Genomic DNA, 229,941 nt, shown 5'->3' with positions numbered 1-229,941 from the left:
ATGATCACCGGCGACAACCCGCTGACCGCCAAGGCGATCGCCGAGGAGGCGGGCGTCGACGACTACCTCGCGGAGGCCACCCCCGAGGACAAGATGGCGCTGATCAAGCGCGAGCAGGCCGGTGGCGGACTCGTCGCGATGACGGGTGACGGCACCAACGACGCCCCGGCCCTCGCCCAGGCGGACGTCGGAGTCGCCATGAACACCGGTACCTCGGCCGCCAAGGAGGCCGGGAACATGGTGGACCTCGACTCCGACCCGACCAAGCTCATCGAGATCGTCGGGATCGGCAAGCAGCTCCTGATCACCCGTGGAGCGCTCACCACCTTCTCCATCGCCAACGACGTGGCGAAGTACTTCGCGATCATCCCGGCGATGTTCGCCGTGGTGTATCCGGGCCTGGACAAGCTCAACATCATGCAGCTCTCCTCGCCCGAGTCCGCGATCCTGTCCGCCGTCGTCTTCAACGCGCTGATCATCGTCGCCCTGGTCCCGCTCGCCCTCAGGGGCGTGCGGTACCGGCCCACGAGCGCCGACCGGATGCTCCGGCGCAACCTCGGGATCTACGGACTCGGCGGGCTGGCCGCCCCGTTCATCGGCATCAAGCTCATCGACCTGCTCATCTCCCTCATTCCCGGAATCGGCTGAAGGCCATGAACAACTCCGTAAGCAACGCCGGACGGCTGCTGTGGGCCGCGTTCCGCATGCTGCTGGTGATGACCGTCGTCACCGGCGTCCTCTACCCGCTGGCGGTCACCGGCGCCGCCCAGGGCCTGTTCGGCGGCAGGGCCAACGGCTCCCTGGTCGTCAGCGACGGCCGGGAGGTCGGCTCCGAGCTGATCGGGCAGAACTGGAACCTGCCGAAGGCCGACCCCGGGGACGAGAACGAGGCCGCCCGGCCCGACCCCGCCTGGTTCCAGCCCCGCCCCTCCCACAGCGGCTACGACCCACTCGCCACCGGCTCCGGCCAGCTCGGGGCCGACGACCCCACGCTGGTCAGGACGGTCGGGGAGGCCAAGCGGCGGGTCGCGGCGTTCAACGGCGTACCGGAGTCGGCGGTCCCCGAGGACGCCGTCACCGGCTCCGCCTCCGCGGTCGACCCGCACATCTCGCCCGCGTACGCGAGGATCCAGGTCGAGCGCGTGGCCCGGGCCAACGGCCTCTCCCCGCATCGGGTCGGAGCACTGGTCGAGAGCCACACCGAGGACCGCACCGCCGGCTTCCTCGGCGAACCGCACGTCAATGTGCTCCTGCTCAACCTCGCCGTGCGGGAGCTGTCGCGGAATTGAACGGCTCGGGCGGGCACCGCCGGACCGGCTCCCGGGGAAGCCCGGCGGGCCGGTCCGGCGGCGGCCGGCGTTCGGCGTTCGGCGTTCGGCAGGGCGGGCGGCGGCACCCGCGGATCAGACGAGCGCGTCGGGGGCCGGGCCCACCAGTTCCTCCAGGACGTCCTCCATGGTGACGAAGCCGATGACGGTTCCCTTGGTGCCGGTGACGGCGGCGAGATGGGTGCCGGCGCCCCGCATGGCCGTCAGGGTGTCGTCGAGGGGGGTGTCGATGGCCACCTTGATGATGGGGTGGAGGGCCGTGCGCGGGAACGGCTTCGTGCGGTCGGCGGCGCCGAGGGCGTCCTTGATGTGCAGGTAGCCCAGGATCGCGCCGCCCTCCGCGACCACCGGCAGACGGGAGAACCGGTTGGCGACGGAGGCCCGCTCCAGGCCCTGGGGGGTGATGGTGGCGTCGACGGTGAGCATCTTGTTGAGCGGCACCATCACCTCGCCGACCGGCCGGGTTCCCAGTTCCAGCGCGTCCTGCAGCCGCTGGCCGTCCTCCGGTTCGAGGAGTCCGGCCTCGCTGGAGTCCTTGACCAGGCGGGCCAGCTCGTCGTCGGTGAAGACCGAGGCCACCTCGTCCTTCGGCTCGACCCGCAGCAGGCGCAGCAGGGTGTTGGCGAAGGCGTTGATGCCGAAGATCACCGGTCGCAGGGCCCGGGTCAGCGCCACCAGCGGCGGGCCGAGGAGCAGCGCGGTCGGCACCGGGGCGGCGAGGGCGATGTTCTTCGGGACCATCTCGCCGAGGAGCATGTGGAGATACGTCGCCAGGGTCAGTGCGATGACGAACGCGATGGGGTGGATCAGCGCCTCGGGCACGCCGATGCTCTGGAACGGGGGTTCCAGCAGATGGGCGATGGCCGGTTCGGCGACGGCGCCCAGCACCAGCGACGACACGGTGATGCCGAGCTGGGCGGTGGCCATCATCGCGGACAGGTGCTCGATGCCCCAGAGGGTGGTCCGGGCGCGCCGGTTGCCCCGGACGGCGGCCGGCTCGATCTGGCTGCGGCGCACGGAGATCAGGGCGAACTCGGCGCCGACGAAGAAGGCGTTGGTGACGAGGGTGAACGCGCCGATCAGCAGCTGGAGGGTGGTCATCGGATCTCCTCCACGCTCTCCGCCGCGGCGGGGGCGGTGATGCGGACGCGGTCGGCTCGGTGGTGCTCGGTGTGCAGCACGGACAGCTGCCAGCCGTCGATGTCGAGGCGGTCGGCGGCGGCCGGGATGCGCTCCAGGCGGGTGGCGACCAGTCCGGCCAGGGTCTCGTAGGGGCCGTCGGGCGCCGTGAAACCGATCTCCCGGAGCTGGTCGATGCGGACGCTGCCGTCGGCGTCCCAGACCGGGCGGCCGTCGGGCGCGGGCTCGGCGGGCTCCAGGTCGGGCGTCTCGTGGGGGTCGTGCTCGTCGCGGACCTCGCCGACGACCTCCTCGACGATGTCCTCGACGGTGGCGACACCCGCGGTGCCCCCGTACTCGTCGATGATCACTGCCATCGTGCGGGCCTTGCGCAGCCGGCCGAGGAGCTTGTCGACGGGCAGCGAGTGCGGCACCAGCAGGGGCGCGGTGGCCAGGTCGCCTATCGGCGTGAGCGGCCGCTTGTCCTCGTCCAGGGCGAGGACGTCGCGGATGTGCACGGTGCCGATGACCTCGTCGAGGCTGTCCCGGTAGACCGGGAAGCGGGAGAGGCCGGTGGCGAGGGTGAGGTTCGCGGCGTCGGCCGCCGTGGCCTGCACTTCCAGGGCGCGGACGTCGACGCGGGGCGTCATGACGTTCTCCGCGGTCAGTTCGCCCAGGTGGAGGGTGCGGACGAACAGCTCGGCCGAGTCGGCCTCGATCGCGCCCTCGCGGGCCGAGTGCCGGGCGAGCGCGATCAGTTCCTCGGGGGTGCGGGCCGAGGCCAGCTCCTCCGCGGGCTCCAGCCCGAAGCGGCGCACCATCCGGTTCGCCGTGTTGTTCAGATGGTGGATGAGGGGTCCGAAGGCGGCGGTGAAGCCGCGCTGCGGCCCGGCCACGACCCTGGCCACGGCGAGCGGGCGGGAGATCGCCCAGTTCTTCGGCACGAGCTCGCCGACCACCATCAGGACCACGGTCGAGATCGCGACGCCGAGGAGGGTGGACACGGTCGGCACGGCGCCGGCGGGCAGTCCCACCGCTTCGAGCGGGCCGCGCAGCAGGGCGGAGACGGACGGCTCCGCGAGCATACCGATCAGCAGCGAGGTCACGGTGATGCCCAGCTGGGCGCCGGACAGCTGGAGGGTGAGGCGCTTCACGGCCTTGAGGGCGCTCTCGGCGCCCCGGTCGCCGGCCCGGGCCGCACGCTCCAGTTCACCGCGTTCGACGGTGGTGAGGGAGAACTCGGCCGCGACGAACACGGCGCAGGCGAGCGTGAGCGCCAGGGCGACGAGCAGCAGGAGTGCTTCGGTCACCGTGCCACCTCCCGGCCCTTGGAGAACGGCGGGCGGGACGGGGCACGGCTGGGACTGGGAGGTTCACCCATTGCGGGTCTGCTGCTCCTTCGTGGCTTTGACGGGCCGGGTCGGCCCTGGTGGGTTCTCGTGGTCGGGACGGTGCCCGCCGCACCATGGTAAAGGACCGGTAAAGCACCTGACCATTCCCCTGGCACAGGCCATCCGTGAGGCCTTTTCGGCCAATCCGGTACCGCGGCCCGTGTGAGCGGTCTGCGGTGGGCGCTCCGCTCCTATGCTTCTACATGCGTGTAGATAACGCCAGGGCGGTACGGGATGTTCCCGGGCGGCGACGGCCGCTCCCGGGCCCGGGCCGCCCGTCCGCGCGGCTCCGCCGCTTCCCGCGGAACCCCGCGTACAGCAAGCAGAACCCCCGCGTACATGAAGGAGTGAACGCCACGATGGTGTTCAAGCGACTGCTCGGCTCGATCGGCGTCGGCGGCCCGTCCGTGGACACGGTCCTCTCCCCCGGAGCCGTCCCGCCGGGCGGCAGCCTCACCGGCGAGGTCCGCCTCGAGGGCGGGGACGCCGCCTTCGACATCGAGCACATCACCCTGGACTTCGTCGCCCGGGTCGAGGCCGAGACCGATGAGGGGGAGCACGAGGGAGAGGTCGTCTTCGAGCGGTTCACGGTCGGAGGCGGCTTCCGGCTCGACCCGGGTGTACGGCACGCCGTCCCCTTCGCGGTGACCGTGCCCTGGGAGACGCCGGTGACCGAGCTGCACGGACAGGCCCTCGGCGTCGTCCTCGGCGTGCGTACGGAGATCGGTGTGGCCGGCGCCCGGGACAGGGGCGATCTGGACCTGCTGGCGGTACGGCCGCTCCCGGTCCAGGAAGCGGTCCTGGAGGCGTTCGGGCAGCTCGGCTTCGGCTTCCGCTCCGCCGACGTCGAGTACGGGCACTCCGGGGGCACGGCGCAGATGCTGCCCTTCCACCAGGAGATCGAGCTCACCCCGCCCCCGCACCACGCCCACGCGACCGACGAGGTCGAGGTGACCTTCATCACGGGTCCCGCCGGTATGGAGGTGCTCCTGAAGGCCGACCGCCGCGGCACGCTCTTCGGCGGCGGCCACGAGGCGCTCACCCGCCACACCGTCGCCCACGAGGAGGCCGGGCACCCGGACTGGAACGCCAGGGTCGGCAGCTGGCTGCACCAACTGCTGGAGCACGGTTCCTCCCCCGCCGGGCACGGGCCCGAGGGCGGCCATGCCTCGCACGGCCTCGGCGACGGGACCGGACACGGCGGTCACCACCACGGCGGGCACCACCACCACGGCCCCGGCGCGGGCACCGCGATCGCCGCCGGTGCGGCCGGCCTCGCCGTGGGTGTGGGCGCGGGCCTCGTCGGCGCGGAGATCGTGGACGAGATCGGCGACGCCTTCGAGGACGACGAGGGCGAGGCCGAGGAGGGCTGACATCCGTAGGTGCATCCGGGCCGCCGGGCGGCCCCGGCCTACAGCGGCGTCGCCGCCTTCAGGACCAGGAACAGCGACACGGCCGAGTTCGCCGACGACAGCGCCGACACCGCCGCCCCCGCGGCGGCCGTCCAGAGCGCGACACCCGCGGCGGTGAAGGCGGGCGGCCAGGTCCGGGCGGGCGGCACGGGCCCCAGCAGGGCGGCGACGCGACGCGGCACCGGGCCCGTCGCGAAGCCGGCCGGCACCGCGAGCGGAGTGCCCCGGGAGGCCACGGCCGCCTTGCCGACCGCCCGGGCCATCACTCGCCGGCTGCCGATCGCGCCGGCGGCCTCCTCGTCCGCCCAGCGCTCCGCGCAGTAGGCGACCGCGGTGTGCAGGGGCCGCAGGAAGGGGTTGGCGCGGGCGGCCAGCCGGGCCGCGAGGAGGTGGCGGTGGTGTCCCGCGGCAAGGTGTGCGCGTTCGTGCGCGAACAGGGCGCGGCGCTCCCGCGAGTCGAGGCGGGCCAGCATGCCGGTGGACACCACGACCCTGCCCCCCACCGGGCCCCGGCCGCGGGGCAGGGCGTAGGCGTACGGCACCTCGTCGGGCAGCACCGCCACCGGGGACGGCGGGAGCCCCTCCAGAGCGCGTTCCGCCCGGCGCCTGACGCGGCGGTGCCGCCACAGCGTCCAGGCCGCGGCCGCCGCGACGGCGGCCAGCGCGGGGATCGCCACCCTGCCCGCGACCTCGTCGTACGGAACCGCCTCGCGCACCTCGGGATCGGACCAGGTGTCCGGCAGTGGGTTCCCGGGCAGTTGCGCGGTGCCCACCACCATGATGAGGGCGAGGCAGAGGGTGCTGCACAGGGCCAGCAGGGCGCCGACCCCGGCCAGGAGCCGGGTGGCCGTTCGGGGGTGCAGATGCTGCTCGGCCAGCCGCGCGATCGGCCACGCCGTCAGGGGCAGCACCAGAGGCAGGAAGACGAACACGCCCACCCGGTCACTCCTCGGGATCGTCGTCCGAATGGTCGAGCAGCTCCCGCAGAACCTGCTCGTCCTCGGGGGACAGGGAGGTGACGAAGCTGGTCAGCACCGCCTCGCGGTCGCACTCGCCGTCCAGGACGCGGCGCATGCGCAGGGCGGCGAGACCCGCCTGGTCCGCGGTCGCCTCCCAGGCGAACGACCGGCCCTCCCGCTGCCGGGTGACGGCGTTCTTGGCGCGCAGCCGGGACAGGATGGTCATGACCGTGGTGTACGCGAGCGCGCCGGGCAGGCGCTCCTGCACCCAGGCGGCCGTGACGGGGCCGGGCGCGGTCCTCAGCACGGACAGCACCTGCGCCTCGAGTTCGCCCTGGCCGCGCCGGCGTCCGCCGCCCGCGGGGAGCGAGCCGGCCGTTCCCCGGTTGCCCAACTCCGTCTCCCTCCGGCGTCGTCCGCGCCTTCGCGGCCTCATCGTACTGACTGCGGCGCGTCCCGGCGCGGCGCCCGGCGGGCGGCTTCCGCGACGGGGCGGGCGGCGCGGCGGGCGGCGGCGGGTAGACGGCGGCGCGGACAGACGGCGGCGCGGCGGGCGGGCGGGGCTCGCCGCCGGGAGGCACCAGGAGACACCGGGAGGCACCGGGAGGCACCGGGAGGCACCGGCAGACACCGGCAGACACCGGCACGGACGGAAGCGCGCAGCCCGGTGACCCGGCGGGGATCACCGGCGCGGACGGAAGCGCGCCGCCCCGGGGCGAACGGCCGGGTGCCGTTCGCCCCGGGGCGGCGCCGTACGGGGCGGAGGTCAGGCGACCAGGGTGACGCCGCCGTCCTCCCTGGGCGGAGCGGCCGGGTGCGGCGGCACTCCCGGCGTGCAGGTTCCGGCGGCGGGCGGCGGCACCGCGGCCGCGGTCGCCGTCCCCGCGAGCAGCGAGTCGGCCCGCTCGAGCGCGTCCTCGATGGTGCTCGTGGCCGTCATCACGCACAACGTGTAGGTCACGTCGTCCAGGGCGCGACGGCTCTCGTCGTTCCTCGGTGCCGCAATGCGCAGGTCCGCGTAACGCGCCAGGAGACTCCGAAGCGCCTTGGGGTCCGGCATCAACACAGCATCCACTCCTTCTTCTGATGTGCTCACCATGTGCCCCGAAAACACCACCTCATGCACGGCATTTCAGGCGTCCCTCACACCACGCCACAAGCTCGCCCGTATGTCCGTACGGTCGGCGACACCGCGTTCCCGGCGGCGCTAGAGTGCCGGGGCCCACCCCCCGAACGGACGTCCCACAGGAAGACTGAGCCCGTCGTGAACGACACCCACGAGTCCCCCGGCTCCGTCGGCGAACGCCGTCTCCAGCAACTCCTCGGCACCGCCGGACAAGCGGGCGACTTCTACGACCGCCAGGTGCAGCCGCGTCTCACCGGGCAGATGGCGGGCTTCATCGCCCGGCAGACGATGATGTTCCTGTCGACCGCCGACGCCGGCGGGGCCTGCGACATCACCTTCCGGGCCGGGCCGCCCGGTTTCGTCACCGTGCTGGACGACCGCACGCTGACCTACCCCGAGTACCGCGGCAACGGCGTGCTGGCCAGCGCCGGGAACATCACCGAGAACCCCCATGTCGGCCTGCTCTTCGTCGACTTCACCCACGACCACATCGGTCTGCACGTCAACGGGGCGGCACGGCTGCGGGCGGACGAGGACCAGCGGCGCGCTTGCCCCGGACTCCCCGTGGACGGCGCACCGGGTCGCCGGCCCGAGTTCTGGGTGCACATCACGGTGCAGGAGGCGTATGTGCACTGCTCCAAGCACATCCCGCACCTGGAGCCGGCGCCCCGGCCGAGGCAGCGGACCGGCCGACCACGCGACGGCGAGTACTTCGTCGCGCCCGACCCGCTCGGGACCGCGGGGCCGGGGCGGGTGCCACCCGCCCCGGCCCCGCCCGTCCCGTACCCCGGCGGCGCCCGGGTGTGAGACCGGCCCGGGACCGGAGGATCGCCCTCAGCGCCCCCGCGCCCTGGCCAGCTCGGCGTCGAACTGGGCGCCCGTCAGCAGGGCGAGGTTGGAGACCCACAGCCAGACCAGGAAGACGATGAACCCGGTGAGCGGCCCGTACAGCCGGTCGTAGGTGCCGACATGGGCGGTGTACGTCGTGAACACGGCGGAGGCGGCCAGCCAGAGCAGGACGGCCAGGCCGCCTCCGAGCACCCGCCTGCGCTTCCCCCGGGCCGGTACCGGCCCGGAGCGGAAGAGCACCAGGACCATCGTGGCCGCGAGGCCGAGCAGCAGCGGCCACTTGAGGACGTCCCAGGTGACGACCGCCGCCCCGTCGAGGCCCAGCGCCCCGCCGAGCGCCACGGCCAGCTCTCCGCTGAGGGTGAGCACCAGGGCGCTGGACACGAGGGCGGCCAGCAGCACGCACGCCGTGACGACCACGCGGGGCACGGTCCGCCAGGCGGACCGCCGGTCCTCGACGCCGTGCATGGCGTGCAGGGCGCGGCGGAAGACGGCCAGATAGCTGGAGGCGGACCAGAGCGAGCCGAGGAAGCCGATCACGGCGACCAGCCAGGCCTGCGACTCCCGACCGGCGAGGTCCCGCAGGGTCCCCTCCAGCAGCGGCCGGGTCTGGGAGGGCACGAGCGCGGCGGCCCGCTCGATGAGGGCCCCGGTCTGCGAGGCCCCGGCGAGCCCGGTGAGCGACACGGTGACGAGCAGCATGGGGATGAGTGCCAGGACGGCGTAGTACGTCAGTGCCGCGGCCCAGTCCATGACGTCGTCGCGCCAGACGGACACCGGTGTCCGGCGCAGGGCGGAGAGCAGGTCGCCCCGCGAGGGCGGCGTCCCCGGAGCGGCGGCGGCCAGCGGCGGCCGGCCGGTGCGCGTCGGGTCACCGTGCATGTCGACTCCTGCCGGACGTGGGTCGCGCGATCCGCGAGGCCGCGGGTCGGCCGGCGTCACGTCTGCCCCCATCCGGGCCGGTCATCCGTCCCGGTCATCCGTCCCGGGCGGCACTGGCCGAGCGGGTACGCCATGGTCCCGGGTGCCCGTTGCCGGTAAAAAGATATGGTTGCGGTGGCGGGGACGGCTTGCCTCCGGACCCGCGGCGGTGTGACGGCCCCGCGACATGAGGGTGACCGATTCGGAGTGTCGGACGGTATGGATGCGAACCAGTCTGCTTCCCGGCCTCGGCGGCACGAGGACCGGGTGGTGGGCCACGAGTTCGTCCGGCTTCTCGAGGTCCTGTGGACCCGGGGCCGTGAGGTGCCGTACGCACCGGTCTCCGCGTCGCAGCTCCGCGTGCTCTACACCCTCGACCGCGACGAGGGGATCAACCTCCGCACCCTGGGCGAGTTGCTGGGCTCGGCCCCGTCCTCGGTCAGCCGGCTCTGCGACCGGCTCGAGGCACTCGGCTTCGTGCGCCGGCTGCCCAGCCAGGTGAGCAGACGCGAGCTGGAGCTGCATCTGACCGGCCACGGGCGGACCTATCTGCAGGAGCTGCGCAACCGCCGGGACGCGTCGCTGCTCGAGATGATCGAGGGGATGACACCGGCGGCGGCCAGGTCCCTGCTCGTGGGTCTGACCGGGTTCCGCGACGCCCTCGGCGAGACGGGCTGCGCACCGGGACTGCGTCCGGCCGACGACGCCCGTTCCGCCTGACGACCGCGCCACGCGGGGCCTCCCACGACCCGGTACTCCGCCTGACACCGGTACCGCAGGCCGTGCCGCGGCCCGGCGTTCTTCACCTCGGCCGCACCGGATGGTTTCCACATCGTCACAAGGATCCGCGGCCGGGTGGGTACGCGGGGGAGGGATATGGTTGCCCGTACGCGCCTCGTGCCCGCGCCGGGCGCCCGCGCCACGACGCCGGCCCACCACGCGTCCGGCCCCGGGGAGCCGGCCCGGCACCGGCGGACGGGAGCGCGGGGCACGGCACCGGCCTGCGGGGGCCGGCGGCACGGCACCGGGTCCGGGCCTCGGCAGAGCACGTCTGATTTGGAGTGTCACGGCATGAGCACGAGTCCGGCTCCACGCTCGCGGCGGGCCACCGATGCGGCGCGGGCCGCCTGCGACGTCATCGAGATGCTCGAGATCCTGTGGGAGCGGGGCCGGGACACCGCCTCCGCGGTGTCCGCCTCACAGCTCCGCGTGCTGTACAGCCTGGAGCGCGCCGACGGGATCAACCTGCGGACGCTGGGCGACGTCCTGGGCTCGGCGCCGTCGTCGGTGAGCCGGCTGTGCGACCGGCTGGAGGCCATGGGGCTCGTCGAGCGCACCCCCAGCCCGGTCAGCCGCAGGGAGCTGACGATCCGCCTGACCGGTCACGGCCGGGCGTACATCTCCGCGTTGCGCTCCCAGCGCGAGGAGGTCCTGCTGGCTGCCATCGAGGCGATGGACCCGACCTCCCGGGCCGCGCTGCTGGAGGGCCTCCACGGCTTCCGGCAGGCCGTGGTGGCGGACGCCGCCCGCGAGCCCGGTCCGGACGGCGACTCCGCGCGTCCCGCCTGAGCGGCCGGCCCGCCCCTCCCACCCGCCGGTTCAGGTCCCGATGCGCGGGCCACCACCGGTGTCCGCACCGCGGCCGTACCAGTCGAGACAGAGCACGAGTGCGTCGTCGTCGAGGCTCTTGTCCCCGCGGTGGCCCGCGAGTTCCCGCAGCACCGCCCCGGGTACCTGGGTGGGTGGAAGAAGGCTCGTGGCCAGCAGCGTACGGGCCAGGGACCGGTCGCCGTAGGTCTCCCCCGCCGGCGACAGCGCCTCGTAGACGCCGTCGCTGCCGAAGACCAGCCGGTCGCCCGGGCGCACGGTGAACCGCTCCGGCACGTACACCGTTTCCTCGAACATGCCGAGCGGCAGCTGCGCGTCGAACGGGATCCGCTCCACCTCGCGGTCACGCAGCCGCCACAGCCGGGGCGAGCCGGCGTCGATGGCCTCCACCTCGCCGGTGGCGAGGCCGAAGCGCAGCAGGAGGACCGACACATAGGCCCGGCCCCGGTAGTGGGCGTAGACGGCCTGGTCGGCGAGGGCGGCCTGGTCGGCGAGGCCGAGGCCCGCGCGGCGGGCGTTGCGCAGGGCGTTCACGGCGAGGTTGCTGAGCAGGGCCGCCTCGGTGCCGTCGCCCATGCCGTTGGTGACGGCGACGGTCAGGTGGTCCCGGGACACGGACCAGTCGTAGTTGTCGCCGAAGATCCCGTAGGCCGGTTCCAGCTGGGCGCCGAGCGCGAACTCGTCCCGAGCGCAGGCGCGGCCGGGCAGCAGCTGCCACTGGATCTCGGCCGCGAGGGTGAGCCGTACGGCGCGGCGGGCCAGCAGGTAGAGGTCCGTGTCGCGCTCCGCGACGAGCATCTCGTGGCCGAGCGCCTCACAGGCGAGGCGGAGGTCCGGGAGGTCGGCCTCGGTGAAGGCGTCCGCGGCCATCGCCACCGTCAGCACTCCCAGGCGGTCACCGCGCACGGTGACCGGCAGGTGCACGGAGACCCGGCCCCCGCTCTCCTCGGTGACGTACGGCTCCTGGGAGCCGAAGGCGCGTCCCTGGGGGCTGCCGTGGATCGGCACGGGCTCGGTCGCACCGGGCTCGGCCGCCACGGCCTGCAGGGACTGCGTCCCGTAGTCGGCCAGCCGCAGCTCCACCGCGGTGGTGCCGTACCGCTCGTCGAGGGCGGCGCTCATCACGTCCAGCAGAGAGTGGGGAGCGGCTCCGCGCAAGGCCTGCTCAAGGGCAGCGAACTTGTCCACGTCATCCGATTCTCGTCGTGCCGGGGCTACATGCCCAGCATGCCGTCATTGTGCACGTATCCACGGACTCCGGGGTCACGAACGCCGGGCACGAGATCGTGATTCTACGAGCCGAAAGCAACATTTGTCACGCAGCAACGATATGTGGGCGGCAACTCGGAGCGAGGAGGTGTGCCCGCGTCCACGCTGGGCACAAGTGCTGCGGTCACCACGTGTGTGCTGACCACACCGGTGCACGCCCCATATCGGTCGCGCACCGGCGCAACGACCTATCCGGAAAGCAGAGGCATGTCCCCCATGGAACAGAACCTGGACGTCGAGGTCGAGATCCACGACCCCAGCACGGCGGTGGTGACGATCCAGGGAGAACTGGACGTCGACACGGCGACACTGCTCCACCACCACCTGGCGAACCAGGCCCTGCACGGCCGCCGTCATCTGGTGCTGGATCTGTCAGCCGTCGGCTTCATGGACTCCTCCGGACTGAACGTGCTGATACGGGCCACCAGGGAGACCCGGGCCACGGGCGGTGATCTGCACCTCGCGGCACCGACACCGCAGGTCGCCAAGCTCTTCGACCTCACCGGGCTGAGCCTCACGACCGCGGTCCACGAAGACGTCGAGGCGGCGCTCACCGCCCTCAAGGGAGCGGGCACTCCCACCTGACGACGCGGGCGTCGCCCTGGGGGCGGTGCCGAACGCGGTGGCGAACGCGGTGCCGGGCGGCCCTTCGCTCCACCGGCGCCGCGCGCCGGAGGCGGCTACGCCAGGCGCGCGGTACGGGTGGGGCGGACGGGTCACGACGGATGGGTCACGGACGGCCGGACGGCCGCGGAGCCCGACGGACGGAGATCGCCCGCCGCGGGCGGGGGTTCACCCCGCCGCTCAGCGCCGGCACCGCTGCTTCGGCCTCGCGGCGCGCCTGCTCGGGATGCCGGCTGCGCCAGTAGGGGTTGTCGTGCGGCAGTCCGCCGCTGACCCGCCCGTACATCCCGAATGTCACGATCAGCAGGCCCATCACAAAGCTGAACACGACGTTGGACATGCTGAAGTCGAGGATGTTGGCGGGGCGGTCGAGCAGGAACAGGTGCACGAAGCCGCTCAGCACGAACGTCGCGCCCACGATCATGTTGAGTGTGCTGGCGACGTTCCCTCCCACGACGGCGCCGCCGAGCAGCAGCAGGCCCACGCACAGGGAGATCAGGCTGAGCAGGCCGTTGCTGGTCAACCCGGCCACCCGTGCGCCGTCGGTCTCGAAGAAGCCGAGCCCGTCGGCGAACCCCAGGCACGCGAAGACCAGCAGGATCACCCCGCAGAGGGCGGCACCCACCCGGTAGACGGTGGCGAGACGGTGGTCGACGGGCAGTTCGTCCCTGAGCTTCACGGTGTCCTCCTCCGCGGCCGCCGGCAGGCTCCCGCCCGACCGGAATCGCGTTGCGCGGCCCGTCCGGCCTCCCGGCCGTTCGGATCGGCCTGTGAGCGCGGGCCTCTTGTGACGAAGGCTGCGCCGCAGCCGCACGCGGAGCCAGTCGCATCGGTACTGCGTCGTTCGGCAGGCACGTCGTACGGTGGCGTGCGGTTCGGCGGCCCGTCCGGGACCGCGTCCCTCGCGGTGCGCGACGGCGCGGAGGGCACCTCCCACGGCTCTATAGGGTGGGGGCGTGGCGAGGACGAACGAGACGGGGCCGGTGGACACCGCCACCACCGCGGACACGGCAGGCGCGGCAGACGCGAGCGGCACGGCGGACACGACAGACACGACCGGCGCGAGCGGCGCGGCGGCGGCAGCGGCCGGACCGGGAGGCCCCGATCTGCAGGCCTTCGCCGTGGAGCTGCGCCGGATGAACGGCGAGATGAACCGGCTGGTCCACGGCTTCGCCGCCGCCCAGGGACTGCACGCCACCGACGTCCAGGCGCTGGCCGCGATCCTGGACTCCGACACCCCGCTGACCCCCGGACGGCTGCGGGAGCACCTGGGGCTGACGTCCGGCGCCGTGACGGCGTGCCTCGACCGGCTGGAGCGGGCCGGCCACATCCGCAGATCCCGTGACAGCAAGGACCGCCGGGTCGTCCACCTGCACTACGCCGCACGCGGCAGGTCCGCCGCCCGCGCCCACTTCCGGCCGCTCGCCGAGGCGACGGCCCGGGCCCAGGAGGGCTTCGGCGACGCCGAACTGGCCGTCGTGCTGCGGTTTCTGACCGCGATGAACGAGGAGCTGGACCGGCTGTCCGGTCGCGGCTGACCCCGCCGGGGCCGCCACGGGAACTCGTCGGCCCGCCGGGCATCCGGCGACCGCCCACCGGCGGAAGAGGAAGCGGCGCCGTGCCGCCCACCGGCGGCCGACCGCGCCCCACCGGCCGACCGCGCCCCACCGGCCGTTCCGTCCCCGGGCCCCCCACCCGATGTACGGAGCCGGCACATGCAAAACTGTTTCAATCATTGAGATAATCGATGACTGAAACAATTGCCCCGCGCATGAAGCACCCGCACACGATGAAGCAACCGCACACACCCGGGAGTGCCATGTCACCCTCCTCGCGTCCGGCCCGCAGGCTGGTACCGCTCCTCCTGCTGGCCGTCTGGCTCGTCTGCGGCGCCGCCCTCGGCCCGTACGCCGGGAGGCTCGGCGAGGTCGCCACCAACGACCAGGCGGCGTTCCTGCCACGCAGCGCCGAGTCCACCCGGGTCGTGGAAGCCCAGGAGGCGTTCCGGCAGGACGAGACGCTCCCGGCGGTCGTCGTCTGGACCGCCGAGGACGGAACCGCGGACGCGGCGATGCGTCGGTCCGCGACCGACGCCCTCGCCTCGCTCGAGGGGGCGCCCGGCACCGCGGGCGCCGTGTCCCCCGCCCTCCCCGCCGAGGACGGCCGCGCCCTCCAGGGCGTCGTCCAGTTGCGGCCCGACCTGGGTGAGCAACTCCCCGACGTGCTGGCGGCGGTGCGCGAGGCGGCGGACCGGGTGCCCGGCGCGACCGCGCATATCGCCGGTCCCGCCGCGACGCAGGCCGATCTGTCCGACGCCTTCGCCGGGATCGACGGACTGCTGCTGGCCGTCGCCCTCGCCACCGTGCTGCTGATCCTGCTGCTGGTGTACCGCAGCGTGCTGCTGCCGCTGGTCGTGATCGCCGGTGCGGTCCTCGCCCTCGGTCTGGCCTGCGCCGTCGTCTACGCGCTGGCCGACCGCGACGTGGTACGGGTCGACGGGCAGGTCCAGGGCATCCTCTCCATCCTCGTGATCGGCGCCGCGACCGACTACGCACTGCTGCTGACGGCCCGTTACCGTGAGGAACTGGCCACGCACGCGGACCGGTTCGCGGCGATGAGGGCTGCGCTGCGCCGGTCCACCGGCCCCGTGGTGGCGAGTGCGGCCACCGTCGCCCTCGGCCTCCTGGCGCTCCTCTTCAGCGATCTGACCAACAACCGCGCCCTCGGTCCGGTCGGCGCCATCGGCATCGTCTGCGCCGTGCTCAGCGCCCTCACCTTCCTGCCGGCCGTGCTGGTCCTGCTGGGGCGGGCCGCGTACTGGCCCGCCCGGCCCCAGCAGGCGGCCGACGGCGATTCCGCGGGCCGGGGCATCTGGCCGCGGGTGGCCGCGCTGGTGGACCGCGCCCCCCGCAAGGTCTGGGCGGCCACCCTCGCCGGGCTGCTGGCCTGCGCGGCGTTCGCCCCCGGGCTCGTGTCGAAGGGGGTCCCGCTGGACGAGACCTTCGTCAACGACGCCCCCTCGGTCACGGCGCAGGCCGTGCTCAGCGAGCACTTCCCCGGCGGCTCGGGCAACCCGGCGGTCGTCATCGCCGACACCGGCCGCGTCAAGGAGGTGACGGCGGCCGCCGCCGCGACCGACGGAGTGGACTCCGCGGTTCCCGCGACGGCCTCCGGGCGCCCCGGCGCGGGGGAACCGCTGACGGCCGGCGGCAAGGTCCGGATCGACGTCACCCTGGAGGAGGCGGCGGACAGCGACGCCGCCCAGGACACGGTGGTGCGGCTGCGTGACGCGGTGCACGCCGTACCCGGCGCCGACGCCCTGGTCGGCGGCTACACGGCCCAGCAGTACGACACCCAGCGGACAGCCGAGCGCGACCGTCTGCTGATCGTGCCCGTCGTGCTCGTGGTGATCCTGCTGATCCTGGTCGCACTGCTCCGGTCCGTGCTGGTGCCCGTGCTGCTCGTCGCGACCGTCGCCCTCAACTTCGTCGCGACACTGGGTGTCTCGGCGCTGGTGTTCCAGGGGGTGTTCGGGTTCTCGGGCACCGACGCGTCGGTGCCGCTGTACGGGTTCGTCTTCCTGGTGGCCCTCGGCGTGGACTACAACATCTTCCTGATGTCCCGGGTCCGGGAGGAGGCCCTCCTGCACGGCACGCGCGAAGGCGTCCTGCGCGGTCTCACCGCGACCGGAGGGGTCATCACCTCAGCGGGCGTCGTGCTGGCCGCGACCTTCGCCGCGCTCGCCGTCATCCCGCTGGCGTTCCTGGTCCAGATCGCCTTCATCGTCGCCTTCGGCGTCCTGCTCGACACCCTCGTCGTCCGGTCCCTGCTCGTTCCCGCCCTCGTCCGGGACATCGGCCGCACCGCGTGGTGGCCCGGCCGGCTGAGCCGCGAGCCGTCGGCGGACCGGCGGCAGCCGCCGGTCCCCGCGGACGTCGGCTGACCGGTCGGCGTCGGCCGGCCCGCGGCGGAACCGGGAGGCGTCCCGCCATGGCGTGGCCTCCGCCGCGGGCGACCGGGCAGGTGCCGCAGTTGCTCCGGCCCCCCGGACCGCCCGGCACCGGTGCCGGACCTTGTGCCGGTGCCGGTGCCGAACCCGTGCCGGTGCCGAACCGGGATCTGCACCGGCGCCGAACCGGTACCGGGGCAGGCCACGGGACAGACCCCGGGGCGGGCACCCTCCTCCGCCGGGCTCACCGGCAGGCCTTCCGGGCTCAGCGGACGCCCGCGTACGTCCTGGCCTCGGACAGGTCCGGCACCGTGACCCCCGGGCGGGGTGCGGGCAGGTCGCGCCCGAGCGCGTCCCGGGGCTGGAGCAGTGCGTCCGACACGTCGAGCAGGGAGCGGCCGTCCCTCGCCCCGGTGGCCTGCAGCATGGCCAGCGCCTCGGCGACCGGGCACTCCTCGCGGGCCGCGAGATAGCCGGCCGCCCGGTGGATGCGGTCCCAGCGCGCGGCCCGGGTGTCCGTCGTCCAGACCGGACAGTCGCAGTCGTCGCTTCCGTGCACGGCCCGCCAGCGGAGCAGCGCGTCGAGCGCGAGGCCGGCGGCCCGCTGGCCCTCGGCGACATGAGCGTCCGTCACCTCGGTACGTCCGGTGTAGTACAGGCAGATCACGCCGACGGGCGTGCGCTGGACGTACATCGGGAGGGCCAGCATCTGGTGGACGTCGGCGAGTCCCTCGTGAAGCGGTGATCCCGCGCGGCACGGAGAGCTGCGCAGGTCGGGTACGTGGACGGGGCGCATCCGCAGAGCGGCGCTGACCGACGGCCCGTCTCCGAGGGTGAACTGCGTGGCCTCGCCGCGCAGGGCCGGCTCGTCGGTGGCGTGAAGCAGCCGCCAGTGCTCCAGACGGGGCAGGAACGACAGAGCCGCCCGCTGGGCGCCGAGCGACCGGGCGAACGCGGCGCACAGCCGCTGCGGCAGGGTCCTGCGGCCCACAGCGGCCGCGACCGAGACGTCATGAACGATCGACGGTGATTCCTCCAGCATGGTCTTTTCCCTTTCAGCCGTGGCTGCCACGGGGGCAGCTGTCCCCCGGGCGCGCGGCGGTCCGCGGTTCCGGAGGCCGTCCGGGCGCCCGGGGGACGTCCGTTCGTCTACCACGCACCCCGGGGGCTCATGTGCGTTCCGCCCGTTCCGTCCCGCTCCGGGTGCGGCGGGCACGGCCCGCGACCGGGCCCGGTTGGGCCGTCCGGGTCATGCCGCACCGGCAGGGGCGATTACCGTCCGCCACCACGGGTAGCCGAACTGTCACGTTCAGTGGCCGAACCGTCCGGCGTGGGCCGTCGGAACGACCACGGCAAGGAGCGCGCGATGAAGAACGGATTGGAAGCGTTGCTGGACCAGGTGCGGGAACGGGGCCGCTACGGCAGGAGGCGGGAAGCCGCCAGGGCCGTCGAGAGCGTCCTGGACGTCCTGGGCGCCCACCTCGTGGGGGACGACCGCAGCGATCTCGCCCGGCTGCTGCCACAGCAGTGCGGTCCGCTGCTGACGGACGGCCCGCCGGCGAGCGAACCCCTCACTCCCCGGGCCTTCGTCGAAGCCGTCGCGGCCCGGGACCACGGCGACTTCGGCGAGGCGCGGCGCGCCGTCACGGCCGTGCTCGGCATCGTCGCCGACGTGGCGGACGACGCGCTGCTGCGGCGGATCCTGACCCAACTCCCACCGGGGCACGCGGGATTGTTCGGCCGTACGGAGCCGGTATGAGCGCCGGTACGGGCGGTACGGGAGTGCCTGCCGGAGCCCTGCCGGGCGGGGTCCTCGAAGACTCCGGAACACTCGGCGCAGGAACGGGAATGCTCTCCGGTTTCCCGGGTATGCGGACCGCGCACGGGGGATGGAGACTCGGACGACAGGGGTGGATGGCATGGCAGCCGTGACCGCAGTGACAACCGCGGCACAGGAGACGACTTCGGTGACCGAGGGGATCGACCTCGCGCCCATCGCGGACCCGTCCAAGGTGGCCCCCCAGGATGCACGCGACCTCTCCCGTCAGTTCTTCGCCCGGCTGGCGCAGCTCGAGGAGGGCACGCACGAGTACCAGTACGTGCGGAACACCCTCATCGAGATGAACCTCTCGCTGGTCAGGTATGCGGCGGGCCGCTTCCGCAGCCGTGGCGCGGACGAGATGGAGGACATCGTCCAGGTCGGCACGATCGGCCTGATCAAGGCCATCGACCGGTTCGACCTGTCGCGCGAGGTGGAGTTCACCACCTTCGCCGTGCCCTGCATCGTGGGTGAGATCAAGCGCTTCTTCCGGGACACCAGCTGGGCGGTGCACGTCCCCCGCCGGCTCCAGGAGGCCCGTGTCGAGCTGGCGAAGGCCACCGAGGAGCTGCGGAGCCGGCTCGGCCGCACCCCCACGGTGAGGGAGCTCTCCGAGCTGATGTCGCTTCCCGAGGCGGACGTGATCGAGGCCCGCAAAGCCTCCAACGCCTACAACTCCGCCTCGCTGGACGCCGCACTGACCGGCGACAGCACCCAGGACAGCGAGGCGGCGCTCGCCGACTTCATCGGTGCGGAGGAGGCGGCGCTCGAACTCATCGAGGACTTCCACTCCCTCGCTCCCCTGGTCGCCGAACTCGAGGAGCGCGACCGCAGGATCCTGCACCTGCGCTTCGTGGAGGAGCTCACCCAGGCGCAGATCGGCGAGCAGCTGGGCATCTCCCAGATGCACGTGTCACGGCTGCTGACCCGCATCATCAAGCGGCTGCGCACCGGGCTGCTGGAACCCGGCACCGCCTGAGCCGCGAGAGGTGCGTCCGCCGCGCACGAGTCGCGCACGGCGGACGCAGCGGCACGCTACGAGGGACGACCGGCGGTGGTCCCCTCGCCCTGAAGGACGCCCATCCGGAAGCGTCCCTGACGGGCAGGGGGCCGCCGCCGTCGGCATGAGCGGCCCCGGCACCGTGGAGCCCCGGCCCGTTCGGGGCCGGGGCTCTCCGCGGCCCCGGCCCCGAACGGGCCGGCGGACGGCTGCCGGAGGCCCGCAGTCCCGGCCGTCGCCTGCTCAGCCCCGCCCGCACTCGGCGAGCCGTGCGGGATCGACCACCAGGAAGGCGTCGCCCTCCAGATCCATCACCACCTCGGCGGACACGCCCTGTTCGCGCAGACGGGCCGCGAACTCCTCCGCGGGCCATGAGCCACGCGGCCCACCGGCGGGAAACGACTCGATGACTTTGCCGACCATGCCCGTTCACCCCTTGTCCGGTTCCTCGAAAGGTCGTGCGCGCATTCCGGAGACGCTCGACGGAGCTCGACGGAAACCCGTCCCTCCGGGCTCGTCCACCGGATTCCCCGCGCACATTCCGGTTTCCCCGGACCAAGACCCTTAACGGGCAGGGAGCACGAGAACGGTCGGGAAGTTCCAGGGCGGACACGCACGGGCGGCGAACGACAGGGGCCCCGGCGCGTCTTGGGTTCTGACGGTCCTCGCAACACCCGCGATCTGTGGGAGTTGCGAGGACCGTGGCCGTTGGACGCGATGATCTTGCGGGGTTGAGGGAGCGTTTCCTTGCGCGGCTGGATGCCGTGGGGAACGTGACCGTGGTGGCGCGTGAGCTGGGGGTGAACCGGAACACCGCCTTCGGCTGGGCCCGGAAAGCCGGACGGAACTCGGTGCGCCTGCCGCGGCGGCACCCCGGGCGCGACAAGTACGAGCGGCTTCGGGCCGCCGGTGTCGCACGCCGGGTCGCGGCCCGGCAGGTCGGTGTGAACGAGCGCACGGCCAAGGACTGGGACTGGGGCGTCAAGAAGACCGCCACGACGCGCACCTATGCCGACGGGCGGCGTGTCGACTACACGGCGGGGACCGTCACGATGTGCGGTGTGACCACGCCACCGGTGGGCCTGACGGCCCTGGAGAAGCAGCTCAACCCGCGATTCTTGACGCTCGCCGAGCGCGAGAAGATCCGCGATCTGCGCGCGGCGGGTCAGTCGCTGCGGGCGATCGGGCGTGCTCTGGGACGGCCGGCGAGCACGGTCAAGCGGGAGATCGACGCGAACTCGGGCCGCGAGGGCTACCAGCCCTACGCGGCCCACCGGGCGGCGGCAGCGCGCAGGCCCCGGCCCAAGGATCGCAAGCTGCTGCGCGAGGGACGGCTGCGCCGCTTCGTCCAGGACCACCTGCGCAGGCGGTGGTCACCGGAACAGATCTGCCACGCTCTGGTAAAGGAACATCCCGACGACGAGAGCATGCGGGTGAGCGTGGAAACGATCTACCAGGCGCTGTATTTCCAGGCCCGCGGCGGCCTGAAACGGGAAGTGCAGGCAGCCATCCGCTCCGGCCGGACCCGCCGCAAACCACGCCGGGACCCCGAGCGGCGCACTCCCCGGTTCATCGACCCGATGGTGATGATCAGCGACCGGCCCGCCGCCGTCGAGGACCGGGCCGTGCCCGGGCACTGGGAAGGCGACCTGATCATCGGCGCAGGCGGGCGCTCCGCGATCGCCACCCTGGTCGAACGCAGCACCCGCTACACCATGCTGGTCCACCTGCCGGGCGGAGCCCACGACGCCGAGACCGTCCGTGACGGGCTCGTCCGCACCATCCAGACCCTGCCCGCCCACCTACGCGGCTCTCTCACCTGGGACCAGGGCAGCGAGATGGCACGCCACAAGCAGTTCACCATGGCCACCGACATGCCCGTCTACTTCTGCGACCCGGCCTCGCCCTGGCAACGCGGCTCGAACGAGAACACCAACGGGCTGCTGCGGCAGTACTTCCCGAAAGGCACCGACCTGAGCCTGCACAGTCCCGAAGACCTCGAACACGTCGCCCAGGAACTCAACGGCCGCCCACGCAAGACGCTCGGCTGGGATACCCCAGCCGAGCGTCTACGTGATCTACTCACCACCTGAAACCAAGTGGTGTTGCGACGACCCCTTGAACCCAAGCTCGGCCGGGGCCCCTGTCTTCTGCCGTGTGCCGTGTGCCGTGCCTACGGCCGCTACCAGCGGTACCAGCGGCCGCGGCGGCCGCCGGACGCCGGACGGATCACGAAGCCGAGCAGCCACACCACCAGAACGATGACGGCGATCCACCACAGTGCCTTGAGTGCGAAGCCCGCGCCGAAGAGCAACAGGGCGAGCAGCAGAACGAGTAGCAAAGGAACCAATTTTCTCAACCTCCCGGAATCCGGTTACCCGTGATCTCTCGGCACATGCGACCTCCTGGCGGGCATTCCGCGCCGCCCCCGCCGGCCACCCTCTCCGATTACCTGGCCGATTGCCGGACCGATTGCCCAGCCGATTACCACCCGACCGATATCCGGGCCGACTGCCGGACGAATTGCCGGACCGTTCCGTGCAATTCGCCTCACCGATTCGCCGACCGCTCGGCCCGAGGGAACGGGCGGTGGCCCCGGCGGCGGGACGTGCGGGATCACCTCGGCCACCGAAGGGCTTTACGCCGGACCCCCGTTCACCCTCACGCACGCATGGATCCGCCCGGATCGACACGTATAGACACGTATAGACACGTATCGAAGCAGATCGACGCAGATCGACGCAGATCGACATGGATCAGCCCCGGTTCCACCGGATACGCCGGAACCGCCCGGGACACCGGGCCCGTGACTACCGGAGCGGTGCGGGGACGGGCATACTCCCCACCATGGACGCGAGCAGCGAAGACCAGTCCCGTACCGACCGCGAGGCCCGGCCGGACGGAGAAGGCCCGGTCGGCGCCCAGTACGCGGCCGGCGACGCATGGGTGATCGCCGCGCGCGGCGATCTGGACATGACCAGCCTGCCGCCGCTGGACGACGCGCTGGCATCGGCGTCCGCCGAGCATTCCACGGTGATCCTCGACGTCTCCGGCGTGACGTTCGGGGACTCGGCCTTCCTGAACCTGCTGCTGCGCGTCCATCAGAAGGCGGACCTGCGCGTGGCGAAGCCGCAGCCGCAGCTACGCCGTCTGCTGGAGATCACCGGAGCGGACAAGGTCCTGGACGTCAGGCACGACCTGGACGCCGTGCCCCGTCCCTGATCTTCGCGCACCCCGACGCGCAGGGCGCCTCACCGCCGCGGCCGGCGCCGAGGGCGGGCACCGGCCGTCCGGTCAGCCTCGGCCACTCGGCACCGGCCGCTCGGCACCGGTCAGGCGCAGGAGACGCGTACCGTGACGCGCTTGCCGACCGGCTCGCGCTCCACGGTGAAGCCCTCGCACAGCGCCAGGACGATCTCCAGCCCGTGCTGGCCCACGCGTCCCGGATCCGCGGCCCTAGCCAGCGGCAGGGCCGTGCTGCTGTCCCAGACCGTGACCTCCACGCCCGAGGGGATGCGCTCGATGTCCACGGCGCAGGGGCCGTGGGCGTACTTGCAGGCGTTGGTCACCAACTCCGACACGACCAGCCGGACGGCACCCACGGTCTCCGACGCCGGGTCGAAGCCGTGCCTGTCCACCAGGAACTCCGTGGCGAAGCCGCGGGCCTCGGCGATACTTCCGGGGCCGCCGTCGTACACCGCGCCGGCCCACGCCTCTCCGGCCCACGCCGAGGCCGCGTCGTGACTCGTTCCGATCACACTCGAAGTCATCTACTGGTCGTCCCGTTCGTCCCTGCCGTCCCTGGGTCGGCGCTCGCCTACCCCGAATCCGCGCGAAGGCACCTCCCGGCCGACGGAAAATGGACACGCCGGTGTCCGGAACGCGCGGACCGGGTCCGTTACGTCCGGAACGCGAGGTCCGGTGACGCCACGGCGGGCCGTGTCAGCCATCCTGGGACGTGTGGCGGTGGCGCGCCCAGAAGGGCAGCCCGAACCAGCACAGCAGGTACCAGGCCAGCACGCCGGAGACCACCCACGGGACGAACGCGTCGTGCGTGGCCGCCCTCAGGATGAGGAAGAGCGCCGCGGTGAGCGTGGCGAGCAGCAGGACGAGCCCGGTGAAGGTCAGCCGGGACGCCCAGACGACGGCCTGCGGTTTGATGCGGCGTCCGGAGACGATGCGGTGCAGGGCGACGGGCCCGATGAGCGCCCCGGTCGCGAGGGCGCCCAGGACGACGGTGACGAGGTAGATCGTCTTGTCGGTCTGGCCCAGGCGCTGGAACTGGGGCGTGAAGGCCACGGTGAGGAGGAAGCCGAAGAGGATCTGGACACCGGTCTGGGTGACGCGTATTTCCTGGATGAGCTCCTGCCAGCGCCGGTCGGCGCGTTTCTTCTCCGTCTCCCGCCCGTCCCGGGTGCCGTCCTTCTGCGACTCCCGCCCGTCCCGGGTGCCGTTCGCCTCCCCTCCGCCTTGGGCGCGTTCGGTCTCCCGCCAGCCCCGGGCCCGGTCCGCCTCGGGTCTGCCTTCGGTACGGCTCGCGCGGGTCTCCCGCGCCGCTCCGTCTTCGGTACGGTCTGCCTGGTCGGTTCCGGGGCCGGGTTGCATGGGAGCTCCTTCACGGCGCGATGCGCGCTCCCGCGCATCGTTCGAGTGACATGGACCAGCAACCCGTTTGCCCCCGGTTCGGCCTGGGAATCCTTGGCGCCCCGGGAATCCTCCGCCGCACGCTCCGACGGTGTCCCACCCCGCCGCCCGCGCGGTGACCCGTCAGGGACGGGGCAGCCGCACCACGGTGACGAAGAAGTCGTCGATCTTCCGGATCGCGGCGATGAACTGCTCGAGGTCCACCGGCTTGGTGACGTAGGCGCTGGCGTGGAGCCGGTAGCTGCGCAGGATGTCCTCCTCCGCCGCGGACGTCGTCAGCACCACCACGGGGATGTGGGTGAGGTCCTCGTCCGCCTTGATGCGCTCCAGCACCTGGCGTCCGTCGTACTTGGGCAGATTGAGGTCGAGGAGGATCAGATCGGGGCGCGGGGCGTCCTTGTGGGCGCCCTGCCGGTAGAGGAAGTCCAGCGCCTCCTGTCCGTCGCGCACCACGTGCAGGCTGTTGCCGATCTTGTTGTCCGCGAACGCCTCCCGCGTCATCAGCTCGTCGCCCGGATCGTCCTCGACGAGGAGCACCTCGATGGGCTTGGTGGCGTTCATACGTGATCTCCTGTGGTGAGGGACGTGCCGCCGGCCGTGGACCGACCGGTTCCCGAGGAGCCGGGCTCCCCGCCCGAAGACTCCCGGCTCGAAGACTCGTGGCCTGAAGACTCCCGGTTCGAAGACTCGTGGCCCGAAGACTCCTGGCGCAGGGCTTCCCCGCCCGGGGACTCCCCGCCCGCGGCGTCTTCCCCGGTGGAGACGGCGGGCACGGTGAAGTGGATCCGTGTCCCCTCCGACTGCTCGGTGTCGATCCAGATGTGGCCGCCGTGATGCTCCACGATCTTCTTGCAGAGCGCCAGGCCTATACCGGTACCGCCGTAGGCGTCCCGGCTGTGCAGCCGCTGGAAGATCACGAAGACCTTCTCCGCGAACTCCTGGGGGATGCCGATGCCGTTGTCCTCGACCTTGTAGTGCCAGACGGAGGTCTCGCCGTCGCCCTCCCGGTCGACGGTGACACGGATGACCGGCGGACGGCCGGGGGCCCGGAACTTCACGGCGTTGCCGATCAGGTTCTGCCACAGCATCGTCAGCAGCATCGGGTCGCCGGTGGTGGCGTGCGGACCGCCGGGGCGCTCGACGACGGCTCCGGCCTCCTCCACGGCCGAGCCGAGGTTGGCCAGTGCGCCGTCCAGCGCGGCGTCCAGGGAGACGGTGTCCCGGGCGTCGTTGAGCCGGCCCACCCGGGAGTAGGTCAGCAGGTCGTTGATCAGTACCTGCATGCGCTTCGCGCCGTCCACGGCGAAGCCGATGTACTGCCCGGCCCGTTCGTCGAGCTGGTCGCCGTAGCGCTTCTCCAGCAGCTGGCAGAAGGAGGCCACCTTCCGCAGCGGCTCCTGCAGATCGTGGGAGGCGACATAGGCGAACTGCTCCAGCTCGGCGTTGGACCGGCGCAGTTCCACCGCCTGCTCGTCCAGGACCGCCGTTCGCGCGGCGAGGAGTTCCTCGCGCTGCTGAGAGGCCCTCAGGGCGTCGAGGACGCGGACCCGCATCGCCTCCACGGCCGCGGCGAGGTGCCGGGTCTCGGCCGGACCGGCCGGCTCGATGCGGTGCTCGAAGTCGCCGTCGGCGACCCGCCGGGCGGCCGTGCGCAGACGGTCGAGCGGCCGTCCGACGGCCCGCTGGAGAACGATCACCAGCGCGGCGGCGAACGCGACGAAGGCGGCGAGCATGCCGGCCAGGGCCCAGTTGTGACCGGTGCGGGTACGGTGCATCTCCGCCCTGGCAACGGCCCGTTCGTCGCTGAGCACGGTGTTCAGTTCGTCGAACCGCTCGCGCAGCCGGTCGAAGGCGGCCTTGGCGCTCTGGAGTTCCGGCCCGGCGCTCGGCGGCAGTGTGCCCTGGCGGGCCCGTTCGACGAGCGGCGCGGCGTGGCCGCTCCGCCAGGCCTCGGCCGTCTCGGTCGTGCGGGAGACCACCTCGAGGAGCGCGGTCTCGCCGGCCAGCTCCTGCCGCAGGGACCTCTCGGCGGACTCCTCCTCCCGCTGGCCCTGCGTGTACGGCTCCAGCCAGCGGACGTCCCTGCTGAGGACGAAGCCCCGCACTCCGTTCTGCTGGTCGACCAGCGCCTTCTGCAGCCGGTACGCGTCCACCTGGGCGGGCTGGATGCGGTCGACCAGGTCGTCGGACTCGGCCGCCGTCTGGGAGAGGAGCCGGGCGCCGACCACCGCGATGCCCGCCACCACGACCAGGATGGCGGCCAGGACGATACCGAGCCATATGGGGACGGTGAGGCGGGTGCGCTTGGGCGGCGCGCCGGGCGGTGTCCGCGTGTCTTCGTGACTGGTCACTTCTGCTCGTTCCATTCGAGGTGGAGAAGCGCGACGTCGTCGCTGTGGCCGCCGTGGTCGGCGGAGAGGGCGCGCGTCTCCGCGATCAGGGCGGTGACGAACTCCTCGGCGGAACGGCCGGCGTTGCGTCGCGCGAGGGCGAGCAGGCCGTCCTCGCCGAGCCGCTTCCCGTCGGCGCTGACCCGGCCTTCGAAGAGTCCGTCGGTGAACAGGGCCAGCCCGCCGGCGGCCGGCAGGTCTACGTGGTCCTCCCGCCAGTGGCGGCGGCCGTCGGGCAGCAGGCCGAGCGCCGGGCCGACGGCGGTCTCCACGAGCCGCACGCCCGCGGGGTCCCGCAGCAGCAGCGGGGGGTGCCCGGCGCGGACGACCTTGGCCTTGGTCATGCCCGGCGGGAGTTCGACGGTCGTGACCGTGGCGAAGATCTCGGACCCGGTGCGCTCGGCCACCAGCACCTTCTGCATGAGTTCGCACACGCCGGTGCCCGTGACACCGGCGAGGGTGAAGGAGCGCCAGGCCACGCGGAGGCACACGCCGAGTGCGGCCTCGTCCGGGCCGTGGCCGGAGACGTCGCCGATGACGGCGTGCACCGTGCCGTCCGGGGCCTCCACGACGTCGTAGAAGTCCCCGCTCAGCAGGCCCAGCGACCTGCTGGGCTCGTACCGGGACACGACCTGCACCCCGGCGCCGTGCAGCAGCGGCGAGGGCAGCAGGCCCCGTTCCAGCCGGGAGTTCTCCTGGGCGCGCATCCGGCTGGCCTCCAGGGCCATCGCCGCCTGCTCGATCTGGCGGCGCTGCACCGCGTACCTGACGGAGCGGGCCAGCACGGTCGGTTCGAAGACGCCCTTGATGAGGTAGTCCTGAGCGCCGGCCGCGACGGCGGAGAGTCCCACGCCCTCCTCGGCCAGCCCCGTCAGCACGACGACCGCCGCGCGGGGGGACACGGCCAGCACCTGGCCGACGACGTCCAGTCCCTGCGCGTCGGGGAGGTGCAGGTCGAGCAGGACGCACTCGGCGGGCGGTCCGTGCTCGCCGCTCAACTCCCGGCGCGCCTCGGCCAGCGAGCGGGCGCGGGTGAGCCGGACCGCGAGGCCGCTGTCCCGGAGGGTCTCCTCCACCAGCAGCGCGTCCCCGTCGTCGTCCTCGACGAGCAGGACCGTCACCCGGGAGTCGCCGACGGCCGCGAGATCGGCCGGTGACACGCGGGCCAGAGGCACCTGCGGGACCAGGACCCCCGGACCCGTCACCTCCGGATCTCGCCCACCGACAGGACTCCTCACAGCCGACCTCCCCTTCCCTGAGCCGCACGCGGGCCGTGGGGCGCATGCAGAATACTTGCCGTTCGCGAATAATTGCACTCGCGCGGCTCCTGTTCGACCGTACCGCCCCGATCAGGTCAAAAAGCGTGTGGATCTTGTCCGTTCACGCTCGCACCGCCCTTCCCGGCCGACGGCCTGCCACCCCCGCGGCCCGGCTCTCCGCCGCGGCTCCGGGAGCTCCGGTACCGCCTGCGGCCTGCGCTCAGGCGGCCGATGGCCCGGCGGCCCCGGGTGCAGCGGCCGGACGCGGGTATTCCGGAATGGTGGCGGAGGTTGGTGGCGGAGGTCACTCCGTACGGCCAGGGCATTGCCTCGGCGGGCGAGGGTCATGCACGACGGCGGAGTGGGTCTTCTCTCACCGACCGGCGGCGGCGACGGTACCGGGCGGCGCACCGCGCCGCGGCCACCGCGAGCCCGGCGAGGAGGAGGACCGCGCCGGTCAGGCGGTCCCGGCGGCGGATCCGCCCGCCGGACCCCGGCGCTTCGTCCGCGTCCGTCGCGGAGGCCCTCCCGGCGCGCCGTTCCCGAACGGCCCGAACGGCCCTCGCCACCCACGCCATGCGAGCCAGCCGGGCCAGCCGTACCGCCCGGCCTGCTCGTCCCCTCCGACCCGGCCGACCCGGCCGCCCCACCCGGGCCTGCGCCGCCAGGCGGTCCCACACCCCGGGCGGCGGCGGCCCGACCAGATCCGACGGCGTCGCCGAACGCGCGGCCCCGACGAGGCGGCGCAGCATGTCGAGCTCGCCCCGGCAGTCACCGCATGTGCACAGGTGCTCCCGCACACGCGGCGGCGCCTCGTCGACCGCCCTGCCCTCCAGAGCGAGTTCGGCCAGGTCCGCCGGATCCAGGTGCTCCTTCACCGCGTACCGCACGCACGGGACGCAGGAGTCCGGGAAGCGGTCGCGGCACTTCGGGCCCCGCTCCACGCGGGCACGGGGGCGGCAGCGCCCCACGCGGGAGCGCCGACGGCGCTCCGCGGACGTACGGCGACGGCACTCCCCGCAGGCGCGGCGGATGCTTCGCAGGGTCCTGTCATGGCATGTCCTGTCCTGGGCTCGAAGTGAGGGGCCTTACGGGTCCCACCACCTCGTTCACGCCGCGGGCGGCGACCGGATGCGGTCGCGCCATTACGGGCCACCCCCGGCCGGTGCGCGTTCCGGTGGACAACGGTGGAGCCGGCCGCGGCCGGCCGCCGACCGCCGGCCGCCGACCGCCGGGAGCAACGGGAACCGCGGGGGACGCCGGAAGACCGGAACACGGGAACGCGGGATTACGACGCAGAAACGGTGCAAGTTGTCCGCCGGGAGCCCGGCGACAAGCCTGAACGTGCTGCGGCGCACCAAGCGCGCAGGCACGGCAGGCCCGGCCCGGTAGTACGGAGCGGGCGGCGTGTCCGGAACCAGCGCCGGGCCCCTGGCCCGGCACGAGGAGCCGAGATCATGGCCCTTGTCCGATCCGCACAGCCCCACCGATCCCCCGCCGGGCCCGGCCCGGGCGGTCCGCGCCCGTCGCCGGAAGCCCGCGCACCGGGCGAACTCCTCGACGACGTTTCCATGGCGGCCGGGTTCGCCGCGGGCGACGAGGGCTCGCTGGAGGTCGCCTACCGCCGCTGGGGCTCCCTCGTCTACACCCTCGCCCGGCGCACCCTGGGGGACGAGCGCGAGGCGGAGGACGTGACCCAGCAGGTCTTCCTCGCCGCCTGGCGGGGACGCCGGGGCTACCGACCCGGTCGGGGCGGCCTCGCCGGCTGGCTGGTCGGCATCACCCGCCACAAGGTGGCGGACGCCCTCGCCGCCCGTACCCGGCGCGCCGAACTCGTCGCCGCGGCCGGGGCGTTCCTCTCCCCCGCGCCCGGGCCCGCCACCGGCCCCGGTCCCGAGCAGGCGGTCGACCGGGTGCTGGTGCTGCGCGCCCTGCAGGACCTGCCCTCCGCCCAGCAGCACGTCATACGGCTCGCGTTCTACGCCGACCTGACCCAGACCCAGATCGCCGAACGGACGGGGCTGCCCCTCGGCACGGTCAAGAGCCATATGCGGCGCGCTCTGCTGTCCCTCCGCCGCTCGCTCACCACGGAGGAGTGAGGACCGGCGCAGGTAGACCGGCGCAGGTAGACCGGCGCAGGTGGACCGGCGCAGGTGGACCGGCGGAGGTAGACCGGCGAAGGAGGACTGACGTAGGAGGACCGGCGGGGGGAGGACAGGCGGGGGATGAGCCAGGCAACACGCGCGCGCCACTGCATCCGCCCGGGCCCTTTTCGCGGAAGCATCGGCGTCACGGCCTTTCCCGCCCGGGGAGAGCAGCCGGCCTTCCCCGCCCGGGGAGGGCGGTTGCCGTGCCGTCACAGCCGCGGGAGGGTCGCCGTGCACGACGTGGACGTCGTCATCGTCGGTGCGGGTGCGGCGGGTCTCTCCCTCGCCCGCCGGATCACCGGACCGGCCCCCGGCCGTGACGGGGGTCTCTCCGTCGCGCTGGTCGACGCCCCCGCGGGGCCGCTGCGACCGCCCGCGCGCACCTGGTGCTTCTGGGAGGAGTCCGGCGGCGAGTACGACGACCTGCTCGCCGCGAGCTGGGACCGGTTGCGCGTGACCGCCCCCGACGGCATGGCGGTCACCGCGCGCCCTGCTCCCCTCCGGTACAAGATGATCCTCTCCACGCACTTCGAGGAGCACACGGGCGCGCTGCTGCACCGGTCCGGCTGCCGGCGGTACGAGGCGGTGGTCGACCGCGTCCGCGACCTGCCCGGCGGCGGCGCGGAGGTACGCGGACGGGACGGCGCCGGGGCGGAGTTCGGGCTGCGGGCGCGCTGGGCGTTCGACTCCCGGCCGAGGCGTCCGGGGCCCGCCCGGACCACGCTGCTCCAGCACTTCCGGGGCTGGTTCGTGCGTACCGAGCGGCCGTGCTTCGACCCGGGCGTCGCCGACCTCATGGACTTCCGCACTCCGCAGCCAGCCCGGGGACTGTCCTTCGGCTATGTACTGCCGCTCGGCCCGCGGGAGGCGCTGGTGGAGTACACGGAGTTCTCCCCGGCCGTCCTCGGCACCGCCGCGTACGAGCGGGCGCTGCGCCACTACACCGGTGACGTACTGGGGCTCGGCCCGTTCCGGGTGACCGCCGCCGAGCAGGGCGTGATCCCGATGACCGACGCGCGATTCCCGCGCCGGACGGGCCGGGCGGTGTTCCCCATCGGCGCGGCGGGAGGCGCCACCCGGCCCTCGACCGGCTATACGTTCGCCGCGGCGCAGCGCCACACCCGGGCCATCGCGGACGCGCTGGCCCGGGGCCGCACCCCGCTGGTCGCGGGGCCGCATCCGCCGCGGGCCCGGCTGATGGACGCGGTGCTGCTGCGGGCCCTGGACACCGGGCGGATCGACGGCGGCGCCTTCTTCAGCGGGCTGTTCCGCGATGTGCCCCCGCACCGCCTGCTGCGCTTCCTGGACGGCGGCACCCGCTGGTGGGAGGACGTGCTGATCGGATTCCGCACGCCGGTGGGGCCGATGCTCAGGACCGTACTCGAACTGCCGTCGATCCCCCGCCGTCCCCCGCTGCCCGAGGAGCATCACCGCCACGCCCTCTGAGACCCCGCCCCTGAGACCCCGCCGTCTCCACCCGCCGTCTCCACCCGCCGCCCCCCCTGTCCGTCTCCGTCTGCCCCAACCCCCGTCGCCCGAGGAGCCGCTGATGTCCCTGCTGCACAACGCCGATCTGTCGGCGGCGTTCGACCGCGCCGCACGCTCCTACGACCGGATGGTCGCCGCCAATCCCGGATACCACCGGCAGCTGCGGCGGTCCGCGCGGCGGCTCGGGCTGCCGGACGGAGGGCTGGGGGCGCGGCTGCTGGACCTCGGCTGCGGGACGGGCGCGTCGACCGCCGCGCTGCTCTCGGCCGCCCCGTGCGCGGAGGTCACGGCGGTGGACGCGTCGGCGGGGATGCTGGAACGGGCCCGGCGCAAACCCTGGCCGCGGGGCGTCTCGTTCGTCCACTCCCCCGCCGAAGGGCTCGCCGAAGCCGGGGTGACGGGGCCCTTCGACGCCGTCTTCGCGGCCTATCTGTTCCGCAACGTCTCCGACCCCGACGAGGTGCTGGCCCGGGTACGCGGCCTGCTGGCCCCGGGCGGGCGCATCGCCGTCCACGAGTACACGCTCAGCGGCCGTCCGGTCCACCGCGCGGTCTGGACGGCGGTGTGCCGCGGGCTGGTCCTGCCCGTCGCCCGCCGTTCGGGGGACGGCGAGCTGTACGGGCATCTGTGGCGCAGCGTCGTCGAGTTCGACACGGCGGAGGAGTTCGCACGGCGCATGGAGCGGGCGGGGTTCGTGCACGTCCGGGTCCTGCCGCTGCCCGGCTGGCACACGGGCATCACCCACACCTTCGTGGCGCGGGTACCGACGGCGGAGGAGCGGGCATGAGCGGGGGCGGCGAAGGAGCGGGCATGAACCCGGGTGACCGAGGAACGGGCATGAGCCCGGGTGACGGAGGAGCAGGCATGAGCCCGGGCGGACGCGGCCGGTACCGCAGGGGCGCAGACCACACCGGCGCAGACCACACTGGCGCAGATCACACGCGCCTCCGTGACACACGCCGCCGTGACACACGCCTCCATGGCACGGTCCCGCACGGCACGGGCGGCCGGCGCGAGGAGCAGGCCTTCGACGGCCGGGACCGGCACTCGCGCGTCCTGCCCGCCCGGCCGGGCCGCGCGCGGGTGGACGGTCCCCCACCGCACGCCGGTGTCGTCGGCGGCGGTATCGCCGGTCTCGCGGCGGCCACCGCCCTGGCCGAGCGAGGCGTGCGCGTGACGCTGTACGAACGCGAGTACGGACTGGGCGGCCGGCTCGCGGGCTGGCCCGTGGAACTGGCCGACGGCTCCGTCGCCACCATGAGCCGCGGCTTCCACGCCTTCTTCCGGCAGTACTACAACCTCCGCGAGCTGCTGCGGCGCACCGACCCGGGGCTGCACTCGCTCACCCCGCTGCCCGACTACCCGCTGCGGCACCGCGACGGCATGCTCGACAGCTTCGCCCGCGTGCCGCGGACTCCGCCGCTCAGTGCACTGGGGTTCGTCGCGCTGAGCCCGTCGTTCGGCTGGCGCGACCTCCTGCGGATGAACCCCGCGGCGGCGCTGCCGCTGCTGGACGTACGCGTACCCGGGGTGTACGAGCGGCTGGACACGGTCGGGGCGGCGGACTTCCTCGCCCGGATCCGTTTCCCCGAGGCCGCGCAGCACCTCGCCTTCGAGGTCTTCTCCCGCAGCTTCTTCGCCGACCCGCGGGAGCTGTCGGCGGCGGAACTGGCGCTGATGTTCCACATCTACTTCCTGGGCTCCAGCGAGGGGCTGCTGTTCGACGTGCCCCGGGAGCCGTTCCCGCAGGCGCTGTGGGAGCCGCTGGCGGAGTACCTGCAGGGCCACGGGGCCACGATCCGCACGGCGACGCCGGTCGACTCGGTCGAGCCCGTGCCCGGCGGAGGACTCGCCGTGACCGCCGCGGGCGGTACGGCAGTCCATGACGCCGTGGTGCTCGCCCTGGACACGGCGGGACTCAAGCGGGTGGTCGCCGCGTCCCCCGGGATCGGTGACCCGGCCTGGCGGGCGGGCGTCGCGGGACTGCGGACCGCGCCGCCGTTCCTGGTGTCCCGGTTCTGGCTGGACCGCCCGGTGGCTCCGGACCGGCCCGGCTTCCTCGGCACCAGCGGCTACGGCGACCTGGACAACATCAGCGTGCTGGACCGCTGGGAGGGCGAGGCGCACCGCTGGGCGCTGCGGACGGGCGGTTCCGTGGTGGAACTGCACGCCTACGCCGCCCGTACCGACGGCGGACGGGTGGCCGTGCGTGACCGGCTGCTGGAGCAGCTGCATCGCGTGTACCCGGAGACGCGCGACGCGGGGGTGGTCGACGAGCGCCACGAATGGCGGGACGACTGCCCGCTGTTCCCCGTGGGCGGCCACGGGTCACGGCCGTCGGTGCGCACCCCCGACCCGGTCCTGATGGTGGCCGGCGACCTGGTCCGAACGGACCTTCCGGTGGCCCTCATGGAACGCGCCGCGACCAGCGGCTTCCTGGCCGCCAACGCTCTGCTGGCCCGCTGGGGCGTCCGCGGCCATCCGCTCCGCACGGTCCCGCCCCGGGGCCGCTCGGCACTGCTCCGGGCCCTGGCGAGGCTCGGAAGGGATTGAACTGCCGCGGGGCGGACGGAACCCGGGTACGCGATGATCCCGCCGGCGGGCTCGGGTACGAGATGAGCCGCAGAGCCGCCGCCGCGGGCAGCGGCCGGAACCCGTCACCTGCCCGAGGCGCGACCGTCGCCCGCGCATCGCCGGGCACGCCACCGGGTCGGGCGACCGTGCCCGCACGCGCCTGCCCGCCTGTCTGCCTGCCCGCCTGCCGGAGGGGACAAGGGCCCGGGCCCGTGCGGCGATCCCCGGAACGCCGGGGACCCCGTGGAGGCGCCGGGCCCCGCCTCGGGCGGTCAGCCCGGGAAGCGCCCCGTGCTGCGCAACTGCCAGCGGCGTTCCGCGTACGCCAGGTCGTCACGCCAGAGACGGGCCGCGGCGGCACGCATCAGGGGGCGCAGCACGGGCGCGGCGGCGCGGGCGGCGGTGAAGCCCGGCCGGTCGGATGCCGCGACCACCGCCTCGACGACCGCCGTGCGCGGCCTGCCGAGCGGGTCGGGCCCGAGCGGGGTGGCATGGGTCTCGACGACCGAGCCCTCCCCCTCGCCCTCGGTGATGTGCATGACGACGGTACGGGGCCCGGGCGCCGTGAAGACGGCGGTGACCGGCACGACGACCCGGCCCGCGACCTTGAACGACACCTCCACCGCGAACGCGTCGTCGGCGTCCGCCGCCTCCGCGTCCGGGCCGGTACCGGGGGCGCCGACCACCCTGAGGTCGACGAACGAGTACGGGTGGAACCACGCGCCGTGCCAGGGGTCGAGCCGGTTGGCCACCACGTCCTCCGGCTCGCAGACGCCGGTGCCGGTGTAGACGGACGCCACGGCCGAGGACGGGCGCGGCCGTTCCGGAAGGACCGGGCGGTCCAGGGGCTCCTCGCCTCCGGCCTCGTCGAGGCGGACCCATGCGAGCACGCCGTCGTCGTAGGCCGGGAACGGCTCCCACCCCGCGAACGGCCCACCGTTCAGGGCCAGTCCGTGCCAGTGGCAGATCAGCGTTCCGCAGCGCACGCGGCTGTCGCGCAGGGGCGCGCCGAGATGCGGGCAGGCACCGGGGCCCGCGACGAGCCGTCCCCCCTCGTCCCGCCAGGCGACCACCTCGATCCCTGCGACGGTCCGGCCGAACGGGGCGCCCGGCCGGACCGCGCGGGAGTCGCCGAGGACGTACCAGTTGCCCGACGGGCGGGCGAGCGCGCGCTTGAGTGCGCCGTCGATGAGGGCGGGCCGGGCGTCCCGCCAGGTGGGGCTCTGGCGTTCCCAGGCGGTGGCGGAGCGGCGCAGCCGCAGGGGTGTGCGGCCGCGGCGCCGGCCGCCGCCGGAACCGTTGCGGAGCGTCATACGGCCCTCCCCTCCACCGTGTTCCCGTTCTTCGGGACCGGCTTCCCTCGTACGGCCCTCCCGTCCCCCACGACCGGCAGCCCCTCCACGGTCGCCTCCGCACGGCCCTTCACCCTGCGGTGCGGTGCGGCGAACCGGGCGGCCGCCACCCTGACGAGTCCGTCCAGCGCGACCGCGGCCCGGCGCACCGGTGGGACGACCGCGCGGCGGTGCAGGCAGGCGTACCCGTCGTCGGCGATCGCCTTCAGGATGCCGCCGTACAGGACGAACGCGGTGCGGATGCACGGCCTGGACACCGGGTCCAGCATCGGCAGCCCCGGCGCCGCCTGCCGGTACACGCCGCGGGTGAGGCGGGCGGCGTCCTGCAGGGCGGCGGTGATCCGGGGGTCGCGCCGGCCCGTGGCCCGGCTCCAGAGCAGCAGGTCGCGGTCCACGCCGTTCGCGGCGAGCAGATCGGCGGGGAGGTAGACGCGACCGCGGTCCAGGTCCTCGCCCACGTCGCGCAGGAAGTTGGTCAGCTGGAAGGCGACCCCGAGGGCGGCGGCGTGCGGAGCGGCCTCCTCACGGGGGACGACCGTGCCGAGGACGGGCAGCATCTGCAGTCCGATGACGGCGGCGGAACCGTGCATGTAGCGGCGCAGCTCGACGTAGTCGGCGTAGTCCGTCACCTCCAGGTCGCTGCGCATGGACGCCAGGAAGTCGGTGAAGTGGCGGTGTTCGATGCGGTAGCGGCTGGCGGTGTGCGCGAGTGCGTGGACGACGGGTTCCGGGCTGCGGCCGAGGCGGAGCCCGGCGTCCAGGCGTTCCGACAGCCGGTGCAGTGCCGAAGCGCGTTCCGCGGGGGTGGCGTCGCTGTCGAGGTCGTCGACGATGTCGTCGGCCCAGCGGGCGAATCCGTACAGCGCGTGGACCGCGGGGCGCCGTTCGACGGGGAGCAGCCGGGTGGCGAGGAAGTACGTCCTGCCGTGGCGGGCGTTGAGCCGGCGGCACTCGGTGTAGGCGGCGCGCAGTCCGGGCTCGGTGATCCCGGCGGCGTCGAGTTCCCGGCGCGTCATGCGGTTCCGCCTTTCGGGGTGCGGAGGGTGTCGGGACGGGCCGTGCCGGGCGGTGCCGCGGCCGGGGGCGCACCCGAGAGGTCACGGGGCTTCGCGGCGGCCGGGGGGTGCCCGGCGGAGCCCTCACGCGGGTCCGCCGCGGCCGGAGCCGGACGGTGCGGGCCGGTGGTGACGGGCCGGTGTGCTCCGGTGATGCGGGCGGCGGCGAGCTTCCCGGAGATCAGGACGGTGGGCACGCCGACTCCGGGTGTGGTGCCGCAGCCCGCGAGGACGGCGTTCGCGGTGCCGTTGACCAGGTTGCGCGGGCGGAACGGGCCGGTCTGGGCGAAGGTGTGCGCCGCCGAGAAGGGGGTGCCCGCAGCGTGGCCCTGCCGGGTCCAGTCGGCGGGCGTGACCAGGCATTCCTCCTCGATGGCCGCTTCCATGCCGGGGATTTTGCGGCGGTCGAGTTCGGCGAGCAGGCTCTTCCGGTAGCGGGGGGCCAGGTCCTGCCACCTCGCCGCGTCGGGGCCGATGTCGGTGTTGGGGCAGGGCGCCAGTACGTAGTGGACGTGCCGCCCGGGCGGAGCGAGAGTGGGATCGGTGGCGGTGGGCCGGGTGATGAGGAGGGACGGGTCCGTCATCAGGTCACCGGTGCGCGTCAGTTCGCGGAAGGTGCTCTTCCAGGCGGTGCCGAACGAGATGGTGTGGTGGGCGAGCCCGGGCCAGGTCCGGTCGGTTCCGGCGTGCAGGACGACCGCGGACGGCGAGTGGCGTAGGGCGAGGGGCCGCCGCGGGCTGCGCCCGAGGAGCCGGTAGGCCACCGGCAGGTCGGGGGTGAGGACCACGGCGTCGCACGGCAGCCGCTCCTGGTCGGTGACGACGGCGGTGACGCGTTCGCCGGTGCGTTCCAGCTCCGTGACGGTCTGCCCGTAGCGGAAGACCGCTCCCGCGTCGGCCGCCGCGTCCGCCATGGCGCGCGGCACGGCGTGCACACCGCCCTTCGGGAAGTGGACTCCGGCGACGGTGTCCATGTACGCGATGACCGCGTAGGTGGCGAGGGCGCGGGACGGGGCGACGCCGGCGTAGAGGGACTGGAACGAGAAGACCCGGCGCAGCCGTTCGTCGCGGAGGAAGCCGCCGATCCGGGCGTCGAGCCTGCCGAAGCCGCCGAGCGCGGCGAGCCGGGCGAGGTCGGGGGTGAGGAGTTGCAGGGGCGAGTCGAAGTTGGCGTCGATGAAGCGGCCGATCTGGGCCTGGTACAGCTTCTCCAGCCAGCGGCGCAGGCGCCGGTAGCCGAGCGCCTCGCGGGCGCCGGCGAAGCGCGCGACCTCGGCCTCCATGGCGTCGGGGCCGGTGTGCACGTCCAGTGCGCTGCCGTCGGCGAACACCGCGCGGTAGGCGGGATGCAGCGGGAGGAGTTCCAGCCTGTCCGCCATCGAGTCGCCGACCGCGGCGAAGGCGTCGGCGAGGAGATCGGGCATGGTGATGACGGTCGGGCCGGTGTCGAACCGGTAGCCGCCCCGCTCGATCCGCCCGGCCCGGCCACCGGGCTGGACGTCGCGCTCCACGACGGTGACGCTGCGTCCGGCGCCGAGGAGGTGCAGAGCGGCCGACAGTCCGGCGAGCCCGGCCCCCACCACCACGACGTGGTCCGTGCGGCCCTGGACGGTCCTCATCGGCGGCTCCCGTCGACGGTGGTGCCCGACCGCCGCCGCCCGGGCGCCCCGCCCGGCGGACGGGCGAGCCGGGGCGTCACATGCCCGGTGTGCGCGGGCGACGCGGCGGCGGGAGCGGACGCGGGCCTCGCGGTCTCCGCGGCGTCGGGCACCGCGGGCACCGGGGGCACCGGGGGCACCGGGGCCTCGCCTGACTCGGACGGCGCAGGGGACGCGGACGGGGTGGGGGACGCGGGCGTTGCAGGGGACAGGGACGGTGTGCGGGGCACGGACGGTGTGCGGGGCACGGACGTCGCGGGGGACGCGGGCGGGGCACCGGCGGGCTCCGGCGCGCCGGAGGTGCCGAACGGGCCGGGCCCGCCCGGCACGGCGGTTACCGGCCCCGCGGAGGCCGCGTGGGCCGGGGAACCCGCGGGGGCCGTCACCCTGGCGAGAAGCGTGCGCAGGTGGTGCGCCGCGACCGGGGACAGGGCCGCGGCGCACAGCCGCCGTTCCCCGGCCGCGACCAGTCGGCCGATACGTTCCTCCACCACCGCCAGGGCGCCGGTGTCCGTGAGGACCTCCCGCACCCGGTGCAGCCGGGCCTCCGTCAGATCCACGTCTCCGAGCGAGCTTACGAGGACCGACAGTGCGGCACGGTCGCCCCGTGACTCGGCCCGGGCCCGTGCGACGGCGGCGAGGTAGGTGAGCTTCCCCGAGCGTATGTCGTCGCCCGACGGCTTGCCGGTGACGAGTGGATCGCCGAACACGCCCTCGATGTCGTCGCGGAGCTGGAAGGCGGTACCGGCATACCGGCCGGCCGCGCACAGGTCCCGCGTCGTCCGCGCGTCGGCGCCCGCGAGCGCCGCGCCGAGCGACAGCGGCCTGGCGACCGTGTACTGGGCCGTCTTGAGGCAGGCGGTGCGGATCGCCTGGGCCACGGAACGGGAACCGGTCGCCTGGCCGTGGAGGTCCAGGTACTGGCCCGCCACCATCTCCGTGCGCATGGCCCGCCAGTCCGCCAGCACGCGGTGCCGCACGGCGTCGCCGAAGTCCGTACCGGCGACGATGTCGTCGGCCCAGCTGAGCGCGAGGTCTCCGGCCAGGACCGCCGCCGCGGTGGCGAACGGCGCCGCCCCGGTGCCCGGCGACGCGGCGCCGGGGTACCGGGCGGCCAGCCGGGCGTGGAACGACGGCCCGCCCCGGCGGCGCGGCGAGCCGTCCATCACGTCGTCGTGGACGAGTGCGCAGGTCTGGATCAACTCCAGTGCCGCGGCCGTGCGGAGCGCGGCGGATGTCTCAGCCGCGGCTCCCCCGCAGGCCCGCATCGCCCACCACAGGAACTGGGAGCGCATCCGCCTGCCCCCGTCCAGGGTGAACCGTGCGAGGGGCCCGGCCACATCGGCGGCGAAGACGCCGTCGAGCGCGGCGGCGTCCGCCACCCGGTCCTGCAGCAGGGCCTCCAGCTGGGACCCCACCGCCGCGGGTACGTCGGCGTCGACCTCCTCGCAGAGGGAGCATGGTGAACCGTACTTCGTCACGGTCGGGGTGGGCGGGGGTGCCCCGGTTCGCTGCATGCGTCCTCCGCGTCGTCGGCTGCCGTCATTCGTCCTTCCGCGGAGAAACGGCGTTCGGATGCGCCTGCTGTGACGCCGCGTACGGCGTGGTGTCCGGCGCCGTCCAGTCGACCACGACGCTGCGCGATCGGCCGTGGCAGACGTGCGGAAGGCGCCCGCATCCGCCCGATTGCCTCATTCCGCCGCACAGCACGCGGCACAGCGCGCGGCACACCCCACACGCCACAGTGCGCACACCGCACACCGCACACCTCAGGCCGCAGGCCGCACGCCGCACACCGGGGGCCCGTACTCCAGTACCCCGGACTCGGGACCGGAGACTCCGGACCGGAGACTCAGGGCTCGGGACCGGAGACTCCGGGCTCGGGACCGGAGATTGGGGTCTGGCCACTCGAGAGTGCGGGCTCCCGCGGCCGCGGACGGCTCGGGTTCCCTACGACGCCGCGTCAGGAACCCGGCGGCCCGGGCCGCCGCGGCTCACGGCGCCGACCGCCCGCGCCGGCGCTCCTGCTCCAGCAGCTCGGGGAGGTCGGCGAGCCGGTCGAGGCCGGCCACGGTCCGGGCCATGCGGTGGTTGCGGGACAGCCGCTCCCGGTGCCGGTGGAGGAAGGCCCAGTAGCCCGCGGTGTACGGGCAGGCCCGGTCGCCGACGCGGTCCGCGGGCCGGTAGGCGCAGGCGCCGCACAGGTCGCTCATCCGGTTGATGTAGGCGCCGCCCGAGGTGTACGGCTTGGTGGTCATCAGACCGCCGTCGGCGTACTGGGACATCCCGACGACGTTGGGCAGCATGACCCAGTCGTAGCCGTCGACGAAGTTGCGGTGGAACCAGTCGGTGACCTGCGCCGGATCCCATCCGTCCTGCAGGGCGCGGCTGCCGAGGATCATCAGCCGAGGGATGTGGTGGGTCCATCCGGTGTCCCTGACCTGGGCGAGCACGGTGGACAGGCAGCGCGCGGTGACCGCGTCCGCGTCCAGGTCCGCGAACCAGTCCGGCAGGGACCGCCGGTGGCGCAGCACGTTGCGGCGCCGGTAGTCCTCGCCGAAGTGCCAGTAGAGGTGCCAGACGTACTCGCGCCAGCCGGCGATCTGCCGGACGAACCCCTCGGCCGATGCCACCGGCACCCCGCCCGCCCGCCAGGCCCGTTCGGCGCGCTCGACGCACTCGGCGGGATCGAGAAGCCCCAGGTTGAGCGGTGCGGACAGCATGCTGTGGCTCATCCAGGGGTCGTCGGCGAGTACGGCGTCCTCGTACCTGCCGAAGCCGGCCAGCCGGTGCTCGGCGAAGCGGTCGAGGGCGGCCAGGGCCTCGGCGCGGGATGCGGGGAAGAGCCGGGGCCCGTCGCGGCCGGTGAAGGAGACGTCGCCCGCCCGCTCCCAGGCGTCCAGGTCGTGCCGTACCTCTTCGTCGATCTCGTCCTCCCGTGCCGTCCAGGGCCGAGGCGCGCCGAGGGTCGACCGGCCCCGCGGCGGCGGTTCGCGGTTGTCGCGGTCGAAGTTCCAGCGGCCGCCCGCCGGTTCGCCGCCGTCCATCAGCAGGTCGTGGCGACGGCGCACCCAGCGGTAGAACTCCTCCAGCCGCAGCGCCCGGCCCCGCCGTTCCGCGGCCCAGTCGGCGAAGTCGTCGTGCGGCACGAGGAAGCCGCGCGCGGGGACGACGTCGGCGTCCGGCAGGGCGGCGACGAAGCGGGCGGCCGCGTGGGAGGTCGGGTGGCAGACCGTGGTCCGGGTGCTGCCCGTGGCACCGGCCAGGCCTTCCCGGTACGTGCCGGCCTTCACGTACCGCACCCGGTCGCCGAGTTCGGCGGCGCGGTGGCGCATGGCCGAGAGCACGAGATGGGCCTTGGCGCGGTGGAAACTCCTCCGGCGGAACACGGCGCGGGACTCGATCATGAGGACGGGTGCGTCCTCGTCGGGTCCGTCGGGCCCCGGCTCGGTGAAGTGCGGGCCGAGCTGGTCCCCGAAGACCAGGTGGGAACGGGGTGCGCGACGGGACATCTGCCCTCCTGTCAGCCCCTGGACAGGGCCACGATGACGTCCACCGCGGAACCGAGTCCGTGCAGCCGCAGGGTTCCCGGATACGCGCCGCCCGCCCAGCCGGGCCCGGCGAGCAGGAGCGAGGTGCGCTTCCGGGCGCCCTTCACTCCCCAGTGGACGCCGGAGACGATCCGCACCAGCGAGCGGTCGGCGGTCGACCGGGACTGCGCCCAGAGCACCACGGCGGCGGGGCCGAGCCGGCGGACAGCCTCGTGGAGCGCGTCCGCGGGCAGCGCCGGTCCGAACATCCGGGCGGGCACTCCGCGTTCGACGAGCGCCGCGGACAGGGCCTCGATGGGAAGGCTGTGCTGCTCGCCGGGGACGCAGGCGAGCAGCACCGGCGGCATGTCCGCGCGTTCGCGTTCCGCCGCGGGCCGTACCCGGCGCAACGCCGACGAGACATGCCAGGAGAGCAGGTGCTCGACCTCGATGTAACGCTCACCCGATGTCGCCCATTTGCGGCCCACGGCGTGCAGGGTGGGGGCGATGACCTCCTCCCAGGCGGCGACGAGTCCGTGCTCGGCCAGCGCGGCGTCCAGCAGGGAGTCGACGGCGGGGGCGTCGAGCCGGACGGCGGCCCGAGCCAGCCCCCGGCACTCCTGCCGTACGTCTCCGAGGGGGAGGGCGTTCGGTCCGCCGGGGGCGCGCGGAGAGGAGGCGGTCTGCTGCCCGGTCGCCCCGCCCGGTCCGCGGCGCGAAGTGCCCGTCGCCGCCGCCGTCGTGCCGGTCGCCCCCGTCGCGGTGCCTGTCGTCCCCGTCCCCGTCGCCGACGCCGTCATCGTCGCCGTCGGAGTGCTCATCGCCGCGCGCGCGGCCTCGGCGGGCGGGACGCCCTGGGCGGTGAGCCGGCACATCTCCTCGAGCCGGGCGATGTCGTCGGGCGTCCAGCGGCGGTGCTTGCCGTCCTCGCGGGTGGCGGGGCCTATCGCGTAGCGCCGCTCCCAGGAACGGAGGGTCGTGGGCGCGACGCCGAGCCTGCGGGCGACCGCACCGGTGCTGAGCGCGGCGGTCACGCCGTCCTCTGCCGGGCCCTCCGGGCGGCTGTCGGCCTCCACCTGATCCATGGTACGGCGCCGCGCCGGAGCGGACCGCCCGCCGGCGCACCCGTCCACGGGCGTCGTCGGTCCACGGGCGTCGTCGCTCCGCGGACGTCGTCGGCCGTGCCCCCGGGCTGCGTCGGCCGTGGCCACCGGCGTCGTCAGCCCGAGCCCCGGGCCTCCTTGAAGCGGGCGAGTCCGTCTGCGAGGTCCACGATCGGATCCGGGTAGTCCAGCCGGGCGCGTACGGCGTCGGGGAGCTTCCACGGCTCGTGGACGGCGGATCCTTCGACGTCCTCCAGTTCGGGCACCCAGCGGCGCACATAGGCGCCGTCGGGGTCGTAGCGGTGGGCCTGCCGGACCGGGTTGAGCACCCGGTTCGGCCGGGTGTCCGTGCCGGTGCCCGCCACCCACTGCCAGTTCAGCTGGTTGTTGGCCAGATCGCCGTCGACCAGCAGTTCCAGGAAGTGCCGTGCGCCGACCCGCCAGTCGACGTAGAGCGTCTTGGTCAGGAAGCTCGCCGTCAGCAACCGCCCGCGGTTGTGCATCCACCCCTCGTGCTGGAGCTGGCGCATGGCGGCGTCGACGACGGGATAGCCGGTGCGGCCGTCCTTCCACGCCCGGACGTCGGCGTCGGCCTGCTTGCCCGAACGCCACCGGTCGTGCCGCTCACGGTAGTCGGCGGCGGCGGACGCGGGGCGGGCGGCGAGCACCTGGTGGTGGAAGTCGCGCCAGCACACCTGCCGTACGAAGGCCTCGGCACCCGGACCGCCCGCCGCGCGGGCCCGGTGGACGGCTTCGGCCGGGGAGATGGCACCGAAGTGGAGATGGGGCGAGAGCCGGGAGGTGGCGTCGCCCGCCAGGTCGTCGTGCCCCTCCTCGTAGCGGGCGAGGCCGCCGCGCGTCCAGGCGTTCAGCCGTCTGCGGGCCTCACGCTCGCCCCCGCGGGCGAGCCCGTCCGACACTCCCCCGGCCTTCTCCACGTCCTCGCGGGAGGGCACCGGCTCGGAGCGGAGCCCGTCGGGCACCCTGACCGTGCGCGGCGCCGCGAGGACCCCGCGGAGGTCCTCCTGCGACCAGCGGCGGTGGTACGGCGTGAACACGGCGAAGTGGTCCGAGCCGGACGGGACGACGGCCCCGGGCGCCAGGGCGGTGACGACCGCGTCGTGGACGCGCAGCGCGCGGCCGTCCTCCTCCAGCGCGAGGCGCAGCCGTTCCTCACGGGCGTGAGCGTAGCCGCTGACACCGGCCGCCATGTGGACCTCGCCCGCGTCCGCCTCCCGCGCCGCCGCCCGGACCTCCTCGACGACGTCGCCGGAGCGGACCACGAGACGTCCGCCCCGGTCGCGCAGGCCCTCGTCGAGGTCGGTGAGGCAGTCGGCGAGGAACGCCCTCCGGTTGGGGGGCGCGAAGCCCGCGGCCGCGATGCCGTCGTCGCGTACGAACAGCGGCACCACGCGGTCCGCCGCCCCGAGCGCGGCGCGCAGCGGCGGATGGTCGTGCAGGCGCAGATCGGAGGTGAACAGGACGACCGCGGTGTCCATGGTGCTCCTGGGGACGGTCGGGCCCCTCGGTACGGGGCGGGGACGGGACGGTTGGAAGCGGGGCGGTTCGAAGCGGGGGCGGGCGGAACCCGGGGGTGGGGGGAACCCGGGGGTGAAGAGCGATCGGGGTCGTCGCGGACGGGTGGGAGGGGGCGGCTTCCGACCGGCGGCCGATCCGTCCGCCGCAGGGGCCGGAGGACCGTCCGTCTCCCGCAGGGGCCGGAGGACCGTCCGTCTCCCGCAGGGGCCGGAGGACCGCTCCGTCCGCCGCAGGGGCCGGGGGCCGCGTCGCAGGCGCCGGAGGCGGCTCCGTCTGCCGCGGTGGCCGGAAAGCGGGGCCGGGCGCAGGGCCGCGTCGCGGGGGCCGGGGTTTGGGCCCCGCCCAGCCCGGACCCCGCCCGGCCCGGACCGCCGGACGCCCCGGTCAGCGGGCCCGCGAGGACGGGGCCTCCTCCGGCACCGGATCCGGGGCGCCGGTGCCCGCCGCGGCGGCCTTCTCTGCGGCCCGCGCGATGTTGCGCGCCATGCCGCCGAAGACCACCGCGTGGAACGGGGAGACGCTCCACCAGTACACGTGCCCGAGCAGTCCGCGCGGGTGGAACAGCGCCCGCTGCCGGTAGCGGGTCCGGCCCCCTTCGCCCCGCTCGGCGCACATCTCCAGCCAGGCGAGGCCCGGCAGCCGCATCTCGGCCCGCAGCCGCAGCAGGCGGCCCGGCTCGATCTCCTCGACCCGCCAGAAGTCCAGCGAGTCGCCCACCCTCAGCCGGGCGGCGTCCCGGCGGCCGCGGCGCAGTCCGACGCCGCCGACGAGCCGGTCGAGCCAGCCCCGTACCGCCCAGGCGAGCGGGAAGGAGTACCAGCCGTTGTCGCCGCCGATCCCCTCGATGACCCGCCACAGGTCCTGCGGCGAGGCATCGACGTCCAGCGAGCGCCGGTCGGTGTAGAGGCTGCCCCCGGCCCAGTCGGGGTCCGTGGGCAGCGGGTCGCTCGGGGCGCCGGGCGGCGCGGCGGAGGACCACCGGGTGGCGACCTGCGCGTCGCGTACCCGCTGCAGCGCCAGCTTCAGGGCTTCGTCCAGCCCGGTCGGGCCGCCGGGCGGGTCGGGCACATAGCGGGCGATGTCGTGCTCCCGGCAGACGACCTCGTGCCGCAGCGACTCGGCGAGGGGCCGGGCGAGGGACGGCGGCACGGGCGTGACCAGCCCGATCCACAGGCTGGACAGCCGCGGCGTCAGCATCGGCACGCCCAGGATCAGGCGCCGGGGCAGCCGGGCCACCTCGGCGTAGCGCCGCATCATCAGCTCGTACGTCACCACGTCCGGCCCGCCGATGTCGAACGACCGGTTGACGTCCGCGGGCATCCGGGCGCTGCCGACGAGGTAGCGCAGCACGTCCCCGACGGCGATGGGCTGGACGCGGGTGCTCACCCAGCTCGGGGTGACCATGACGGGCAGCCGCTCGGTGAGGTAGCGCAGCATCTCGAAGGACGCGGAGCCGGAGCCTATGACGACGGCGGCGCGCAGTACGGTCGCGGGCACCGGCGCGCGGAGGAAGATCTCGCCGACCTCGGCCCGGGAGCGCAGGTGGGGGGAGAGCTCGTGCCCGGGGACCGCGACGGGCGTCAGGCCGCCCAGGTAGACGATCCGCCCCACGCCCGCCGCGCTCGCCCGCTCGGCGAACGCCGTGGCCGCCTCGCGGTCGGCCTCCTCGAAGGAGGCCCCGGACCGGAGCCCGTGCACGAGGTAGTACGCGACGTCCACACCACGCAGCGGTTCGTCGAGGGAGCCGGGGTCGGTGACGTCGCCCTGGACGACCTCGACATCCCCGGCCCAGGGGTGGTCGCGCAGCTTCCCGGGCGATCGCGCCATGCAGCGGACCCGGTATCCCGCGTCCAGCAGTGCGGGCACCAGCCGACCGCCGATGTACCCGGTCGCGCCGGTCACGAGACACCGCGGGCCCACGGTGTCCCGGCCGTCGCCCTGTCCACTCATGCGAACCTCCGATTCCCGCGGATGCACGGACCGTCCGTTCTCCTGTCACCTTGCCTCGCGAAGGGTGCTTCCGCTCGGGGAGGCGCGACAGATGCGCGATGGATGCGGAGCGGAGGCGGGGCGGAGGCGGGGCGGAGGCGGGGCGGAGGCGGGGCGGAGGCGGGGCGGAGGCGGAGCGGAGGCGGGGCGGAGGCGGGGCGGAGGCGGTCACCGGCGCCGCGGGGTGCGCCGGGGCGGCCCTGGCGACATCCCCCACCTGCGGTTCCACCTCCGTGCCGCCGGTAGCCGGCTCCTGCCGGGGAAGGGGCACATCACGCACCGGACGGGGGCCGGACCACCGCGGCAGAGACCCGGCGGAGGTTTGCCGAGGGGGCGAGCGGTCAGGCGAACAGCACGTACGTGTCGTCGCGTACGCGAGGAGCGGTGGAGGATGTCTACTGATGAACTGACCGGGACACCCCGTCCCGAGGCCGTGGTACCCCGAACCCCTTCGCAGGCGCGGTCCAGAGTGGAGGCGTCGCTGCGGGAGTGGCTGGTACCCGCACCCGGTGCCCCCGACACGGAAGTGGTCGGCGATGCCGTCCTCGTGACGTCCGAGCTGGTGACGAACGCCCTCCGCCACGGTGGCGGCATGACCAGTTTCGACGTCGAGGTGACCGACGAGGGGTGCCGGGTGAGCGTCGGGGACCGCAGCGACCAGCTTCCCGAGTCGGCCGGTCCCGGCGACGGCGGTGGCTGCGACGGCGAGGGCGGCGGGCCGCGCGTCGGCGGCCACGGGTGGCGGGTGATCCGCAGGCTGGCACGCAGCGTCACGATCACCCCGCAGGCACACGGCGGGAAACGCGTCAGCGTCCTGATCTCCCTGGCCTGAGGCACACGGACCACCGTCTCCCCTGGCCTGAGGCGCACGGCCGACTCGGGTGAGCCAGCACCCGCCCACCCGGCACGGCGGGCCGGACTCGCGCCCCCCCGGGGGGGGCGGACTCGCGGCACGGTGAGTCGGATTCGCGGCACGGTGGACCGGACTCGCGGCAGCGCTGCGGGCCGCCCGTCGCCCTCCGGCGCCGTGGACGCGCCCGAAGACCCACGTGGAGCGGGGTTTACAACGAGCGTCAGCGGTAACGCTCAGTAGCACATGATCACCGAGAGAGACGAATCCCCTATCCAGAGATCTCCCATACCCAACAGACCCCGTAGAGGAGGAAGTCATGTCGATCGGTGCGCTTGCCATCCTCGGGGTGGCCGCCGTCATGATCCTCGCACTCGTCATGGCACGGCCCGTGCGGCGCACACACCCCGGACGCTTCCGTCACCGAGAGGGGCGGCCGCGACTGAGGCCGATGAGCCGAACTGAGGCCGACCAGTACCTGGCCCAATGGTCGGTCCTCTCAGGGCAGTTCGTCGACTCACCCGGCGAGGCGACCACCAGGGCCCAGGAACTGCTGGACACGGTGGCCACGGCGCGCGGCCTCCCCAGCGCCTCGCCGGAACTGCGGACGCGCGCCCTGAGCGAGCTCTTCCCCGACCACGCCGACGCGGCCCGCAGGCTGCGCGACGCATCCGAACAGGCGGCGGCGGGAAGCGGGGACGCGGAGACCATGCGCCAGGCGATGCTGGCCGGCCGTGCGCTGCTCGCGGAACTGGTGGCCGCAGCGCCGCGCGTTCCCGACGTCGCCCCGGTGTCGCAGCGGAAGGCGGTACCGGGCCGGCGGGTCCCGCCGCAGCGGTCGGCGACCCTCCACCCCTGAGGCCCGCGGATCGATCCGCGGCTCATCCACCGTCAGGTCCTCGCGTGCGTGTGTCTCCTCACGGAGGACCTCGGGAGACCAGTCCATGAGGCCCTCCTGCGAGGTCCGCGCGACCGCACGACCCGGCTGCCCATGGGGCCCTACCACCCCCTGAGCCGTAGCCGTAGCCGTACGTGGCCGCAGGGTCCCGCTGCCCGTGCGATCCGCCGAGGCGTTCCGTCCGGCCTGGTCGTACGGGACGGACGGCCCTCGGCCGGCGCCGGAGGGCGGTGCGTCCCCCGAGCGGGGACGCACCGCTCCGCTCTGACGACGGCGCGGCGTGGCGCGGCGTGGCGCGGCGCGGCGCACCACAACACCGGCGACACGGCCCCGGAGAGGCCCCGAGAGGCCCGGAGAGCTCCGGAGAGGTCCGGGACGACTCCGGAGAGCTACCGGAGAGGCCCGGCAACGGGACGACACCACACGAACACCCCGCAGCCGCCGGGTGAAGAAGGCATCCTTCTGGGTAAGCGGCTTTCGCGGAAGGCGAGTTGCGCGGGGGAACGAGAATCACGCGGGGGTGACCATGCTGTCAGGCGACGTGGCCGGGGAGCAACGTCCTGCGCGGCCGTCGGTGCCGACCAGCGCGGCCGCCGCCCGCGACCAGGTCGAACGGCTGCTGGAGGAGCACTTCCGGGGGACACCCCGACACGGGCCGCCGGCCGTGGTCCTGACGGACGCTCTGCTGGTCACCTCGGAGCTGGTGACCAACGCGATCCGGCACGGCGGCGGTGTCACCGCCTTCACGGCCCGGGTGACGGGCGAGGGGCTGGTGCTGACGGTGCGGGACCGCAACCCCGAGGCACCCGCCGTGCGACTCCACCCTGAGGGACAGACGTTCCCCGTGGGCGGCTACGGCTGGCCCCTCGTCCAGCGGCTCGCCACGCGCATCCACATCGCGCCGCTGCGTGAGGGGAAGACGATACGGGTCCTGCTCCCCCTCCCCCCGCACTCCCCGCCGGAACCCGGGCCGTAGCATCCGCGCCGATGCCCGACTGCCGGACGAATGACGGCGGTTGCCCGGGCACCCGCGCCGCTGTCGCGTGGCACGGAGAGGCCCCGCCCGCGCGGGTACCTCCCCGCGGCCGCGCCGCCCGCCCGCTCCGGCCCGCTCCCGCTCCTGTCCGGCGCGCTTCCCAGCCGCTCCGGCCCAGGCCGACCCCGCCCCCGCCGGGGGCCCCGCGCTCACGGCCCGCCTCCCGCCCCTCCCCCCTCCCGCCCTCGGCGCGCGGGATCGGGCCCGGGCTGGTTCGCTGGACTGCGGGGGCCGTCCGAGCTGTCCTGGGAGAGATCCGGATGAGTACCTATCGAGTCGCGCAGGTCGCCACCGCCGGAGGGCCGTTCGAGGTCGTCGAGCGGGAGGTGCCGGAGCCAGGCCCCTGCCATGTGCGGATCACCGTCGAGGCCTGCGGAATCTGCCACAGCGACGCCTTCTTCACAACTGCCGCGCTGCCGGGCATCACCTTCCCGGTGGTCCCCGGTCATGAGATCGCCGGACGCGTCGACGCCCTGGGCGAGGGCCTCGACGGCTGGGGCCGGCAGGTCGGCGACCGGGTGGCCGTCGGCTGGTTCGGCGGCAGCTGCGGGCACTGCGCCCCCTGCCGGCAGGGCGACTTCATCGTGTGCCAGAACCTCAAGGTGCCGGGATGGGCCTACGACGGAGGGTTCGCGGAGTGCGTCGTCGCACCGGTCGACGCCCTGGCACCGATACCCGACGCGCTGACGGCAGCCCACGCGGGACCGATGGCCTGCGCCGGAGTGACCACGTACAACGGGCTGCGGCACAGTGCCGCCCGGCCGGGCGACCTGGTAGCCGTGCTCGGCATCGGCGGTCTCGGCCATCTCGCGGTGCAGTACGCGGTCGCGATGGGATTCGAGACCGTGGCCATCGCCCGCGGGGCCGACAAGGCCGAACTCTCCGAACAGCTCGGCGCCCACCACTACATCGACAGCACTGCCGGCACATCCGTCGCCGAGGCCCTGCTGTCCCTCGGCGGCGCCAAGGCCGTCCTCGCCACGGCAGCCAACTCCGCGGCCATCACGGCCACCGTGGACGGGCTGGCGCCCCGCGGCGAGCTGGTGGTGATCGGCGCCGATCCCAAGGCGCTGGGAATCAACCCGCTGCAACTGCTGATGAGCGGCCGGGTCGTCCGCGGCCACCCGTCCGGCACCGCGCAGGACGTCCAGGACACGATGGAGTTCAGCGCCCTGCACGGTATCCGCCCGACGGTCGAGACCCTGCCGCTGGCCTCGGCCGACGAGGCCTACCGGAAGATGCTGTCGGGCGGCGCCCGCTTCCGGATGGTTCTCACCTCCGGCTGACCGGCCCCCGGCCGCGGCGGCCCGGTCACCCCCGGGCACCAGCCGCACGTCACCCCCACCCGCGGGGCGACGGCACGGCCGCACACCTACCCCGCAGTCCCACCAGGCGGACGTCTCATGACCACTGCACGCGACCTGATGATCATCGCCTTGGATGCGGCGCCGAGCCGCCCCGTCGAGCAGGGCGATCTGTCACTCGCGCTCGCCGGAGCCGAGGTCGTCGACCTGCTCGCCGCCGAGGCCGTCACCCTGGACGGCGACCGGATCGTGCCCGGCCTCGGCCCTGCCACCGACGATCCGCTGCTGAGCCGGGCCGCCTCGGCGCTTGTCCGCGAGCGGCCGTACGAACTCGTCGGCGACTGGCTCTGGCGCAGGGGCCGGGGCCTGTCCGCGGCCTATCTGGCCGCGCTCGAGGCGGAGGGGCTGTTCGGCCGGCAGCGCCGCCGCGGGCTGTTCTCCCGGGAGCGCCGCGTTACGCGGGCCGATACGCCCGACCGGCGCGCCGCGGTGGAACGCCTGGCCTCGGCGGAGCCGATCCTGGCGGCACTGACGTCGGCCCTCGGCCTCCCCGGACCCGGCGGACCCGGCGGACCCGGCGGACCCGGCGGAAGCAGTGAAAGCAGTGAGACCGTTGGACCGGGCGGCCTCGGCGGACCGGGCAGCCTCGGCAGTCAGGACGAGCAAGGCGGGCAGGACGAGACCGGCCGGCAGGACGAGACCGGCCGGCGGGCCGGGAGCGGCGAGACCCGGGAGGGCCCTGGCGCCGGTGGCTCCCCCGGCGGCTCGGCGGGCGTGTCCGACGACGTGGACACGGTGCTGGCGGCCGTCCTCGACGCCCTGACCCGGTTGCAGGCGATCCGGCAGCGACGCGCCGTCGCGCAGGCCGCGTTCGACAACGTCTGGCGCGGCGACTGACCCGGCGGGCGCGGTGCACCGGCCCCGCCGGAGCGGATTCAGCGGGCGGCACCCCGGACCGGACTCAGCGGGCGGCGTCCCGGACCGGACTCAGCAGGCGGCGTCCCGGACCGGCTGACGGCCGTGCGGTCGGGCGAGGTTGTCCGGAAGCAGGATGTGCCGCAGTTGCTCCTCCGTCAGAAGGCCCTTGGCCAGGACGAGTTCGTGCACACTGCGGCCGGTGCTCAGCGCCTCCTGGGCGACGGCGGTGGCCTGCTCGTAGCCGATGTGCGGATTGAGCGCGGTCGCCAGGCCGATGGAGCGGGCGACGAGGGCCGCGAGGTGCTCCCGGTTGGCGGTGATGCCCGTGACACATCGCTCGGCGAGGGTCAGGCAGCCGGCCCGCAGATGGGTCAGGCTCTTGAGCAGGCTGTGGGCGATCACCGGTTCGAAGGCGTTCAGCTGGAGCTGCCCCGCCTCGGCGGCCATGGTCACGGCCATGTCGTTGCCGATGACCTCGAAGGCGATCTGGTTGACGACCTCGGGGACGACCGGGTTCACCTTGCCGGGCATGATGCTCGAACCGGCCTGTACCGGGGGCAGGTTGATCTCGGCGAATCCGGCGCGCGGCCCGCAGGACAGCAGCCGCAGGTCGTTGCAGGTCTTGGAGAGCTTGACGGCGATCCGCTTGAGCACGCCGGACAGCTGGACGAACGCGCCGGCGTCCTGGGTGGCCTCGACGAGGTCCTCGGCGACGGTCAGCGGCAGGCCGGTGACGGCCCGGAGGTTCCGGGCGGCCGTCTCCGCGTACCGGGGGTGGGCGTTGAGCCCGGTGCCGATCGCCGTACCGCCGAGGTTGATCTCGCGGATCAGCTCACGGGCCTCGGTGAGCCGCTTGTGGTCCTCGCCGAGCATCACGGCGTACGTCGCGAACTCCTGGCCCAGGGTCATGGGGACCGCGTCCTGGAGCTGGGTACGGCCCATCTTGAGGACGTCGGCGAACTCCTCCGCCTTGGCGTCGAAGGCCGCGCGCAGCACCTCCATGGCGTCCAGCAGCCGCTGGGCGGCGAGGTCGAGGGCGATCTTCACGGCGGTGGGGTACACGTCGTTGGTGCTCTGGCCCGCGTTGACGTCCTCCAGCGGGTGCAGCCGCGCGTACTCGCCCTTGCGGTGGCCGAGGAGTTCCAGGGCCCGGTTGGCGACGACCTCGTTGGCGTTCATGTTCGTGGAGGTGCCCGCGCCGCCCTGGATCACGTCGACCACGAACTCGTGGTGGAGTTTCCCGGCCCGTATCTCCTCGCACGCGGTCACGATCGCTTCCGCCTTGGCCGCGTCCAGCAGCCCGAGTTCGCGGTTGGCGAGCGCGGCGGCCTGCTTGACGGAGGCGAGGGCGGTCACGAGGTCCGGATAGGCCGAGACGGCGGTGCCGGTGATGGGGAAGTTCTCGACGGCCCGCAGGGTGTGGATGCCGTAGTAGGCGTCCGCCGGGACGTCCCGTTCGCCGAGCAGGTCGTGCTCGCGCCGGAACGCACCGCCGGGAGCATCGTCACGCGGGTCGTCGCGCAGGTCGTCGGAGGGGAGGCGGTCGTGCGTGGGCATGGCGCTGCGGGCTTTCGTTCGGGGTGACGGGTACGGACGCGTACGCCGACGTGGCGGGTACGACGAACTGCGACGGTGACGACGGACGTGACGGCTACGACGAACGGTGACGGTGACGACGGACGCGGCGGGCACGGCCCGCGCCCCACCGCACCGGACGCCGCTCGTCGACGGGCAAACCCTGCCTGACGCGGTACTAGACGCGCGCCAGGTCCGCCGGCCTGGTGTCGGTGACCGCCGGTTCGCCGAGCGCGTGGCGCAGCAGCCGCTCCCCCTCGCGCGGGTCGGTGGTGGCGAGCAACGCGCTCAGTACGGCGATCCGGGCCTGTCCGGCGCGGAGTGTCCCGGTCGGCACGGCGCCCGCGGCCACGAGGTCGACGGCGCCGCCGTGGGTGTAGATCTCGCTGACCGGACCGGCCTGGACCCGCGTGGTCAGGGCGACGAGCACGCCACGGGAGGTGGCGGCGGCGACGGCCTCGGCGATCTCCGGGGTCGCGTTCCCGGCCCCGGTGGCCACCAGGACGACGCCCCGGGCCCCGGCGGCCACCGCGGCGTCGAACATCAGGGCGTCGGCGTCGCAGTGGTGCATGATCATGTCGACGCGGGGAACGGCGGCATCCGGTACGGCGGGCAGCGGAAGCGCCGCGGGGCGCAGCGGCCGGCGCAGGACGGAGACCCGGCCGAAGCCGATGCTGCCGAGGCGGGCGCCGGAGGGGTCGGCGAAGGCGTCGAGGGCGAGGGTCTGTGTCTTGACGGTGCCGCGGGCCGGGTGCACCTTCCCGTCGAAGACGATCACGACGCCGAGGCCGCGGGTCGTCGCGGCGGTCAGCAGGGCGTCGTGGAGGTTGCCGGGTCCGTCGCCGTCCGCCGCCCCGAGGGGGAGCTGTGCGCCGGTGAAGACCACCGGGCGCGGGTCGTCGTGGTGGAGGTCGACCAGGAAGGCGGACTCCTCGAGGGTGTCCGTGCCATGCGTGACGACGATGCCGTCGACCGCCGGGTCCTCGAGCACCTCGTGGACGGTGCGGAGCAGGGTCAGCTGGTGGCGGGTGGTGAGCCGGGGGCTGTTCACGCTGCAGAGGTCGACGATCTCGACGCTGACGCCCTCCGGCAGCGGGGCGGTGGCCATGACCTCGCCGCCGTCGGCGGCGGCGGCGAGGCCGGCACCCTGCCGGCGGCTGGCTATCGTCCCTCCGGTGCTGATGACGACGATCCGTCCCACAGTGCGTGTTCCTCCTCGGTGCGGGGTCGTGCCCCAGGGCGGCCGGTCCCACAGGACACGCGGCCCGGCCTCGCTCATGACTCCGGCCGGGCAGCGCCCCATGGCTGACTCCGGCGGTGGCCGGGGCAGTGGCCGCAATCATAGAAGTTTTGAGGCGCAATTTGATCGCCACTTCAGCCCCGCACACCGGGCAAGCTTGGTGGATGATTGCGTCATGGACGAGATCGACAGGGCAATCTTGCGCGAGCTGCAGAACGACGGTCGGCTGAGCAACCAGGAGCTGGCCCAGCGCATCGGCCTCACCCCCTCCCCCTGCATGCGCCGCGTCCGGCAACTGGAGCAGGACGGTGTGATCCAGGGCTACCGGGCGGTCGTCGACCCGGACGCGGTCGACCGGGGGTTCGAGGTGCTGGTCTCCATCGAGGTGGCGCGCGACCGCGAGGTGGTCGAGTCCTTCGAGGCGGCTCTCCAGGACATCCCGGACGTCGTCGAGGCGTACCGGCTCTTCGGCAGCCCGGGGTGTCTGCTGCGCATCGCGGTGAGCGACCTCCGGGCCTACGAACGGTTGTGGATCGAGCAGTTGACGGCACTGTCCGGCGTCACCGAGGTCAACTCCCAGATCATCATGAAACGGATCAAGGAACCGCGCGGACTGCCGGTGGACGGCTGACCCGCCCCTCGCGCACCGCCGGAGCCCTCCCCGTAGCCGGCACCCGCCCGGCTCGGGCGGGACCACGCCGACGTCCACCGCCTCGGGCACGCCACTCCGCCTCGGGCACGCCACCCGGGCTCGCGCACATCAAACCGCCTCGGGCTGGTCAGCCCGACTCGCGTACGCCACCCCGCCTCGCGCACGCCACCCCGCCTCGCGTACGCCACTCCGGCTCACGCACGCCACCCCGGCTCGCGCACCTCAGGCCGCCCTCGCATACATCAGCCCAGGCCCCTGCCGGGGCGCCGCCGGGGGCCGTGCGCCCGCCGGGGCCCTGCGTCCGCCGCCGGGGCCCTGCGTCCGCCTTCCGGCCTGCGGCGCAGCGGGACCGCGCCAGGGCGGCGGGACCCCCATCAGGGCGGCACACCGGCCGGCTTCCTCGCGCCGCCTCCTCGCGCCACCGCCCCGGCACGCCGGGCATCGTCGCGCAGTCGCGAGCCGTGCGGGGCGCCTTCCGGGTCCGGGTCCGGGCCCGCCCCCGGTACGGCCGCCGCGCCCTCCCGCCCCGCAGCCCCGCAGCCCCGCAGGCCCGGACCGCGTCCGGCGCCCGTACCGCGAACGGACGCCCACCGGTGGCAGCTGAACGCTGCGCGACCCAGGCTGACTACACCGCATAGTGCACAATCCGCAGGAATCAACCGGAAACTGAGGCAAAGGAACGGTAATGTTCGGCCCGGCGCGGCACTGACATCCAAGGAGTCCGGCAGTGATCTCACGTATGTCAGCGGGCATTCTGCTGATCTGCGCGGTGCTGCTGCACGTGGTCACTCCGCTGTGCGCCACCCCCGACACGCCCCGGGCCGAGGCGGCCGTCGTCTCCACCGAGAGCAGGAGCCCCCACACCGCGGTCATCGTCGTCAGCGCCGACGGCGCCGGGCTCCACCACGACGAGTACGACCCGCGCAACCACCCCTCGCGGCTCGCCCCGCTCAGCACCCACGCCCCCGCCGGACACGGCGGTGGGAGCACCGGCCACGGCGGCGCCCCGGACGAGGCGACGGGCCCGCCGCCCGCCGCTTCGGCCGGCACCGCGAGACACAGCCGGAACCCGGGCGCCGCACCGGCGCCGACCCTGAGCGCCCTGCAGTCGTTCCGCTGCTGACGGGCAGGTGCGCCGCCGGACACCACCCTCCCGAGCCCCCCGGGCAGCCCCCGGGGACGGAGCCCGGTGCCGGTCGACGCCCTGTCACAGGTCGTCAGCACCACCGCGGCGCACCCCTCTTCGACGAAGCAGACACCTTCCGCATCGAAGAGACCGAGGTACGACCATGCAGTCACTCATCGAGCACGCCCGTCAGTTCCCGGCGCGGATCGCCGGCCAGCAGGGCGCCTACGCGGCGCTCGCGCGGGGGCAGCAGCCCCAGGCGCTCTTCATCACCTGCTCCGACTCCCGGGTGATCCCCTCCCTGATCACCGGCGCCCGGCCCGGTGACATCTTCGAGGTGCGCACCGCCGGGAACATCGTTCCCCCGTGGCAGCCGCAGGCGGCCTGCGCGGTCGGGGGCAGCCTGGAGTTCGCCCTGGAGGCCCTGGAGGTGCCCGACATCGTCGTGTGCGGGCACTCGCACTGCGGTGCCGTCAAGGGCCTGCTGCGGGAGCAGGACGTCCGGAGCATGCCGCTGGTACGGGGCTGGCTCACCAGGGCCGGGCACCGCACCGGCCGAAACGCCCCCGCAGCGGCGTCGTCCACCGAGGAGGAACTGGCACCCGCCGTGCAGCGGCACGTGCTGACCCAGCTGGACCATCTGCGGAGCTACCCCTGCGTCACCCGGCGGCTGGAGACGGGCCGGCTGCGGCTGCACGCCTGGTACTACACGGTCGAGACCGGCGAGGTCCTCGCCTGCGCACCGGACGGCCGCACCTTCCGGCCCCTGTGATCCGGGCCGGCACCCCGGCCACCGGCGCCGGCGGCCGGGCGCCCCGAGGCGCCCGGCCGCACCGGCGCAGACGCCCGCGACGTTCCTTCCTCATCTCCCGAGAGAACGCCATGCCCCTGATCACTGCAGAGCGCCGGCGCACCCTCCGCGCCGACGTCACCGCCTCGCTCGTCGTCTTCCTCGTCGCCCTGCCGCTGTGCGTGGGCGTGGCCGTCGCCTCCGGCGTACCGGCCGAACTCGGCCTCATCACCGGCATCGTCGGCGGTCTGGTCACCGGACTGCTGCCCGGTAGCAGCCTCCAGGTCAGCGGCCCGGCGGCCGGGCTGACCGTCCTCGTCTTCACCGCCGTGTCCGAGTACGGTCTGGCCGCGCTCGGCGTGATCGTGCTGGGCGCCGGGCTGATCCAGGTCGTGCTCGGCGCCCTGCGGCTCGGCCGCTGGTTCCGCGCCATCTCGTTGGCCGTCGTCCAGGGCATGCTCGCCGGTATCGGACTGGTTCTGATCGCCGGTCAGCTCTACGCCCTGGCGGACGCCAAGGCCCCGGGCGGCGGCCTGGCCGACCTCGCGGGCCTGCCCCGGCTGGTGCTGACCACGCTCACGTCGCAGCACGCCCTTCTGGCCCTCGCCGTGGGTGTCGGCACGGCACGGCTCATCGCCGTGTGGCCGCGCATCTCGGGGCGGGCCGGGGTGGTGCCGGGGGCGCTCGTCGCGGTGGGTGCCGCGACCGCCCTGACGGCTCTGCTCGACCTGCCGATCTCCCGGGTCGAGGTCAAGGGTCTGCTGCACGCGATCCAGCCGCCCGGCCTGTCCGACGCGGCGCGCCTCGCCGACGTCGGGCTCGCCGCCACGGTGGTGGCGTTCGCGCTGATCGCCTCGGCGGAGAGCCTGTTCAGCGCCAACGCCGTGGACCGTCTCCACTCGGGCCGCCGCACCGACTACGACAAGGAACTGATGGCGCAGGGCGCCGGCAACACCGTCTGCGGTCTGCTGGGTTCGCTGCCGATGACCGCCGTCATCGTGCGCAGCTCCGCCAACGTCCGGGCCGGGGCGCGCACCAAGCTCTCGCGGGTGCTGCACGGCGTGTGGCTGCTGCTGTTCGTCGCCTTCCTGCCGCAGGCCCTCTCCTACGTCCCGACCGCCGCGCTCGCCGGCGTCCTGATCCACGCGGGATGGAAGCTGATCCCGGTGCGGGAGATCCGGCCGCTGTGGCGCGACCACCGCGGCGAGGCCGTGATCCTCCTCGTCACGGCGGCGGCGATCGTGACGACGAACATGTTCGAGGGCGTGCTCATCGGCCTGCTGCTCGCCGTCGTCAAGACCGCGTGGGCAATGTCCCACGTGCACATCTCGGTCTCCGACAGCGGTATCGGAGCCGTACGGGTCCGGCTCACCGGCAACGCCACGTTCCTGCGGCTGCCCCGCATCCTGGACACCCTGGAGGCGCTGCCGCGGCGGCATGTGGAGCTCGACCTCTCCGGGGTGCGCCATCTGGACCACGCGTGCATGATCGCCCTGCAGGGCTGGGCGGACGAGCGCAACGCCCACATCTCGCAGCCGGCCGCGGAGGCGGGCGCGCCGGGAGGCTCCGCGGCTGCCGGGACGGCGGGGGGCGGGGCCGGGACGGCCCGCGGTCCGGCCGCTCCGCGCCCCAAGGGGCCGCCCGCGTAGGGACGGACGGGCGGGCGCCGTCCCGGCGGTCGGGAGCAGCCCGACCGCCGGACGGCGCCGGGCCCGGCAGCCGAGCAGCAGCGCGCACTCCCGGCGTACCGGGGGACCGTCTCCCGGGAGAAGGCGCGGATGTGACGGGTGGTCAGGCGCCGGGTGATGCGCTCCAGCACAGGGCCGGTATCGCACAGGGCGGGAGCAGCGGGGCCGAGTGTGCCCGGGTCGCCCACGAGGCACCTCGTGTCCGTCTCGGTCGACCAGCCGGTCCGCGCCGGGTGCCGGAGATCCTCGAACCTCCGACGGCTGTCGGCGCACCGCCCGCACGGGATGGGCCCGCGCGGGCCACGACCGGGGCGGGCGGCCGCGACCGGGAGGGGCGGCGAACGGTCCTCCCGGCGAGGCCCGTGATGACGTCCCCGAGCTCGCTCAGGCGGTCTTCTCCGGCGCGAGCTCCTCGATCAGACCCTCGACGAGCTTCCTGATCTCGTCGCGGATCGGGCGGACGGCTTCCACACCCTGGCCCGCGGGGTCCTCCAGCGTCCAGTCCAGGTAGCGCTTGCCGGGGAAGACCGGGCAGGTGTCCCCGCAGCCCATGGTGATGCAGACGTCCGACTCCTTGACGGCGTCCACGGTCAGGATCTTCGGCGTCTCCGCGGAGATGTCGACACCCACCTCGCGCATGGCCTCGACCGCGGCGGGGTTGACCCGGTCGGCCGGGGCGGAGCCGGCGGAGCGGACCTCGATACGGTCGCCGGCCAGGTGGGACAGCCAACCGGCGGCCATCTGGGAGCGGCCGGCGTTGTGGACGCAGACGAACAGGACGGAGGGCTTCTCGGCCATCGCGGGTCTCTCTCTTGTCTCGCGTACGGTGTCTTGCCACGTCACGCGGGGGCATCAGGCACGAATGACGTCAGCACCTGATGGCGTCAGCGGCCACTGATATGAGAGTATCAGCCCATGATGACGTCAGTCGACACTGACCTGATTCGGGTTCTGGCCGACCCGCTCAGGCTCCGGATCGTGACACTCCTCGCCCGGGAGACCCTCTGCACCAGCCATCTCGTCGAGGAGACCGGCGCCAGGCAGACCAATCTCTCCAACCACCTGAAGGTGCTGCGCGAAGCGGGCGTGGTGGAGACCGAGCCGTGCGGGCGCTTCACCTACTACCGGCTCAAGCCCGACGTCATCGAGTCGCTCGCCGACCGGTTCGCCGAACTGGCGAGCACCGCGCGCGCCACCGCGGAGGCGGACCTCAGGCGATCCTGCCCCTGACCACCCCTGTCACCCTGATCACCCTGATCACCGCGGCCAGCCCGGCCGGCCCGGCCACCGCCGATCACCCCTGGCCACCGCCGATCGCCCACCGCCTGATCACCGCCGATCACCGCCGATCACCGCTGATCACCCAACCCCGCGCCACCGCACGCATCAAGGAGTTCTGTTGAGCGCCACCGAGGCTGCTTCCGCCCGCCCGGCCGGCTCCCCCGCGAACCCGGCCGGCTCCCCCGTGGATGCGGCCGCCGCCCCGCGGCCCGCGCCGGGAGCCACTCCGCCCCGCACCCCCCTCGCCGCCCGGGCCGCCGCCGAACTGGTCGGCACCGCGGCCCTGGTGGCCGTCGTCGTCGGCTCCGGTATCCAGGCCACCGACCTGACCCGTGACGTCGGCCTCCAGCTCCTGGCGAACTCTCTCGCCACGGTCTTCGGGCTCGGTGTGCTGATCGTCCTGCTCGGCCCGGTCTCCGGGGCGCACTTCAACCCCGCCGTGACGCTGGCGGAGTGGTGGACCGCCCGGCACGGCGGCGGCGGGGTCACCGCCCGGGAGGCCGCGGTGTACGTCCCGGCCCAGATCACGGGTGGGATCGCGGGTGCGATCCTCGCCGGCGCCATGTTCGGCGAGCCCCTGGTGGAGTGGTCCACGCACGAACGGTCCGCCGGCCACCTGCTGCTCGGCGAGGTCGTGGCCACCGCCGGGCTGATCCTGCTGATCTTCGGCCTGGCACGCACCGACCGGCTGCGGTTCGCCCCCGTGGCGGTCGCCTCCTACATCGGCGCCGCCTACTGGTTCACCTCCTCCACGTCCTTCGCCAATCCGGCGGTGACGATCGGACGGGCCTTCACCGACACCTTCGCCGGCATCGCCCCGTCCTCCGTCCCCGGGTTCGTCGGTGCCCAACTCGCCGGCGCCGTCGTCGGCCTGGCCCTGGTGGCCCTCATCTTCAGGCCCGCCCGTACCACCGAGGCGCACCCGGCGGCATGACCCCACAGACACAGGTGGTGGTGATCGGCGGCGGCCAGTCCGGGCTGGCCGCCGGCTACCACCTGCGCCGCCTCGGCGTCGACTTCACCGTCCTCGACGCCGGGACCGCACCGGGCGGCGCATGGCAGCACGTCTGGGACTCCCTCCGCCTGTTCTCCCCGGCGGCCTTCTCCTCGCTGCCCGGCCGGCTCATGCCGCCCGTTCCCGGCGAGCCGTACCCGGACGCCCGGCACGTGGTGGACTACCTCTCCGACTACGAGAAGCGCTACGCACTGCCGGTGCAGCACGGAGTCCAGGTCCGCGGCGTACACCGCGACGGCCCCCTCCTGCGGGTCGAGACCGACTCCGGCGCCTGGCGGGCCCGTGCCGTGATCAGCGCGACCGGCAACTGGTCGCGGCCCTTCCTGCCGTCCGTACCGGGCCGCGCCTCCTTCCGGGGCGAGCAGCTCCACACGGCCGGCTACCGCCGCCCGGAGGACTTCACCGGGAAGCGCGTCATCGTCGTCGGCGGCGGCAACTCGGGGGCGCAGATCGCGGCCGACCTCGCCGGGCATGCCGACGTCACCTGGGCCACCCGGCGCCCACCGCGCTTCCTCCCCGACGACGTGGACGGGCGTGTCCTGTTCGACGTCGCCACCGCGCGCCGCACGGCGCTCGACGCGGGCCGCACCGACCCCGGCGGCGTCGCGTCCCTGGGCGACGTCGTCGCGGTCCCGGCCGTCCGGCACGCCAAGGACCACGGACTGCTCACGGCCACACCCATGTTCGCCCGCCTGAACGCCGACGGCGTCGAGTGGCCGGGCGGCACCCGGGCCGCCGCGGACACCGTCGTCTGGTGCACCGGCTTCCGGCCGGCGCTGGCCCACCTCGCCCCGCTCGGGCTCAGGGGCCCGCGCGGCCGCATCGCCACATCCGGTACCCGAGCAGCCGACGAGCCGCGTCTGCACCTCCTCGGCTACGGGGACTGGACCGGCCCCGCCTCCGCCACCCTCATCGGAGTCGGCCGCCCCGCGCGGGACGCCGCGCGCGAGATCGCCGCCGTGGTGACGCGGGGCACCCGGTGACGGCCGGGCGTGCTCCGCGGCGCCGATCCCCCCGCTCTCCGGCCGCCGCCGTGCTCCCGCGGTAGCGCCACACGTTCCGAGGGCCGCTCGGCGAGACCGGCGTTCAGCGAGACAGGCGTTCGGATTCCGTGCGGAGAAGCCGGGCTCGATCGGCACACCGGCCTCCGGCGGGGCCGCCCGCCGCCACGGTGCGGGCCCCGGCGGCCTCTTGGAGCGGCGAGCACCCGCCGCCTACGATGAGCCGTAGTAGTTGATCACTCTGTGTGCAGTTCCGGCCAAGGGCTGCGCATCCCCCCGGAGTGACCGCGCGCCGACCACTGAAAGGGACTCACGAGTGAGGCCTGCTTTGGCAGTTCCCCCCATCTATGCTCCCATCCCTCCCGCCGTGCACCCGAACCACGCCGCCATCGACGCGCGGACCGCCGCCTGGGCCGAGGCGTACGACATCGGATCGCCCGAGTGGCGCAGCCGTCTCGCCACCCAGGACATCGGCGTCTTCGCCGCCCGCATCCTCCCCGAGGGACGGGAGGAGGTGGTCTCCCTCCTCTCCGACTTCGTCATCTGGCTCTTCGGGGTGGACGACGGATACTGCGAGGAGGGCAGCCTGGGCGTCAGGCCGGGTGAACTCGCCGCGGCACTCCACCGGCTGCTGCGTATCGCGCAGAACCCGGAGGCCCCCATGCTGACCGACGACCCCCTCGCCGAGAGCCTGCGGGACCTGACGCTGCGGGTCGCCCGCTGGGGCACCGCGCTGCAGGCCGGCCGCTGGGTGGACACGCTGCGCGAGTACTTCTTCGCCGTGGTGTGGGAGGCCGAGCACCGGGCCGCCGGCCGGATTCCCGACCTGAACGACTACACCCTGATGCGGCTGTACGACGGCGCGACGTCCGTGGTGCAGCCGTTCCTGGAGATGGGCTACGGCTTCGAGCTCCAGCCGCACGAACGGGACAGCAAGGCCGTGCGGGCCGCCGCCGAGATGACCTCGTTCATCACCACGTGGGACAACGACATCTACTCCCACCACAAGGAGAGCAGGGGCGGGAACTACTACCTCAACGTCATCCGGGTCCTCCAGCACGAGTACGGACTGAGCCCGGACCGGGCGCTGACCCGGGCGATAGCGCAGCGCGACCGCGTGATGTGCCTGTTCCTCAGCCTGCGGGCGAAGCTGGAGGACGAGGGCAGCCCGCAGGCTCGGCAGTACGTGGGCGCGCTGTCCTCCTTCATCAGGGCCACCCAGGACTGGAGCGTCAGCTCCCTGCGCTACACCACCCCGGACGACCCGGCCGCCCTGTCGCCGTCCTTCTCCGAGGCGCCGACGGACGACAGCACCGATCCGCTCGACATCCCGTCCGTCTCCTGGTGGTGGGACCTGGTGCCGGGCTCCCGGACGGAACCACTGGACCGGCCCCTGGCAGCGCTCGGTACGTACCGCTCCGCTCCAGGCGCCGGCTGACCGCACCAGGCGCCCGGGAAGCAGCGGCGCCGGGAGCCGCGGGGCGCGCCCCGTGCACGGAACGGGCGCACGCCCCGTGGGCCGCCGTCCGCGGTTCGGCGGTACGGGGAGGGACCGGCACGGGGACCCGACGAGGGTGTGGTGTTCAGCCTGCTGCGGGCCCTGGACCGGCCTCCAGTCGTGCGTGGGCGGCCGGCACCGTGTCGAGGTACGGGGCGGCCGACCGCACCGCCCGGCCCCGTCGCCAGGTCTGGCTCGAAGCTCTGAACGGTGGTTCACTGAAGGTATGCCCTACCGCAAGCCGCCCGCCGTCGAGGACCGCCTGGCCGCCGCCCGGGAGCACCTGGTCGAGCAGGCCACGTCCGTGGTCGCCGAGGCCGGGTGGGCGAACGCGTCCGTCACCGCGGTCGCCGCCGCCGCCGGGATGTCCGTCGGCTCCGTCTACCAGCACTTCCCCTCGAAGCAGGCGCTGGCGGTCGAGGTGTTCCGCCGGGCGTCGGGCCACGAGGTCGACGTACTCGGCGAGGTGCTCCGGGAGGGCAGCGGCGACCCGGTGGAGCGGCTGGCGCTCGGTGTCGGCGTCTTCGCGCGCCGCGCCATGGAGCGGCGCGGGCTGGCCCACGCGCTGCTCGCCGCACCGGCCGAACCGGCCGTCGGCCGGGAGCGCCTGGAGTTCCGGCGCCGCTACCGCGCGGTGTTCGCCGAGGTCGTCAGGGAGGGCGTCGACGCCGGGCTGCTCCCCCGCCAGGACCCGGAGATCACCGCGGCCGCCCTGACCGGAGCCATCGGCGAGGTGCTGGTGGACCCGCTCGCCGCGCCGGCGGAGGGACCCGAGGCCGGCCGGCTGGTGGACGAACTGGTGGCGATGTCCCTGCGCTGCGCGGGCGCCACGCACGGCACGACCCCGACCATCCCGGAGGACTCCCGATGACCGCGACCGCGGACGCTGCCCTGCGCAGCGAGCCCACCGCCCGTACGCACGAGGTGACCAACCAGCCGCCGCCGCTCGTCGGTCACGACGTGGCCGACGACCCCGTCCTGCTCGAGGGGCTGCGACGCGAAGGCGCCGGCTGGTACGCGGACGACCTGCACCGCCTCGGCCGACTCGCCGGGTCGGAGCAGGTCCTGCGCTGGGCCGAGGAGGCGAATCGCCACGAGCCGGAGCTGCGCACCCACGACCGCTACGGCAACCGGATCGACGAGGTCGACTTCCACCCCGCGTACCACTCGCTGATGGAGGTGGCCATCCGCGAGGGCCTGGCCGGGGCGCCCTGGGCGGACGGCCGGGAGGGGGCGCACGTCGCCCGCGCGGCGGGCTTCATGGTGTGGAGCTCGGCCGAACAGGGCCACGGCTGCCCGGTGTCCATGACCTACGCCGTCGTACCGGCACTCCGGTCGGCGCCCGAACTCGCAAAGCTCTACGAGCCGCTGCTGACCAGCCGGGTGTACGACCCGGGCCTGCGGGAGCCGGGGAGCAAGCGGGGCCTGCTCGCCGGTATGGGCATGACCGAGAAGCAGGGTGGCACGGATGTGCGCGCCAACACCACGGTGGCCACCGGGCGGCCGGACGGCAGCTGGCGGCTGCGCGGGCACAAGTGGTTCACCAGCGCCCCGATGAACGACCTGTTCCTGGTCCTGGCGCAGGCGCCGGGCGGGCTGTCCTGCTTCCTGGTGCCCCGGGTGCTGCCCGACGGCTCGCGCAACACCTTCCGCATCCAGCGGCTGAAGGACAAGCTCGGCAACCGCAGCAACGCCAGCAGCGAGCCGGAGTTCGACGACACCGTCGCCTGGCTGGTCGGCCGGGAGGGGCAGGGGGTCCGGACCATCATCGACATGGTCACCATGACCCGGCTCGACTGCATCCTGGGGTCGGCGTCGGGGACCCGCGCGGCGCTGGCGCAGGCGGCACACCATGTGCGCCACCGGGCGGTGTTCGGCGCCAAGCTGATCGACCAGCCGCTGATGCGGAACGTGATCGCCGATCTGGGGCTGGAGTCGGAGGCCGCGACGACGCTCGCGCTCCGGGTCGCGGGCGCGGTGGACCGGGCGCAGCGCGGCGACGCACGGGAGCGGGCCTTCCTGCGGCTGGCCACGGCCGTCGGGAAGTACTGGGTCTGCAAGCGGCAGCCCGCCGCGGTCGCGGAGGCGCTGGAGTGCCTGGGCGGCAACGGCTATGACGAGGCGTCGGGCATGCCGCGGCTCTACCGCGAGGCTCCGCTCAACGGCATCTGGGAGGGCTCGGGCAACGTCAACGCCCTCGACGTGCTCCGTGCGCTCACCCGCGAGCCGGAGTCCCTGGAGGCCTTCCGGGCGGAGGTGGATGCGGCCGCGGGTGCGGACCGGCGGCTGGACGAGGCATGGCGCGGGCTGCGCGGCGAGCTGGCGTCCACCGCCGACGCCGAACTGCGCGCCCGGCGGCTGGTCGAGCGTCTCGCCCTGGTACTGCAGGGCTCCCTCCTCGTCCGCTACGCACCACCCGCCGTGGCCGACGCCTTCTGCGCCTCCCGCCTGGGCGGCGACGCGGGTTTCGCCTTCGGCACCCTCCCTCCGGGAACCGACCTGGCCACGATCCTCAGCCGGGTCCCGGGCGGTGCGGCGCACTGACGTGGGCGCCTCGCACGCACTGACGTAGGCCCCGCCGTCAGCGCACCGACTCCGCCGGCGGCCGTTCGCGCAGAGCGCCGTAGGCGAGGAAGTAGGCCGGGAGCCGCCTGAACCGGCGGGAGGTGGTGACGAACTCGGTCACGCGCCTGGCCAGTTCGGGGTTGCCGAAGGCGGGTTCCCCGGCCAGCAGGGGCTCGATGACCCTGGCGTGGGCGAGGCGCTGGAGGGCCTGGGTCCCGGCGGTCGTGGGCCATCGGCGGCACTGGACGCGCCGGACGTCGTGGAGGCCCACCCGGCCCTCGCCCAGCGGGCCGACGAGGTGGCGGGCCGCGGCGACCGCGTCCTCGACGGCGAGGTTGATGCCGATGCCGAAGACCGGTGACATGGCGTGGGCGGCGTCGCCGATGCACAGCAGCCCCGGGCGGTGCCAGCGCCGCAGCCGGTCGAGCCGTACGTCGAGCAGCTTCACCTCGTCCCACGAGGTGAGCGCGTGCGCCCGGTCGGCGAGCCACGGGGCCGCGGAGGTGAACCGCGCCATGAACCGGTCCAGGCCCTCCGCGCGCAGCCGGGCGTCGGCGCCCTTGGGGATCAGTGCGGCGATCTGCCAGTAGTCGCCGCGGTCGATCAGTGCGCTGAAGAACCTGTCGCCGACCCCTCCCACCAGCCCGCTCGGGTCGCTCTCGTGCCGGGGCAGCCTGAACCACCAGGCGTCCATCGGGCAGTCGAAGCTCTCCAGGCCCAGTTCGGGCAGCGGCCTCGCGATGGAGCCGCGGCCGTCGCACGCGACGGTGAGCGTGGCCCGCAGTTCGCCGGTGCGCCCGTCGGAGGTGCGGTAGCGGACGCCGTTGACCCGTCCGCGCTCCACGAGGAAGGAGGTCGCCTCGGTGTTCATCCGGAGGGAGAAGGACGGTTCCCGGCCCGCCTCGTCCGCGAGGAGGTCGAGCAGGTCCCACTGGGGCACCATCGCGATGTAGTTGTACGTGCCCCGGAGAGCGCCGATGTCCCCCACGGTGATCAGGGAGCGGTCCGGTCCGACGGGCAGCTGCACCGTGGTCACCCGGCGCTGCGGCAGCCGCGCGAACCGCTCCGCCAGGCCCAGGTCGTCCAGCAGGGCCAGGGTGGAGGGATGCACGGTGTCACCGCGGAAGTCGCGGAGGAAGTCGCCGTGCTTCTCCAGCACGGTGACGTCCACCCCGGCCCGGGCCAGCAGCAGGCCGAGGACCATACCCGCAGGTCCGCCGCCCACCACGCAGCAGGTGGTCCGTTCCATGAGATCCGCTCCCTTCGTGGCGTCCGATGACACCAGCTGACACCCGGTGACGCCTGATGACACCCGCTGACGCCCGCTGACACCCGCTGACATCCAAGGACGCTCCGACATCGGCGACAATGGGACATATAACCTCAATCAGGATGCCTGCGGCATGGGAGGGCCCTGCCGCTTCCCGGGAGGCGACATGAGCGAGCAGCCGGTCCTTCTGCCCTACACCGACCCGGCCTTCGTCGCGGATCCGTTCCCGCTCTACCGCCGGCTGCGCGAGGAGGGTCCGGTACGCCGGGCCGTGATCGCCGGCGGCGTGGAGGCCTGGCTGGTCACCCGATACGAGGACGGCCTGGCGGCCCTGTCGGACTCCCGGCTGAGCAGCGACGTCCGCGATGCCTCCGACCCGCGGTTGATGCAGCAGCTGCCCTCGACGGAGCGCGGGTCGATGGTGAGCAACATGCTGCGCTCGGACCCGCCCGACCACACCCGGCTGCGCAGGCTGGTCTCCAAGGCGTTCACCGCGCGCCGGGTGGCGGAGATGCGGCCGAGGATCCAGGAGATCACCGACCGGCTGCTCGACGGGCTGGCGCCCACCGGCCGGGCGGAACTCGTCGCGGACTTCGCGCTGCCACTCCCGGTCACCGTCATCAGCGAACTGCTCGGCGTCCCGCTGGACGACCGGCACGAGTTCCAGCGGTGGACCGACGACATGCTGCTGCGCCGGGCGGAGATGCCGGACCCCGCCGTGGTGGACGCGGCGTGGCAGCGCATGCGCGCCTATCTGACCGGGCTCATCGCGGACAAGCGGGCCCGGCCGGGGGACGATCTGCTGAGTGCGCTCATCGCCGCACGGGACGAGGAGCAGCGGCTGAACGAGGACGAGCTGATCGCGATGGCCTTCCTGCTGCTCGTCGCCGGGTACATCACGACGGTCAATCTGATCGGCAGCGGTGTCGCGGCGCTGCTCGCCCACCCCGACCAGCTGGCGCTGCTGCGGGACGACCCGGAACTGCTGCCCGGGGCGATCGAGGAGTTCCTGCGCTACGACGGGCCCGTCAGCCCCGGAATCGCGAGGTTCGCACGCGAGGACGTCGAGATCGCCGGTGTGGCCATCCCGCGAGGCGCGACCGTACTGATCGCCTCCGCCATCGCGGACCGCGACCCGGCGCGGTTCGCCGACCCGGACCGGCTGGACCTCACCCGGCGCGACAACGCCCACCTCGCCTTCGGCCACGGGATCCACTACTGCCTGGGGGCCCCGCTGGCCAGGCTGGAGGGCCAGATCGCCATCGGCACCGTGCTGCGGCGCCTGCCGGACCTCGTGCTGGCCGTGCCGCCGGAGGAACTCGGCTGGCGGCCGGGCGGGCTGCGCGGACCCACGCGGCTTCCCGTGACGTTCACGGCGACGGACGGCCACCGTGCCGGCTTCGGCCGGGAGAAGGACGTCCCCCGGTCCGCACCGGGAGAGGTCGCACCGTTCGGAACGGGCTGACCGACGAGCCCCGGCAGCGGCCGTCACGGCCCGGGCGAGGGGACAGCCCGCTCACAGCCGGCCACGGCACCGCCGACGACCCGGGTCGACGGCTCACCGCCCACGGCCGACGAGCCACGGCTCACCGCCGCGGCCGACGAGCGACGGCACCCCCGCCGCCCACGGAGCCGTGGCGTCGGTGAACCGTCGTTCGCGGCACCTCAGGCCGGAATGTCGATGAGTCCCATCGGCGGGCCGGTGGGCCGGGACGAGCCCCCGGCGGGTTCGATGGTGATGCCCACGGCCGTCGCCCCCGAGACCGGGCCGTTGAGCATCTGCATGTCCTGCGCCTCACCCCCGCTGACCAGGCCCGCGGGACGGTAGGAGCCGTCCTCGCTGAACCACAGGGCGTAGGTCTTGCCGACCGGGAGCGGACGCACTCCGGTCGCGCAGAACACCGCGGCGTCCTGGCTGCGGGAGACGGCGATGGTGCCGGTCCCGCCGTCCGGGAGCCGCTGGGTGTGGAGTTCCACGTCCGGCGCGGCGAGCACGTCGGCCACACCCGCGTACCGCTCCTCGGCCGACTGCAGCTGGGAGCGCGCCTCCTCGGCCGCCCGGTACTGCGACACGGCGACGCCGCCGAAGGCCACGGCCAGCGCGGCGCAGGCGGCGAGCGCCACCCGCAGGACCCGGGGGACGGGTGAGCGCCGGACGCCGGACGGGACCGGCCCCGCGGCAGCGGGGCGGACGTGCGGGGCGGCCTCCGTCCCGGGGCGTTCGCGCGGGGCGCGGGGCGCGTACGGGGCCTGGGGGGTGACGGCGATCCGCTCCTGCACCCGGCGCCGCAGGTGCTCGGGGGGTTCGGCCGCGACCGGCTGGGCGAGGCGTGCCGCCGATTCGGTGAGCGCCGCGACCTCGTGCGCGCAGGCGGCGCAGGCGGCGAGGTGGTCCTCGAAGGCCCTCCGCTCGTCCTCGGGCAGCGCGTGCAGGACGTAGGCTCCGCAGGCGGAGTGCAGCTCGTCGCCGCTGTCGTTCGGGATCCCGTTCATGGCCGCACCTCACCCTCGTACAGACAGTCACGCAACCGCATCAGCCCGTCACGCATCCTGGCCTTCACCGTGCCCAGGGGCTGCGACAGGAACTCGGCGACCTCCCGGTAGGTGAGGCCGTGGTAGTACGCCAGCACGACCGACTCCCGCTGAAGCTCGGTCAGCGACTGGAGACAGCGCCGGACCTGCTGCTGCTCCAGGCCGGTCTCGACCTGCTCGACCACGTCGTCGAACGGCGGGGCGGCCTCCAGCAGCGCGACCCTGCGCTCCCGTTCGGTCCTGGCCTGTGACGACCGGACCCGGTCCACCGCACGCCGATGGGCCAGGGTCAGAACCCAGGTCAGGGCACTGCCCTGTTCGGGCCGGAACCGGCCGGCCGTACGCCACACCTCCACGAGCACGTCCTGGGTCACCTCCTCGGACTGCGCCGGATCCCGCAGGACCCTGCGGACGAGGCCCAGTACCGGGCCGCTGACCGCCGCGTAGACGGGTACGAACGCGTCCTGGTCGCCGCGGCCCACCAGGACCATGAGCTCGTCCAGGCCGAGCTTGGCCAGTTGTTCGGCGGCGTCGGGATCCGCGTCAGGTGGCGACACTCACGCCCCCTTGCTCCTCGTGGGCACCAGGGGTGCCGTACAGGCTCGTTCGTCACCATGCCACCACCGATCGCAGGGAGCCGCACTCCTGGAGCCGCGAGGAGCCGGGGTGTCGGGTGACCTGTCGCGTCCACCGGTCACCTCTCATCCGTTCTCATCCGTCAGCAGACCGGTTCCGTTCCAGCCGTCACCCGCAGTCACCCGTCCTCGGCGTCTTCACCCGTTCTCGCCGTCCTCGCCGTCTTCACCCGTCGTCGCCGTCCTCGCCTGACTTCGCCGTCCTCGCCACATCGGCCGGCGGTCGCGGCCGGTCAGCGGCGCCCGCCGCCGTCGCGGCAGTCCCAGCGGCCCGGGACCCACTTGTCCTCCCAGCGGTCATCGGAGCGCTTCTGCTCCCAGTGACCCTTGCGCCACGTGCAGCGATCCCAGTCCGGGTCTCCGGACTCGGCCACGAGCTGGGTGACCCGCGCGGGGGAGGCCGGCGCGGACGAGGCCGCCGCAGTGCCCGCGTACGCCACGGAGAGCCCGCCGACGAGCACACCCGCGGCGGCCGTGGCGGCCACGAGACGGCGCGCCCGGAGGGGTACGGCCATGCTGACCCGCCTTTCTCCGGGGGCCTTCCGGATCTCCTGGTCGGGGACCGTCAGCACCGCCGGACACCGCACGCGCACGTCGTCGCCGCCGTGCGCACGTGACACGAGTTGTTCGAAGCCGACCCGCCTCCGGATGGGCGCCGGACGCGACGAGCACGGGATTCGGGGCACCCGGCGGGCACTCCGGAGGTCCGCGGAGAGCCGGATCGCGGAGTGCCGGATCGCGGAGGCTTCGGAGGATTCGGAGGCTTCGAGGGACGCCGCGAGGTCGCGTATCGACCGGCCGCCGCCCAACGGGTGAATAGTCGGCGTGTCGCCACCCGAAGAGCGGACGGTGTCCCCCTAATGCGACGTTCTCGGCTGGTGCGAAGCCGCGATCCGTCTGACGGTGAATTCGTCGCTGCTGCGATCCGATGAGCCGACGATGTGTCAGCCTTCGCAGTCGCGGCGAAAGGAATGGGATCTCATGCGCTCTGCCCGCACCCTGTGCGCCTCAGCCGCCATTACCGCGGTTCTGACGATTGCCGCACCTACCGCTTACGCGATGACTCTGGCCGAGGACTGGGGCCACGACAACGGTTCCTCCTCGAGCAGCCACGAGGGCAAGAAGGACGACGAGAAGAAGGACGACCACGGCAAGGGCGACCACGGCGACCACGACAAGAAGTGGGACAAGAAGGACCACTACAAGAAGTGGGACAAGGACGACCACGACGACTACGACGACGACGACCACGACGACGACGATGACGACGACGATGACGACGAGCCCAAGGGCGGCGTCGACACCGGCGGCGGCTTCCTGAGCCGTGCCGTGGCCGAGGACGACGAGAAGAAGGACGACCACGGCAAGGGCGACCACGGCAAGGGCGACCACGACAAGGGCGACCACGGCGACCACGACAAGAAGTGGAAGCACAAGCACCACGACAAGGACGACTACGACCACGACGACGACGATGACGACTACGACGACGACGATGACGACGACGACGAGCCCAAGGGCGGCGTCGACGCCGGCGGCGGCTTCCTCGCGTCGGTCATGAACGACGAGTGGGGCCAGGGCTCCAAGCAGGAAGAGGGCTCGAAGAAGGACGAGAACGGGTCCAAGCACGAGGAGGACTCGAAGAAGGACGAGTACGGCAAGAAGGACGACGAGAAGAAGGACTACGGCAAGGACGACCACGGCGACCACGACAAGAAGTGGAAGCACAAGCACCACGACAAGGACGACTACGACCACGACGACGATGACGACGACTACGACGACGATGACGACGACGACCCCAAGGGCAGCGTCGACGCCGGCGGCGGCGGTCTGGCGATGAACAACGGCAGCCTGGCCGCCGGTTCGCTTCTCATGCTCGGCGGCATCGGCGCCGGCGCCTGGAAGCTGCGCCGTCGTGGCGTGACCGGCACCTCGGCCTGATCGAGGCCGCATCAACCGCAGTTCGCTGCGCTGTCGCGGCCGCCGTCCTTCCGGACGGCGGCCGCGGCGATGCGTTTCCCAGCCCCGATCCGTTCCTCCCCGGCCGCGTCCCGGTACACGAAAGGCTTCTCGCATGAACGCCAGGCAACCGCTCGGCTCGCAGACGCCCCCAGAGTCCGCACCGTCCCGCTCACTCACCCAGACCCTGCTGTGGCCGGTCCTGGCGGCCGCGCTGGGCGGACTGCTCTGCTACAACTCGCTCGGCGGCCAGACCGCCGACTCGCCCCAAACCCGCCCCGCGTCGCCCGCCGCCGCCCCCAAGAGCCCGCCGAAAGCCGCTCCCGTCCACCCGCCGCTGCCGCGTTCCGCCCCGACGCGCATCGTCATCCCGGCCATCTCGGTCAACGCCCCGTTCACGGTGCTGGCGCTCAGCAAGACCGGGCAGTTGAACGCGCCGCCGCCCAACGACAAGAATCTGGTGGGCTGGTACGGGAAGGGCGCCACACCGGGCGAGAAGGGCACCTCCATCCTCGCGGGCCATCTGGACACCTTGACGGGACCGGCGGTGTTCGAGTCCCTCAGTGCGCTCAAGCCCGGGAACAAGATCGACATCACCCGGCAGGACCGCAAGGTGGCCACGTTCAAGGTCGACTCGGTGGAGACCTTCAGCAAGGCCGCCTTCCCCAGCGCCCGGGTCTACAACGACGCACCGAACGCACAGCTTCGCCTGATCACCTGCGGCGGCCTGTACGACAAGACGACGAAGGACTACAAGGACAACGTCGTGGTGTTCGCCCACCTCGACTCCGTCAAGAACGGCTGAGCACCCGCCCCGGGGCGAAGGGCGCCGGGCGGGCCCGGCCGCTGCGGGGCCGCCGGCCGGACGGTCTCGCGAGGCTGTTGACCGGCGGCTCCGGCCCAGGGGTTGACCGGAGCCGCCGGGGGCGTCCGAGGGGAGCGGACTGCCCGAACAGAACACCGTGGGGCCGACGAGGAGGAGTGTCGTCCGCAGTGCCACTCGAAGTAAATATATTTACCGCCAAGTAAGCAAGAGCATGAAAAAATTCATGCTCTTCTGGGCATGAAAGTCCCCCTTTCCTCCCACCGGGGGGGAGGGGGTGTGCGGCTGCCGCCTCAGTCCTCGAGGAAGAAGTCGTGCTGGTCGGCGGCGTGCTCGTACTGCTCCAGCCGCTGCTGCGTGCGCTCGGGATCCGCGTCCGCCATCGCCTGGAGGATCGCCGCCGACAGCACCCCTGGCGCGGAGTAGGAGTCGAAGACCAGCCGTGAGCCGGTACCCGCGGTGAGCGCCACATCGACCTCGTCCACGAGTGGTCCCAGGGTGAGATCCGTGATCAGGGCGGTCCGCAGGCCCGTACGGCGGGCGGCCCGCACGGCCGCCAGCGTCTCCTTGGCGTGGCGGGGCATCGCAAAGGCCAGCACCCAGGTCCCGCCCGCCTCGCGGGACTGCAGCAGCGCGTCGTACGCCACGCTCCCGCCGCGTGAGACCAGCCGTACGTCCGGGTGGATCCGCCGGGCGGCATAGGCGAAGTACTCCGCGAGCGAGGTGGAGATCCGCAGCCCGAGGATGGTCAGCGGCACCGACCGGGCCAGCTCACGGCCGACCTCGAGCACCTGGCCGGTGTCGGCGAACCTCCGGCGCAGGCTCTCCAGGTTGGCGATCTCGGCGTCGACCGCCGTCTGCAACTCGTTGCGCCGGCTCTCGACGGTCTCCGGTGAACCGGCTACCGCGCTGAGCGCGATGGGCTGCAGCGCCTCCCGCAGCGCCGGGTAGCCGCTGAAGCCGACCGATGCGGCGAAGCGCGTCACCGACGGCTGGCTGACACCCACCCGGTCCGCGAGATCGGTGATCGACAGAAAGGCGGCCTCGGTGAGGTTGTCCGTGATGTACTGCGCGATACGCCGCTGGCCGGGCGACAGCCGGTGTCCGCCGAACAGTGCACGGACCCTCTCCACAGGAGCCGGCTCCGCATCCGGGGTCTGTTTCCCCGGCGTGATCGCAGACGCCTGTGCGCGCGCCCGCTGCCTTGATGGCACCGTGTGCCTCCCTTTCGTCCCGCTCCCGCTCAACATAGCTCACCATGCGTGGTCGCCCCGTGGACTCTTCGTGCAACCGGAAGGCCCCGGCGCCCTGGGGCGGCCGGGGCCTCTCGGTCGAGGGGGCGTCAGCTCAGCGGGCCGAGGTCACCGCCCCGGCCTCCGGAGGACCGGACGGGGCGCAGCGCTCCCGGCCGGTCGGTCATGCCGGCCATGGCCACGCCGATGCAGAGCGCCACGATGCCGGTGACGACGTTGCTGACGACGCTGCCGGTGACGGCGACGTTCCCGGCGACGATCCACGGGGAGAAGACCGTGAAGGCGCCGATCACGATGGCGCACCAGGCCATGGCGTGGGTCCGCTCGTAGGCCGAGCCGAACCCGCCCAGGCACAGGGCGAAGGCGACGCCGCAGATCAGGTTGGTGACGGCCAGGGTGGTGAGGCCGTTGAAACCGACGATCCACGGCGAGGCCGCGAGATAGAGGCCCGTGAGGAGGGCCAGTGTTTCCGTCACCTGGCCGCGCGGCGATGAGGTGGCGCGTTCGAAGCGTGCGCGCATCTCGGCGAGGTCAGGGTGCTGCTCGATGCCGGGTTGGTGTGTGGTCATTGCGGGCCGCCTCCTCCGGAAGCGTCTGTTCGTGCCCTTTCATCTGCAATGAAACGCTTCTCGGCCGGTTCCCTCAATCCCCTTTCGGGCAATCCCGCTTCGGGCCCGTCCGGGATCGCTCCGGGCGGGCCGGTCCGGGTGTCCCGGGAGCCGGTGCGGGACGTCCCCGGAGCCGGTGCGGGACGTCCCGGCCGCCCGCCGGGTGCCTCCCCGGCGGGCCGGTTCAGGGCAGGGGCTGTCCGGCCTGGGGAGGCGTGGCCCCGGAGGTCTTCTCCGCCGCCACGAGCGACTCCGCCAGGGGAATCCGGGCGAGGGCGAACACACCGACGGTGATCAGCGCGAGCCCCAGCAGTTCCGGCAGCAGCCACCAGCCGGTGCGCACGTGCTCCTCGTACAGGGTGACGCCGAGCAGCAGGCTCAGCGTGGCGTCCCCGAGGGTCAGCGCGGGCTGGGAGGCGACCAGCGGGCCCGCCTGCAGGGCGTTCTCCAGGAGGAACAGCGCGGTGCCGCCCGTGACCGCGAAGGCGTACACCTCCCAGGAGGTGAAGAACGCCGCGGCTCCCTCGTCCTCGAGGATGTGGGTCGCCGACTTCATCAGCGCCGCGGTGAGGGCGTAGCTGATGGCGGTGGCCGCGCCGAGGAGGGCGGCGCGGGTGCGCCCCACGGGACGCCGCAGGGCCACGGCCGAGAGCGCGACGACCGCCCCTCCGCAGAAGGCGAGCGCCGGCACCCAGCGGTCCAGGGGCACCTGCGTGCGGTTCCCGGTGGGGGACAGCGCGGCCAGGGCGATGCCGAGGCCCACCACGACGAGTCCCACGGCCCCCCAGCCGGCCCGGGGCAGCCGCCGGTGCATCACCATCGACGCGATGATCAGGGCGAGCGGCAGTTCGAGGACGAACAGCGGCTGGACGATGGCCAGCGGCCCGGTGTTGAGCGCCAGCGCCTGGCACACTCCCGCCACCAGGACGGCGGCGATCCCGGCCAGCCAGAGGGGCCGGCGCAGCAGATCCAGCATCAGCCCCGGGCGCAGACCGCTGGAGCTCGGCACCTTCAGGGCCTCCTGGCGCTGCAGCACGGTGGCGGTGGCGTTGCTGAGCGCCGAGGCGAGGGCGAAGCCCACCGGCAGCAGGAGCGACTGCACCGTACGATCCTCCCGCCTCCCGCCCCGTGGCCGCTGTGGCTCCTGCCATGGTGAACCGGCGTGGGGCACGCCGCGATCGGGGAACGCCGGGCCGCGGTCCGAACGGGGGCCGGGTCGTCACGGCCCCGGCGGGGACAGCGCCATCGGCCGCACGGCACCCACCGCCGGCCGCGCCACCACCGGCCGCGCCACCACCGGCCGGGACGGCACCCACCACCCACGGCCCACCCACGGCCCACCCACGGACCCGGCAGGGACCGCACCTCCGGCCGGGACGGCACCGGCCACCCACGGGCCGAGCGGAGCCCGGTCACCCACGGGGCGAACGGGGCGGCCGAGCAGGGCGCGCTGACCGGGCACGCGGACAGCGCACGCGGACAGGGCGAACCAGGAGGGCGGGCGGACAGGCGGGCCGGGCTGCGCTTCCTTCGGGGGCGTCCGACAATGGGCAGCGGGCCGCTGTCCGGCCCGCCCACGACGCCGCGGCGGCGTCGGCCCGAGAGGAACGTGCTCATGCGCGCTGAGTCTTCGCCGGCCGCGCGGACGGGGGCCGTCATCGCGGTCACGGGCGCACCGCTGTGCACCGGGACCGGCTGCTCATCGCCGGGCCGCGCCCTGTCCGGTACCGCCGGGGAGCCCGGTCCCACCGCGCGGTCGCCCGGCCGGCGCGACCGGGCCCGGTCCTTCAAGGCCCTCGGCGGGGGCGCGTCGTGAAGAGCGGCGCGGAGCGAACCGAGATCCTGCACCGGTCGCTGCGGGTGTCCCTCGCCGCGTCCGCGGGCTTCTACCCCTTCCTGTACTGGCTCCACGAACCCGTGCTGGCGCTGTACGCGCTGTTCGCGCCGATCGCCCTCGGCCTGCTGTCCTCGATCCCCGGGTCCGGGCGGCAGCGGGCCGTGGTGATGCTGAAGGCGCTGCCGGTGGGTCTGGTGCTGGTGGCGCTCGGAACCCTGCTGGCGGTGCAGACCTGGGCGGCGGTGCTCGGCATGCTCGTCGTGGGCTTCCTGCTCGCCTTCGCGGCGGTCGCGGGGCCGCGCCCGGCCGGGGCGGCGCCGGGGCTCCAGCTCTTCTACATCCTGGCCTGCTTCCCGCCGTACGAGCCCCAGACCCTGTGGCTGCGGCTGGCCGGGCTGGTCTTCGGGGTGGTGGTGCTGGCGCTGTGCGAGCTGTTCCTGCTGCCGCAGGCACCGGGCCCGACGTACCGGACGGCCCTCGCGGAGGCCGTGGCCACGGCGGGCGGCACCCTCGCGGGCCGCATCCACCTCTCCCCCGGGGACCTGCGGGCCGCCGGCGCGCGCCTGCGGCTGTCCCGGTTCCCGCCCGCGGAGCGCCCCGCGGGACCCGGCCGTGCGGCCCGCGGACTCTCCCAGGCGGGGTCCGGGGCCCGCCGGCTGCTGGAGCAGCTGGCCCATCTGACCGAGACGGGCGAACTCCGCCTGCTCGTCCGGGGGAACGGCTCCGGGCCCGGCGCGGGGGGCGCCGAGGATGCGGACACGCCGTCGCGTTCGCTGCTGCCGCAGGTGGCGTCCCTGTGCGACGAGACCGGCGCCGCCCTGCGGGCGGGCCGCCCCATCCCGGGCCCGGAGCGGATGGACGAGGTGATCGACGCCTTCCAGCAGACACGGGTACGGCAGGCGACCCGGAATCCCGCCGACGTTCCCCCGGTGCCGGTGCTGCGCCGGCAGGCGGCGGTGCTGGCCGTCGCCGAGTCGGCACGGATCCTGGAGATCTCGGTACGGGTCGGCCTCGACGGGCGCCGCTCCCGGCCGATCGAGCCGCGGGAGCTGTTCTGGTACGCCCAGGCCCCCGCCCCGCAGCTGTGGATCCGCCGGTTCACCGGCAACATGACCCTGCGCTCGGTGCAGTTCCAGAACGCCGTGCGGATCGCACTGGCCCTCGCCGCCGCGCGGCTCGTCGCCGGTTCGCTCGACCTCACCCACGGATTCTGGGTGCTGCTCGCGGTGCTGACGCTGAGCCGCACCACCGTCGGCCAGACCTGGGCGGCCATCCGCATCGCGGTCGCCGGCAACCTGGTGGGCGCCGTCGCCGCGGGCGCCCTGCTGATCGGCCTGGGACAGCACACCGAGGCGTACGCCGCGCTCCTCGCGCCGGGCATGCTGCTCGCGTTCGCGCTCGGGCCGCTGTTGGGCATCGCCTGGGCGCAGGGGCTGTTCACCCTCGTGGTGGCCATCGCGTTCGCCCAGATCGCCCCGGCGAACTGGCAGCTGGCCGAGGCGCGGATCGTGGACGTGGTGACCGGAAGCGCGATCGGTCTGCTGTGCGCGATGCTCGCCTGGCCGGCCGGCGCCCGGCGGGAGGTGCGGCGGACCATGGCGGAGCTCCTGCACGCGTGCAATCCCCTCATCAGGGGCACCGTCGCGGCGCTGACGGCCGTGCCGCCGGGCTCGGCCCCTCTCCCGCCGACCCAGCCCGCCCTGCACCGGCTGCGCCTGGCCGAGGCCGCCTACGACCAGTTCCGCAGCGAACCGGCCGGCAGCAGACCCGCCCACGCCGACTGGCACGCCGTGCTGATCGCGGCCGGCCAGGTCCTGCTCGGCGCCCACTGGCTGCCCCGGTTCGACATGCCGGCGACCGCGCTGCCGCCGGACGCCGCGGACCGGGCCCGGGCCGGCGCCCACGCGGTGGCCGACAGCACCGTCCGGCTCGCCTGCCTGTGCACCGGGGACCAGCCGCCGCCGGAGGTGACGACCCGGTCGTCGCCCGCCTCGCCCGTCGGGCCGCCGCTGCCCGCGCTGGTCGACCTCGACGTGTGGCTGCGCAGCCTCGACGCCCAGTTCGCCCGGATCGAGGCGGGGCTGCCCGACCCGGTCCGCCGGGCGGCACGCGGCACGACCGCCGGCGACGCCGCGGGCCACCTGTCCGGGCCCCGCCGGCCCGGCAGGTAGGGCGCGCACCCGTGTCCGGCCGGGGCCACCGCACCGCACTGCGGCACCCGTCCCCACGCCACGCATGGGTGTGGTGGCTGCCGCTGGCCGCGGTGGTCGTCGACGTGGCCGTGAACCTGACCATCGGGAGAGGCGAGCCGGTGAGCTTCCTGCTCGTCGCCGTGCCGCCGCTGGCCGCGGCGACGCGCGGCCCGCGGGGCACGGCGCTCTCGGCCGCGGTGTGCCTGGGGCTGCAGATGTGGATGGCGACCCACCGCCCCGGGCACTTCGGCGAGCCGCACCATGTGGCCCTCTACGCGACCACGCTCGTCGTCGGAGTCGCCAGCGTCGCGCTGGCCTGGCAGCGGGAGCGGACCCGCCGGGATCTGATCCGGGCGCACTCGGTCGCCGAGGCGATGCAGCGGACCCTGCTACGGCCGGTGCCGGCCCGGCTCGGCCCGGTACGCGCCGCCGGGTTCTACGAGGCCGGGGAGGGCGGCACGCTCGTCGGCGGGGATCTGTACGACGTGTGCGAGACGCCGTTCGGGGTGCGGGCGATCATCGGCGACGTCCGCGGCAAGGGACTGGACGCGGTCCAGACGGTCGCGGCCGTGCTGGGCAGCTTCCGGGTGTCGGCCCACGAGTGGAAGAACCTGAGCAGCCTGGCCGAGAGGCTGGAGCTCAGCATCGCCCGCAACAGCCCGGCGGGCGGCGAGGGCGACCCGGAGCTGTTCGTCACGGCGCTGGTACTGGAGTTCCCGCCGGGCGGCGGCGAGGTGCGGGTCGTCGACCGCGGCCACCCGTCGCCGCTGCTGATCGGCCCGCGGGGGGCACGGCGGCTGGTCACCGCGCCCGGGCTGCCCCTGGGCCTGGGCGGGCTGGCCCCGACGGCGGACGGCGACGACGTCACGGTGCACCCGCTCGAGCCCGGCGAGGTGCTCGTCGTGATCACGGACGGGGTGAGCGAGGCACGGAACGCGGACGGCGTGTTCTATCCGGTCCTGAGGCGCCTCGCCGAGCGCTTCGGCGACGACCCCGCGCCGGACCCCGAGGCGGTCGTGTCGTTCGTACGGACCGACTCGGAGCGCTGGTCGGCCCGGTCCGACGGCGACGACCGGGCGGTCCTCGCGTTCTCCCTGGCCGGTGCGGAGCCGCCGTGGCGGCGCACCGGAGGCGCCTCCGCCCGCACGGAGCCGCGCGGGTAGGCCGGCTGGCGCGAATCCGGGGCCCGCATCCAGGGGCGTGAATCCGGGGCCCGAATCCGGGGCCCGAATCCGGGGCCCGAACGCAGGGGCACGAATCCAGGGCCCGAACGCAGGAGCCGAACGCAGGGGCGCGAATCCAGGGCGCGGAGCGCGCAGCGGAGCGCTCCCGCCTGCTGATGCGAGCGAGGAGGCTCTGGAGGAAGCTGAGGTCACCGCCCCGCGGGGGGAGGAGGTGAGCGTGTGGCTACCGGCCCTCGGTACCGGCACCAGGGCCGTCACGGGCTCCCCACGGCCCACGCCGACGAACCCGGCGGCTGGCCCGGCGGCGATGACCTGCGGGACAGCGCGGCCGGGGTGGGCGTCCTGGACGCGGATCTGCGCTACCGCTTCGCCAACCCCGCCTTCTGCCGGATCACGGGCGAGTCCGAGGCCGGTCTCGTCGGCCGGCGGCCGAGCCCGGCCGCGGAGCAGTACCTCGGCACCCCGACCGGACTGCCGGACGAGGTACTCGCCGACGGTGTCCCCCGTACCCGGGTCACCGGCCCCGGCGGGCGCTGCCACACCACCTGTCTCCGCCTGGAGAACGAGGGGACGGTCACCGGGCTGATGTGCGTCGTGGCCGAGAGCTCCGCGCCCCGGCCGGAGGAGGAACTGGCCCGGGCCGACGCCCGGCTCGCCGCGGCGGACGAGGCCGTGGAGCGGATCGGCACCTCGCTCGACGAGGGCGGCACCTGCCGCGAGCTGGCGGAGTTCCTGGGCTCGTGGATCTCGGAGGCCGCCTCCGTCGCCCTGCTCCCGCCGCCCCTGAAGAGGGGCGCGCCGCCGCCGAGACGGCCGTCGGCGGCGATGATGTGCCGCGTGGCCGGATCCGGAGCCGTGGACCTGCTCACCGACGGCGAACGGCTCCGGCCGCGTGCGGAGTCGGCCGCCGCACGCGCCGTGGAGTCCGGGCTGCCCGCGGCGGAGTACGACGCCGCAGGGCACTCCGCCGTCCTGGCCGTTCCGCTCACCAGGCCTCCCGACGGCGGCGGTCCGGGCGGGCAGGTCATGGGGGTGGCGCTGCTGGCCCGTACCGGCGCGGCCTTCACCGGGCACGACATCACCGTCGCCCGCCACGCGGCGCGGCGGGCGGCGGTGGGCGTCGCGCACGCCCGGGAGTTCGCCACCGAGCAGCGCAGGTCGGTGGAGTTGCAGCGCGCCCTGCTGGCCGAGCCGGGCAAGCCGCACCCCAATCTGCGTTTCGCGACCCGCTACCTGCCCGCGGGCAGCAGCAACATCGTCGGCGGCGACTGGTGCGAGACGGTGCGCCTCCACTACGGCCGCACGCTGCTCGTCATGGGCGATGTGATGGGGCACGGCGTGGAGGCGGCCGTGGAGATGAACACGTACCGGTCCATGCTGCGCGACGTCGCCGCCGCCGATCTGCCGCCGCACCGGGTGCTGCGGCAGCTGGACATCGCGATATCCGAGACCATGGCGCGGCCGGCGACGTGTCTGCTCGCCCGGGTCGACCCGGCGCGGGGGCTCGGGTCCTTCTCGAGTGCCGGGCACCTGCCGCCCGTGGTGTTCGCCGCCGACGGGCACGCCGAGCTGGTGGACGTACCGGCCGGGCCTCCGCTGGGCACCGGTGTGGGCGGCTACGAGCTCGTCACCCGGTCCCTGACGCCGGACGACACCCTGCTGCTGTACACCGACGGCCTGGTGGAGCGGCGCGGGGAGGACATCGACGACTCGCTGCGGAGACTGATCCGGGTGCGGATGCCGTGCACGGCCTCGGTGGACGAGATGGTCGAGGCCGTGGTCCGGGAGCTGGACGCCGAGCACGCGGAGGACGACGTGGCCCTGCTCGCGGCGCGCATCCGCAGGCGCCGCCCGCACTCGGCGGATCAGCGGCCGTTCCAGGACGGGAGGCGATGAGCCCGCGGCGGCCCGCCGCGTCCGGGTCGTACGGCTCACGGGACCGCCGGCCGATGCGCACGGACCGCGGCCCTTCCCGGCCCTTCCCCGGCCGTTCCCCGGGCGGTGCGGGCGGCGCGTGCCCGCACCGTCGGGGCGACGCGTTCGCACAGCGTCACGGCGACGCGTGCGCACACCGTCAGGGCGACGCGGCCGGGGAGGGCGGCGGGGGTACGGGCCCCTGGTCGTCGGGCGCCGGGCCCGAGGTCGGGGGCGGGGGCGGGTCGTCCGGGACGGGCTCCCCGGTGCCGTCGGGCGGCGGGGCGGGCGGCTCCCCGGTCGGGGCGCCGGTCGGCGGCTCGCCCCCGGTGGCGTCCTCCGCCGGACGGCCGGGTGAGGTCTCCTCGCCCGGGCTCCGCCGGTCGGGTGGGGCGGTGCCGTCGGTGGCCGGCGGCGACACGGTGCCCGATCCCGGGCTCTCACGGCGCGGGCTCCCGGTGGTCTCCGTGTCGGACGGGGCCGCGGTCGCCTCCTCGGGCGGCACGAGGACCGGAGTGGACGGGTCCCGCGGCGGCGGCGCCGGTCCGTCCTTCTTGCCGTCGTCGCCCCTCTCCCGGGCGAAGTAGTCCTGCTCCTCGGGGTCGTACACGACGAAGACCCGGACGGGCCCGGGCGCCGGGGTGACGGCGACGGTCTCCGCCGGGTCGTAGCCGGGCCAGGCGTCGCCCGTGCGCTCGGCGGGGCCCCGGACGAAGACCGGCGGCAGGAGCGGATTGCCGCAGGCGCAGCGCACGCGCGGCACCCCGCGGTCGTCGACGAGGACTGCGGTGCCGGCCTGCAGGAGGGCCTGGTAGGGGCGGGCGGCACCGTCCGTGAAGGCGTGGTTGGTGACCCGGGTGTCCATGCGCAGGGTGACGGGCGTCAGGGCACGCAGATACCCCGGGACCGCGGCCGGCGAGAGCCCCAGGGCCGAGGCGAAGGCCCGGTTCCGGTCGGGGGCGCCGGCGAGGAGCCGGATCTGCTGCTCGGTGTCGCAGCTCGCGGTCCTCTCCGTCCCGCCGTACAGGCCGGGCGTCCCGCCGTCGACGCCCCGGGTGATGTGGGTGCCCGCCGGGGCGGGGCTCTCGGTGGACGCCGGCAGCCTGGCGCGCGGCTGCGGCGTGGCGGGGACCTTCGCCGTCGAACGGGTGAACGGCTCGGGACCGGCCTCGGACGCGGTCTGGAGCTGGATCTCGGTGCCGGTACCGCCCGTGCCGCCGGGGCGGGTCAGGACGACGACGAGCGCGACGGCCGCGACGACGGCCGCGGTGATCGCGGCGACCTTCCGGACCGAGTGCCACCAGGGGCCCGGACCGCCCGGCCCGGTGCCCGCGGGGCCGGACGGTCCGCCGCCCCCTCGTCCGGGAGGCGGCGGAGGGGGTGGCGGGGGTGCCGCCCCTCCGCCCGAGAGCGGGCCGGAGGGAGGTCCTGCGGGTCGCCCCGAGGGCGGTTGCACGCTCACGGGCCCTACTTCCCAGTCCGGGACGTCCGTTCCCGGAGGTCCCGGACCCACCGGCCGTGCCGGAGTCCGAGGTGCTTTCCCCTCATTGTGTGCCGGGCCGCGGCGGGGCCCGCAAGCCGAACCCGGCCGGACCAGCCGGGCGCGGCGGGGCGAGGCCCGCGAGCCCAACCGGCCGGACGACCAGGCCCGGCGCGGCGGGGCGGGCAGCCGCGGGCCGAACCGGTCGGACCAGCCGGGCGCGCGGCAGGGGTTGCCGTTGCTTACGGTGGCACCGTGAGCCGTCAGCCCCCCACTCCCCGGCGCGGCGCCGCGCACGGTCTGCGGGACTGGCGCGACGCGCTGGTGGCGGTCGTGGCGGGCTTCGCCGCGATGCTCGCCGTGGCCGCCGCCGGTCTGTGGGCGGCCGGTGCGGCGGACCTTCCCGGCGGCGCCTTCCCCCGCGTCGTGGCGGCGGTCGTGGTCCTTGCCGCCGGTGGTGAGGTGGCGCTCGCCGGGGACGCGGGGTTCCTGGCCCGGTCCCAGGCCGAACTCGCGGTGATGCCGCTGTCGGTGAGCCTGGTCGGAGCCCTGGTGGTGGCGACGGCGTTCCTTCGGCCGCTGCGGCACCGCGCCGTGGCGGGCACCCGCGAACTGCTCGGCCGGTTCGCCCGGCTGGCGGTCCTGTGGCTGGCGGCCCTCGCGGGACTCACCGCCGTCGCCCGCACCACGTTCCGGATCCCGCTCGGGGAGGACTCCCCGCTGACCGACATCGGCGAGTTCCTGGACGCCGCACCCCGGGTCGGCTTCCGTGCCGAGACGGGGCCCACTCTGCTCTACGGACTGCTGTGGCTGATCGGCGTGGCCGCCCTGGCCCTCCTGGTGTCGCGCAGGGCCCCGCTGCCCCCGCGGCTGGTGGGCGTCCAGGAGGTGGTGCGCCCCGCCGCGTACGCCATGGTGTGGCTGCTGCTGGCGTACGTCGTGGTCGGGCTGTGCGCGGGCATCGTGGTCGCGGTGACCCAGGGGCACCCGGGCCGGACCTTCGCCGTGATCCTGCTCGGGCTGCCCAACCTCGCCTGGCCGGCGCTCACCCTCGGCATGGGGGCGACCTGGGAGGGCAGAGTCGAGGGGCCGTTCGGGCTCCCCATGCCGCAGGTGCTGGACAGCGTGCTGCGCGGGGAGGATCGCGCCACGCTGAACGTGGCCACCCTGGCCGAGCAGGACGCGCGGGCGTGGTGGCTGGTGGTCGTCGCGGCGGTGCTGGTACCCGCGGCGGCCTTCCTGATGGCGGCGCGCTCCCCCGCCCGGACGCGGCCCTGGCAGCACGCCCTGCGGATGGGTGCGGCCCTGGCCCTCACGGTGCTCGTCGTGTGCCTCACCGGCCGGATCGCCGCCCGCGTCGGGCTCTCGCTCCTCGGCGTCGGGGACCTGGAGGGGCTCGGCGGGGAGGTGTCGCTGCAGCCCCGGTTGTGGGCTGCGGTGGGCATCGGCCTCGGCTGGGGCATCGTCGCGGGACTGCTCGGCGCCCTGCTGGCGGCACCGGTACGGCGGCGGGGAGCGGTGAAGGGCTGAGCCGTCCCGGCGCCGTACGGGCCGACGGGACGGAGCACCGGCCGGCCGCGCCGCGACGGGAGCACGGGCGGGCCGGGAGGGGCCGGAGCACAGGCCGGACGCGCCGCGACGCGACGAGCACGGCCCACGACGGACGGAGCGGGGACGGAGCGGGGGACGGAGCAGGGGACGGAGCAGGGAACGGAGTCAGCCGGACGTGCCCCGCCCGCGGCCCGTCTCGGTGATCCGCGTCGGCGGCGGAGGCGCGCTCCGGCCGGGTGCGGTGGCGTTCCTGGGCGGCTCCGGCGAGGCCTCGCGCCGCGTCTGCGGAGGCCCGTCGACGGCGAACGGGGCCGCCCGGGCGCCGTCGCAGTACATCCACCGCCCGCTCTCCGCGTCGTACAGCCAGAGCGTCTCCCCGTCCACGACCACCCCCAGCCGCATCCCCCGGGTGCGCCGGCGGAACGTCTCCCGGTCGGCCCGGCCCGCGGCGAGTTCGCCCGCGGCCCGGCGGTACTCGGAGAGCACCTCCTCCGCCCGGGCGAGCAGCGGCTGCGGGTCGGACGTGCGGTCGAGCGGTTGCCCGGCCGAGGGCGGTGCCTGCGGCACGGCGACGAGCAGCCGCCCGTCCACCCAGGCCGACCATCCGTTGGCGCACATGACCCGCCCCCAGTCGCCGCGCCGGTCGACGAGTTCGACCGGCAGGAACGGGTCGAGGGGGACGCTGGGGCTGCCGACGTCCGGCGCCTGCCAGGTGGGCAGGCCGTCACCGGGGACGACGTGCGTCGGGCTGAAGCCAGGGACGGCGGCGGGTTCGGTCATCGGCACCCCGTCACTTCCGCATGACCGCGGGCTCGTGCCGCCGCAGCAGCACCGCGATGACGACCCACAGTGCCATGCTGAGCAGCACCAGCACGCCCATGTTCGTCAGCCACACCGCGGCGATGTGGTCGAAGAGCGGGTCGGTGGTGTCCTTGCCGGGGACGATCCGGGCCAGGTCGACCGTGCCCGCCATCGCGGCGAAGGCCCACCGCGCGGGCACCAGCCAGCCCAGCTGCTCCAGGCCCACCACGCCGTCGAGCTTGAGCAGGGCGCCGCAGAAGACGATCTGGACCATGGTGAGGAGCACCAGCAGCGGCATGGTGACCTCCTCCTTGGGCACCAGCGCGGAGATCACGAGGCCGAGCATCATCGAGGTGAACGACAGCAGGGCGACGGCAAGCGTGATCTCGAGCAGCGGGGGCAGGAGCACGCCCTCGCCGCCGGGCGCGTTCAGGTCGACGCCGAAGAGGCCCACGAGGGTGAGGACGACCGCCTGGACGACCGTGATCGAGCCGAGCACCACCACCTTGGAGGTCAGGTACGCGGATCTGGACAGGCCGACCGCGCGCTCCCTGCGGTAGATCACGCGCTCCTTGACCAGTTCGCGGACCGCGTTCGCCGCGCCCGTCAGCACCCCGCCGACGCAGAGCACCAGCAGGGCGTCCATGGCGGTGTCCAGGGTGAGCTTGCTGCCGGCCAGGATCCGGGCCATGACGCCCATGCCGAAGGGCAGCGCGATCATGATGGCGATGAAGGTGCGGTCGGCGCTCAGTACGGATACGTAGCGGCGGACCAGGGTGCTCAACTGACCGAGCCAGCTCTGCGACTTGGGCGGTGGCGCCGCCGCCACCGGCGGGCGCTCCGGCTCGGCCCGCGGCTGCGGGCTGAGCGCGATGTACTGGCGGTGCTGCGCCGAGGCGCGGTACTCGCCCGCCCAGTCACGCGAGTCGTCGTTCTCGAACGCCTCGAACGCCTCCGGCCACTGGTCGAATCCGAAGAACTCCAGGGCGTCCTCGGGTGCGCCGAAGTAGGCGACCCGGCCGCCCGGCGCCAGGACCAGCAGCCGGTCGCACACATCGAGGTTGAGCACGCTGTGGGTGACCACGATGACCGTACGGCCGTCGTCGGCGAGTCCGCGCAGCATGTGCATCACCGAGCGGTCCATGCCCGGGTCGAGGCCCGAGGTGGGCTCGTCGAGGAACAGCAGGGACGGCTTCGTCAGCAGCTCCAGCGCGACGCTGACGCGCTTGCGCTGGCCGCCGGAGAGACTGTGGATGGGCTGGTCGGCGCGCTGCTCCAGGCCCAGTTCGCGGATGACCTCCTCGACCCTCGCCTCGCGCTCCGCGGGCGCCGTGTCCTCGGGGAAGCGCAGTTCTGCGGCGTAGCCGAGGGCGCGGCGCACGGTGAGCTGGATGTGCAGGATGTCGTCCTGCGGTACGAGCCCGATGCGCCTGCGCAGTTCCGCGTAGTCGCGGTACAGGTCGCGTCCGTCGTAGACGACGGTGCCGTGTTCGGCGGGGCGGAGGCCGGTGAGCGCGTTGAGGAGGGTCGACTTGCCGGCGCCGCTCGGGCCGACCACGGCGAGCAGGCACTTCTCGCCGACCGGGAACGACACATGGTCCAGGAGCACCTTGCGGCCCTCGTCCACCGTGACGGCGAGGTCCTGCACGTCGAGTGAGATCTCGCCGGAGTCCACGAACTCCTGCAGCTCGTCGCCGACGAGGCGGAACGTGGAGTGGCCGATGCCGACGGTGTCCCCCGGCGAGATCGCCGCCAGGGTCACCGGCTGGCCGTTGACGTAGGTGCCGTTGTGGCTGTCGAGGTCGACGATCTCGTAGTGGCCGTCCAGGTGGGCGCGGAGCTCGGCGTGCCGGCGGGAGACGATGAGGTCGTCGATCACGATGTCGTTGTCGGCCGCGCGGCCGATGCGGACCGTGCGGGTGGGCAGCGGGCGCACGGTGGTGGGCTGCCGGTACGCGCTCGTGGGAGCGGCCCCCGTGGAGGCGGGCGGCGCCGGTCCGGGTGGCGCCGGTTCCCCCGGGGGCGGAACGTCCGGTCCTCGGGACCCGGGCTCGGAGGCGACCGACTCGGGGGCGGCGAGCACGGGGGCGGCGGCCTCGGGGGCGGCGGGCTCGGAGGCGACCGGCTCGGGGGCGGCGGGTGCGCGCGCGGACGAGGGACCGCGTGCCGTGGCCACGAGCACGGCACGGGGGCCGTCCTGCGGATTGCCGAACCGGATGACGCTGCCCGGTCCCACGCCCGACTCGTGGACGCGGCGGCCGTCGGCGTACGTGCCGTTGGTGCTGTGCTCGTCCTCGACCGTCCAGTGGTCCGCGACGGTCCTGAGGACGGCATGGTGCCAGGACACCCGAGCGTCCTCCAGGACGATGTCGCTCAGGGGATCCCGACCGACGTGGTACTCCCGGCCCGGGCTCATGAGCGTCGAACCCCCGTCGGTTTCGATGACCAGCTCGGGCGCGGTCGGCGCTGCGGGCCGCTCAGCCATGCGACGATTTTAACTTTTGCCCTCTTTGTCCGCCCGATCGCCTTTACCCGCCCGGCCACCCTTACCCGCCCGGTCGCCTCTACCCGCCCGATCGCCGCCGCGCCTCCCGCGGCCGGGCTCGCCGCACCCCGGGCGGGGGCGGGCACCCGGCCGGGCGCCCGCCGCCAGGACGGCCCCGGCGGAGGCCCGAGGGAGCGGTACCGCGCCCCTCCCCCGCCGGCACGCGAGCCACGGAGCGGCACGAAGAGCCACCGGCAGCCGTGACGCGGCGCGCGCCACGCGGGCGGAGGAGTCCACGCCCCGGGAGAGCCAGGCCACCGGGAGAAGTCACCCGCCGGGAGCAGCCACCCACCCGGGGGGAACCCCGCCACCGGGAGCAGTCACGCCCCGAAGGGAAGCAGGTGGCCGGTCGACGGCCGCGCGGCCCGCAGGGCCTCCGGCGCGGCGGCGATCCCCGTCTCAGGCGACGGACCCGATGGTCTGGGCCGGTATGCGCGGGCCGTCGTGGTGGATCGGTGTGTGGGCACCCGCCAGCGGGGCGCCGCTGCCCCCGCGGCGGCCCGCGACGATCTCCGCCGCGATGGACACCGCGGTCTCCTCCGGAGTGCGGGCCCCGAGGTCGAGGCCGATCGGCGAGCGCAGCCGGGCGAGTTCGAGTTCGCCGACGCCCGCCTCGCGCAGCCGGGCGTTGCGTTCCTCGTGGGTGCGGCGGGACCCCATGGCCCCGACGTAGGCGACGGGCAGCCGCAGGGCCCGCTCCAGCAGGGGTACGTCGAACTTGGCGTCGTGGGTGAGGACGCAGAGCACCGTGCGGCCGTCGACCTCGGTCGACTCCAGGTAGCGGTGCGGCCATGCGACGACGATCTCGTCCGCTTCGGGGAAGCGGGTCCTGGTGGCGAAGACCGGGCGGGCGTCGCACACGGTCACGTGGTAGCCGAGGAACTTGCCGACGCGGACCAGGGCGGAGGCGAAGTCGATCGCCCCGAAGACGATCATCCGCGGGGCGGGGACGCTGGACTCGACGAGCAGGGTGAGCGGGCGGCCGCAGCGGGAACCGTCCGCGCCGATGCCGGCGGTGCCCGTGCGCCCGGCCTCCAGCAGGGCGCGGGCCTCGGCGGCGGCGGTGCGGTCGAGTTCGGGGTGGCCGCCGAGGGTGCCTTCGCGGGAGCCGTCGGCACGGACCAGGAGCGCGCGGCCCATCAGCTCGGCGGGGCCGTCGGCGATCCGCGCGACCGCCGCCGCCTCTCCTTGTGCGGCGGCGGCCAGCGCCGCCGCGAGGACGTCGCGGGAGGGGGAGTCCGCGCGGACCGGGGTGACGAGGACGTCGATGGTGCCGCCGCAGGTCAGGCCCACGGCGAAGGCGTCGTCGTCGCTGTAGCCGAAGTGCTCCAGCACGGACCGGCCGTCCGCGAGCGCCTGCCGGCACAGGTCGTAGACGGCGCCCTCCACGCATCCTCCGGAGACCGAGCCGATCGCCGTGCCGTCGCTGTCGACGGCGAGCGCGGCACCGGGCTGGCGGGGTGCGCTGCCGCCGACGGCCACGACGGTGGCGACGGCGAAGTCACGTCCCTGCCCAACCCACCGGCTCAGCTCGTCGGCGATGTCCAGCATGTCGGTCTCCTCGGGGTGGTGGATGCGTGGAGGGCGCGGCCGGGCTCAGTGGACGCCGAGCCAGCCTTCGATCGGGTTCAGGGCGAAGAACACGATGAAGATCGCGGTCAGGCCCCACATGAAGCCGCCCACCTCCCGGGACTTGCCCTGGGCGACCTTGATGGCGACGTACGAGATGACACCCGCGGCGACACCGGGGGTGATGCTGTACGTGAACGGCATCAGCACGACGGTGAGGAAGACCGGGATGGCGACGGCGCGGTCGCCCCAGTCCACGTGCCGGGCGTTCTGCATCATCATCGCGCCGATGACGACCAGCGCCGCGGAGGCGACCTGGGGCGGCACGATCGCGGTGAGCGGGGTGAAGAAGAGGCAGGCGGCGAAGAACAGTCCGGTGACGACCGAGGCGAGACCGGTCCGGGCGCCCTCGCCGACGCCGGTGGCGGACTCGACGAACACGGTCTGCCCGGAGCCGCCGGAGACACCGCCGATCGCACCGCCGGCGCCGTCGATGAACAGGGCCTTGGACAGGCCCGGCAGCCGGCCGCGCTCGTCGGTCAGCCTGGCCTCGGTGCCGACGCCGATGATGGTGGCCATCGCGTCGAAGAAGCCGGCGAGCACCAGGGTGAAGACGATGAACCCGACGGTGATCGCGCCGATGTCGCCCCAGCCGCCGAACTCGACGTGCCCGAAGAGCGAGAAGTCGGGCATGGAGACGGCGCCGCCGGCGAGCTCCGGCGGGGACATGTTCCAGGCCTTGGCGTCGAGGCCGACGATGTTGTGGACGGCGACCGCGACGACGGTTCCGATGACGATGCCGACGAGGATGGCGCCGGGTATCGCACGGGCCTGCAGCATGAAGATCAGCAGCAGGGTGAAGCAGAAGATCAGTACCGGCCAGCCGGCGAGTTCGCCGCCGGCGCCGAGGGTGACGGGCGGGCCGAACTCCGCGCCCTTGCCGACGAATCCGGCCTTGACCAGGCCGATCAGCGCGATGAACAGGCCGATGCCCATGGTGATGCCGTGCTTGAGCGCGAGCGGGATCGCGTTCATGATCAGCTCGCGCATGCCGGTGACCGCCAGCAGGCAGATCACCAGGCCGTACATCACGCACATGGCCATCGCCTGCGGCCAGGTCATCTGCGGAACGACCTGCGAGGCGAGGACGCCGGAGACGCTCAGGCCGGCCGCGAGGGCGAGCGGGACCTTGCCGATGAAGCCCATCAGCAGGGTGGTCGCCGCGGCCGCGAAGGCAGTCGCAGTGATGAGTCCCGGTTGGCTGAGGACGTTGCCCGCAACGTCCTCGCCGTTGAGGATCAGGGGGTTGAGCAGGAGGATGTACGCCATCGCCATGAAGGTGGTGATGCCGCCGCGCACCTCGCGCGCGAGAGTCGATCCTCTTTCGGAGATGTGAAAGTACCGGTCGAGCCAGGACCGTCCGGCGGGGACGCGCGAGCCGGAGCCGGCGTCCTCAGCGGCGGTTCTCGGCTCCACTGACGACTGGGTCATGGTTGCCTACTCCCAAGGTTCACAGGGGCACCCGCAGGGCGGTCGGGACTTCGCCCGAGTTGCGGGATTTGGGATCTTGCGCTGGCTGCACGACCCGGGGGACGGCCCGAGACGAACGGTCTGCGGGACGGGGACCCTCGGGGTCCGGTCCGCAGTTCTTCGGGTGTTGCTGGTGCCGGGCGCCGCGTGCGCCGCCCGGCGGCCCGGGGACGGGTCCCCGGAGGTTCTGTGGCCCCGCGAGGGGGCGGCGGGGGTTCCGGGGGACGGTGGCCCCCGGAACCCCGGCGGCTCAGGTGCCGGTGAGGTGCTCCGGGCGTACCGGCGTCCGGTTGAGCTCCAGGCCCGTCGCGGCGCGGATCGCCGCGAGGACGGCCGGCGTGGAGGAGAGGGTCGGCGCCTCACCGATGCCGCGGAGCCCGTACGGGGCGTGCTCGTCGGCGAGTTCGAGCACGTCGACCGGGATGGTCGGGGTGTCGAGGATGGTGGGGATCAGGTAGTCCGTGAAGGAGGGGTTGCGCACCTTCGCGGTCTTCGGGTCGACGATGATCTCCTCCATGACGGCCACGCCCAGACCCTGGGTGGTGCCGCCCTGGATCTGGCCGACGACGGACAGCGGGTTCAGCGCCTTGCCGACGTCCTGCGCGCAGGCCAGCTCGACGACCTTCACCAGGCCCAGCTCCGTGTCCACCTCCACCACGGCGCGGTGTGCCGCGAACGAGTACTGGACATGGCCGTTGCCCTGGCCGGTGCGCAGGTCGAAGGCCTCGGTCGGGCGGTGCCGCCACTCGGCCTCCACCTCGACGGCCTCGTCCTCCAGCACGTCCACCAGGTCGGCGAGGACCTCGCCGGCGTCGGTGACGACCTTGCCGCCTTCCAGCAGCAGTTCGGCGGTGGCCCAGGCCGGGTGGTGGGAGCCGAACTTGCGGCGGCCGATCTCCAGGACCTTCTCGCGGACCAGCTCGCAGGAGTTCTTCACCGCGCCGCCCGTGACGTACGTCTGCCGGGAGGCGGAGGTGGATCCGGCGGAGCCGACCCGGGTGTCGGCCGGGTGGATGGTCACCTGGGTGACGCCCAGCTCGGTGCGGGCGATCTGGGCGTGGACGGTGACACCGCCCTGGCCGACCTCGGCCATCGCGGTGTGCACGGTCGCGACCGGCTCGCCGCCGACGACCTCCATGCGCACCCTGGCCGTCGAGTAGTCGTCGAAGCCCTCGGAGAAGCCGACGTTCTTGATGCCGACCGCGTAGCCGACACCGCGGACGACGCCCTCGCCGTGGGTGGTGTTGGACAGTCCGCCGGGCAGGGCGCGCACGTCGGCCTCGCCGCCCGCGACCTCCCACTGGCGCTCCGGCGGCAGCGGGCGGGCCTTGACGCGGCGCAGCAGTTCCGCGACCGGGGCGGGCGAGTCCACCGGCTGCCCGGTGGGCATGATCGTGCCCTGCTCCATGGCGTTGAGCTGCCGGAACTCCACCGGGTCCATGCCCAGCTTCGCCGCGAGCTTGTCCATCTGGGCCTCGTAGGCGAAGCACGCCTGCACCGCGCCGAAGCCGCGCATCGCGCCGCAGGGCGGGTTGTTGGTGTACAGCGCGATGGCCTCGATGTCGACGTCGTCGACGACGTACGGGCCGACCGACAGCGAGGAGGCGTTGCCGACGACCGCCGGGGACGCCGACGCGTACGCGCCGCCGTCCAGGACGATCCGGCACTTTAGGTGGGTGAGCTTGCCGTCCCTGGTGGCGCCGTGCTCGTAGTACAGCTTCGCCGGGTGCCGGTGCACATGGCCGAAGAAGGACTCGAAGCGGTTGTAGACCATCTTCACGGGCTTGCCGGTGCGCAGCGCGAGGAGGCAGGCGTGGATCTGCATGGAGATGTCCTCGCGGCCGCCGAAGGCCCCGCCGACGCCGGAGAGCGTCATCCGCACCTTCTCCTCGGGCAGGCCGAGGACCGGGGCGATCTGGCGGAGGTCGGAGTGCAGCCACTGGGTGGCGACGTACAGGTCGACACCGCCGTCCTCGGCGGGTACGGCGAGGCCGGACTCCGGTCCGAGGAAGGCCTGGTCCTGCATGCCGAAGACGTACTCGCCCTCGACGATGACGTCGGCGCGCTCGCGGGCCCGGGCCACGTCGCCGCGGACGATGGGCTGGCGGTGCACGATGTTCGGGTGCGGGACGTGGCCGATGTGGTGGTCGTCGCGGCCCTCGTGGACGAGGACGGCGCCGGGGGCCGTCGCCGACGCCTCGTCGGTGATCAGCGGCAGCTCGGCGTAGTCGATCCTGATCTTGGCGGCGGCGCGGCGGGCGGTCTCCGGGTGGTCGGCGGCGACCAGGGCCACCGGCTCGCCGTGGTGGCGCACCTTCCGGTGCGCGAGGACGGGCGTGTCCTGGATCTCCAGTCCGTAGTTCTTGGTGTCCGTCGGCAGGTCGTCGTAGGTGAGGACCGCGTGGACGCCGGGTACGGCGAGGGCCTCGGAGATGTCGATGGACCGGATCTCGGCGTGCGCCACGGTGGAGCGCAGCGTCTGGCCCCACAGCATGTCCTCGTGCCACATGTCCGAGGAGTAGGCGAACTCGCCGGTGACCTTGAGGGTGCCGTCGGGGCGGAGCGTGGACTCGCCGATGCCGCCCTTGGTCTGCGACCCCTGGGTGACCTCGGTGGGGGTGCCGGCCGGGACGGTGGTGACTCGGGTGTCGGGCGCCATGGTGTCAGACCGCCTCTTCCTGACGGGCGGCCGCCAGGCGGACCGCGTCGAGGATCTTCTCGTAGCCGGTGCAGCGGCACAGGTTGCCGGAGAGCGCCTCGCGGATGTCCGCGTCGGACGGGGAGGCGTTGCGCTCCAGCAGTTCGTCGGCGGCGACCAGCAGGCCCGGGGTGCAGAAGCCGCACTGCACGGCGCCGGCGTCGATGAACGCCTGCTGGATCGGGGACAGTTCGGTGCCCTCGCCGGTCTGCGAGTCCGTTCCCCCGGCGGACCACTGCCGGGCCTCCTGCAGCGGCGTACCGCAGGCGCCGGTGGCGCACCCGCCGTGTCCGTGCTCGGCGCGCTGCCGGGCGAAGTCCGCCAGGCCCTCCACCGTGACGACGTCGCGGCCCTCGACCTGCCCGGCGGCGACCAGGCAGGAGCACACCGGGACACCGTCCAGGCGGACCGTGCAGGAACCGCACTCGCCCTGCTCGCAGGCGTTCTTGGAGCCGGGCAGTCCCAGACGCTCGCGGAGCACGTACAGGAGGCTCTCGCCCTCCCACACGTCGTCGGCTTCCTGCTGACGGCCGTTGACCGTGAAATTCACCCGCATGGTTATGCAGCTCCTTCAAGCGTGCGGCCGCTGCCGCGGTACTGCTCCCAGGTCCAGCCGAGCGTGCGGCGGGCCATGATGCCGACCGCGTGCCTGCGGTACCTGGCGGTACCGCGGACGTCGTCGATCGGGTTGCAGGCGCCGGAGGCGAGCTCGGCGAACTGCTTGGCGATCGAGGGAGTGATGATCTTGCCGCTGTCCCAGAAGCCGCCCTCCTCGAGCGCGGCGTTCAGGAACTCCTCGGCGGCCTCGGCGCGCACCGGGGTGGGCGCGGCGGAGCCGATGCCGGTGCGCACGGTGCGGGTCCCGGGGTGCAGCGCGATGCCGAAGGCGCACACGGCGATGACCATGGCGTTGCGGGTGCCGACCTTCGAGTACTGCTGGGGTCCGTCCGCCTTCCTGATGTGGACGGCCCTGATGAGCTCGTCCGGGGCGAGCGCGTTGCGCTTCACACCGGTGTAGAACGCGTCGATCGGGATGAGCCGGGTTCCCCGCACCGACTCCACCTCGACCTCGGCGCCGGCGGCCAGCAGGGCCGGGTGGGCGTCGCCGGCGGGGGACGCGGTACCGAGGTTGCCGCCCACGCCGCCGCGGTTGCGGATCTGCGGCGAGGCGACGGTGTGGGAGGCGAGCGCCAGACCCGGCAGCTCGGTCCGGAGGTCTTCCATGATCCGCGTGTACGGGACGGACGCGCCGAGCCGGACGCTCTCCTCGCCGACTTCCCATTCGCTCAGCTCGGTGATGCGGTTCAGGTCCAGGAGGTGCTCCGGCCGCCGGTGGTCGAAGTTGATCTCGACCATGATGTCGGTGCCACCCGCGATGGGCACAGCGGTGGGGTGCTCGGCCTTCGCGGCGAGCGCCTCCTCCCAGCTGGCGGGGCGAAGGAAGTCCATGGTGGCTCTCTTCTACGTGATTCGGTCGTTCACTGGGGCCCGGGGACGGCCGGCCCTGGCTGGATGTTCATGTCCTGTTAACGCGGTGTGGCCCAGTACACAAGGACCGCCCCGCCGGGTGCAGTCACCGAAACCATGAAGGAGTTGGCTGGTCGCCACCCTCGTCTTGTAGATTCGAACGAAAGGCGGAGGCCGTTTACCGGTCCGTTTTGATCCCGAAACCCCCGGCACTCCCCTCTGCACAGTCCAACGGCACGACACGACAGATCGGCGGCGACGAGATGCGGCTGCGCGCACTGCTGGAGACCGACGCGCTGGGACTGCGGCTGCTCGGCGGCGACGACGAGCTGGACCGCACCGTCCGCGGCGTGATGACGACCGACCTCCGCGACCCGAGCCGCTACCTCTCGGGTGGTGAACTCGTGCTCACCGGGCTCGCCTGGCGGCGCAGCGCCGATGACTCCGAGCCTTTTGTACGCATTCTCGCAAGCGCGGGGGTCGTCGGACTGGCCGCGGGCGAGGCGGAACTCGGCGACATCCCCGACGACCTCGTCGTGGCCTGCGAACGGCACAGGCTGCCGCTCTTCGCCGTGAACGAGGACGTCGCGTTCGCGACCATCACCGAGCATGTGGTGCGCCAGGTGTCGGGGGAGCGGGCCGGTGACCTGGCCGCGGTGGTCGACCGCCACCGCCGGCTGATGACCTCGGGTCCGGCGGGCGGCGGCCCCGAGGTGGTCCTCGACCTCCTCGGCTCCGACCTGGACCTTCGCGCCTGGGTCCTCTCCCCCACCGGCCGCCGGATCGCGGGGGCCGGCGAACCGCTGCCGCCCGGGGCCGGCGCCGTGCTGGCCGCCGAGCATCTGGCCGCGACCCGCACGGGACGGCGCGGCCCGCACCGCGCGACCGTCCGGGGCACCACGTATTCGCTGTTCCCGATCCGGAACACGGGCCGGTCTGCCGCACCGGCCTCCCGGGACGTCCGGGAGACCGTGCTGTCGGACTGGCTGCTGGCCGTGGAGGCCGACGCGTCCGACTGGCCGGCCGCCCGGCTCGATCTGCTGCAGGGCGTCACCCAGCTGATCGCCGTCGAACGGGACCGGCGGGACGCGGCCCGCACCGTCCGGCGCCGCCTCGCCCAGGAGGTCCTGGAGCTCGTCCAGACGGGCGCCCCGCCCGCCGAGATCGCCGCCAGGCTGAGGGTCGCCGCGCCCGTCCTGCTGCCGGGCCTCGGCACGGCGCCGCACTGGCAGGTCGTCGTGGCCCGTGTCGACTGGGACGCGCGGGGCGGCTCCCCCGTCGAGGCGGGCCCGGCGGCCCAGTCGCTGCTGGAGGAGATCCTCGTGGACCCGGCGGACCCGGGCTCCGAGACCGCGGACCGGATCGCCGTCGCCCACACCGGCACCGAGGCCGTCGCGCTCGTCCCGCTCCCGGCGGCCGGACCCGCCGGGGCGTCGCCGGACGACGCGGGGCACGACGGGGCGGGGCACGGGGAGGCGGGGCTCGGCGAGGAGGGACGGGCCGGCGAGCCGGAGCCCGGGCAGGACGGGGCCGGGCTGCACGCGGACGCCCTGCTCGCCGCGGTCCGTGAGACGCTCTCCGCCGGGCTCGCCGACGACGGCCGCCTCACGCTCGGCGTCAGCGCCGCCGTCCACTCCGCGGAAGGGCTGCGCGGCGCCCTGGAGGAGGCCCGGCACGCCCGCCGCGTCGCCGCCGCCCGCCCGGGCCGGGTGTGCGCGGCCGGCCACCACGAGCTGGCGTCGCACGTCCTGCTGCTGCCGTTCGTCCCCGACGACGTGCGCAGGGCGTTCACGGCCAGGCTGCTCGACCCGCTGCGCGACTACGACCGCCGCCACCGCGCCGAACTGATCGAGACCCTCGAGGCGTTCCTGGACTGCGACGGTTCCTGGACGCGCTGCGCGACCAGGCTCCATCTGCATGTGAACACGCTGCGCTACCGGGTGGGACGGATCGAGCAGCTGACGGGCCGGGACCTGTCGCGGCTGGAGGACAAGCTCGACTTCTTCCTGGCCCTGCGGATGAGCTGAAGCGGCCGGGGCCGTCCCGCCGGAGGCGGCCGGTACGGCAGACGAACGTGGTTCCGCGAGGGGATTCGCTACGCGCCCGCGCGTGGTGAGTCCCCGTCAAGCGGCGTACATACGTTCACCCGAATGTCTGCGATGCGGCCGCGGGGCCCGTATCGCACCGGAATTGCACGGCCTTCACGGATCCGGCACCCGACGATTGTGAATTGATTCACCAGACCCCTTGGCCATGCAGCCCGATCCGTGCTCTCATTCCGTCTGACTCAACAGCACAATGGCGCGCTCGGGGAGGGCAATGTGGCGTATGCCGCCATGTCTGGTTCCGGAACCACAGCAGGTGACGATCCACTCCAGACCGCGGTATGGCGGCTGCGCTCGCGCGGCTGTTGGACGGACGCGGCGGCCCTGCTCGCACCCCGCACGGCGTCCGCCGCGCTGACCCTGCAGCGCGCCTCGCTCCTCGTGGAGCGCTGCCTGTTCACCGGCGCCGGCTGGGCGGACGCGGAGGACGCCCTGCGCACGGCGGAGGCCGCGGCGCAGAGCGACGACGAGCGCGGCTCGGCCGCCTGCGAGCGCGGTCAACTCGCCTACGCCTGCACCGTGCTGGGCGTGCGCGACCGGGCCGACGAGGCGCGCGCCGCCCTCGGCCGGGCGGCGGCCCTGCTCGCGCCGGACGCCGCGGGCCGGCCGCTCCTCGACTTCCGCCGGGGCCTGGTCGCCGAACACCTCGCCGACTCGGCGCAGGCCGCCCGGGCGGCGTACCACCGCGCCCACGCCGGTGCCCTCGCCCACGACGACACGCTGCTGCTCTCCTTCACCTGGCGCCATCTCGCCGCGCTCGCGCTGCGCGACGGCGAACTCGCCGAGGCACGGCAGGGGTTCACCGAGTCCCTGCGCATCCGCGAGGAGCTGGGCTATCTGATCGGAACGGCCCCGGCGCTGGCGGCGCTCGCCGACACGGAGCCGGAACCGGAGGCCTCCCGGCTGCGCACCGAGGCGGCCCGCCTCTTCCGCCTGCTCGGCGGCGTCCCCACCTGGCTCGCGGACCAGCTGGCCCCGCCGGCCCCGGCGGCGTGACACACCAGGCCACGGACCGGCCCGGGACCGTCCGGCGGCGTGACACACCGGGCCGCGGACCGGCACCGGCAGGCGTCCGGAGGCCCCCGGCGGCGTGACGCACCGGGCGCCGGACGGGCCCGGGACGCGGCGGCAGCGGCAGGTCAGCGCGGAGAGCGGGCCGTGACCCGGAAGAGCGAGTCGTCCGTGCCGACGACCACCGACCCGTCCCGCGTCACCGCCACCGCCCGCACCGGCGGGCCGGGCCGCAACGCCAGGGTCTTGTGCGTACCGAAGCGGCGGAGCTCGACGAGCCCGTCGGCCCAGGCGACGGCCAGCGTCCGGCCGTGGACCGCGATTGCGGTCACCGGGAAGCCCCGTTCCGCGAGCGGGGTGGTCTCCGGACCGCGGCCGGGCGTCCAGATGCGGACCGTACCGTCGGCCCCTCCGCTGCACACCAGCGGCGCCGGGCCGTCCGCCACCGCCACCGCGGTGACCCGGCCGCGGTGAGCGGCGGTCTGGTGCAGCCCGCCGTGACCGAACGCGTGCAGTGACCCGTGGCGGTCGCCGGCCAGGACCAGCGTGCCCGAGGCGGCCAGCGCGGTGCCGGGATGCGCGTCCAGTGTGGCGGCCACCGCGTCCGTCAGCGTGGATTCCCCATGGGTGTGCAGGCGGCCGCGTTCGTCCAGCATCAGCAGGTCGCCGTCGGGCCGCGGCGCGAGAGCCGTGATCCGTACGGGCAGGGTGGCCGTTCCCGGCGCGGGCGTGGCGTCGGCGGGGTGCACGGAGCGTATCGCTCCACGCTGATCGGCGACGAGCAGGTGCTCCGCCCAGGTGCCCGTCCCCTGGGCGAGCGCCGCCACCGGACCGGGCCAGGGCGGGGAGACGTCGCCGCGTACCCGCGTCCAGTCGGACCGCCACGGGGCGTTCGCGGCAAGGGCGCCCAGAGCGGGGCGCAGGCGCGGGTCGGCGTCGTCGCCGAGCGCCGTGAGCAGGACGAGTGCCCGCCCGGACGGCGGCTGTTCGCGGATCAGCGACTGTCCGGCCCGGAACCAGGCGGCTCGCAGTCCACCGTGGCCGTCCGCACCACCGCCCCCGTGCCCATCGGCGTTACCGTCCGCACCGCCACCCCCGTGCGCACCGCCGGTGCCGCACTCGTACGCGGCCGTCACCGCGGCGGGGTCCGCGGCACAGACCGCGGCCGGGTCGTCGAGGTCCGTCGGCCTGGCGGGGGCCGCCGGACCGGGGCCGTCCCGGAGCGCGGCAGCCCCGGCACCGGACGGGGCGGAGGCCGCCTCAGGTGCCGGTACGCAGGCCGCCTCACCCCCGCTCCCCGGCTCCCGCCCGGGTGCGGTGACCAGCCGGATGTGGCCCAGGTCCCGCAGGGCGCCGACGAGTTCGGCGACCTCGGCCGGCACCCCGGCACCCGGGGGGCGCGTCACGACGGCCGGGCCCGTGGGTCCGAGACCCGTGAGTGCGCCGACCAGTTCGCCGGGCGTCCTGGCCACGACGCCGAACCGGTTGGCCAGGGCCCACACCGTGCCGCGCACGCTCCGGGCCGGGACCGGGACCGGGTCGGTCATCCTTCCCGCCTAGCGGTCCGCGCCGTTGAAGTGCTCCCGTACCAGGGAGGCCACCACGGCCAGGTCCTGCGCCATCAGCGCCTCCAGCAGCGCCGAGTGCTCGGCCGCGTCGGCCACCAGGTCCGCCCGCCGGGGCGCCGGGGAGCTCATGAGGGGCCACTGCGAGCGGCGGTGGAGGTCGTCCGCGACGGCGACGAGCTGGTCGTTCCCGGCGAGGGAGAGGACGGCGCGGTGGAAGGCGCGGTCCGATTCCGCATAGCCCGCCCGGTCGCCGGTCGCGGCGGCGGCCGCGGTCGCCTCGGCGAGCGGGACGAGTTGGGCCCAGCGCGCGGGCGGGACGGTACGGGCGAGCCGCAGCATCACCGGAACCTCGATCAGGGCGCGCACCTCGGCGAGCTCGGCCAGTTCCCGGGCCGTGCGCACCACGACGCGGAAGCCCCGGTTCGGGATCGTCTCCACCGCGCCTTCGAGGCCGAGCTGCTGCATCGCCTCGCGTACGGGGGTGGCGGAGACGCCGAACCGTTCGCCGAGCGCGGGCGCCGAGTAGACCTCGCCGGGGCGCAGTTCACCACTGACGAGGGCCGCTCGCAGCGCGTCCAGGACCTGGCCGCGCACCGAGTGGCGACGGACGACCGTGCCGGGCACCGGCGACTCGCCGTGGGTGTGCTCACCGCGGACCTGCGCGGCGGACGCGGGCTCCACGCCCGGGTCACGCCGGCGCGGGACGGAGCCGTCGGTACCGGACGGCCCGCGGGCTGCTCCGGCGCCCGGGCCGCTGCCCCGCTCGCCGGAGGACGGCCGGGCGCCCGGGGCACGCTCCTCGCGGGTCTGCCCGGGGATCGTGGCGGGCGGCCCCTGTCCGAGCAGGGGCCCCGGTGCGGGACGGTGCCGGTGCTCCGGCGCGGGCTGCTCCGCCCGCGCCTGCGCCGGGCCGTGCGCGGGATTCGGTCCCTGCTCCGGAAGCGGGCCGCGGGGAGCCGCGGGATCGGGGCCGGGGGTCCGGCTCGCCCCCGGGCCGGGAAGGGCGTTCGGGCCGGGGAGGGCGTTCGGGCCGGGGCGGGCGTTCGGGCCGGGGAGGGGAGAGTGCTCGGCCCGTGCCTGCCCGGGAACACGCACGGGCGCGGACGGCGTCGCCGCGGCGTGGCCGCGCGCTCGGCCCTGCTCCACTCGGGTCCTCCTCCGGCTGCGTTCCGGGCCCGGCCGGCACGGCTCGGGTCCTGCCTGCACGATAGGGGGCCGGGGTCACAGTTCAAACACGGATCACGTCGGGTAAGGTAAGGCTAACCTGCCAACGACCGAGATTCGGTGGTCCCCGCATGACGGTCCCCGCTGTTCTCCACGACGCGCGGCCTCCCGCACCTTCGGCCGCCGCGGAGCCCGTGACCGGCGCGTACGCGCGCATGTCCGCGGTGTTCCCCGGCCTCGGAGTGCGGCAGCTCGCGGACGGCGAGCAGGCCCCGCGGGGAGCCGGCTGGGTGGCGGCGGCGGACCTGGCGGCCGGCGGCGCGGCTCTCGACGCGTTCCTGGCGTGGGACGACGCACAGGTGCGGCAGGACTACGGACAGCAGGCCCGCCAGGACGTCGTGGCGAGCTTCGGGCTCCACCGCTACGCCTGGCCGGCCTGCCTGCTGATCACGGTGCCGTGGTTCCTGGAACGGCGCGTGCCGCGGCTCCCGGTCGAGGACGTCTCGTACCAGCGGGCCCGGGGCCGGATGGCCGTCCGCGTCCGCACCTTCGCCTGCCTGCCCGGCGATGCCGCGGCCGCACTCCCGGGCGCACGGGTGGTCGCCGACGAGGAGGCGCTGCGCGCCGAAGTACGGGACGCCGTCGCCGGGCACATGGAGCCGATCCTCGACGGCTTCGGCCCGCGCATGCGGCGCGGGCGGCGCGCACTGTGGGGGATGGCGACGGACGAGATCGTCGAGGGCCTGTGGTACGTGGCGCACCTCCTCGGCGAGGAGCGCCGGGCCATGACGGAGCTTGCGGCCCTGCTGCCCGGTACCACCAAGCCGTACGTCGGCACGGCCGGCTTCCGCGAGCTCACCGGGCCGTCCGGGGAGCCGCTGCCCACCAGGGACCGGGCGAGCTGCTGCCTGTTCTACACCCTGCGCCCCGAGGACACCTGTGTCACCTGCCCTCGCACCTGCGACGCCGACCGCGTGCGTCGGCTCACCGCACAGGACTGACCCTCCGGCGCTCCCCCGCCGCCGGGCACCCGGCGCCCTCCGACAGCGACATTCGAACTCAATTCCCCTTGCCCGAAGGCTCGTTCGAGCCAAATGCACCTATTCGCAGACCCTGCACACCTGTTGGCGCCCTCTTGCCGGGAAACCCCCTGTCCGCGACGGCACTTCGGCCAATATGGCGCGCGAAACGCCCAACGCGATGCAGATGCAAGGGACACCGCATGAGACTGACCGACATATCGCTCGACTGGCTGCTTCCGGGCGGCGTGATGCTCGCAGGGGTCGTCGCGGCGGTGGCGGTGCTCGCGCGCGGCAGGCGCGCCCGGGGCGATGCCGCGGCCGAGGACTCCTGGGAACGCAGCGAGGAGCGGCGCCGGCGCAAGGAGGCCGTCTACGGCACCGCCTCCTACCTCCTGCTCTTCTGCTGCGCAGCGGTCGCGGCGGCCCTCTCGTTCCACGGCCTGGTCGGCTTCGGGCGGCAGAACCTCAACCTCTCGGGCGGCTGGGAGTACCTGGTCCCGTTCGGCCTCGACGGCGCCGCCATGTTCTGCTCGGTGCTCGCGGTGCGAGAGGCCAGCCACGGCGACGCGGCGCTCGGCTCGCGCATACTGGTGTGGATGTTCGCCGGTGCCGCGGCCTGGTTCAACTGGGTCCACGCACCGCGCGGACTCGGCCACGACGGCGCCCCGCAGTTCTTCGCGGGCATGTCGCTGTCCGCGGCCGTGCTCTTCGACCGGGCGCTGAAGCAGACCCGCAGGGCGGCGCTGCGTGAGCAGGGCCTGGTGCCGAGACCCCTGCCCCAGATCCGGGTCGTACGGTGGCTGCGGGCGCCCCGTGAGACCTTCGGCGCCTGGTCGCTGATGCTGCTCGAAGGCGTGCGGACCCTCGACGAGGCCGTCGAGGAGGTGCGCGAGGACCGCAGGCAGAAGGAGCAGGAGCGCATGCGCCGGCGCGATCAGGAGAAGCTGGAGCGGGCGCGGCTGCGGGCGCTCAGCCGGCAGCACCGGGCGTGGGGCCGCCGCGGCGGGCGGCAGGTGGAGGTCACCGCCACCGTGGGCGGCGCGCTCGCGGGCTCCGTCCCTCCCGTGGGATCCGCCGCGGAGCCCGCCACAGCCGAGTCCGGTCAGATACCGGCCCGTTCACGCCCGCCTCTGCAGGCCGTCAAGGGCAGTGACCCCGTCACCGTCGACCTCACCGCCGAGGACGACACCCAGGCCCTGCCGCGCCTCGACTCCCTCGAGCGGAAGCTCAAGCATCTCGAGCAGCAGTTCGGCTGACACCGTACGACAGTCGCGCTTTCCCTACGTCAACCTCCTTACGCCGCACGGCAGTCCACCGGACCGCGTGGCAACCTCCGGACACCGGTCGGCCGCAGACGATCAGTGGTGCGCCGCAGCGCGCGGCCGGCGGCACGGACGGGACCCTTCGACGGGGTCCCGCCCGTCCGTGTACGTACGCCCCGGAGGTTCCGAGCCACCTCGCGGGTCCCCGCCGCCGCACGGGTCCCGGCCGCCGCGCACCCGTCACGCCCGACCGCCGTGCAGCTCGAACCACACCGCCTTGCCCAGACCGTGGGAGCGCACCCCCCACGCGTCCGCCAGGCTCTGCACCAGCAGCAGCCCGCGGCCGTGCGTACTCCCGTCGGGCACGGTCTCGGCGGGCGGCTCCACCAGCCCCGCCGTGAAGTCCCGCACCTCGACCCGGAGCCGCGCGGGTGCCACCGTGGCCGTGACGACGGCCCCGTCCTCCGTGTGCACCAGCGCGTTCGTCACCAACTCGCTGGTCAGCAGCTCCGCCACCTCGGCCGAACCCGGCTCGCCCCAGTGACCCAGGAGGGCCCGCAGCGCCCTCCTCACCTCCGCCACCGCCCTGAGGTCGGCACGCCTGACACTGCGCCGCAACTGCGCGGCGCCGGCCCCCTCCTGACGCCCTGCCATTCTCCCCCACCGCACGTCGGAACGGTCCCTTCCGTCGCTTGTCCCGTCCGGCTCGAACAGGCACTCCCGGAATGCATGCCCCGCCGCCGTGCCGTCACGCCTGCCGTTTTCACGCGCTGTCACGGACGCGGTACGTTCCGCAGGTTCGAGCGGGCCATCTGGACCATCCGGCCGACGCCGCCGTCCAGCACGATCTTGCTGGCGGAGAGCGCGAATCCGGTCACCATCTCGGCACTGATCTTCGGCGGGATGGACAGCGCGTTCGGGTCGGTGACGACGTCGACGAGAGCCGGACCGTCGTGCGCGAAGGCGTCCCTGAGGGCACCCGCCAGCTGCTTCGGCTTCTCCACCCGGACGCCGTACACCCCCGCGGCCCGGGCCATCGCGGCGAAGTCCGGGTTGAGGTTGCCCGTTCCGTACGAGGGCAGACCGGCGACCAGCATCTCCAGCTCGACCATGCCGAGCGAGGAGTTGTCGAACAGCACGATCTTGACCGGCAGATCGTGCTGCCGCAGGGTGAGGAAGTCACCCATCAGCATGGTGAACCCGCCGTCCCCGGACATCGAGACGACCTGGCGGCCGGGGCAGGCGAACTGGGCGCCGATGGCCTGCGGCAGGGCGTTCGCCATCGAACCGTGGCTGAAGGATCCGATGATGCGGCGCCGGCCGTTCGGGGTGAGGTAGCGGGCCGCCCAGACGTTGCACATGCCGGTGTCCACGGTGAACACGGCGTCGTCGGCGGCGATTTCGTCGAGGACGGACGCCACGTACTCGGGGTGGATGGGGACGTGCTTGTCGACCTTGCGGGTGTACGCCTTGATCACGCCCTCCAGCGCCTCCGTGTGCTTCCTCAGCATCTTGTCGAGGAAGCGCCGGTCGCTCTTCAGCCGCACCCGCGGGGTGAGACAGCGGAGTGTCTCGCGCACATCGCCCCATACGGCCAGGTCCAGCTTGGACCGGCGGCCGAGGTTCTCGGGCCGGATGTCGACCTGGGCGATCCTCACGTCGTCCGGCAGGAAGGCGTTGTACGGGAAGTCCGTGCCGAGCAGGATCAGCAGATCGCACTCGTGGGTCGCCTCGTAGGCGGCACCGTAGCCGAGCAGTCCGCTCATGCCGACGTCGTACGGGTTGTCGTACTGGATCCACTCCTTGCCGCGGAGCGCGTGACCGACCGGTGCCTTGACGCGCTCCGCGAGCTGCATGACCTCGTGGTGCGCACCGGCGGTCCCGCTGCCGCAGAAGAGCGTGACGCGGTCCGCCTCGTCGATCATCCGGGCCAGGGCGTCGACCTCCGTGTCCCCGGGCCGGACGGTGGGGCGCGAGGTGACGAGGGCGTGCCCGACCGGCTTCTCCGGAGCGGGGCGTGCGGCGATGTCCCCCGGGAGGGCGACGACGCTCACGCCGCTGCGGCCGATGGCCTGCTGGACCGCGGTCTGCAGCAGGCGCGGCAGCTGCTGCGGATTGGAGATCAGCTCGCAGTAGTGGCTGCACTCCCGGAACAACTGGTCCGGATGGGTCTCCTGGAAGTAGCCCAGACCGATCTCCGACGACGGGATGTGCGAGGCCAGGGCGAGGACCGGGGCCATCGAGCGATGGGCGTCGTACAGGCCGTTGATCAGGTGCAGATTGCCGGGGCCGCAGGAGCCGGCGCATGCGGCGAGCCGGCCCGTGATCTGCGCCTCGGCGCCGGCCGCGAACGCGGCGGTCTCCTCGTGGCGCACCGGGACCCAGTCGATCGCCGAGTTGCGGCGGATGGCGTCGACGACCGGGTTCAGGCTGTCGCCGACGACCCCGTAGAGCCGCTGCACGCCCGCGTGGACGAGGATGTCGACGAACTGTTCTGCGACGTTCTGCTTGGCCATGGGACCATCAATCCACGACCCCGGCGGTTACGCCTCCCAGACGGCACACGCCGTACGGTCGTCGGCGTAACCCTTCACCCTCAGCTGGGTGTCGGCCAGGTACGCGGCGAGGCCGGGCGGCTCGGTCTCCGCCCAGCGCTCCGCCAGCTCGTCGGCGAGCGCCGGCTCGCCGCGCAGCGGGTCGGCGAGTCCGCTGCTGCAGAGCAGCAGGGTGTCCCCCGGGCGGGCCACCGACGCACGGAACCGGAACGGTTCGGCCGGCGGCGGTACGGGCTCGTCGATGTGCGGCGACGGGGGCGTGGTCACACCCAGGTCCATGGTGAGCCGGTCGCCCTCGCGGGTCTCCGGGGGCGGGGAGCCGTAGCCCACGACCGGCTCGCCGGAGAAGGCGTCGGGAAGGGACGGTTCCAGGTCCTGCCAGCCGCCGTCGCGGAGGCGGAAGAGGCCCCCGGCTCCGAGTCCGAAGAACACCCGTGTGCGGCAGTCGTGGTCGGCGGGCAGCAGCAGGCACCGCAGGCTCGCCGTGTACTCCTCCGGGGGCACGCCCAGTTCGGCCGCACGGGCGCGGAGCCTGCCGAAGGAGCGGTCGGTGAGCCGGTGGAGCCCGGATTTGAGGTCGCCGCGCCGGCCGGCCCTGATGTCCTCCGCCAGCCGGGCGTGGCTGCGGCCGACGGCGCCGCCGATCCAGCGGCAGGCGTCGGCGGCGGCGAGGTGCGCGCCTTCCGCGGCCCGCGCGCCGGTGGCCACCGCGACCAGCACCAGGGCCCCCTCACCGGTGCCGAAGCGGGCGGTGAGGAGCGCGTCGCGGCGGTGCTCACCGCGGTAGCGGGCCGAGTCGCCGCGGACGGAGGCGGCGCGCAGGGTGAACGCGCCGTACCGGGCCCCGTCCAGCACGGTGTCCGGGACCAGCCCGCCGAGCTCCTGCGGATCGGCGGTGGGGAGCGCGGTGGGCTCGGCGTCGTAGGTGGGCGGCCGGTCCCCCACGTACCCGCCCGTGCTCCGGCCCGCGCTCTCCTTGCGCCGGCCCCAGGGGACGGGCCCGCGCCGCCCCGCGGTGCGGGTCTGCTGTTCGGGGGCCGTGCCGGCGGCTGCGACCGGCACCGTCGGGGGTGCCGGGGGCTGCGGCGGGGGTGCCGCGGAGGGCTCCCCCGCGAGGTCCCGCCCGGGCGGCCCGGCGGGGGCCGGGGGCGGTGACCCTGCGGGGGCAGGGGGCACGGCGGAGGCCGGGGGCACGGCGGAGGCCGGGAGCTTGGTGAAGTCCGCCCGAGTGCGCGGGGTCGACGCCGGTGACGCCCACGACGCTGCCGACGCTGCCGACGCCGACCCGGCACCGGCACCGGCACCGGCACCGGCCACTCCCCCGGTACGGAACACGGGCGGGTCCCCGACCGGGTCCGCCGGAGTGCGCGGGGCGGCGGAGGACTCCCAGGGAGCGACGCCGCGGCGGGACGGGTCCCACCATGCGCCCGGGGAGTCCTCCGGGCCCACGGTGTCGACCGCGGAGTCGAAGCGGTCGTCGAGTGTGTCACCCGCGGCGGCGGGGCCGGTGTCCGCGGCGGACTCGTCGTACAGCCGGTTCCACCAGTCGTCGCCCGCGGTGGGCCTCTCCCCCTGCTGACTCATGCCCTCATTGTCCACCGCAGGGGCCGTACGAAAACGGCGTATTCCGCAAAACCCGGCCCGGCGGCGGGTGCGCCGGGCCGGCCCGGCGCACCCGGGAAGGGCGCACGGCGGACGTCGAGTTGGATCGGCGCACGTCGCACGTGCGATCCACCGGCACGGGGAGGATCTTCCTGCCGCCCGGCGGGGATGATGGGGGCGGCGGGTTCACGCCGTGACCGGATTCCGCCACGATCGTGCCCGCATCAGGCGGAACGGTGAGGTCCGGGGAGGGCTCAGGGGTGCTGGGAGCAATAGGTCTCGACGCGAGGCAGGAGTCGGCGTACCGCGCGCTGGTGGCGCTGGGTGCCGCGGAGGTGGCCGATCTGGCGCACCGCCTCGCACTCCCGGAGGCGGAGACCGAACGGGCGCTGCGTCTGCTGGAACACCACGGGCTGGCCGCCCGGTCGTCGGCGCGCACCGACCGCTGGGTGGCCGCCCCGCCGGGAGTCGCGCTCGGCGCCCTGCTCACCCGGCAACGGCACGAACTCGAGCAGGCGGAGCTGGCTGCGGCGCTGCTGGCCCGCGACTACCGGACCAAGGCCGCGGAACTGCCCGTGCACGACCTGGTCGAGGTGGTCACCGGAGCCGGTGCGGTGGCGCAGCGCTTCCGCCAGCTCCGCCTGGGCGCGTCCGACGAGGTGTGCGCACTCGTCACCGGGTCGCCGGTGGTCCTCTCCGGAGCGGACGACGAGGCACGGCTGCGGACGGGGCCGAGCGGCGTCACGTACCGCGTGGTCGTCGAGCGCGAGATGCTGACACCGGCGGCAAGGCCGGCCGAGGTGTCGCCCTGGCTCGGCCGCGGCGCGCAGGTCCGGGTGGTGGAGCGGGTGCCCGCCGAACTCGTCGTCGCCGACCGGACGCTGGCGATGGCTCCCCTGACCGGTCGCGGTTCGCAGGCGGCGGCACTGGTGGTCCGCGCGGGCGGAGTACTGGAGTCGCTGACCGGCCTGTTCGAGGCCGTGTGGCGGGAGGCCCTGCCGCTGCGTCTCGGCGGGGACGGCTCCGTGACGGAGGACGGGCCCGCCGGCCCCGACGCCGCGGATCTGGAGATCCTGTCGCTGCTGCTCGCCGGCATGACCGACGCGAGTGTCGCCAAGCAGCTCGAACTCGGCCTCCGCACGGTCCAGCGGCGTGTGAAGGGCCTCATGGAACTGGCCGGCGTGACGACCAGGCTCCAGCTCGGCTGGCACGCGTACGACAGGGGGTGGGTGGCCCGGTCGGCCGGCGAAAGCGGTGTGGACGGGTCGAGCCCGGGTGTCTCCGCGACCGCCGGGACGCGGCCCCGGGCAGCCGCCGCCGAGGCGGAAGCGGCGGCGGCTGCGGCTGCGGCTGCGGCTGCGGGGTGAGGGGGCCGGGTAGGCCGGCGTTCCCGGGGCGCAACGGCCCCGGGAACGCCCGCGAGCGGTCAGCGCGGCCGGCCGGCCCGCTTCGCCTCCCCCGCCGCACGGCCCTCCGCGTGCTTGCGCTTCCAGTCGCGGCGGATCTCGGCCCGGAGCCGGGCGTCGGTCTTCGCCACGATGCGCTGGTTCTCGCGGACGAGCTTGCGGTAGCTCTCCAGCCGGCGTTCCGGCAGCGAGCCGTCGGCGAGCGCGGCGAGCACCGCACAGCCCGGCTCCGCCTCATGGGCGCAGTCGTGGAAGCGGCAGTCCCGGGCCAGGTCCTCGATCTCCGAGAAGACCTCTCCCACTCCCGTACCGGCGTCGAAGAGCCCGACGCCCCGCAGGCCCGGGGTGTCGATGAGCACGCCGCCGCCGGGGAGGACGAGGAGGTTCCGGGTCGTCGTGGTGTGACGGCCCTTTCCGTCCACGTCACGCGTGGACCGCACCTCCATGGCGTCCTCGCCCAGCAGAGTGTTCGCCAGGGTGGACTTGCCCGCTCCGGAGACGCCGAGCAGCACGCTCGTACCGCCGGAGACCACCGCCGCCAGGACGTCCATGCCCTCCCCGGTGAGCGAGCTGACCGGCAGCACCTGGACACCGGGTGCCGTGGTCTCCACGTCCCGCACCAGGTACGACAGGGCGGTCGCGTCCGGCACCAGGTCGGCCTTGGTGAGGACGACGAGGGGCTGCGCCCCGCTCTCCCAGGCCAGCGCCAGGAAGCGTTCGATCCGTCCGAGGTCGAGCTCGACGGCCAGGGAGACCGCGATGACCGCGTGGTCGACGTTCGCGGCGAGGATCTGCCCCTCGGACCGCCGGGACGAGGTGGAGCGCACGAAGGCGGTACGGCGCGGCAGACACGCCCGTACGTACCGGGGGTTGCCGCCCTCGGGGTCGACGGCCGCCCAGTCACCGGTGCAGATCACACGCAGCGGGTCGTGCGGTGTGACGAACGCCGTGTCGGCACGCACGGTCCCGGCCGCGGTGACGACGTCGCACCGGCCACGGTCGACCCGCACCACCCGCCCGGGCACCAGACCGCTCTCGGCGTACGGCGCGAAGGCGGCCGCATGGTCCCCGTCCCAGCCGTACGGGGTGAGCGGGTGCGGTGCCCCGGCGGCGGCGTCGCCGGGCGCGGCGGTGGAAGCGACCGGACCGGAGAGCGGGGCCGCGTCCGCGGGGGAGGCGGGGTGAGCCGGGGATGAGGAGTGGGCCGGGGATGAGGAGCGAGGCTGAGAGGAGGCATGGGACGAGGAGGAGAGAGACAAGGGAGGACCCTTCACACGGGTGGCCCCGGCGACCTGTGCGCACAGACGTGCGAAAGGAAGGAGCAGGTCAGCCGACGACCGGGGAAATGGGAGTGATGATCTTCGGGTTTCGGGCAGCGCCCGGCGCAGTGACCGTCATCAACGTCCTCACCTCCGTGTGTTCCTCGATACTCGTGGAGTGCCCGTGCATCCTGGTGGATGCTTGAGGACCCTCGTGGATGCCCTTGACCGTGCCTCACGCACGGCGGCGACGCCACAGTAGCCGCCTCCCCCGGGCCGTGCCAACGCGTTTTCGCGGGCGGCCACCGGACGGTGCCCGGTCGCCGCCGGCTCTCCGCTGCGGTGGCGACCGGCCCGAATCTGATGAAGGGTGTCAGGGAGTGGCCACCTGTCCCCGCCCCGCCCCGGGATGAACACGAATGAGGTGAGCGGCCTTGGCGAGCACTTCACCCGGGGTGCCGGGCACGCCGTGCTGGGTGAGCCTGACGACGCAGGACATGCGGGCCGCACAGGACTTCTACGGGGCGGTGTTCGGCTGGGCGTTCGGGCCCGACGAACGGACCGAGGGGCATGTGGTCGCCCACGCGGACGGCGAACCGGTCGCCGGTCTCGTCGAGTCCGCGCAGAGCATGGGGGTGCGGCTGCCAATCGCCTGGACGGCGTACTTCGTGGCCGACAGTGCCGACGCGGCGGCCGCACGCGTGCGGGAGCGGGGCGGAACGGTCGCCGTGGGCCCGCTGGCGTTCGGCCGGGGACGGACGGCCTGGGCCGCCGATCCGCTGGACGCGGCGTTCGGCATCTGGGAGGGACCGGCCGCGCCCGGGTGGCAGGCCGGGCGGGGCACCGGCGCCGTGGCGTGGCTGGAGCTGCACACGCGGGACCCGTTCGCGTCCGCGCTGTTCTACGGCGGTGTGTTCGAGTGGGACGCCCATCCGGACGTCATCGACGTGCGCTACGAGCACGACCGGGTGATGCTGCGCGCCGGCGGCCGTACGGTGGCGGGGATGTTCGGCGGTGTCCCGGACTCCGCGGATGCGGCGATCCACCCCCAGTGGCACGTCCACTTCTGCCGGGACGACGTGGACGAGGCGGCGGCCCGAGCGGTTTCGGCGCACGGAACGGTGCTGGCGCCCCCGCAGGACACACCGCTCGGGCGGACGGCGACGATTCGTGACCCCGAAGGCGGGCTGTTCCATCTGTCGTCCATCGAGGGCGAGACGTCCTGAAGGACGGGCACACCTCCCTTCGGCTACCGGCCCTCCGGCGGCGGAGCGGACTCCTCCAGCAGGGCGACGAGTGTGGGGACGTGGCTGCCCTCGACGCTCTTCACCGAGGTGACCAGGGTGACCGGGCCACCGCGTACGAGTCCGCGCAGCCGCTCCAGGGCCTGTGCGGCCGGCCCGGCGGCGAGCTCCCGGCGGTAGCGGGCGTCGAACTCCTCGTACCGCGAGCGGTCCTGGTGGTACCAGCCGCGCAACTCTCCCGACGGGGCCACGTCCTTGAGCCATGCGTCGACGGCGGCCCGCTCCTTGGAGACGCCGCGCGGCCAGAGCCTGTCGACGAGTACGCGGACGCCGTCGGCCGGGCCGGGGTCGTCGAAGACCCTGCGCACACGGATGGTCGCCATGCCGTCAGCGTGCTGTGCGGGCCCGCGCCGCGCAAGTACGGACATCCGCGTTCCGCCGTACTGGTCCGTTGCACTGAACCGTTGAACTGAACCGCCGTACCGAACCGCCGTACCGACGGCCACGTGCGTCGGCCCCGTCCGCCGGAAGGGGCGGCGGACGGGGCCGTGCGCGGGGCGGCCGGGGGTGCCGCCCCTTCGCGGGGGACGATCGCCGACTCCGGGTACCCGGGCGGTACGCGTTCATGCACGGAGGAGCACCGCGATGCGCGGAGAGGCGCCGAGGTACACCGTGGGACGCCGTGCGACGCCGCGCGACACCGCGCGACACCGCGCGACACCGACGGACACCGAGGAACACGGTCAGCGGCCGCCCGGGTCGAACGCGGTCACCGTCCGGTCCCGTTCCCGCCACGAGCCGCAGGGCTGGAAGCCGGTACCCCAGGTGCGGTCCCAGTGGGCCCGTCGCGGGCGGCCGTCCGGTGTGCCGCCGCCCGGGGCGGCGGGGGCCGCCCCGCGGCGGTGGGCGACGGCGGTCAGCACCGCCATCACCGCGGCCAGTTCCTCGGCGTCCGGAGCGCCGCTCACGATGCGCAGATCCACGTCCATGACGGCCTCACCAGCTCACCGGGAGCGACTTCGGCCCGCGGATCAGGGCGCCCCGCTGCCAGGCGATCTCCTCCGGCGGAACCGCGAGGGTAAGCCGCGGATAGCGCCGCAGCAGCGTCGCCAGCATCACCTCGGACTCCATCCGGGCAAGCATGGGGCCCACGCAGTGGTGCGGGCCGAACCCGAACGACAGGTGCGGGACCGCGGGGCGGTCGAAGTCCAGTGTGTGCGGGTCGGGGAAGACCTCGGGGTCCCGGTTCGCGGCCAGGTAGGAGCAGTAGACCGCCTCACCGGCCCGGATGCGTACGCCGCCGACCTCGACGTCCTCGGTGGCGATCCTCGGCAGGCCCACCCCGCTGCGGTGCGGGATGTACCGCAGCAGTTCCTCGACCGCCCGCGGCAGCAGTCCGGGCTCGGCCCGCAGCCGGGCCAGTTGCTCCGGACGGGTGAGAAGCGCGTACACCATGTTTGCGCTGTTGTTGCGGACCGCGTGCGCCCCGCTCACCAGGATCGCCGTCGCCATCGACAGCGCCTCGTCGTCGCTGATCTCCCCGTCGGCGGCGGCGGCCGCGAGCACACCGGCCAGGTCGTGCGCGGGCTCCGCGCGGCGTTGGGCGAGGAGGGCCTCGACGACCTCGCGGACCGACCTCCTGCCCTGCCGGCTGCGGGCCGGGGCCGGGGCCGGCGTCATGATGACGTCCGTCCAGTGGACCATCCGGGTGCGGTCCTCCTCCGGCAGTCCGAGCAGGTCGCCCACCACGGACAGCGGGAACGGCCCGTGCAGGTGCCGCACCAGATCGGCCGGCGGCCCGTGCCGTTCCATCTCGTCCAGCAGTTCGTCCGCGGTCCGCTGGGCCAGGGGTCTCAGCCGCTCCATGGCGCCGCCGGTGAAGGCGCGGGCGACGACCCGGCGCATGGCCGTCAGACGCGGCGGGTCCGTGTAGTTGAGGGAGGCGTGCCGTGCGGCGATGGCATGGGGGGAACCGCTGGTCACGTCGCGGTCGGCGAGTGCCCGGCGGCTGAACCGGGGGTCCGACGCGACCGACTTGACGTCGTCGTGGCGCGTCACGAGCCAGGCGGTGCCCTCACCGTAGGGAAGCCGGATGCGCGCCACCGGCTCCTCGCGGAGGACCGCGGTCAGGAACGGGTCGAAGTCCAGGGCCGCCAGGTCCTCGAGGCCCCACCGGCGAACGCCCTCGTCCTCCGGCGGGCCGGAATCGGCCGCCGCGGCCGGTGTCCCGGGTTCTGACGTCTTCACGTTCGGCTCCCCACGTCCGGCGCCCGGCTCCGCCGCGGCCCCCGGTCACGCCGGGTGAGCGGAGCGGGCGGCGTTGAACGGCTACGGCATCCCTTCCCGGCCGCCGTGCGATCGGGACGCCGCCGGCCCGCCATCACCCGGACGGACCAGCCCCGTCGGCGGCAGCGCCGCGGGGCGGCCACCCGTCCGCCGTCACCCGGACGGACCCGCCCCCACGGGTCGCCGCGCCGCCGGGCGGGCACCGGCCGCCGTCACCCGGACGGACCAGCAGCCAGGGCTTTCCTCGGCGGGCGCGAACGGGTGACCTCCCGGATCCTTTGGGAGGGGAACGCGAGAGAAGGGCGCACCAACATGGCCACTCTGTGCCGACCGGCGGTGTCCGTACCCGAACACGTGATCACCATGGAGCAGACGCTGGACCTGGCGCGGACCGTTCACGCGGACCATCCACAACTGGACCTGGCGCTGCGCCTGATCCGGAACACCGGGGTGGAGAAGCGGCATCTGCTGCAGCCGATCGAGGAGACCCTGAGGCATCCCGGCTTCGAACACCGCAACGCCGTCTACGAGTCCGAGGCGAAGGCCCGGGTGCCCGCCGTCATCGAGCGGGCGCTGGCCGACGCCGAGCTCAGGCCCGTCGACATAGACGTGATCATCTATGTGTCGTGCACCGGCTTCATGATGCCGTCGCTCACCGCCTGGCTGATCAATTCCATGGGCTTCCGCACGGACGCGCGCCAGGTGCCGATCGCCCAGCTCGGCTGTGCGGCTGGCGGGGCGGCGGTCAACCGGGCCCATGACTTCTGCACGGCGTACCCGGAGGCCAACGCCCTTGTGGTGGCCTGCGAGTTCTGCTCGCTGTGCTACCAGCCGACCGACCTGGACGTCGGAAACCTGCTGTCCAACGGGCTGTTCGGCGACGGACTCGCCGCCGCCGTGGTGCGCGGCCGCGGCGGGCGCGGTGTCGCCCTGGAGCGCAACGGCTCCTATCTGGTGCGGGACACCGAGGACTGGATCGCGTACGACGTGCGCTCGACGGGCTTCCACTTCAAGCTGGACCGGCGGGTTCCGGGCACCATGGAACCGCTGGCGCCGGCGCTCAGGGCGCTCGCGGCCGAACACGGCTGGGACGCCGCCTCGCTGGACTTCTACATCATCCACGCGGGCGGTCCGCGCATCCTCGACGACCTGGGGAAGTACCTGGGGGTGCCGTCCGAGGCGTTCCGGTTCAGCCGGGCCACGCTCACCCAGTACGGGAACATCGCCAGCGCGGTCGTCCTCGACGCCCTGCGCAGACTGTTCGACGAGGGCTCGACCCGGCACGCCGCGCGCGGCATCCTCGCCGGCTTCGGGCCAGGCATCACCGCCGAGATGAGCCTGGGCCGCTGGACCGAGGCCGAGGTGCCCGCCCCCGCGGGGAGGTGCTGACCGTGCGCGACGACGCCTGCCCCAGGACGGCACGGGCACGGGCCGCGACCGCGAACGCAAACGCGACAGCGACCGCGACCGCGACCGCGCAGAAGACGCCCGGACCGCTGCCCCCGGTCCGCTTCTGGCCGGTGCGGGACCTGCCCGGTGTGGAGTTCGACCCGGACCTCGCGGCGCTGATGCGGGAGGGACCCGTGAGCCGGATCAGGCTGCCCAACGGCGAGGGGTGGGCCTGGCTGGTGTCGCGCCACGAGGACGTACGGACGGTGACCAACGATCCGCGCTTCAGCCGCAGGGCGGTCGTCGGCAGCGACGTCACGCGGCTGGCGCCGCACTTCATCCCCGTGGACGGGGCCGTCGGCTTCGAGGACCCGCCCGACCACACCCGGCTGCGCCGTGCCGTGGCCCCCGCGTTCACCACCCGCGGCGTCGAGCGGCTGCGCGGACGTGCCCGGGTCATGCTCGACGAACTCGTCGACGGGGTCCTGCGCGACGGGCCGCCGGCCGACCTCGTCGCACGCGTCCTCGCCCCGTTCCCGCTGGCCGTCGTGTGCGAACTGATGGGCGTGCCCGCCGCGGACCGGCCGGCGATGCACGAGTGGACCTCGCTCATCCTGTCCTCCACCGAGGGCGCCGAGCGCAGCGAGCGGGCCAGGAACGCGATGTGCGGCTACTTCGCCCGGCTGCTGGCCGAGCGGCACGGCACCGGCGGCGAGGACGTGGTCGCACTGCTGTCGGCGGCCGTCGCCGACGGCGAGATCACCGGTGCGGAGGCCGTCGGGCTGGCGCTGCTGGTCCAGATCGGGGGCGAGGCGGTCACCAACAACACCGGGAACATGGCGTACCTCCTGCTGACCAGACCCGAACTGATGGACCGGCTGCGCGGCGACCCCGGGGTGCGTGCCACGGCCGTCGACGAACTGCTGCGGTGGATACCGCACCGCAACGGAGTCGGGCTGTGCCGCATCGCGACGGAGGACCTGACCGTCGGCGGCCAGGAGATCCGCCGGGGCGAGGCCGTCTACGTCTCCTACCTCGCCGCCAACCGGGACCCGGAGGTCTTCGCCGACCCGGACGGGATCGTGCTGGACCGGAGCCCCAATCCGCATGTGGCGTTCGGCTACGGCCCCCACTACTGCGTCGGGGCCCTGCTCGCCCGGCTGGAGACCGAGCTGCTGTTCTCCGCCCTGGTCGACCGCCTCCCGGGGATGCGTCTGGCCGTTCCGGAGGAGGAACTGCGTTGGCGGCCGGGCGCGTTGATCCGGGGGCCCGAGGGACTGCCGGTGGTCTGGTGACCTCCCATGTCCGGGCGCCGGAAGGCGCGTACACCGCGTCGGCCGAGGGGCTGCTGGTGCCCCCGGGTCACGGCCGTACGCTGCGCGCGGCGGCCCAGGAGGTCACGTTCAAGGTCACCGGCGAGCACTCCCGTGTGTCGTCCAGCTTCGAGGTGGTGGTGCCTCCCGGGTTCGACGTCGGGGCCCATGTGCACGCCCGCAGCGAGGAGCTCTTCTACGTGCTCGAGGGCGAGCTGGAGATGCTCGCCTTCGAGCCGCGGGTGCGCACCGGCGGCGACTGGCGGGGCTGGGAGTCCCCGTCAGGCCGGCGTCCGGTGCGGGCGGGCCCGGGCACGGTCGTCGTCGTGCCGCCCGGCTGCCCGCACGCGTTCGCCAACCGGACGGGGAAGCCGGCGAAGATGTTCTTCCAGGCGTCCCCGCCGCCCGACCACGAACGGTACTTCGAAGAGCTGATCGGCATCCTCGGCAGGACCGGCCCGCCCGACCACGAGGCGATCGCCGAACTCCGGTCCCGTTACGACATCGAGCAGCTCACGCCCCTGCGCCACGACGCCTGACGCGCGCCGGGCGCGGAACGCGGTGCGCCGCCGTGCCGGGCGGGGCCGTGCGGTGCAGCCCCGTCACCAGCCCGAACAGCGCCTGCTCGTTGCCGGCGAGACCGGCCGCGGCGAGGGCCTCGTCCGCCTCCGCCATGGGGGCGCTGAGCAGCACGGGCGGCGGGGCGCCGTCTCCGGGTGGTTCGGCGAGCGCGGCTCGCACGGCGCCGAGAAGCCGCACATACGCCTGGGCGGCGGCTCGTTCACGGGACGTCATCACTGCGGTGGCACTCATCGGTCGGCCGTTCCTCTCGAGTCGTCTCGCGTCACATGTGACGGTGCGTATGCCAGCCTGCCGCACGGCACTGACACTCGGCTCGGGAGACGCCCGTCCGGAATGCCCGGCAGCGCAACACGAGAGGGCCGCCGCCGCAGGTGTCACGGAGCGGCCGGCCAGACTGCCGCCGGCCTCACGGAGCGGGCGGCAGGTCTGCCGCGGGTGTCACGGAGCGGTCGGCAGGGTCACCTCGAAGCGGCAGCCGCCCGACACGTTGTGCACCCCGGCCCGGCCGTCGTGGGCCTCCACGATGCCCCGGACGATGGCGAGTCCGAGGCCCGCTCCCGCGGGAGGGGTGCGGGCCTCGGTGCCGCGCCAGCCGGTGTCGAAGACCCGGGGCAGGTCCTCCTCCGGGATACCGCCGCAGCCGTCGGTCACGGACAGCACCACGGAGTCCTCGTGGCGTTCGGCGGCGACCGCGACCGTGCCGTCCGCCGGAGTCCGCCGGATCGCGTTGACCAGGAGATTGGCCAGGACCCGCGTCATCTCCTCGGCGTCGACCTCGATCGGCACCGGCTCGACCCGGGCACCGACGAGCCGCACTCCGTGCTCCCGGGCCAGCGGTCCGACGCCCGCGAGCGCCTCGCCGACCAGGTCGTGCGCGGAGATCCGGGTGGGCGTGAGGGCGAGGGCGCCCGCGTGGATGCGGGACAGCTCGAAGAGGTCGCCGACCATCCGGTTCATCCGCTCGACCTCGGCGCGGATCTGCCGGAAGTACCGCTGGGGGTCCGGTACGACGCCGTCCTCCAGCGCCTCCGACATGGCCCGCAGCCCGGCGAGCGGGGTGCGCAGATCGTGCGAGATCCAGGCGACGAGTTCCCGCCGGGAGGCTTCCAGGGAGCGTTCCCGCTCACGGGACTCGGCGAGCCTGGCGCTGGTTGCGGCGAGTTCCCGCCCCAGCTCGGCGAGTTCGGCCGTGGCCTCCCGTCCGGGGGCGGCGAAGCTGCCGTCCTCCCCGAAGGTGCGGGCGGCGCGGGCGAGTTCGCGGCTGCGGGCGACGACCCACCGGCCGAGCAGCAGGGCCGTGGCGAGGGACACGACCGCGGCCATCGCGACGACGGTGGTGACGACGGTCAGGTCGTGCGGGGACAGGAACATCGCCCGGGCGACCGCGAGGGTCCCGGCGAGCATGGCCATGACGGTGACACCGGCGACCACGGTCAGCGAGACGGTGACGGACCGCCGGCGCAGCATCCGCAGCACCACAGCACCGGCCAGGCCGGCCGCGGCCGCGCCGAGGAACGCGATGAGGGCGATCAGGAGCACGTCGCGCACGGCGCTCACCCCCTGTCGGCCGGGTCGGCACCCTCGCCGGCGGCGTTCCCGCCGGGCACCCGGCCGCCGGACCGCCCTTCCGGTGTCAGTTCCCCGGGCGTCCGGTCTCCGGGCGTCCGGTCTCCGGCCTTCGGGTCTCCGGCCTTCGAATCTTCAGACCTCAGGTCTCCGCGCTTCAGGTTTCCGGGCGTCCGGTCCTCAAGCTTCAGCTCTTCCGGTCTTCCGGCTTCCCATCTTCCGGCTTCCAGTCTCCCGCCGCCGGGTGCCCGCCCCTCCGGTTCCCCGGGTGCGTCGAAGCGGTAGCCGACGCCCCAGACGGTATGGATCAGGCGCGGCCGGGCGGGGTCGTCCTCGATCTTGCCGCGCAGCCGTCGCACATGCACGGTGACGGTGGACAGGTCGCCGAAGTCCCAGCCCCACACCTCCCGCATCAGCCGTTCGCGGCCGATGGCCAGGCCGCGGTGGCGCATGAGGTGGAGGAGCAGGTCGAACTCCCGCAGGGTGAGACCGACTTCCGCGCCGTCCTTGACGACCCGGCGGGCCGAGGGGTCCACGGTGATCCCCGCGCAGCTCAGCACGGGCCCGACCGCCGCGCCGTCGGCGGCCGCCCGGCCGCGGCGCAGCACGGACTCCACCCGCAGCACCAGTTCGCGCGGGCTGAACGGCTTGGTGACGTAGTCGTCCGCACCGGTCTCGAGACCGAGGATCCGGTCGTCCTCGTCCCCGCGGGCGGTCAGCATGATGACCGGGACCGGTCCCCGGCCGCGGAGCCTGCGGCACACCTCCAGGCCGTCCATGCCGGGAAGCATCAGATCGAGGACGACCAGGTCGGGCCACCGCTCCCCGGCGGCCTCCAGTGCTCCGGGCCCGTCCGCGGCGCGCGCCACCGCGTACCCGGCGCGTTCCAGGTAGCCGGTGACCACTTCGGCGACGGTCGGATCGTCGTCGACGACCAGGATGTTCTGCATGCCCCCAGTCTTGTCCGGCGGGACCCCCGGGCGCGCGCCCGGCCCCTTACGAATCCGTGACGGAGTCCGTCGGCCCGGCCCGCACGGCCGCCGCGCGCGGGAGACCGGGAGACACGGCGTACGGCTCCGGCGACGACGTCCGATTCCTTCAAGACGCCCCCGACCGGATCGCCCTACGGTGGTCCCATGACTCCACGACTCGACGCCGTCGGCCTGGTCGTCTCCGACATGGCCGCCTCACTCGCCTTCTACCGCCGGCTCGGCCTGGCCGTCCCCGAGGGGGCGGAGTCCGCCCCGCACGTCGAGGCCGTGCTGCCCGGCGGGCCCCGCGTGCTGTTCGACACCGAGGACACCGTCCGCTCCTTCGACCCGGGCTGGACCCGGCCCGAGGGCAGGGGCCGGGTGGGGCTGGCCTTCCTCTGCGACAGCCCCGCCGAGGTGGACAAGGTGTACGGGGAGCTCGTCGGCGCGGGACACCGCGGCCATCTCGCTCCCTGGGACGCGTTCTGGGGCCAGCGCTACGCGATCGTCCTCGACCCGGACGGTGCCGAGGTGTCGCTGTTCGCGAGCCTGGACCCGGCGGTCAGCTCCACGTAGCGGCCGAGGGTGAGCCCGGCCAGGTCCCTCGTCTCGCGGGCGAGGTGCGGCTGGTCGGCGCAGCCCGCGGCCAGCGCGGCCCCGGCGTACGGCACACCGCCCCGGACCAGGGCCAGGGCGCGTTGCAGCCGCAGCACCCGGGCGAGCGTCTTCGGACCGTATCCGAAGGCGTCCAGGGAGCGGCGGTGCAGCCGGCGTGTTCCCAGCCCGACGGCGGCGGCGGTGGCCGCCACGGTCCCTCCCGCGTCCAGGTACTCCACCACGGCCCGCAGCAGCGGATCGGGCGGGGGTGTGTCCGCCGCGTGCCGCAGTGCCACGGCCTCCAGCGCGGCGACCCGGTCCGGGGACTCGGTGACCCGGTCCGCCAGCGGCCGCACCAGCCGGGCGGGCCAGAGGTCGGTGAGGTCCACCCGCAGGTCGCGCAGTTCGTGTGCGGGGACGCCGAAGAAGGCGGGGCCGGCACCGGGCGCGAACCGCACGCCGGAATGGGCGGCCCGGGTGTCACCGGGCGGCTGCGCACGGGTGTCCGGTCCGGCGACCAGCAGCCGGCCGCGGGTCCACATCAGGTCCATGCAGCCGTCGGGCAGAACGGGCAGGACGGGGCCGGGGCCGGGCTCGTGGTGCCAGACGACGGCGCCCTCCAGCAGCGAAGCCCGTTCCGCGTACACCGGGTCGAGGTTGGTGCCGCGGCCGGGACACGCCCGGGAGGTTCCCCTTCCCGCCGCCACCTTCCCACCGCCCCCGCTCCCCGCCGCCCCGGCGGCTTCCTGCCGCCTGCCGCCGCCGTTCGTCACAGCCTCTGCTCCCCCTTGTTCCTGTCCCGGCGGTCCCCGTCCCGGCCGTCCCCGTCCCGGCCGTCCCCGTCCCGATGGTTCCGCCGGCCCCGGCTCTCGGGCCGCTCACGGTTCTCGGTCCGCTCACGGTTCTCGCGCCGCTCGCGCCGCTCGCGCTGCTCGCGCTGCTCCCTGTCGCGGTGGTCCCGGCTCCCCTGCAGCCGGGACCTCACATCGTCCGGCGGGAGGAACTTCGACCATCGCTCGGGGAACTCCGAGGGCATGTCCCCGCCCTCCCCGTCCTCCCCGTCCTCGCTCTCCCCCTCCGCCGCCCGGGCGCGGGCGACCAGTTCGGCGGCGTGGGCGGCCCGGACGCGCCGGTTGGCGGCACGGGCGGCGGCCGTGGCGACCGACGGCCAGACCCGGTCGATGGCGGCGTTGACGGCGGCGCCGACGAGGACCGCGAACGCCGAGATGCCGACCCACAGCAGCACGGCGATCGGCGCGGCGAGGGAGCCGTAGATGGTGGGGCCCTCGACGGTGCTGGTCAGGTAGATGCGCAGCAGGAAGCTCCCGAGCACCCACATGCCGAGGGCCACCAGCGCGCCCGGTACGTCCTCCACCCAGGGAGAGCGGACCGGCACGGACACGTGGTACAGGGTGGTGAGGAAGGCGATGGACAGCAGGATCACCACCGGCCAGTACAGGACGCTGACCAGGCCCGCGCCGAACGGCACGAACTCGACGACCCGGTCGGGGCCGACCACCGCGAGCGGCAGCACCACGGCGCCGATCAGCAGCGCGATCAGGTAGAGCAGGAACGCCAGCAGCCGGGTGGCGACGATGCCGCGCTGGCCGTCGAGCCCGTACATCACGGTGATGGTGTCGACGAAGACGTTCACGGCCCGCGAGCCGGACCACAGGGCGATCGCGAACCCGAGGGAGACCACGTCGGGGCGCCCCCCGCGGGTGACGTCCTCCAGCAGGGGTTTGGCGATCTCGTTGACACCGCGGTCGGACAGGACGGTGCCCGCGGCGCCGAGGATGTTCTCCTGGATGGAGGCGACGGTGGTGGTGCTGGTCCAGTCGTCGACGTAGCCGAGCAGGCCGAGCAGGCCGAGCATCAGCGGCGGCAGGGACAGCAGGGTGAAGAACGCGGCCTCGGCGGCGAGTCCCAGGATGCGGTACTCGATGCACGAATTGACCGTGTCCTTCAGCAGCAGCCAGGCGAGTTTCCGCTTGGAGACGTTGCGGTAGAGGACTCTGGCCCGGTGGAGCCGGCCGGCGGGCCGGTCGGGTGTTTCGTTTGCTGCCTGCACCTCCTTACCGTATCGGCATGGCGACCAGCACCCACACCGTGACCAACCAGCCCCCTCCCCTGGTGGCGTACGACGTGTTCTCGGCGGACCGGGCGCTCGCCGAGGCGGTCGAGCGGCACCTCGACCCCGCGGTCCGGGACGTGGCGCGGCGGGAGCTGGCGGAGCTCGGCCGGGCCGCCGGCTCGGCCCAGGCGCAGCGCTGGGCCGTCCAGGCCGACACCAATCCCCCGGTGCTGCGCACGCACGACCGGTACGGCAACCGGATCGACGAGGTCGACTTCCATCCGGCCTGGCACCGGCTGCTGGGCAGGGCGGTCGGCTCGGGGCTGACGAACGCCTGGGGGCGGCCCGGCGGGCATGTGCGGCGTGCGGCCGGGTTCCTGGTGTGGTCGCAGGCGGAGGCCGGGCACGGCTGCCCGGTGTCGATGACGCACGCGGCGGTGCCCACGCTGCGCACCGACCCGGAGCTCGCGGCGGAGTGGGAGCCGCGGCTGACGTCCGGGGTGTACGCGCAGGGTCTGCGCCCGGCCGCGGAGAAGCCGGGCGTGCTGTTCGGGATGGGCATGACGGAGAAGCAGGGCGGCAGCGACGTCCGCGCGATCACCACCCGGGCCGTGCCGCTGGCCGTGGCCGGGGAGTACGAGCTGACCGGGCACAAGTGGTTCTGCTCGGCGCCGATGAGCGACGCGTTCCTGGTGCTGGCCCAGGCGCCCGGGGGGCTGACCTGCTTCCTGGTGCCTCGGGTGCTGGACGACGGGACGCGGAACGCGTTCGCGATCCAGCGGCTGAAGGACAAGCTGGGCAACCGGTCGAACGCGTCCGCCGAGGTGGAGTTCGCCGGTACCTGGGCGCGGCGGGTCGGCGAGGAGGGGCGCGGGGTGGCCACCATCATCGGGATGGTGGCGGCCACCCGGCTGGACTGCGTGCTCGGTTCGGCGGCGCTGATGCGGCAGGCGGTGGCGCAGGCCGTCCACCACGCCTCGTACCGCAGGGCGTTCGGCGGCCCGCTCGCCGGCAAGCCGCTGATGCGCAACGTGCTGGCCGACCTGGCGGTGGAGTCGGAGGCGGCGACGGTGCTGGCGATGCGCCTGGCCTCGGCGTACGACGCGGCGGGCCGGGGCTCGGAGTCGGAGCGGGCGTTGCTGCGGCTCGCGGTGCCGGCGGCCAAGTACTGGGTCACCAAGCGGTGCACTCCGGTGGTGGCCGAGGCGCTGGAGTGCCTGGGCGGGAACGGCTATGTGGAGGAGTCGGGGATGCCGCGGCTACTGCGCGAGTCGCCGCTGAACTCCGTGTGGGAGGGGTCGGGCAACATCCAGGCGCTGGACGTGCTGCGGGCGCTGCGGAGCGCGCCCGGGGCCGCGGGGCGGAGCGGCCGGGAGCCGGTGCCGCTGGACGCCTTCCTCCGGGAAATGGGTCTGGCCCGGGGTGCCGACCACCGGCTGGACGGAGCGATCAAGGGGATGCTGGGGGAACTGGCGGAACTGGGGTCGGCGGAGGTGCGGGCGCGGCGGCTCGCCGAGCGGATGGCGCTGGTGCTGCAGGGGTCGCTGCTGGTGCGCTGGGCGCCACCGGAGGTCGCCGACGCGTTCTGCGCCTCGCGGCTGGGCGGTGACTGGGGGTCGGCGTTCGGGACACTGCCGTACGGGCTGAACCAGGCGGCGGTGGTGGAACGGGCGCGCGTGGAGGTGTGAGAGCGGCCCCGCGCGCCGGTGGCCGCGCCTATCCGCCTGCGGTGCGCGCGGCGGGGCCGACCTGCGCGAAAGCGGGGGGTGGTGCTGCGCCGACACGGCACCACCCGCCGCTTGATGTCACCTTCACCCATCCCTCGCTCGTTGGCCAGAGTTGCAGAACGTTGCAGCGGATGTCCGAACTCCGTCTCCGGCGCGGGACGCAGACGGCACGATGGATCCGGACGGTCCGCGGCGACGCGCGCACCGAGCAGAACCAGGCAGATCCGATGCGGCACGGCCGGGCCCCACACCACCGGGCACCGGCCTGCCGTACCGCGCACACCACCGAACTGCGCCGATCGGCGCCGACGACGGCGGGGGGCTTCCGATGAGGAACACGGCTCTGGACATGTCACGGCTGAGCGGTGCCGACGCCGCACAAGCGGCCCGGGTGCTGCACCAGGTGCACGCGGCGACGCTGGCCGGACGCCGCCCGCCGGTCCCGCCCCGGCCGGTCATCGACGCCTCCTGGCAGCGGATGATGCGGCTGGGGCTGGACCCCGACCGCTCCACGAGCAGTGTGCTGCTCCGGCGCGACGAACTGGAGCACCGCAGGCGGTCCACCGTGCTCGGCGATGTGATGGGCACGCTGAGCGGCGGGCTCACCGCGGTCGCCGACGCCTCCCTCCAGATCGTGGTGGTGACGGACTGCCAGGGGCGGGTGCTGTGGCGGGAGGGGAACGCCGGTGTGCTCCGGAAGGCCGGCACCATCTGCCTGGAGGAGGGCGCGGCCTGGAGCGAGGACAGCACGGGTACCAACGCCATCGGCACCGCCCTCGCGGCCGGCCGGCCGGTGCAGGTCCACTCGGCCGAGCACTTCGTCCACACCCTGCACGACTGGACCTGCGCGGCCGCGCCGGTGCAGGACCCGCGCGACGGCCGGCTGCTCGGCGTCGTGGACGTCAGCGGCCCGGCGTCCAGCTTCCATCCGGCGACCCTGGCGCTGGTCCGGTCGGTGGCCCGGCTGGCCGAGGCGGAGCTGAGGGAACGGCATCTGCGGCAGGTCGAACGGCTCCGCTCCGTCGCCGCGCCCATCCTCTGCCGGGTCGGCGGACGGGCCCTCGCCGTGGACGTGCACGGCTGGACGGCGGCCGCCACCGGCATGGCGCCGGTGGACCGCCTGCCGCTGCCCAAGTCGTTCCGCGCGGGCCGGGTGTGGCTGCCGTCGCTGGGGATGTGCACCGTCGAACCGCTGCCCGGGGGCTGGCTGGTGCGCCCCGGCGAGTCGCGCCCGGTGGAGTCCGCGAGCCGGGTGGTCCTCGACCTGAGCCGCGACCGCCGCTGGACGGTCTCGGTCTCCGGGCCCGCCGGCGGCTGGGCCCGGGAGCTGAGCCCACGCCACGCGGAGCTGCTCTACGTGCTGGCGGCGCACCCGCGGGGGCGCACGGCCGCGGAGCTGGCGGGCGACGTGTTCGGCGACCCGACGCGCACGGTGACGGTGCGCGCCGAGATGTCACGTATCCGGCGCTACCTGTCGGGGGTGCTGGCGCACCGCCCGTACCGCTTCGGCGACGAGGTCGACGTGCAGGTCGTGCGCCCCGCCGACCCGGCGGACCTGCTGCCGCACTCCTCGGCCCCGGCCGTCGTGCGGGCACGGGCGGCGTCCGGGTCCGGTTGACGTTGCGGCCCCCGGGGCCCGATGACAGGCTGAAGTCGTCGGCCCTCGGGCGCCGTCGCGGCGGCCGACGGGCTCTGCCGTGACGCCCCCGCCGGATGCCGCGGGGTGCGCCCCCTGATCCGCAGTGCGACCGGTGGGACCGGACGACGGTGGGTGGGAGCCGGGCGCGCGCCCTTCGAGGAGCACACATGGACAGCGCCACTCTCGACGCGCTGCGCGAGGCCCTGCGCGGGCCGGTGGTGGGTCCGCGGGACCCCGGGTACGACGAGACCCGCGCGATCTACAACGCGATGATCGACCGGCGGCCGGCCGCGTTCGCGCGATGCGTGGACGCGGCCGACGTGATGCGGACCGTCACGTTCGCCCGTGAGCGGGACCTGCCGCTCGCCGTCCGCGGCGGCGGCCACAGCGGGCCCGGTCTCTGCCTGGTGGACGGCGCCCTCACGCTCGACCTGTCCCTGATGCGCTGGGTGCGGGTCGATCCCGTGACCCGCGCCGCGCGGGTCGGCGGCGGCTCCGTACTCGGCGATCTCGACCACGCCGGTCACGGCTTCGGGCTGGCGACCCCCGCGGGCATCATGTCGACGACGGGCGCGGGCGGACTGACGCTCGGCGGCGGCCACGGCTATCTGACCCGCCGGTACGGGCTCACGGCGGACAATCTGATCGGTGCGGACGTCGTGCTCGCCGACGGCACCTTCGTCACGGTCTCCGAGGAGGAGCGGCCCGACCTGTTCTGGGCCCTGCGCGGCGGAGGCGGGAACTTCGGCGTCGTCACCTCCTTCACGTACCGGCTGCACCCGGTGCACACGGTCGGGGTCGCGATCACCGTGTGGCCGCTGGAGAACACCCGCGAGGTGCTGGAGTGGTACCGCGCGTTCCTCCCCGACGCGCCCCGGGACGTCTACGGGTTCTTCGCCCTGCTGTCCGTGCCGCCGGGGCCGCCGTTCCCCGAGGAGATCCACGGGCGGAAGGTGTGCGGGGTGGTGTGGTGCCGGACCGGCGACCCGGAGCGGACGGCGGCGGACGGCGACCTGGCCGCCGTGAACGACCCGGCCCCGCCGCTGTTCCACTTCGCCGCGCCGATGCCCTATCCGGCGCTGCAGACCATGTTCGACGGGCTGATCCCGGCGGGACTGCAGTGGTACTGGCGGGGCGACTTCTTCGACCGGATCGCGGACGGCGCGATCGACGTGCACCGGCAGTACGGGGAGAGCATGCCGACGGCTCTGTCGACGATGCACCTGTACCCCGTCGACGGCGCCGCCCACGACGTGGCACCCGGCGACACCGCGTGGGCCTACCGGGACGCGGTGTGGTCGGGGGTCATCGCGGGCATCGACCCGGACCCGGCGAACGCCGACCGCGTCAGGGAGTGGGCCGCCGGCTACTGGGACGCCCTCCACCCGTTCTCCATGGGCGGCTCGTACGTGAACTTCATGGGCGCCGACGAGGGCCAGGACCGGGTACGGGCCACCTACCGGGACCACTACGGCCGGCTCCGGGAGATCAAGCGCCGGTACGACCCGGACAACTTCCTCCGCGCCAACCAGAACATCCCGCCCGCCTGAGCGCCCGGCACCCGCCCCGCGCGCACCGGCCGCCTCGCCCCGCGCGCCCGGCTCGCGCTGGGCCCGCACACAACGGCCGCCCCGCCCCGCGCACCCGGCGGGCTCGGCCCGCTCGGCCCGCGCACAACGGCGGAAGCGCGATCCGATGGGATACGACGGCAGCTCCGGAGGGGGTCCCCTTTGTCCCTGCGGGGTGCCCGTGGTTCCCTGGCGGCCATGAGCATCACCGTGACCACGTGGTCCCTGGAGCAGACCTCCCCCTCCGACCTGCGCCCCGCCGCCGAGCCCGCGGGGGACGTACGGATCGTGCGCGCCGAGGTCCCCTCGCCGGAGTTCAGCCGGTTCCTCTACACCGCCGTGGGCGGGGACATCCGCTGGACCGACCGGCTCGGCCTCACCCACGCCCAGTGGCAGGAGACGCTGACCAGGCCCGGCGTCGAGACGTGGGTGGCGTACGAGCGGGGCACGCCGGCCGGCTACGTCGAACTGGAGGCGCAGGACGAGGGTGCCGTGGAGATCGTGTACTTCGGGCTCGTCCCGGCGTTCCGCGGCAGGCGGATCGGCGGTCATCTGCTGACGTACGGCACCGCCCGCGCCTGGGACCTCGCCGAGCGCTGGCCCGGACGTACCCCGACGAAGCGGGTCTGGCTCCACACCTGCTCCAAGGACGGCCCGTACGCCATGGACAACTACCTGCGCCGCGGCTTCACGCTGTTCGACACCAAGGTGGAGGAGGAGCCGGAGGTCGCGACCCCCGGACCCTGGCCCGGCGCGCGCGGCTGACCGGCGGGGCCGGCCGGCGGCGCTGACCGGCACTGACCGGCGCTGACCGGCGCTGACCGGCACGGACGGCGGACGGGGCCACCGGACGGGGCCGCCGGGCGGCGCCCGGTGGCCGCCGTGGGCCGCTTCGGGGTCGGGCCGGCGAGCGGGCCCCGGAGCGGCACGACTCCCAAAGCGGCCCCCGGCCCCGGAGTCATGTGACCCACCACACAGTCTCTCGCGATGCGAGACACTCTCGTCCACATTATGGATAGCGGTGGACTGGTTCTCACGTCCCGTGACACGCTTCCGTCATGTCTCGAGCTGGAATTGCCTTGGTGAGTCGGCGGCACGTCGACCTCGGCCGCATGTCCAGCGCCATGTGTCGCGCGGACTGAGTGCCCCCCGGGGGCCTTCGGCCCCGGCACCGATCCACCCGCGTTCCCTGAGATCCCCGACCACCGCGCATCGCCGCGCCCTCCCGTACCCCCGGGCGCCCATGTGCAGGTCAGAGCCGCCCTCCCGCAGTCCCGAAGGACGTAACCGCCATGGCCGCCACCCCCGGAAAGCCCGCCTCAGCCACGCCCCGCCGCAAGGCCGGACGCCACCGCGGCGAGGGTCAGTGGGCCGTTGGCCACTTCACGCCCCTGAACGGCAACGAGCAGTTCAAGAAGGACGACGACGGTCTCAATGTGCGGACACGCATTGAGACGATCTACTCCAAGCGCGGATTCGACTCCATCGACCCCAACGACCTCCGCGGGCGGATGCGCTGGTGGGGTCTCTACACCCAGCGCAAGCCCGGGATCGACGGCGGCAAGACCGCGATCCTGGAGCCGGAGGAGCTGGACGACGAGTACTTCATGCTGCGGGTCCGCATCGACGGCGGCCGGCTGACCACCGGGCAGCTGCGCGTCATCGGCGAGATCTCCCAGGAGTTCGCGCGCGGCACCGCCGACATCACCGACCGGCAGAACGTGCAGTACCACTGGATCCGCATCGAGGACGTGCCCGAGATCTGGAACCGGCTGGAGGCCGTCGGCCTGTCCACCACCGAGGCGTGCGGCGACACCCCGCGCGTCATCCTCGGCTCCCCGGTGGCCGGCATCGCCGAGGACGAGATCATCGACGGCACCCCGGCCATCGAGGAGATCCACCGGCGGATCGTCGGCGACAAGGCCTTCTCCAACCTCCCCCGCAAGTTCAAGTCGGCGGTCTCCGGCTCGCCGCTGCTGGACGTGGCGCACGAGATCAACGACATCGCCTTCGTCGGGGTGAACCACCCCGAGCACGGCCCCGGCTTCGACCTGTGGGTCGGCGGCGGCCTCTCCACCAACCCGAAGATCGGCGTCCGGCTGGGCGCCTGGGTGCCGCTGGACGAGGTCCCGGACGTCTACGAGGGCGTCATCTCGATCTTCCGTGACTACGGCTACCGCCGGCTGCGCACCCGCGCACGGCTGAAGTTCCTGGTCGCCGACTGGGGCGCGGAGAAGTTCCGCCAGGTGCTGGAGGACGAGTACCTCAAGCGCCCGCTGGTCGACGGCCCGGCCCCCGAGCAGCCCGTGCAGCGCTGGCGCGACCACGTCGGAGTGCACCGGCAGAAGGACGGCCGCTACTACGTCGGCTTCGCGCCGCGCGTCGGCCGCGTCGACGGCGCCACCCTCACCAAGATCGCCGAGGTGGCGGAGGCGCACGGCTCGGGCCGGGTCCGCACCACCGCCGAGCAGAAGATGATCGTCCTCGATGTCGAGGAGCCGCAGGTCGGGTCGCTGGTGTCGGCGCTGGAGTCGCTGGACCTGCGGGTCGGTCCGTCGCCGTTCCGCCGCGGCACGATGGCCTGCACCGGCATCGAGTTCTGCAAGCTCGCCATCGTCGAGACCAAGGCCCGCGGCGCCTCGCTGATCGACGAACTGGAGCGCCGCCTGCCGGAGTTCGACGAGCCGATCACCATCAACATCAACGGCTGCCCCAACGCCTGCGCCCGTATCCAGGTGGCGGACATCGGTCTCAAGGGCCAGCTGGTGCTGGACGAGAACGGCGAGCAGGTGGAGGGCTTCCAGGTGCACCTGGGCGGTGCGCTGGGGCTGGAGGCCGGCTTCGGCCGCAAGGTCCGCGGGCTGAAGGTCACCTCCGCCGAGCTGCCCGACTACGTCGAACGCGTCCTCAAGCGCTTCCAGGCGGAGCGCGAGGACGGCGAGCGCTTCGCCGCCTGGGCGGCGCGGGCAGGCGAGGAGGCGCTGTCATGAGCGACGCGCACGCGGCCGCCGGGCCGCACCCGGCAGCGAGGCCCGCACCCCTGCGCCGCGCCGGCGGAGAAGCGAAGGGAGCAGTTCGATGAGCGAGCGAGCGGCCCCCTTCTACTGCCCCTACTGCGGCGACGAGGACCTGCGTCCGAGCGAGCAGGGCCACGGAGCCTGGGAGTGCGCGTCGTGCAACCGGGCCTTCCGGCTGAAGTTCCTCGGGCTGCTCGCCCGCGGTGTCCGGCACGACGACGGAGGAGGGGAAACGATATGACGGCGGTACGGGCCCCGCGTACCGGGGACGAGCTGAAGTCGCTGGCCGAGCGGGCCGGGCGGGACCTCGAGGAGGCGTCCGCCCTCTCCATCCTGACCTGGGCCGCGGAGACCTTCGGCCCCCGGTTCTGCGTCACCTCGTCCATGGAGGACGCGGTCGTGGCGCATCTGGCGTCGCGCGCCTTCCCGGGCGTCGACGTGGTCTTCCTGGACACCGGCTACCACTTCCCCGAGACCATCGGCACCCGGGACGCGGTCGCGGCCGTGATGGACGTCAACCTCATCACGCTCACCCCGCGCCAGTCCGTGGCGGAGCAGGACGCCGAGTACGGCCCGCGGCTGCACGACCGCGACCCCGACCTGTGCTGCGCGCTCCGCAAGGTCAGGCCCCTCGAGGAAGGGCTCACCGGCTACGACGCATGGGCGACCGGCCTGCGCCGCGACGAGTCCCCGACCCGGGCGGGCACCCCGGTCGTCGGATGGGACGAGAAGCGGCGGAAGGTCAAGGTCTCGCCGATCGCGCGCTGGACCCAGGCCGACGTGGACGCCTACGTCGCCGAACACGGCGTCCTCACCAATCCGCTGCTCATGGACGGGTACGCCTCGGTGGGCTGCGCCCCGTGCACCCGGCGGGTGCTGGAGGGCGAGGATGCCCGGGCCGGCCGCTGGTCGGGCCGCGCCAAGACCGAGTGCGGGCTCCACGGATGACGACGACACCCACCGGCCGTCCGGCCGCCCCGGCCGGACCGGCGGCAACCGCCGAAGCGGCCGCCACGGCCGGACCCGCCCGAGCGGCCGAAGCCGCCGCACCGGCCGGACGGAACGAACCGACCCTGAACCAACGGGAGAAGCACGTGACTGGGGCCACCATCTGGCTCACGGGGCTGCCGAGCGCGGGCAAGACCACGATCGCGCACGAGCTGGCCGGCCGGCTGCGCGGCGAGGGCCACCGCGTCGAGGTGCTCGACGGGGACGAGATCCGCGAGTTCCTGTCCGCGGGCCTCGGCTTCAGCCGCGAGGACCGGCACACCAACGTCCAGCGGATCGGCTTCGTCGCCGAACTGCTGGCGTCCAACGGCGTGAAGGTCCTGGTGCCGGTGATCGCCCCGTACGCCGACAGCCGCGAGGCGGTCCGCAAGCGGCACGGCGCCGAGGGCACGCCGTACGTCGAGGTGCACGTCGCCACTCCGGTGGAGGTGTGCTCCGTACGCGATGTGAAGGGCCTGTACGCCAGGCAGGCGGCCGGTGAGATCAGCGGCCTGACCGGCGTCGACGATCCGTACGAGGAGCCGGAGTCGCCGGATCTGCGGATCGAGTCGCACACCCAGACCGTGCAGGAGTCGGCCCAGGCGCTGCACGCGCTGCTCACCGGAAGGGGACTGGCATGACGACCAGCATCGACACCGTGGACGGGAGCACGGACAGCCCGTACGCGCTGACGCACCTCGACGCACTCGAGTCCGAGGCGGTGCACATCTTCCGCGAGGTGGCGGGCGAGTTCGAGCGGCCGGTGGTGCTCTTCTCCGGCGGCAAGGACTCCATCGTCATGCTGCATCTCGCGCTCAAGGCGTTCGCTCCGGCGGCGGTCCCGTTCTCCCTGCTCCATGTGGACACCGGGCACAACTTCCCCGAGGTCATCGAGTACCGCGACCGTGTGGTCGCGCAACACGGTCTGCGGCTCCATGTGGCCTCCGTACAGGACTACATCGACCGCGGTGTGCTCCGTGAGCGGCCCGACGGCACCCGCAACCCGCTGCAGACGCTGCCGCTGACGGAGGCCATCCAGCAGCACCGCTTCGACGCCGTGTTCGGCGGCGGGCGCCGCGACGAGGAGAAGGCCCGGGCCAAGGAGCGGGTGTTCTCGCTGCGGGACGAGTTCTCCCAGTGGGACCCGCGGCGCCAGCGCCCGGAGCTGTGGCAGCTCTACAACGGGCGCCACGCCCCCGGTGAGCACGTCCGGGTCTTCCCCCTGTCCAACTGGACCGAACTGGACGTCTGGCAGTACATCCAGCGCGAGCGGATCGAGCTGCCGGAGATCTACTTCGCCCACCAGCGGGAGGTCTTCGCCCGCAACGGCATGTGGCTGACCGCCGGGGACTGGGGCGGCCCGAAGGACGGCGAGACGGTCCAGAAGCGGCTGATCCGCTACCGCACCGTCGGCGACATGTCCTGCACCGGCGCCGTCGACTCCGACGCGACCACGCTCGATGCCGTGATCGCCGAGATCGCCGCCTCCCGGCTCACCGAGCGGGGCGCCACCCGCGCCGACGACAAGCTGTCCGAGGCGGCGATGGAAGACCGCAAGCGCGAAGGGTACTTCTAGGGATGACCAGTTCCACCGAGCAGCAGGCCGAGCAGCTGTCGGCCACCACCCTGCTGCGCTTCGCCACCGCCGGATCCGTCGACGACGGCAAGTCCACCCTGGTGGGCCGGCTGCTGCACGACTCCAAGTCGGTGCTCGCCGACCAGCTGGAAGCGGTCGAGCACGCCTCCCGCTCCCGCGGCCAGGAGGCGCCCGACCTCGCGCTGCTCACCGACGGCCTGCGCGCCGAGCGGGAGCAGGGCATCACCATCGACGTGGCGTACCGTTACTTCGCCACGCCGCGGCGGCGGTTCATCCTCGCCGACACCCCCGGGCATGTGCAGTACACCCGGAACATGGTCACCGGCGCCTCGACGGCCGAGCTGACCGTGATCCTGGTCGACGCCCGCAACGGCGTGGTCGAGCAGACCCGCCGGCACGCCGCGATCGCCGCGCTGCTGCGCGTCCCGCACGTCGTCCTCGCCGTGAACAAGATGGACCTCGTGGACTACCGGGAGTCGGTCTTCGCCGCCATCGCCGAGGAGTTCACGGCCTACGCGAGCGAGCTGGGCGTCCCGGAGATCACCGCCATCCCGATCTCGGCGCTCGCCGGCGACAACGTCGTGGACCCGTCCGCGACCATGGACTGGTACGGCGGCCCGACGGTGCTGGAGCACCTGGAGACCGTGCCGGTCAGCCATGATCTGGCGACCTGCCACGCGCGCTTCCCGGTGCAGTACGTGATCCGCCCGCAGACCGCGGAGCACCCGGACTACCGGGGGTACGCGGGCCAGATCGCGGCCGGCACGTTCCGCGTCGGCGAGAGCGTGACCGTGCTGCCGTCGGGCCGGACGTCGACGATCGCGGGGATCGACCTGCTGGGCGAGCCGGTGGACGTGGCCTGGACCCCGCAGTCGGTGACGCTGCTGCTGGAGGACGACATCGACGTCTCCCGCGGCGACCTGATCGTGCCGAGCCACGACGCGCCCGCGACCTCGCAGGACGTCGAGGCCACGGTCTGCCATGTCGCCGACACACCCCTCACGGTGGGCGCACGGGTGCTGCTGAAGCACACCACCCGCACGGTGAAGGCGATCGTCAAGGAGATCCCGTCGCGGCTGACGCTCGACGACCTGTCCCAGCACCCGGCCCCCGGGCGGCTGGTGGCCAACGACATCGGCCGGGTGCGGGTCCGCACCGCCGAGCCGCTGGCGCTCGACTCCTACGCGGACTCCCGCCGCACCGGGTCCTTCCTGCTGATCGACCCGGCGGACGGCACCACCCTGGCGGCCGGCATGGCGGGCGAGTCCTTCGCCACCGCCGAGGCCGCCGCGGTCCAGGACGGCGAGGGGGACGAGGGGTGGGACTTCTGATGGCGGCCGACGTGTACGCGACCTTCGCCAAGGAGGGCGGCCGAGTGGGCAGCGGTGTGCTCGGCGCGGGTTCCGGAGGGGTCACGCGATGTGCCCGGTGACCGGCGCGACGTACCCGAGGACCGCCGCGACGCCCCGCCCGCCCGACAGACGAAGACACCGACCCGCCGACTCCCCGGCCGCGTCCCGCACCACCCGGTACGACCGGGGGACGTGACGACCGGGTCCCCGAGAGGAAAGCCTCCCGTGCCAGCATCCCGTACGCGCCTGCGCCGCGGTCTCGCCGCTGCCGCCGCCCTCCCCCTGCTGGCCCTGGCCGCCACCGCCTGCGGCTACGGCTCCCAGGCCAAGGACGACAGGACGTCCGGAGTGGCCGCGGTGGGCCCGAAGCTGTCCGCCGACACCGTCCGCATCGGCTACTTCCCGAACCTGACCCACGCCACCGCCCTCGTCGGCGTCCAGGAAGGCCTGATCCAGAAGGAACTCGGCGGTACGAGGCTCTCGCCGCAGGCCTTCAACGCGGGCCCGTCCGCGATCGAGGCCCTCAACGGCGGCTCGCTGGACATCGGCTTCATCGGCCCGTCGCCCGCGGTCAACGGGTATGTGAAGTCCGAGGGCCGGAATCTGCGGATCATCTCCGGTTCCGCGTCCGGCGGCGTGAAGCTCGTCGTCAACCCGGACCGGATCAAGACCCCGGACGACGTCAGGGGCAAGCGGATCGCCACCCCCCAGAAGGGCAACACCCAGGACGTCGCGTTCCTGAACTGGGTGTCCGGGAAGGGCTGGAAGGTCGACGCGGAGAGCGGCAAGGGCGACGTCTCGGTGGTCCGCACGGACGGCAAGATCACCCCCGACGCCTACAAGTCCGGCTCCATCGACGGCGCCTGGGTACCGGAGCCGACCGCGTCCAAGCTGGTCTCCGAGGGCGCGAAGGTCCTCCTGGAGGAGGCCGCGCTGTGGCCCGGCGGGAAGTTCGTGATCACCAACGTGGTGGTCTCCCAGACGTTCCTCAAGGAGCACCCGGACGTCGTCGAGGCGGTGCTCCGCGGCACGGTGAGGACGAACGCCTGGATCAGCGCCAACCCGGACAAGGCCAAGGACTCCGCCAACGCGGCGCTGAAGGCCGAGACCGGCAAGGCGCTCCCCCCGGAGGTCGTCGACCGGGCCTGGCCGGGCATCCGGGTCACGGACGACCCGCTGGCCGCCACGCTCAGGACGCAGTCCGGATGGGCGGTGAAGGCCGGGCTCATCGACGACCCCGACCTGGACGGCATCTACGACCTGACGCTGCTGAACAAGGTGCTGAGGGCCGAGGGCAGGCCCGAGGTCTCCGACGCCGGTCTCGGCGCGCCGTAGCCGCACGTTCCCGAACCCGAAACTTCCCAGGAGGTGACGACCATGGCCACCACGTTCGCCGAGGCCGCCGAGGACACCACCGCGGTGTCGCACGCCGCCAGGATCGAGCACGTCTCGAAGTCCTTCCGCGGTCCGGCCGGATCGCAGCTCGTCCTGGACGACATCAGCCTGGATGTCGCCCCCGGCGAGTTCGTCACCATCCTGGGGGCGTCGGGATGCGGCAAGTCCACCCTGCTCAACCTGGTCGCGGGGCTGGACCGGCCGACCACCGGGTCCATCGAGACGCCCGGCGGGCGGCCCGCCCTGATGTTCCAGGAGCACGCCCTGTTCCCGTGGCTCACCGCGGGCAAGAACATCGAACTGGCCCTGCGGCTGCGCGGGGTCCCCAAGGCCGGGCGCCGCGAGGAGGCGGAGCGGCTGCTGGAGCTGGTCCGGCTCGGCGGCGCGCACGGCAAGCGCGTCCACGAGCTGTCCGGCGGCATGCGCCAGCGGGTCGCCATGGCCCGGGCCCTCGCGCAGGACAGCGACCTGCTGCTGATGGACGAGCCGTTCGCGGCGCTCGACGCCATCACCCGGGACGTGCTGCACGACGAGCTGACCCGGATCTGGCGCGAGACCAACGTGTCGGTGCTCTTCGTCACGCACAACGTCCGGGAGGCGGTCCGGCTCGCCCAGCGGGTGGTCCTGCTGTCCTCACGTCCCGGCCGGGTGGCCCGCGAGTGGACCGTGGACATCCCGCAGCCGCGCCGTATCGAGGACGCCGCCGTGGCGGACCTGTCCGTCGAGATCACCGAACAACTGCGTGGGGAGATCCGCCGACATGGCCAGCACTGAAGCCCGCGCCGGCGTCGCCAAGGCGGGCGGGTCGCCCGCCGGTCCGGACGACCTCGCCGGTCTGGAGGCCGGCCTGGACGCCCTCGACGCCGTCGAGGTCCGCCGCACGCCCGTGCGCGAGGTCCTGCTGAAGAAGGCCGTACCGCCGATCGTGGCGGTCGCCCTCGTCCTCGCGGTGTGGCAGATCCTCGTCTCGGCGCGGGTCACCACCGAGGACAAGCTGCCGGCCCCGTCCGCGGTGTGGGCGGGCGTGTCCGACATGTGGCTGCAGGGCACCCTGTTCGACGTCATCTGGACCAGCGTGTCGCGCGGTCTGTTCGGGTTCCTGCTGGCCCTTGCCATCGGCACCCCGCTGGGTCTGCTGGTGGCGCGGGTGGCCTTCGTCCGTGCCGCGATCGGCCCGATCCTGTCCGGCCTGCAGTCGCTCCCGTCGGTGGCGTGGGTGCCGCCGGCCGTCATCTGGCTCGGCCTGAACGACTCGATGATGTACGCGGTCATCCTGCTCGGCGCGGTGCCGTCGATCGCCAACGGGCTGGTGTCCGGGGTCACCCAGGTGCCGCCTCTGTTCCTGCGGGCCGGGCGGACTCTCGGCGCCACCGGACTGAAGGGCACCTGGCACATCGTCATGCCGGCCGCCCTGCCGGGCTATCTGGGCGGTCTGAAGCAGGGCTGGGCGTTCTCCTGGCGCTCGCTGATGGCGGCCGAGATCATCGCCTCCTCCCCCGACCTGGGCCTCGGGCTCGGGCAGCTGCTGGAGAACGGCCGCAACAACATCGACATGCCCGGCGTGTTCCTGGCGATCGTCCTCATCCTGATCGTCGGTGTCGCCGTCGACCTGCTCGTCTTCAGCCCGCTGGAGCGCTGGGTGCTCCGCAGCCGCGGGCTCCTGGTCAAGAGCTGAGCTGATCCCATGCACGGCACCCGCCCCTCCCGTCTCGCCCGCCCCGCCTTGCTCGTCGTCGCCCACGGCAGCCGCGACCCGCGCCATGCCGCGACCGTGCACGCCCTGGTACGGCAGGTGCGGTCGCAGCAGCCCGAGGTGCGGGTGAGCACGGCGTTCCTGGACTTCAACGCGCCGACCGTGCCGCAGGTCCTGGAGCGGATGGCGAACGACGGGGTGGGAGAGGTGGTCGCACTGCCGCTGCTGCTGACCCGCGCCTTCCACGCGAAGTCGGACATCCCGTCCGTGCTGAACGAGGCGCGGGCCCGGTATCCGCGGCTCCGGATCACCCAGTCGGGGGTGCTCGGCCCGTCCCCGCTCCTGCTGGACGCGGTCGAGCAGCGGCTGTACGAGACCGGGCTGACCCCCGCCGACAGGAGCGCGACGGGGGTCGTACTGGCCTCGGCGGGCTCCTCCGACCCGGAGGCCGTCGCGGTGCTCACCGCCATGGCGCGGGACCTGCGGCACACCGGCTGGTGCGCCGTACGGCCCGCGTTCGCCTCCGCCGTGACGTCCGCGAGCCCGGCGCGTACCGAGGACGCGGTGCGGGCGCTGCGCGCCGAGGGCGTGGACCGGGTGGCGGTGGCACCGTACGTCATCGCCCCCGGCCGGCTGCCGGACCGGATCGCGGACGGCGCCCGGGCAGCCGGTGCCGATGTGCTGGCCGATGTGCTCGGACCGTCACCGGAGCTGGCCCGGCTGATGCTGCGCCGGTACGACGAGGCCCGGGCCGTGCCCCGCCTCGCCGCCACCGGCTGAGGGTCCCGCCCGCGCCGGGCGCCGACCCGGCCGCTCGCGCCGGGCGCCGACCCGGCCCCGGCCCGTCCGGTTCCAGGCCCCGGCCCGTTCCGCCTCAGGCCCGGTCGTTCAGCCTCCGGGATGAGGTGGACGGACCTCGACGAAGCGGCGCCGGCTCCGCCCGCGGTACACCAGGGCGTCCCAGCCGAGGCGCCCCAGTACCCGGGCGCAGTCGGCGAGGGCGCCCTCCTCCTCCGCGGCGGCCCCGCTGCCGTGCGGTCCGAGCCATTCGACCCTGACCGCGCCCGGTTCGTCCGGGACCCCGGCCACGCGGTATCCGGTGGCCACCCGCTGCCCCGAATCGGCGTCCACGGCCGAGGGCGCGATGCCGGCCGCCTCCAGTGCGAGCGCCACGGCGCGGACCATGCGCCCTCGTTCCCATGGCGCGGGCACCGCCTCGGGGTCGGCGGCGCCGGCACCGGTCAGCCGGCGGATCTGCAGCATGCCCTCGAACGCGACGCGCACCTCGGCGGCCCGTGCCCGCGCCTCGCGCGCACCGCCCGGGCGCGGCGGCCCGTCACCGTCGTCGTACATGGAACCGACGATAGGACGCGACACCGACAGCCGTCCTCCCGGGCGGGCCACCGTCCCCGCCCCCGCGGTGACACGACCGTGGCGCCGCTGTGACGTACACGCCGAGCCGGCAGCGCATGATGGCTGCGAGGAGGCCGACATGTCGCTCTACTTCCACAAGCGGATCACGCTCGTCCCGAGGCTGCTGCACCTGAACATCGGTACGCACGGCTGGTCCCTGAGCCTCGGCACCCGCCGGGCCCACATCACCCGGGGCAGCGGTGGCCACGGCAGGGCGTCGGTGCGGCTGCCCGGCGGCTTCCGCTGGCACCGCGACTTCCGGCGGCGCTGACGGGCGCGTTGGGCACGCACGCGGCGCTGACGGGCGGGTTGGGCGCGTTAAGGCGCTGACGGACGCGGCGCGGGGCCGCCCGGGTCAGGCCGGCTCAGGCCGGGTCTCCGGTCATCTCCGCGAGCTTGACGACGGTGTTCCAGTTGCGGGTCGTGGCGACGAGACCCTTGCTCACACTGGCCCGTGCCAGCGCGTCGGCCAGCCTGGAGCGGCCGATGCCGCCCGGGGTGTAGAGGTACAGCGCACGGTCCCCGAGCCGGAAGTCCTCCGGCAGATGGGCGTCCCGGTCGACGCGGGCGAACCGCTCCGGTTCGACGCGCTCCGAGAAGTAGGTGACGTGCAGTTGCCTGCCGTCGAGCCGTCCCGCCGGGAAGGGGCAGTCCCCGACGACCGAGGCGAGGTACGGCCCGCCCCGCACCAGGCAGTCCACGGTGAAGCCGAAGCGCTCCTCGACGGCGCGTTCGATGCCGCGGGCGAGCCCGTCCTCGTCGTCCGTCTCGCTGGTGAACACGGCGTTGCCGCTCTGCAGGTAGGTGCGCACATGGCCGTGGCCGAGGTCCGTCACCAGGCTGTGCAGGTCGGCCATCGGAACCTTGCGGTGGCCGCCGACGTTGATGCCGCGCAGCAGCGCGGCGTACGCGTGGGTCTTCGCCATGCGCACACCATAGGACGGCCGCCGTGCCCCGTGGGGGAGGGCGCGGCGGCCGCCGGATCATGCTGTCGGCCGGTCGGCTACTCGACGACCTTCAGCAGCTTGTTGGGGGTGCCCTCGGCCGGGTTGCCGATCTTGTCGGGGGTGGCGGCGTCCGTCAGGGCCTTGGCGACCTGGTCCGGAGTGGCGTCCCGGTGTCCGGCGAGGTAGACCGCGGCCGCGCCGACCACGTGCGGGGTCGCCATGGAGGTGCCTGAGATGGTCTTGGTGCCCTCGTCGCCGTCGTTCCACGCCGAGGTGATGTCCGAGCCCGGGGCGTAGAGGTCGACGACCGAGCCGAAGTTGGAGAACGCGGACTGCTTGTCGTCCTTGGTGGAGGAGGCGACGGTGATGGCCTCCTTGACCCGTGACGGTGAGCCCTGGCCCGCGTCGCTGGACTCGTTGCCCGCGGCGACACCGAAGATGACGCCGGAGGCGATGGCCTTCTGTACGGCCTCGTCGAGCGCGGGGTCGGCTCCGCCGCCGAGGCTCATGTTGGCCACGGACGGGCCCTGGTGGTTCGCGGCGACCCAGTCGATGCCGGCGACGACCTGCTCGGTGGTGCCCGAGCCGCTGTCGTCGAGGACGCGCACGGCGACGATCTTCGCCTTCTTGGCGACGCCGTGGGCGGCACCGGCGATGGTGGCGGCGACATGTGTGCCGTGCCCGTTGCCGTCGTCGGCGGTGCCGTCGTTGTCGATGGCGTCGAAGCCGTGGCCGGCGCGGCCCTCGAAGTCCTTGTGCGTGATGCGGACCCCGGTGTCGATGACGTACGCGGTGACGCCCTCGCCCGCTCCGTCGGGGTAGGTGTACGCGCCGTCCCCGGCGGTGTCGGCCTGGTCGACGCGGTCCAGGCCCCACGACGGCGGGTCGACCTGGGTGGCGCTGGCCGTGAACCTCTTGTTCTGGACGACCTTGTCGACGGCCGGGTCGGCGGCGAGACGCCTGGCCTCGGTTTCCGAAAGGCCGCTGGCCGAGAAGCCGTTCACGGCGGAGCTGTAGTCGCGCCGAAGCGAGCCGCCGTACTCCTCGGCGAGTTCCTTCTTGTCCGCCTTCGCGGCCGCTGTGCCGTTCGCCTTGCCGTTCGCCTTGTCCGCCAGCAGGACGACATAGCTGCCGGCGACGGCGCCGGCGGCATTCGCACCGTAGATCCTTCCCTCGGCCGGCGCGGGGGCCGCGCCGGCGAACGAGGTGCCGAGGACGGTCACTCCGGCGGCAGCGGCGACGGCGGTTATCGCCGCGGTGAGCCTGACCCTGGTGGTGCGCTTGTGAGATGCCATGAAGAGGGGTTCTCCTCGTCATTATTTGTGGGGGGATTGGCCCTGGGAAGGAAGACCTTCCGGGACTGAGTCGAAACCCTGACCGATTCACGGTCCGAGATCAATACCTTCATCCGGCTGTGACGTGATCAACAGGGGTGTGGCGTAGGGAATCGGCCAGGACTTCACCATGCGTGCATGCGGTCGAAATCCCTCCACAAACACGGAATCGGCGTCAAGGAATTGTGCCCATGCGGTAATCGGCGCGTTTCCTCGGCGCATACGGGTATACGCCGCCCCGCATGCCGCCGGGCGCGGAGGTCGCGCATCGGCGCACGGCCGAAAGCCTCCCGGGAAGCGGGAACCGCCGTGAACCGCCGTGAGTGGCCCGGAGCGTCCGGGAGGATCGGCTTGATCCGCAAGGGAGGTTTACGCTCCGCCGAAGGCCCATGGCGGTCACTGCACGGCGGCCCGCCGGGAGGAGGCCGCAGCGCGAGGGCGCAGACCGCCCCTCTCTGCGTCACGCTGACGCCCCGTCGGTGCGCCGGTTCCCTGCCAGCCGCCCCCACCTGCGCGGATGCGACAATGCGCGCCATGGACGAGACACGTGCGCGGGAGGTGCTGGCGGCGGCCGGACTGCCGCGGAACGGGGAGCTGCTGGCGCTCGGCGAGAACGCGGTGTTCGCGGCAGGCGACACCGTGGTGAGGATCGGGCGGAGCGCCGATCTGCTGGACCGCGCGGAGCGCGAGCTGGCGGTGTCCGAGTGGCTGGCCGCGGTGGGCATCCCGGCGGTGCGGGCCGCGGAGCCGAAGGCACGCCTGGTGGAGGGCCATCCGGTGACGGTGTGGCACCGGCTGCCGGAGGCCGTGCGCCCGGCCGAGCCGTGTGATCTGGCGCCGCTGCTGCGGCGGGTGCACACACTGCCGGAGGCGCCGTTCGCGCTGCCGCGGCGGGAACTGCTCGGGGGCGTGGAGCGCTGGCTGCGGCTCGCCGGCGACGCGATCGACGCGGCGGACGCGGCCTATCTGCGCTCCCGCCGGGACGGCTTCGCGGCGGCGGTCGACGCGCTCACGCCGCACCTGCCGCCCGGGCCGATCCACGGCGACGCGCTCCCCCGCAACGTACTGGTCGGGCCCGGCGGTCCGATCCTGGTCGACCTGGAGACCTTCTCCTCCGATCTGCGCGAGCACGACCTGGTCGTCCTGGTCCTCGCCCGCGACCGCTACGGGCTCGGCACGGCGGCGTACGAGGCGTTCACCCGCGCCTACGGGTGGGACGTCCGCGAATGGGACGGCTGCACGGTGCTGCGCGGCGCCCGGGAGACGGCGAGCTGCGCCTGGGTGGCTCAGCACGCCCCCACGAACCCCCGGGCCCTGGCCGAGTTCCGCCGCCGTGTCGCGTCACTGCGCGAGGGCGACCCGGAGGCCCGCTGGCACCCGTTCTGACGGTCCCGGGCCGCGGTGCCGGTCCTCGCGTGTGGACCGGGCCGACGCGGTCCGCCGGCGACGGGCGGGGCGCGCGAGGGCGCACGGGCTGCCGGGCGCGCTCAGCTCAGCCGGGGACGGCCGCCGGGGCGCGCAGCGGCCAGGTGCCGTCGACGACCGCGTCCTTCTCGCCCTTGCGGCGGAGGAACGACTGGAAGTCCGCGGCCCATTCCGCGTACCAGCGGATCTGTCGGGCGTGGAGGTCGGAGGGGGTGAGCGCGGCGACGGACGGGTGCCGGTCGGCTATCGCGCGGGCGACCAGGACGGCCGCCAGGGCGTCAGCCGACGCCTCGTGCGCGTCGTCGAGGACCACGCCGTACTCCGCGCAGACCGCCTCCAGTGTGCGCTTGCCGCGCCGGTAGCGGTCGATCGCGCGGTCGATGGTGTAGGGGTCGACGACCGGCGCGGGGTCCCGGAGCGGCGGCAGTCCGTGCCGTCGCAGTTCGGCGGCGAGCAGGGTCAGGTCGAAGGCCGCGTTGTACGCCACCACCGGCACGCCCCGCGCCCAGTACCCGGCCAGCGCCGCCGCCGTCTCGGCGGCGACGTCCCCGGCGGGGCGGCCCTCCGCCGCCGCCCGTTCGCTGCTGATGCCGTGGATCGCCGTGGCCTGGGCCGGGATGCGGATGCCCGGGTCCGCCAGCCAGGTGCGCCGCTGCACGGTGCCGTCGCCGTCCACCGTGACGACCGCCGCCGTGACGATCCGTGCCGAGAGCGGGTCCGTGCCCGTCGTCTCCAGGTCGAAGCCCACCAGCGGCTCGCGGTGCCAGGTCATCCGTCCCCCCTTGTCGGTCCTGCTGACGAAGAACTCTCGCACGCGGCACTGACACCGTTCCAGGGGCCGTCCGCCGCGTGCACCCCGTGGGCGTTCCCCGGTCCGCCGGTACCCGCGGCCCGGCCCGGGACCCCGGCCGGTTCAGGACACCGGCCGGGAGTCGGCCCACACCGACTCGAACTCCTCACGGTAGGTCTGGAACAGCCCGTGCTCGGTGTCCTGACCCGATCTCACCACCGGCCGGCCCCCGCCGCGCAGGACCAGCACCGGCGCCTCCATGCCGCGTGCCCGCCGGAGGTACGACTGGACCACGGCGAGTCCGTCCGCCCCGTCCCCGTCGACGAGGTACGCGGTGAAGCGCGGCGTCTCGTCGAAGACGTGGATCTCGAACGCCCCCGGGTCGCGGAGCCGGGAGCGCACCCGCCTCGTGTGGAGGATGTTCATCTCCACCGAGCGGCTCAGCTCCCCCTTCCGCAGCCCGAGTTCGCGCTCGCGCCGCTTCACCGCGCTGCTGGCCGGGTTGAGGAAGAGCAGCCGTACCCGGCAGCCGGACTCCGCCAGCCGCACCAGCCGGCGCCCGGAGAAGTTCTGCACCAGCAGATTGAGGCCTATGCCGACGGCGTCGAGGCGCCGGGCGCCGCCGAACAGGTCCTCCGCGGGGAGCTGCCGCTGCAGCCGCACACGGTCGGGGTGGATGGAGACCACGTCCGCGTACCGGTCTCCCACCAGGTCCTCGACCGCGTCCACCGGGAGCCGGTCGGCGGACGGCACGCCGGCGCCGCTGCCGAGGATCTCCAGCAGCCGTGCCGAGGCCCGTTCGGCCTGGGCCAGCACCGTCTCGTTGAGCGCCCGGTTGCGGGAGACGACGTTCCGCGCGACCTCCAGTTCGTCCAGCGCGAGTTCGACATCGCGCCGGTCGTCGAAGTACGGCTCGAAGCACGGCCAGTGTTGGACCATCAGTTCCCGCAGCTGCGGCAGGGTGAGGAAGCTGAGGACGTTGTCGTCGGCCGGGTCGAGGAGGTAGCCCTTGCGGCGGCTGACCTCCCGTACGGCGACGGCCCGCTGGACCCACTCCTGACCGGCCGGGCCCGCCGCGGCGACGACCCACTCCTCGCCGTGCACGGGTTCGTAGATGGGCCTCAGCACCGCGGCCACGACGGCGCGCAGCCGCTGTTCGACCAGATTCAGCCAGATGTACGCCCGCCCCGCCCGCTGGGCGCGGGTGCGCACCTCGCTCCAGGCGTCCGCGCTCCAGTCCAGTTCGGGCCCGATCTCGGATCCCGAGTCCACCGGCCGGGCGAGCGAGACCGCGCCCGGCGGCGCGTCGGAGGAGTCCCCGTCGTGACCCGTGTCACCTGGGGGTAGCTCAAGCCCTCCGGAGCTCACCCGCGCACCGCCTTCTGCTCCGCACACCGTCTTCAACGATCAAGGAAGGGTACTCCGGTAGCGGGACGCGGTGCAGCAGGATCCACAGGCTCTTCGCTCAACTCCCGGACGGTGGCGCACCGTTCCGGTCGCCGGGGTCCGCCTGGGTGAGCGGATTCATAGCCGCGACGTCCCTGGGTGCGCGCGGGAAGCCGGTCCGCTGGACGGGCGCCGGCCGCCGGTCCCGGTCCGGGCGGCGGAGGGGAGGCCGAGGAGGGCTCACACGTCCGGGTAGGCGGGCGGCTCGACGTTGACGCTTGCGCCGACGATGCCGGCGTCCGGTCCGCGGCCGCGGTGCCGTGGCACGGCGGACCCCTCACGGGACCGGTTTCCGGCCTCCCCGGCGGTGCGGGCGACGGCCGCGCCCTGACGCACCGGACGGTGCCTCCGGCGGCCCCACGGGGCGGCCGCGTGGCGCGGCGGCACGGCGCCCCCGCCCTCCGGGAGCAGGTGCCCGGCCGGCTCGGCGTACCGCCCGGGCTCCCCGCCGTGTCCGGCAGGGTGACGGCGGCCCAGGCGGCCCCGACGGCCGTACCGTCACCGCAATGGCGGTCGCCGGCACCGGATTGCGCAGGTGGCGGCGCATCGGCGTGCCGAGCGGGTGGGCCCCCTCGCACCCGCGGTCACCCGGTAGGACGGCGGTGAGTCCTAGGAGGTTGCGCAACTTTCGGGGAGGATCTGGCCGAAGAGGTCCCCCGCACCCGGATCAGAAGTGGAAGAGTCTTATCTATGCAGGTCTGGCCGGGACAGGCGTATCCACTCGGTGCCACGTACGACGGCGCCGGCACCAATTTCGCGGTCTACTCAGAGGCCGCGCACCGAATCGAGCTGTGTCTGCTCCACGACGACGGCTCCGAGACCGCGGTCGAGCTCCGCGAGACCGACGCGTTCGTGCGCCATGCCTACCTGCCGGGCGTGATGCCCGGACAGCGGTACGGCTTCCGGGTGCACGGCCCGTACGAGCCCGAGCACGGGCAGCGGTGCAACTCCGCGAAACTGCTCCTCGACCCGTACGCGCGGGCGATGAGCGGCCGTATCGACTGGGGGGAGGCGGTCTACGGCTACCACTTCGGCAGACCGGACTCGCGCAACGATCTCGACTCCGCTCCGCACACGATGGCGTCGGTCGTGGTCAACCCGTACTTCGACTGGGGTGACGACCGCCCGCCGCGCACCGACTACCACCGCACCGTCATCTACGAGGCGCACGTCAAGGGCCTGACGATGCTGCACCCCGCGCTGCCCGAGGAACTCCGCGGGACGTACGCGGGGCTCGCCCACCCCGAGGTGATCTCGCACCTGTCGGAACTGGGCGTCACGGCACTGGAGTTGATGCCGGTGCACCAGTTCGTCAGCGACCACCGGCTGGTCGACGCCGGCCTGGGCAACTACTGGGGCTACAACACCATCGGGTTCTTCGCCCCGCACAACAGCTACGCGTCCTGGGGCGACCGCGGCCAGCAGGTCCTGGAGTTCAAGTCCGCGGTGCGGGCGCTGCACCAGGCGGGCATCGAGGTCATCCTCGACGTCGTCTACAACCACACGGCCGAGGGGAACCATCTCGGCCCGACCCTGTCGTTCCGCGGTATCGACAACGCCTCGTACTACCGGCTCACCGAGGACCGGCGGTACTACATGGACACGACCGGCACCGGCAACTCGATGCTGATGCGCTCGCCCCACGTGCTCCAGCTGATCATGGACTCGCTGCGGTACTGGGTGACCGAGATGCACGTCGACGGCTTCCGCTTCGACCTGGCGGCGACGCTCGCACGGCAGTTCCACGAGGTGGACCGGCTGTCGTCGTTCTTCGACCTGGTCCAGCAGGACCCGGTGGTCAGCCAGGTGAAGCTGATCGCCGAGCCGTGGGACGTCGGCGAGGGCGGCTACCAGGTCGGCAAGTTCCCGCCGCTGTGGACGGAGTGGAACGGCAAGTACCGGGACACCGTGCGGGACCTGTGGCGGGGCGAGCCGCGCACCCTCGCCGAGTTCGCGTCCCGGCTCACCGGCTCCTCCGACCTGTACCAGGACGACGGCCGGCGCCCCCTCGCCTCCGTCAACTTCGTCACCTGCCACGACGGGTTCACCCTGCACGACCTCGTCTCGTACAACGAGAAGCACAACGAGGCCAACGGGGAGGGCAACCGGGACGGGGAGAGCCACAACCGGTCCTGGAACTGCGGTGCCGAGGGCGAGACCGAGGACGGCGAGGTCCGGGAGCTGCGCAACCGCCAGATGCGCAACTTCATCGCGACGCTGATGCTGTCGCAGGGCGTGCCGATGCTCAGCCACGGCGACGAGTTCGCCCGCACCCAGCGGGGCAACAACAACGCGTACTGCCAGGACAACGAGCTGACCTGGGTGCGCTGGCCGGAGTCGACGGCCGACCAGGACGGCACACTGCTCGCCTTCACCCGCGCGATGGTGTGGCTGCGCCGCGACCACCAGGTGTTCCGGCGGCGGCGCTTCTTCCACGGCAGGCCGGTGGAGGGCACCCACGACGAGCTCTCCGACATCGCCTGGTTCACCCCGGAGGGAGGGGAGATGACGTCCCGGGACTGGCAGGCCGCCCACGCCAGGGCCCTGACGGTCTTCCTGAACGGCCACGCCATCTCCGAGCCGGGGCCGCGCGGCGAGCGGATCTCCGACGACTCGTTCCTGCTGATGTTCAACGCGAGCGACGAGGACCTGGACTTCGCCGTTCCGGTCGACCACGGGCTGCAGTGGCAGGTCGTGGTCGACACCGCCCGGCCCGAGGGCGTCCCCCCGGGGCAGGGACCGAAGGTGGACGCGGGCGAGCGGATCAGGATGATCAGCCGCAGTCTGACGGTGCTGCGGCGGCCCGCGTAGGGCGTGCTCCAGGAGCGGCGGCGCCCCCCGCCCGCGGTGCGCGGGCGGGGGCGTCCGGTGCGGGCGACCGCACGGCGGGGCGCGACGGAGCGAGGCGGGTCGGCGGGCCGGGCCCCTGCCCGGGCCCGAGTCGCGTTCGCCGCATCAGGTGAACGTGCGGCCGGTGGCCGCCCCGGCGCCGCGGCCGATGACACAGAGGCCCTCGAAACGGGTACGTACGTTCGCATGACGCCCACCGCCACGTACCGGCTCCAGCTACAACCGGACTTCCCCTTCCGGGCCGCCGAGGACGCGGTCCCCTACCTCGCCGGCCTCGGCGTCTCCCATCTGCACCTCTCCCCCGTCCTGGAGGCCGTGCCCGGCTCCCCGCACGGGTACGACGTCGTCGACCACGACCGGGTACGGGAGGAGCTCGGCGGGGAGGAGGGGCTGCGCGCACTGGCCCGTACCGCGCGCGGGCACGGCCTCGGACTGGTGCTCGACATCGTGCCCAACCACATGGCCGCGGTCCCCCGGTACAACCGGGCCCTGCGGGAGGTACTCCGGGAGGGCCCGAAGTCGCCGTTCGCCCGCTGGTTCGACATCGACTGGGACGCGGGCGGCGGGAAGGTGCTGATGCCCGTGCTCGCCGACCGGCTGGGTGAGGAACTCGGCGCGCTGCGGGTGGAGGGGCGGACCCTCCGCTACGGCGAACACGCGTTCCCGCTGCGGGAGGGTACGGAGGAGCTGCCGCTGCCCGAGCTGCTGGACGCGCAGTGGTACCGGCTCGGCTGGTGGCGCCTGGCCCGCACCGAGCTGAACTACCGCCGGTTCTTCACCATCTCCGATCTGATCGGGGTCCGGGTGGAGGACCCGGAGGTCTTCGCCGCCACCCACGCCAAGATCCTGGAGCTGGTGCGGGACGGCGTCGTCGAGGGACTGCGGATCGACCACCCGGACGGGCTCGCCGACCCGGAGGGCTATCTGCTGCGGCTGAACGAGGCGACCGGAGGCTGCTGGACGGTCGTCGAGAAGATCCTCACCGGCGACGAGCGGCTGCCGGCGTCCTGGCCGGTCGCCGGCACCACTGGCTACGACGCGCTGTACCGGATCGACGGGCTGTTCACCGATCCGGACGGCGCCGGGGAGCTGCTCCGGCAGTACCGGGACCACACCGCCCCCGCCGGGGACCGCGGCGGCTACTGGGGGGCGACCGTACGGCATGCCGCCTGCGCGGTGGTGACGCACGATCTGGCGGCCGAGACCGAGGCCCTGGCCCGGCTGGCCGAGCGGGTCTGCACCGCGGATCCGGCCCTGCGCGACCACGCGCCCTGGGCGCTGCGCACCGCGATCCGCGAACTGCTGGTGCGGGTGCCCGTGTACCGGCCGTACCGCACCGGCGGCGAGTCGGTGGTGACGGCTGACGCGGCGCTGCGGGCGAGGGCGGCGTTCGCGGTGGCCCGGGAGGGCGACGCGGTCGACGTGGTCCGGGACCTGGCGCTGGGCCGGCTCGGGGACGGCCCGGACCAGCGGGCCTTCCGGGCGCGGTTCGCGCAGACGTCGTCGGCGCTGCGGGCGAAGTCGGTGGAGGACACGGCCTTCTACCGCTATGTCCCGCTGCTGTCGGCCAACGAGGTGGGCGGCGACCCGGGCCGGCCGGCGGTGGCCCCGGAGGAGTTCCACGCCTACTGCGGCAGGATCGCCCGGGACTGGCCGGCCACGGGAACGGTGCTCTCCACGCACGACACCAAGCGCAGCGCCGACGTCCGGGCGCGGATCACGGTGCTGTCCCAGTGCCCGGAGCGGTGGGAGCGGCTGCTGACGAGCCTGGACTGGGCCCCGGCGCCGGACCGTCACTTCGGATGGGTGGCGTGGCAGACGGCGACCGGTTTCGGGGTGCCCGACGCGCGGCGGCTCGGCCCGGCGCTGCTGAAGGCGGCGCGCGAGGCTGGGCTGCACACCGGCTGGACCGAGCCCGACGAGGGGTACGAGCAGGCCGTGCGGGAGTTCGTGGAGGCGGGGCCCGCCGGGCGCGCCATGCACCAGGTGGCCCTGTTCGCCCGGGAGCTCGACCCGTATGTGCGGGCCCACGCGCTCGGCGCGGCGCTGGTCCATCTGACGATGCCCGGGGTGCCCGACCTGTACCAGGGGACGGAGGGCGAGTACCTCGCGCTGGTCGACCCGGACAACCGGCGGCCGTTCCGGGAGCGGGAGGAGGACGGGAAGACGGCGGTGACCAGGGCGGCGCTGGGCCTGCGCCGGCGGCGCCCGGACGTCTTCGGCGAGTCGGGCACCTACACGCCGCTGGTGGCGGAGGGGCCCGCGGCCGGGCACTGCGTGGCGTTCACCCGCTCAGGCGAGGCGATCACGGCGGTGACCCGGCTGGCGCTGCGGCTGGAGGAGTCGGGCGGCTGGCGGGACACCGTGCTGCCGCTCCCGGCCGGGCGGTGGGCGGATCTGCTCTCCCCGGGCCGGGAGTTCACCGGCGGCGGTCCCGTGCCCCTGGCGGAGCTGTTCGCCGGCTGCCCGGTCGCGCTGCTGGAGCGCACGGACGGCGGCTGAGGGCACGGACGGCGGCTGAGGGCACGGGCGGCGGCTGAGGGCACGGGCGGCGGCTGAGCGACGCGCCGGCGGAGGCCGAGCCCCGCCCCGCCGGCTCGTCCACCGAAGGCGGATCGGGCTGCTCGGCCTGTACGCGGTCTACACGATCTACACGATCTACGCGGTCTACACGGTCTACACGGTCTACACGATCTACGTGATCTTGCGCATCAGCCGGCCGCGCCGTCGTCGGCGGCCGCGGGCGGGACGGTCAGCGCCCGGTCGGCCGGGCGGCGGCCCACGGGCTGCTGGGGCTCGGGCAGCACCGGCAGCGGCGGAACGGGCAGCTCCACGGGTGGGCCGGCGGTGAGCCCGACCGGCTTTCCATGGTGCAGGATCTCCAGCGGCTCACCCTCCTCCAGGGTGTAGCGGACCGCCTGCGGGCGGATGTCCACCCGCAGCCGGCGCCCCCGCGCCAGCACGGTGAACCGCAGGCCGGACAGCGCCTCCGGCAGCCTGGGGGCGAACCCCAGCCGGCGCACCCCGTCCTCGTCCTCGTGCTGGCGCATACCGCCGAGCCCGGCCACCAGGGCCATCCAGGTGCCGGCGAGGGAGGCGATGTGCAGCCCGTCGCGGGTGTTGTGCTCCAGGTTCTCCAGGTCCATCAGCGCCGCCTCGCCCAGATAGGCGTAGGCGAGCCGCATGTGCCCGGTCTCCGCGGCCATGACGGCCTGGCAGCACGCCGACAGCGACGAGTCGCGCACCGTCAGCGCCTCGTAGTAGGCGAAGTTGCGGGCCTTCTCCTCCGCCGTGAAGTCGTCCGGGCAGGTCACCATGGCGAGGACCAGGTCGGCCTGTTTGACGACCTGCTTGCGGTAGAGGTCGAAGTAGGGGAAGTGCAGCAGCAGCGGGTACTGGTCGGCCGAGGTGTTCGCGAAGTCCCAGTGCTGGAACGTGGTGAACCCGGCCGACTGCTCGTGCACGCCGAGGTCCTCGTTGTACGGCACGGCCGTCCGGGCGGCGGCGTCCCGCCACGCCGCGGCCTCCTCCTCGCCGACGCCCAGCTCCTCGGCCCGGTCGGGGTGCCGGGCCACCGCCTCCGCCGCGGCCATCAGGTTCCACCGCGCCATCAGGTTCGTGTAGAGGTTGTCGCGGGCGATGGCGCTGTACTCGTCGGGGCCGGTCACCCCGTCGATGTGGAAGACGCCCTCCGGGTCGTGGTGGCCGAGCGAGCGCCACAGCCGTGCCGTGTGCACCAGCAGTTCCAGTCCGGGCCCGCGTTCGAACTCCTCGTCCCCGGTGGCCGCCACATAGCGCGCCACGGCCCGCGCGATGTCCGCGTTGACGTGGAAGGCGGCCGTCCCGGCGGGCCAGTAGGCGGAGCACTCGGCTCCGCTGATGGTCCGCCACGGGAACGCCGCTCCGGCCAGCCCGAGCGTGTGGGCCCGGTCGCGCGCCGCGGGCAGGGTCGCGTGCCTCCAGCGCAGCACCGGGGCGACCGCCCGGGGAGCGGTGAAGGTGAGCATCGGCAGGACGAACGACTCCACGTCCCAGAACGAGTGCCCGTCGTAGCCGGTACCGGTCAGCCCCTTGGCGGGAATGGCCCGCTCCTCGCTGCGGGCGGCCGCCTGGAGAACATGGAACAGCGAGAAGCGCACGGCCTGCTGGATCTGCGCGTCGCCCTCCACCTCGACGTCGGCGCAGGACCAGAAGTGGTCCAGGAACGCCCGCTGCTCGGCGAGCAGCCCCTCCCAGCCCGTGCTGCGGGCGGCGGCGACCGCCGCGTCGGCCTGGTCGTGCATGGCCGGCAGCGACCTCTCGGCGGACCACCCGTACCCGACGAACTTCACCAGCCTCAGCCGTTCGCCGCGCTTCAGCGTCGCGGTGACGGTGAGCCGGCTGACATCGGGCTCGCTCTCCGCCGACCAGGTGGTCCCCTCCGGGCCCTCGACGACATGGTCGGCCGCGGCCGCCACCCGCTGGCCGCTGCGCCGGGTGCGGTGCACCAGCCGCAGCCCGGTGCCCCGGGCGAAGTGCTCCTCCGGCTCCAGCGGCGCGTCGACGGCGGCGGCGACCCGCGGGTCGCCGGGCTCGTGCGGCATCTGCTCGTTGGCGACCAGCTCCGACTGGACGGCCACATGGGTGGGCCCGTCCAGCGGCTCGATCTCGTAGGCGATCGCGGCGATGGCGCGCTGGGTGAGCGACACCAGCCGCTCGGAGGTGATGCGGACGGTGCGCCCGCCCGGCGAGGTCCACTCCGCCGTGCGGTGCAGGACACCGGTGCGGAAGTCCAGGACCCGCTCATGGCAGCCGAGTTCGCCGTAGCGCAGGTCGAAGGGGTGGTCGTCCACCAGCAGTCTGATGATCTTGCCGTCGGTGACGTTGACCATCGTCTCGCCGGACTCCGGGTAGCCGTATCCGGCTTCGGCGTACGGCAGCGGATGGAGTTCGTGGACGCCGTTGAGGTAGGAACCGGGCAGTCCGTGCGGCTCGCCCTCGTCGAGGTTGCCGCGCCAGCCGATGTGGCCGTTGGCGAGGGCGAAGACGGACTCGCTCTGCGCGAGGACGTCGAGGTCGAGCCCGGTCTCGCGCAGGCACCACGGTTCGACCGTGTAGGCGGAGTGGCTGATCATCGTGACTCCATCAGTTCGGCCAGGTCGTCCACCACGACGTCCGCCCCGTGCCGCCGCAGCTCCTCGGCCTGCCCGGTGCGGTCGACGCCCACCACCAGGCCGAAGTTGCCGGCCCGGCCGGCCTCCACCCCGGCGAGCGCGTCCTCGAACACGGCGGCGTCCCCCGGCGCGACGCCCAGGGCGCGGGCCGCGGCCAGGTAGGTGTCGGGCGCCGGCTTGCCGTGCAGCCGCTGCTCGCGGGCGACGACCCCGTCGACGCGTTCGTCGAACAGGTCCTCGATACCGGCGGCGGCGAGCACGTCCCGGCAGTTGGCGCTGGAGGAGACGACGGCGGTGCGCAGCCCGGCATCGCGGACGGCGTGCACATAGGCGACGGAGCCCTCGTACGCCTCCACTCCGTCCTCCCGGATCCGGCGGAGCACCAGTGCGTTCTTGCGGGTGCCCAGGCCGCTCACCGTCTCGCGCTCCGGCGGGTCTCCGGGCGCCCCTTCGGGCAGTTCGACGCCGCGGGAGGCGAGGAAGGTGCGGACGCCGTCCTCGCGTGGCCTGCCGTCGACGTACTCGTCGTAGTCGCGGACGGCGTCGAACGGCACGAAGGCGGTGCCCTCGCGGTCGGCCCGCCCGCGCAGGAAGTCGTCGAACATCTCCTTCCAGGCGGCGGCGTGGACCTTCGCCGTGCGGGTGAGGACGCCGTCGAGGTCGAACAGACAGGTGCGCACATGATCGGGTAGCCCCAGCATGCGGTCGAGGCTAGGAGGCGCCGGCGGCCGCGGGGGCGGGGGCGTACGCCCGCCGCACACGCGTACCCCGTGGGGATGACGCACCGGGTGCCATCCGGAGCAGCCCGCCGCCCGGGCATCACGCACCGGCGCCGGACCGGGGCGCCCGCGGGCCGGGCCCCACGGGGGCGGGGCCCCGGGGCCGGCGCTGCATGAGGACCCGGCCACCGCCGCCCGGGCATCCGCTGACCGGCGCCCGACGGCCCGCGCCCCGGGAGCGGACGCGGGCCCCGGACCCGCGGCTTCCGGGCGCCTCACCGGCCGTCCGGCAGGCTCCAGCGGTACGGCGCCACGAGGCGGCCGATGCTCTGCGGCCCCCAGGAGCCGGGCGCGTACGGCTCGACCGGCGGCGGGTTCTCCAGCAGCGGGGTGGACACCTCCCAGAGCCGTTCGATGCCGTCGGAGCGGGTGAACAGGGACTGGTCGCCGAGCATCGCGTCCAGGATCAGGCGCTCGTACCCCTCCAGCGCGTACATGGTGTTGAAGGACTCGGCGTAGCTGAAGACCATCTCGGCCTCGCTCAGCCGCATCGCGGGCCCGGGTTCCTTCACCAGGAAGCGGGCGGCGATCCTGCCCGGGTCGTCGAAGTCGATCACCAGTTCATTGGTGCGGTAGCGGTGGCGCGGGGCCGTGGGGAACATCCGCAGGGCGGGCTCCCGGAAGCCGAGCGTCACCACGTGCCGCCCCTCCGCGAGCGACTTGCCGGAGCGCAGGTAGAACGGCACACCCGCCCAGCGCCAGTTGTCGAGTTCCACGCGCAGCGCCACGAAGGTCTCGGTGTCCGAGCGGGGGTCGACGCCGGGTTCGCCGCGGTAGCCGTCGTACTGGCCGCGCACCACGTGCGCCGGGTCCAGCGGCCGCATCGACTGGAACACCTTCTCCTTCTCGTCGCGCAGGCGCTTGGCGGCGAGCGCGGTGGGCGGTTCCATCGCCACGAAGCCCATCAGCTGGAAGAGATGGGTGACGATCATGTCCCGGAAGGTGCCGGTGCCCTCGAAGAACTGGGCGCGGCCCTCGATGCCGATCTTCTCCGGCACGTCGATCTGCACATGGCTGATGTGCTCGCGGTTCCACACCGGCTCCAGCAGGCCGTTGGCGAACCTGAGCGCCAGGATGTTGTCGACCGACTCCTTGCCGAGGAAGTGGTCGATGCGGAAGATGCGCGACTCGTCGAAGACGGCGTGGATGGTCGCGTTGAGGGCCCGCGCGGAGGGCAGGTCCGTGCCGAACGGCTTCTCCACGATGACGCGCGCGCCGTCGGCGAGGCCCGTCGCGCCGAGCATCTCGATGACGGACGCGAAGGCCTTGGGCGGCACGGCGAGGTGGAACAGCCGGCGCGCCCCGTCGCCCACGGCCTGCTCGGCGTCGCGCACGGCCGCCAGCAGGGGTTCGGGGTCCTCGGGGTCGGCCGAGCCGAAGGACAGCGACTCCTCGAACCTCTGCCACGCCTTGCCCTCGGGCCCGGACCTGCCGAACTCGGCCACCGACTCGCGTGCCCGTTTGCGGAACGCGTCGTCGCTGAGCGCCTCACGGGCGGGCGCGGAGCCGACGATCCGGTAGCGGTCGGGCAGCAGCCCGGCCTTGGCGAGGTGGAAGAGCCCCGGCAGCAGCTTGCGCCGGGCGAGGTCGCCGGTGGCGCCGAACAGCACGATGACGTGGTCGTCCGGGACGGCACCGCGGTGCTCCGAGCGGGTTCCGCGGGTCACGGGTCACCCCGCCTTCTCGGCGTGCCCGCCGAACTCGCCGCGCATCGCGGACAGCACCTTGTCGGTGAACTGCCCCAGCTCGCGGGACTCGTAGCGCTCGAAGAGGGCGCTGGTGATGACCGGCGCCGGCACGCTCTCGTCGACCGCCGCCAGGACCGTCCAGCGGCCCTCGCCGGAGTCGGAGACCCGCCCGGTGTAGGCGTCGAGCCCGGGCGAGCGGGCGAGCGCGTCGGCGACGAGGTCGACCAGCCAGGAGCCGACGACCGAGCCGCGCCGCCACACCTCGGCGACCTCGGCCACGTCGATCTCGTACTGGTACGCCTCCGGCTCGCGCAGCGGGGCGGTCTCGGCGTCGACCGTGCGGGAGCGCAGGCCCGCGTCGGCGTGCCTGATGATGCTGAGCCCCTCGCCGATGGCCGCCATCATCCCGTACTCGACACCGTTGTGGACCATCTTCACGAAGTGGCCGGCGCCGTTGGGCCCGCAGTGCAGATAGCCCTCCGGGGCGGTCCCGTCGGTGCGGGTCCGGCCGGGCGTGGGGGCCGCGTCGCCGGTGCCCGGGGCGATGCTGCGGAAGATCGGGTCCAGCCGTGCCACGGGCTCGTCCTCGCCGCCGATCATCAGGCAGTAGCCGCGTTCGAGGCCCCACACACCGCCGGAGGTGCCGCAGTCCACGTAGTGGATGCCGCCGGGGGCGAGCTGCCCGGCGCGGGCGATGTCGTCGCGGTAGTACGAGTTGCCGCCGTCGACGACGGCGTCGCCGTCCGCCAGCAGGGTGGCCAGCTGGTCCAGGGTCGGCTGGACGACACCGGCGGGCAGCATCAGCCAGACGTTCCTCGGCTGTTCCAGCCGGTCGACCAGGTCGTGGAGCGAGGAGGCGGCGGTCGCCCCTTCCTTCTCCAGCTGCTTGACGGCGTCGGTGTCCAGGTCGTAGACGACGCAGTGGTGGCCGTCGCGCATCAGCCGGCGCACCAGGTTGGCGCCCATCCGGCCGAGTCCGACCATGCCGAGCTGCATGGGCGTGTCCGTGGTCATGGTCGATCTCCCCGTTCCTGGTGGGTGCGGACGGTCTGCGGGACTGCCGGGCGACGGGCCGTCACGGCGCCGCCTCCGGTCCGGCCGCCAGCAGTCCGCGGGCGGTCTCGGCGACCCGCTGGGCGGTGAACCCGAACTTGCCGAGCAGTTGCTTCAGTGGCGCGGAGGCGCCGAACGTGTGCATGCCGACCAGGGCGCCCCGGTCGCCGACGTACCGGTCCCAGCCGAACGTGGACGCCTGCTCGATGCCCACCCGCGCGGTCACCGACGGCGGCAGCACCTCGTCCCGGTACTCCCGCGGCTGACGGTCGAACAGCTCCCAGCACGGCATGCTCACCACACGGGCGCCGATGCCCTCGGCCGCGAGCTCGTCCCGGGCCGCCAGCGCCAGGGAGACCTCGGATCCGGTGGCGAGCAGGATCACCTGCGGCTCGCCGGAGGGCGCGTCGGCCAGGACGTACGCGCCGCGCGCGACGCCCGACGCGTCCGCGAGCCGGGTCCGGTCGAGGGTGGGCAGCGCCTGCCGGGAGAGCACCAGCGCCGCCGGCTCGTGCCGCAGCCCGGCGACGCAGCGCCAGGTCTCGGTGACCTCGCCGGCGTCGGCGGGACGGAACACCAGCAGGCCCGGGATGGCCCGCAGGCCCGCGAGCTGCTCGACCGGCTGGTGGGTCGGCCCGTCCTCGCCGACGCCGATGGAGTCGTGGGTGAAGATGTGCACCACGGGCAGCTCCATCAGCGCCGACAGCCGGATGGCGCCCCTGGCGTAGTCGGAGAAGATCAGGAAGCCGGACCAGTAGGGCCGCAGCTTGGTCAGGGCCATCCCGTTGGCGACGGCGGCGGCCGCGTGTTCGCGGATGCCGAAGTGGAGGTTGCGCCCTCCGTGCTCCTCCGGCTGCAGATCGCCCGCGCCGTCGAAGGTGAGCCTGGTCTTCGTGGACGGGGCGAGGTCGGCCGAGCCGCCGAGGAGCCAGGGAACGTTCCGCGCCAGGGCGTTCAGCACCCGGCCCGAGGAGTCCCGGGTGGCGAGGCCCTTGGGGTCCGGGGGGAACTCGGGGAGCTCCCGGTCCCAGCCGTCGGGGAGTTCGCGGCGCTGCATGCGCTCCAGTTCGTCGGCCTCGGTCGGCCAGGAGGCCCGGTAGTCCTCGAACCGCTTCTCCCACGCGGCGCGCAGTTCCGCGCCGCGGGTGCCGATGCCCTGGGCGAACCGCTCCCGCACCGCGTCGGGCACCCGGAACTCCTCGTTCTCGGGCAGCCCGAGGAAGCGTTTGGCCGCGCGGACGCCGTCCGGGCCGAGCGGTGAGCCGTGCGCCTTCGGGGAGTCCTCGACGGGCGAGCCGTAGCCGATGTGGCTGTGCACCAGCACCAGGGTGGGGCGTTCGGCCTCGGCCCGGAAGTCGTGGAAGGCGCGGGCGACGGCGTCGAGGTCGTTGGCGTCGGCGACGGTGGTCACGTTCCAGCCGTACGCGAGGAACCGGGCGGCGACGTCCTCGGTGAAGGCGATGTCGGTGTGGCCCTCGATGGTGACCCGGTTCGAGTCGTAGATCCAGCACAGGTTGGACAGCCGCTGGTGGCCGGCGAGGGAGGCGGCCTCGGAGGCGACGCCCTCCATCATGCAGCCGTCCCCGGCGAGGGCGTACACGTCGAAGTCGAACAGCGGGAAATCCTCGCGGTTGTACGCGGCACCCAGCCACCGGCCGGCGAGGGCCATGCCGACGGACGTGGCGACGCCCTGGCCGAGCGGGCCGGTCGTGGTCTCCACACCGCTCGTCCAGCGGTACTCGGGGTGCCCGGGGCAGCGGGAGTCCAGCTGCCGGAAGGACTTCAGGTCCTCCAGCGTGACCGACGGGCGGCCCAGCACCTCGTAGTCCGGGTCGACGGCATGGACCCCGGCCAGATGCAGCAGGGACCACAGCAGGACCGAGGCGTGCCCCTCGGACAGCACGAAGCGGTCGCGGTTGGGCCAGATCGGGTCCCGGGGGTCGTACCTGAGGAAGCGCTGCCAGAGCGTGTACGCGACGGGGGCCATGCCCATCGGTGTGCCCGGGTGCCCGGACTCGGCCCGCTGGACGGCGTCCATGCACAGTCCGCGGATGGTGTTCACCGACAGGGTGTCCAGGTCGTCGGTCATGAGCGATCCCCGTTCTCGGGCTTCTCGGGCTCTTGGCTCTCGGGCTTCTCGGGCTCTCGGGCTCTCGGGCTTCTCGCCGGTCTCCGGTCCTCCGTGCTCTCCGTGCCTGCGCTCTCCGGTCCTCCGTGCTCTCCGTGCCGTCCGCCTCCGGGCCCCGCTCGGCGGACGGCGGGCGCTCCACGGACGCCGGCGGTGTCGCCGGCACTCCTCGCATCGTGTCCGGGGCCCCCGGGACGGGCCTCACCCGCACCGGGTGAAACGCGCCCCGGCGGGCCGGGTACCCGCCGGGCGCACTGCGCGGGACGGGTACCCGCCGGGCGCACTGCGCGGGACGGGCGCCGCCTCAGCCGTGCGGGACGACGGCCACCGGGCAGGCGGCGTGGTGGATCAGGGCGTGGGTCGTCGAGCCGATGTGCGAACCGTGCCCCCGGTGCCTTCCGAGTACCACGAGGCGGGCGTCCGCGGCCTCTTCGACGAGGCGGTCGGCCGGCCGGCCGATGGCCGACTCCTCGGACACGTCCACGGCGGGGTACTTGTCGCGGAAGGGCCGCACCGCCTGCGCCAGCGCGGAGGCCATCTCGGCCTGCGGGCCCGAGTCCGTCTCCGCGGCCACCCGGTGGCGGTGCAGGAACGGGGCGTGCCAGCTGTGCAGCACATGCAGGGGGACACCGCGGCGGGCCGCGTAGTCGAACGCGAACTCGAGGACTTCGTCGGCGGGGTCGGCGATGTCGAGACCGAGCACGACCTTGTTCCGGCCGTGCGCTCCGTGGGCGTCCTCGCGGTAGTCGGGCCGCACCAGCACCACCGGCTGCTTGGCGTCCGCGACCACCTCCTGCCCCACGGAGCCGACCATGAACCCGCCGATGCCGCTGAGCCCGTGCGTCCCCACGACCAGGACGTCGGCCTGTGCGCCGGCGTCCAGCAGCACCCGGGTGGGTGCGTCCTCGACCTCCTCGGCGGCCAGGGTCAGCTCGGGCCTGCGGGTACGGACGCGCTCCTCCATGGCGCCCAGGACGTCCCCCGCTTCCTCGGCCCGCTCCTCGTGCGTCATCCGCACGGCCTGGGGCTGGTGGGGGATCCACTGCGTGGCGTACACCAGGCGCAGCGGGGCACCGCGCAGCGCGGCCTCGTCGGCGGCCCAGTCCGCGGCCGCGAGACTTCCGTCGGAGCCGTCCACTCCCACGGCGATCGGTCGGGACATGCTGCCCTCCTTGCCTAGGGCTCTCGCGAGGGGCCGGGCGCGGTGGGCGCGACCTTCAGCGCGAAAGGACCCCTGATCAAGAAAGTACCGACTCGCGGGAGACCGCGCGATTCCGGCCGTGACGGAGAGTGATCGATCGGGTGCGTCGCTCTGGGGAGGTAGGGGGGAGGCTCCGGGACGGGCGGTCCGGCGGTGGCCGCCTGCCCGGCCCTGCGGCACGGCGTCACCGGCTGTGCGTACGGGCCCCGCCGAGCCCGGTGCGGCGGCTCAGCGGCAGCGGCCCAGCATCGGCGGCCCGGGGGCGGCGGCTCAGCGCGCGTCGAGGCGGAAGCTCATATGGCCGAAGCCGACCATGTCGCCGGCTCGGACCACCACGGAGCCGGTCACGCGGCGGCCGTTGACGGTGGTGCCGTTGGTCGAACCGAGGTCGCGGAGCACCCACAGACCACCGCGCAGCGACAGTTCGGCGTGCAGCCGCGACACGGTCTCATGGCTGAGCCGCAGCCCGTTGGACGGGTCGCGGCCGATGCGCAGCGGAGACGGCCCCGGCTCCGGCAGCAGCAGCGGAGGCAGCCGCTCGGCCCGCCAGGCGCGGCCGAGCCGCACCGAGAACGCCGAGATCCTGCCCACCGCGCCGTACAGCCTCTCGGCCAGCCGGCCGCCGCCGGGCCGCAGATCCGCGGTGAGCGCGCGGAGTTCGTCCGGTCCACGCGCGGCCAGGGCGAGTTCCATGCGCCGCAGGAACGTGTCGTGCGACAGCCTGCCCTCGACGGCGCCCTCCCGGAGCACTCCCAGCACGCGCTCCCGCTCGGCGTCGGAGGGCCGCGCGGGACACGTCTGGAACTCGGAAGAGGACGTCACAGACCCGATTGTCCGGCCGACCGTCCCCAAGTGTCCAGAAGGGACGGCGAGGATCGCTGCCGTGCCGGTGCGGCGCAGTCGGGGCGGCACACCCCGGGAGGCGGCGGGGAGCGCGCGACCGGCGGCGAGTTCGAAGCTGCCGCCGGGGCGCGGTCCCTGCCCGTCTCGCCCGGTGGCCGTCTTGCCCGTCTCTCCCCGTCCCTCCCCGTCGCGGCCCCTGCCCCGTCTCTCCCTGCCCCGTCCCTCCCCGTCGCGGCCCCTGCCCCGTCTCCCGCTTCGTGCATACGCGGGCGTCCCGCCCCACGCGCCTCCCTCGGCCTCCGTGCGCGAAAAGCACTGGAGGTCCCGCCCCCGGGGCGCCTACCATGCGCGCGACGCCCATGACCTCAGGAAAGGAGGCGAGTGCCGTGCAGACCACACCGTTCCCGCGCTCCCGCCCCGGCCATCCGGCGTCCGTCGTCTGACCGGGAGCGCGGCCCCCGTTCCGCAGTCCCGGAGGACGACCTCATGACCGCTTCGACCGGTCCGCTCGTCCGCGCGCTCTCCGAGAGCGACGCGGATCTCTTCGACACCCTGCCCGACCCGCTCGGCGTGGGCCGGGCCCTGGCCCGTGCCACCCACCGCCCGGAGTGGAAGCGGGTCGCCCTGCGCGACGGGAAGGTCGTCGCCCGTGCCGCCTGGTGGGGCGGACCCGACGACATCGCCCCCGTCAACCTCAACTGGTTCGACGTCGCCGACGGCGAGGAGGAGGCGGGCGCCGAACTCCTGCGCAGCTCACCGTTCCGGGTCGAGTACGAACTGATCCTGCCCTCCGGCTGGCGCGCGGACCCCGTGTCGAGGGCCGCCGCCGAGGCGAGGCTGCACGCCGCGAAGGCGGCCGGGATGAGCGTTCTCGTGGAACGCTTCCAGTACCGGTGGACGCCCGGATGCGGGCTCCCCGAGCGGCCCGGACGGCTGGAGTTCCGGACCGAACCCGACGACGACGTGTTCCTCGACGTGCTGCGCCGCGTCCACACGGGCACCCTCGACGCGCACGCGCTGCGCGCCATCGCCGAAGGCGGCCTGGACCAGGCGGCCCGGGAGGAGCTGGAGTTCTTACACTGGTGCCCGTCGCCCCGCGAGTGGTGGCAGCTCGCGTACACCCTGGACGGCGACCTCGTCGGCCTGCACGTCCCGGCGCACAACCCGTCGGGTCCGTGCGTCGGCTTCATCGGCGTGGTCCCGGAGCACCGCGGTAACGGTTACGCCTACGACCTGCTCGCCGAGTGCACGCACTTCCTGGCCGAGCGGGGAGCCGAGTTCATCGCGGGCGCGACCGACCAGGGCAACGCGCCGATGGCGGCCAACTTCGCCAGGGCCGGGCACCCGGTGGTGCAGGAGCGCATCCATCTCGGCTTCCCGCCCGGTGCGTTGACCGGGGGGTGACCGGTCTGGCTCAGCCCGACGGCTCCGGGCGCCCCGCACCGCGACGGCACCGGAGCCGGGCCGTTCACCCCGCCGGACGTTCAGCCCGCGCAGCGTTCAGCAAGTCGAACGTCCAGCCCGGCGGCTGTTCGCCCCGCCCGCCGTTCACCCCGTCGAACGTTCAGCCCGCCGGACGTGCGGGCTTCGCGGCCCGCTGGGCGCGGATGACGTCGCGGTACCACGCGTACGACGCCTTCGGGGTGCGCTCCAGCGTGTCGTAGTCGACGTGCACCAGGCCGAAGCGCTGGGTGGCGCCCTCCGCCCACTCGATGTTGTCGGTGAGCGACCAGACGAAGTACCCGCGGACGTCGACGCCCTCCTCCACCGCCCGGTGCAGGGCGCGGAGGTGGCCGTCGAGGAACGCGATCCGGGACCGGTCGTCGAGGCCGTCGTAGGAGCAGCCGTTCTCCGTGATGTGGACGGGCGGGAGACGGTCGCCGTAGCGCGCCCTGAGGCCGACGAGCAGCTCCCGCAGGCCGTCCGGGACGACGGGCCAGCCGAAGCGGGTGCGCTCCATCCCCTTCATCTCCCGCAGGCCGAAGGGGAGTTCCGCGGGCATGCCGAGCCCGGCGTAGGTCTCCAGCGCGTCGGCCGCGGGCGCGCCGACCAGCATGGGGTGGTAGTAGTTCACTCCGTACCAGTCCAGGCGCTCGGAGATGACCGCGAGGTCGTCGGCGACCGGGCCCGGCATCAGTCCGTCGAACCCGTCCGGGTATCGGCCCGTGAGCAGCGGGTCGGAGAACAGCCGGTTGGTGAGCGTGTCGTAGAGCTCGGCCGCGGAGCGGTCCTCCTCGCCGTCGCTGAACGGATGTACGGGCGAGTGGGACACGGCGAGACCGATGTTGCCGGCGCCCGCGGCCCGCAGGGCCCGGACGGCGAGGCCATGGGCAAGGAGCTGGTGGTGGGCGGCGGGCAGGGCGTCGAAGAGGAGCCTTCGGCCGGGCGCGTGCTCGCCGAGCGCGTAGCCGAGCATGGTCACCTCGGCGGGCTCGTTGACGGTGATCCACATGGGGACTCGGTCGGCGAGGCGCTCGGCGACGACGGCGGCGTAGTCGGCGAACCGCTCGGCGGTGTCGCGGTTCAGCCAGCCGCCTGCCTCCTCCAGGGGCAGCGGGGTGTCCCAGTGGTACAGGGTGGGCGCGGGGGTGATGCCGTGCTCGCACAGTTCGTCGACGAGCCGGTCGTAGAAGGCGAGCCCGGCGGGGTTCACCGGCCCGCTGCCGCCGGGGATCACCCGGGGCCAGCTGATGGAGAAGCGGAAGGCCCCGGCGCCCAGGCCGGCGAGCAGGGCCACGTCCTCGCGGTAGCGCTCGTGGAAGCCGGTGCCCCGGGAGGCGTCGGCGCCGTCCTTGATCCGGCCGGGTTCGGCTGAGAAGGCGTCCCAGCCCGAGGGGCCCTTGCCGTCGGTGTCGGCGGCGCCCTCCGTCTGGAACGCGGACGCCGAGGCGCCCCACAGGAACCCGGGCGGGAAGGCGGGCAGCGCCGTCGCGGAGTGAGGTGTCGCATCGTCAGGAGCCGGGGAGTGAGGTGTCGCGCAGTCAGGTGTCGCGGAGTCAGGAGCCGGGGAGGGCGATGTCATGGCGCGGACCCTAGTACCGGCGAGTACGGCGCCTCCAGAGGGCGGAATTGCCAGGATGGGAAGGAACCGCCGCCCGCGACATGACCCGACACGACCGACACGCCCGGGCACGACCCGGCACCACCCGGCACGAGTCCACCGGTGCCGGCACAAGGGACGCCGCCGCCGGTGCCTGCGCCGCCACCGACGCCCCCGACGCCGGCCTCAGCACCTCCGCGAACACCGACACCACCGCCAACACCAACACCAACACCGCCAACACCGCCAACGCCAACGCCAACGCCGCCAGCAATGCCGACGCCGAAACGACAGGGGATCGATCACGTGCTGTTCGAGGTATGGGCACCGCACGCACAGGACCGGGTCGACTTGTGGCTGGAGGACACCGAACAGGGGATGGAGCGCGATCCGTCGCGGGAGGACTGGTGGACGGCCGAGGCGGACGCCCGGGACGGGGACCGCTACGGCTTCCGGCTGGACGGCGGCCCCGTCCTGCCCGATCCCCGCTCGCGCCGCCAGCCCGACGGCCCGGACGGGCCGAGCGCCGTGGTCGCCCCCGACGCGTACGTCTGGCGCGAAGAGGGTTGGCGCGGCCGGGATCTCGCCGGCGCGGTCCTGTACGAACTGCACATCGGCACCTACACGCCCGAGGGCACGCTCGACGCCGCGGCCGCCTGCCTCGGCGAGCTGGCGGAGCTCGGTATCACCCATGTGGAGCTGATGCCGCTGTGCCCCTTTCCGGGGACGCACGGCTGGGGTTACGACGGCGTGGCGCCCTGGGCCGTGCACGAGCCGTACGGCGGCCCCGGGGCGCTGAAGCGCTTCGTCGACACGGCGCACGGACTCGGCCTCGGTGTGGTGCTGGACGTGGTGCACAACCATCTGGGGCCGTCCGGCAACCACCTGCCCGCGTTCGCGCCCTATCTGACGGACCTCCACCACACGCCCTGGGGCTCCGCGATCAACCTCGACGCGCCCGGCTCCGACGAGGTGCGCGCGTACCTGATCGGCAGCGCTCTGGCGTGGCTGCGGGACTACCGCGTCGACGGACTGCGGCTGGACGCGGTCCACGCCCTGGTCGACACCCGGGCGCTGACGTTCCTCGAGGAACTGTCCGCGGCGGTCGACCGGTTCGGGACCGAGGTGCGGCGGCCGGTGTTCCTGATCGCCGAGTCCGACCGGTGCGACCCGAGGACGACCACCCCGCGCGAGGAGGGCGGTCTCGGGATCCACACCCAGTGGAACGACGACTTCCACCACGCCCTGCACACCGCGCTGACCGGTGAGTCGCAGGGCTACTACGCCGACTTCGCGCGCGAGCCGCTCGGCGCGCTCGCCAAGACCCTCGGCCGTGTGTTCTTCCACGACGGCACGTACTCGACGTTCCGCGGCCGCACGCACGGACGGCCCGTGGACCTCGTCCGCACCCCGGCGCACCGGTTCGTCGGCTACGCCCAGACCCATGACCAGATCGGCAACCGCGCGACCGGCGACCGGCTGTCGGCGTCCCTCTCCCCCGGGCTGCTCGCCTGCGCGGCCGCGCTGGTGCTGACGGGGCCGTTCGTGCCGATGCTGTTCATGGGCGAGGAGTGGGGCGCCCGTACACCGTGGCAGTTCTTCACCGACCACACGGACCCGGAGCTCGCCGAGGCGGTGCGGCAGGGCAGGCGGCGGGAGTTCGCCGGGACCGGCTGGGCGGCGCGGGAGATCCCCGACCCGCAGGACCCCGCCACCCGCGAGCGGTCCTGCCTGGACCGCTCCGAGCGGGACCGCGAACCGCACGCCCGGCTCCTGGCGTGGTACCGCGAGCTGATCGCCCTGCGCCGGGGCGAGCCCGACCTGTCCGACCCGGACCTCGCGGCCGTCCGGCTCGCCTACGACGAGGCGGCGCGCTGGTTCGTCTTCCGGCGCGGGGAGATCCGGGTCGCGGTCAACTTCGGCAAGGAACCCGCCGGGATCCCCCTGGGCTTCGGGGGCGGCAGGGTGCTCGCCGCCTGGGGGCCGGCAGTGCCGCCGGGGCCGGACGGAGTGCTGGAGCTGGCGGGCGAGTCGTGCTTGGTGCTGCACGAGGCTTGACCCGTCAGCGGGCGCACGTGCCTCCCGGGACGTGCGCCACGGCACCCGAACCGAGCCCCCCGGCCCGCCCTCCGGGCGCCTCTCGATACCCGGCCCGGCCTCCGGGCCCCCGCCCTCCCCGTCTCCTACTCGACGATCGCCAGCTCGTGCGGCGTGTTGTTCAGCCGCCGGCCGCCCGTGTCCGTGACCGTCACGATGTCCTCGATCCGCACCCCGAAGCGGCCGGGGAGGTAGATGCCCGGCTCCACGGAGAAGCACATCCCCGGCACCAGCGGCTGCTCCTCCCCCTCGATCATGTACGGCGGCTCGTGCGTGGTGACGCCGATCCCGTGGCCGGTGCGGTGGATGAAGTACGTCCCGTACCCGGCGTCGTCGATCACCGCGCGCGCGGCCCGGTCGACGTCCTGGCAGGCCGCCCCCGGCCGGACCGCCTCGAACCCGGCCTGCTGCGCCTCGCGCACGATGTCGTGGACCCGGCGCTCCTCCTCGGTCGGCTCCCCGACGTGCACGGTCCTGGTGGTGTCGGAGCCGTATCCGTGCTTCAGCCCGCCGAAGTCGAGCACCACCATGTCGCCCTCCACGATGGTGCGTTCACCGGCCTCGTGGTGGGGGTTCGCCCCGTTGGGGCCCGAGCCGACGACGGTGAAGTCCACCTGCGAGTGCCCGAACCGCAGCAGCAGGGCGGCCAGGTCCGCGGCCACGTCGGTCTCCTTGCGGCCGGAGAAGCGGACCTTGAGGATCTCGCGGTACGCCTCGTCGGCGGCGGCCCCGGCCGCCTCCAGCCGCGCCAGCTCCCGCTCGTCCTTGACCGCGCGCAGCAGGGGCAGGGCCTGCGTCAGTGCCGTGTACGTGGTGCCGGGCAGTTCCCGCAGCAGGCCGAGCAGGTGCATGGCCCACGCGTTGTCGCTGATCCCGTATCGGCCGCGCCCCTCGAGCAGTGCGGCGGTGACGGCGTACGGGTCCTTGCCGTCGGTCCAGTCGCGCAGGGTGAGCGCGGGCCCGCCGGCGGCGCGCTCCGCGTCCGGGGCCTCCAGGGCCGGTACGACCAGCACCGGGTCCCGGCCCTCGACGAGGACGAGGAAGGTGAGCCGCTCGGTCGGTACGGGCTGGTAGCCGGTGAGGTGGACCAGGTCCGGGCCGGGAGCCACCAGGAGACCGGACAGCCCGGCCTCGGCGGCGGACCGCGCGGCGCGGGCCATCCGCGCCCGGTAGTCGTCGGCGGTGAACGGCGCCGGCGGCGCGGACTCGGCGGTGCTGGGCATGAGCTCCTCCGTAGGGTGTCGGCCGGCCCGGGAGGGCCGGGTGTGGGTGCTCCTTCCCGGCCGACCGGGTCGCGGTCCTCGGCCGGGAGTGCGGTCCTCGGTTCGATGGGGCTACCGCCCGGACGGCGGCACTCGGGTTCGAGGGGGGCTACCGCCGGGACGGTGGTCCTCGGGTTCGAGGGGGGAGCCGGGGGGAGCCCCCTCGCATCGGTGCTCGGGTTCGACGGCGGCTCCCGCCCGGACGGCGGCCTCCGGCGCGGGCCAGTCGTGCTCCTCCGCCCCGGCGGCGGGGCGTTCCGGGCGGGCGCAGTCGCGATCCGTGAACCGGCCGGGCCTCAGTCGTCGCCCGGATGCCGGGCCACGAGACGCTCCAGCATGTCCTGGAAGTCCTCGCCGACCACGATCCGCAGCCCGTCCCCGTCCTCGTCGCGGTCGCTGAGCTGGGTCAGCGTCCCCGCCCGCCACCAGTAGACGTACGGGGTGATCGCCCCCGGCGTGTCGGCGTACCCCGACGCGGCGAAGGCGGCCAGCGCGTTCAGGGACGGGATCACGCCGGCGTCGCGGATGACGTGGAAGGCGATCTGGTGCCGGAACGGAAGCGCGACCAGCGCGCCGTCCTGCGTGATGTGCTGCCCGGTGACCTGGCGGGCGAGCGTGTCCAGCGCGAGGACGCGGCTGGCCGTGTAGAAGGAGTCGCCGACCACCACCTCCAGGCGCATCCCTCCGGCGTCCTTGATGGTCTCGTGGCCTTCCACGGGAAGGTCTCGCAGATTGGCCATCGCCCGCTCGCGGAGCACCGGGACGTCCCCGAGCGGTGCGAGGGCTTCGTCGGTCAGGATCATCACGCTCTCGGGGAGGTCGAGCGCGAGTACCTCGCTCAGTCCCGGCGCGAGTGCCCGGGCGTAGCGGAACGTTTCCCTGTCCAGGCCCTCGGAGCCGATCACCCGCGGGTACAGCTGGGACCGGATCTGCTCGGGCGGCAGGGTGTCCAGCGCGGACGGCGCGTCCATGGTGCGGAGCACCATGCCGACGTGGTCGCGGATGACCTTGGGCCATACGCGCGGGCCCCGCTCGTCGTTGTGGCAGACGGCGGCCAGGTTGCCGAGCCCGAACTGGCGTCCGGCGCTGTCGGTGACGACGTCCGCGTAGACGGTGACCTCCAGGCCTCGCTCGGCGAATGCCTCCCGGACCTGGCCGCGGAAGTGGGAGCCCTCCGCCACCGAGAAGAAGGCGAACTCGGCGTCCCGGGGCGTGTCGTCCCCGTCGCGCTTCGGCCCTCGCCGGAACAGCCTCACGTCGGCCCCCGCTCGTCCTGTGTCGGATCGGATCCTGATTGCCCGGATGTTGCGTGTGTTCGGTTCTGCGCTGTGCGTGCTCAGGTTTCGAGCGTACCGAGCACACCCGGGGCCCCGCTTGCCAGGCCCGTTCGGCGCCCTCCCGGCGCATCCGCGGCGCGTGGGCCGTGCGGCCGCCGCGCCCACGTGACGCATGTGCCGTGCAGCCGCGATGCGCGCGTGACTCATGTGCCGTGCAGGCGCGGCGCCCACGTGACGCATGTGCCGTGCAGGCGCGGCGCACGCACGGCTCCCGAGGCCCGGGCCGACCGCCGGCCACGCAGTCAGGCCCCGCCCGCCCCCTGATCCGCACGGACCGTGAACCCGGCCAGGAAGAGCGCCAGCCACCGGGAGCGCACGGCGGGCTCCTGGTCGGTGGGGGCGGTGAGGACCAGCATCAGGAAGTCGTCGACGGTGACGTCGGGACGGAGGTCCCCGTCGGCGACGGCGGCGGCGATGATCCGCTCCATCGCGGCTCGGAACCGCTGCTCCTGCCGTTCGGTCCAGTGCGCGGCACCCAGGGTCTGAGCCGCCGCCTTCACACTGCGGTCCCGGGCCGCGGCCTCGATCGTGCGTTCGGCCAGCCGGGTGATCTCCGCCATCGCGCGGGAGCCCTCCCCGACGCGTGCCGCCGCGGCCTCGATATCGACGGTGATGGTCTCGCTGTGCTCGGCGATGACAGCCCCCACCAGGTCCGTCTTGGTGGGGAAGTGGCGGTAGAGCGTGCCCACGGCCACTCCCGCCGCTTCGGCGATGGCGTCCATCGGGACATCGGGTCCGTGGAGGGTGATCTGCTCGCGCGCGGCGGCCAGGATCTTCGTCCGGTTGCGGACGGCGTCCGCGCGCAGCGGGCGGGAACCGGCCATGGGTCCTCCGTAACTCGGCCAGGGGCGGACTGCCACGGTCGCGGGTCGGACCGGACCGTCACCCAAGGGCACGCGACGGCGGCGCACCGGCGCACGGCAGGAACATGAATTCTAGTTCAGGATCCCGGCCACCCGGCTTGCACAAACATGAACTAGCGCTCATGATAATGGTGAGCCATGGTTCACTTTATCTATCGCCCCCATCGGAGGACCCCGTCATGTCGAGCAAGGTCGCCCTGGTCACCGGAGCCTCTTCCGGCATAGGCGAAGCCGCAGCCCTGGAACTGCACGCCCGCGGATTCACCGTCTACGGCGCCGCCCGCCGGGTCGAGCGGATGTCCGGCCTGGCCGAGCGGGGCGTCCGCACCATCGCCATGGACGTCACCGACGAGGACTCGATGCGCGCTGGGGTGGACCGGATCGTCGCCGAGACCGGCCGGATCGACGTCCTGGTCAACAACGCCGGATACGGCTCGTACGGCCCGGTCGAGGAGGTGGCGCTGGAGGAGGCCCGGCACCAGTTCGAGGTCAACGTCTTCGGCGCCGCCCGGCTGACCCAGCTCGTCCTGCCGCACATGCGCTCCCGGCGCCACGGCCGCATCATCAACATCACCTCGATGGGCGGCAAGATCCACACACCGCTGGGCGCCTGGTACCACGGCACGAAGTTCGCCCTCGAAGGCTTCAGCGACTCCCTCCGCATGGAGGTCAGGCCCTTCGGCGTCGACGTCGTCATCGTCGAACCGGGCGCCATCCGCACCGAGTGGAGCTCAATCGCCGCCGGCAAGCTCCGCAAGCTCGGCGAGGACAGCGCGTACGCCGGGCAGATCGCCTCCATGGCCGGGACCCTTGAGTCGGACAGCAACGCACGCCGCTCCTCGTCCCCGTCGGTCGTCGCCCGCGCCATCGGCCGGGCCGCCACCAGCCGCCGCCCCAGGACCCGTTACGCGGTGGGGATGGGTGCCAAGCCGCTGATCATGGTCCGCCGGATCCTGCCCGACCGGGCGTACGACGCGCTCGTCGCACGCGCCATGGGCAGCCTCGGCGCATAGCACGCGGCCGGGGGCGGGCGAGAGCGCAGGCGGGCGCGCGCAGGCGCGGACCAAGGCGCAGGAGCGCCGGGGCACGGACCGCGGCGCGCCCGGTCACGATCCCCGCGGCCCCATGCGTACGGTGAGGTGGGCGCGGTGCCGGCCGTGCGCCACCAGCCGGGCGTTGAGCTCGTCGGAGTCGCGGACCCAGCGCTCGGCGTCGCATCGCTCCTTGCCGAAGCGCACATGCCGGTCCACCAGCCGGGGCACCCGCACCGCGTCGGGAAGCTCCAGATACCAGACCTCGTCGAGCAGCGCGCGGACCCGCGCCCAGGGCCCTTCGTCGTGCAGCAGGTAGTTGCCCTCGGTGAGGACGAGCGGAACGTCCGGGCCGACCGCGATACTGCCCGCCACCGGTTCCTCGATGCTCCGGTCGAAAGCCGGCGCGTACACGGTCGTCCCCGCCTCGCGGGTACGGAGCCGGGCCAGCAGCGCCACGAAACCGGCCGCGTCGAAGGTGTCCGGGGCGCCCTTGCGCCCCGCCCGGCCGAGCCTTTCCAGTTCGGTCTGCGCCAGGTGGAAGCCGTCCATGGGGACGAGCACGGCACGCTCCGGGCCGAGTCGCGACACGAGTTCCGCGGCGAGCGTGGACTTGCCCGCGCCGGGCGGCCCCGCGATGCCGAGGAGGTGCCGTCCGCCGCGTCGGGCGAGACGGCCGGCGCGGTCGGTGAGCTGCTCGATCGAGGGGTCCATGCGAGGCATTGTGCAGGGCCTCGGCGATACTGGGGCGCCCCCGAGCAAGGAGACCCGATCCCCCGTGTCCGCCGCACCGCTGCCCCGCATCGCCCTCGTCACCCTGGTCGTGCGCGACTACGACGAGGCCATCGCCTTCTACCGGGACGCCCTCGGCTTCACCCTCGTCGAGGACACCGACCGGGGCGACGGTTCGCGATGGGTCGTGGTCCGGCCCGGCGGCGGCGCGGGCGGCACGGATCTGCTGCTGGCGCGGGCGCACGGCGAGGAGCAGTCGGCGAGCGTGGGCGCCCAGACCGGCGGCCGTGTCGGATTCTTCCTCCACACCGACGACTTCGCCCGCGACCACGCCAGGATGACGGCGGCCGGCGTCCGCTTCCTGGAGGAGCCGCGCCACGAGCCGTACGGTTCGGTGGCCGTCTTCGAGGACCTGTACGGCAACCGCTGGGACCTGCTCCAGCCCGCGTAGCGCCCGAGAGATCCCCTGTCCGCGCGGGCACCCGGCGTCCGCGTCGCCCCGGCGCTCCGGACGCTCAGCGTGCCGGCAGGTCCAGCTCGGCGCGTACGGTCTTGCCGACCGGCACCCGGTCGAGGACCGACCACCGGTCGGCGAGCGCCGCGACGAGCACCAGCCCACGCCCGCCCTCCCCCTCACCGGGGCGTTCGGCCGAGGCCCGCATCTCACCGGGCCGGGGCGGGCGGCACTCGCCCCGCGGGTCCGACACGTCCACGATGAGCTTCCCGGGCTCCAGGGCGAGCCGCAGCTCGAAGTCCCGGCCCGGCACGAGGCCGTGGGTCACCGCGTTCGCCGCCAGTTCGGCGACCAGGACGGCGGCCGTCTCGGACGTCTCCGTCCCGTGCGGAACGCCCCAGGAGTGCAGTTGGTGGAGCGCCAGATGCCGGGCGAGCCGGGCACCGCGCGGCGTGGAGCTGAAGCGCTGTAAGAACACACGTACGGTGACGGGCGGTTGGGGGGCGGCGGGGATGGCCGGTGGGGTGGCCGATGCGGTCATGAGCCCCAATTCTGCGGCCGGACCAGGGGTTTCTCCAGCGGACCCCCACGTACGCTGAGTCAGCGTACACGCACTCCTTGTAGACGGTACGGGTCACCATCCGTGACGATGGCCCGATGGCGATGACGGACACCGGCGGAGCCGGTACGCACACCACGGAGCCGGAAGCCTCGGACAGTCTGCGGACGTTCGGGGCGGTGGTCCAGGCCCTGCGGGAGCACGCGGGTCTCAGCCGCGGCGACTTCGCCCCGCTCGTCGGGTACTCCAAGCACACGGTGGCCTCGATCGAGCTGGGCCGCCGGATGCCGGACGACGGCTTCGTGGAGCGGGCGGAGACGGCCCTCGGCAACACGGGCGTGCTGCGGCGGGCCGCGCAGCATCTCTCGCGAAGGCCCGGGCTGGCGGCGTGGTTCCGCAGATGGGCGCGGCTGGAGGCGGTGGCAAGCAGCCTCGCCACCTACGAATGCCGCTTGGTTCCGGGCCTGTTGCAGACGGAGGCGTACGCGCGGACACTGTTCGTCAACCAGCTCCCGCCGCTGGGGGACGAGCAGATCGAGGCGCAGACGGCGGCCCGGCTGGAACGGCAGCGGCTGCTCAGGGAGCGCCCGAACACGGCGTACAGCTTCATCCTCGAAGAGCATCTGCTGCTGCGCCGGATGGGCGGGCCGGCGGTCACCCGCGAGCTGCTCGACCATCTCCTCGAACTGGCCGAACTCCGCAACATCGAGCTCCAGATCATGCCACTGGTACGGGAGAGCCACGCGGGACTCGGCGGACCGATGCGGCTGCTGGAGACCCGCGAGAACAAGTGGTTCGGCTACTGCGAGGGCCAACGAGGCGGCCAGTTCGTCTCCGACCCCCGGGAGATCAGTGTGCTCCAGATGCGCTATGCCAGGATGCGCTCCCAGGCGCTTACCCTGGAGGACTCACTGAGCCTGTTGCGTCGGATGCGAGGAGCCCTATGAGCGGCAGCACAGAACTGGCCTGGTTCAAGAGCAGCTACAGCAGCGGCGACGGCGACGACTGCGTGGAGGTCGCGCTCTCCTGGCACAAGTCCTCCTACAGCAGCGGCGGCGACGGCGACTGCGTGGAGGTCGCCGCCTGCCCCACCACCGTCCACGTCCGGGACTCCAAGCAGGCCCCGGGCCCCCAGCTCGCCCTCTCCCCCACCGCCTGGACCCACTTCGTCTCCTACGCGGCCGGGGGCTGAACCGGTCGGGCCCCGTGCGGGGCCCGACCGCACCCTCCCGGGGGGCCGGTCGCCGCGCTCAGCTGCGGGCGCCGAGCCGCCGCCCCTCCCCCGCCGCGGCCCGCAGCAGGATCTCCACCAGTTCGCCGGGGGTGGACAGCATCGGCCAGTGCCCGGTGGCGAGTTCGAAGAACCCCCAGCGCGGCTCGGCCAGTTGCCGGAAGAGCGGGCTGCCCGTGGCCACCAGCGCCTCGACTCCGGCGACGTCCATGGTGCCGCCGTCCGTACAGAAGACGCCCGTCATGGGCAGCTCGTCCACCGCGCCCGTGAAACGGACCGGCGTGGTGAGGGTGCCCACCGGCTGCGGCGCGGCGAGACGCGCCAGACGCGCGATCCCGTCCTCGGGGACGCCCGCCGGGTTCCCCCACTCCCGCCACTCCTCCGCGGTGGGCGCGGGCACCCGCCAGCCGCCCTCGACCCGGGCGGGCTGGCCCAGCATCCGGTCGCGTACGGGGCCGTCCGGCATCTGCTCGCGTACCTGCTGGAGCACGGAGAGGCCGTCGCGGGGCAGCGGCGCGTCCACGAAGACGATCCGGCCGACCCGTTCCGGGCGCCGGGACGCGGCCCCGAGCACCGGATAGCTGCCGTAGCAGTGCCCGACCAGCACCACCTCCGGCTCGTCGGCGTGGTCCACGATCTGCACCAGGTCCTCGACATGGGTGCCCATGTCCGTGTCCGGGCCGCCGAGATGGCGGCGGTCGCCCATCCCCGTCAGGGTCACCGGGTACGCCACCGCTCCCGACTCCCTCAGTCCGGCGGCCACGTCCCGCCAGACCCACCCTCCGGTGTGGCCTCCCGACACCAGTACGAACGCCGTCATGGGTCCCTCCTCCACGGGGTCGTGTCCCCGCCGGGCCGGCCCCCCGTAGGCCGGCCCGGCGCGGGTACCGTAGGAACTCCCCCTGAGGGAGGTTCAAGCCGTGCCGACGAACGCCCCACTGACCATCGGAGAACTGGCGGAGCGAGCCGGAGTCACGGTCAAGACGGTCCGCTTCTACTCGGACCGGGGCCTGCTCCCCGAGTCGGGCCGCAGCACGGGCGGCCACCGCCGCTACGGCCCCGAAGCCCTGGACCGGCTGCGGCTGATCCGCTCACTTCGGGAACTCGGCCTGCCGCTCCCCGAGGTGCGCCGGATCGTGGACAGCCAGGACGACGACCGTACCGCCGGTACGAACGCCGACACCCGTACGAACGACGTACTTGAGGCAGCCATCACCGGCCAGTTGCAGAAGGTGGGCTCCCAACTGTCCGCCCTGCGCTGGCAGGAGGCGTCCCTGCGGCTGCTGCGGGACTGCGCGGCCGGTGAGCGCGCCGAGCGGCTGCGGCTCGTCGGCGCGGTGGCCGTGCCGCCCAGCACGGCACCGATGGCGCGCTTCTGGCGGTACTGGCTGCCGCCGCGCCTTCCGGCCCGGGTGGTCTCGGCGTTCCTCGACCAGGCCGTGCCGCACCTCCCCGACGACCCGACGCCCACGCAGGTCTGGGCCTTCGCCCGGATGCACGCACTGGTGTCGGCAAACTGCTCCGGTTCCGCCCGGCCGCAGCCAGCCGTCCACCTGCCCGACCGGGGCTACCATCCCGCCGTGCTCTACGACGGTCTCGGCGAGGCGTACGCGCTGGCGTCGGCCGAGCTCCGGGCGGGGCGGCCACCCTGGGCGGGCGAGGCGCTCGACTGCTTCGTCTCCGCCTACGCCGTGTCACGCGGCACACGCGACACCCCGGCGTTCCGCCGGCTCCTGCGCCGCCAACTGGCCGCCGATCCCCGTATCGACGTGTACTGGCAGCTCACGGCCGAACTGTCCACCCCACCGGGCGCCCCACCCGAACCGAACCCCGGCTCCGCCCACGACTGGCTGTGCACGGCGCTGAACGCGGGGACCGCGCGGCCAGCGGGCTGAACCCGGGCGAGCCTCCTCACAGGTACTACAGGGATCTTCGGTCTGTTTAGGGATGGATCGAGTCAATCGAATTCCACGCCTGCCCAAGGATCGGGTTCTCCGGTCCACGGGTCGATTCCGGTGTCCCTGATTCGCTGCTCTTCCTGCATATGCAGAAATCGTGGCGCGGAATTTCCCCATAGCGATAGGTCACTGATGGGGCACTCCGGAAAATCCGCCCGAAAAACCTTCAGCAGGAATTCCACCATTCCACAGTCATAGACCTCCCACCCTCCACCATGGCGTGCCCACACAGCGACCGGCCACTTCTCCGGATCGAGACCGGAAGCCACCCAGCACAGAGCGTCCGCAGCGGCCGTTCCACCCCACCTGATCATATCCTCCAGGCGATAGGCTGCGGCCAACTCCGGCCGCTGCCAGTCCTGCATGCCGGGTGCGATGACAGTGTCCTCGGGCAATCTGTCAACGTACGCGGGTACCGATGCCGCTGACTGCGGAACCAGCACGCTGATACTTTGACTGATCTCCCCCTCTCCATATGCAGCGATAAATCCCTGATAGTCAGAAGGGAAGCCGGGGACTCGACACCCGGCCGCTGCCGCGGTCCAGTCGACTCGACTCCCGGCGCCGTCATGAGGAGGCATGAGTTCCATCATCTGTCGCAGAGAATCCCGCATATGCACCTCTCGGTTGTCATGGAGTCTCCCCGACCGGCATGGAAGCCCCTCATTTCACAGGAGTCGGGAACACCTTGCGCTCGATTCCTCACTGAAGACGGTAAGTCGGATCCGCGATCACTTCAGACGCGAACAACGGCGGATCCAAGCGCCCTTCGAGTGCCCGAATGAAGAAATCACTGAAACTCATCCGGTACTCGTGCCATCCGTGGCGGTCATCAATGACCACGCCCCATTCGACATCACCCGCCAGCCCTCTTGCCATGTGCAGGTAGGCGCCACCACGGAACATGGCCACCGGCAAGAGGCCCCCTCCCTCTGACATCAGTCGATACGGGACACCAGCCGCCCTCTTCGCTCTGCGGCGAGCATAGACACTGCTCAGCAATTCCATCTGAACCAGGGGAGAGCGTGAGAAGTCTCCAGGAGGAGCCTGCGGATGAAAGAAGTCCAGTACGCCTCCGACCTCACACATCCCGAAGGCAGACACGAATTCTTTGTAGTCGACGGGCAGAGAGACCCCCAAAGACCCTTCGGTCGAGCGCCATTCATCGACGACGTCTCCCTGAGCCAGCGGATCCCCGAGAATCTGCCGGAACCTATCCATGTACAAATCAATCGCCACCCTTGCAGAACATCCCAGCACGCACATCGCCGCGCGGATCGCTTCTCACGTCACAGTCCAACCGAGCGACATCTCCGGGAGAATTTCCACCACTGAGCCATTTCAGTCCGGCCACTGACCGAGCGACGGGGCCGATGCCGCCTCCACACCGTGCGCTCCGCGGATTCCGTCCCGCCGACTCGAGGTCAAAGCGTTCTCCTGATCACTTCCAGGGGGCGCGCTGCGACTGAACTCGTGCGGTACCTCGACCGCCGGACCGCAGCGGCGGCGCCTCACACCTCGTAGGTGCCGGCGTCCAGTACGTACCGGCGTCCGGTGAGGGAGTCGTAGGGGAGCTCTCCGCCTCCGGCGCTCCGCTCCACAGGACCGCGATCCTCGAAGCCCAGCTTTTCCAGCACGCGCAGCGACGGCCGGTTCTCGGTGGTGACGTCCGCGCGAACCGAGGTGACGCCGGGAAGCGCGAAGAGGTACGCGAGCAGCAGTCGCACGGCGTCGGTGGCCAGGCCACGCCCCTGCGCGCCGGGGACGATCGTGTAGTAGATCTCCACCACCCCTTCCGTCTCCGTCACGGTGCCCCCGATCGAGCCCAGGTACGAGTCGTCCGCCGCGTCCGCGATGGTCAGGGACAGAACCTCGTGATCGGAACCGTAGGCGGAGATCACGTAGTCGAGCATGGTCTGTGCGCCCTGCGTTGTCTTCTGCTCTGCCGTGAAGGCCATGTAGCGGGTGGCCTCGGGGTCGGTGAGAAAGGCCGCGAACGCCTCCCCGTCCGCGGAGCGGTGCCGGCGCAGGATGAAGCCCCCGCCGGGCAGCAGTTCGGGACAGGGCAGCGGCATGGTGACTCCGGGAAGGGAACGCGCGGGTGAAACGGCCTCAACGACTCCGCATGGTACGCGCCGCGCCCTGCCACCCCCGGCAGTGCGCCCTGCCGGCCCCCAGATCATTCGACCCTCCACCGAGGAACATCCCGGCCGGAGGAGCATCCCGGACCGGCCACCACGACAACGGCGGGTGACATGGTGATGCGGATGAGGGCACACCTCAGTTCCCGCAACGCGACCAACGCGGCGCCGAGTCATTGGTCATCAGCGGCTGGTTCCGCGTCGCAGGGCTCGAATTCGATGTAGTCGAGGCGGTCCTCGTCGCGGCAGCCGAACGGGGGCAGGCCCTCGGTCGCGAACCGGCCGCGCAGCCACTCCAGCAGGGTTTCGGTGAGGTCGGGGTTCAGCGGTGCGCCTTGGTCGGCATGGCGCGGTACAACGATCAATGGCCAGTCGTCCGGCGTGGCGCCTTCGGTCAGCCAGCCCAGTCGGTCGCCGTCGATGGAGTCGGCGAAGGGCAGGAATCCCCCGGGCTCGGGATAGACAGCCAGGGGATGGTACTCGGGGAACTTGGCTCGCTGCCCCTGATAGGTCTCCGCGTGCCACTCGGCCCACGGTGCGAGCGCGTACTCGTCCTCACCGAAGGGGATGTTGAAGCGCAGCCAGCCGCACCAGGAGCCGGCCCCGTACCGCTCCATCAGTTGTATGTACTCGCCGGGCAGACGTGTACCGAGCCGTTCGTACAGCCAGGCCCAGTCGTGCTCACCGAGCACGGGTGTCTCCGGCGGCGGGACGAGTGCGATCAAAGTCTCCAGCCCGCTGCCTGTGGTGAGCGCCGCCCGCCGCCGAGCGGTTGGCTCCGGTCGCCGAGGCGGCGGTGTCCACGGGGCTTGCTCCAGGCCGCTTTGTATGCCGCTTCGGGCGGCCACGGGGCGCATGCCGTCGGCCACGAGACGGGCCAGAGTCGGCACGAGCGGGGTCGCGAAGCGCCGCCAGGGATCGCGGCCCGCGTTCGCGTCATCCTGACAGTGCATGACGACCGGCCACTGGTCGGGGTCGTCGGATGCCGTGGTGTCCCAGTAGAGGGTATCGGCGGTGCGGGTGGCGCCGAAGGGAAGGACGCCGGGGGCGTCACGCCGAGTCTGCTGGACCCAGGCCCCGTAGTCGAACGAACCGCGGTTGACACACGGCATGTGGAGCCAGAGCCAGGCGCCGAGGTCGAGTGGGCCGTACGCGGCGGTGACGGCCTTGTAGTCGGCGGGCAGGCTCGTCCCCAACCAGGACTCGACTGCCGCCCAGTCGACAGGTACGGCGTAGTCGCGCGGCGGATCGCCGAAGATCTCGGCGAAGGCGTCGACGTGCGGATCTGAAGCATTCACGGGGCTATGGACCTTTACCGGGAGCGAACGGGTGTTGACCGGGAGGGCGGGGAAGCACCTGACCTACCCCAACCTGCGGCGCGAACAGGGAGGTTGGGCCGACAACGTGGTGAGGGCCCTGTGAGAACCACTACTTCACGGGTTGGACGCGGAGAGACAGGCCACCAAGAGAAGGTCAGGAGTAGGGCGTGAAATCGGGAGCTTCCTCGGTCGCTCCGAACCCCGCGAACCCCTCAAAAGACCTGTCTGCCAGCAGACGGTACACGAATTCACTCATCGACATGGCAAAGTGCTGAGAGTGCTGTGCATCATCTCGCGCCAGCACAGGCCAGGACTCTGGCGGCATGGAACTGTCGGCCAGCCACGCGAACTCATCACCTTGAACGCTCGTGCCCCACTGAAGAAGCCCGCCCTGACTGTTCGGCCGGAAAAGCCCGTACGGGGCATAATAGTAGCGACCCGCTTCATCCTCTTCGGCGATCTGCCAGTTGCCCTCATACACGTCGGCCAGCCTCGAGTCTTCACCCCCCACCGAGTCATATACGGTGAGGTAGTCGGAGAAATAGCCACTGCCGAATATCTCGCAAAATTCCTTGTAGTCGGCGGGCAGAGCGGTTCCCATACGAGCCTCGATCGCCGACCAGTCGACAGATAGGCCAAGCGGACGCCTACCGACAGCCATCACGAGCCGATCAGCCCAGGACATCAGTTCCTCCCACCGGGCACGTTGCGAACACGCACACTATAGGCACCACCGACACTACCAACCCATTTCAGATCCAAGCTCCTTGTACAGGCGCTCTCCGTGGGCATCGGTGATGTCGACGACCAGGCCGGTCCACTCCTCGGCGGGCTGTTCGGGGACGAGTCCCAGTTCGTACGTGGCGTCCTGGAGGAGGGATTCGGTGATGCGTATGCCGGTGAGTCTCTCTGCCAAAGCGAGGACCGCCGCCTTGCCGTCGACGGCCGGGGCGTTCTCGTCGTGCTCTCCCTCGGGAGTCAGCGGGAAGCCGACTTCCCGCAGCAGGGGAACCAGTTCGTCGGGGCTGCTGCCATCGCGCGCCGATGGGCCCTCGAACATCGTACGGAGCTCACCATCCTCAAACCAGTGGAAGAGGTGGATGGGCTTGCCTCCGTTGCTCGAGTGCGCCACGACCCGGCCGCCCTCCGACAGCGTCTCCGCACACGGCATCCCAAGGCCACCGTCAAAGCCGAGGACGACTGTCCAGTCGCCCTTCTCTCCTGGGACCTTGAAGGCGCCCGCGACGTAGGACTCGTCCCAGTCGTCGTAATCCACCTCGGCACGGTGAGCGTCATCCGCCTCGATCAGCCCGGCCGTCCCCTCCCCGGTGCCGCGCGGTTCCGCCTCCATCGCACGCAGCACCACCTGCGGACCCCGCCCCCGAATCAGTGTCAAGGTGTATCCGCTCTCCATCATGTGGCGGAAGAGCAGCGAGGTGCGGATCCAGGCGTAGTCGTGTGCGGTCACCGAGTTCATACGGCTCAGTGTGCCTGACGCCTCTGACAGTGCCCGATACGCCGGTTCTCACAGCTGGAGCCGGGATTCCGGCTGCGCCCGGTCCGTATCAGCAACGTCCGCATCGTCCGCGATGTCCGCGACGAGCGCCACGGCGTCAGCGCCGCCGACGTCGCCTTGACCAACCCGGTCTTGCGGACGGTCTCCAGCAGTGGCGCCCCACCGACCCGCGAGACCTGCTCACACCCCCATCGCACTGGACGCAGAAGGGCGGATACGACCCGATGCGCCTGTTCACCCGGAGAGGGCTTCTCCTCACAGCTGACGGCACCCTCGACACGTCCCGTCGCTGCAGGTCAGAAGCACGCTCCAGCCATCTGATGAAGACCCGGACAGGCGCTCGCAAGGGCGCGAGGTCAGCCGTTCTCCCGGCCGGGCAGGGGTGCGCCCGCCAGGAAGGCGCTATAGGTCTCGACGGCGTCCGGCTCGATCTCGGGGTTGGAGGGGCCGTAGTGGCTGTCGGTGCGGTCCCGCTTCGGCCCGGAGACCCAGAACTCCTCGTTGGTCTGCACATCGTGGAAGTTCGCATCGAACATCTTCCCTGACCGGCGCAGTGTCCTTCCGCGAAAGTACGCGGTACTCCAGGTCTTCGAGAAGTCCACCCACCCGATCCACGAGGGTCCGCGGTCGGTGTCGTAACCGGTCTTCAACTGCACGAACATGAGACGTTGAGGCATGTGCTCAGGGTCCTGCACAGAACGCACCCGTGACCAGCCGTTTTGCGTCTGCACGCTGGAGCGGAGCTTGACGTTGCCGCCCTTGGGCCAGGGCTGCCGGCCCTGGTTCGTGACGGGAAGGAACCGTTCCGGCCACACCGGATGATCCCGAATCAGTTCTGCCGCACCGTCTCGCCCGCAGGCCGCGCCTCGCCGATGCGTCCGTCATCCGCCGGTACCCGCGGGCCGAAGCCGCGCAGTCGTCGCTCGAGGGGATGCTCCACCCAGCGATAGGCGCACGCGGACAGGGCCAGGCTCACCGCGACGACCACCAGCCACACCATGGCGGTGTCGGACAGCCCCGTGGGCCGGCCGTGGTTCGCCACCCACACCCGGATGACGATTTCGTGGATCAGGTACCAGGCGAACGACCAGTGCCCGAGGTGTATGGCCCACTTTCCGCCGAGTCCCGTCTTCCGGCCGTTCAGGTCCGCGTGCGCGGCCGCGGCCACGAGGAGCGCGAAGAGCGGCGTGGAGAGCAGGTGCGAGGCGTGGTACGGGCCGTACCAGAGAGCGTCGGACACGGCCTCCGACCAGGGAATCAACACGAGGTGCCAGCCGATCGCCAACGATATGGCAGACCACAGACCGATGGGCGGCCGCCAGCCCCGGGCCACCGCGAGTCCGGCCACCACGCCGAGCAGGAACTGCAGAGTCCGGGTCAGCGGCAGATAGTCGAGCGCCCAGACGCGCGGCACCCCGTCGGCGATCAGGGCACCGCTCAGCCACACCAGGACGACGCCGGCACAGACCATCACCCAGATCCGGCGCCGCCCACGGCGTGAACGCACGGCCGGCAGGGCCATCAGCACGGGAAAGATCAGATAGAACCACGCCTCGTCGCTGAGCGACCATGCGGCGGGATTGCCGCCCTGCAGCATGACCCGGTCGGGTATCCAGGCGTTGACCAACAGCAGCGTCGCGGCCACGGCCTTCGCCGACACGGTCTTGCCGAGGGCGAGCCACACCCCTACGGACAGCACCGTCGTGGTGGCGAGGAGCGGCCAGATACGGGCGAAGCGTCTCCACAGAAAGACCTTCGCGGGCACCTGCCTGCCGTCGTACGTCCATGCCAGGACGAATCCGGACAGCACAAAGAAGAAGGTCACTCCGCTGCGGCCGTACCAGGCCAGCTCACTGGCCCCGGGTAGCTGACCGACCTGCCGCGAGAGGTGGTACGCGACCACCAGGAGCGCCGCCCAGAAGCGCAGTCCTGTGAGGGACGGGAGGCCGTCCCTGCCGGACGGGACGGCGGAGGCTCGGGGGCTGGGGACCTTGTGTGGCATGGGGCGATTATCGGGGGCGCGCGACGAGCCCTGGACGGGGGCCCGGCACCGCACCGCCGGGCGCGTATGCGGATGGTCACGCCTCCCCGTCCGGCTCCGGCCGCAGCGGGATCGCGTGGGCGCGGATCCCTGGCCGCTCGGCGCCGGGTTGCTCGCCCTCGAAGACGTGCCCGCGGTGCGAGCCGCAGCGCGCGCACCGCACATGCCGCAGGGCCGGCAAGGGCGAGCCGGAGGGATCAGCTCTCGTCCGGCTCCAGCCGCAGCGAGATCGAGTTGATGCAGTACCGCTGGTCGGTCGGCGTCGGATAGCCCTCGCCCTCGAAGACGTGCCCGAGGTGCGAGCCGCAGCGCGCGCAGCGCACCTCGGTGCGGACCATGCCGTACGACCGGTCCTCCAGCAGTTCCACCGCGTCGGAGTCCTTCGGGTCGTAGAAGGACGGCCAGCCGCAGTGCGACGCGAACTTCTCCCCGGAGGTAAAGAGCTCCGCGCCGCACGCCCGGCAGGAGTAGACACCCTTGGTCTTGGTGTCCGTGTACTCACCGGTGAAGGCGGGCTCGGTGCCGGCCTGCCGGAGCACGGCGTACTCCGCGGGGCTCAGCTCCGCGCGCCACTGCTCGTCCGGCTTCTCGACGTCGTAGGCCATGATCGGTCTCCCTCACCGCTAGGGCCCCGGAGGGCCTCAGTCCGACAGGCGGGCCAGGATCCTCGGACCGAGGTCCGTCACATCGCCGGCCCCCATGGTGAGAACCAGATCGCCCGGCACGGCCATTCCCGCGATCACGTCCGGGACGCTCCCCTGGTCGTGGACGGGGGTCACCCGGGCGCCCGCCGCCTCGGCGGCGTCGGTGATCAGCGCGCTGGTGACGCCGGGGATCGGGTCCTCCCGGGCCGGGTAGATGTCCAGGACCACGGAGGCGTCCGCGAGCGCCAGCGCACGGCCCATCTCGGTGCCGAGCTCCTGGGTGCGGGAGAACAGGTGCGGCTGGAAGACGACCAGCAGCCGCCGGTCGCCCGCCGCGGCGCGCATGGCCTCGAGGTCGGCGGTCATCTCGGTGGGGTGGTGCGCGTACGAGTCGATGACCTGGACGCCGCCCGCCTCGCCCTTGAGCTGGAGGCGGCGGCCGACGCCGGTGTAGGCGGTGAGGGCGTGGGCCAGCCCGGCCGGGTCCAGGCCCGTGCGGACGCCCGCGGCGAGGGCGGCGGCCGCGTTGTGCGCGTAGTGGCGTCCGGGCACGGAGACGGTGAAGGTGATGTCTCCGGCGTCCGGGAGCGCGACCGTGACCTCGCTGGTCATGCCGTGGGGGGTGATCGAGCGGATCCGGACGTCGGCGCCCTCGTCCTCCCCGACGGTGACGACGGTGAGGTCCGCGCGTCCGGAGACCCTGGCGGCCAGTTCGCGGGCTCCGGTGTGCTCGCCGACGACCAGCGTCCCGCCCGCCGGGATCTTGGCGACGAACGCCTCGAAGGACTCGTGGATCTCGTCCATGGAGGCGTAGTTGGCGTGGTGGTCGAGCTCGACGTTGAGGACGATCGCGACGTCCGGGTCGTACTTCTGGAAGCTGCGGTCGCTCTCGTCGGCCTCGGCGACGAACAGGTCGCCGTCGCCGTGCCGGGCGTTGGTGCCGGGCCCGGCGAGGTCCCCGCCGATGGCGTACGAGGGGTCGAGCCCCAGCTCGGTCAGGGCCACGGCGAGCATCGAGGTGGTGGTGGTCTTGCCGTGGGTGCCGGCCACCGCGATGGTGCGCGCGGTGCGCATCAGCGCGGCGAGCGCGTCGGAGCGGTGGACGACCGGTACGCCGAGCTCGGCGGCGCGGGCCAGCTCGGGGTTGTCGGCGCGGATGGCGCTGGAGACGACGACGCAGGAGGCGTCGTCCGCGAGGTGCTCGGCGGCGTGCCCGACGTGCACGGTCGCGCCGAGGGCCCGCAGCGCGTCGGCCGTCGCGGACTCCTTGGCGTCACTGCCCGCGACCTTGGCGCCCCGCTGGGCGAGGATCTTGGCGATCCCGGACATTCCGGCGCCGCCGATGCCGATGAAGTGCGGCCGTTCCATGGCGTGGGGGATGCCGGATGCCATGCGTGTGTCTCCCAGGGTGCGACGTCGTACGAGGGGCCCAGCCTATTCGCTGTGCGCGAAGAGCTTCAGCACCGGTACACCGACCTTGTGCCGGGCGCGGGAGGCCCAGTCGCGGTGGAAGAACTCCTCCACGTAGTGGGGCGCGGTCAGCACGATCACCTCGTCGGCGCCGGACTCGTCGACGACGGTCTTCATCTTGTCGATCGGGTGGCTCTCGACGACCTGGCCGACGGCCTCGGCCCCGGCGGCGCGGAGGGCGTTCAGGGAGTGCACCAGGCCGAGTTCCGCGGGCTGCCGGGCCTCCGCCCCCTCCGGCTCCTCGCCCTCGCGGACGGCCTCCTTGAGCTCGCCCATGGCGACGTCGTCGATGGCCCGCAGCAGCAGATCGGCCTGGTCGCCGCGCGGCTGCATGAGCACGATGAACGACACGGGCTCGTCCCCGTGCAGCGTCGTGACGAACTCCACGTCGGTCGCCGTGAGGGGCCTCTCGATCATCAGTACGCTTGTGAACACGTCAGGTGCCCTTCTGCCGGAACCGTCCTTCCCCGTCTGCGCACGGGGCCTGCGAGTAGTGTGCCCCGCCGGAACAAACCGGTGCATACCCTGCCGCCCATGTCAGGTCCGACGGTATCGGGTGAAGAGGAACCCGGCCTCCTCCAGCAGGGACACCAGGGCGAAACGCTCCGGCACGGCCCGGCCGGACCCGTACGCGATCCGCTGCGCGGTGCCGGAGGTGAGCGTCGGCGACACCGTCAGGCACAGCTCGTCCAGCACCCCGGACGCGACGAACTGGCCCAGGAGCCTCGGCCCTCCCTCCGTCAGCAGCCGCCGCAGGCCGCGCCCGGCCAGCGCCTCGACGGCCCGCGCCGGGTCGACGCCCATCCCCTCACCCGCGACGAGGACCTCCGCCCCGGCCTTCTCGGCGGCGGCGACCCGCTCCGGCGAGGCGGCGGCACCGGTCAGGACCAGCGTCGGCACCAAAGGCGAAGTGAAGAGGGGCAGCGAGAAGTCCAGATCGAGGCTCGCACTGACCACGGCGACGGCGGGAGCGGGGCCCTGTCCGGCGGCCGCACGGCGCCCGGCGAAGGCGTCCCGGGCGCGCGCCGGGCGGTAGCCCTCCTGCCGGACCGTCTCGGCGCCGACGACCACGGCGTCGGCCAGTGCCCGCAGGGTGCCGAAGATCCGCATGTCCGCGTCGGACGACAGCGGCTGCGACGTCCCGTCGTGCTGGGCGGCGCCGTCGAGGGACGAGACCATGTTGGCCCGCAGCCAGGGGCCGTCCGTGGCCGGGTAGGCGTAGGCGTCGGCCAGTTCGTCCAGCCCCCACGCGCGGTCGGTCACGGCACGGGCACCGTCGGGGTCGTTCGGGTCGGGCAGGGGGAACAGGCGTCGCATGCCGAGCAGTCTGGCACGGCCCGCGGGCGCGTGTAGCGGGCCGTGCGCGGTCCCGGCTCCTCGCCGCCCACCGGGCGGGGCGCGGGCCCGCACGCAGGCGTACCGGGGCCGGGGCGTCCATCCGGCGGCCCCCCGACGGCCGCGGCCGGCCGTCCTCGCGGCGGGACCGCGCGGTCACGCCGCGCGCCCGGCCGATCACACACGGCCGGCCCCCGCCCCCGCACCGCGGGCCGTCCCCGCGGCCGGAGGCGCCCGACGTGCCGGCCGGCCGTCCACCCGGACTCAGTGGCCGTCCACCCGGACTCAGTACAGTGGGTGGTTGTGTCGACCACCCCCATGACCGAAGCCGTCCCGCTCTCGCTGTGCGCACGCGAGCCCCGCGTCCCCGCCGACCGTCTGGTCGCGGAGATGGTTCCGCCGCCGCGCTTCGACTCGGTGCGCTTCGAGACGTACGTCCCGGATCCGAACCAGCCCAGCCAGGCCGAGGCGGTCACCGTGCTGGGCTCGTTCGCCGCGGGGCTGGGCGGCGCGCACGCCACCGGCAGCGGCAGGCGCCGCTGGTTCTCGCGGAAGCCCGCCGCGCCCACCGCGCCGCGCGGGGTCTATCTGGACGGCGGCTACGGCGTCGGAAAGACCCATCTCCTGGCCTCCCTCTGGCACGCCACGCCCGCCGAGCCGGCCCTCAAGGCCTTCGGTACCTTCGTCGAGCTGACGAACCTGGTCGGCGCGCTCGGCTTCCAGCAGACCGTGACGACCCTGAGCGGCCACCGGCTCCTGTGCATCGACGAGTTCGAGCTGGACGACCCGGGCGACACCGTGCTCGTGTCGACCCTGCTCGGCAAGCTCGTCGAGGCGGGCGTCGCTCTCGCGGCGACCTCCAACACCCTGCCCGGCAAGCTCGGCGAGGGCCGCTTCGCCGCCGCCGACTTCCTCCGCGAGATCCAGGGCCTGTCCGCACACTTCCGGCCGCTGCGGATCGACGGCGAGGACTACCGCCACCGCGGCCTGCCCGAAGCGCCCGCGCCGTTCTCCGACGAGCAGGTCACCCGGGCCGCGCACGCCACCGAGGGCGCCTCGCTGGACGCCTTCCCCGAGCTGCTGGAGCATCTCGCACGGGTGCACCCCAGCCGCTACGGCGCGCTGACGGACGGGTTGCGCGCGGTCTGCCTCACCGACGTGCGGCCGGTGCCGGACCAGTCGACGGCACTGCGGCTCGTCGTACTGGCCGACCGGCTCTACGACCGGGAGGTGCCGGTGCTGGCCTCCGGTCTCCCCTTCGACCGGCTGTTCGGTGAGGAGATGCTGAAGGGCGGCTACCGGAAGAAGTACTACCGGGCGATCTCCCGGCTGACGGCACTGGCACGGGACGCCAAGGGACTCGTCGCCCCGTAGCCTCCAGTAGGTTGGGCCCGGTTGGAACCGATTCGTTGAGTGCTTTGAGAAAGGGATCCATCATGGCCACCACGCGCCAGGCCCACACCGTCTGGGACGGCGACCTGCTCTCCGGCTCCGGCGTCGTCACGTTCGACTCGTCCGGCATCGGCGACTTCCCCGTCTCCTGGCCGTCGCGCGCCGAGCAGGCGAACGGCAAGACCAGCCCCGAGGAGCTGATCGCCGGCGCCCACTCCAGCTGCTTCTCCATGGCCCTCTCGCACGGCCTCGCGGGTGCCGGTACGCCGCCCACCCGCCTGGAGACCAAGGCCGACGTCACCTTCCAGCCGGGCGAGGGCATCACCGGCATCCACCTGACCGTCGAGGGCCGGGTTCCCGGTCTCGACCAGGAGGGCTTCCAGGCCGCCGCCGAGGAGGCCAAGAAGAACTGCCCGGTGAGCCAGGCCCTCTCGGGGACGGAGATCACCCTGACGGCGAAGCTCGCGTAGCAGGCCTCGCCGCGCTCACGCGACGCCTCACGCCGCGCGGGCGACAGCGCGCCCATGGCTGCGCACGTGACAGCTCGCGTCCCATGGCTGCGCACGTGACAGCGCGCATCCCATGGCTGCGCACGCGGCAGCTCGCGTCCCACGGTTGCGCACGCGACAGCTCGCGTCCCACGGGGCACCGTGACCCGCATGCTTCACGCGTGGCCACACGCCTGGTACACACATGCGGGTCACGTCTCTGTCCGCCAGCAGGGAGTCGCCTCATGACCGCAGAACGCAAGCAGGAAGCAGCGGGGACCGCCGGGAGCGGGGGCGCCGAAGCGCCGGACCGCTCCGGCGCCCCCTCCGCGACACGGCGCCAGGTCCTCGCCGGTACGGGTGCCGCGGTCGCCGGCATCGCCTTCACCGGCGCCTTCTCCGAGTTGTTCGCGGGGACCGCCGCCGCCCGGGGCCACCGCGGATACGGCCCCCTCGTCCCCGACCCGCGGGGCCTGCTCGACCTGCCGAAAGGTTTCCGCTACCGGGTGCTCTCCCGCGAGGGCGAGCCGCTGCGTTCCGGCGAGGGCCCGGTACCCGGCCGCCACGACGGCATGACCGCCCTGCCCGGACGCCGCGGCAGGATCCATCTCGTACGCAACCACGAGAACCGGCACAGTGCCGGCCTCGGCGTTCCCGCCGTCGACGGCCTCACCTACGACCCGGCGGCGAAGGGCGGCTGCACGGCGCTCACCCTCGACGGGCGCAACAACGTCCTGGACGAGCGCGTCGCCATCGCGGGCACCGCCGTCAACTGCGCGGGCGGGCCCACGCCCTGGGGTACCTGGCTCACCTGCGAGGAGACCGAGGACAAGGCCGGCACCAACGGCTACACCAAGGACCACGGATTCGTCTTCGAGGTGGACGGCGCCGATCCCCGCCGGACCGGCGCCGTGCCGCTGACCGCGCTGGGCCGCTTCCAGCACGAGGCCGTCGCCGTCGATCCGCGCCGCGGGATCGTCTACGAGACGGAGGACGCCTTCGACAGGCCGTTCGGGCTGTTCTACCGCTTCCTGCCGGAGAAGCCGCTCGGCGGCACCGGCTCCCTGCGGGCAGGCGGACGACTGGAGGCGATGCGGGTCCCGGGGGTGCCGGACCTGTCCGCGATCCAGGAGACCGGGGCACGCTTCGACGGCGTCGAGTGGGTTCCCGTACCCGATCCGCAGGCCCGTCAGACCCCCGTGCGTCTCCAGGACTTCGGCCCGAAGGGCATCACCCACGCCCAGAAGCTGGAGGGCTGCTACTGGGGCGGCTCGTCCGTCTACTTCGTGTGCAGTTTCGCCCGCAGCACCGACGGATCGGCTGCCGACCACTTCGGTCAGGTGTGGCGGTACGAACCGGAGCGGCGCCGGCTGACCCTGGTCGTGGTCTTCGGGCCGGCGACCGACGTGCGGCTGCCCGGCGAGTCCCCGGACAACATCTGCCTCGCCCCGGGCGGCGGGCTGATGGTGTGCGAGGACGGGAACGGCGCCCAGCACGTGTACGGGCTGACCAAGCGGGGCGAGGTGTACCCGATGGCGCGCAACCGCCAGAACCTCGGCACCCCGGAGGAGCCCGAGTGGGGCGAGTTCGCAGGGGTCACCTTCTCACCGGACGGCGGGACGATGTACGTCAACTGCTACACGCCCGGTACGACGTTCGCGGTGACCGGCCCCTGGCACTGAGCAGTGGGGTTCGCCGCGCCGTGCCTCCGGGGGCCGCCGCGCCACAGGATCCCGGGTCCGCCGCGCCGACGGGCGGGGCCTCCCTCGCCTCGATGCCGCTTCGGGTGGAGGATCGGAGGGTCCATCACCGGACAGTCCACGGCCGGAGAGTCCATCGCCGGAGACCGCCGGAAGAGAGGCCGAGGTGACCAGCATGACCAGGAAGAGCGGCCGCACCGGGGGGCCTCCGGTGTCCGGCGCCCAAGCCTCCGGTGCCCCGGGCTCCCACGGCCCGGCTTCCGGCGGCTTTCCCCACCGGTTCCCCGGCCGGCTCGGTGACGTGCTGCGTGTCCCGGCGGGCGGGCGCGTCGACCTCGCCTCGTACGACCCCGGGGCGATCCCCGCCGGCCCCCGGAGCAAGGCGGCGGGCCTGGAGGCGGCCGCGGCGGCGGGCGAGCGCCTGGCCGGGCTGCAGGAGCGGCTGTACGCGGCGGCGACGGCGGGCGACCGGCGCCGGCTGCTGCTGATCCTCCAGGGCATGGACACCAGTGGCAAGGGCGGCACCGTCAAGCACGTCATCGGCCACTTCAATCCGGCGGGCTGCCGGATCAAGGCGTTCAAGGCCCCCACCGAGGAGGAGCGGGACCACCACTTCCTCTGGCGCGTCGCCCGGGAGCTGCCGCGCTCCGGCGACATCGGGATCTTCGACCGCTCGCACTACGAGGACGTCCTGATCGCCCGGGTCCGCGGCGTGGTGCCGCGGGAGCGGATCCAACGCCGCTACGAAGAGATCAACGCCTTCGAGCGGGCCCTCGCGGAGGACGGCGTCGCCATCGTCAAGGTGTTCCTCCACATCTCCCGCGACGAGCAGCGGCGCCGGCTGCTGGCCCGCATCGACAACCCCGACAAGCACTGGAAGTTCGACCGGGGGGACATCGAGGAGCGGGCCCTGTGGCCCGACTACCAGGAGGCGTACGAACGCGCCCTGGAGCACTGCTCATCCCCCGAGGCACCCTGGTACGTCGTGCCCGCCGACCGCAAGTGGTACCGCAACTGGGCGGTCAGCAGGCTGCTGCTGGAACACCTCGAGGAACTCGACCCGCAGTACCCGAAGGGCGAGTTCGACATCGCCGCGAGCAGGAGGCTGCTGCTGGAGGGCGGCTGAGGCCGGACTGCGGGCGGGCAGCCGTGCGGCCCCGGGCATCCGCCGATGCCCGGGGCCGCGCCGCCGCCTCTCCTCCTCCCTCGCTCTCCCTCGCTCTCCCTTCCGGTCGGGGTTCCGGTCGGGCCCCGGTCGGGCTCCGGTCGAGTTCCGGCCGGGCTCCGCTCGGGGGCCGTGCCCGCCACCACGCCCGGACGGGGCGGTGCTCCTCCGGACGGGCCGGCCGTGCGGTCCGTGAGCGGCCGGGGCGTCAGGGCCGCCCCCGTACGGTCCGCGAGCGACGGGCCGGCGGCGGGGCCGGTCCGGCCGGGTCAGCCGATGCGTGCGCCGACCGCCTCGAGAGCGGTCGTCACCGGCTGGAAGAAGGTCTCACCGCCCGAGGTGCAGTCACCGCTGCCGCCGGAGGTGAGGCCGATGGCGTTGCCGTCCCTGGTGAACAGGGCACCGCCGCTGTCGCCCGGTTCGGCGCAGACGTTGGTCTGGATCAGACCGCTGACGGTGCCCTCGGGGTAGTTCACGGTGGCGTTCAGGCCGGTCACCTGACCGCCGTTGAGGCCGGTGGTGCTGCCCATGCGGAAGACCTCCTGGCCGACGGCCGCGTCGGCCGCCTGACCGATCTCCAGGACCCGCCCGTCGCCCAGGTCGACGGCGCTCGGTGCGTCGGTGTTCGGGTCGTCGTACGTCACGAGTGCGAAGTCGCCCTCACCGGGGAAGACGGACTCCTGGGCGGTGGCGACCGGCTGGCCGCCCTGCTGCTCGGACCACTGTTCGGAGGCGGCGGTGCAGTGGCCTGCCGTGAGGAAGCCGGGCTGCCCGTCCTGGGTCGTGACGTTGAAGCCGAGCGAGCAGCGCGCGCCACCGCTGCTGAAGATGGCGTCCCCGCCCTCCAGCAGGGGCTTGAACTCGCCCTTCGACTTCTGTATCCGGGCGACTCCCTCCCCGAGCGACTCGACGGCCGACTCGACGGTGTTCCACCGTTCGCCGGTGACGGTGCGGTCGGCGGTCACCAGGATCTGGTTGTTCCTGGGGTCGATGGCCCAGGCCGTCCCCGGGACCGCGGCCTTGCCGGAGAGCGTGCGGGTGGCGGACTTCAGCGTGGAGAAGCTGTTCTGCACGCTGCGGGCCACCGCACCGGCCCGCTTGATCTCGATGTCCACATCGTTGTCATCGCCGACGATGTTCACGATGAGCTGCTGCTTGGACGCGTCGTAGTACGCGCCGCCGTAGGAGTCGCCGAGCTGCTTGCCCAGCTGCTGGAGGAGCTCCGCGGCGGATGCGGCACTCATCTTTCTGGGAGCGGTTCGCTCGTCCTCGGACCCGGACTGCGAAGCGTTGGCATTCGGCAGCAGTACGGCGGCTGCGGCGATGCCCACCGCTCCGGCTCCGGCGAGAATCGCCTTCCGCTTGGGTATACGCCTGTGACTCAACTCTTCGCCTCCTGCGGGGGTACGGACTCCGGTCGCCGAAGTGGACCGGGAGGGGGGACGCGTCCGGCCCTTCATACGGACGCCGTCCCCGGATCCGTTCATCGCCCGCGCAAAGAATCTTTCTTGACGCATCGTCAGCCTGCGGCTGCCGCGTGCCCCGGAGGGCGGCGGAGCGCGGCGGGAATTGGGAGGTGAGCAGCGTCTCCGCCCCATACGGCGGTCCCGCCGGGCCCGGCGGGACCCGGCGGGGCCCGCCCGGAGCGCGTCCCCGTGCCGCTCGCGCGCTGCCCCCGTCCAGGCGGGCCGGGCCGGTGTCCGTTTCGCGCCGGCTGGCAGAATACGCGAGTGAACAGCACCGACAGCACCGACAGCTCCAGCAGCACCGACAGCACGCACGGCACCCACGGCACCGACAGCCCCTTCCACCGTGCGGCGGCGGCGCCGCGCGACGAGGCTCCGCAGTTCGTCCTGCCGCTCGTGGTCCGGATCGAGCGGAACGCGCCGCCGTCCCGTACCGACGCGCTGGAGACCGCCGCCCGCGCGGTCGTGCTGATGCTCTCCGACGAGCGCTCGTCCGGGGACGGCGAATGGGCCGCGCGGGTACGGGACTGGCAGGACGGCCGGATCCGCAAGGTGGTGCGCAGGGCGCGCGGCGCCGAGTGGCGCAAGGCGTCGGAGCTGCCCGGCATCACGGCGACCGGGGGCGGCGCCGAGGTGCGGGTGTTCCCGCCGGTGCCGCTGGACGGCTGGCCCAGGGAGCTGTCGAAGCTCCAGGTGTCGGGGACGGAACTCGATGACGCCGAGCAGCCGGCCGGCGACGTCGGACCCGACCGGGCCCTGATCTGGCTCAACCCCGAGCTGCACATGTCGACGGGCAAGGAGATGGCCCAGGTCGGGCACGGGGCACAGCTGCTGTGGTGGGACATGGACGAGACCGAGCGCGCGGCGTGGCGTGACGCCGGGTTCCCGCTCGCGGTGCGGACCGTCGCCCCCGGCCGCTGGGCCGAACTCGCCGCGAGCGGCCTGCCGACGGTCCGGGACGCCGGTTTCACGGAGGTCGCCCCGGGCTCCGTGACGGTCGTCGCCGACCATCCGGTGCGGTACTGAGGCCCTGACGAGCCGCGCGGACGTCCTCCCGGACGGCGACGAGACCCCCGGAACGGCGCACGAGGCTCCCCGCGAACGGGGCCGGGATCCCGCCGCGCGAGGGCCCCGAGGACCTTCCGTCCCGGGCTGAACGCAACCGCTCCCCCGTACGTACCTCCCGGTACTGCCAAGCAGTTCGAACCGCCGGTTCCGTAGCCGGGGTTCCGCGGTACGCACATCGGATCGGGAGGCACACTTGCTGCGTCGCGTCAACGGGACAGCTCTCATCATCGCGGCACTGGTCGCCACAGTGGGCGCGCTCGCTTTCCCCGTATGGTCCTACGCCGACCGGTCCGGGACTGGCCAGGCCAATCTCAACGCCTCGTCCGTGGGCACCCAGTGGGGGCCGCTGACGGCGACCGACCGCGACTTCCTGGTCAAGGTGCGGCTCGCCGGCCTGTGGGAGCTGCCCGCCGGGCAGCAGGCCATCGAGCGCGCCCCGACCCAGGCGATCAAGGACGCGGGCGACCACCTCATCGTCGGTCACACGGACCTCGACCAGCGGGCCCGCGACGTGGCCGCAAAGCTGGGCGTGGAGCTGCCGAACGTGCCCAACGAGCAGCAGCAGGGCTGGCTGAGAGAGCTGTCGGCGGCCAGCGGCCGCGAGTACGAGTACAAGTTCGCGAACCTGCTGCGCAACGCGCACGGCAAGGTCTTCGCCCTGATCGCCCAGGTCCGCCACACCACGCGCAACACTCTGATCCGTCAGCTCGCGTCCGACGCGAACCAGACCGTGCTGGATCACATCACCATGCTGGAGAACACCGGCATGGTGGACTTCGACGCGATCGCCAACGAGGCCGCGGGCGCTGCGACGGCCAGCCCCTCGGGCCCGCCGCCGCCGGACGGGAACCTGCCGCCGGCGCCGACCCCGGTCGTGCCGCCGGGTGAGATCGAGACCACCTCGCGTCCCTCGACCCAGCCGGGTCCGCCGACCGCGGTCAACACCAACCGGCCGGCTCCGGGGGCGAGCGGCTGACACGAGGTTCCGGGATCGGCGGTGCGGGAGCCCCGGTGCGGGATCCGCGGTGCGGGAGTCCCGGCGCGGGATCCGCGGAACGCCCGTCCGGTGCTCCCGGAACCTCAAATGAAGCTCTGAACGTCCCCTCCTCCGGATTGGGCAGGGCCCCACGGGGCCATGACCCCTGCACACGGAGGAGGGGGAACCCATGAAGCACCTCGACAGGCTCGGAACCGGTATCGGCTGGCGCCCGGAGATCGCCGCTGCAGTGGAGCGGCTCCCCGGTCTCGACTGGGTCGAGGTGGTCGCGGAGAACGTCTGCCCCGGCCATCTTCCCGAGTCGCTCGGGCGGCTGAGGGAGCGGGGCGTCACGGTCGTACCGCACGGTGTCTCACTGGGACTCGGCGGGGCGGAACGGCCGGACCCGCGCCGGCTGGCCGATCTGGCCGAACGCGCCGAGGCGCTGGGGGCGCCGCTCGTGACCGAGCACATCGCGTTCGTCCGCGCGGGCGGCGCGCTGACCGCCTCGCCCGCGCTGGAGGCCGGGCACCTGCTCCCCGTACCGCGTACCCGGGACGCGCTGGACGTCCTCTGCGAGAACGTCCGCATCGCCCAGGACAGCCTGCCGGTGCCACTCGCCCTGGAGAACATCGCCGCCCTGATCTCCTGGCCCGGCGAGGAGATGACGGAGGGCCGGTTCCTGGCGGAGCTCGTCGAGCGCACCGGGGTGCGGCTGCTGATCGACGTCGCCAATCTGCACACCAACCGCGTCAACCGGGGCGAGGACCCGCTCCGGGCGCTGGACGAGCTGCCCGTGGAGGCGATCGCGTACGTCCACGTCGCCGGCGGGGTGGAGCGCGACGGCGTCTGGCACGACACCCACGCCCACCCGGTGCCGAGGCCGGTCCTCGACGTCCTGGCCGAGCTGTGCTCGCGCACCGACCCGCCCGGGGTGCTGCTGGAACGGGACGACGACTTTCCCCCCGCGGAGGAGCTGGCAGCGGAACTGGACGCGATCCGCGCGGTCCTCGCCGCGTCCCCGCTGCGGACGCCGGGCAGGCGGGCACCGGGGGCCTCGGCGGGCCGCCCGGACCTCATCCGCGGGACGGCAGGGGAGAACGCGCCGCACGAAGCGCACGAGGCGCACGAACAGAAGGACCCGGATGCCCCGGGCGCAGCGGGTTCCCCGAGCGGAGCGGATGAACCGGATCCAGCAGATCGAGCGGGTGCTGCAGATCAAGCGGGTGCAGCGGATGCACGGGATGAGGGGAGCGCGGCGCACCAGCCGGCGTCCCCTGCCGCTGCGACGGCACCGGGCCGTGCTCCGGCTGTCACCGCGCGGGAGGGTCTCGGCCTCGCGCAGGCGGCTCTGCTGTCCGCGCTCGTCGCCGGGACGCCCGCGCCGGAGGGGTTCGACGCCCGCCGGCTGAGGGTGCAGACCCGGGCGCTCGCCGGCAAGCGGGCCGATGTCGTCGCCCGGGTGGCTCCCGAGCTGCCGCTGATCCTCGGCACCGGCTACCGGACCGCGTACCTCGACTACGCCATGTCCCGGCCGATGCGCGGCGGTTACCGCCGGGACGCGCTGGACTTCGCCGAGCATCTGCTGATCGCGGGGCGTCCGGAGGACCCGGTCGCCCGCCGGCGGCTCAGCCACTGGTGGCAGGACCGGGCGGCGCCCCGTCCGCCGCGCCGCGCCACCCGCTTCGTCCGGGCGGCCCGCGCCGCCCTCGTCAGGAGGTGAGCCGGATGCTGCTCGACGTCTTCGCCGTCGTCGTGTACCTGGCCGTGGGTGCCTCCTCGATCCTGCTGGTCGTGGACCTGGCTCGGGCGCGCCGCGGCCCGGGCGGCCCGGCGCACGACCTGATGGAGGCCGCGTTCCTCAACGGCGGGCCGGCCAGGGCCGTCGACGCGGCACTGGCCGCCATGGTCGCGGACGGGCGGCTGGCGGTCGGGGGTCCGGGCATCGCCGCCGTCCGGCGGCCCGTCGCCCGCGACCATGTCGAACGCGCCGTCCTGGACGAGCTGACGAGGGCGCCGAGCGGGGCCCTGCACCACCTCCGGCTCGCGGTGATGCGCAATCCCGCCGTGCAGGAGATCGGTGACGGGCTCGCGGCACGTGGACTGATGATCGCCCCCGCCGACGCCCGGCGCCGGCGGACCCGGGCCACCTGGCAGCTCGTGCTGTCCCTGGTGCTGCTGCCGGTCTCGTTCGTCGCGACGTTCGCGCAGTACGCGTTCCACTTCCACGCCTACTTCGCCTACTCCGCCGATTTCGCCGACATGCCGTTCCCGTTCGCCCTCACGGTCCTTCCCGCGATCCTGGTGGGCGCGGTCGTCGCCGCGCTCTGCGCCTCCCTGGCCCGCGTCCGGGTCACCGCGGCGGGCCGCCGCGCGGCCGCGGACTACCGGGCGGCGCACGCCCACCTCACCGACGCCGGCCGTCTGGTGGCGTTCGGCGGGCTGCGCGCCGTGCCCGACCCGGTGCTCCAGGGGCAGTTGACCACTGCGGCCCGGCTGGTTCGCGCCGGCGACGGGCAGCCCTCCCGGAGCGGTGCGCGTAGCGGAGGCAGGAGCCGCGGCGTCACGGCCGATACCGCGGGGTACGTCCCCGTCGCCGTGTGGTGCGCGGCCTCGGGCGACGACCCGGGCGGCGCGGGCGGCGGAGGCTGCGGCGGGGCGGCCGGTGGTTCCTGCGGCTCGCGCGGCGGTTGCGGCGGAGGCGGCTGCGGCGGATCGTCCGGGGGCGGCTCCAGTTGCGGAGGCGGTTCCGGCGGCGGTTCGGGCGGAGGGTCCGGCTGCGGCGGATCGTCGAGCGGCGGCTCCGGTTGCGGGGGCGGATCGGGCTGAGGGCTCCGGGTACCGCGGGCAGACCCCGGCGCCCCGGCACCCGGAGATCGGCAGCGGGGAACGGCCGGACGGGGCCCGGGCGGTGGTACGGCCGGGGCCTGGGCGCAGGGCCTGGGTTCAAGGGGCCCGGGCGCAGGGCCCGCGACCTCACGCCCGTAGCAGCACACCCGTACCGCCGCGCCCCGAACATCAGATGCGCACCGCCGCACATGCCGCAAAAGGGTCATCGGCCGCGACACCCGACCAAGATCCTTTACAAAGTCCGGTGCCGCGGTGACCTTCGAGCCACGACCGGTGGTGCGAAGGGAACGCGATGAGAGCAGCAGCCCTGTACGGAGCCGCCGGCTCCCTGATCCTGTCGGCCCTCGCGGCGGCCCCGGCGGCCGGGACGCCCCGGTACGCCGGCCCGGAGGAGCGCGGTACCGTCGTCGCCGCCGCCCGTGCCGCGGCCGCCGGCGTCACGTTCGGCGCCTGCCCGGCGGAGGAGGACCTGCCGCCGACCGTCGAGTGCGCCGCGGTCCGGGTCCCCCTCGACTACGCCGACCCGTGGGGACGGCAGATCAGCCTCGCCGTCAGCCGGGTGCGGGCGACGGGCGGGCCGTCGGTCCGCCAGGGCGCGCTCCTCTACAACCCCGGTGGCCCCGGCGGCTCCGGCATGTACTTCCCCGCGCTCGCCGGGGAACCCGAGTGGAAGCGGATCGCGGAGGCGTACGACCTGGTGGGCTACGCGCCGCGCGGCGTGGGCCGTTCCGCGCCGATCTCCTGCCAGCATCCGGCGGAGTTCACCAAGGCGCCGACCGCCGCCCCCGTCCATCCCTCCGCCGCGGAGAAGCGGCAGGGCGTCGTGCGTGCCCGGGCGTACGCGCACGGCTGCGCCCGCAGGGCCGGCCCGGCGCTGCGGCACTACCACACGCTCAACAACGTCCGTGATCTGGAGGTGCTGAGGGCCGCGCTCGGCGAACGGCGACTGACCTTCCTCGGCGCCTCGTACGGCACCTACCTGGGCGCCCTGTACGCGGTGATGTTCCCCGAGCGGGTGCGGCGGATGGTGCTCGACTCCCCCGTCGACCCGGACCCGGCGAAGGTCTGGTACCGCAACAACCTGGAGCAGTCACTCGCGTTCGAGAGCCGGTGGGCCGACTTCCGCGCCTGGGTGGCCCGGCACCACGCCACGTACGGTCTCGGCACGACACCCCGGCAGGTGCAGGCGGCCTACGACCGGGCGCGCGCCCTGCTGGCGAAGAACCCGGCGGACGGCACGGTCGGCCCGGGCCAGTTGCAGGCGGCCTTCACCCGGACCGTCTACAACGACCTGTACTGGCCGCGCCGCGCCCTGGCCCTGTCGGCGTACCTGAAGGGCGACCCGCGGCAGCTCGTCAAGCAGGCGAAGCCCCGCGCGTCGGCCGCCGCCGAGGAGGAGAACGGCAACGCCGTCTACACCGCCGTCCAGTGCAACGACGCGCCCTGGCCCACGGACTGGGCGGTGTGGGACCGGGACAACACCGCGCTGGCGCGGCGGGCGCCGTTCGAGACCTGGGCCAATGTCCGGATGAACCTGCCGTGCGCGTACTGGCAGCCGCCGCGGCAGCGGCCGGTCGACGTACGCACCGGGCCGGGGGACGTGCCGCCGCTGCTGATCCTGGCGGCGGAGCGGGACGCGGCCACCCCGTACGCGGGCGCCCTGAGACTGCAGCAGCGCCTCGCGGGTTCGGTACTGGTCACGGAGCGCGGCGCGGGGACGCACGGCATCTCGGGCGGCGACAACGCCTGCGTCAACGGCCATATGGAGGCGTACCTGCTGACCGGCAGGACGCCGGTGCGGCGCGCTTCGTGCGCGCCGCACCCGCAGCCGGACCCGGTGTCGCTGGAGCAGCGGGCGGTCGAGCGCTTGCTGCCGCCCGCTGTCTGATCTTCCGGGTCGAGGGGAGGCGGGCCGCCCTGCGGGGGTCCGCCTCCGGGTCGTAGGGGCCGTCAGGCCAGACCGGCCACCAGGTCCGCGACGCTCTTGCGGCGCCCGGTGAAGAAGGGGACCTCCTCGCGGACGTGCATCCGGGCCTCGGAGGCGCGCAGGTGCCGCATGAGGTCGACGATCCGGTACAGCTCGTCGGCCTCGAAGGCGAGCAGCCACTCGTAGTCGCCGAGGGAGAACGAGGCGACGGTGTTGGCACGGACGTCCGGGTAGCCGCGGGCCATCTTGCCGTGGTCGGCGAGCATCCGGCGGCGGTCCTCGTCGGGCAGCAGGTACCAGTCGTACGAGCGCACGAACGGGTACACGGAGACGTAGTCGCGCGGGGTCTCGTCGGCGAGGAAGGCCGGGATGTGCGACTTGTTGAACTCGGCGGGGCGGTGCAGCGCCATGTTCGACCAGACCGGCTCCAGCGCGCGGCCGAGGCGGGTGCGGCGGAAGAGGCTGTACGCCTCCTGGAGCTGGTCGGCGGTCTCGGCGTGCCACCAGATCATCAGGTCGGCGTCGGCGCGCAGACCGGACAGGTCGTAGGTGCCGCGCACGGTGACGTCCTTGGCCGCGAGCTGGTCGAACAGCTCCTGGACCTCGCCTGCGTACCCGGCGCGGTCCGCGTCCTGCGGCAGCACGTCCCGCAGCTTGAAGACGGACCACAGGGTGTAGCGGATGACCTCGTTGAGGTCCTTCGCCTTCTTACCGGCGTTCGGGATCTTTTCGGGCGCACTCATGGGGCTATTCTCGCCCTTCCCGGACCGTGCCCCGCACCAGGGGGCCCGTGGCGATGATCTCGTCCGCCGCGCGCTGCCCGCTGCCGACGCAGGCGGGGATGCCGACGCCGTCGTACGCCGCCCCGCAGACCCGCAGCCCGGGCAGCGCGGCCACGGCGTCCCGGATGCGGGCGACCCGGGCCAGGTGGCCGACGGGGTACTGGGGCAGTCCGTCGATCCAGCGGGTGACGTCGGCGGCGACGGGGCGGGCGGTGAGCCCGGTCGCCTCGGCGAGGTCCCCCAGGGAGGCGGCGACGAGCTCGTCGTCCTCCCGGTCGAGCTGCTTCTCCTCGCCGTACCGGCCGACGGACGTGCGCAGCAGGAACAGCCCGGGGGCGCGGTCGGCGACCCAGCCCCACTTGTGGGCGGAGAATGTGGACGCCTTGATCGTGCGGCCGTCCACCGGCGGTACGAGGAAGCCGGATCCGGCGGGCAGCGCGGCCGTGTCGGCGGCGCGGAACGCGAGGGTGACGAGCGCCATCGACGCGTACTCGACCCGGGCGAGCTCGGCGGACGCGGCCGGTGCCGTGTCGGTGAGGAGGACGGAGGCCGACCAGGCGGGGGTGGCGAGGACGACACCGTCCGCGGTGAGCTCCGCCGCACCGGTGCGGATCCGCCAGCCGTCGGTGCCGCGGGTCAGGCCGAGCACCGGGGTCTCGGTGAGAATCTCGCCGCCGGCGGCCCGGACGGCGGCCGCGACCGCCGCCGGGAGGGTGCCGACCCCGCCGTCGAGACCCATGAACACGGGGCCCGTCTCGTGCCGCTCGGCGGCCCGGCGCTGCACCTCGCGGACTCCGTCCAGCAGGTTGCCGCCGGCGGCCCGGGTCGCGTCGAAGAGGGCGGGGACGGCGGCGCGCAGCGAGATGCGGTAGGCGTCGCCCGCGTACACGCCGCCGAGCAGCGGCTCGACGAGCCGGTCGACGACCTCGCGGCCGAGGCGGTCGGCCACGAACGTGCCGACGGCGACGTCCTCCCCGAGCTCCGCCGGGGGCAGTTCGCGCTCCCGCCCGATCCGGGCGACGCCCTCGGCGGACAGCAACCCGGACAGTGCCTCCGGGTTGCCGGGGACGCCCATCACATGGCCCTGGGGCATGGGCCGCAGGGCGTCGCGGGTCCACACCGATGCGGTGGTGGTGGCCGGGGCCCGCAGCCGGTCGCCGAGCCCGACGGCGCGTGCGAGGGCGACCGCCTCGGGCCGCCGGGCGAGCATCGACTCGGCGCCGAGGTCGACGGGGGCCCCGGCGATCTCCCCGGTGAGGAGCTTGCCGCCGAGCCGGGCGGCGCCCTCCAGCAGGGTCACCCGCACTCCGGACGTGGCCAGCCGGTGCGCCGCCGCGAGGCCGGCGATCCCGCCGCCGATGACGACGACACGGCCGGCGCGGGCCCGGGGGTGCTCTGACGTGGGCAGCATGCCTCCACTCTCTCAAACCGCCCCGGGCCGGCCGCCATCGGCTCGGGCGCGGCGGCCGGTGTCCCTGCCGTCCAGGAGGCGGTGTGCCGTGCAGGAGGCGGTGTGCCGTCCAGGGGCCCGGTGTGCCGCGAGGGCGGTGTCCGTACATGAGGGCGGGGTCCCGTACAGGGGCCCGGTGAGACCGCGCTCACCCGGCGGCGCGGTCGGCGGTCGGCGGTCCGCGGGCGGCGGTCGGCAGACGGCGGTCGGGGGTCCGCGGTCGGTGGTCGGCGGTCGGCGGTCGGCGGTCGGCGTCGCAGCGCACGGCGGCTCGGCGTGCCGTATCGAGTCCCTACCGTGACCGCTTCGGAACCGGGCGGGGCAACCCCGTTCGGCGGCCGCACGTCGAAACCGGCACCGAACCCATCGCACTCCTCGGGGGGACCATCATGCGTGCACGGCACAGGTCGGCGGCGGCACTACTCGTCGTCTCACTCGCACTCGCCGGCTGCGGCGCCTCCGACGACGGGTCCGCCCCGACCGCCGACCGGGCCGCCGGGGGCGAGGCAGCGAAGGCCGCCGCCCCCGGCGCCGCCGACGCCTCGGCCGGAGCCGCCGGCCCGAAGGCCGGCGCGCCCGGCGACGGCGGCAGGCAGCGCCTGCCCGCGACCCATGTCATCAGGACCGCCGAACTGGCCGTGGAGGTGAAGGACGCCGCCCGCACGCTCGCCCAGGCCCGTACCGCGGTCGAGCAGGCCGGCGGGCATGTCGCCGACGAGTCCACGGAGCGGGTCGACGAGGCCCGCGTCGAGTCCACGGTGGTGCTGCGGGTGCCGCAGGACCGGTACACGGCGGTTCTCGCCCGGCTCTCGGGCACCGGGAAGCTGCTGTCCCGCAAGGCCGACGCCAAGGACGTCACCGACCAGGTCGTCGACGTGGAGAGCCGGGTCGCGACGCAGCGGGCGAGCGTGGCACGGGTGCGGGCGCTGATGGACCGGGCGACGAAACTGTCCGACGTGGTCACGCTGGAGGGCGAGCTGAGTAGGCGTCAGGCAGAGCTGGAGTCCCTGCTGGCCCGCCAGGCGTCGCTGGAGGACCGGACGTCGATGGCGACGATCACGTTGCGGCTGTCCGAGCCCGAGAAGCGGCAACAACCGGACGACGAGGGCGCTCCTGGCTTCCTGGACGCACTGTCGGGCGGCTGGGACGCGCTGGCGTCGACCGCGCGGTGGGTGGCCGCGGTGGTGGCCGCGGTGTTCCCGTTCGGCGCGGCGCTCGCCCTGCTGTACGCGGTGTGGCGGTGGCTGGTCCGACCGCTGCGGACGCGGCAGACGCCGCGGACGCCGCGGACGCCGCGGACGCCGCGGACCGCCCGGGGCTCCGGCGTCTCACCGGCCCGGGGGCCCGGGCAGGAGTCCGGGCAGGACTCCATGCAGAACCCCGCACAGAACCCCGGACCGGACTCCGGACAGGACTGAACGGCCGCTCCCCCGTAGCGTGTTCCGTATGGAACGCATGGTGGTCATCGGCGGCGACGCGGCGGGGATGTCCGCGGCGTCGCAGGCGCGCAGACTCAGAGGTCCCGGAGAGCTGGAGATCGTCGCCTTCGAGCGGTCGCACTTCGCCTCGTACTCGGCGTGCGGCATTCCGTACTGGGTCGGCGGGGACGTGGACCGCCGCGAGCAACTCGTCGCGCGCTCGCCGCAGGAGCACCGGAGCCGAGGGATCGATCTGCGCATGCGCACGGAGGTCGTCGAGATCGACGTCCCGGGGCAGCGTGTCAGGTCCCGGGACCTGGAGTCGGGCACGGAGGCGTGGACCGGCTACGACAAGCTGGTCATCGCCACCGGAGCCCGGCCCGTGCGCCCGCGGCTGCCCGGGATCGACGCGCCGGGCGTGCACGGCGTGCAGACCCTCGACGACGGGCAGGCGCTGCTCGACACCCTCGCGGGGCTGGAGGGCCGCCGCGCGGTGGTGGTGGGCGCGGGCTACATCGGTGTGGAGATGGCCGAGGCGCTGCTGAAGCGCGGTCTCGACGTCACCGTCGTCAACCGGGGCGAGCAGCCCATGGCGACACTGGACCCCGACATGGGCCGACTGGTGCACGAGGCGATGGACGGCATGGGCATCACCACCGTCAACGGCGCCGAGGTCACCAAGATCCTCACAGGCCCGGAGGTGGGGGCGTCTCCCGTGCCCGGCGGGCCGGGCGGGAGGGTGCGCGCGGTCGCCACGGAGGACGGGGAGTTCCCGGCGGACGTGGTGGTGCTCGGCATCGGCGTCGAGCCCGAGACGGAGCTGGCACGCGCGGCGGGACTCCCCCTCGGGACGCACGGTGGCCTGCTCACGGATCTGTCGATGCGGGTGCGGGGGTACGAGGACGTCTGGGCGGGCGGCGACTGCGTCGAGGTCCTGGACCTCGTCTCGGGCCGCGAGCGGCACATCCCGCTCGGCACCCACGCCAACAAGCACGGCCAGATCATCGGCGCGGGCGTCGGCGGCGGCTACGCCACCTTCCCCGGGGTGGTGGGCACCGCGGTGAGCAAGGTCTGCGATCTGGAGATCGCCCGCACGGGACTGCTGGAGAAGGAGGCCCGTGCGGTGGGCCTGCGCTTCGTGACGGTCACCGTCGAGTCGACCAGCCGGGCGGGCTACTACCCGGGCGCGGCCCCGATGACGGTCAAGATGCTCGCCGAGCGCCGTACCGGCCGGCTCCTCGGCGTCCAGATCGTGGGGCGCGAGGGCGCAGGCAAGCGCGTGGACGTGGCGGCGGTCGCGCTCACCGCCGGGATGACGGTGGAGGGGATGACCGCCCTGGACCTCGGCTACGCCCCGCCGTTCTCCCCGGTGTGGGACCCGGTGCTGGTGGCGGCACGGAAGGCGACGGCGGCGGTGGCGCAGGCGGGCTGAAGCCCGCGGGCAGCGCCGCGCCGGCGGCCCGGGGCGGCGCCGTGCGAGCGGCGCCGGACGCCCGTCGGCGGGTCGGCCATGGGCCCGCCCCGGCGAACCGTGGGCCGGGCCCGTGGCCGCCGATCCCGTCGGACCGGGGGGCGGGCCCGTGGCCGCCGCCCTCAGACGAGCCGGGAGGAAGTCCTCGGTGGCCGCCCGCGGTCAGCGCGCCGTACGGGTGTGGACGTACTCCGTCAGCCGGGTCAGGGCGTCCGGGTCGGTGGTGGGCAGGACGCCGTGGCCGAGGTTGAAGACATGACCCTCCAGACCGCGCGCCGCGTCCAGGACCTCGCGGGTCTTGGCCTCGACGGCCTCCGGGGTGGAGAACAGCACCGCGGGGTCCAGGTTGCCCTGGAGCGCCCGGCCCGGCCCGACCCGGCGGGCGGCCTCGTCCAGCGGTACGCGCCAGTCGACGCCGACGACGTCCGCGCCGGCCTCGCCCATCAGGCCGAGCAGCTCGCCGGTTCCGACGCCGAAGTGGATGCGCGGCACCCCGTACCGCTCGACCTCGGCGAACACCTTCGCCGAGGCGGGCATGACCGAGCGGCGGTAGTCGGCGGGGGACAGCGCGCCGACCCAGGAGTCGAAGAGCTGCACGGCGGAGGCCCCGGCCTCGATCTGCACCTTCAGGAAGGCGGCGGTGATCCCGGCGAGCCGGTCGAGCAGGTCGGCCCACAGCTGCGGGTCGCCGTACATGAGCGCCTTGGTGTGCTCGTGGTTGCGGGACGGCCCGCCCTCGACGAGGTAGCTGGCGAGGGTGAAGGGGGCGCCGGCGAAGCCGATGAGCGGTGTGGCGCCGAGTTCACCGGTGAGCATCCCGATCGCCTCGGTGACGTACGAGACGTCCTCGGGGGTGAGGTCGCGCAGCCGGGCGAGGTCCTCGCGGCGGCGCACCGGCTCGGCGACGACCGGGCCGACGCCGGGCTTGATGTCGAGGTCGATGCCGATGGCCTTGAGCGGTACGACGATGTCGCTGAAGTAGATCGCGGCGTCGACCTTGTGGCGGCGCACCGGCTGCAGCGTGATCTCGGTGACGAGCTCGGGCCGCATGCACGACTCCAGCATCGGGACGCCCTCGCGCACCTTCAGGTACTCGGGCAGCGACCGGCCCGCCTGCCGCATGAACCACACCGGGGTGTGGGGCACGGGCTCGCGTCGGCACGCCCGGAGGAACGCGGAATCGCGGAGGGCGTCGGTCGTCGGCTGCTGGCCTGCGGACGGGGCGTCCCCGGCGGGGGAGGTGCTCCGAGCCGGGGGGAGGTCGTTGGCGCTCACGCCCAGAATCTTCGCATGTACGGGCAAGGAGCATGCGCGGGTGGGTGTCCCTCCCTGCGCCGGGCCCGCGTTCCGCCTACTCTTCCCCGCATGGCTGCGGCTCAGGGACAGTTCTCCGATCCATCCGACGGCGCCGAGGGCCCGGACGGCGCCGCGCGGGGCTCAGCGCCGCGGGCGTTCCGGCTCGCGGTCGACGCACTGCGTGCGGCACGGCCGCGTCCCGGGATCGAGGTGGACCCGGCCCGGCCGCCGCAGCGTCTGGCGCCGCACGCGTACGCCCTGGAGGCGGCGGTCGTCGACGGCGGGGAGGACCTGGCGGACGGCCGGCTCGTCCTGCTGCACGACCCGTCGGGTCACGACGCGTGGCAGGGCACGTTCCGGCTGGTGACGCTGGTGCGCGCCGAACTGGAGCCGGAGATGGCGGCGGACCCGCTGCTGCCGGAGGTGTGCTGGTCGTGGCTGACGGGCGCGCTGGAGGCCCGGAACCTCTCGTACGGGGAGCCGAGCGGCACCGTCACCCGGGCGGGGTCTCACTACTTCGGAGGACTCGCCGACCGGCGTCCCGCGACCCAGATCGAGATCCGTGCCTCGTGGACGCCGCGCGAGGGCGGGGACGGCACCCCGGACACCGCGGCGCACTTCGCGGCGTGGTGCGACCTGCTGTGCCAGGTCGGCGGTCTCCCGCCCGCGGGACCCTCGGGCGACCCCGGCGGTACGACGGCGGGCGTCGTCACACTGCCGCAGCGCCGGGGCCCGCACGCGCCGTAGCGTCCTGGGACGGGCCATGACGTCCCGGGGCGGGCCGTAGCGTCCTGGGATGGGCCGTAGCGCCTGGGATGGGGGACGCGCGGTGCCGCGGAGGGGAAACGGGCGGCGCGGGCAGACCGCGCAGACCGGGCGGACCCGGCGGACCGGGTGGCCCGGGCGGGAGTGACAGCGATCGCGGGCGGGCGCCGGACGGGCGGCCGGACGGCGCCCGCCAGGGTTCGTTCGCCCCGGGGTCCGCGACGGCGGGCGACGGTCGCGCCGCGGGGCGCACCCGGGTCGCGGACCGGCGCCGGGATGTCCGGACAGGGTCACAGCATGATCGATCACGCGTCCTAATTGCCGGAATTGTTACTCACCAAATCGTGATCTTTCTCTAAAGGCGACCAGGTTTGCTGCCGAAGAGGTGGTGACCCATCAAGCACGGTTCGCCCCGGCTTCATCCCCGAGCCGGCTCCGTCCCCCACCTTCCCAGGAGGCCTGGTGTCCGTTCTCCTCGAGCAGCCCGCAAGCCTGGTCGCCTACCGCCCGAACAAGCCGACGGCCATGGTCGTCGTGGCCGACCCGCGCGTCCGCTCCACCGTCACCCGCCACCTGTGGGCGCTCGGGGTGCGCGATGTCATCGAGGCGTCGTCCATCGCGGAGGCCCGTCCCCGCGTCGGCAACCCGCGCGACATCTGCGTGGCCGACGTCCACCTGCCCGACGGCAGCGGGCTGACCCTGCTGTCCGAGACCCGAGCCGCGGGCTGGCCCAACGGCCTCGCCCTCTCCGCCGCCGACGACATCGGCGCCGTCCGCAACGCCCTGGCCGGAGGGGTGAAGGGGTACGTCGTGACCGGCACCCGCACCAACCTCGGCCACCCCAGCCGCCCCGGAGCCGCCCCGATCGGCGCCGCGGCCGCCCGGCTGCACCGCCGTCCCCCCGGCGCCCCGAGCCACCCGGGCGGCTACCGCGAGCTCTCGGGCCGCGAGGTGGAGGTGCTCCGGCTGGTCGCGGAGGGGCAGTCCAACAAGGCGATCGGCGTCTCGATGGGCCTGTCCGCACTGACGGTGAAGAGCCACCTGGCCCGCATCGCACGCAAGCTCGGCACCGGCGACCGCGCGGGGATGGTGGCCGTGGCGCTGCGCACCGGCATCATCCACTGAGCCCCGCCTTTACACCGGACCAGCGCCCGTCGACGGAACGTTCCGTCGTCGGGCGCTTGCCGTTGACGGATACCCTTGACAGGTGACCGACGCCCAAGAGACCGCAGCAGAGCCGGACCTGCGCACCACCGGGGGCGGCCCCCCGGACGACGGCGTCACCGCCGACGGGGTGCCGATCCCCCTGCTGGAGCCGCGGGAGGGCATCCCACCGGTGGTCTCCACCCCGGAGGGACTGGAGTCCGTCGTCGCCGCGTTCGCCGCCGGCTCCGGCCCCGTCGCCGTCGACGCCGAACGCGCGTCCGGCTACCGGTACGGACAGCGCGCGTACCTCGTCCAGCTGCGCCGCCAGGGCGCGGGCACGGCGCTCGTCGACCCGGTCGGGTGCCCCGACCTCTCCGCCCTCGGCGACGCCCTCACCGGCAGCGAGTGGATCCTGCACGCCGCCACCCAGGACCTCCCGTGCCTGCGTGAAATAGGCATGCTGCCGACCCGGCTCTTCGACACCGAGCTCGCCGGGCGGCTCGCGGGCTTCCCCCGGGTGGGCCTCGGCGCCATGGTCGAGTCGGTGCTCGGCTACGCCCTGGAGAAGGGGCACTCGGCGGTGGACTGGTCCACCCGCCCCCTCCCGGAGCCCTGGCTGCGGTACGCGGCGCTCGACGTCGAGCTGCTCGTCGACCTCCGGGACGCACTGGAGAAGGAGCTGGACCGGCAGGGGAAGCTGGAGTGGGCGCGGCAGGAGTTCGACGCCATCGCCTCGGCGCCGCCCGCTCCCCCGCGCAAGGACCCCTGGCGGCGCACCTCGGGCATGCACAAGGTGCGACGCCGCCGTCAGATGGCCGTCGTACGGGAGCTGTGGACGGCCCGCGACAAGGTCGCCCAGCGCCGCGACGTCTCCCCCGGCAAGGTGCTCGGCGACGCGGCGATCATCGAGGCGGCGCTGGCGCTCCCGCTGACCGTGCAGGCGCTGACGGCACTGCCCGGCTTCGGGCACCGCATGGGCCGGCGACAGCTGGAGCAGTGGCAGGCGGCGGTGGACCGCGCGCTGGCGCTGCCGGAGGGGGAGCTGCCGCAGCCGGGCCAACCGGTGACCGGACCGCCTCCGCCGCGCTCCTGGGCGGACAAGGACCCGGCCGCGGCCGCGCGGCTGTCCGCGGCGCGGGCGGCGGTGTCCGTGCTGGCGGAGCAGCTGAACCTGCCCCAGGAGAACCTGATCACGCCGGACACCGTGCGGCGCCTGTGCTGGGAGCCGCCGGCGGAACCGGGCCCGGAGGCGGTCGTGTCCGCGCTGACCGCACTGGGGGCGCGGCCCTGGCAGGTCGAACAGGTGACACCACTGCTGACGAGGGCGCTGCAGGCGACTGCGTGACGCCCCGCCCGCGGAGGGTCCCGGATGCCCGGAGTTTCCCCCGCACGCCGGGCGGGCTCGGGGCGTGACGCGTACGCGCCGAGCCGAACATCTGACGCCGGACGTGGGACGTCGGAGGTGGGACGTGTGCGTCGCCGCCTGGGGGCGAGCCCGACGTCAGCCGCCTGACACCGGACACCAGCCCGCAGACACCGGACAACAGACACCAGCCGACAGACGACAGGGGACAGGCGACAAATGTCGGATGACAGATGACGACATCTGTCATCCGTCATCCGCAGGACCGGGGCGCGTTCCCGCCGAGCACCGCGACACCGCACACCGAACGCCGCACGCCGGGACCCGACGCCCCGAAGGCCCGGCCGACGAGACCGAACGCCCCGGAATGGAGCGGCGCAGGGGTGCGACGCCGGGCTGCGGCGCCGGGGGTGCGGCGTCCGGCGACGGAGGCGTCGGCGTGGCGGGAACCTCGCACGGCGGGCAGGCGCGACCGTGTGGTGTGTGACGTTCACCGCTCCCGCGACGAGGGGTGGGCAACCCTGTTACCCGCAAGTAGCATGAGGGCAGCAAGCGCACGCTTAGCCGCGTGACACGCAGCAGTGCCACCCCGCACCCTGGAGGAGAGCCATCGTGCCTCGTACCGTCAGGGACGTCGTCTTCGTCGACGGCGTCCGCACCCCGTTCGGCAAGGCGGGCCCGAAGGGCATCTACCACGAGACCCGTGCCGACGATCTCGTCGTGAAGGCCATCCGGGAGCTGCTGCGCCGCAACCCGGACCTCGACCCCAAGAAGATCGACGAGGTCGCCATCGCGGCGACCACGCAGATCGGCGACCAGGGTCTGACGATCGGCCGCACCGCCGGCATCCTCGCGGGCCTGCCGCAGTCCGTCCCGGGCTACTCCATCGACCGCATGTGCGCCGGCGCGCTGACCGCCGTCACCACGGTCGCGGGCAGCGTCGCCTTCGGTGCGTACGACATCGCCGTCGCCGGCGGCGTCGAGCACATGGGCCGCCACCCGATGGGCGAGGGCGTGGACCCCAATCCGCGCTTCGTGTCGGAGAAGCTCGTCGACGAGTCGGCCCTCTTCATGGGCATGACGGCGGAGAACCTGCACGACCGCTACCCGCACATCACCAAGCAGCGCGCCGACGAGTACGCCGTCCGCTCGCAGGAGAAGGCCGCCAAGGCGTACGCCAACGGCAAGATCCAGCAGGACCTGGTGCCGGTCTCGGTACGCCGCACCAACCCGGAGGCCGGTGAGACCGGCTGGGGTCTGGTCACCGCCGACGAGCCTATGCGCCCGGGCACCACGCTGGAGAACCTGCAGGGCCTGAAGACGCCGTTCCGCGTCCACGGCCGGGTCACCGCGGGCAACGCCGCCGGCCTCAACGACGGCGCCACCGCCTCGCTGATCGCCTCCGAGGACTTCGCCCGCGAGAACGGCCTGCCGGTCAAGATGCGCCTGGTGTCGTACTCCTTCGCGGGAGTCGAGCCCGAGGTCATGGGCTACGGCCCGATCCCGGCGACGGAGAAGGCCCTGGCCCAGGCGGGGCTGTCCATCGGGGACATCGGCCTGTTCGAGATCAACGAGGCCTTCGCCGTCCAGGTGCTGGCCTTCCTCGACCACTACGGCATCGCCGACGACGACGCCCGCGTCAACCAGTACGGCGGCGCCATCGCCTTCGGCCACCCGCTGGCGTCGTCGGGCGTGCGTCTGATGACGCAGCTCGCGCGGCAGTTCGAGGAGCAGCCGGAGGTCCGCTACGGCCTCACCACGATGTGCGTCGGCTTCGGCATGGGCGCCACCGTCATCTGGGAGAACCCGCACCACAAGGACGCCGGAGGCAACAAGTGAGTACCACCGCTGAGCTCCTGAAGGGCGCGGCCGAGCTGTTCCCGGACGAGGTCGTCACCCAGGCGCACGTGCGCCACCTCGACCTCCCCGGCGGCGCGGGCAGGTTCGCCCTCATCACGCTGGACAACGGCCTGGACCACACCAAGCCGACGACGTTCGGCCCGCAGTCGCTGGCGAACCTCAACGCCGCGATCGACCAGGTGGAGAAGGAGGCGTCCGAGGGCGCCGTGGTCGGTGCCGGAATCACCGGCAAGCCGTTCATCTTCGCCGTCGGCGCCGACCTCAAGGGCGTCGAGCTGCTGAAGCGGCACGAGGACGCGCTGGCCATCGGCAAGGGCGGCCACGACGTCTTCAAGCGGCTGTCCTCGCTGGGCGTGCCGACGTTCGCGTACTACAACGGCGCGGCGATGGGCGGCGGTGTCGAGGTCGGTCTGCACTGCTCGTACCGCACGGTCTCCAAGGCCCTGCCGGCCTTCTCGCTGCCCGAGGTGTTCCTCGGGCTGGTCCCCGGCTGGGGCGGCTGCACCATCCTGCCGAACCTGATCGGGGCCGATCGCGCCGTCTCGGTGATCATCGAGAACTCGCTCAACCAGAACAAGCAGCTCAAGGGCGTCCAGGTGCACGAGCTGGGCATCGCCGACGCGATCTTCGAGGGCGCGGACTTCCTGGAGCAGTCGCTGATCTGGACCGCGTCCGTCCTCAAGGGCGAGATCGTGGTGGAGCGCCCCGAGATCGACCGCGGCGAGGCCTGGGACCAGGCCGTCGCCAGGGGCCGGTTCATCGCCGACTCCAAGGTGCACGGCGCCGCGCCGGCCGCCTACCGGGCCCTCGACATCGTCGAGGCGGCCAAGGACGGCGACCTGCAGAAGGGCTTCGACGCCGAGGACACCGCGCTGGCCGACCTCATCATGGGCGGCGAACTGCGTTCCGGGATCTACGCGTTCAACCTGGTGCAGAAGCGCGGCAAGCGCCCCGCCGGCGCGCCGGACAAGTCGCTGGCCCGCCCGGTCACCAAGGTGGGTGTCGTCGGCGCCGGTCTGATGGCCTCCCAGCTGGCCCTGCTGTTCCTGCGCCGCCTGGAGGTGCCGGTGGTCCTCACCGACATCGACCAGGAGCGCGTCGACAAGGGCGTGGGCTATGTCCACGCCGAGATCGAGAAGCTGCTCGGCAAGGGCCGTATCAACCAGGACAAGGCCAACCGCCTCAAGGCGCTGGTGACCGGTGTCCTGGACAAGGCCGCGGGCTTCGCGGACGCGGACTTCGTCATCGAGGCCGTCTTCGAGGAGATGTCGGTCAAGCAGAAGGTGTTCGCGGAGGTCGAGGCCGTCGCCCCGGCGCACGCGATCCTCGCCACCAACACCTCCTCGCTGTCGGTGTCGGAGATGGCCTCGAAGCTCCGCCACCCGGAGCGCGTGGTCGGCTTCCACTTCTTCAACCCGGTCGCCGTGCTGCCGCTGCTGGAGATCGTCCGGGGCGAGCAGACCGACGACGCCTCCCTGGCCACGGCCTTCGCCGTCGCCAAGAAGCTGAAGAAGACCGCGGTGCTCACCAAGGACGCCCCGGCGTTCGTCGTGAACCGCATCCTGACCCGCTTCATGGGCGAGATCCAGAACGTCATCGACGAGGGCACCCCGGTCGCCACCGCCGAGAAGGCGATCGAGCCGCTCGGTCTGCCGATGTCGCCGCTGGTGCTGCTGGAGCTGGTCGGCCCGGCGATCGGTCTGCATGTCTCCGAGACGCTGAACCGCGCCTTCCCGGAGCGCTTCACGGTGTCCCCGAACCTGAAGGCGGTCGTCGAGGCCGGCAAGCGCGGTTTCTACGTCTACGACAGCGGCAAGCCGGAGCTGGACCCGGAGGTCGCCGCGCTGCTGAAGCAGGGCGACAGCGTCCTGACGGAGGAGCAGGTCCGCGCCCGCGTCCTGGACGCGGTGGCGCAGGAGATCGGGCTGATGCTGGAGGAGGGTGTCGTCGCCGAGGCGCAGGACGTCGACCTCTGCCTGATCACCGGCGCCGGCTGGCCGTTCCACCTGGGCGGCATCACGCCGTACCTGGACCGCGAGGGCGTCAGCGAGCGTGTCAACGGCAAGCGGTTCCTGGCGCAGGGCGTGGCGAGCGTCCCCGCGTGACGGTGCGCTCGGCGTCTCGCGCCGTCTGAGGCGTGACGGGCGGCCGGTGACCTACGGCGTGTGGCGTGTGGCGTGTGACAGTCGACGCGTGACGTGCCGCCGGTCACGGCCACCGTCCGAGGGGAACACGCGCGGGAAGACGGCCGGGACGACAGCCGGGAAGACGGGAACGGGCCGTACGGGAGAGATCCCGTACGGCCCGTTCCCGTAGCGCGTTCCCGCGCGGGCCGGCCGTCCACGGGGCCACGACAGTCAGGGGGCCACGACCGGCCGGGTCGCGCGGTCGCCACGACCGGCCGGGGCCCGGCCGAGGCGGCAGCGCACCCGCGTACGGCGTCACACCCGCGTCCACGCCTCCATCGCCAGACCGGACTCGGACTTCTGCCGCGTCACCCGCAGGGAGCCGTCGCCGCCGAGCGCGGCGAGGACGACGCGGCCGGTGCCGTCGATGGCGAGGGCGGGGGCGCCGACGCAGGGGTCGCCCGTGGGCGTCCAGTCGAGGCCCGCGGACTCCTTCTCCGTCGGGTACGCGGCGAGGGCCGGGCGGCCGTCGGCGCCGCGCTGGGCCAGGATCGTGCAGTCCTGGCCGTCGACCGGTGTCCGGAGCACGGCGACCGGCCCGGAGCCGCCCTCCCCGCCGAGGGCCGCAGGGGCGGCCATGCCCTCGCGCCAGGCGTGGACGGCGCCCGTGGCGGCGTCGCGCCAGAAGTGGGTCAGCCGCTCGCGGCCGGTGCGCTCCGAGCTGACGGAGCCGTCGGCGGCGGAGAACGCGATGTCGCCGGAGCGCCGGAACTTCACGCCCTGGGTTTCCTGGTCCCACCGCAGCACGGCGTCCTCCGCCGGGGCGAGGACCTCCATCAGCCCGTGGTCGGTGACCGACGCGGCGGGTAGGCCGAGCGTCCCGCTGCCCTTGAGGTCGGCCCACTTGTTCCATTTGCCGTTCGGCACCTGCGCCCGGCCGCAGACGCCGCCGCCCGCGTTGCGCACGAAGACGTGGAGGGAGCCCTCCGCGTCCACCACGGCCGCGGGGAGCCCTATGGTCGCCGCGAGGCCGCGGTCCTGGGCGTAGGGGGTGCCGAGCGCGTACCAGTCCCGCATCGGGCGCCCGGACTGGTACTGGATGGCCTGCACCACGTCCGTGGCGACCTCGCCGCCGGCGACCGGGGTGCGGCGCAGTCCGACCAGCTGCACATAGCCGTCGGAGCCCTGGGCGATCGCCAGGTAGGGCAGGATGCCGGGGGCCGGGAACAGTTCGGGGCCGGTCCACCCGGGCCCGCCCGGCCGTTTCTCGGTCCAGCGCAGCACGCCGTCGGCGGCCGGTGTGTACGCGGACAGCCGCCCGTCCTTGCCGCGCAGCAGCCAGCCGGCGGTCGGCGGGAGCGACGGGTCGGCGGGCAGTGTGGCCGAGGCCCGGGCCGCCTTGCGCTGCCTGCCTTCGGCGCCCACGGGTTGGGGGGCGGTGCCCGTGCGACGCTTCGACCTCCGCGCAGACCGCAATGACATGGCCCGTTGCCCACCTTCCCCGAGCGCCGTGCAAGCGCTTGATTTACGTGACGATAACACCCGGTGACACCCCGGTCGGCACGCCTGCGGAGCGGTCCTGTGACACGCTTCCGCCATGGTCCTCCTCCTGATCGTCGATGGCGCGAACGTGGTCGGTTCGGTCCCGGACGGGTGGTGGCGTGACCGCCGGGGCGCGGCCGAGCGGCTGCGCGACGGACTGGTCCCGCTCGCCGAGGAGGGTATCTCCGGGCGCCCCGGTCCGGTCGAGGTGGTCCTGGTCGTCGAGGGCCGGGCGAGGGGGGTCGGGTCCGTCCCGGGCGTGCGGGTCGAGGACGCGCCGGGCAGCGGTGACGACCGCGTCGTGGAGCTGGTCCGGGAGAACGCGGGCCGTTCCGCGGTGGTGGTCACCGCCGACCGGGGGCTGCGGGAGCGGGTGGAGGCCCTGGGGGCGGAGGTCGTGGGTCCGCGGGCGGTCCGCCGCGGCTGACCCGGGCGTACCTCGGTGACGGCGGTGGCTCGGCGAGCAGGCGCACACACCACACGGCCCGGTATGTCCCGTTACGGGGGCATACCGGGCCGTGTGGCGTCGTGGGCGGGCTCGCCGCCGGGGGCCGCGTGCCTGCCGGCGCCCCCGGTCCTCCGGTCCCCCGGTGCGGAATCTAGAACTCGGCGCCCTTGCCGAGCTTGCCGAGGCGGCTGTGGGAGCGGCCGTAGAGGTAGTAGACGACCACGCCCAGCGCCATCCAGACGGCGAACCGCAGCCAGGTCTCGGCCGGGAGGTTCAGCATCAGCCAGAGGGACGCCGCGATGGACAGGGCCGGCAGTACCGGCACCCAGGGGGTCCGGAACGCGCGGTGCAGGTCGGGCCGGGTGTTGCGGAGGATGATGACGCCGAGGGCCACGATGACGAAGGCGAAGAGCGTGCCGATGTTCACCAGGGCGGCGAGTGCCTGGAGGCTGGTGAAGCCCGCGATGATCGCGATGGCCACGCCGAGCACGATGGTCGCGCGGTGGGGTGTCCGGAACTTCGGGTGGGTGATGGAGAAGAAGCGCGGCAGCAGTCCGTCGCGGCTCATGGCGAAGAACACCCGGGTCTGGCCCAGCAGCAGGATCATGCAGACGGTGATGAGCCCCACGGCCGCGCCGACGCTGATGGCGCCGGCGAAGAAGGGCTGGCCGACGGCTTTGAAGGCGTCGGCGAGCGGGGCGGTCGCGGACATCTCGGTGTAGCGCTGCATACCGGTGACGACGAGGGTCACGGCCACGTACAGCACGGTGCAGATCAGCAGGGAGCCGAGGATGCCGCGCGGCATGTCGCGCTGGGGGTTGCGGGTCTCCTCGGCGGCGGTGGCGACGACGTCGAAGCCGATGAAGGCGAAGAACACGATGGAGGCGGCGGTGAAGATGCCCATGACGCCGAAGTTGGTGGGTTCGTAGCCGAACAGCACCTGGACCAGCGGCGCCGTGAGGCCGCTGCCGGTCTCCTGCGGCTCGGCCGGGGGGATGAACGGGGTGTAGTTCTCGGCCTTGATGAAGAAGGCCCCCGCGACGATGACCAGCAGCACCACGGTGACCTTGATCGCGACGACGATCGCGGTGATGCGGGCGGACAGCTTCATGCCGATGACGAGCACGGCGGTGAGCGCCAGGATCAGCAGGAAGGCCAGCAGGTCGAAGTGGCCGCCCGCGTCGGGCCCGGAGAGCGCCGTGGGCATCTGCAGGCCGATGTTGGTCTCCAGCAGGGCGCGCACGTAGCCGGACCAGCCGACCGCCACCACCGCGGTGCCGAGGGCGAACTCCAGGACCAGGTCCCAGCCGATGATCCAGGCGGGGAGTTCCCCGATCGAGGCGTACGAGAAGGTGTACGCCGAGCCGGCCACCGGCACGGTGGACGCGAACTCGGCGTAGCAGAGCGCCGCGAGGGCGCAGACGATGCCGGCGGCGACGAAGGACAGGGCGGTGGCGGGGCCGGCGTTCTCCTTGGCGGCGATGCCCGTCAGCACGAAGATGCCGGTGCCGATGATGACGCCGACGCCGAAGACGGTCAGGTCCCAGGCGGAGAGCGACTTCCTGAGCGCGTGCTCCGGCTCCTCCGTGTCCCGGATCGACTGCTCGACCGTCTTGGTCCGGAACGCCCCGGTGCTCCTGGGGGGCTGCTGCTGTGTGCTCACCGGCGTACCTCCGTACCCATGGCCGTCAACCCATGATCGAGAGGGGTGCGGGACCTCGCCCGCCCACGGAGTGCGTTTCACACGAAAGGACCGGCCGGAAACCTCTTCGGGTACTCCGACCGGTCCAATCGGTCTGCCGGTGCGTGCGCCGGACGGCGCGCGGATCAGTCCCGCGCGGGCTCGGCGGTCCTGCTGGGCTCGTCGTCGAGGCGGCCGTCCAGCGTGGCGACGAGGCCGGTGACCTGGCGGGCGATGTCCGGCGCGGTCAGCCCGATCTCGGCCATGACCTCCTTGCGGGAGGCGTGGTCGAGGAAGCGCGGCGGGATGCCGAAGTCGCGCAGCGGCAGGTCTACCCCGGCGTCGCGCAGCGCCTGGGCGACGGCGGAGCCGACACCCCCGACGCGGCCGTTGTCCTCGACGGTGACGACGACGCGGTGCTTGGCGGCGAGCGCGGGGAGGGCCTCGTCGACCGGCTTGACCCAGCGGGGGTCGACGACGGTGGTGGAGATGCCCTGCTTGTCGAGGAGGCCGGCGATCTCCAGGCACATCGGCGCGAGTGCGCCGACCGAGACGAGGAGGACGTCGGGCCTGGGGGTGTCCCCCGTGCCCGAAGGGCCGTGGGTGCCGGTGCCGGGCTCGCGCAGGACGTCCATGCCGCCGATCCGGCCGACGGCGGGGACGGCGGGGCCGACCACGCCCTTGGAGTAGCGGACCACGGTCGGCGCGTCGTCGACCTCGACGGCCTCGCGGAGCTGGGCGCGGAGCTGTTCGGCGTCGCGTGGTGCGGCCATCCGCAGGGTGGGGACGACCTGGAGGATCGACATGTCCCACATGCCGTTGTGGGAGGCGCCGTCGTCGCCGGTGACGCCGGCCCGGTCCAGGACGAAGGTCACTCCGCACTTGTGCAGGGCGACGTCCATCAGTACCTGGTCGAAGGCGCGGTTGAGGAACGTGGCGTAGACGGCGAAGACCGGGTGGAGCCCGCCGGTGGCGAGTCCGGCCGCGGAGGTCGCCGCGTGCTGCTCGGCGATACCGACGTCGAACACGCGCTCGGGGAAGGTCTCGGCGAACTTCTTCAGGCCGACGGGCTGGAGCATCGCCGCGGTGATGGCGACGACGTCCTCGCGCTCCCGGCCGAGCTTGACCATCTCGTCGCCGAAGACGGAGGTCCAGCTGGCCGCGGCGGTCTTCACCGGCAGTCCGGTGTCGGGGTGGATCGGGCCGATGCCGTGGAAGCGGTCGGCCTCGTCCTGCTCCGCGTGCTGGTAGCCGCGGCCCTTCTCGGTCAGGCAGTGGACGATGACGGGGCCGCCGAACCGCTTGGCGCGGGTCAGCGCGGACTCCATGGCCTCGATGTCGTGGCCGTCGATGGGGCCGACGTACTTCAGGCCGAGGTCCTCGAACATGCCCTGCGGGGCGATGAAGTCCTTGAGGCCCTTCTTGGCGCCGTGCAGGGTCTCGTAGAGGGGCCTGCCGACGACGGGGGTGCGCTCCAGGATGTCCTTGCCGCGGGCGAGGAAGCGCTCGTAGCCGTCGGTGGTGCGCAGGGTGGCCAGGTGGTTGGCGAGGCCGCCGATGGTGGGGGCGTAGGAGCGCTCGTTGTCGTTGACGACGATGACGAGCGGGCGGTCCTTGGCGTCGGCGATGTTGTTCAGCGCCTCCCAGGCCATGCCGCCGGTGAGGGCGCCGTCACCGATGACGGCGACGACGTGGTCGTCCTTCCCCAGCACCTGGTTGGCCTTGGCGAGGCCGTCGGCCCAGCCGAGGACCGTCGAGGCGTGCGAGTTCTCGATGACGTCGTGCTCGGACTCGGCGCGCGAGGGGTAGCCGGACAGGCCGCCCTTGGCCCGGAGCCGGGAGAAGTCCTGGCGGCCGGTGAGCAGCTTGTGGACGTAGCTCTGGTGGCCGGTGTCGAAGAGGACCTTGTCCTTCGGTGAGTCGAAGACCCGGTGCAGGGCGATGGTCAGCTCGACCACGCCGAGGTTGGGGCCGAGGTGGCCGCCGGTCTTGGAGACGGCGTCCACGAGGAAGGTGCGGATCTCCGCGGCCAGCAGGTCGAGCTGCTCCTTGCCGAGCCGGTCGAGATCGCGCGGTCCCTTGATACGGGTAAGCAGCTCCCACCCGTCGCCCACCGCCACATTTGAACGACGCGCTACGCGCGGCTGCGTCACCGTGCCTCCTTGCGTTCGAGCTGGTCGAGCTTGCCGATTTTGTCGAGTCTAATGTTCCGCTCCCGGCGGCTGTCATCGGGCGGTGCCTTGCGCGTCACTCCTTCGGACGACACGGGGGCCCTTGCGTACGGCTGCCCGCCCCTGGGGGAAACACGCGGCAGTGCCCGGCGCCGGTTCCGGCGCCGGGCACTGCCCGTGGGTGGCCGCTATGCGCGGCCGGCGGTCTTCTGCGTCTTGCGCGTGACCGAGTCGATCACGACGGTGGCGAGGAGCACCCCGCCGGTGATCATGTACTGGATCGGGGTGGCGATGCCCTCCAGCGCGAGCCCGTACTGGATCGAGACGATCACCATGACGCCGAGCAGCGCGTTCCAGGTGCGGCCGCGGCCGCCGAAGAGGCTGGTGCCGCCGATGACGGCCGCCGCGATGACGTTCATCAGCAGGTCGCCGGCGCCGGCGCTCTGGTTGGCGGCGGCGATCTTGGAGGCCCAGAACAGGCCGCCGACGGCCGCGAAGGTGCCGGCGATGGCGAAGACCGAGATCCGCACCGCGGTGACGTTGATGCCGGCGCGGCGGGACGCCTCGACGCTGCCGCCGAGGGCGAAGATCTTGCGTCCGTAGGCGGTGCGCCGCAGGACGAAGTCGGTGGTCACCAGGACCGCGAGGAACAGCACCAGGGCCAGCGGGAGGCCCTTGTACTGGTTGAACATGTACGCGGCGGCGAAGGACACGGCGGCGAGCAGCAGGGTGCGGAACACGATGTCGCCGAGCGGCCGGGACGGGATGCCGGCCGCCTGGCGGCGGCGGGTGTCGGCGACCGCCGAGACGAAGAACACGGCGACGGCCAGTCCGGCGAGGCCGTAGGCGGCGGCCACGTCGGAGAAGTAGTACGTGGTCAGCTTGCCGACGATGCCGTCGCCGTCCAGGTTGATCGTGCCCTGGGAGCCGAGGAGCTGGAGCATGAAGCCCAGCCAGAACAGCAGCCCGGCCAGGGTGACGGCGAAGGCGGGGGCGCCGATCCGGGCGAAGAAGAAGCCGTGCAGGGCGCCGATGACCGCGCCGCCGGCGATGGCGACCAGCACGGCCAGCCACTCGTTCATCCCGTGGGTGACGCTGAGTACGGCCACGATCGCGCCGGACACGCCGCTGACGGAGCCGACCGACAGGTCGATCTCGCCGAGCAGCAGCACGAAGATGATGCCGACGGCCATCATGCCGGTGGCGACCATGGTGACGGCGATGTTGCTGAGGTTCTGCGCGGAGAGGAACTGCGAGTTCAGGCTCTGGAAGATCGCGCAGATCAGGATCAGGCCGATGACGACCGGGATGGAGCCCAGGTCGCCGGCGTGGAGCTTGCGCTTGAACTCCGCGATGTAGCCGCCGAGGCCCTGCTCGCGCACCAGGAGCCGGGGGTCGACCGCGGTGACCGCGTCGTGCGCGGCGTCCGGGTTGTCCACCCGGTGGCGGCCGCCGGCGGGTGCCGGAGTCTTGTCGATGCTCACTTCTGCGCCTCCGAGGTGCGCGCCGCACGACGGGTCACGGCGTTGTCCGTGGCGCCGGTGATGGCGGAGATGATCTCTTCCTGCGAGGTGGACTTGACGTCGAAGACCCCGTTGTTCCGGCCGAGCCGGAGCACCGCCACCGTGTCGGCGACGGCCTTCACATCGGCCATGTTGTGGCTGATGAGGATGACGGCGTGGCCGCGCTCCCGGAGGCGCTCGACCAGGTCGAGCACCTGCGCGGTCTGCTCGACGCCGAGGGCCGCGGTGGGCTCGTCGAGGATGACCAGCTTGGGGGCGCCGAGCATCGAGCGGGCGATGGCCACGGTCTGCCGCTGGCCGCCGGAGAGCGAGGCGATCGGGATGCGGACGCTGGGGATGCGGATGGACAGCGTGCTCAGCAGCTCGCGGGAGCGGCGCTCCATCTCGACCTCGTCGAGGACGCCGCGCTTGCGGAGCTCCCGGCCGAGGTACAGGTTGCCGACGACGTCGATGTTGTCGCACAGCGCGAGGTCCTGGTAGACGGTCGCGATGCCCAGGTTCTGGGCGTCGTGGGGCTTGCCGATGGACACGGCCCTGCCCTCCCACTCGATGACGCCCTCATCGATGGGGTGCACGCCGGCGATCGTCTTGACCAGAGTGGACTTTCCGGCGCCGTTGTCGCCCACCAGGGCGACGACCTCACCGGCGTGGACCTCAAGCTCTACGTCGGTGAGCGCCTGAACGGCACCGAACCGCTTGGAGACCCCGCGCAACGCCAGCACGGGCGTAGCGGACACGTGAACCATCTCCTTCGCCGCCTGTCCGGCGGGATGCCGCGCCGGAGGGGTGGCGCGGAAGGGTTGAGCTGATGCTGGAAGAAGCGTTTCTGTCCGGTGCCCCGCCCCGATAGCGGGGGCTGGGAGGGGGCGGGGCACCGGCCAGGCTTCAGGGAGCGTCCCTCGGGGACGTGGTGGCTACTTCAGGCCGATCGCGTCGCAGGCGGCCTTGAACTTCGGGGTGCAGATGTCGGCGGCGGTGTAGACGCCGTCCTTGATGACCGAGTCCTTGATGTTGTCCTTGGTCAGGGAGACGACCGGGACGAGCACGGACGGGATGCCCTTGGTGGTGGGGCTGTCGACCTTGGACGTGGCGATCGCGTCGAGGCTCTGGCCCTTGGCGAGCGCGACGGCCATCTCGGCGGCCGCGGCGGCCTCCGGCGCGTACGGCTTGTAGATGCTCATGAACTGCTCGCCCGCGACGATGCGCTGCACACCGGCGAGTTCGGCGTCCTGACCGGTCACCGGCGGGAGCTTGTCGAAGCCGCCGGCCTTCAGGGCGGTGATGATGCCGCCCGCCATGCCGTCGTTCGCGGAGTAGACGCCGACGATCTTGTCCTTGCCGAGGGCCGAGATCGCGGCCTCCATGTTGGCGTTGGCGTTCTCCGGCTTCCACTCCTTGGTGTCGTACTCCTTGCCGACGTTCACCTTGCCGTCGAGGACGGAGTGGGCGCCCTTCTTGAAGAGCGCGGCGTTCGGGTCGGTGACGGAGCCGTTCATCATGACGATCTGGCCGCTCTTGGCCTTGTCGCCGAGCGCCTCGAGGAGGGCCTCGCCCTGGACCCGGCCGACCTCTTCGTTGTCGAAGGAGGTGTAGGCGTCGACGGGGCCTTCGGCGAGCCGGTCGTAGGCGACGATCGGGATGCCCGCGTCCTTCGCCTTCTTGACGCCGCCGGCGATGGCCTTGGAGTCCACCGCGTCGACGATCAGCGCGTCGACCTTGTTGGTGATCATGGTGTCGACCTGCTGCGTCTGCAGCGTCGCGTCCTGCTTGGCGTTGGCGTAGACGACCTTCGCCTTGCCGTTCGTCAGCTCGCTGATCTTCTTCTCGATGAGCGGCTTGTCGAACTTCTCGTAGCGCGCGGTCTGGTTCTCCGGGAGCAGGAGACCGATGGTGAGCTCGTCGCCCTTGGCGGTACCGGTCTTGGCGCCGGCGTCACCGGACTCCTTGGCGCTGCCGCAGGCGGCGAGGGACACGGCCATCGCGGCCGCGGTGACGGCCACGGCGACGCGACGCATCTGCGTGTTCATTCAGAAACCTCCCTGACGAGGCCGCGTCCTTGCGGCCGAGGTGGCTGGAAGTCAACTCGGCTGTAACGCCAGCGTCAAGGAGTAAATCCTTAACGAGATGACAACGTCGCCATTCGTTATCTAAGTGAAGGCAGGAGTACCGGCCGGTACCGAGCTGTCGAGAAGGGTCGAATCGCCCATTTCGCCGAGCACGAGGGCCAGCGCCCCCAGCACTTCGGCCCGGGCGCCGAGCGCCCCCGGGAGGACGGAGAGCCGCCGGGCGGCGCTGGGGATGGCATACCGGGAGACGGACTCGCGGATCGGCGCGAGCACCAGTTCCCCGGCCTCGGCGAGGCTGCCGCCCAGGACCACCCTGCTGGGATTCAGCAGGTTGCACAGGTTGGCCACGCCGCTGCCGACGTGCCGGCCGACGTCGGCGACGACCCGCCGGCAGCCCGGGTCGCCCTCCCGCGCCAGCTGGACGACCTTCTCCATGGTCAGGTCAGGGCCGTGGCTGGACTGGAGCAGCGGCAGTACGTAGCGGGCCGCCGCGAACGTCTCCAGGCAGCCCCGGTTGCCGCAGCGGCAGACCGGTCCCGACTCGTCCAGGGTGATGTGCCCGATCTCCCCCGCCGTGCCGCCGGGTCCGCGGTAGATCTGGCCCTCGATGACGAGGCCGGCGCCGACACCGCTGGCGACCTTGATGTAGGCGAGGTCCTTCACCCCGCGGCCGCTCCCCCAGACCAGTTCGCCCAGCGCACCGAGGTTGGCGTCGTTGTCGACGTACACGGGCACGCCGAGCCGGCCGGACAGCTCCTGGCTGGGGTTGATGCCGCTCCAGCCCGGCAGGATCGCCGTGGAGCCCAGGGTGCCGGACTCCACGTCGATCGGCCCGGGCACGCCCAGACCCACCCCGACGATCTTGTCGGGTCCGATGCCGGTGGCCTCGATGAGCCGTTTGACCAGCAGTTCGGCCCGGTCGAAGCCCTGGGCGGAGGAGGCGTCCACATCGAGCGGCTCGGACTCCTCGGCGAGGACCTGGTGGGCCAGGTTGCCGATGGCGACGCGCAGGTGCGTATGGCCGAAGTCGACGCCCACGACGATGCCGGCGTCCCCGCTGAGCGACACGCTGCGGGCCCGGCGGCCGCCCGCGGAGGTGGGGGTGACCTCGACGGTCCCGCCCTCCTTCAGTTCCCGGACGATGTTGGAGACGGTGGCGGCGGACAGGCCCGTGCTCCTCGCGATCTCGGCCTGGGTGAGCGAACCGGCCAGGCGCACGGCCCGTACGACCCGTTCGAGATTGGCCCGATGCAGAGATGTCTGCGACCCCGGAGTCTCCATCGACTCACACACTCCTGCTCTTCACTCCAACATGTGAACTCCAAGGGGAGCCTTTCGGGCACCTCTCCGTCAAGACCTGAGCGAAAGCCCGGCCTCTTCCGTTCTCATGCGCGTACCGCCCGCCGGGGGTGCCGGCGGGCGGTACGGGGGCGGTTCGGCGGGCGGTACGGCGGAGGGTACGGGGGCGGCGGCGGAGCGGGCGCGGGCTACTTCAGGGCGCCCGCCGTGAGGCCCGCGACGACCTGGCGCTGGAAGACGACGTACGCGGCGAGCACCGGCAGCATCGCCATCACCAGGCCCGCGAACAGGCCGGACCAGTCGCCCTTGTACCCCTGGCTGACGGCCAGCTGCACCAGGCCCTGGGAGAGCACCTTGTGCTCCGGCTCGGTGTTGAGCACCGTCGGCAGCATGTACTGGTTCCACTGGCCGAGGAAGTTGAAGATCCCGACGCTGATCAGTCCGGGCTTGGCCATCGGCAGCATGACCTGGAAGAACGTCCGGGTGTGCGAGGCCCCGTCGATCAGCGCCGCCTCGGCCACCGAGGTCGGCAGCGTACGGAAGAAGGCGGTCAGGAAGAACACGGTGAACGGCAGCGAGTAGGCGATGTACACCAGGATCAGGCCGTGGATGGTGTTCAGGAGCTGAATGTTGTTCATGACGAAGAACAGCGGGACCAGCGCCAGCATGATCGGGAAGCTCATCCCCCCGATGAAGAGGAAGTAGAGGAAGCGGTTCCCGGGGAAGTCGAACCGGGCCAGCACGTACGCCGCCATCGAGCCCAGCAGCAGGGTGCCCGCGAGGGAGCCGGCGACCACCAGGACCGTGTTCAGGAAGTAGTCGCTCATATGCGCCTGGCTCCAGGCGCGGGACCAGTTCTCGAAGTGGAGCCGGTCCGGCAGCGCCCACGGCGAGCTGAAGATCGCGTTGTCGTCCTTGAAGGACGTCATCACCGCCCACAGCAGCGGCATGACGACCATGAAGGCCCACAGGACCAGCACGCCGTGCGAGAAGGCGTTGAGGACCCTGCCGCGGCCCCGCCCGCCGCCCTTCCCCGGCCCCGCGCCGGGCGGAGCGGCCTTCATCTCGTGCAGGGGTTCCGCGGTGCCCGCGGGAGAGGTCTCGGTCGTCTTCACGTCAGTACTCCAGGCGCTCGCGGCGGCCCAGCCTCATCACGGCGGCCGCGAAGGCCAGCGTGACGATGAGCAGGGCGACGCCGATCGTCGTCGCGTAGGCCGCCGCGCCGTCGCGGAACGCCGACTGGTAGACGTACAGCACCAGCACCGTGGTCGAGTAGTCGGGGCCGCCCGGCCCCGTGGTCATGATCTGCACCACCGCGAAGGACTCGGCGCCGAGCGCGAGGATGCCCATGTAGACCCAGCCCGACTGGATGGTGTCCCGCAGCAGCGGCAGGGTGATCCGGAAGAAGGTGGTGACCCGGCTCGCGCCGTCCAGCAGCGCCGCCTCGTAGAAGTCCCGGGGGATGGACGCCATGCCCGCGGAGAACAGGACGACGAAGAAGCCGACCGTGGACCAGACGAGGACCGCCATCACACACCACAGGGCGAGGTCGGGGTCACCGAGCCACAGCGGCTGGACGTCGCCGAGTCCGATCGCCCGCAGCCCGGAGTTGATCGCCCCGCTCTCCGGGTTGTACGCGAACTGGAAGAGCAGGGCGACGATCGCGATCGAGAGCACCTGCGGGAAGAAGTAGGCGACCTTGTAGAACGACGAGCCGCGCACCCCGGAGACCGCGGCGCCCCTGCGGGGCCGCCCGCCCACATTGATCATGAAGGCGAAGAACAGGGCGAGGCCGATCGTCACCACCGGCAGCAGCAGCGCGAACAGCAGGCTGTGCTGCAGCGACTTCCAGAAGACGTCGTCGTCCATGAGCCTGGCGTAGTTGTCGAGGCCGACCATGGAGAATTCCGGGCTCAGACCGGTCCAGTCCGTGAACGAGTAGTAGATGGACTGGACGAACGGCCAGACGACGAAGAGCGTGTACAGCGCCAGGGGGGCCGCCAGGAACCCCACGATGAACCGGTACTTGCCGTGCTGCATGGTTACCGACCCCGATCCTCCGGAGTGATCCGCCCCGTGCTGCGTGCTCCCGGGGGCGTGCCCCGGGAGCACGGGCCGCTCACTGGTGCTTGTACTTCTTGACGGACGAGTCCTGGGCTGCCCGGTCGGCGAAGCCCTGGATCCTGCTGATGGCCTCGGCCGGGGTGAGTCGTCCGGCCATCATCTCGCCCAGACCGGCGACGCCGATCTGCTCCTTCTGGAGTTTGACGTACCAGTCCTGGAGCCGCGGGTTGACGACGTTCTCGCCGGCCTTCTCCAGCGCGGCGACGCCCGACCTCAGACCCGGCGTCAGCTCGATGCCGTCGGTGCCGCCGTCGAACGCGGTCAGCGACTTCACCTGCCGGGTGAAGTTCTTCGAGGACTCCTCGCTGAGCATGATCCGAAGCTGCTCCATGCCGCCCTCGACGTTCTTCGCCTTCGCCGGGACGATGAAGGGCTCGCCGCCGGAGGCCCAGAGGGTGCCGAAGGGCATCTTGTCCGAGGCGTCGAGTCCGGAGGGCGCGGAGACGGCGAGGTCGAAGTCCTTCGGCATGGTGCTCGCCGCCTCGTTCTCCACCCAGGAGCCGTTGGGGATGAACAGCGCCCTGCCCTTGGTCCAGGCGGTCTGGGACTGGATGTGGTCCAGGCCGGGGGTGCCCTTGAGGATGTAGCCCTTCCGCTGGAGCTCGTAGTACGCCTCGAACGCGGCCTTGACGGCCGGGTGCTTCCAGGCGTTCGGCTCCAGGTTGTCGATGGACTCCAGGACCTCCCGGCCGCCGATCTTGGCGATGAACGGGTAGAGCGAGAACGGCAGGTAGTAGGGGTGCTTTCCGGCGTACGTCCAGCCCGCGATGCCCTGCTTCTTCGCCTTCTCGCACAGGGCGAGCATCTCGTCCCAGGTCTCGGGGTACTGCGCGTCGAGCCGGTCGAGCGCGGTCCGCGAGTACCAGACGCCGTAGACCGTGTAGGCGTAGTAGAGGATCCAGACCGGTGCGCCGTCGAACTGGCCCATCTCGACGATGCCGGGGCGCAGCGTGTCCCGGACCTTCTTGGCCGGATCGTCGATCGAGGGCGCGTCCAGCAGCGGGGTGAGGTCGGCGAGCTGCTTCTTGCCGACGAGGACGCCCATGTCCATCTGCTCGGCGCCGGAGTTGTCGATGAGGTCCGGCGGGGTGCCCCCGTTGAAGCGGGGCTGGAGCTCGGACTGGATCTTCTGGGTGGCCTTGTGCGTGACCTTGGGGGCCTTCGGGAAGGCCGCGTTGTACTTCTTCTCCGCGTCGATGGCGTACTGCTGGCCGAAGCCGCCGTCGAAGATGACGACTTCGAGGGGCGCGGTCTCGTTGACGCCGAGCGGGTTGGCCTTGGTGACCTTGCCCTTCTCGACCTTGGAGCCGCCTGCGCCGCCGTCGCCGCTGGCGCAGGCGGACAGGAAGCCCATCGCGGGAAGAGTGACCAGGCCGAGCGCCGCGGACCGCTTGATCAGATCGCGGCGGCCGAGACCGCCGTTCGGGTGGCCGGAGGTGGATCCCATGCCAGGTCCTCGCCTTCTCCAGGACTCAGGCGGTGAACCGGTCGCCCGTCCTTCCTGGGATGAAGGGCCCCGCCACCGCGGTCGATTGGTAGAGCTGGTCGTGCAGGGGTGTTTCCGTGGCAGTGGGAACGGACTGCCGCCCGGGCCGCAGACGATACTTCGCCTGCCCGTTCCCCTGGCCCTTCGCCGTGCCTTCCGGCGAGGCGGACGCCGACAGGTATAGTCCACTCCCCTCGGCCGGAGCAAGATCGAAAGCAGGGTTGCGCGGCAGTCTTTCCCGAGTTGAGACCTCGCGGGCGCGGACACGGCGGGAACGTGTGCGGGGAACACCCGGGCACAGTACGGCGGCGGCTGGGACGCCCTCGCGGGAGTCGCGCGGAAGCGGCCGGATCCGGACCCGGCACGCCGTCAACACCCTTGACACCAGGGGGCACTTGCCTCCCTACTGGTGCCTGCGCACCACTCCTGACAACGTTGTCCCCCCTCGCGTTCACGCCCTGTCCTCGCCCTTGTCCACCCCTCTCGGCGGGAGGAACGGCTTCCCATGCGGCCACGATCCAGCCCCAGGCACCCCCACGCCCGCTCGGCCGCCCTGGTGGCGGCCGCTTCCCTGCTGGTGGTGACGGCGCACTCGGCGGCCGTCGCCCTGCCCGCCCGGCCCGCGGCCCCCGCACCGGAGTTCTCCAGCTCCTTCGAGGCCGGCGAGACCCAGCCCGAATGGCGCAACACCGTGGACACCGGACCGGACGGGGCGAAGCGGTCCGCCGGGGTCGACGGCGGCTTCACCTCGGGCATCCCGGGCAATGTCACCGACAAGGTCGTCGAGCTGCGCGCCAGCGGCGAGAACGCCGCCGCCGGGGAGACCAAGGAGAACCTGGTCGACCTCCAGCCGTCCACCAAATGGCTCACCTTCGAACCGGCCGGCTGGGTCGAGTTCGGCACGGACGGCCCCGTCAAGGTCGTCACCTACGCGCTGACCTCGGCCAACGACTTCGCCGAACGCGACCCGAGGGACTGGACGCTCAAGGGCTCGGCGGACGGCGAGGACTGGACGGTCCTGGACACCCGCGAGGGCCAGACGTTCGACAAGCGCTTCCAGACGAGGATGTACGGCATCGACGCGGCGAAGGCCGGGCCGTACGCGCACTACCGCCTGGAGATCACCCGCAACAACGGGGCATCGGGCATCGTCCAGCTGGCCGACGTGCAGTTCTCCGACGGCGACACCGGCAGCCCGGTGCCGGAGGACATGCGCAGCCATGTCGACCGCGGCCCGGCGGGCTCCCCCACCGCGAAGGCCAACGCGGGCTTCACCGGCAAGCGCGCGTTGCGGTACGCGGGCACGCACAAGCCGGACGGCCGCGCGTACTCGTACAACAAGGTCTTCGACGTCGACACGGCCGTGCGTCGGGACACGGAGCTGTCGTACCGGATCTTCCCCTCGATGCCCGAGACCGATCCGCTCTACCCGGCCACCAACGTGGCGGTCGACCTCGCGTTCACCGACGGCACCTATCTGAGCGACCTCCGTGCGGTGGATTCGCACGGCGGGCCGTTGACGCCGCGGGGCCAGGGCGCCGCGAAGCGGCTCTACGTCAACCAGTGGAACCACGTGGCGTCCCGGATCGGCTCGGTCGCCGCGGGGAAGACCGTGGACCGGATCCTGGTGGCGTACGACGCCCCCAAGGGCCCGGCGAAGTTCCAGGGGTGGGTCGACGACATCCGGATCGCCCCGAAGGCGCCCCGGAAGCGGCTCGCGCACCTGTCGGACTACGCGTCGACGGTGCGCGGCACCCACTCCAGCGGCTCGTTCTCGCGCGGCAACACCTTCCCGGCGACGGCCGTCCCGCACGGCTTCAACTTCTGGACCCCGGTGACCAACGCCGGCTCGCTGAGCTGGCTGTACGAGTACGCGCGCGGCAACAACGCCGACAACCTGCCCACGGTGCAGGCGTTCAGCGCCAGCCATGAACCGAGCCCGTGGATGGGCGACCGGCAGACCTTCCAGCTGATGCCGTCCGCCGCCGAGGGGACCCCGGACACCGGCCGCGCCGCCCGCGCCCTGCCCTTCCGCCACGAGAGGGAGACCGCCCGCCCGCACTACTACGGCGTGACGTTCGAGAACGGGCTGAAGGCGGAGATCACCCCCACGGACCACGCGGCGATGATGCGGTTCACCTATCCGGGCGACGACGCGTCGGTCGTCTTCGACAACGTCACGGAGCAGGCCGGGCTGACGCTCGACCCGGCGACCAGCTCCTTCACCGGCTACTCCGACGTCAAGAGCGGGCTGTCCACGGGCGCCACCCGGCTGTTCGTGTACGGCGTCTTCGACGCGCCCGTCACCTCCTCCGCGTCCCAGGGCGTCACGGGCCACCTGCGGTTCGACGCGGGCGAGGACCGCACCGTGACGCTGCGCATCGCCACCTCCCTGATCGGCGTCGACCAGGCCAGGAAGAACCTCGCGCAGGAGATCCCGGCATCCGCCTCCTTCGGCCGGATCAAGGACCGGGCGCAGCACGCCTGGGACAGGCTCCTCGGCCGGGTGGAGGTCGAGGGCGCCACCCATGACCAGCTGGTGACCCTGTACTCCTCGCTCTACCGGCTGTACCTCTACCCGAACTCCGGCTTCGAGAAGGTCGACGGCAGGGACCGCTACGCCAGCCCCTTCTCGCCGCAGACCGGCCCGGACACCCCGACCCGTACCGGCGCGAAGATCGTCGACGGCCGGGTGTACGTGAACAACGGCTTCTGGGACACCTACCGCACGACCTGGCCGGCCTACTCCCTCCTCACCCCGAAGAAGGCGGGCGAACTGGTCGACGGGTTCGTCCAGCAGTACCGGGACGGCGGCTGGATCTCCCGCTGGTCCTCCCCCGGCTACGCCGACCTGATGACCGGCACCTCCTCCGACGTCGCCTTCGCCGACGCGTATGTGAAGGGCGTCCGAGGCTTCGACGCGGAGGAGGCGTACGAGGCGGCGCTGAAGAACGCGACGGTGGCCCCGCCGCACCGGGGCGTGGGCCGCAAGGGCATGGAGACCTCGCCGTTCACCGGCTACGCCTCCACCGAGACGCACGAGGGCCTGTCCTGGTCGCTGGAGGGCCACCTCAACGACTACGGCCTGTCGAGGATGGCGGCGGCCCTCCACGCGAAGACGGGGAAGGCGCGCTACCGGGAGGAGTCCGCCTACTTCCTGAACAGGGCCCGCAACTACGTGACGCTGTTCGACCGGAAGGCGGGATTCTTCCAGGGCCGCGACGCGAAGGGCGGCTGGCGGGTCCCCTCGGACGCCTACGACCCGAGGGTCTGGGGCTACGACTACACCGAGACCAACGGCTGGGGCTACGCGTTCACCGCGCCGCAGGACAGCCGCGGGCTGGCGAACCTGTACGGCGGCCGGCCGGGGCTCGCCGGGAAGCTCGACACCTACTTCGCGACCCCGGAGACGGCCTCACCGGAGTTCGTCGGCTCGTACGGCAGCGTCATCCACGAGATGACCGAGGCCCG

Annotated in this window: 193 protein-coding genes and 2 pseudogenes (2 of these 195 only partly in view); 94 read left to right on the top strand and 101 right to left on the bottom strand. The window is 73.4% G+C overall.

The window, feature by feature from the left end; genetic code table 11:
- A protein-coding gene (gene kdpB / locus DDW44_RS25350) for a potassium-transporting ATPase subunit KdpB (protein WP_108908944.1) crosses the window boundary here: on the top strand, nt 1-648 show its 3' end. The gene continues 1,455 nt to the left of window position 1, outside the view; the window shows 648 of its 2,103 coding nt (coding positions 1,456-2,103); its start codon lies beyond the left edge, outside the window; the stop codon is at nt 646-648.
- A 5-nt stretch (nt 649-653) separates the two neighbouring features.
- Nucleotides 654-1,289 carry a potassium-transporting ATPase subunit C gene (locus tag DDW44_RS25345; RefSeq protein ID WP_108907870.1) on the top strand — a complete coding sequence of 212 codons (636 nt, stop codon included), beginning with the start codon at nt 654-656 and terminating at the stop codon, nt 1,287-1,289.
- 114 nt (nt 1,290-1,403) lie between these two features.
- On the opposite strand, the gene DDW44_RS25340 is transcribed toward DDW44_RS25345, so the two are convergent.
- Together DDW44_RS25340 and DDW44_RS25335 are read right to left on the bottom strand one after the other, a co-directional pair.
- Complete coding sequence (locus DDW44_RS25340; RefSeq protein ID WP_108907869.1) at nt 1,404-2,429, bottom strand: hemolysin family protein; 1,026 nt, start codon at nt 2,427-2,429, stop codon at nt 1,404-1,406.
- Entirely contained in the window at nt 2,426-3,757 is a 1,332-nt protein-coding gene (locus tag DDW44_RS25335; RefSeq protein ID WP_108907868.1) for a hemolysin family protein, read from the bottom strand. Before DDW44_RS25335 ends, DDW44_RS25340 begins: the two co-directional genes overlap by 4 nt.
- Before the next feature lie 440 nt (nt 3,758-4,197).
- Here DDW44_RS25335 and DDW44_RS25330 point away from each other — a divergent pair, with 440 nt between their 5' ends.
- Entirely contained in the window at nt 4,198-5,211 is a 1,014-nt protein-coding gene (locus DDW44_RS25330; protein WP_108907867.1) for a sporulation protein, read from the top strand.
- Between the two features lie 38 nt (nt 5,212-5,249).
- Here DDW44_RS25330 and DDW44_RS25325 read toward each other — a convergent pair whose 3' ends face one another.
- The 3 genes from DDW44_RS25325 to DDW44_RS25315 all read right to left on the bottom strand — a co-directional run bounded on the left by DDW44_RS25325 (nt 5,250) and on the right by DDW44_RS25315 (nt 7,269).
- Entirely contained in the window at nt 5,250-6,188 is a 939-nt protein-coding gene (locus DDW44_RS25325) for a M56 family metallopeptidase (protein WP_108907866.1), read from the bottom strand.
- Nucleotides 6,189-6,192: 4 nt separating this feature from the next.
- The gene (locus DDW44_RS25320) at nt 6,193-6,603 is read right to left on the bottom strand and encodes a BlaI/MecI/CopY family transcriptional regulator (RefSeq protein ID WP_108907865.1); all 411 of its coding nucleotides are present in this window, start codon (nt 6,601-6,603) and stop codon (nt 6,193-6,195) included.
- Nucleotides 6,604-6,975: 372 nt separating this feature from the next.
- Nucleotides 6,976-7,269, bottom strand: a complete 294-nt coding sequence (locus DDW44_RS25315) for a DUF5133 domain-containing protein (RefSeq protein ID WP_240800476.1) — start codon at nt 7,267-7,269, stop codon at nt 6,976-6,978.
- Between the two features lie 204 nt (nt 7,270-7,473).
- Between DDW44_RS25315 and DDW44_RS25310 the strand changes: the two genes are divergently transcribed.
- Nucleotides 7,474-8,142 carry a pyridoxamine 5'-phosphate oxidase family protein gene (locus DDW44_RS25310; protein WP_108907863.1) on the top strand — a complete coding sequence of 223 codons (669 nt, stop codon included), beginning with the start codon at nt 7,474-7,476 and terminating at the stop codon, nt 8,140-8,142.
- Nucleotides 8,143-8,169: 27 nt separating this feature from the next.
- Here the strand turns inward: DDW44_RS25310 and DDW44_RS25305 are convergent, their stop codons facing one another.
- Nucleotides 8,170-9,066: a YihY/virulence factor BrkB family protein gene (locus DDW44_RS25305; RefSeq protein ID WP_108907862.1), complete on the bottom strand. Its 897-nt coding sequence runs from the start codon at nt 9,064-9,066 to the stop codon at nt 8,170-8,172.
- A 258-nt stretch (nt 9,067-9,324) separates the two neighbouring features.
- On the opposite strand from DDW44_RS25305, the gene DDW44_RS25300 reads away from it, so the two are divergent.
- Both DDW44_RS25300 and DDW44_RS25295 read left to right on the top strand, forming a co-directional pair.
- On the top strand, nt 9,325-9,825 hold the full coding sequence (locus DDW44_RS25300; protein WP_208648006.1) for a MarR family transcriptional regulator: 501 nt from the start codon (nt 9,325-9,327) through the stop codon (nt 9,823-9,825).
- A gap of 351 nt (nt 9,826-10,176) precedes the next feature.
- Nucleotides 10,177-10,674 (top strand): MarR family winged helix-turn-helix transcriptional regulator, encoded by a 498-nt coding sequence (locus tag DDW44_RS25295; protein ID WP_108907860.1) that lies wholly within the window; start codon nt 10,177-10,179, stop codon nt 10,672-10,674.
- Nucleotides 10,675-10,704: 30 nt separating this feature from the next.
- On the opposite strand, the gene DDW44_RS25290 is transcribed toward DDW44_RS25295, so the two are convergent.
- A complete protein-coding gene (locus DDW44_RS25290; RefSeq protein WP_166802753.1) occupies nt 10,705-11,901 on the bottom strand; it encodes a PP2C family protein-serine/threonine phosphatase in 1,197 nt (398 codons plus the stop codon).
- A gap of 288 nt (nt 11,902-12,189) precedes the next feature.
- Here DDW44_RS25290 and DDW44_RS25285 point away from each other — a divergent pair, with 288 nt between their 5' ends.
- On the top strand, nt 12,190-12,567 hold the full coding sequence (locus DDW44_RS25285) for an STAS domain-containing protein (protein ID WP_018888674.1): 378 nt from the start codon (nt 12,190-12,192) through the stop codon (nt 12,565-12,567).
- A gap of 145 nt (nt 12,568-12,712) precedes the next feature.
- Here the strand turns inward: DDW44_RS25285 and DDW44_RS25280 are convergent, their stop codons facing one another.
- Nucleotides 12,713-13,285: a DUF4383 domain-containing protein gene (locus tag DDW44_RS25280; RefSeq protein WP_108907858.1), complete on the bottom strand. Its 573-nt coding sequence runs from the start codon at nt 13,283-13,285 to the stop codon at nt 12,713-12,715.
- Nucleotides 13,286-13,589: 304 nt separating this feature from the next.
- Here DDW44_RS25280 and DDW44_RS25275 point away from each other — a divergent pair, with 304 nt between their 5' ends.
- Both DDW44_RS25275 and DDW44_RS25270 read left to right on the top strand, forming a co-directional pair.
- A complete protein-coding gene (locus DDW44_RS25275) occupies nt 13,590-14,144 on the top strand; it encodes a MarR family winged helix-turn-helix transcriptional regulator (RefSeq protein ID WP_206307256.1) in 555 nt (184 codons plus the stop codon).
- Between the two features lie 281 nt (nt 14,145-14,425).
- Nucleotides 14,426-16,549, top strand: a complete 2,124-nt coding sequence (locus tag DDW44_RS25270) for an MMPL family transporter (RefSeq protein ID WP_108907857.1) — start codon at nt 14,426-14,428, stop codon at nt 16,547-16,549.
- Nucleotides 16,550-16,820: 271 nt separating this feature from the next.
- On the opposite strand, the gene DDW44_RS25265 is transcribed toward DDW44_RS25270, so the two are convergent.
- Nucleotides 16,821-17,597 carry a GAF domain-containing protein gene (locus tag DDW44_RS25265; RefSeq protein WP_108907856.1) on the bottom strand — a complete coding sequence of 259 codons (777 nt, stop codon included), beginning with the start codon at nt 17,595-17,597 and terminating at the stop codon, nt 16,821-16,823.
- Nucleotides 17,598-17,921: 324 nt separating this feature from the next.
- Here DDW44_RS25265 and DDW44_RS25260 point away from each other — a divergent pair, with 324 nt between their 5' ends.
- Together DDW44_RS25260 and DDW44_RS25255 are read left to right on the top strand one after the other, a co-directional pair.
- Complete coding sequence (locus tag DDW44_RS25260; protein ID WP_026281463.1) at nt 17,922-18,314, top strand: DUF2267 domain-containing protein; 393 nt, start codon at nt 17,922-17,924, stop codon at nt 18,312-18,314.
- A gap of 160 nt (nt 18,315-18,474) precedes the next feature.
- Nucleotides 18,475-19,353, top strand: a complete 879-nt coding sequence (locus tag DDW44_RS25255; protein ID WP_240800474.1) for an RNA polymerase sigma factor SigF — start codon at nt 18,475-18,477, stop codon at nt 19,351-19,353.
- Between the two features lie 264 nt (nt 19,354-19,617).
- Here DDW44_RS25255 and DDW44_RS25250 read toward each other — a convergent pair whose 3' ends face one another.
- Nucleotides 19,618-19,797, bottom strand: a complete 180-nt coding sequence (locus tag DDW44_RS25250; protein WP_108907853.1) for a hypothetical protein — start codon at nt 19,795-19,797, stop codon at nt 19,618-19,620.
- 434 nt (nt 19,798-20,231) lie between these two features.
- On the opposite strand from DDW44_RS25250, the gene DDW44_RS25245 reads away from it, so the two are divergent.
- A complete protein-coding gene (locus tag DDW44_RS25245) occupies nt 20,232-21,467 on the top strand; it encodes an IS30 family transposase (protein WP_425275702.1) in 1,236 nt (411 codons plus the stop codon).
- Nucleotides 21,468-21,556: 89 nt separating this feature from the next.
- On the opposite strand, the gene DDW44_RS25240 is transcribed toward DDW44_RS25245, so the two are convergent.
- Complete coding sequence (locus DDW44_RS25240) at nt 21,557-21,724, bottom strand: hydrophobic protein (protein WP_108907851.1); 168 nt, start codon at nt 21,722-21,724, stop codon at nt 21,557-21,559.
- A 497-nt stretch (nt 21,725-22,221) separates the two neighbouring features.
- On the opposite strand from DDW44_RS25240, the gene DDW44_RS25235 reads away from it, so the two are divergent.
- Nucleotides 22,222-22,596 (top strand): STAS domain-containing protein, encoded by a 375-nt coding sequence (locus DDW44_RS25235; protein WP_018888668.1) that lies wholly within the window; start codon nt 22,222-22,224, stop codon nt 22,594-22,596.
- 110 nt (nt 22,597-22,706) lie between these two features.
- Here DDW44_RS25235 and DDW44_RS25230 read toward each other — a convergent pair whose 3' ends face one another.
- The 5 genes and pseudogenes from DDW44_RS25230 to DDW44_RS25210 all read right to left on the bottom strand — a co-directional run bounded on the left by DDW44_RS25230 (nt 22,707) and on the right by DDW44_RS25210 (nt 27,613).
- Nucleotides 22,707-23,144: an ATP-binding protein gene (locus tag DDW44_RS25230; protein WP_212765627.1), complete on the bottom strand. Its 438-nt coding sequence runs from the start codon at nt 23,142-23,144 to the stop codon at nt 22,707-22,709.
- A 172-nt stretch (nt 23,145-23,316) separates the two neighbouring features.
- Nucleotides 23,317-23,793, bottom strand: a pseudogene (locus tag DDW44_RS32980) (DUF6328 family protein); the annotation flags it as partial.
- A gap of 348 nt (nt 23,794-24,141) precedes the next feature.
- Entirely contained in the window at nt 24,142-24,579 is a 438-nt protein-coding gene (locus DDW44_RS25220; protein WP_017944609.1) for a response regulator, read from the bottom strand.
- On the bottom strand, nt 24,576-26,369 hold the full coding sequence (locus DDW44_RS25215; protein WP_108907848.1) for a sensor histidine kinase: 1,794 nt from the start codon (nt 26,367-26,369) through the stop codon (nt 24,576-24,578). The genes DDW44_RS25220 and DDW44_RS25215 overlap by 4 nt, the downstream gene beginning before the upstream one ends.
- Complete coding sequence (locus DDW44_RS25210; RefSeq protein ID WP_017944611.1) at nt 26,366-27,613, bottom strand: PP2C family protein-serine/threonine phosphatase; 1,248 nt, start codon at nt 27,611-27,613, stop codon at nt 26,366-26,368. The genes DDW44_RS25215 and DDW44_RS25210 overlap by 4 nt, the downstream gene beginning before the upstream one ends.
- Nucleotides 27,614-29,124: 1,511 nt before the next feature.
- On the opposite strand from DDW44_RS25210, the gene DDW44_RS25200 reads away from it, so the two are divergent.
- From DDW44_RS25200 to DDW44_RS25185, 4 genes are all read left to right on the top strand, one after another.
- A complete protein-coding gene (locus tag DDW44_RS25200) occupies nt 29,125-29,766 on the top strand; it encodes an RNA polymerase sigma factor (RefSeq protein WP_026164772.1) in 642 nt (213 codons plus the stop codon).
- A 279-nt stretch (nt 29,767-30,045) separates the two neighbouring features.
- On the top strand, nt 30,046-31,260 hold the full coding sequence (locus DDW44_RS25195; RefSeq protein ID WP_108907846.1) for a lycopene cyclase family protein: 1,215 nt from the start codon (nt 30,046-30,048) through the stop codon (nt 31,258-31,260).
- Nucleotides 31,261-31,363: 103 nt separating this feature from the next.
- Nucleotides 31,364-32,089, top strand: a complete 726-nt coding sequence (locus DDW44_RS25190; protein ID WP_108907845.1) for a class I SAM-dependent methyltransferase — start codon at nt 31,364-31,366, stop codon at nt 32,087-32,089.
- A gap of 77 nt (nt 32,090-32,166) precedes the next feature.
- Complete coding sequence (locus DDW44_RS25185) at nt 32,167-33,855, top strand: FAD-dependent oxidoreductase (protein WP_108907844.1); 1,689 nt, start codon at nt 32,167-32,169, stop codon at nt 33,853-33,855.
- Between the two features lie 293 nt (nt 33,856-34,148).
- On the opposite strand, the gene DDW44_RS25180 is transcribed toward DDW44_RS25185, so the two are convergent.
- From DDW44_RS25180 to DDW44_RS25140, 8 genes are all read right to left on the bottom strand, one after another.
- The gene (locus DDW44_RS25180; RefSeq protein ID WP_017944616.1) at nt 34,149-35,189 is read right to left on the bottom strand and encodes a Rieske (2Fe-2S) protein; all 1,041 of its coding nucleotides are present in this window, start codon (nt 35,187-35,189) and stop codon (nt 34,149-34,151) included.
- Complete coding sequence (locus tag DDW44_RS25175) at nt 35,186-36,244, bottom strand: phytoene/squalene synthase family protein (RefSeq protein WP_108907843.1); 1,059 nt, start codon at nt 36,242-36,244, stop codon at nt 35,186-35,188. Before DDW44_RS25175 ends, DDW44_RS25180 begins: the two co-directional genes overlap by 4 nt.
- Complete coding sequence (locus DDW44_RS25170; protein WP_108907842.1) at nt 36,241-37,902, bottom strand: phytoene desaturase; 1,662 nt, start codon at nt 37,900-37,902, stop codon at nt 36,241-36,243. The genes DDW44_RS25175 and DDW44_RS25170 overlap by 4 nt, the downstream gene beginning before the upstream one ends.
- On the bottom strand, nt 37,899-39,458 hold the full coding sequence (locus DDW44_RS25165) for a polyprenyl synthetase family protein (protein ID WP_108907841.1): 1,560 nt from the start codon (nt 39,456-39,458) through the stop codon (nt 37,899-37,901). Before DDW44_RS25165 ends, DDW44_RS25170 begins: the two co-directional genes overlap by 4 nt.
- A gap of 477 nt (nt 39,459-39,935) precedes the next feature.
- On the bottom strand, nt 39,936-41,453 hold the full coding sequence (locus DDW44_RS25155) for a cryptochrome/photolyase family protein (protein ID WP_108907839.1): 1,518 nt from the start codon (nt 41,451-41,453) through the stop codon (nt 39,936-39,938).
- Nucleotides 41,454-41,464: 11 nt separating this feature from the next.
- Nucleotides 41,465-42,556, bottom strand: a complete 1,092-nt coding sequence (locus tag DDW44_RS25150) for a MerR family transcriptional regulator (protein ID WP_244224109.1) — start codon at nt 42,554-42,556, stop codon at nt 41,465-41,467.
- Between the two features lie 134 nt (nt 42,557-42,690).
- The gene (locus tag DDW44_RS25145; protein WP_108907837.1) at nt 42,691-44,073 is read right to left on the bottom strand and encodes a cryptochrome/photolyase family protein; all 1,383 of its coding nucleotides are present in this window, start codon (nt 44,071-44,073) and stop codon (nt 42,691-42,693) included.
- Nucleotides 44,074-44,497: 424 nt separating this feature from the next.
- On the bottom strand, nt 44,498-46,063 hold the full coding sequence (locus DDW44_RS25140) for an SDR family oxidoreductase (protein ID WP_108907836.1): 1,566 nt from the start codon (nt 46,061-46,063) through the stop codon (nt 44,498-44,500).
- A 430-nt stretch (nt 46,064-46,493) separates the two neighbouring features.
- Between DDW44_RS25140 and DDW44_RS25135 the strand changes: the two genes are divergently transcribed.
- The 5 genes from DDW44_RS25135 (at nt 46,494) to DDW44_RS25115 (ending at nt 51,087) form a co-directional block, all read left to right on the top strand.
- Entirely contained in the window at nt 46,494-46,934 is a 441-nt protein-coding gene (locus DDW44_RS25135) for an ATP-binding protein (RefSeq protein WP_244224108.1), read from the top strand.
- Between the two features lie 469 nt (nt 46,935-47,403).
- Nucleotides 47,404-47,811, top strand: coding sequence for a hypothetical protein (locus tag DDW44_RS25130; protein ID WP_146207056.1), 408 nt, complete (start codon nt 47,404-47,406; stop codon nt 47,809-47,811).
- Between the two features lie 565 nt (nt 47,812-48,376).
- Complete coding sequence (locus tag DDW44_RS25125; RefSeq protein ID WP_240800676.1) at nt 48,377-48,826, top strand: ATP-binding protein; 450 nt, start codon at nt 48,377-48,379, stop codon at nt 48,824-48,826.
- 320 nt (nt 48,827-49,146) lie between these two features.
- Nucleotides 49,147-50,172 (top strand): alcohol dehydrogenase, encoded by a 1,026-nt coding sequence (locus tag DDW44_RS25120; protein ID WP_108907833.1) that lies wholly within the window; start codon nt 49,147-49,149, stop codon nt 50,170-50,172.
- Between the two features lie 117 nt (nt 50,173-50,289).
- Nucleotides 50,290-51,087, top strand: a complete 798-nt coding sequence (locus DDW44_RS25115) for a GPP34 family phosphoprotein (protein WP_108907832.1) — start codon at nt 50,290-50,292, stop codon at nt 51,085-51,087.
- 90 nt (nt 51,088-51,177) lie between these two features.
- Here the strand turns inward: DDW44_RS25115 and aspA are convergent, their stop codons facing one another.
- Together aspA and DDW44_RS25105 are read right to left on the bottom strand one after the other, a co-directional pair.
- The gene (gene aspA / locus DDW44_RS25110) at nt 51,178-52,665 is read right to left on the bottom strand and encodes an aspartate ammonia-lyase (RefSeq protein WP_108907831.1); all 1,488 of its coding nucleotides are present in this window, start codon (nt 52,663-52,665) and stop codon (nt 51,178-51,180) included.
- A 196-nt stretch (nt 52,666-52,861) separates the two neighbouring features.
- Nucleotides 52,862-53,884: an asparaginase gene (locus DDW44_RS25105; RefSeq protein ID WP_108907830.1), complete on the bottom strand. Its 1,023-nt coding sequence runs from the start codon at nt 53,882-53,884 to the stop codon at nt 52,862-52,864.
- A gap of 214 nt (nt 53,885-54,098) precedes the next feature.
- Between DDW44_RS25105 and DDW44_RS25100 the strand changes: the two genes are divergently transcribed.
- The 4 genes from DDW44_RS25100 (at nt 54,099) to DDW44_RS25085 (ending at nt 58,140) form a co-directional block, all read left to right on the top strand.
- A complete protein-coding gene (locus DDW44_RS25100) occupies nt 54,099-54,554 on the top strand; it encodes an Lrp/AsnC family transcriptional regulator (RefSeq protein ID WP_018888647.1) in 456 nt (151 codons plus the stop codon).
- A gap of 760 nt (nt 54,555-55,314) precedes the next feature.
- A complete protein-coding gene (locus DDW44_RS25095; protein ID WP_017944632.1) occupies nt 55,315-55,698 on the top strand; it encodes a hypothetical protein in 384 nt (127 codons plus the stop codon).
- A 166-nt stretch (nt 55,699-55,864) separates the two neighbouring features.
- Nucleotides 55,865-56,473, top strand: a complete 609-nt coding sequence (locus DDW44_RS25090; RefSeq protein ID WP_108907829.1) for a carbonic anhydrase — start codon at nt 55,865-55,867, stop codon at nt 56,471-56,473.
- A gap of 110 nt (nt 56,474-56,583) precedes the next feature.
- Nucleotides 56,584-58,140 carry a SulP family inorganic anion transporter gene (locus DDW44_RS25085; RefSeq protein WP_018888645.1) on the top strand — a complete coding sequence of 519 codons (1,557 nt, stop codon included), beginning with the start codon at nt 56,584-56,586 and terminating at the stop codon, nt 58,138-58,140.
- 423 nt (nt 58,141-58,563) lie between these two features.
- Here DDW44_RS25085 and DDW44_RS25080 read toward each other — a convergent pair whose 3' ends face one another.
- Nucleotides 58,564-58,977, bottom strand: a complete 414-nt coding sequence (locus DDW44_RS25080) for an arsenate reductase ArsC (RefSeq protein WP_017944635.1) — start codon at nt 58,975-58,977, stop codon at nt 58,564-58,566.
- A 117-nt stretch (nt 58,978-59,094) separates the two neighbouring features.
- On the opposite strand from DDW44_RS25080, the gene DDW44_RS25075 reads away from it, so the two are divergent.
- From DDW44_RS25075 to DDW44_RS25050, 6 genes are all read left to right on the top strand, one after another.
- Nucleotides 59,095-59,409, top strand: a complete 315-nt coding sequence (locus DDW44_RS25075; protein WP_017944636.1) for an ArsR/SmtB family transcription factor — start codon at nt 59,095-59,097, stop codon at nt 59,407-59,409.
- Between the two features lie 169 nt (nt 59,410-59,578).
- Nucleotides 59,579-60,394 carry an aquaporin gene (locus tag DDW44_RS25070; protein WP_108907827.1) on the top strand — a complete coding sequence of 272 codons (816 nt, stop codon included), beginning with the start codon at nt 59,579-59,581 and terminating at the stop codon, nt 60,392-60,394.
- Nucleotides 60,391-61,458: an ArsO family NAD(P)H-dependent flavin-containing monooxygenase gene (locus DDW44_RS25065; RefSeq protein WP_108907826.1), complete on the top strand. Its 1,068-nt coding sequence runs from the start codon at nt 60,391-60,393 to the stop codon at nt 61,456-61,458. Before DDW44_RS25070 ends, DDW44_RS25065 begins: the two co-directional genes overlap by 4 nt.
- A gap of 334 nt (nt 61,459-61,792) precedes the next feature.
- Nucleotides 61,793-62,914, top strand: a complete 1,122-nt coding sequence (locus DDW44_RS25060; RefSeq protein ID WP_244224107.1) for a selina-4(15),7(11)-diene synthase — start codon at nt 61,793-61,795, stop codon at nt 62,912-62,914.
- 286 nt (nt 62,915-63,200) lie between these two features.
- Nucleotides 63,201-63,845 carry a TetR/AcrR family transcriptional regulator gene (locus DDW44_RS25055; RefSeq protein WP_017944640.1) on the top strand — a complete coding sequence of 215 codons (645 nt, stop codon included), beginning with the start codon at nt 63,201-63,203 and terminating at the stop codon, nt 63,843-63,845.
- Entirely contained in the window at nt 63,842-65,518 is a 1,677-nt protein-coding gene (locus DDW44_RS25050; RefSeq protein WP_108907824.1) for an acyl-CoA dehydrogenase family protein, read from the top strand. The genes DDW44_RS25055 and DDW44_RS25050 overlap by 4 nt, the downstream gene beginning before the upstream one ends.
- A gap of 37 nt (nt 65,519-65,555) precedes the next feature.
- Here the strand turns inward: DDW44_RS25050 and DDW44_RS25045 are convergent, their stop codons facing one another.
- Nucleotides 65,556-66,788: an FAD-dependent oxidoreductase gene (locus tag DDW44_RS25045; protein WP_027733197.1), complete on the bottom strand. Its 1,233-nt coding sequence runs from the start codon at nt 66,786-66,788 to the stop codon at nt 65,556-65,558.
- Nucleotides 66,789-66,975: 187 nt separating this feature from the next.
- Between DDW44_RS25045 and DDW44_RS25040 the strand changes: the two genes are divergently transcribed.
- On the top strand, nt 66,976-68,274 hold the full coding sequence (locus DDW44_RS25040; protein ID WP_108907823.1) for a cytochrome P450 family protein: 1,299 nt from the start codon (nt 66,976-66,978) through the stop codon (nt 68,272-68,274).
- A 200-nt stretch (nt 68,275-68,474) separates the two neighbouring features.
- On the opposite strand, the gene DDW44_RS25035 is transcribed toward DDW44_RS25040, so the two are convergent.
- From DDW44_RS25035 to DDW44_RS32975, 3 genes are all read right to left on the bottom strand, one after another.
- Nucleotides 68,475-69,302 carry an anti-sigma factor gene (locus DDW44_RS25035; protein WP_108907822.1) on the bottom strand — a complete coding sequence of 276 codons (828 nt, stop codon included), beginning with the start codon at nt 69,300-69,302 and terminating at the stop codon, nt 68,475-68,477.
- The gene (sigK, locus tag DDW44_RS25030) at nt 69,299-69,898 is read right to left on the bottom strand and encodes an ECF RNA polymerase sigma factor SigK (protein ID WP_017944645.1); all 600 of its coding nucleotides are present in this window, start codon (nt 69,896-69,898) and stop codon (nt 69,299-69,301) included. Before sigK ends, DDW44_RS25035 begins: the two co-directional genes overlap by 4 nt.
- A gap of 311 nt (nt 69,899-70,209) precedes the next feature.
- Complete coding sequence (locus DDW44_RS32975; protein WP_244224106.1) at nt 70,210-70,491, bottom strand: hypothetical protein; 282 nt, start codon at nt 70,489-70,491, stop codon at nt 70,210-70,212.
- A gap of 544 nt (nt 70,492-71,035) precedes the next feature.
- On the opposite strand from DDW44_RS32975, the gene DDW44_RS31805 reads away from it, so the two are divergent.
- Nucleotides 71,036-71,920, top strand: a complete 885-nt coding sequence (locus DDW44_RS31805) for a hypothetical protein (protein ID WP_146207055.1) — start codon at nt 71,036-71,038, stop codon at nt 71,918-71,920.
- 133 nt (nt 71,921-72,053) lie between these two features.
- Complete coding sequence (locus tag DDW44_RS25010) at nt 72,054-72,743, top strand: class F sortase (protein WP_018888634.1); 690 nt, start codon at nt 72,054-72,056, stop codon at nt 72,741-72,743.
- A 311-nt stretch (nt 72,744-73,054) separates the two neighbouring features.
- Here the strand turns inward: DDW44_RS25010 and DDW44_RS25005 are convergent, their stop codons facing one another.
- The 3 genes from DDW44_RS25005 to DDW44_RS24995 all read right to left on the bottom strand — a co-directional run bounded on the left by DDW44_RS25005 (nt 73,055) and on the right by DDW44_RS24995 (nt 75,724).
- The gene (locus DDW44_RS25005; RefSeq protein WP_026281459.1) at nt 73,055-73,975 is read right to left on the bottom strand and encodes a MurR/RpiR family transcriptional regulator; all 921 of its coding nucleotides are present in this window, start codon (nt 73,973-73,975) and stop codon (nt 73,055-73,057) included.
- Between the two features lie 128 nt (nt 73,976-74,103).
- A complete protein-coding gene (locus tag DDW44_RS25000; RefSeq protein ID WP_017944650.1) occupies nt 74,104-74,583 on the bottom strand; it encodes an SPW repeat protein in 480 nt (159 codons plus the stop codon).
- A 223-nt stretch (nt 74,584-74,806) separates the two neighbouring features.
- On the bottom strand, nt 74,807-75,724 hold the full coding sequence (locus DDW44_RS24995; RefSeq protein WP_108907820.1) for a DMT family transporter: 918 nt from the start codon (nt 75,722-75,724) through the stop codon (nt 74,807-74,809).
- A 513-nt stretch (nt 75,725-76,237) separates the two neighbouring features.
- Here DDW44_RS24995 and DDW44_RS24990 point away from each other — a divergent pair.
- From DDW44_RS24990 to DDW44_RS24975, 4 genes are all read left to right on the top strand, one after another.
- Nucleotides 76,238-76,438, top strand: coding sequence for a hypothetical protein (locus tag DDW44_RS24990; protein ID WP_108907819.1), 201 nt, complete (start codon nt 76,238-76,240; stop codon nt 76,436-76,438).
- Nucleotides 76,435-78,630: an FUSC family protein gene (locus tag DDW44_RS24985; RefSeq protein WP_108907818.1), complete on the top strand. Its 2,196-nt coding sequence runs from the start codon at nt 76,435-76,437 to the stop codon at nt 78,628-78,630. The genes DDW44_RS24990 and DDW44_RS24985 overlap by 4 nt, the downstream gene beginning before the upstream one ends.
- A gap of 11 nt (nt 78,631-78,641) precedes the next feature.
- Complete coding sequence (locus DDW44_RS24980) at nt 78,642-79,814, top strand: PP2C family protein-serine/threonine phosphatase (protein ID WP_240800374.1); 1,173 nt, start codon at nt 78,642-78,644, stop codon at nt 79,812-79,814.
- Nucleotides 79,815-80,054: 240 nt separating this feature from the next.
- Nucleotides 80,055-81,731, top strand: a complete 1,677-nt coding sequence (locus DDW44_RS24975) for a SpoIIE family protein phosphatase (protein ID WP_108907817.1) — start codon at nt 80,055-80,057, stop codon at nt 81,729-81,731.
- Between the two features lie 178 nt (nt 81,732-81,909).
- Here DDW44_RS24975 and DDW44_RS24970 read toward each other — a convergent pair whose 3' ends face one another.
- Nucleotides 81,910-83,211, bottom strand: a complete 1,302-nt coding sequence (locus tag DDW44_RS24970) for a DUF6777 domain-containing protein (protein WP_108907816.1) — start codon at nt 83,209-83,211, stop codon at nt 81,910-81,912.
- A gap of 273 nt (nt 83,212-83,484) precedes the next feature.
- Between DDW44_RS24970 and DDW44_RS24965 the strand changes: the two genes are divergently transcribed.
- Nucleotides 83,485-84,759, top strand: a complete 1,275-nt coding sequence (locus DDW44_RS24965; RefSeq protein WP_206307195.1) for a streptophobe family protein — start codon at nt 83,485-83,487, stop codon at nt 84,757-84,759.
- Nucleotides 84,760-84,945: 186 nt separating this feature from the next.
- On the opposite strand, the gene DDW44_RS24960 is transcribed toward DDW44_RS24965, so the two are convergent.
- The 7 genes from DDW44_RS24960 to DDW44_RS24930 form a co-directional block, all read right to left on the bottom strand.
- The gene (locus DDW44_RS24960) at nt 84,946-85,560 is read right to left on the bottom strand and encodes an SH3 domain-containing protein (protein WP_108907815.1); all 615 of its coding nucleotides are present in this window, start codon (nt 85,558-85,560) and stop codon (nt 84,946-84,948) included.
- Between the two features lie 10 nt (nt 85,561-85,570).
- Nucleotides 85,571-88,066 carry an FHA domain-containing protein gene (locus tag DDW44_RS24955; protein WP_108907814.1) on the bottom strand — a complete coding sequence of 832 codons (2,496 nt, stop codon included), beginning with the start codon at nt 88,064-88,066 and terminating at the stop codon, nt 85,571-85,573.
- Between the two features lie 459 nt (nt 88,067-88,525).
- Nucleotides 88,526-89,677 (bottom strand): XdhC family protein, encoded by a 1,152-nt coding sequence (locus DDW44_RS24950; RefSeq protein ID WP_108907813.1) that lies wholly within the window; start codon nt 89,675-89,677, stop codon nt 88,526-88,528.
- A 45-nt stretch (nt 89,678-89,722) separates the two neighbouring features.
- Nucleotides 89,723-91,186, bottom strand: a complete 1,464-nt coding sequence (locus DDW44_RS24945; protein WP_108907812.1) for an NCS2 family permease — start codon at nt 91,184-91,186, stop codon at nt 89,723-89,725.
- Between the two features lie 289 nt (nt 91,187-91,475).
- Complete coding sequence (locus DDW44_RS24940; protein ID WP_108907811.1) at nt 91,476-93,884, bottom strand: xanthine dehydrogenase family protein molybdopterin-binding subunit; 2,409 nt, start codon at nt 93,882-93,884, stop codon at nt 91,476-91,478.
- 4 nt (nt 93,885-93,888) lie between these two features.
- Complete coding sequence (locus tag DDW44_RS24935; RefSeq protein ID WP_018888620.1) at nt 93,889-94,479, bottom strand: (2Fe-2S)-binding protein; 591 nt, start codon at nt 94,477-94,479, stop codon at nt 93,889-93,891.
- 2 nt (nt 94,480-94,481) lie between these two features.
- Entirely contained in the window at nt 94,482-95,372 is an 891-nt protein-coding gene (locus tag DDW44_RS24930) for an FAD binding domain-containing protein (RefSeq protein WP_017944664.1), read from the bottom strand.
- 281 nt (nt 95,373-95,653) lie between these two features.
- Here DDW44_RS24930 and DDW44_RS24925 point away from each other — a divergent pair, with 281 nt between their 5' ends.
- Together DDW44_RS24925 and DDW44_RS24920 are read left to right on the top strand one after the other, a co-directional pair.
- Nucleotides 95,654-97,417 carry a PucR family transcriptional regulator ligand-binding domain-containing protein gene (locus tag DDW44_RS24925; RefSeq protein ID WP_108907810.1) on the top strand — a complete coding sequence of 588 codons (1,764 nt, stop codon included), beginning with the start codon at nt 95,654-95,656 and terminating at the stop codon, nt 97,415-97,417.
- Between the two features lie 309 nt (nt 97,418-97,726).
- Nucleotides 97,727-98,491, top strand: coding sequence for a hypothetical protein (locus DDW44_RS24920; RefSeq protein ID WP_017944666.1), 765 nt, complete (start codon nt 97,727-97,729; stop codon nt 98,489-98,491).
- 143 nt (nt 98,492-98,634) lie between these two features.
- On the opposite strand, the gene DDW44_RS24915 is transcribed toward DDW44_RS24920, so the two are convergent.
- A complete protein-coding gene (locus DDW44_RS24915; RefSeq protein WP_108907809.1) occupies nt 98,635-100,053 on the bottom strand; it encodes a WD40 repeat domain-containing protein in 1,419 nt (472 codons plus the stop codon).
- A gap of 9 nt (nt 100,054-100,062) precedes the next feature.
- Nucleotides 100,063-100,755, bottom strand: coding sequence for a GntR family transcriptional regulator (locus DDW44_RS24910; RefSeq protein WP_108908940.1), 693 nt, complete (start codon nt 100,753-100,755; stop codon nt 100,063-100,065).
- 614 nt (nt 100,756-101,369) lie between these two features.
- Here DDW44_RS24910 and DDW44_RS24905 point away from each other — a divergent pair.
- Together DDW44_RS24905 and DDW44_RS24900 are read left to right on the top strand one after the other, a co-directional pair.
- Entirely contained in the window at nt 101,370-102,239 is an 870-nt protein-coding gene (locus DDW44_RS24905) for a (2Fe-2S)-binding protein (RefSeq protein WP_108907808.1), read from the top strand.
- A 221-nt stretch (nt 102,240-102,460) separates the two neighbouring features.
- The gene (locus tag DDW44_RS24900) at nt 102,461-103,516 is read left to right on the top strand and encodes a DUF2637 domain-containing protein (protein WP_017944669.1); all 1,056 of its coding nucleotides are present in this window, start codon (nt 102,461-102,463) and stop codon (nt 103,514-103,516) included.
- A 246-nt stretch (nt 103,517-103,762) separates the two neighbouring features.
- Here DDW44_RS24900 and DDW44_RS24895 read toward each other — a convergent pair whose 3' ends face one another.
- The 3 genes from DDW44_RS24895 to DDW44_RS24885 form a co-directional block, all read right to left on the bottom strand.
- Nucleotides 103,763-104,176 carry an ATP-binding protein gene (locus DDW44_RS24895; protein ID WP_026281453.1) on the bottom strand — a complete coding sequence of 138 codons (414 nt, stop codon included), beginning with the start codon at nt 104,174-104,176 and terminating at the stop codon, nt 103,763-103,765.
- Nucleotides 104,177-104,295: 119 nt separating this feature from the next.
- Entirely contained in the window at nt 104,296-106,038 is a 1,743-nt protein-coding gene (locus tag DDW44_RS24890; RefSeq protein WP_027733220.1) for a pyruvate dehydrogenase, read from the bottom strand.
- Between the two features lie 27 nt (nt 106,039-106,065).
- Nucleotides 106,066-107,661 carry a protein phosphatase 2C domain-containing protein gene (locus DDW44_RS24885; RefSeq protein WP_108907807.1) on the bottom strand — a complete coding sequence of 532 codons (1,596 nt, stop codon included), beginning with the start codon at nt 107,659-107,661 and terminating at the stop codon, nt 106,066-106,068.
- A gap of 278 nt (nt 107,662-107,939) precedes the next feature.
- Here DDW44_RS24885 and DDW44_RS24880 point away from each other — a divergent pair, with 278 nt between their 5' ends.
- Nucleotides 107,940-109,046: a helix-turn-helix domain-containing protein gene (locus DDW44_RS24880; RefSeq protein WP_108907806.1), complete on the top strand. Its 1,107-nt coding sequence runs from the start codon at nt 107,940-107,942 to the stop codon at nt 109,044-109,046.
- A gap of 59 nt (nt 109,047-109,105) precedes the next feature.
- Here the strand turns inward: DDW44_RS24880 and rsgA are convergent, their stop codons facing one another.
- Nucleotides 109,106-110,110 carry a ribosome small subunit-dependent GTPase A gene (gene rsgA, locus DDW44_RS24875; protein ID WP_108908939.1) on the bottom strand — a complete coding sequence of 335 codons (1,005 nt, stop codon included), beginning with the start codon at nt 110,108-110,110 and terminating at the stop codon, nt 109,106-109,108.
- Nucleotides 110,111-110,799: 689 nt separating this feature from the next.
- Here rsgA and DDW44_RS24870 point away from each other — a divergent pair.
- Complete coding sequence (locus DDW44_RS24870; RefSeq protein WP_108907805.1) at nt 110,800-111,570, top strand: VOC family protein; 771 nt, start codon at nt 110,800-110,802, stop codon at nt 111,568-111,570.
- 23 nt (nt 111,571-111,593) lie between these two features.
- Here DDW44_RS24870 and DDW44_RS24865 read toward each other — a convergent pair whose 3' ends face one another.
- From DDW44_RS24865 to DDW44_RS24855, 3 genes are all read right to left on the bottom strand, one after another.
- Nucleotides 111,594-111,971: a DUF488 domain-containing protein gene (locus DDW44_RS24865; protein ID WP_108907804.1), complete on the bottom strand. Its 378-nt coding sequence runs from the start codon at nt 111,969-111,971 to the stop codon at nt 111,594-111,596.
- A 360-nt stretch (nt 111,972-112,331) separates the two neighbouring features.
- Nucleotides 112,332-112,577: an acyl-CoA carboxylase subunit epsilon gene (locus DDW44_RS24860; protein WP_108907803.1), complete on the bottom strand. Its 246-nt coding sequence runs from the start codon at nt 112,575-112,577 to the stop codon at nt 112,332-112,334.
- A 7-nt stretch (nt 112,578-112,584) separates the two neighbouring features.
- Nucleotides 112,585-113,835 (bottom strand): cytochrome P450, encoded by a 1,251-nt coding sequence (locus DDW44_RS24855; RefSeq protein ID WP_108907802.1) that lies wholly within the window; start codon nt 113,833-113,835, stop codon nt 112,585-112,587.
- Between the two features lie 351 nt (nt 113,836-114,186).
- On the opposite strand from DDW44_RS24855, the gene DDW44_RS24850 reads away from it, so the two are divergent.
- The 3 genes from DDW44_RS24850 to DDW44_RS24840 all read left to right on the top strand — a co-directional run bounded on the left by DDW44_RS24850 (nt 114,187) and on the right by DDW44_RS24840 (nt 117,115).
- The gene (locus tag DDW44_RS24850; protein WP_018888606.1) at nt 114,187-115,263 is read left to right on the top strand and encodes a type III polyketide synthase; all 1,077 of its coding nucleotides are present in this window, start codon (nt 114,187-114,189) and stop codon (nt 115,261-115,263) included.
- A gap of 107 nt (nt 115,264-115,370) precedes the next feature.
- Entirely contained in the window at nt 115,371-116,558 is a 1,188-nt protein-coding gene (locus DDW44_RS24845) for a cytochrome P450 (RefSeq protein ID WP_166802707.1), read from the top strand.
- Nucleotides 116,555-117,115, top strand: a complete 561-nt coding sequence (locus DDW44_RS24840; RefSeq protein WP_108907800.1) for a cupin domain-containing protein — start codon at nt 116,555-116,557, stop codon at nt 117,113-117,115. The genes DDW44_RS24845 and DDW44_RS24840 overlap by 4 nt, the downstream gene beginning before the upstream one ends.
- Here DDW44_RS24840 and DDW44_RS24835 read toward each other — a convergent pair.
- The 3 genes and pseudogenes from DDW44_RS24835 to DDW44_RS24825 form a co-directional block, all read right to left on the bottom strand.
- A complete protein-coding gene (locus tag DDW44_RS24835; protein WP_108907799.1) occupies nt 117,090-117,389 on the bottom strand; it encodes a hypothetical protein in 300 nt (99 codons plus the stop codon). The genes DDW44_RS24840 and DDW44_RS24835 overlap by 26 nt on opposite strands.
- Before the next feature lie 207 nt (nt 117,390-117,596).
- Entirely contained in the window at nt 117,597-118,706 is a 1,110-nt protein-coding gene (locus DDW44_RS24830; RefSeq protein ID WP_108908938.1) for a sensor histidine kinase, read from the bottom strand.
- A 281-nt stretch (nt 118,707-118,987) separates the two neighbouring features.
- Nucleotides 118,988-119,674: pseudogene (locus DDW44_RS24825) on the bottom strand (response regulator transcription factor); the annotation flags it as partial.
- 186 nt (nt 119,675-119,860) lie between these two features.
- Between DDW44_RS24825 and DDW44_RS24820 the strand changes: the two are divergent.
- Nucleotides 119,861-120,271 (top strand): VOC family protein, encoded by a 411-nt coding sequence (locus DDW44_RS24820; protein WP_108907797.1) that lies wholly within the window; start codon nt 119,861-119,863, stop codon nt 120,269-120,271.
- On the opposite strand, the gene DDW44_RS24815 is transcribed toward DDW44_RS24820, so the two are convergent.
- Together DDW44_RS24815 and DDW44_RS24810 are read right to left on the bottom strand one after the other, a co-directional pair.
- Nucleotides 120,193-120,939 (bottom strand): helix-turn-helix domain-containing protein, encoded by a 747-nt coding sequence (locus DDW44_RS24815; RefSeq protein WP_108908937.1) that lies wholly within the window; start codon nt 120,937-120,939, stop codon nt 120,193-120,195. The genes DDW44_RS24820 and DDW44_RS24815 overlap by 79 nt on opposite strands.
- 122 nt (nt 120,940-121,061) lie before the next feature.
- A complete protein-coding gene (locus tag DDW44_RS24810; RefSeq protein ID WP_108907796.1) occupies nt 121,062-122,363 on the bottom strand; it encodes a YihY/virulence factor BrkB family protein in 1,302 nt (433 codons plus the stop codon).
- Between the two features lie 17 nt (nt 122,364-122,380).
- Here DDW44_RS24810 and DDW44_RS24805 point away from each other — a divergent pair, with 17 nt between their 5' ends.
- From DDW44_RS24805 to DDW44_RS24740, 15 genes are all read left to right on the top strand, one after another.
- A complete protein-coding gene (locus DDW44_RS24805; RefSeq protein WP_108907795.1) occupies nt 122,381-124,054 on the top strand; it encodes an acyl-CoA dehydrogenase family protein in 1,674 nt (557 codons plus the stop codon).
- A gap of 367 nt (nt 124,055-124,421) precedes the next feature.
- A complete protein-coding gene (locus DDW44_RS24800; protein WP_108907794.1) occupies nt 124,422-125,711 on the top strand; it encodes a helix-turn-helix domain-containing protein in 1,290 nt (429 codons plus the stop codon).
- Nucleotides 125,712-125,899: 188 nt separating this feature from the next.
- Nucleotides 125,900-127,282, top strand: coding sequence for an FAD-binding oxidoreductase (locus DDW44_RS24795; RefSeq protein WP_108907793.1), 1,383 nt, complete (start codon nt 125,900-125,902; stop codon nt 127,280-127,282).
- Nucleotides 127,283-127,498: 216 nt separating this feature from the next.
- Entirely contained in the window at nt 127,499-128,065 is a 567-nt protein-coding gene (locus DDW44_RS24790) for a GNAT family N-acetyltransferase (RefSeq protein WP_026164787.1), read from the top strand.
- A 293-nt stretch (nt 128,066-128,358) separates the two neighbouring features.
- Nucleotides 128,359-128,442, top strand: coding sequence for a putative leader peptide (locus tag DDW44_RS33585; RefSeq protein ID WP_352105732.1), 84 nt, complete (start codon nt 128,359-128,361; stop codon nt 128,440-128,442).
- Nucleotides 128,443-128,592: 150 nt separating this feature from the next.
- Complete coding sequence (locus tag DDW44_RS24785; RefSeq protein WP_108907792.1) at nt 128,593-130,290, top strand: nitrite/sulfite reductase; 1,698 nt, start codon at nt 128,593-128,595, stop codon at nt 130,288-130,290.
- A gap of 88 nt (nt 130,291-130,378) precedes the next feature.
- Nucleotides 130,379-130,558, top strand: coding sequence for a hypothetical protein (locus DDW44_RS24780; RefSeq protein ID WP_018888594.1), 180 nt, complete (start codon nt 130,379-130,381; stop codon nt 130,556-130,558).
- A complete protein-coding gene (locus DDW44_RS24775; RefSeq protein ID WP_017944695.1) occupies nt 130,555-131,265 on the top strand; it encodes a phosphoadenylyl-sulfate reductase in 711 nt (236 codons plus the stop codon). The genes DDW44_RS24780 and DDW44_RS24775 overlap by 4 nt, the downstream gene beginning before the upstream one ends.
- A gap of 146 nt (nt 131,266-131,411) precedes the next feature.
- Nucleotides 131,412-131,945, top strand: a complete 534-nt coding sequence (gene cysC / locus DDW44_RS24770) for an adenylyl-sulfate kinase (protein ID WP_026164788.1) — start codon at nt 131,412-131,414, stop codon at nt 131,943-131,945.
- Nucleotides 131,942-132,880 carry a sulfate adenylyltransferase subunit CysD gene (gene cysD, locus DDW44_RS24765; RefSeq protein ID WP_017944697.1) on the top strand — a complete coding sequence of 313 codons (939 nt, stop codon included), beginning with the start codon at nt 131,942-131,944 and terminating at the stop codon, nt 132,878-132,880. The genes cysC and cysD overlap by 4 nt, the downstream gene beginning before the upstream one ends.
- Nucleotides 132,881-132,882: 2 nt before the next feature.
- Nucleotides 132,883-134,232: a sulfate adenylyltransferase subunit 1 gene (locus DDW44_RS24760; RefSeq protein ID WP_017944698.1), complete on the top strand. Its 1,350-nt coding sequence runs from the start codon at nt 132,883-132,885 to the stop codon at nt 134,230-134,232.
- Between the two features lie 246 nt (nt 134,233-134,478).
- Complete coding sequence (locus tag DDW44_RS24755; protein ID WP_108907791.1) at nt 134,479-135,588, top strand: aliphatic sulfonate ABC transporter substrate-binding protein; 1,110 nt, start codon at nt 134,479-134,481, stop codon at nt 135,586-135,588.
- A 42-nt stretch (nt 135,589-135,630) separates the two neighbouring features.
- Nucleotides 135,631-136,422, top strand: coding sequence for an ABC transporter ATP-binding protein (locus DDW44_RS24750; protein ID WP_017944701.1), 792 nt, complete (start codon nt 135,631-135,633; stop codon nt 136,420-136,422).
- Nucleotides 136,409-137,323 (top strand): ABC transporter permease, encoded by a 915-nt coding sequence (locus tag DDW44_RS24745; protein WP_017944702.1) that lies wholly within the window; start codon nt 136,409-136,411, stop codon nt 137,321-137,323. Before DDW44_RS24750 ends, DDW44_RS24745 begins: the two co-directional genes overlap by 14 nt.
- A 9-nt stretch (nt 137,324-137,332) precedes the next feature.
- Nucleotides 137,333-138,121, top strand: a complete 789-nt coding sequence (locus DDW44_RS24740; protein WP_108907790.1) for a sirohydrochlorin chelatase — start codon at nt 137,333-137,335, stop codon at nt 138,119-138,121.
- A 108-nt stretch (nt 138,122-138,229) separates the two neighbouring features.
- Here DDW44_RS24740 and DDW44_RS24735 read toward each other — a convergent pair whose 3' ends face one another.
- Nucleotides 138,230-138,694 carry a hypothetical protein gene (locus tag DDW44_RS24735; protein ID WP_017944704.1) on the bottom strand — a complete coding sequence of 155 codons (465 nt, stop codon included), beginning with the start codon at nt 138,692-138,694 and terminating at the stop codon, nt 138,230-138,232.
- Nucleotides 138,695-138,833: 139 nt separating this feature from the next.
- Between DDW44_RS24735 and DDW44_RS24730 the strand changes: the two genes are divergently transcribed.
- Nucleotides 138,834-139,025 carry a DUF4236 domain-containing protein gene (locus tag DDW44_RS24730; protein ID WP_017944705.1) on the top strand — a complete coding sequence of 64 codons (192 nt, stop codon included), beginning with the start codon at nt 138,834-138,836 and terminating at the stop codon, nt 139,023-139,025.
- Nucleotides 139,026-139,119: 94 nt separating this feature from the next.
- On the opposite strand, the gene DDW44_RS24725 is transcribed toward DDW44_RS24730, so the two are convergent.
- Together DDW44_RS24725 and DDW44_RS24720 are read right to left on the bottom strand one after the other, a co-directional pair.
- Complete coding sequence (locus DDW44_RS24725) at nt 139,120-139,680, bottom strand: DUF1697 domain-containing protein (RefSeq protein WP_017944706.1); 561 nt, start codon at nt 139,678-139,680, stop codon at nt 139,120-139,122.
- Nucleotides 139,681-139,757: 77 nt separating this feature from the next.
- Nucleotides 139,758-140,996 (bottom strand): S8 family peptidase, encoded by a 1,239-nt coding sequence (locus tag DDW44_RS24720; RefSeq protein WP_108907789.1) that lies wholly within the window; start codon nt 140,994-140,996, stop codon nt 139,758-139,760.
- Between the two features lie 573 nt (nt 140,997-141,569).
- On the opposite strand from DDW44_RS24720, the gene DDW44_RS24715 reads away from it, so the two are divergent.
- A complete protein-coding gene (locus DDW44_RS24715; protein ID WP_208648005.1) occupies nt 141,570-142,421 on the top strand; it encodes a phosphotransferase enzyme family protein in 852 nt (283 codons plus the stop codon).
- A 106-nt stretch (nt 142,422-142,527) separates the two neighbouring features.
- Here the strand turns inward: DDW44_RS24715 and DDW44_RS24710 are convergent, their stop codons facing one another.
- The gene (locus DDW44_RS24710) at nt 142,528-143,232 is read right to left on the bottom strand and encodes a 3'-5' exonuclease (RefSeq protein WP_108908936.1); all 705 of its coding nucleotides are present in this window, start codon (nt 143,230-143,232) and stop codon (nt 142,528-142,530) included.
- Nucleotides 143,233-143,373: 141 nt separating this feature from the next.
- A complete protein-coding gene (locus DDW44_RS24705) occupies nt 143,374-144,618 on the bottom strand; it encodes an SAV2148 family HEPN domain-containing protein (RefSeq protein ID WP_026281446.1) in 1,245 nt (414 codons plus the stop codon).
- 768 nt (nt 144,619-145,386) lie between these two features.
- Between DDW44_RS24705 and glgX the strand changes: the two genes are divergently transcribed.
- Both glgX and treY read left to right on the top strand, forming a co-directional pair.
- Nucleotides 145,387-147,507 (top strand): glycogen debranching protein GlgX, encoded by a 2,121-nt coding sequence (glgX, locus tag DDW44_RS24695; RefSeq protein ID WP_018888583.1) that lies wholly within the window; start codon nt 145,387-145,389, stop codon nt 147,505-147,507.
- A 225-nt stretch (nt 147,508-147,732) separates the two neighbouring features.
- The gene (gene treY / locus DDW44_RS24690) at nt 147,733-150,048 is read left to right on the top strand and encodes a malto-oligosyltrehalose synthase (protein WP_108907786.1); all 2,316 of its coding nucleotides are present in this window, start codon (nt 147,733-147,735) and stop codon (nt 150,046-150,048) included.
- Nucleotides 150,049-150,257: 209 nt separating this feature from the next.
- Here treY and DDW44_RS24685 read toward each other — a convergent pair whose 3' ends face one another.
- The 7 genes from DDW44_RS24685 to DDW44_RS24655 form a co-directional block, all read right to left on the bottom strand.
- A complete protein-coding gene (locus DDW44_RS24685; RefSeq protein WP_108907785.1) occupies nt 150,258-152,660 on the bottom strand; it encodes a glycoside hydrolase family 65 protein in 2,403 nt (800 codons plus the stop codon).
- Nucleotides 152,657-153,400, bottom strand: coding sequence for an HAD family hydrolase (locus tag DDW44_RS24680; RefSeq protein ID WP_170814042.1), 744 nt, complete (start codon nt 153,398-153,400; stop codon nt 152,657-152,659). The genes DDW44_RS24685 and DDW44_RS24680 overlap by 4 nt, the downstream gene beginning before the upstream one ends.
- A 293-nt stretch (nt 153,401-153,693) precedes the next feature.
- Nucleotides 153,694-155,145: a glucose-6-phosphate dehydrogenase gene (gene zwf, locus DDW44_RS24675; RefSeq protein ID WP_017944716.1), complete on the bottom strand. Its 1,452-nt coding sequence runs from the start codon at nt 155,143-155,145 to the stop codon at nt 153,694-153,696.
- Between the two features lie 3 nt (nt 155,146-155,148).
- Nucleotides 155,149-156,180 (bottom strand): phosphogluconate dehydrogenase (NAD(+)-dependent, decarboxylating), encoded by a 1,032-nt coding sequence (gene gnd, locus DDW44_RS24670; RefSeq protein ID WP_018888579.1) that lies wholly within the window; start codon nt 156,178-156,180, stop codon nt 155,149-155,151.
- 61 nt (nt 156,181-156,241) lie between these two features.
- Nucleotides 156,242-158,308, bottom strand: coding sequence for a transketolase (tkt, locus tag DDW44_RS24665; RefSeq protein ID WP_108907784.1), 2,067 nt, complete (start codon nt 158,306-158,308; stop codon nt 156,242-156,244).
- 343 nt (nt 158,309-158,651) lie between these two features.
- Nucleotides 158,652-159,509 (bottom strand): universal stress protein, encoded by an 858-nt coding sequence (locus tag DDW44_RS24660; RefSeq protein ID WP_017944719.1) that lies wholly within the window; start codon nt 159,507-159,509, stop codon nt 158,652-158,654.
- Nucleotides 159,510-159,818: 309 nt separating this feature from the next.
- Complete coding sequence (locus tag DDW44_RS24655; RefSeq protein WP_017944720.1) at nt 159,819-160,370, bottom strand: DUF1707 and FHA domain-containing protein; 552 nt, start codon at nt 160,368-160,370, stop codon at nt 159,819-159,821.
- Nucleotides 160,371-160,877: 507 nt separating this feature from the next.
- Here DDW44_RS24655 and DDW44_RS24650 point away from each other — a divergent pair.
- Nucleotides 160,878-161,795 carry a GNAT family N-acetyltransferase gene (locus tag DDW44_RS24650; protein WP_108907783.1) on the top strand — a complete coding sequence of 306 codons (918 nt, stop codon included), beginning with the start codon at nt 160,878-160,880 and terminating at the stop codon, nt 161,793-161,795.
- Nucleotides 161,796-161,955: 160 nt separating this feature from the next.
- Here the strand turns inward: DDW44_RS24650 and DDW44_RS24645 are convergent, their stop codons facing one another.
- Nucleotides 161,956-163,413 carry a GH1 family beta-glucosidase gene (locus DDW44_RS24645; protein WP_108907782.1) on the bottom strand — a complete coding sequence of 486 codons (1,458 nt, stop codon included), beginning with the start codon at nt 163,411-163,413 and terminating at the stop codon, nt 161,956-161,958.
- Between the two features lie 324 nt (nt 163,414-163,737).
- Between DDW44_RS24645 and treZ the strand changes: the two genes are divergently transcribed.
- Entirely contained in the window at nt 163,738-165,489 is a 1,752-nt protein-coding gene (gene treZ / locus DDW44_RS24640; protein ID WP_108907781.1) for a malto-oligosyltrehalose trehalohydrolase, read from the top strand.
- Nucleotides 165,490-165,614: 125 nt separating this feature from the next.
- Here treZ and DDW44_RS24635 read toward each other — a convergent pair whose 3' ends face one another.
- The 3 genes from DDW44_RS24635 to DDW44_RS24625 form a co-directional block, all read right to left on the bottom strand.
- Nucleotides 165,615-166,751, bottom strand: a complete 1,137-nt coding sequence (locus DDW44_RS24635; RefSeq protein ID WP_108907780.1) for a M24 family metallopeptidase — start codon at nt 166,749-166,751, stop codon at nt 165,615-165,617.
- Between the two features lie 335 nt (nt 166,752-167,086).
- The gene (locus DDW44_RS24630; protein WP_108907779.1) at nt 167,087-168,046 is read right to left on the bottom strand and encodes a DUF1444 domain-containing protein; all 960 of its coding nucleotides are present in this window, start codon (nt 168,044-168,046) and stop codon (nt 167,087-167,089) included.
- A gap of 323 nt (nt 168,047-168,369) precedes the next feature.
- Nucleotides 168,370-168,951 (bottom strand): TetR/AcrR family transcriptional regulator, encoded by a 582-nt coding sequence (locus DDW44_RS24625; RefSeq protein WP_018888570.1) that lies wholly within the window; start codon nt 168,949-168,951, stop codon nt 168,370-168,372.
- A 218-nt stretch (nt 168,952-169,169) separates the two neighbouring features.
- Between DDW44_RS24625 and DDW44_RS24620 the strand changes: the two genes are divergently transcribed.
- Nucleotides 169,170-170,003 (top strand): oxidoreductase, encoded by an 834-nt coding sequence (locus DDW44_RS24620; RefSeq protein ID WP_108907778.1) that lies wholly within the window; start codon nt 169,170-169,172, stop codon nt 170,001-170,003.
- 93 nt (nt 170,004-170,096) lie between these two features.
- Here the strand turns inward: DDW44_RS24620 and DDW44_RS24615 are convergent, their stop codons facing one another.
- Nucleotides 170,097-170,735, bottom strand: a complete 639-nt coding sequence (locus tag DDW44_RS24615; protein WP_108907777.1) for a nucleoside/nucleotide kinase family protein — start codon at nt 170,733-170,735, stop codon at nt 170,097-170,099.
- Between the two features lie 79 nt (nt 170,736-170,814).
- On the opposite strand from DDW44_RS24615, the gene DDW44_RS24610 reads away from it, so the two are divergent.
- Nucleotides 170,815-171,204 carry a VOC family protein gene (locus DDW44_RS24610; protein WP_026281444.1) on the top strand — a complete coding sequence of 130 codons (390 nt, stop codon included), beginning with the start codon at nt 170,815-170,817 and terminating at the stop codon, nt 171,202-171,204.
- Between the two features lie 64 nt (nt 171,205-171,268).
- Here the strand turns inward: DDW44_RS24610 and DDW44_RS24605 are convergent, their stop codons facing one another.
- Nucleotides 171,269-171,748 (bottom strand): ATP-binding protein, encoded by a 480-nt coding sequence (locus tag DDW44_RS24605; RefSeq protein ID WP_108907776.1) that lies wholly within the window; start codon nt 171,746-171,748, stop codon nt 171,269-171,271.
- A 116-nt stretch (nt 171,749-171,864) separates the two neighbouring features.
- Here DDW44_RS24605 and DDW44_RS24600 point away from each other — a divergent pair, with 116 nt between their 5' ends.
- Together DDW44_RS24600 and DDW44_RS24595 are read left to right on the top strand one after the other, a co-directional pair.
- The gene (locus tag DDW44_RS24600) at nt 171,865-172,713 is read left to right on the top strand and encodes a helix-turn-helix domain-containing protein (RefSeq protein ID WP_108907775.1); all 849 of its coding nucleotides are present in this window, start codon (nt 171,865-171,867) and stop codon (nt 172,711-172,713) included.
- The gene (locus DDW44_RS24595; protein WP_108907774.1) at nt 172,710-172,958 is read left to right on the top strand and encodes a DUF397 domain-containing protein; all 249 of its coding nucleotides are present in this window, start codon (nt 172,710-172,712) and stop codon (nt 172,956-172,958) included. The genes DDW44_RS24600 and DDW44_RS24595 overlap by 4 nt, the downstream gene beginning before the upstream one ends.
- A 58-nt stretch (nt 172,959-173,016) precedes the next feature.
- Here DDW44_RS24595 and DDW44_RS24590 read toward each other — a convergent pair whose 3' ends face one another.
- Complete coding sequence (locus DDW44_RS24590; protein WP_108907773.1) at nt 173,017-173,817, bottom strand: alpha/beta fold hydrolase; 801 nt, start codon at nt 173,815-173,817, stop codon at nt 173,017-173,019.
- A gap of 100 nt (nt 173,818-173,917) precedes the next feature.
- On the opposite strand from DDW44_RS24590, the gene DDW44_RS24585 reads away from it, so the two are divergent.
- Nucleotides 173,918-174,892, top strand: coding sequence for a MerR family transcriptional regulator (locus DDW44_RS24585; RefSeq protein WP_108907772.1), 975 nt, complete (start codon nt 173,918-173,920; stop codon nt 174,890-174,892).
- A gap of 62 nt (nt 174,893-174,954) precedes the next feature.
- Here the strand turns inward: DDW44_RS24585 and DDW44_RS31800 are convergent, their stop codons facing one another.
- The 12 genes from DDW44_RS31800 to DDW44_RS24530 form a co-directional block, all read right to left on the bottom strand.
- Nucleotides 174,955-175,548, bottom strand: a complete 594-nt coding sequence (locus DDW44_RS31800; RefSeq protein WP_167455531.1) for a hypothetical protein — start codon at nt 175,546-175,548, stop codon at nt 174,955-174,957.
- Between the two features lie 109 nt (nt 175,549-175,657).
- Nucleotides 175,658-176,194, bottom strand: coding sequence for an SMI1/KNR4 family protein (locus tag DDW44_RS24580; RefSeq protein WP_108907771.1), 537 nt, complete (start codon nt 176,192-176,194; stop codon nt 175,658-175,660).
- A gap of 272 nt (nt 176,195-176,466) precedes the next feature.
- Entirely contained in the window at nt 176,467-177,030 is a 564-nt protein-coding gene (locus DDW44_RS24575) for a GNAT family N-acetyltransferase (protein WP_108907770.1), read from the bottom strand.
- Between the two features lie 239 nt (nt 177,031-177,269).
- Entirely contained in the window at nt 177,270-178,394 is a 1,125-nt protein-coding gene (locus tag DDW44_RS24570; RefSeq protein WP_108907769.1) for an SMI1/KNR4 family protein, read from the bottom strand.
- Between the two features lie 175 nt (nt 178,395-178,569).
- Nucleotides 178,570-179,100, bottom strand: a complete 531-nt coding sequence (locus tag DDW44_RS24565) for an SMI1/KNR4 family protein (protein WP_108907768.1) — start codon at nt 179,098-179,100, stop codon at nt 178,570-178,572.
- Nucleotides 179,101-179,154: 54 nt separating this feature from the next.
- Entirely contained in the window at nt 179,155-179,892 is a 738-nt protein-coding gene (locus DDW44_RS24560) for a DUF6461 domain-containing protein (RefSeq protein WP_108907767.1), read from the bottom strand.
- A gap of 395 nt (nt 179,893-180,287) precedes the next feature.
- Complete coding sequence (locus DDW44_RS24555) at nt 180,288-180,608, bottom strand: hypothetical protein (RefSeq protein WP_108908935.1); 321 nt, start codon at nt 180,606-180,608, stop codon at nt 180,288-180,290.
- Between the two features lie 152 nt (nt 180,609-180,760).
- Nucleotides 180,761-181,933 carry an acyltransferase family protein gene (locus tag DDW44_RS24550; RefSeq protein WP_108907766.1) on the bottom strand — a complete coding sequence of 391 codons (1,173 nt, stop codon included), beginning with the start codon at nt 181,931-181,933 and terminating at the stop codon, nt 180,761-180,763.
- A gap of 236 nt (nt 181,934-182,169) precedes the next feature.
- Nucleotides 182,170-182,577 (bottom strand): peptide-methionine (R)-S-oxide reductase MsrB, encoded by a 408-nt coding sequence (gene msrB / locus DDW44_RS24545; RefSeq protein WP_108907765.1) that lies wholly within the window; start codon nt 182,575-182,577, stop codon nt 182,170-182,172.
- A 36-nt stretch (nt 182,578-182,613) separates the two neighbouring features.
- Nucleotides 182,614-184,008: a UDP-N-acetylmuramate--L-alanine ligase gene (murC, locus tag DDW44_RS24540; protein ID WP_108907764.1), complete on the bottom strand. Its 1,395-nt coding sequence runs from the start codon at nt 184,006-184,008 to the stop codon at nt 182,614-182,616.
- Nucleotides 184,009-184,050: 42 nt separating this feature from the next.
- Entirely contained in the window at nt 184,051-184,521 is a 471-nt protein-coding gene (locus DDW44_RS24535; protein ID WP_017944746.1) for a hypothetical protein, read from the bottom strand.
- Nucleotides 184,522-184,623: 102 nt separating this feature from the next.
- Nucleotides 184,624-185,403 (bottom strand): pyrimidine reductase family protein, encoded by a 780-nt coding sequence (locus DDW44_RS24530; protein WP_026164795.1) that lies wholly within the window; start codon nt 185,401-185,403, stop codon nt 184,624-184,626.
- Between the two features lie 336 nt (nt 185,404-185,739).
- Between DDW44_RS24530 and zapE the strand changes: the two genes are divergently transcribed.
- The 4 genes from zapE (at nt 185,740) to DDW44_RS24510 (ending at nt 190,127) form a co-directional block, all read left to right on the top strand.
- Nucleotides 185,740-186,795, top strand: a complete 1,056-nt coding sequence (gene zapE / locus DDW44_RS24525; protein ID WP_018888550.1) for a cell division protein ZapE — start codon at nt 185,740-185,742, stop codon at nt 186,793-186,795.
- 62 nt (nt 186,796-186,857) lie between these two features.
- Entirely contained in the window at nt 186,858-187,283 is a 426-nt protein-coding gene (locus tag DDW44_RS24520) for an OsmC family protein (RefSeq protein ID WP_018888549.1), read from the top strand.
- A 263-nt stretch (nt 187,284-187,546) separates the two neighbouring features.
- Nucleotides 187,547-188,983, top strand: coding sequence for an alkaline phosphatase PhoX (locus tag DDW44_RS24515; RefSeq protein WP_108907763.1), 1,437 nt, complete (start codon nt 187,547-187,549; stop codon nt 188,981-188,983).
- 193 nt (nt 188,984-189,176) lie between these two features.
- Entirely contained in the window at nt 189,177-190,127 is a 951-nt protein-coding gene (locus tag DDW44_RS24510) for a PPK2 family polyphosphate kinase (RefSeq protein ID WP_425275659.1), read from the top strand.
- Between the two features lie 308 nt (nt 190,128-190,435).
- On the opposite strand, the gene DDW44_RS24505 is transcribed toward DDW44_RS24510, so the two are convergent.
- Entirely contained in the window at nt 190,436-191,551 is a 1,116-nt protein-coding gene (locus DDW44_RS24505; RefSeq protein ID WP_483027310.1) for a S1 family peptidase, read from the bottom strand.
- A 345-nt stretch (nt 191,552-191,896) separates the two neighbouring features.
- Between DDW44_RS24505 and DDW44_RS24500 the strand changes: the two genes are divergently transcribed.
- The 5 genes from DDW44_RS24500 to DDW44_RS24480 all read left to right on the top strand — a co-directional run bounded on the left by DDW44_RS24500 (nt 191,897) and on the right by DDW44_RS24480 (nt 198,414).
- Nucleotides 191,897-192,658, top strand: coding sequence for a peptidyl-tRNA hydrolase (locus tag DDW44_RS24500; RefSeq protein ID WP_108907760.1), 762 nt, complete (start codon nt 191,897-191,899; stop codon nt 192,656-192,658).
- A 238-nt stretch (nt 192,659-192,896) separates the two neighbouring features.
- A complete protein-coding gene (locus tag DDW44_RS24495) occupies nt 192,897-193,676 on the top strand; it encodes a DUF4142 domain-containing protein (protein WP_170814087.1) in 780 nt (259 codons plus the stop codon).
- Between the two features lie 190 nt (nt 193,677-193,866).
- On the top strand, nt 193,867-195,399 hold the full coding sequence (locus DDW44_RS24490; RefSeq protein ID WP_108907759.1) for an MbnB/TglH/ChrH family RiPP precursor modification enzyme: 1,533 nt from the start codon (nt 193,867-193,869) through the stop codon (nt 195,397-195,399).
- Between the two features lie 5 nt (nt 195,400-195,404).
- Nucleotides 195,405-196,505, top strand: coding sequence for a TIGR04222 domain-containing membrane protein (locus tag DDW44_RS24485; RefSeq protein WP_108907758.1), 1,101 nt, complete (start codon nt 195,405-195,407; stop codon nt 196,503-196,505).
- A gap of 313 nt (nt 196,506-196,818) precedes the next feature.
- Nucleotides 196,819-198,414 (top strand): alpha/beta hydrolase, encoded by a 1,596-nt coding sequence (locus tag DDW44_RS24480; RefSeq protein ID WP_108907757.1) that lies wholly within the window; start codon nt 196,819-196,821, stop codon nt 198,412-198,414.
- 62 nt (nt 198,415-198,476) lie between these two features.
- Here DDW44_RS24480 and hemQ read toward each other — a convergent pair whose 3' ends face one another.
- Nucleotides 198,477-199,196 (bottom strand): hydrogen peroxide-dependent heme synthase, encoded by a 720-nt coding sequence (gene hemQ / locus DDW44_RS24475; RefSeq protein ID WP_018888541.1) that lies wholly within the window; start codon nt 199,194-199,196, stop codon nt 198,477-198,479.
- Nucleotides 199,197-199,200: 4 nt separating this feature from the next.
- Complete coding sequence (hemG, locus tag DDW44_RS24470; protein ID WP_027733284.1) at nt 199,201-200,646, bottom strand: protoporphyrinogen oxidase; 1,446 nt, start codon at nt 200,644-200,646, stop codon at nt 199,201-199,203.
- A 428-nt stretch (nt 200,647-201,074) separates the two neighbouring features.
- On the opposite strand from hemG, the gene DDW44_RS24465 reads away from it, so the two are divergent.
- Nucleotides 201,075-202,103, top strand: coding sequence for a DUF4349 domain-containing protein (locus DDW44_RS24465; RefSeq protein WP_108907756.1), 1,029 nt, complete (start codon nt 201,075-201,077; stop codon nt 202,101-202,103).
- 28 nt (nt 202,104-202,131) lie between these two features.
- Entirely contained in the window at nt 202,132-203,535 is a 1,404-nt protein-coding gene (locus DDW44_RS24460) for an FAD-dependent oxidoreductase (protein ID WP_108907755.1), read from the top strand.
- 201 nt (nt 203,536-203,736) lie between these two features.
- On the opposite strand, the gene hemE is transcribed toward DDW44_RS24460, so the two are convergent.
- Nucleotides 203,737-204,849 (bottom strand): uroporphyrinogen decarboxylase, encoded by a 1,113-nt coding sequence (hemE, locus tag DDW44_RS24455; RefSeq protein WP_018888537.1) that lies wholly within the window; start codon nt 204,847-204,849, stop codon nt 203,737-203,739.
- A gap of 90 nt (nt 204,850-204,939) precedes the next feature.
- On the opposite strand from hemE, the gene DDW44_RS24450 reads away from it, so the two are divergent.
- The 5 genes from DDW44_RS24450 to DDW44_RS24430 all read left to right on the top strand — a co-directional run bounded on the left by DDW44_RS24450 (nt 204,940) and on the right by DDW44_RS24430 (nt 212,109).
- Nucleotides 204,940-205,617 (top strand): DUF3000 domain-containing protein, encoded by a 678-nt coding sequence (locus tag DDW44_RS24450; RefSeq protein ID WP_108907754.1) that lies wholly within the window; start codon nt 204,940-204,942, stop codon nt 205,615-205,617.
- Nucleotides 205,618-206,097: 480 nt separating this feature from the next.
- A complete protein-coding gene (locus DDW44_RS24445; protein ID WP_017944764.1) occupies nt 206,098-206,760 on the top strand; it encodes a helix-turn-helix transcriptional regulator in 663 nt (220 codons plus the stop codon).
- A gap of 82 nt (nt 206,761-206,842) precedes the next feature.
- The gene (locus tag DDW44_RS24440) at nt 206,843-208,126 is read left to right on the top strand and encodes an HRDC domain-containing protein (RefSeq protein ID WP_108907753.1); all 1,284 of its coding nucleotides are present in this window, start codon (nt 206,843-206,845) and stop codon (nt 208,124-208,126) included.
- A 630-nt stretch (nt 208,127-208,756) separates the two neighbouring features.
- Nucleotides 208,757-209,983: a thiolase family protein gene (locus DDW44_RS24435; RefSeq protein WP_017944766.1), complete on the top strand. Its 1,227-nt coding sequence runs from the start codon at nt 208,757-208,759 to the stop codon at nt 209,981-209,983.
- A complete protein-coding gene (locus tag DDW44_RS24430; RefSeq protein WP_108907752.1) occupies nt 209,980-212,109 on the top strand; it encodes a 3-hydroxyacyl-CoA dehydrogenase NAD-binding domain-containing protein in 2,130 nt (709 codons plus the stop codon). The genes DDW44_RS24435 and DDW44_RS24430 overlap by 4 nt, the downstream gene beginning before the upstream one ends.
- 336 nt (nt 212,110-212,445) lie before the next feature.
- Here DDW44_RS24430 and DDW44_RS24425 read toward each other — a convergent pair whose 3' ends face one another.
- Entirely contained in the window at nt 212,446-213,555 is a 1,110-nt protein-coding gene (locus tag DDW44_RS24425) for a PLL family lectin (protein ID WP_108907751.1), read from the bottom strand.
- Nucleotides 213,556-213,727: 172 nt separating this feature from the next.
- On the opposite strand from DDW44_RS24425, the gene DDW44_RS24420 reads away from it, so the two are divergent.
- Nucleotides 213,728-214,099 carry a PIN domain-containing protein gene (locus DDW44_RS24420; RefSeq protein WP_108907750.1) on the top strand — a complete coding sequence of 124 codons (372 nt, stop codon included), beginning with the start codon at nt 213,728-213,730 and terminating at the stop codon, nt 214,097-214,099.
- Between the two features lie 172 nt (nt 214,100-214,271).
- On the opposite strand, the gene DDW44_RS24415 is transcribed toward DDW44_RS24420, so the two are convergent.
- The 9 genes from DDW44_RS24415 to ngcE all read right to left on the bottom strand — a co-directional run bounded on the left by DDW44_RS24415 (nt 214,272) and on the right by ngcE (nt 226,431).
- Complete coding sequence (locus DDW44_RS24415) at nt 214,272-215,783, bottom strand: amino acid permease (protein ID WP_017944770.1); 1,512 nt, start codon at nt 215,781-215,783, stop codon at nt 214,272-214,274.
- Between the two features lie 164 nt (nt 215,784-215,947).
- Entirely contained in the window at nt 215,948-217,954 is a 2,007-nt protein-coding gene (gene dxs, locus DDW44_RS24410) for a 1-deoxy-D-xylulose-5-phosphate synthase (RefSeq protein WP_240800779.1), read from the bottom strand.
- A gap of 206 nt (nt 217,955-218,160) precedes the next feature.
- On the bottom strand, nt 218,161-219,456 hold the full coding sequence (locus DDW44_RS24405) for a sugar ABC transporter permease (protein ID WP_108907748.1): 1,296 nt from the start codon (nt 219,454-219,456) through the stop codon (nt 218,161-218,163).
- The gene (locus DDW44_RS24400; protein WP_037733477.1) at nt 219,453-220,241 is read right to left on the bottom strand and encodes an ATP-binding cassette domain-containing protein; all 789 of its coding nucleotides are present in this window, start codon (nt 220,239-220,241) and stop codon (nt 219,453-219,455) included. The genes DDW44_RS24405 and DDW44_RS24400 overlap by 4 nt, the downstream gene beginning before the upstream one ends.
- A 168-nt stretch (nt 220,242-220,409) precedes the next feature.
- Complete coding sequence (locus tag DDW44_RS24395) at nt 220,410-221,522, bottom strand: substrate-binding domain-containing protein (RefSeq protein WP_017944774.1); 1,113 nt, start codon at nt 221,520-221,522, stop codon at nt 220,410-220,412.
- Between the two features lie 120 nt (nt 221,523-221,642).
- Nucleotides 221,643-222,842 carry an ROK family transcriptional regulator gene (locus DDW44_RS24390; RefSeq protein WP_017944775.1) on the bottom strand — a complete coding sequence of 400 codons (1,200 nt, stop codon included), beginning with the start codon at nt 222,840-222,842 and terminating at the stop codon, nt 221,643-221,645.
- Between the two features lie 206 nt (nt 222,843-223,048).
- Nucleotides 223,049-223,975: a carbohydrate ABC transporter permease gene (locus DDW44_RS24385; RefSeq protein WP_018888529.1), complete on the bottom strand. Its 927-nt coding sequence runs from the start codon at nt 223,973-223,975 to the stop codon at nt 223,049-223,051.
- Between the two features lies 1 nt (nt 223,976).
- Nucleotides 223,977-224,900 (bottom strand): carbohydrate ABC transporter permease, encoded by a 924-nt coding sequence (locus DDW44_RS24380; protein WP_108907747.1) that lies wholly within the window; start codon nt 224,898-224,900, stop codon nt 223,977-223,979.
- 79 nt (nt 224,901-224,979) lie between these two features.
- On the bottom strand, nt 224,980-226,431 hold the full coding sequence (gene ngcE, locus DDW44_RS24375) for an N-acetylglucosamine/diacetylchitobiose ABC transporter substrate-binding protein (RefSeq protein ID WP_108907746.1): 1,452 nt from the start codon (nt 226,429-226,431) through the stop codon (nt 224,980-224,982).
- A gap of 544 nt (nt 226,432-226,975) precedes the next feature.
- On the opposite strand from ngcE, the gene DDW44_RS24370 reads away from it, so the two are divergent.
- Nucleotides 226,976-229,941 carry the 5' portion of a GH92 family glycosyl hydrolase gene (locus DDW44_RS24370; protein WP_108907745.1) on the top strand. The gene runs 865 nt beyond the window's last position, so the window shows 2,966 of its 3,831 coding nt (coding positions 1-2,966); the start codon lies at nt 226,976-226,978; its stop codon lies beyond the right edge, outside the window.

The sequence above is a fragment of the Streptomyces tirandamycinicus genome (assembly GCF_003097515.1).
Classification (GTDB): domain Bacteria; phylum Actinomycetota; class Actinomycetes; order Streptomycetales; family Streptomycetaceae; genus Streptomyces; species Streptomyces tirandamycinicus.
Note: the sequence above shows the minus strand (reverse complement) of the source record. Positions and strands in the feature narration are given on the sequence as shown.

Excerpts from the sequence above, each read along its gene's own strand:
- DDW44_RS24550 (WP_108907766.1), bottom strand. The coding sequence starts at position 181,933 with ATGCCACACAAGGTCCCCAGCCCCCGAGCCTCCGCCGTCCCGTCCGGC.
- DDW44_RS24560 (WP_108907767.1), bottom strand. The coding sequence starts at position 179,892 with ATGAACTCGGTGACCGCACACGACTACGCCTGGATCCGCACCTCGCTG.
- DDW44_RS24555 (WP_108908935.1), bottom strand. The coding sequence starts at position 180,608 with ATGCCTCAACGTCTCATGTTCGTGCAGTTGAAGACCGGTTACGACACC.
- DDW44_RS32975 (WP_244224106.1), bottom strand. The coding sequence starts at position 70,491 with ATGGCCGTACCCCTCCGGGCGCGCCGTCTCGTGGCCGCCACGGCCGCC.
- DDW44_RS24820 (WP_108907797.1), top strand. The coding sequence starts at position 119,861 with ATGACTCCACGACTCGACGCCGTCGGCCTGGTCGTCTCCGACATGGCC.
- DDW44_RS24775 (WP_017944695.1), top strand. The coding sequence starts at position 130,555 with ATGACGGCGGTACGGGCCCCGCGTACCGGGGACGAGCTGAAGTCGCTG.
- DDW44_RS24515 (WP_108907763.1), top strand. The coding sequence starts at position 187,547 with ATGACCGCAGAACGCAAGCAGGAAGCAGCGGGGACCGCCGGGAGCGGG.
- DDW44_RS24530 (WP_026164795.1), bottom strand. The coding sequence starts at position 185,403 with ATGCGACGCCTGTTCCCCCTGCCCGACCCGAACGACCCCGACGGTGCC.
- DDW44_RS24885 (WP_108907807.1), bottom strand. The coding sequence starts at position 107,661 with ATGAGTCAGCAGGGGGAGAGGCCCACCGCGGGCGACGACTGGTGGAAC.
- DDW44_RS24750 (WP_017944701.1), top strand. The coding sequence starts at position 135,631 with ATGGCCACCACGTTCGCCGAGGCCGCCGAGGACACCACCGCGGTGTCG.
- DDW44_RS24890 (WP_027733220.1), bottom strand. The coding sequence starts at position 106,038 with ATGGCCAAGCAGAACGTCGCAGAACAGTTCGTCGACATCCTCGTCCAC.
- DDW44_RS25100 (WP_018888647.1), top strand. The coding sequence starts at position 54,099 with ATGGACGAGATCGACAGGGCAATCTTGCGCGAGCTGCAGAACGACGGT.
- DDW44_RS24615 (WP_108907777.1), bottom strand. The coding sequence starts at position 170,735 with ATGGACCCCTCGATCGAGCAGCTCACCGACCGCGCCGGCCGTCTCGCC.
- DDW44_RS25265 (WP_108907856.1), bottom strand. The coding sequence starts at position 17,597 with ATGCTGGAGGAATCACCGTCGATCGTTCATGACGTCTCGGTCGCGGCC.
- murC (WP_108907764.1), bottom strand. The coding sequence starts at position 184,008 with ATGGCATCCGGCATCCCCCACGCCATGGAACGGCCGCACTTCATCGGC.
- DDW44_RS25200 (WP_026164772.1), top strand. The coding sequence starts at position 29,125 with ATGGCCCTTGTCCGATCCGCACAGCCCCACCGATCCCCCGCCGGGCCC.
- DDW44_RS24575 (WP_108907770.1), bottom strand. The coding sequence starts at position 177,030 with ATGCCGCTGCCCTGTCCCGAACTGCTGCCCGGCGGGGGCTTCATCCTG.
- glgX (WP_018888583.1), top strand. The coding sequence starts at position 145,387 with ATGCAGGTCTGGCCGGGACAGGCGTATCCACTCGGTGCCACGTACGAC.
- DDW44_RS24725 (WP_017944706.1), bottom strand. The coding sequence starts at position 139,680 with ATGGCGAAGACCCACGCGTACGCCGCGCTGCTGCGCGGCATCAACGTC.
- DDW44_RS25080 (WP_017944635.1), bottom strand. The coding sequence starts at position 58,977 with ATGGCCGAGAAGCCCTCCGTCCTGTTCGTCTGCGTCCACAACGCCGGC.
- DDW44_RS25095 (WP_017944632.1), top strand. The coding sequence starts at position 55,315 with ATGTCAGCGGGCATTCTGCTGATCTGCGCGGTGCTGCTGCACGTGGTC.
- DDW44_RS24450 (WP_108907754.1), top strand. The coding sequence starts at position 204,940 with ATGGCTGCGGCTCAGGGACAGTTCTCCGATCCATCCGACGGCGCCGAG.
- DDW44_RS24760 (WP_017944698.1), top strand. The coding sequence starts at position 132,883 with ATGACCAGTTCCACCGAGCAGCAGGCCGAGCAGCTGTCGGCCACCACC.
- DDW44_RS25180 (WP_017944616.1), bottom strand. The coding sequence starts at position 35,189 with ATGACGCTCCGCAACGGTTCCGGCGGCGGCCGGCGCCGCGGCCGCACA.
- DDW44_RS25040 (WP_108907823.1), top strand. The coding sequence starts at position 66,976 with ATGAGCGAGCAGCCGGTCCTTCTGCCCTACACCGACCCGGCCTTCGTC.
- DDW44_RS24480 (WP_108907757.1), top strand. The coding sequence starts at position 196,819 with ATGAGAGCAGCAGCCCTGTACGGAGCCGCCGGCTCCCTGATCCTGTCG.
- DDW44_RS24485 (WP_108907758.1), top strand. The coding sequence starts at position 195,405 with ATGCTGCTCGACGTCTTCGCCGTCGTCGTGTACCTGGCCGTGGGTGCC.
- DDW44_RS24785 (WP_108907792.1), top strand. The coding sequence starts at position 128,593 with ATGGCCGCCACCCCCGGAAAGCCCGCCTCAGCCACGCCCCGCCGCAAG.
- DDW44_RS25285 (WP_018888674.1), top strand. The coding sequence starts at position 12,190 with ATGTCCCCCATGGAACAGAACCTGGACGTCGAGGTCGAGATCCACGAC.
- DDW44_RS24905 (WP_108907808.1), top strand. The coding sequence starts at position 101,370 with ATGACGGTCCCCGCTGTTCTCCACGACGCGCGGCCTCCCGCACCTTCG.
- DDW44_RS25130 (WP_146207056.1), top strand. The coding sequence starts at position 47,404 with ATGAGCCGAACTGAGGCCGACCAGTACCTGGCCCAATGGTCGGTCCTC.
- DDW44_RS24395 (WP_017944774.1), bottom strand. The coding sequence starts at position 221,522 with ATGAACACGCAGATGCGTCGCGTCGCCGTGGCCGTCACCGCGGCCGCG.
- DDW44_RS24780 (WP_018888594.1), top strand. The coding sequence starts at position 130,379 with ATGAGCGAGCGAGCGGCCCCCTTCTACTGCCCCTACTGCGGCGACGAG.
- DDW44_RS25185 (WP_108907844.1), top strand. The coding sequence starts at position 32,167 with ATGAGCCCGGGCGGACGCGGCCGGTACCGCAGGGGCGCAGACCACACC.
- DDW44_RS24835 (WP_108907799.1), bottom strand. The coding sequence starts at position 117,389 with ATGAGTGCCACCGCAGTGATGACGTCCCGTGAACGAGCCGCCGCCCAG.
- DDW44_RS24960 (WP_108907815.1), bottom strand. The coding sequence starts at position 85,560 with ATGACCGAACCCGCCGCCGTCCCTGGCTTCAGCCCGACGCACGTCGTC.
- treY (WP_108907786.1), top strand. The coding sequence starts at position 147,733 with ATGACGCCCACCGCCACGTACCGGCTCCAGCTACAACCGGACTTCCCC.
- DDW44_RS24380 (WP_108907747.1), bottom strand. The coding sequence starts at position 224,900 with ATGCAGCACGGCAAGTACCGGTTCATCGTGGGGTTCCTGGCGGCCCCC.
- DDW44_RS25150 (WP_244224109.1), bottom strand. The coding sequence starts at position 42,556 with ATGGATCAGGTGGAGGCCGACAGCCGCCCGGAGGGCCCGGCAGAGGAC.
- DDW44_RS24420 (WP_108907750.1), top strand. The coding sequence starts at position 213,728 with ATGGTCCTCCTCCTGATCGTCGATGGCGCGAACGTGGTCGGTTCGGTC.
- DDW44_RS25315 (WP_240800476.1), bottom strand. The coding sequence starts at position 7,269 with ATGCCGGACCCCAAGGCGCTTCGGAGTCTCCTGGCGCGTTACGCGGAC.
- DDW44_RS24605 (WP_108907776.1), bottom strand. The coding sequence starts at position 171,748 with ATGACCGCATCGGCCACCCCACCGGCCATCCCCGCCGCCCCCCAACCG.
- DDW44_RS25155 (WP_108907839.1), bottom strand. The coding sequence starts at position 41,453 with ATGTCCCGTCGCGCACCCCGTTCCCACCTGGTCTTCGGGGACCAGCTC.
- DDW44_RS24795 (WP_108907793.1), top strand. The coding sequence starts at position 125,900 with ATGGACAGCGCCACTCTCGACGCGCTGCGCGAGGCCCTGCGCGGGCCG.
- DDW44_RS25115 (WP_108907832.1), top strand. The coding sequence starts at position 50,290 with ATGACCACTGCACGCGACCTGATGATCATCGCCTTGGATGCGGCGCCG.
- DDW44_RS24865 (WP_108907804.1), bottom strand. The coding sequence starts at position 111,971 with ATGGCGACCATCCGTGTGCGCAGGGTCTTCGACGACCCCGGCCCGGCC.
- DDW44_RS24595 (WP_108907774.1), top strand. The coding sequence starts at position 172,710 with ATGAGCGGCAGCACAGAACTGGCCTGGTTCAAGAGCAGCTACAGCAGC.
- DDW44_RS25075 (WP_017944636.1), top strand. The coding sequence starts at position 59,095 with ATGATGACGTCAGTCGACACTGACCTGATTCGGGTTCTGGCCGACCCG.
- DDW44_RS25260 (WP_026281463.1), top strand. The coding sequence starts at position 17,922 with ATGAAGAACGGATTGGAAGCGTTGCTGGACCAGGTGCGGGAACGGGGC.
- hemG (WP_027733284.1), bottom strand. The coding sequence starts at position 200,646 with ATGCTGCCCACGTCAGAGCACCCCCGGGCCCGCGCCGGCCGTGTCGTC.
- DDW44_RS25055 (WP_017944640.1), top strand. The coding sequence starts at position 63,201 with ATGCCCTACCGCAAGCCGCCCGCCGTCGAGGACCGCCTGGCCGCCGCC.
- DDW44_RS25250 (WP_108907853.1), bottom strand. The coding sequence starts at position 19,797 with ATGGTCGGCAAAGTCATCGAGTCGTTTCCCGCCGGTGGGCCGCGTGGC.
- DDW44_RS24710 (WP_108908936.1), bottom strand. The coding sequence starts at position 143,232 with ATGACCTGGCACCGCGAGCCGCTGGTGGGCTTCGACCTGGAGACGACG.
- DDW44_RS25305 (WP_108907862.1), bottom strand. The coding sequence starts at position 9,066 with ATGCACGGTGACCCGACGCGCACCGGCCGGCCGCCGCTGGCCGCCGCC.
- DDW44_RS24850 (WP_018888606.1), top strand. The coding sequence starts at position 114,187 with ATGGCCACTCTGTGCCGACCGGCGGTGTCCGTACCCGAACACGTGATC.
- DDW44_RS25050 (WP_108907824.1), top strand. The coding sequence starts at position 63,842 with ATGACCGCGACCGCGGACGCTGCCCTGCGCAGCGAGCCCACCGCCCGT.
- DDW44_RS24390 (WP_017944775.1), bottom strand. The coding sequence starts at position 222,842 with ATGGAGACTCCGGGGTCGCAGACATCTCTGCATCGGGCCAATCTCGAA.
- DDW44_RS25255 (WP_240800474.1), top strand. The coding sequence starts at position 18,475 with ATGGCAGCCGTGACCGCAGTGACAACCGCGGCACAGGAGACGACTTCG.
- DDW44_RS25230 (WP_212765627.1), bottom strand. The coding sequence starts at position 23,144 with ATGACTTCGAGTGTGATCGGAACGAGTCACGACGCGGCCTCGGCGTGG.
- msrB (WP_108907765.1), bottom strand. The coding sequence starts at position 182,577 with ATGGCCTACGACGTCGAGAAGCCGGACGAGCAGTGGCGCGCGGAGCTG.
- DDW44_RS24925 (WP_108907810.1), top strand. The coding sequence starts at position 95,654 with ATGCGGCTGCGCGCACTGCTGGAGACCGACGCGCTGGGACTGCGGCTG.
- DDW44_RS24920 (WP_017944666.1), top strand. The coding sequence starts at position 97,727 with ATGTCTGGTTCCGGAACCACAGCAGGTGACGATCCACTCCAGACCGCG.
- DDW44_RS24660 (WP_017944719.1), bottom strand. The coding sequence starts at position 159,509 with ATGTCCCGACCGATCGCCGTGGGAGTGGACGGCTCCGACGGAAGTCTC.
- DDW44_RS24715 (WP_208648005.1), top strand. The coding sequence starts at position 141,570 with ATGGACGAGACACGTGCGCGGGAGGTGCTGGCGGCGGCCGGACTGCCG.
- DDW44_RS25175 (WP_108907843.1), bottom strand. The coding sequence starts at position 36,244 with ATGACGCGCCGGGAACTCGACGCCGCCGGGATCACCGAGCCCGGACTG.
- DDW44_RS25295 (WP_108907860.1), top strand. The coding sequence starts at position 10,177 with ATGAGCACGAGTCCGGCTCCACGCTCGCGGCGGGCCACCGATGCGGCG.
- cysD (WP_017944697.1), top strand. The coding sequence starts at position 131,942 with ATGACGACCAGCATCGACACCGTGGACGGGAGCACGGACAGCCCGTAC.
- DDW44_RS24650 (WP_108907783.1), top strand. The coding sequence starts at position 160,878 with ATGACCGCTTCGACCGGTCCGCTCGTCCGCGCGCTCTCCGAGAGCGAC.
- DDW44_RS24790 (WP_026164787.1), top strand. The coding sequence starts at position 127,499 with ATGAGCATCACCGTGACCACGTGGTCCCTGGAGCAGACCTCCCCCTCC.
- DDW44_RS25065 (WP_108907826.1), top strand. The coding sequence starts at position 60,391 with ATGACCCCACAGACACAGGTGGTGGTGATCGGCGGCGGCCAGTCCGGG.
- DDW44_RS25340 (WP_108907869.1), bottom strand. The coding sequence starts at position 2,429 with ATGACCACCCTCCAGCTGCTGATCGGCGCGTTCACCCTCGTCACCAAC.
- DDW44_RS25345 (WP_108907870.1), top strand. The coding sequence starts at position 654 with ATGAACAACTCCGTAAGCAACGCCGGACGGCTGCTGTGGGCCGCGTTC.
- DDW44_RS24800 (WP_108907794.1), top strand. The coding sequence starts at position 124,422 with ATGAGGAACACGGCTCTGGACATGTCACGGCTGAGCGGTGCCGACGCC.
- DDW44_RS25125 (WP_240800676.1), top strand. The coding sequence starts at position 48,377 with ATGCTGTCAGGCGACGTGGCCGGGGAGCAACGTCCTGCGCGGCCGTCG.
- DDW44_RS24895 (WP_026281453.1), bottom strand. The coding sequence starts at position 104,176 with ATGGCAGGGCGTCAGGAGGGGGCCGGCGCCGCGCAGTTGCGGCGCAGT.
- DDW44_RS25300 (WP_208648006.1), top strand. The coding sequence starts at position 9,325 with ATGGATGCGAACCAGTCTGCTTCCCGGCCTCGGCGGCACGAGGACCGG.
- DDW44_RS24680 (WP_170814042.1), bottom strand. The coding sequence starts at position 153,400 with ATGCTGGGGCTACCCGATCATGTGCGCACCTGTCTGTTCGACCTCGAC.
- DDW44_RS24740 (WP_108907790.1), top strand. The coding sequence starts at position 137,333 with ATGCACGGCACCCGCCCCTCCCGTCTCGCCCGCCCCGCCTTGCTCGTC.
- DDW44_RS24635 (WP_108907780.1), bottom strand. The coding sequence starts at position 166,751 with ATGCCCAGCACCGCCGAGTCCGCGCCGCCGGCGCCGTTCACCGCCGAC.
- DDW44_RS24940 (WP_108907811.1), bottom strand. The coding sequence starts at position 93,884 with ATGGCGCCCGACACCCGAGTCACCACCGTCCCGGCCGGCACCCCCACC.
- DDW44_RS24400 (WP_037733477.1), bottom strand. The coding sequence starts at position 220,241 with ATGGTTCACGTGTCCGCTACGCCCGTGCTGGCGTTGCGCGGGGTCTCC.
- DDW44_RS24945 (WP_108907812.1), bottom strand. The coding sequence starts at position 91,186 with ATGACCCAGTCGTCAGTGGAGCCGAGAACCGCCGCTGAGGACGCCGGC.
- DDW44_RS25000 (WP_017944650.1), bottom strand. The coding sequence starts at position 74,583 with ATGACCACACACCAACCCGGCATCGAGCAGCACCCTGACCTCGCCGAG.
- DDW44_RS24645 (WP_108907782.1), bottom strand. The coding sequence starts at position 163,413 with ATGACATCGCCCTCCCCGGCTCCTGACTCCGCGACACCTGACTGCGCG.
- zapE (WP_018888550.1), top strand. The coding sequence starts at position 185,740 with ATGACCGAAGCCGTCCCGCTCTCGCTGTGCGCACGCGAGCCCCGCGTC.
- DDW44_RS24620 (WP_108907778.1), top strand. The coding sequence starts at position 169,170 with ATGTCGAGCAAGGTCGCCCTGGTCACCGGAGCCTCTTCCGGCATAGGC.
- DDW44_RS24955 (WP_108907814.1), bottom strand. The coding sequence starts at position 88,066 with ATGGCTGAGCGGCCCGCAGCGCCGACCGCGCCCGAGCTGGTCATCGAA.
- DDW44_RS24510 (WP_425275659.1), top strand. The coding sequence starts at position 189,177 with ATGACCAGGAAGAGCGGCCGCACCGGGGGGCCTCCGGTGTCCGGCGCC.
- DDW44_RS24900 (WP_017944669.1), top strand. The coding sequence starts at position 102,461 with ATGAGACTGACCGACATATCGCTCGACTGGCTGCTTCCGGGCGGCGTG.
- DDW44_RS24805 (WP_108907795.1), top strand. The coding sequence starts at position 122,381 with ATGGCGACCAGCACCCACACCGTGACCAACCAGCCCCCTCCCCTGGTG.
- DDW44_RS25140 (WP_108907836.1), bottom strand. The coding sequence starts at position 46,063 with ATGAGTGGACAGGGCGACGGCCGGGACACCGTGGGCCCGCGGTGTCTC.
- DDW44_RS24950 (WP_108907813.1), bottom strand. The coding sequence starts at position 89,677 with ATGCTGGACATCGCCGACGAGCTGAGCCGGTGGGTTGGGCAGGGACGT.
- DDW44_RS25330 (WP_108907867.1), top strand. The coding sequence starts at position 4,198 with ATGGTGTTCAAGCGACTGCTCGGCTCGATCGGCGTCGGCGGCCCGTCC.
- aspA (WP_108907831.1), bottom strand. The coding sequence starts at position 52,665 with ATGCCCACGCACGACCGCCTCCCCTCCGACGACCTGCGCGACGACCCG.
- DDW44_RS25145 (WP_108907837.1), bottom strand. The coding sequence starts at position 44,073 with ATGGACACCGCGGTCGTCCTGTTCACCTCCGATCTGCGCCTGCACGAC.
- DDW44_RS25010 (WP_018888634.1), top strand. The coding sequence starts at position 72,054 with ATGAACGCCAGGCAACCGCTCGGCTCGCAGACGCCCCCAGAGTCCGCA.
- DDW44_RS24490 (WP_108907759.1), top strand. The coding sequence starts at position 193,867 with ATGAAGCACCTCGACAGGCTCGGAACCGGTATCGGCTGGCGCCCGGAG.
- DDW44_RS31800 (WP_167455531.1), bottom strand. The coding sequence starts at position 175,548 with ATGATGGAACTCATGCCTCCTCATGACGGCGCCGGGAGTCGAGTCGAC.
- DDW44_RS24990 (WP_108907819.1), top strand. The coding sequence starts at position 76,238 with ATGCGCGCTGAGTCTTCGCCGGCCGCGCGGACGGGGGCCGTCATCGCG.
- DDW44_RS25135 (WP_244224108.1), top strand. The coding sequence starts at position 46,494 with ATGTCTACTGATGAACTGACCGGGACACCCCGTCCCGAGGCCGTGGTA.
- DDW44_RS24935 (WP_018888620.1), bottom strand. The coding sequence starts at position 94,479 with ATGCGGGTGAATTTCACGGTCAACGGCCGTCAGCAGGAAGCCGACGAC.
- DDW44_RS24745 (WP_017944702.1), top strand. The coding sequence starts at position 136,409 with ATGGCCAGCACTGAAGCCCGCGCCGGCGTCGCCAAGGCGGGCGGGTCG.
- DDW44_RS25085 (WP_018888645.1), top strand. The coding sequence starts at position 56,584 with ATGCCCCTGATCACTGCAGAGCGCCGGCGCACCCTCCGCGCCGACGTC.
- DDW44_RS24625 (WP_018888570.1), bottom strand. The coding sequence starts at position 168,951 with ATGGCCGGTTCCCGCCCGCTGCGCGCGGACGCCGTCCGCAACCGGACG.
- DDW44_RS24565 (WP_108907768.1), bottom strand. The coding sequence starts at position 179,100 with ATGTCCTGGGCTGATCGGCTCGTGATGGCTGTCGGTAGGCGTCCGCTT.
- gnd (WP_018888579.1), bottom strand. The coding sequence starts at position 156,180 with ATGACCACGGACACGCCCATGCAGCTCGGCATGGTCGGACTCGGCCGG.
- DDW44_RS24520 (WP_018888549.1), top strand. The coding sequence starts at position 186,858 with ATGGCCACCACGCGCCAGGCCCACACCGTCTGGGACGGCGACCTGCTC.
- DDW44_RS25045 (WP_027733197.1), bottom strand. The coding sequence starts at position 66,788 with ATGGAACGGACCACCTGCTGCGTGGTGGGCGGCGGACCTGCGGGTATG.
- DDW44_RS25035 (WP_108907822.1), bottom strand. The coding sequence starts at position 69,302 with ATGAACGGGATCCCGAACGACAGCGGCGACGAGCTGCACTCCGCCTGC.
- DDW44_RS24730 (WP_017944705.1), top strand. The coding sequence starts at position 138,834 with ATGTCGCTCTACTTCCACAAGCGGATCACGCTCGTCCCGAGGCTGCTG.
- DDW44_RS24460 (WP_108907755.1), top strand. The coding sequence starts at position 202,132 with ATGGAACGCATGGTGGTCATCGGCGGCGACGCGGCGGGGATGTCCGCG.
- DDW44_RS25090 (WP_108907829.1), top strand. The coding sequence starts at position 55,865 with ATGCAGTCACTCATCGAGCACGCCCGTCAGTTCCCGGCGCGGATCGCC.
- DDW44_RS24735 (WP_017944704.1), bottom strand. The coding sequence starts at position 138,694 with ATGTACGACGACGGTGACGGGCCGCCGCGCCCGGGCGGTGCGCGCGAG.
- hemQ (WP_018888541.1), bottom strand. The coding sequence starts at position 199,196 with ATGAGTGCGCCCGAAAAGATCCCGAACGCCGGTAAGAAGGCGAAGGAC.
- tkt (WP_108907784.1), bottom strand. The coding sequence starts at position 158,308 with ATGACCGACGACCTGGACACCCTGTCGGTGAACACCATCCGCGGACTG.
- DDW44_RS25220 (WP_017944609.1), bottom strand. The coding sequence starts at position 24,579 with ATGAACGCCACCAAGCCCATCGAGGTGCTCCTCGTCGAGGACGATCCG.
- DDW44_RS25120 (WP_108907833.1), top strand. The coding sequence starts at position 49,147 with ATGAGTACCTATCGAGTCGCGCAGGTCGCCACCGCCGGAGGGCCGTTC.
- DDW44_RS24860 (WP_108907803.1), bottom strand. The coding sequence starts at position 112,577 with ATGGACGTGGATCTGCGCATCGTGAGCGGCGCTCCGGACGCCGAGGAA.
- ngcE (WP_108907746.1), bottom strand. The coding sequence starts at position 226,431 with ATGGGATCCACCTCCGGCCACCCGAACGGCGGTCTCGGCCGCCGCGAT.
- DDW44_RS24720 (WP_108907789.1), bottom strand. The coding sequence starts at position 140,996 with ATGGCATCTCACAAGCGCACCACCAGGGTCAGGCTCACCGCGGCGATA.
- DDW44_RS25270 (WP_108907857.1), top strand. The coding sequence starts at position 14,426 with ATGTCACCCTCCTCGCGTCCGGCCCGCAGGCTGGTACCGCTCCTCCTG.
- DDW44_RS33585 (WP_352105732.1), top strand. The coding sequence starts at position 128,359 with ATGTCTCGAGCTGGAATTGCCTTGGTGAGTCGGCGGCACGTCGACCTC.
- DDW44_RS24685 (WP_108907785.1), bottom strand. The coding sequence starts at position 152,660 with ATGATCAGCCACTCCGCCTACACGGTCGAACCGTGGTGCCTGCGCGAG.
- DDW44_RS24600 (WP_108907775.1), top strand. The coding sequence starts at position 171,865 with ATGGCGATGACGGACACCGGCGGAGCCGGTACGCACACCACGGAGCCG.
- DDW44_RS25235 (WP_018888668.1), top strand. The coding sequence starts at position 22,222 with ATGGACGCGAGCAGCGAAGACCAGTCCCGTACCGACCGCGAGGCCCGG.
- DDW44_RS24590 (WP_108907773.1), bottom strand. The coding sequence starts at position 173,817 with ATGACGGCGTTCGTACTGGTGTCGGGAGGCCACACCGGAGGGTGGGTC.
- DDW44_RS24465 (WP_108907756.1), top strand. The coding sequence starts at position 201,075 with ATGCGTGCACGGCACAGGTCGGCGGCGGCACTACTCGTCGTCTCACTC.
- DDW44_RS25190 (WP_108907845.1), top strand. The coding sequence starts at position 31,364 with ATGTCCCTGCTGCACAACGCCGATCTGTCGGCGGCGTTCGACCGCGCC.
- DDW44_RS25170 (WP_108907842.1), bottom strand. The coding sequence starts at position 37,902 with ATGAGGACCGTCCAGGGCCGCACGGACCACGTCGTGGTGGTGGGGGCC.
- DDW44_RS24930 (WP_017944664.1), bottom strand. The coding sequence starts at position 95,372 with ATGGACTTCCTTCGCCCCGCCAGCTGGGAGGAGGCGCTCGCCGCGAAG.
- DDW44_RS25165 (WP_108907841.1), bottom strand. The coding sequence starts at position 39,458 with ATGCAGCGAACCGGGGCACCCCCGCCCACCCCGACCGTGACGAAGTAC.
- DDW44_RS31805 (WP_146207055.1), top strand. The coding sequence starts at position 71,036 with ATGACTCTGGCCGAGGACTGGGGCCACGACAACGGTTCCTCCTCGAGC.
- DDW44_RS24915 (WP_108907809.1), bottom strand. The coding sequence starts at position 100,053 with ATGACCGACCCGGTCCCGGTCCCGGCCCGGAGCGTGCGCGGCACGGTG.